This window comes from Enterobacter sp. P82 (assembly GCF_037053385.1).
Lineage (GTDB): Bacteria > Pseudomonadota > Gammaproteobacteria > Enterobacterales > Enterobacteriaceae > Enterobacter.
This window is the reverse complement of sequence record NZ_JBALHX010000002.1, coordinates 402,292-565,080: the sequence shown is the minus strand read 5'-3', so window position 1 is coordinate 565,080 and position 162,789 is coordinate 402,292. Positions and strand designations below refer to the sequence as shown.

Sequence of the window (162,789 nt, the reverse complement as noted above, 5' to 3'; positions counted from 1 at the left end):
CATCAGGCTTGCGCCCATTGTGCAATATTCCCCACTGCTGCCTCCCGTAGGAGTCTGGACCGTGTCTCAGTTCCAGTGTGGCTGGTCATCCTCTCAGACCAGCTAGGGATCGTCGCCTAGGTGAGCCGTTACCCCACCTACTAGCTAATCCCATCTGGGCACATCTGATGGCAAGAGGCCCGAAGGTCCCCCTCTTTGGTCTTGCGACGTTATGCGGTATTAGCTACCGTTTCCAGTAGTTATCCCCCTCCATCAGGCAGTTTCCCAGACATTACTCACCCGTCCGCCGCTCGTCACCCGAGAGCAAGCTCTCTGTGCTACCGCTCGACTTGCATGTGTTAGGCCTGCCGCCAGCGTTCAATCTGAGCCATGATCAAACTCTTCAATTTAAAAGTTTGATGCTCAATGAATTAAACTTCGTAATGAATTACGTGTTCACTCGTTGAGACTTGGTATTCATTTAGTGTCCGAGGACATTAAGAATCCATGTCACTTTGAGTGCCCACACAGATTGTCTGATAAATTGTTAAAGAGCAGTTGCAACGCGGCTTTCAGCTCACCGTTGCGAGGTGGCGTATATTACGCTTTCCTCTTTCAGAGTCAACCCGTTATTTCAGGATTTTTTCTCTTCAACCGACCGGATTGTTTGTGAAGTGATTCACATCCGCCGTGTCGATGGAGGCGCATTATAGGGAGCCGCCGAGGAATGACAAGCGGAAAAATGCATTTTTATTTCAACCGCTCACCTTTTCACCAAAAAGGCTATTTTTGGTGCTTTTTGATCTCTTTTGGCAGCTCAGCCAGGCTATTAATCACCCAATCTGCTGCATTCTCTGCTTCTGGCGTCACTGGCTTACCGGTGCGTACTAATATTTTGGTGCCTACGCCAGCTGCGGTTGCCGCCTGCATGTCTTCAAGTTTATCGCCCACCATATAAGAAGCAGCCATATCAATGTGCAAAAATTCCTGCGCAGAGATAAACATGCCTGGATGAGGTTTACGGCAGTCGCAGGTCTGGCGATACTCTTCGACTGTTCCTTGCGGATGATGCGGACAATAATAGATACCGTCGAGATCAACACCGCGATCGGCCAGCGACCAGTCCATCCATTCTGTCAGCGTTTCGAACTGCGCTTCGGTAAATTTGCCGCGAGCAATACCAGACTGGTTGGTGACAACCACCAATGCATAGCCCATCTCTTTCAGCTGACGCATTGCATCTATCACGCCGTCGATAAACTCGAACTCATCAATCTCATGGACATAACCGTGATCCACATTAATAGTGCCGTCACGATCGAGAAAAATTGCGGGTACTGATTTTGCCACCGGTTTGCTCCTGAAAAAGGCATGTCCGGCTAGTATCTCATGAATCGCAGCGCAATAAAGTGCTCATCGTACAGAGTTGGATTGATTTAGACGTCTGGATGCCTTAACATCCATTTTGTTTACGGTCATCACCCGTATCTGGCAGAAGAAAATGCCACGGCTAACTTACATACGATAAAAATAATCTAATGATTAAACTTTCCAATATCACCAAAGTGTTCCAGCAGGGGAACCGAACCATTCAGGCGCTGAACAACGTCAGCCTGCATGTACCTGCTGGTCAAATTTATGGCGTCATTGGCGCATCAGGTGCGGGTAAAAGTACGCTGATTCGTTGTGTTAACCTGCTTGAGCGCCCAACTCAGGGCAGCGTAGAAGTTGGCGGACAAGAACTTACCGCCTTATCGGAGAAAGAACTCACCAAAGCGCGACGTCAGATTGGCATGATTTTCCAGCACTTTAACCTGCTGGCCTCCCGCACCGTTTTCGGCAACGTCGCCTTGCCGCTTGAGCTGGATAACACGCCAAAAGAAGAAGTGAAGCGTCGTGTCATCGAACTGCTCGACCTCGTGGGTCTGGGCGACAAACATGATAGCTACCCGGCCAATCTGTCCGGTGGGCAAAAACAGCGTGTGGCCATTGCCCGTGCGCTGGCCAGTAATCCAAAAGTACTGCTGTGTGATGAAGCCACCAGTGCACTGGATCCGGCAACCACGCGTTCAATTCTGGAACTGCTGAAAGACATTAACCGTCGTCTGGGCCTGACAATTCTCCTTATTACGCATGAAATGGACGTGGTGAAACGCATCTGTGACTGCGTCGCAGTGATCAGCAACGGCGAACTGATTGAGCAGGATACGGTAAGTGAAGTGTTCTCTCATCCGAAGACGCCGCTGGCACAGCAATTCATCCAGTCCACACTGCATCTGGATATTCCGGAAGATTATCTGGAACGCTTAAAAACAGAACCGACGGCAGATAGCGTCCCGATGCTGCGCATGGAGTTCACGGGCCAATCTGTCGATGCTCCCCTGCTTTCCGAAACCGCGCGTCGCTTTAACGTGAACAACAACATCATCAGCGCGCAGATGGATTACGCCGGTGGCGTGAAGTTCGGCATCATGCTGACAGAAATGCACGGCACACAAGAAGAAACCCAGGCCGCGATTGCCTGGCTGCAAGAACACCACGTAAAAGTAGAGGTACTGGGTTATGTCTGAGCCGATGATGTGGCTGCTGGTTCGCGGCGTTTGGGAAACGCTGGCAATGACCTTTGTATCTGGCTTCTTTGGATTTGTGATTGGTCTCCCGGTCGGCGTGCTGCTGTATGTGACACGTCCGGGGCAAATCATTGAGAACGCGAAACTTTACCGCACACTCTCTGCGCTGGTGAATATCTTCCGTTCTATCCCGTTCATTATTCTGCTGGTATGGATGATTCCATTCACCCGCGTGATTGTCGGTACCTCTATCGGCCTGCAGGCTGCCATCGTTCCCCTGACTGTCGGCGCTGCACCGTTTATCGCACGTATGGTTGAAAACGCCCTGCTGGAAATCCCGACAGGTTTGATTGAAGCCTCCCGCGCAATGGGTGCCACACCGATGCAGATCGTACGCAAGGTTCTGCTGCCGGAAGCACTGCCAGGCCTGGTTAACGCGGCGACCATTACGCTTATCACCCTGGTGGGTTATTCCGCGATGGGGGGTGCAGTTGGCGCTGGCGGTTTAGGTCAAATTGGTTACCAGTACGGCTATATTGGATATAACGCTACCGTGATGAATACCGTTCTGGTATTGCTGGTTGTGTTGGTTTACTTAATCCAGTTCTCTGGCGATCGCATCGTCCGGGCTGTTACGCACAAATAACGTTACACACAACACAAACTCTACGAGTTAAGGATAAAACATGGCGTTTAAATTAAAGACCTTTGCAGCAGTAGGCGCGCTAATCGGCTCTCTGGCACTGGTGGGTTGCGGTCAGGATGAAAAAGATCCAAACCACATCAAAGTGGGCGTTATCGTGGGTGCAGAACAACAGGTTGCTGAAGTCGCTCAGAAAGTCGCAAAAGAGAAATATGGCCTCGACGTTGAGCTGGTGACCTTCAACGATTACGTTCTGCCGAACGAAGCGCTGAGCAAAGGCGATATCGACGCTAATGCCTTCCAGCATAAACCGTACCTGGATCAGCAGATCAAAGATCGTGGCTATAAACTGGTAGCTGTGGGTAACACCTTCGTTTATCCAATTGCGGGTTACTCCAAGAAAATTAAATCACTGGACGAACTGCAGCCAGGTTCTCAGGTAGCGGTGCCTAACGATCCAACCAACCTTGGACGCTCTCTCCTGCTGTTGCAGAAAGTGGGTTTGATCAAACTGAAAGACGGTGTTGGCCTGCTGCCGACCGTTCTCGACGTGACCGAGAACCCGAAAAATCTGAAAATTGTTGAGCTGGAAGCACCACAGTTGCCACGCTCTCTCGACGATGCGCAGATTGCACTGGCTGTTATCAACACAACCTACGCCAGCCAGATTGGCCTGACTCCAGCGAAAGACGGTATCTTCGTTGAAGATAAAGACTCCCCATACGTTAACCTGATCGTGACTCGCGAAGACAACAAAGACGCGGAAAACGTGAAGAAGTTCGTTCAGGCCTATCAGTCTGATGAAGTTTACCAGGAAGCGAACAAAGTGTTTAACGGCGGCGCTGTTAAAGGCTGGTAATCTCACCTCAGTGTAATATCATCAGGACGGGCTTATGCCCGTCTTGTCATTTGTGCAGTCAACTGATTCAATATCTGACGTTTTGATTATCCATTGAGGAACTATTATGCGTGCTTTACCGATCTGTCTTTTAGCACTCATGTTGAGCGGCTGTTCTATGCTAAGCAGATCTCCCGTTGAACCTGTTCAAAGCACGGCAACCCCGCCAAAAACAGAGCCTGCAAAACCGAAAGTGGTTCGTCCTGCACCGGTTCGCATTATCACTAAAGCTGATGAGCTCGTCGGTAAACCGTTCCGTGAACTGGGTGAAGTGAGCGGTGAATCCTGCCAGGCGACCAACCAGGACTCTCCACCGAATATCCCGACAGCGCGTAAACGCATGCAGATTAATGCCGCAAAAATGAAAGCTAACGCTGTTCTGCTGCACAGTTGCGAAGTGACCAGCGGTACACCGGGCTGCTACCGTCAGGCAGTATGCATCGGTTCTGCGCTGAATATTACGGCGAAATGAGTGCATTTCAGTTCGAGCAAATAGGCGTTATCCGCTCGCCCTATAAAGAGAAGTTCGCCGTACCTCGCCAGCCCGGTCTTGTGACCAGCGGAAGCGGTGAACTTCACCTGATTGCACCTTACAATCAGGCCGATGCGGTACGCGGACTCGACGCTTTCAGCCATTTATGGGTGGTATTTGTGTTTCACCAGACGATGGAAGGTGGCTGGCGTCCAACCGTGCGCCCTCCCCGGCTTGGTGGAAATGCAAGAATGGGGGTGTTTGCGACGCGTTCGACCTTCCGTCCAAACCCGGTTGGAATGTCGCTGGTCGAACTGAAGGGTATACGTTGCCAGAAGGATCAGGTGATACTCGAGTTAGGCAGTCTTGATCTTGTGGATGGCACACCGGTTATCGACATCAAACCCTATTTGCCTTTCGCCGAAGCTCTCCCGGATGCGCGCGCAAGTTATGCTCAGGATGCCCCCCAGGCGGACATGCCTGTATATTTTACGCCTGAGATAGCAACTCAGCTGAGTCAACTGGAGAAGCACTATCCTCGTTTGCAGAATTTCATCACCGAAGTTCTGGCGCAGGACCCCCGTCCCGCTTATCGCAAAGAAGAGGAAGCCGGGAAAACCTACGCTGTCTGGCTATTGGATTTTAACGTTCGCTGGCGCGTCACACAGGCAGGTTTTGAAGTGTTTGCCCTGGAACCCAGGTAATTTTAATCTCCTCTCTTTTGGCATCTTTGCCACACTGGTAAACTAAACCACTTTTTTTGTGTCAGGTTGACCTTTCAGCCTGTGTCACTAGTCGAAACGGAACCGTAACAACATGCGTACTAGCCAATATCTGCTCTCCACTCTGAAGGAGACGCCTGCCGACGCCGAAGTGATCAGCCATCAGCTGATGCTGCGCGCCGGGATGATCCGCAAGCTGGCCTCCGGGTTATACACCTGGCTGCCGACCGGCGTGCGCGTCCTGAAAAAAGTCGAAAACATCGTGCGTGAAGAGATGAACAACGCCGGTGCTATCGAGGTGTTAATGCCGGTTGTTCAGCCCTCTGAGCTGTGGCAGGAGAGTGGTCGCTGGGAGCAGTACGGTCCGGAACTGCTGCGTATTGCCGATCGCGGCGATCGTCCGTTTGTCCTCGGCCCAACGCATGAAGAAGTCATTACCGACCTGATTCGTAATGAGCTGAGCTCTTACAAACAGCTGCCGCTGAACTTCTTCCAGATCCAGACCAAATTCCGTGACGAAGTTCGCCCACGTTTCGGCGTCATGCGTTCTCGCGAATTCCTGATGAAAGATGCCTACTCTTTCCATACCTCTCAGGAATCTCTGCAAGAGACCTACGACAAAATGTACGAGGCTTACAGCAAAATCTTCTCCCGTATGGGCCTGGATTTCCGTGCTGTGCAGGCTGATACCGGCTCCATCGGTGGTAGCGCATCCCATGAGTTCCAGGTACTGGCGCAGAGCGGTGAAGACGATGTGATCTTCTCTGACTCCTCAGATTACGCGGCAAACATCGAATTTGCAGAAGCGCTGGCACCAAAAGAGCCACGTGCTGCTGCAACACAAGAGATGACGCTGGTTGATACGCCAAACGCAAAAACCATTGCCGAGCTGGTTGAGCAGTTCAATCTGCCAATCGAAAAAACAGTGAAAACGCTGCTGGTGAAATCCACCGAAGGCAGTGCTTATCCGCTGGTTGCCCTGCTGGTACGTGGCGATCATGAGCTTAACGAAGTGAAAGCAGAGAAGCTGCCGCAGGTTGCCAGCCCGCTGACGTTCGCTACGGAAGCTGAAATCCGCGCTGTGGTCAATGCTGGTCCAGGCTCTCTGGGCCCGGTAAACATGCCTGTGCCTGTTGTTATTGACCGTACGGTAGCGGCAATGAGCGATTTCTCTGCAGGTGCCAACATCGACGGTAAACATTACTTCGGCATCAACTGGGATCGCGATGTGGCGACACCTGAAGTGGCTGATATCCGTAACGTCGTTGCTGGCGACCCAAGCCCGGATGGACAGGGTACGCTGATGATCAAACGCGGTATCGAAGTCGGTCACATCTTCCAGTTGGGTGATAAATATTCTCGTGCGATGAACGCTGCCGTTCAGGGCGAAGATGGTCGTAACCAGATCCTGACCATGGGTTGCTACGGTATCGGGGTAACACGTGTTGTGGCCGCGGCGATTGAGCAGAACTATGACGAGCGTGGCATCGTCTGGCCGGACAACATTGCACCATTCCAGGTCGCGATTCTGCCAATGAACATGCACAAGTCTTACCGTGTGCAGGAACTGGCTGAGAAGCTGTACGCTGAGCTGCGTGCTCTGGGTATCGACGTGCTGATGGATGACCGTAAAGAGCGTCCAGGTGTGATGTTTGCTGATATGGAACTGATTGGTATCCCACATACCATCGTCATCGGCGACCGTAACCTCGATAGCGACGAAATTGAATACAAATACCGTCGTAACGGCGAGAAACAGATGATCAAGACCGGCGACATTCTTGATTACCTGGTGAAAGCCATTAAAGGTTAAGAAACAAAAAACCCCGCTCCGGCGGGGTTTTTTAATGGGGCTATGTCGGCTTACTTGCTGTTGCAGTCTTTACCCGCGACAAACTTCGCGTCTTTATCTGCCACCAGCGTTTTCACCATCTCTCCGCTATCCGGGTTTGGCTCCAGCGTAAAGTGACCGTCCACCGTCAGCAATACCGGCTTACTGTCATTTCCGCGCGCAACAGCGTAATCACGTTCTAGCTGTGCGTTGTTCGCCACGCTGACTTTCCTGCCGGTTGCACAGTCGGTAAAGATCGCCGCATCAGCCATATAGAAATACATACCCCGCATTGCCATCGGCGTGGCAGGCAGGGCCGCCTTTACCGGTGCCAGGGTGTAGTTGAACTGGGACTCAATCGGATTACCTTCGCGGTCGAGCATCTCCATCCCCTCGCCTTTAGCGCGGAAATAGGTTTTCTCACCTGTGGTATCCGTCAGAACCAGCTTCTCAGCCGTACGCGCCCATGTCCCATAAGTCGCAAAAGAAGACGGTTCTTTAGCGCCCTGATACCGCTGATTCATCACCCAGGTACCGTCTTTTTGCAGGAACAGAGACGTTTCAATGCCCTCACAGTCTGCGCAAGGCAATACGCCGCGCCAGCTCTGTTGCATGGGCTTTAACTCTTCATTCTGCGCGGGCTGCAAAACCTGCGTTTCAGAACGATTGTTACACCCGAAAAGCGCAAACAGCGTACTCACTGCCAGCGCTGATAATAATGCTTTTTTCACAATGAATTCCTTCTGAAAATTGTGTTCCTTTTCGTCACTCCATGGGGCGACGAACTTTACCGCGTAGTGCTTTCACTGTGGATTTTTGGGCCTTCGACGACAGCCGACGCTCTTTCGATGCGCGAGTGGGCCGTGTTGCCCGACGGCTCTTTTGTACCGCTGTTAATTCTTTGATTACCGCCACCAGCCTGGCTATTGCCGCTTCCCGGTTCAATTCCTGGCTACGGTACTCCTGGGCTTTAATCACAATGACACCATCGCTGGTGATCAGGTGATGGCTGGCTGCAAGCAGACTTTCTTTATAATACTCTGGCAGGCTTGAGGCCCGAATGTCAAAACGCAAGTGGATAGCCGTAGAAGCCTTATTGACGTGCTGTCCCCCTGCCCCCTGAGCACGAATGGCGGTGATCTCCAGCTCATTGTCAGGAATGCTGACGTTTCGGGATAAGACGATCATGAGGCGGGTTGCCACGCCGTCAAATGAATTTCCAGATTATTCTGAGAATCAGAGAGCCAGATTGCGCCATCCTGAATCGTCGCCTGCAGGATCATGGTCCGGCTGGCAAAGGCACTCAACTGCGCCAGTTGCTCATCATCCAGATACCAGACGGTAAGATTGGCAAACTGCCTGCATTTGCTCTTATTTTGCTGCCACCAGATCTCCGCAGCACGCTGATTATACGCAAATAACGCGACTTCAGCAGACTGAGTGCAGGCCTTTTTAATACGACGTTCATCCGGCAGGCCAAGTTCAATCCACAGATCGATACCCAGATGATCGTTGCGCAGCCAGGCTTCTGGCTCGTCCTCTGCGCTTAAGCCTCGGGTAAATTGCAGCCGCTCGTCAGCATACTTAATCCACGCCAGCAGGCGCAGCATCATGCGTTCCTGAGTTTCTGAGGGGTGGCGTGCCAGAGTAAGCGACGCATCCAGGAACTGGTTGCGATCAAGATCGGCCACATTGACCACTGCTTTATAAATTGTCGCTTTCAGCGCCATGAGAGAACTCCATTCTAATCAGGCGCACATTGTAGCGAAAACAGCGGCAAAAGGCTGTTACGAGGTGATAAATACACCACTATCAAGGCTCTGATATTGCTTAAATGAGTATGGTATAGTCACCTTGCTAAACCGAGTTTATCTTCGTAGGCTTAATGATATCTCACAGTAAGTCAGTGCGCTGGCGGGAGGGGATGTGAATAATTATTGTGAGTTAATTCGCAAACGGTATGCGGAAATCGCCAGCGGGGATCTGGGGTATGTCCCGGACGCGTTGGGCTGTGTATTGAAAGTGCTTAATGAAGTGGCCTCTGATGAGAGCCTTTCAGAGTCGGTCAGGGAGAAAGCAGCGTATGCTGCGGCGAATTTACTGGTGAGCGATTATGTCGATGAATGATACTTATCAACCCATCAATTGTGATGACTATGACAACCTCGAACTCGCCTGCCAGCATCATTTAATACTGACGCTGGAGCTAAAAGATGGCGAAGTGTTGAAGGCGAAAGCCAACGACCTGGTTTCGCGTAAGAATGTGGAATATTTGATCGTGGAAGATGCCGGTGCGACGCGTGAGTTGCGTCTGGACAAAATAGCCAGCTTCAGCCACCCACAAATCGGCACCGTTGTGGTGAGCGAGTCCTAATCATACTAACGGGCAGTCAAACTGCCCGTTACGCTTTCTGCCATGCAAAACTAACACCCTCTTCTGCCCATCCCTCTTCCGTGATGAAAACCCCTGCAGCAGCAATCAGCGTTTCGCCGTAGAAAAGGAGTGGCGTTGTATCGCGCAGCCACGGTGGCACGTTACACTCCTGCCATATTTTCTTCAGCTTCCGCCCCCCGTTTCGCCCGACGATATGTAGCATGCCGCCAGCCTTAAAGCGCACGGAGATCTGTTCACCGGGCTCTGGTAGGCGCACATGGCCAGACGGTACCAGAGAGACTCGTCCTGCATCACAGGGTAATATGAGCGGTAATTCGGGTGACGCCCAGTTGAGTACGACATCGGTAAAAGAGGGGGTAGATTTTATCCACCAGAGCTTCCCTTTATAGCGCCTTACATCAAAACCATTCAGATGTACGCACGGGGACGCATCCTCCCGCGACTGAGCAACTTCGTCCCAGATACGGCTCAGCATTGCCCGCGATGGCATCGCGGCGCGATGAGTGGCCAGCCAGCGTCGTAGCAGTGCCGCCCGACGCATTGGGCTCATCGCCTCCAGCGGCGCGATCGCCAGTGCTCCGTCTTCAGAGATCATTTCAGCCAGCTCTTCACTCAACAACTCATCAAGCAATGCTTCCTGTTCTGCGCACAGCATGGCGCTTCTTGCTGTCGCGTCAGCAAAATGCGGCCAGCGCTCGCTCAACAGCGGAAGGACACGCAGACGCAGAAAATTACGGTCATAGCTGTCATCCTGATTGCTCTCATCTTCAATCCAGCTCAGCTGATATTCCCGTGCCCAGGCCTCCAGCGACGCGCGTGTCTCACCCAACAGCGGACGAAGTAATGTCGTCCCGGCAAATTCAGCTCGTGCGGGCATGGCAGAAAGCCCCGCAGGCCCGCTGCCCCGCTTAAGCGCCAGCAAAAAGGTTTCGCACTGGTCATCCAGATGCTGCGCCGTAACCAGCGCCTCGCCAGGCTGTAATACGCTGGTAAAAGCGGCATAACGCGCTTTACGCGCTTGTGCCTCAATCCCCAGCCCTTCATCCTGAAGCGTGACGCGTTCAGCGATGAACGGGATTGTCCACGCGGCACACAGCGCCTCGCAGTGCGCCACCCAGGTATCGGCATAAGAACTCAATCCGTGGTGGATATGTATCGCCCGAAGCTGAACATCAGGCTCCCGATCGCGCCAGAGCTTCAAACGATGGAGCAGAACGGTAGAATCCAGGCCACCGCTAAACCCCACCAGCAGCTGGCGGTACGGTGAAACGGCTTGTGCGATAGCGGGTAAGGTCATAGGAGATTACACATAAAAAATGCCCGAACTGAGCGGGCATTATCACACAGGAAAATCTTTACTGCTGATAAAGCTCCAGCGGCAGGCCGTCCGGGTCGCTGAAAAAGGTGAAACGCTTGTCGGTGAACGGATCGACGCGTATCGCTTCGCACGCCACACCGTGCGCTTCCAGATGTTTTACTGCACTGTCCAGGTCATCAACGCTAAAGGCAAGATGGCGCAGACCACAGGCTTCCGGGCGTGACGGGCGTGCAGGTGGGAAGGGAAAGGAGAACAGTTCAATCACATATTGCCCGTTTAACGCGAGATCCCCCTTCCAGGAATCACGTTCTTCGCGGTAGGCCTCGCTCAATAGCATAAAGCCAAGGATATCGCAGTAGAAAGCCTTACTTTTCGCGTAATCGGTCGCAATGATCGCAATATGATGAACAGCTTTTAAACCCAGCATAGCTTCTCCTTTTTATGATCCCTGAACGTTACAACCGAAAACCCGCACCTGGCAAGTGGCCATCTTTATTTTAGGACTCGCACCCAGTAAACACCGTTCTCATCGCGCTTCGCACCGTGGATATCCGTCTCAAATCCTGGATAGTGACGCCCTACCGAGCAAAGCATCAAAAGAAAATCGAGCACGGCCCGGCTTTCCTCGGTAATCATCTCTCCCGGCATCAGGAGCGGTACGCCCGGCGGGTAAGGCAGGATCATGTTGGCCGATACGCGCCCGACAAGATTTTCCAGCTCAACGGTTTCGACCTCCCCTTTCACCTGCCGCTGCCATGCCTTGTGTGGGGTAAACTTCATTTCTGGCAAAACATCGAACGCCTGCAGCATCAGACGCGGCAGATCGTGCTGCCGAATAAGCCGATGGATCCCCTGAGCGAGATCCTGAATACGCATATTGCGATAGAAGTCAGGATCCTCTGCATAGAGATCCGGCAGCATGTTTTTCACCCGCAAGTTGAGATCATAAGCGCGCTTAAACTCCATCAGGCCGCGCAATAGCCCCATCGCCCGGGTTTTATCAATACCAATACTGAACAGGAACAGCAGGTTATAAGGACCCGTTTTTTCAACCACCACACCCCGTTCATCAAGAAATTTCGCCACCAGCGCGGCGGGGATCCCTTCGTCGCTCATCTTACCCTGCTCATCCATGCCCGGCGTCAGGATCGTGACTTTTACCGGGTCGAGGAACATATGGTCGCTATCAGCTTCGCGGAAACCATGCCAGTTTTCACCGGGTGAGACGGGCCAGCATTCTGCTTCATCAATCTCTTCCGGTTGCCAGATATCGAAGAACCAGCCGTCAGCTTCATCTTTAAGTCGCTGAACTTCTTTACGAAAATGCAGCGCTCGTTCAACTGAGCGGTTAATCAAACGCTTACCAGGATTACCGCGCAGCATTGCCGCTGCCGTTTCAATGGAGGCAACCAGCGGATAGCTCGGCGAGGTCGTGGTATGCATCATAAAGGCTTCGTTAAACGTCTCTTCGTCATACTCGCCTTTGATGTGAATCAGCGATGCCTGAGAAAACGCAGCCAGCATCTTATGCGTCGACTGCGTTTCAAAAAACACTTTACCCGGCACACGTTCACCACTCATCCCGCTTTTCCCTGCGTAAATCGGGTGGAAATTGGTGTAGGGCACCCACGCGGAATCAAAGTGGATCGAGGGTACGTCCAGCGTCTGTTTGATCCAGTTGGTGTTGTACAGCAAACCGTCATAGGTGGAATTGGTAATTACCGCGTGGACAGGCCAGCTTGCGCCTGGCACAGCTCCAACCTTTCTTTCAATGGCTTCATGCGCAAACTCCCGGCGTGGAATACCGCCGAGGATACCGAGCGCGTTACGCGTAGGTGAGAGCCAGAGCGGAACGACGTCGCTCATCATGAGCAAGTGCGCCAGCGATTTATGACAGTTCCGGTCAATCAGCAAGGTGCTACCAGCGGGGGCGGCGTACATCCCGACAATTTTGTTCGAGGTCGAGGTGCCATTGGTCACCATATAGCTTTGCTCGGCGCCGAACGTGCGGGCAATATACTCTTCAGCTTCCAGATGCGGGCCTGTATGGTCGAGCAGAGATCCCAGCTCAGTGACCGAAATCGACACGTCCGCTTTTAGCGTATTGCCACCAAAGAAATCATAGAACAGACAGCCCACCGGACTTTTTTGATACGCCGTTCCCGCCATATGTCCGGGCGTACAGAAGGTATATTTACCTTCTTTCACATAGGTGAACAGCGCGCGGGTAAACGGTGGCGTGATGTTATCGAGATATTCACGCGTGTACTGCTGAATACGGGTCGCAATCTCGTCCGCGACGCCAAGCGAATATTCAAAGAACCACAGCGCCATACGCATATCATGGGCGGTGACATCCATTGTCGAGTGGGTATTGATAAACGCGTACAGCGGGAGATATTCGTTCAGCTTGTTGATATCGCTGCACAGCTCGAGGTCGTACTCATCCCAGTCGAAGATTACCCCACAAATGCGCGGGTTGTGCTCAATAAATTTCAGCAGATCGGCGCTATTGTGTGGCCAGATCAGCTGGTACCCGCGCGACTGCAGGGTTTGTTCCAGCTCCTTGATGGGCTCGTCTTTATAAAAGACGCCGTGCGGCCCCATAATGGCAATAATGTTCACGGTTTACCTCCTTGAAAAATATTAGCTAAGCATAGTTAAGGTAAACGGCAGGTATAAAAAAAGCCGCAACATTGTGCGGCTTTTCAGACAATTGTGAAGCTTATGCGTAACCGTAGGTCATCAGACGCTGATAACGACGGTTCAGCAAATCTTCTTTGCTCAGCACGTCGAGGTCCGCCAGGTCCGCCAGCAGCTGTGCTTTCAGTGAAGCCGCCATCACTTCAGGCTTGCGATGCGCACCACCCAGAGGTTCCGGGATAACGGTATCGATCAGCTTCAGCTCTTTCAGACGTGGAGCAATAATGCCCATCGCCTCTGCGGCCAGCGGCGCTTTGTCGGCGCTTTTCCACAGAATGGACGCACAGCCTTCCGGAGAGATAACGGAATAGGTGCTGTATTGCAGCATATTAACTTTATCGCCAACGCCAATCGCCAGCGCACCACCGGAACCACCTTCACCGATAACGGTACAGATGACCGGCACGCTCAGGCGAGACATCTCACGCAGGTTGCGTGCGATAGCTTCAGACTGGCCACGTTCTTCCGCGCCCACACCCGGGTATGCACCCGGCGTGTCGATAAAGGTGATGATTGGCATGTTGAAACGCTCAGCCATCTCCATCAAACGCAGAGCTTTACGGTAGCCTTCTGGTGCAGGCATACCAAAGTTACGACGGATTTTCTCTTTGGTTTCACGACCTTTCTGATGACCAATGATCATCACCGGGCGTCCATCCAGACGAGCAATACCACCGACGATAGCTTTATCGTCAGCGTATGCGCGATCGCCGGCCAGTTCGTCAAATTCATCAAACGCCAGGCGGACATAATCCAGGGTGTACGGACGCTGTGGGTGACGCGCCAGCTGGGCAATCTGCCATGCGCCGAGATCGGCAAAGATTTTGCGCGTCAGTTCTACGCTTTTTTCGCGCAGACGATGCACTTCTTCGTCGATGTTAATATCCAGTTTTTCATCCTGACGGCTTACCGCTGTCAGAGAATCGATTTTCGCTTCCAGCTCAGCAATCGGCTGTTCGAAATCAAGGAAATTCAGACTCATAGTATTCCTGTATTAGTCAAACTCCAGTTCCACCTGCTCCGAACCAATGAGGCCACGGAGATCGTTAAGTAAACGATCGCTCGGAGAGACACGCCACGTTGCACCAAAGCGCAACCGCGCACGTGCATCCGCCCTCTGATAGTAGAGATGTACTGGAATTGTCCCCGAGCGGTGGGGTTCCAGAGACTGACGGAGTCGGTTTAAAAGCTGGTCATCAATTTGCCTGTCCGTCAGCGAGATAGCAAGCCCGCGAGCATATTTTTCCCGGGCTTCGTCAATGTCCATCACTTCGCGGGCGGTCATTTTAAGCCCCCCGCTGAAGTCATCAAAGCTGACCTGTCCGCTGACGATAAGTATGCGGTCTTTTTCCAGCAATTGCTGGTATTTATCCAGTGCGTCGGTGAACAACATCACCTCCAGACGCCCGGAACGGTCATCCAGCGTACAGATGCCGATACGATTGCCACGCTTGGTGACCATTACCCTTGCAGCAATCACGAGCCCCGCAGCCGTGGTGATTTTACCACGTTCTGTCGGATGCATGTCTTTCAGCCTGTAGCCTCCGACATAGCGCTCAATTTCTTTGATGTACTGGTTGATCGGGTGCCCCGTCAGGTACAAACCTAACGTTTCACGCTCACCATCCAGCACCACCTGTTCTGGCCACGGCAGGCAGCTGGCGTATGACTGCTCGATCTGCTCTGGCTCTTCTGCCAGCACACCGAACATATCCGCCTGGCCAATGGCTTCCGCTTTCGCATGTTGATCAGCTGCTTTCAGCGCATCGCCGAGCGAGTTCATCAGCGCGGCGCGATGCGGCCCCAGCCTGTCGAATGCGCCGGACATGATCAATTTTTCCAGCACGCGGCGGTTCAGTTTTTTGGTATCCGTACGGGCGCAAAGATCGAACAGCTCACGGAAATAACCACCGTTGTTACGGGCTTCGATGATCGCTTCGATCGGCCCCTCACCTACGCCTTTGATCGCACCGATCCCGTAAACGATTTCTCCATGTTCGTTAACGTGGAAATGGTAAAGACCTGAGTTGATATCCGGCGGCAGGATCTTCAGCCCCATGCGCCAGCACTCATCCACCAGACCAACCACCTTCTCGGTGTTGTCCATATCGGCGGTCATAACCGCCGCCATAAACTCAGCCGGATAGTGCGCTTTCAGCCACAGCGTCTGGTACGAAACCAAAGCATAGGCGGCAGAGTGAGATTTGTTAAATCCGTACCCGGCAAATTTCTCCACCAGGTCGAAAATTTTCATCGCCAGTTCGCCGTCAACGCCGTTCTTTTTCGCCCCTTCTTCGAAGGTGCCACGCTGCTTGGCCATCTCTTCCGGCTTTTTCTTACCCATCGCACGACGCAGCATGTCCGCACCGCCAAGGGTATAACCAGAGAGCACCTGGGCAATCTGCATAACCTGTTCCTGGTACAGAATGATGCCGTAGGTCGGCTCCAGAACTGGTTTCAGGCTTTCATGCTGCCACTGAACGTCCGGGTAGGAAATCTCTTCGCGCCCGTGCTTACGGTCGATAAAGTTATCTACCATCCCTGACTGGAGGGGCCCCGGACGGAACAGCGCCACCAGTGCGATCATATCTTCGAAACAGTCAGGTTGCAGACGTTTAATCAGGTCTTTCATGCCGCGGGATTCAAGCTGGAAGACCGCGGTGGTCTCCGAGCGCTGCAGCATGTCGAAACTTTTCTTGTCATCCAGCGGGATAGCGGCAATATCCAGCGGCGGCTCGCCGTTCTTCTCACGGCGGGCGTTGATCATCTCCAGCGCCCAGTTGATGATGGTCAGAGTACGCAGACCGAGGAAGTCGAACTTCACCAGCCCGGCGTATTCCACATCGTTCTTGTCAAACTGGGTAACCGGATGCTGACCTGCTTCATCACAGTAAAGCGGCGCAAAATCGGTAATTTTGGTTGGAGCGATAACCACCCCACCCGCATGTTTACCGGCGTTACGCGTGACCCCTTCCAGCTTACGCGCCATGTCGATCAGCGCTTTGACTTCTTCGTCAGCTTCGTAAATTTCCGGCAGTTGCGGCTCGGCTTCGAACGCTTTCGCCAGCGTCATGCCCGGATCGGGCGGGACCAGTTTCGAGATACGATCAACAAAGCCGTACGGATGTCCCAGCACGCGGCCTACGTCGCGGATAACCGCTTTTGCCGCCATCGTACCGAAAGTAATAATTTGCGATACCGCATCACGACCGTACATATCCGCCACGTGCTCGATAACCTGGTCGCGTTTCTCCATGCAGAAGTCGACGTCGAAGTCGGGCATGGAAACACGTTCCGGGTTAAGGAAACGTTCGAACAGCAGGTCGAATTCCAGCGGATCGAGGTCGGTAATTTTGAGCGCGTAAGCAACCAGTGAACCCGCACCGGAACCACGTCCCGGACCTACCGGCACGCCGTTATCCTTCGACCACTGGATAAACTCCATAACGATCAGGAAGTAGCCCGGGAAGCCCATCTGGTTGATCACCTGGAGTTCTATATCCAGGCGTTCGTCATATTCAGGACGACGTTTCTTGCGTTCTTCTTCATCCGGGAACAGGAATTCCAGACGCTCTTCCAGACCCTCTTTGGATTTCACGACCAGGAAATCTTCCGTGGTCATATCTCCCGTCGGGAACTGAGGCAGGAAGTATTCGCCGAGGCGCACAGTAACGTTGCAGCGTTTTGCTATCTCGACGCTGTTTTCCAGCGCTTCCGGAATATCGGAGAAGAGTTCGCACATCTCCTCTTCGCTGCGCATATATTGCTGCGAGGAGTAATTACGCGGGCGCTTTGGATCGTCGAGGGTGAAGCCATCGTGGATAGCGACGCGTATTTCGTGCGCGTCAAAATCACCAGACTCCAGGAAACGCACGTCGTTCGTTGCTACCACGGGCAAGCCGCGCTCTTCAGCCAACGCGACAGCAGCGTGCAGATAATTCTCTTCGTCAGGGCGGCCAGTACGAATCAACTCCAGATAATAGCGATCCGGGAAGTACTCTTCATAGAACGAGACGCACTGATCCACCAATGCACTGTTACCACGCAGCAGGCATTTTCCGACATCACCCATACGGCCGCCAGAGATCAGCAGCAGCCCTTCATTTAGCTCAGCCAGCCAGTCGCGATCGATCCACGGCCCCAGCGCGCCATAGCCGCGTTGATAGGCTTTTGAGATAAGCAGCGTGAGGTTTTGATAACCCGTGTTGTTCATCGCTAACACGGAGATTTGCGTCATTTCATCGCCGATGAGATCGCTCTGCACATGAAAATCTGCACCGACGATAGGCTTCATCCCCGCGCCATGCGCCGTTCCGTAGAACTTCACCAGGCCACACAGGTTGGTAAAATCGGTGATCGCCAGCGCGGGCATGCCAAGAGAGGCCGCCTTTTTAACCAGCGGCCCGGTCTTCGCCAGCCCATCGATCATGGAGTAGTCGCTATGCACCCGCAGGTGTACGAAACGTGGTTCAGCCATCTTCAGATTCCGCGTTACTTAATTGCTTGCGTATTGATTCAGGACACCAGTCCCAGCGCGCGTTTCACCGGGCCAAAACTGCGCCGGTGATGTTCGGTTGCGCCATGTTCAGCCAGCTTCTCCAGATGGAAAGCTGTTGGATACCCCTTGTGCTGGGCGAAACCATACTGAGGGTAAGTGAGATCCAGCGCGGCCATTTCGGCATCGCGTGTCACTTTGGCAATAATAGAAGCGGCACTGATTTCTGCGACGCGACTATCGCCTTTGACCACGGCCATCGAAGGCATCGGCAATGACGGGCAGCGGTTGCCGTCAATCAGTACATATTCCGGGGAAATGTTTAGACCCGCCACCGCACGCTGCATCGCCAGCATCGTGGCGTGCAAAATATTCAGCTCGTCGATTTCATGCGGTTCAGCGCGCCCCAGGCTCCAGGCCAGCGCCTTCTCCTGAATCTCACTAAACAGCGCCAGTCGACGCTTTTCGGACAATTTTTTAGAGTCGTTCAGTCCAATAATCGGGCGGGTCGGATCGAGGATCACCGCTGCGGTAACTACTGCCCCGACTAACGGGCCACGCCCCACTTCATCCACACCTGCCACAAGATGGGTGTGAGGATAAACAAATTCCATCATTTTGCTAACTCCAGCACCGCATCAGCCGCTTGCTCATCGGCATTACAGCGGATCTGCTGATGCAGTTCACGGAACGTATCATGCATCTGGTGGCTAGTCTTGCCGTCGGCGAGCAGCGGCAGCAGAGCATCGGCAAGCGCCTGCGGCTGGCACTCATCCTGTAACAGCTCTTTCACCAGCTCGCGCCCGGCGAGCAGGTTTGGCAGCGAGACGTATTCCGTTTTCACCAGACGTTTTGCCAGCCAGAAGGTGAACGGCTTCATGCGATAACCGACCACCATCGGGCATTTCGCCAGCATACATTCCAGCGCCGCCGTGCCGGAGGCCAGCAGCGCTGCATCGCTCGCATACATCGCTTCCCGCCCTTTCCCGTCCAGAAGACGGACGTGAAGATCCGGGGCAACTTCCGCTTTGATGCGCTCAAACTGCTCGCGGCGTTTGGCATTCACCAGCGGAACAACGACTTCAAGATCGGGATACGTCTGGCGAAGAATTTGCGCCGTTTTGAGGAAATCGGCGCTCAGCATCTCAACTTCTGCGCCACGGCTACCTGGCAGCAATGCCAGACAGTGCGCATCATGCGGGATGCCGAGCTCGTCGCGCGCCGCGTTTTTATCCGGATCCAATGGCATCGCATCTGCCATGGTATGACCGATAAAGCGGCACGGAACATTAAATTTGTCGTAAAACGCTTTTTCGAAAGGCAGGAAAGCCAGCACCAGGTTGGTAGACCGTCCAATTTTGAAAACGCGTTTCTGTCGCCACGCCCAAACGGACGGACTGACGTAATGAATGGTTTTTATGCCCTGCTTTTTCAAATTCCCTTCGAGGGTAATGTTGAAATCAGGTGCATCAATACCGACGAACACATCGGGTTTCAGTTCGGTAAAGCGGCGAGTAAGATCGGCGCGAATATGCAGCAAACGGCGTAGCCGCCCCAGCACCTCAACGATGCCCATCACAGCCAGCTCTTCCATTTCATACCAGGCTTCACAGCCTTCGGCCTGCATCAGCGGGCCAGCCACGCCAACAAATCGTGCATTGGGTACACGCGCCTTAAGCGCACGGATGAGACCGGCACCAAGAATATCGCCGGAGGTTTCTCCGGCGACCAGGGCTATCGTAAGCGGACGACTGTCGACCATTAACGAATCAGACCCCTTGTTGAACGGTCAAAGAATTCCATGAACGCGTTCACCTCCGGGTACTTATTCGCCAGCTCGGCAATTTCCGGCTTCGCCTCTTCCAGCGTTTTGCCGCTACGGTACAGCAGTTTGTACGCGTTGCGGATGGCAGTAATCGCTTCGCGGCTAAAGCCACGACGCTTGAGGCCTTCGATGTTCACGCCAAACGGCGTGGCATGGTTGCCCTGCGCAATCACATACGGTGGGACGTCCTGCGCCACACCGGAGCATCCGCCGACCATCACGTGTGCACCAATAATGCAGAACTGATGGACTGCGGTCATGCCGCCAATAATTGCGAAGTCATCAACCGATACGTGTCCTGCCAGCGTTGCGTTGTTGGCAAGAATACAGCGGTCACCCACGGTACAGTCGTGCGCGATATGCGCATTAACCATAAACAGGTTATCGCTGCCCACCTTCGTCAACCCACCACCCTGTACTGTTCCACGATGAATGGTGACGCTTTCGCGAATACGGTTACGATCGCCAATTTCCAGACGGGTCGACTCACCAGCATATTTAAGATCCTGGTTAACTTCGCCGATGGAGGCGAACTGATAGACCTCGTTATTGCAGCCAATGGTCGTGTGACCATTCACGACAACGTGAGATTTCAGTACTGTACCCTCACCAATTTCGACATGGGGTCCAACAATACAAAACGGGCCAATGTGGACGTTAGCGCCAATGATGGCACCGGTTTCCACAATCGCGGTAGGATGAATAAAGGCGGATTTATCAATCACGTATCAGGACTCCCGGCTACGAGCACACATCATCGTCGCTTCGCAAACAACTTTGCCGTCAACCAGCGCTACGCCTTTGAAGCGAGTCAGGCCACGACGCGTTTTTTCAAAAGTGACTTCCATGATCATCTGATCACCAGGCACGACTGGGCGCTTAAAGCGCGCTTCATCAATACCCGCGAAGTAATACAACTCACCTGGCTCCAGTTTGCCAACGCTTTTAAACGCCAGAATACCGGTAGCCTGAGCCATCGCTTCCAGAATCAACACACCCGGGAAGATAGGCTTACCAGGGAAGTGCCCCTGGAAAAACGGCTCGTTCACGGAAACATTTTTCACTGCGCGCAGAAAACGACCTTCTTCAAAATCCAGCACACGGTCTACCAGCAGAAACGGGTAGCGGTGCGGCAGAAGTTCTAAAATCTCTTCAATATGCAGAGTATGAGTGTCAGTAGTCAAAATACTCTTCCTGTCAAAATGTACTGATAACAATAATAACACGGCCTGCCGGTTTATTAGAAAGCCGACAGGCCGGGAAAAATAGCGTTAAACGGATGACGTTTAGTCTTGTTGATCGATCTTGCGCTCAAGAGACTTGAGACGCTTGCTCATATCATCAATGTTCATCACCAGAGCTGCTGTTTTACGCCATACCTTGTTGGGTTGCAGCGGGATGCCGGAGGAATAGACGCCAGGTTCAGTGATAGGGCGCATTACCATGCCCATTCCGGTCACTGTGACTTTGTCGCATATTTCCATATGGCCATTAATCACGCTCGCGCCGCCGATCATGCAGTAACGACCAATTTTCAGGCTGCCAGCCATGATGACGCCCCCCGCTACCGCGGTATTGTCGCCAATCACAACGTTATGCGCAATCTGGCACTGGTTATCGATGATAACACCATTGCCAATGATCGTGTCGTCAAGTGCGCCACGGTCAATAGTGGTACAGGCCCCGATCTCCACACGATCGCCAATAATCACGCGACCAAGTTGTGGGATCTTAACCCAATTACCACGATCGTTAGCGTAACCAAAACCATCAGAACCAATCACAGTACTGGACTGGACGAGGCAGTTTTCGCCAATTTCAACTTCATGGTAAATGGACACATTGGCCCATAAACGGGTCCCTGCGCCAATTTTCGTATTTTTCCCAACAAAGCAACCTGGTCCGATAACAACGTTATCACCCAGCACTACGCCAGATTCGATAACGGCATTCGCACCAACCGCTATGTTGTTACCCAACTGCGCCGTCGGATCAATCGCTGCACTGGCAGCAATGTTCTGAGCCGGCTGCGGCGTGGTATCAAGAATTTGAGCCATGCGTGCATACGTCAGGTAGGGATTTTTCACTACCAGTGCAGCGCTAGTGGCAAACGGAAGATCGTCCTGCGTCAGAACAACAGCTGACGCCTGGCATTGAGCCAGTTGTTCACGGTACTTAGGGCTTACCATGAAAGTAATAGTGCCAGCTTTAGCAGATTGCATGGACGCAACAGCGGTGATGACGATATCGCCATCACCGTGTAATTCTGCATCCAACTGCTGAGCTAAATCAGCCAGTCGAATTGAAGGCATTACTTATTTAACCTGTTTCAGAACATCAGCGGTGATGTCTTTAACATCGCTGCTGTTGAAAGCAACGGCGTTCGCATCGACAACCAGATCGATGTTCTGATCGGCTGCAACTGATTTAACAGCTGTCTGAATGCGAGTCACCAGCTTGCCACGTTCTTCGTTAGAACGACGCTGACGATCCTGCTCGAAAGCCTGCGCTTTCTGGGAGAACGCCTGGCGCTGAGCCATTACGTCTTTTTCCAGTTTGCTACGGTCGCTTGCTTTCATGGTAGAACCATCACGCTGCAGACGCTGCATTTTGGACTGAAGATCGTTTTCCATACCCTGCAGTTCGCTTGCACGGCCTTTGAATTCGTTTTCCAGAGTCGCAGAAACGCCAGTTTTCTGTGCAACCTGCTGGAACAAATTACCCATGTTGACGATTGCAATTTTGTCTGCTGCCTGAGCAGAAGTTGCCATCGCTAAACCGAGACCTGCAGCTAATAACCACTTTTTCACAATTAACTCCTTACCATCCCATTGGCACCAGAAGGTACCGTTCTTTGCGTGGCAAGGCGACCGTGTTACCGATCGCCAGTTGTCAGCGCTACACTGCCAACGCATTCCTTTGCAGCGGATTATTACCAGGTTTTACCAATGTTAAACTGGAATTGCTCCGACTTATCTCCATCATATTTCTTAAACGGCTGGGCGTAAGAGAAGACCAACGGCCCCAGCGGTGACATCCATTGTAATGCGATACCGGCAGACATGCGAATATTGCTCGGATCACTGTAATCTGGAACACCTGCCGCACGCATCTGGGCAGTATTCTGCCAGTTGGTATCCCACACAGTACCGGCATCCCAGAAGAAGGATGTACGGACAGAGTTCGCATATTTATCACTGATAAACGGCGTTGGTGTGATGAACTCCAGGCTGGCAACTGCCATGGCGTTACCGCCGACTGCGTCATCGGAGCTACAGACATTTTTATTGCCGTTTGCATCTGTGGCGGATTTATCGCAGTTATCCTTGTCGTTCCCACCGTAGTAGACGGCTTTCGGACCAATGTTGTTGGACTGGAAACCACGAACAGTGCTTGAACCACCGGCGTAGAAGTTTTCATAGAATGGCATTTCTTTGCCACCCAGACCATCACCATAGCCCCAGCGGGTACGACCCAGAACCACCCACTTGTGGTCGTCATCGATCGGGAAGTAAGACGCAGTATCCAGCGTGATCTTATAGAACTCGTTATCGGAACCCGGTACGGTGACTTTACCGTTCAGGTTGACACGAGAACCTTCTGTTGGGAAGTAACCACGGTCGAGACGGTTATAGGTCCAGCCGTAGTTGAATGTGAAGTCATCTGCCGCAAAACCGTTATTATCACCACTGGTACTTGTTGACTGACCAATAGAGTCCAGGTAACGCCACATCGCCACCTGCGGTTGCATGTTGGACAGGTCGTTATGCACGTAACCTAAGCCCGCACGCAGGGTGTTGTATTCGTTAACCGGGAAACCAAGTGTACCGTCTACACCGTAACTCTTGTTGGTGTAAGAGGACAGGTCCGCGTCGTCAGCTTTAAAGTCGTTATAGAAGATACGACCGCCCAGACTCACACCGTCTACGGTGAAGTATGGGTTAGTGACAGAGAACTCAGAATAGGTCTGGTAGTCGTTTTTAGTACCATTGATACCAACAGAGTAACCCGTACCCAGCCAGTTATCCTGCTGTACACCGACCTGGAAGCTCACGCCGCTTTCAGTACCGTAACCCACACCGAAGTTGAAGCTACCGGTGTTACGCTCTTTCACTTTATAGACGACATCAACCTGGTCCGGGCTGCCTGGGACGCGCTGGGTATCCGTATCTACGGTTTCAAAATAACCCAGACGGTTCAGACGCTCTTTCCCCTGGTCAACGAGATCGCTACCCAACCATGCGCCTTCCATCTGACGCATTTCGCGGCGCAGAACGGAATCTTTAGAGGTGTCGTTACCGACGAAGCGGATCTTACGCACGTAGAATCGGTTACCCGCATCAACATTCACGTGCAGCTTAACGGTTTTATCCGCGTCGTTAATTTCCGGCTGTGTTTGTACGCGAGGATAGGCATAACCATAGCGGCCGAGCAGCTTCTTAATGCTGTCTTCCATTTTGGTGACCTTGGAACCACTGTACAGATCGCCTGGCTGAATTTTGGTCAGCGATTCGATCTCAGCAGAATGCCCTGCCAGGTTACCACTTACTTCAACACCAGAAAGCTTGTACTGATCGCCTTCAGTGATGTTAATCGTAATGTAGATCCCTTTCTTGTCCGGCGTCAGACTGACCTGGGTTGAGTCAATGTTGAAACGGGCATAACCACGATCCAGATAGTAGCTGCGCAGGGTCTCAAGGTCGCCCGCCAGTTTCTGTTTCTGGTATTTACGATCGCCCACCACGTTCCACCATGGCACTTCATCGCGCAGCTGGAAGGTGGAGATCAGTTCGTCGGTGCTAAACGCGTGGTTGCCGACAATGTTGATCTGTTGGATCTTCGCAGAAACACCTTCCTGGAAGACCAGCTTCAGGTCAACACGGTTACGTGGCAGAGGTGTTACCACTGCTTTCACGCTGGCACTGTATTTACCCACGCTGTAGTAGAAGTCTTCCAGACCTTTCTCAATGTCTGAAAGGGTTGTGCGGTCCAGAGACTCGCCCACACGAACACCCGATGCTTCAAGGTTTTGCTTGAGCATGTCATCTTTCACCGACTTGTTACCGGAGAAAGTGATACTGGCAATCGTTGGACGTTCTTTTACCTGTACCAGCAGCGTATCACCATCGCGCAGGACGCGGACATCCTCGAAGTTGCCGGTGGCAAACAGAGCACGGATGGTGTTACTGATATCATCATCATTGACCGTATCGCCGGGGCGTACAGGCATACTGAGGAGGGCCGCACCAACGGCGACACGCTGGAGGCCTTCGAAATGAATGTCTTTCACTACGAACCCGTCAGCACCGTATACGGTGGCGCTGCTAAACAGCAGCGACGCTATGAGCAACTTTTTCATCGCCATCGTTATTATGCGTTCTTCCTAACACTCTCTTACAACCGAGAGAAATCATTGAAAAGTGCAAGCCCCATTAACAGCACCAGCAAAATCGAGCCAATGCGATAACTAAAGTCTTGAACTCGCTCGGATACCGGTCCGCCTTTTAGCTTTTCAATCGCTAAAAACAGCAGATGACCCCCGTCTAAAACGGGAAGCGGGAACAGGTTGATTATCCCAAGGTTCACGCTAATCAGCGCGAGGAACATGAGATAGTAAATCACCCCGAATTCCGCTGACATCCCAGCCCCCTGAGCAATCGAAATTGGCCCACTGAGGTTGTTCAGTTTCACATCACCGGTTATCAATTTCCCCAACATGTTGACCGTCAGCTTCATCAGTTGCCATGTTTTATCCGTGGCTTCAAGGATGGCGCTGAACGGCCCATACTGGCGTATTGTCTTGTACTCATCTGGCAGCGGGATCACTTTTGGCACAACGCCTGCAAACCCTTCTGCCTTTTTGCCGACCGACTTCGTATCCGGGATCAGCGTCAGCGAAAGCGGACTACCTTTCCTCTCAACTTCCAGTGCGAGGGACGTTCCCGGATTATCGCGCACCAGAGTAACAAAGGTCATCCACTCTGTTAATGGTTGACCATCGACTTTAACGATCCTGTCGCCCGCTTGCAAACCCGCTTTGCTCGCCGCCGAATTTGCCTGTACTTCGGCTAACACCGGCTCAATCTGAGCACCGCGTGGACGAATGCCCAGTGCAGCGACGGGATCTTCTTTGTCTGGCTCGAAACGCCAGTGACGTAAATCGAGCACTTTGTCCTGACGCGTGTCAGAACCAAACGGAGATACGCTGATGGTTGTCTGCGGATCACCAATTTTGGCTACCAGTTGCAGTCGCACGGCATCCCAATCAGGGGTTTCGATGCCATCAATCGCTTTAAGTTCCATCCCTGACGTAATTTGCGCACTCGCCGCGATGGAATTGGGGGCAATTTCACCCACCACAGGACGCACGCCGGGGACGCCAATGATAAACACCAGCCAGTAAGCGAAAATAGCAAAAATGAAGTTGGCTACCGGTCCGGCAGCGATGATGGCGGCGCGTTGTCCAACCGTTTTGTTGTTGAATGCGCTGTGTCGTAACTCAGGTTCGACAGGTTCAACGCGCTCGTCGAGCATTTTGACGTAACCGCCCAGCGGGATAAGGGCGATGACAAATTCCGTACCGTGACGGTCGGTGCGCGTCCAGAGTGATTTACCGAAACCGATGGAAAATCGCTCTACCCGCACACCACAACGGCGAGCAACCCAGAAATGGCCAAATTCATGCACGGTAATCAGTACACCCAGTGCAACAATGAACGCCGCCAGATTCCAGAGAATGCTCAGCATAAAACCTTCCGTTAAATCGTCCCAAATACCAGTAAAAGCAAGCAAGCAAATACCGGAACAGCCGCTGTCAGGCTATCAATGCGATCCAGTATACCGCCATGCCCTGGAATCAGGTGTCCGCTGTCCTTAATCCCTGCTTCACGCTTAAACATACTCTCGGTTAAATCACCGAGCACTGAGGCAAGCGCAGCAAAAATCGAGCACACCAGCAGTATTGACGGTGCCACTTCCAGATTCGCCCAGACGCCATAGCCCCAGGAGATAATCGCTGCCGTAAACAAGCCACCGATGAAGCCTTGCCAGGTTTTACCCGGGGAAACCTTCGGCGCCAGTTTATGTTTGCCAAACAGTTTACCAAACATATAGGCCCCGGAGTCAGCCCCCCAGACGAGAATCATCACATAAAGCAGCCAGATCGCACCGCTGTAGTGGTTTTCGTCATAGTGCCAGGCACGCAGTGCGACCATACCCCAGAAAAATGGAACAATGGTGAGCAAACCAAAAATAAGCCGCAGCACTTTTGAATTACGCCAGATTGCAGCAGAACCGGGGTAGAAAAGCACCAGCAGCAGAGCAGCAACCCACCAGGCCAGCGATATCCACAAAGAACCGGCAACCAGCGGTTGATGAATATCATGGTGATATTCAGGCAACATAAACAGCATCATGGCCAGGATCAAGCCACAGAGTACCGCAAGCCATACTCGCTGACTGCGTGAGGTAAAGCCGCTAAACTGTCCCCATTCCCACGCGGCGAGCATACAGACCACCAGCGTAACAATAGCGAATCCCACTGGGGGCAGTAAAAACAGCGCCGCAATGACAATGGGTATTAATACAAAAGCGGAAATCAGGCGATACTTCAGCAAAAGCTACCCCCATCAGGCTTTGTCGCCACCAGGCTCGGTGCCGCCGAAACGACGCTCTCGATTGGCAAAGGCATGCAGCGCACCTTCAAAGTCTTGTTCATCAAAATCGGGCCAAAGAACATCCGTAAAGTAAAGTTCGGCATAGGCAATTTGCCATATCAAAAAGTTACTTATGCGATGTTCCCCCCCTGTCCTAATTACCAAATCCACAGGTGCCTGTTCATTCATGCAGATTTGCTTGTTCAGCGCCTCTTCATCAATTTGGTCGGGTCTCAACAGCCCTTCCTGAACCTGTTCGGCAAGATGCCGAACGCCCTGGATAATATCCCAGCGTCCGCCGTAATTCGCCGCAATATTGAGCGTCAGACCCGTATTATTCTCAGTCAGCGCTTCTGCTTTACGAATCCGTTCCTGCAAACGTGAGTTAAAACGACTGGTATCGCCAATGATACGCAGGCGGACGTTGTGGCGGTGCAGGCTTTTTACTTCGCTGTCGAGCGCCCACACAAACAATTCCATCAACGCAGTCACTTCCTGCGGAGGTCGATTCCAGTTTTCACTGCTAAAAGCATAGAGCGTTAACGCATCAATGCCGTTATTGGCGGCAAAAGAAACGGCGCGGCGAACAGATTTCGCCCCAGCTTTATGCCCAAAGGCTCGTATCTTCCCTTGTCTTTTCGCCCAGCGGCCGTTGCCATCCATAATGATTGCTACATGACGACAGCCATGAGCTGGCAAGTTTTCGCTTATTGGTTGATTCGCAGACAACATAACGCGTTTTTTGTCCCTGAAAAGGATTTAACGGTACTCAGGAATACTGAAGCCTATACATAAAAAAGCCGTGTCAAACCACGGCTTACCTGACCACATTAAGTCAAATACCTGCGATCAGGTGGCGCAGACTATATCACTGAAGCCCAACGCTAACAAATAGCACGACGACTAGTGCTTGCTTTATCACCAGCTTGCAGGACGTGTCACCTGTTGGCGCGCAATTTCGCGTGCAGCTGTATCAACCGCCAGCACCTCTTCCACACTTTGTGGTTCACGCAAATCCATCTTTTCCAGTACCGATAAATTCAACGCCGCAATATCGGTAAAGCGGATTTGCTGATTCAGGAATGCTTCAACGGTAATTTCATTAGCTGCATTCAGTGCCGTCGTCGCCGCCTGCCCCTGGTCAAAGGCATGCATCGCAAGCTTCAGACACGGATAGCGATCGTAATCTGGTTCGCTAAATGTCAGAGAACTTAACTTGCAGAAATCAAGCGGCTTCACGCCAGATTTCACTCGGTTCGGCCACGCCATGGAATGGGCAATTGGCGTACGCATATCCGGCTCGCCCAACTGTGCCAGCACACTGCCATCCTGATAGCGCACCATCGAGTGAATCACCGATTGCGGGTGGATCAGTACTTCCATCTGTTTCGCTGACGCATTAAACAGCCAGCGCGCTTCAATGTATTCCAGACCTTTATTCATCATGGTGGCAGAGTCAACGGAGATTTTACGCCCCATTGACCAGTTCGGATGACGGCACGCCTGATCCGGCGTCATTGCGCTCAGTTCAGACAGTGGCGTTTCGCGGAACGGGCCACCAGACCCGGTAAGCAGAATAGACACCACACCATTCTGCTCAAGGTCAGCGTACCCCAGGTTCTGTTGAAAAGGTTGCGGTAAACTCTGAAAAATCGCGTTGTGCTCGCTATCGACCGGTAAAAGACGCGCCCCGCGCTGCTTCACCGCCTCCATAAACAAGCGTCCGCAGGTAACCAGAGACTCTTTATTGGCTAGCAGAACATCCTTACCAGCATCAATTGCGGCAAGCGTCGGCAGCAGCCCTGCCGCGCCGACAATGGCCGCCATCACCTGATCCACCTCATCCAGCGCAGCCATCTCACAAGCAGCCTGTTGTCCACTCAGAACCTCGGTTCGACAGCCCTTTTCACGCAGCTGCACTTTCAGCAGACGCGCACTCTCTTCGTCATCCATCACCGCATAGCGGGGCACAAACTCCAGGCACTGCTCGACCATTCGCTGCACATTCTTACCGGCCACCAGCGCTGTCACGGTGTAAAGTTCAGGATTATGGCGAACGACGTCGAGAGTACTGCAACCGATAGAGCCGGTTGAGCCGAGGAGTGTTAAATGCTTCATGAGATGCCCGAAAAAAGTTAGACCAGATAAAAGCAAAACGCCGCCAGCAAGACCCGAAGTCCCTCTGAACGGCGTTTATCAGTGTACGACAGAAATCAGAACTGCATCAGTTCCGCTTCTTTATCTGCCAGCGCCGCATCAATTTTCTTGATAGCAGCATCAGTCATTTTCTGAACATCGTCCTGGGAACGACGATCGTCATCTTCACTGATCTCTTTCTCTTTCAGCAGCGCTTTGACTTTATCGTTCGCGTCGCGACGTACGTTACGCACGGAAACACGACCCTGCTCAGCTTCGCCACGAACGACTTTGATCAGGTCTTTACGACGCTCTTCTGTCAGCGGAGGCAGTGGAACGCGGATGTCAGCGCCCGCAGAGCTTGGGTTCAGGCCAAGGTCAGACGCCATGATCGCTTTCTCAACGGCCGGGCCCATTGAACGATCGAATACGTTGATTTTCAGCGTACGGGTATCTTCAACGGTCACGCTTGCCAGCTGACGCAGAGGGGTTGGCGTACCGTAGTATTCTACGATGATGCCATCCAGCAGGCTTGGGGAAGCACGGCCAGTACGGATTTTGCTGATTTGGGTTTTGAACGCTTCTACGCATTTTTCCATGCGTACTTCAGCATCTTTTCTGATGTCGTTAATCACGTTACGAATCCTTGAAAACTTGTCTCAGGCAGACTATCCGCCAGCACAGCGCTACAGGTGTGCTAAGTATAGTCGCGTTTAATTCATGACAACGCCAAAGGCGCGCCCGGGTAAGATACCACTACAAAATAAAGCGGAATCTTACCTGTATTTAGCGTCAACGGAAATTATTCCGTGATCAAAGTGCCTTCTTTTTCACCCATGACCACGCGACGCAGCGCGCCAGGCTTGTTCATGTTGAAGACACGGATCGGCAGTTTGTGGTCGCGAGCCAGCGTGAAGGCGGCAAGATCCATCACTTTCAGCTCTTTATCCAGCACTTCGCTGTAGCTCAGCTGATCGTACATGGTGGCAGAAGGATCTTTTGCCGGGTCGGCAGTAAACACGCCGTCAACTTTGGTCGCTTTCAGTACCACATCGGCTTCGATCTCGATACCGCGCAGACAGGCAGCGGAATCGGTTGTAAAGAACGGGTTACCCGTACCGGCGGAGAGGATCACCACGCGGTTGTTGCGCAGCAGGCTAATCGCTTCTGCCCAGCTGTAATTATCGCATACGCCATTCAGTGGAATCGCAGACATCAGGCGGGCATTTACATAGGCGCGATGCAGTGCATCACGCATTGCCAGGCCATTCATGACGGTTGCCAGCATACCCATGTGGTCACCCACAACGCGGTTCATCCCCGCTTTCGCCAGACCAGCACCACGGAAAAGGTTGCCACCGCCAATGACCACGCCAACCTGGATACCCAGTTCGACCAGTTCTTTGATTTCCTGTGCCATGCGATCAAGGATGCTTGCGTCAATACCGAAGCCTTCCGATCCCTGCAGTGCTTCGCCACTCAGCTTAAGCAGAATGCGTTTGTACACGGGTTTTGCATTGGTAGCCATGTTTCTTTCCTGAGACTGTCAACGATTAAGATGGGGGTTAATTCTGGCGACATGATATGCCGCAAATCAGCACAGCGATACTGGAGCCTGTCTGATTTCCTGTGACGGGTGACAAAAAGAAGCCGCCCTCAGGCGGCTCCTTTTCAATCATTAAGACTGCTTGGACATTGCAGCAACTTCTGCTGCGAAGTCAGTCTCAACTTTCTCGATGCCTTCGCCCACTTCGAAGCGGATGAAGCCAGTTACGTCAGCGTTGTGCTCTTTCAGCAGCTGAGCAACAGACTTGCTTGGATCCATTACGAATGGCTGGCCAGTCAGAGAAACTTCGCCGGTGAATTTCTTCATGCGGCCTTCAACCATTTTCTCTGCGATTTCTTTTGGTTTACCAGACTGCATCGCGATGTCCAGCTGAACCTGGTACTCTTTCTCTACCACTTCAGCAGACACGTCTTCTGGCTTAACGAATTCTGGTTTGCTTGCAGCGATGTGCATTGCCAGCTGTTTAACCAGCTCTTCGTCAGCACCTTTAGCAGCAACCAGAACGCCGATACGCGCACCGTGCTGGTAAGAGCCCAGAACGTCACCTTCCAGAGAAGCAACACGACGGATGTTGATGTTCTCACCGATTTTAGCAACCAGCGCAACACGTTCTTCTTCGAACTGTGCTTTCAGAACTTCAACGTCAGTGATTTTGCCAGCAACTGCAGCGTCCAGAACTTTGTTAGCAAATGCCTGGAAACCACCATCTTTAGCAACGAAGTCAGTCTGGCAGTTAACTTCCAGAATGATGCCGTAGGTGCCGTCGATTTTAGTGATGATCACGCCGTCAGCAGCAACGTTGCCTGCTTTTTTAGCTGCTTTGATCGCACCGGATTTACGCATGTTTTCGATTGCCAGCTCGATGTCGCCGTTCGCTTCAGTCAGCGCTTTTTTGCAATCCATCATGCCTGCGCCAGTACGCTCGCGCAGCTCTTTTACCAGGGATGCGGTAATTTCAGCCATTCTTAAATCCTCGGGAGATGTGAACTGCCCGGCCTGCGGCCAAACAGTGTAAATTGAAAAAAGGGGCCGATAATGGGCCCCTATTCATACACGGTACTAATAAGGGGTGAAACCTTATTATTCAGCTTCTACGAAGCTTTCTTCCGCCTGAGAAGCCAGATCCTGGGAACGGCCTTCACGAACGGTAGCAGCTACAGCGCTCAGGTACAGGCTAACAGCACGGATTGCGTCGTCGTTACCCGGGATAACGAAGTCAACACCGTCCGGATCGGAGTTGGTATCAACGATAGCGAATACCGGGATACCCAGGTTGTTAGCTTCTTTGATTGCGATGTGCTCGTGGTCTGCATCGATTACGAACAGCGCGTCTGGCAGGCCGCCCATATCTTTGATACCGCCCAGGCTGTTTTCCAGCTTGTCCAGCTCACGAGTGCGCATCAGCGCTTCTTTCTTAGTCAGCTTGTCGAAAGTACCGTCCTGAGACTGGGTTTCCAGATCTTTCAGGCGTTTGATTGACTGACGAACAGTTTTCCAGTTAGTCAGCATGCCGCCCAACCAGCGATGGTTCACGAAGAACTGGTCGCAGCTGTTAGCAGCATCTTTCACAGCTTCGCTTGCAGCGCGCTTAGTACCAACGAACAGAATCTTACCTTTACGGGAAGAGATCTTGTTCAGCTCAGCCAGGGCTTCGTTGAACATTGGTACAGTTTTCTCAAGGTTGATGATGTGAACTTTGTTACGAGCGCCGAAGATGAAAGGCTTCATTTTCGGGTTCCAGTAACGGGTCTGGTGACCAAAGTGAACACCAGCCTTGAGCATGTCGCGCATGGAAACAGTTGCCATGTTTAAAACCTCTATATTGAAAGTTGGGGTTATGCCTCCACGTATCCCATATTACCGACCCCGAAGGGCACCCCGGAATATGTGCCGATACGTGTGTGTTGTTACACAAAGTGAGATTTGTCGCTTCCGTCCAGCTTGTGTATCTGAGATGGATCGGAAGTCCGGCGCGCTTTATACCACAAAACACGACCAGAAACCAACAGTTGTTGGCGGAGTGTGCTGTTAATGATTCTCAATTTGGCACGAGGTGTGCCTGACTGATACCATTGGCGACACTTAGACTAGTATTGTCGAAAAAATCGACACCGATGGACAGATTACATGGCTATCTCTATTAAGACACCTGAAGAAATTGAAAAGATGCGCGTCGCCGGTCGTCTGGCCGCGGAAGTGCTGGAAATGATCGAGCCGTTCGTGAAGCCGGGCGTCAGCACCGGTGAACTGGACCGCATCTGTAACGACTATATCGTGAACGAGCAGCATGCGGTATCTGCGTGCCTCGGCTACCACGGTTTCCCGAAATCCGTCTGCATTTCTATTAATGAAGTGGTTTGCCACGGTATTCCGGACAACGAAAAACTGCTCAAAGATGGCGACATCGTCAACATCGACGTGACAGTCATTAAAGATGACTACCATGGTGACACCTCTAAGATGTTCATCGTTGGCAAGCCAACCATTCTGGGCGAGCGTCTGTGTAAAGTGACGCAAGAGAGCCTGTACCTGGCGCTGAAAATGGTTAAACCGGGTATTCGCCTGCGTACCATTGGTGCCGCGATTCAGAAGTTCGTGGAAGCGGAAGGGTTCTCCGTCGTTCGCGAATACTGCGGTCACGGCATTGGCCGTGTGTTCCACGAAGAACCGCAGGTTCTGCACTATGATGCAGATGATGGCGGCGTAGTGCTGCAAAAAGGCATGACCTTCACCATCGAGCCGATGGTCAACGCCGGTGACTACCGCATCCGCACCATGAAAGATGGCTGGACGGTGAAAACCAAAGACAGAAGCTTGTCTGCGCAGTACGAGCATACTATTGTGGTAACAGACAACGGCTGCGAAATTATGACGTTGCGCAAGGATGACACTATCCCGGCGATACTAACGCACGATGAACCAATTTCGCGCAACGAATGATAAAAAAGCCGGCAAATGCCGGCTTTTTTAATGGCTATAGCTTTTTCTTATGGGTGGCGCACGATGAGTAATCTTTTACCCGAACAGTATGCTAACACAGCACTTCCCACCCTCCCCGATCAGCCCGATAACCCGGGCGTATGGCCGGCGCACGAGCTGACCTGCGCGCATATTAAAGCCCATATGGATGTTTTCCATCGCTGGCTGGGTAGTGCGTTCGATGCAGGCGTATCCGCCGAGCAGCTCATTGAAGCGCGCACCGAATTTATCGACCAGCTGCTGCAGCGCCTGTGGATCGATTACGGGTTTGGGCAAATCAGCGACGTTGCACTGGTTGCCGTTGGGGGCTATGGCCGCGGTGAGCTGCATCCGCTTTCCGACATTGATTTACTGATCTTAAGTCGCAAAAAACTGCTGGACGAACAGGCGCAAAAAATTGGCGAACTGCTGACCCTGCTCTGGGATGTGAGGCTGGAAGTCGGCCACAGCGTACGCACTCTTGAAGAGTGCCTGCTGGAAGGGTTATCTGACCTGACCGTCGCCACCAACCTGATTGAAACCCGCCTGCTGATAGGCGATGTGGCGCTGTTCCTGGAGCTACAAAAACATATTTTCAGTGACGGTTTCTGGCCGTCAGAAAAGTTCTTCGCCGCGAAGGTTGAGGAACAAAACCAGCGCCACCAGCGCTACCACGGCACCAGCTATAATCTGGAGCCTGATATCAAAAGCAGCCCCGGCGGTCTGCGCGACATCCACACCCTGCAGTGGGTGGCCCGTCGCCACTTCGGCGCGACCTCGCTGGATGAGATGGTGGGCTTTGGCTTTTTAACCGAAGCCGAGCGTAACGAATTAAATGAGTGTCTGCACCTGCTGTGGCGCATTCGCTTTGCCCTGCACCTGGAGCTTAATCGCTACGATAACCGCTTGCTGTTTGACCGTCAGCTCAGCGTAGCTCAACGTCTGAATTACCAGGGCGAAGGCAACGAGCCGGTTGAACACATGATGAAGGATTTCTTCCGCGTCACCCGCCGCGTTACCGAACTGAACCAGATGCTGTTGCAGCTATTCGATGAGGCAATCCTGGCCCTGACGGCGGATGAAAAGCCCCGCCCTATCGACGACGAGTTCCAGCTGCGCGGCACGCTTATCGATCTGCGCGACGAAACGCTGTTCATCCGCGAGCCGGAAGCGATCCTGCGCATGTTTTACACCATGGTGCGTAACAGCGCGATCACCGGGATCTACTCCACCACTCTGCGCCATCTGCGCCATGCGCGCCGCCATTTGACGCAGCCGCTGTGCTATATCCCGGAGGCGCGATCGCTATTTCTGAGCATGCTCCGTCACCCGGGTGCCGTCAGCCGCGGCTTGCTGCCGATGCACCGCCACAGCGTGCTGTGGGCCTATATGCCGCAGTGGTCACACATAGTCGGGCAGATGCAGTTCGATCTGTTCCACGCCTACACGGTAGATGAACACACGATCCGCGTGATGCTCAAACTGGAGAGTTTTGCCAGCGAAGAGACGCGCTCCCGCCATCCGCTGTGCGTAGAATTGTGGCCACGCCTTACCCACCCGGAATTGATCCTGATTGCCGCCCTGTTCCACGATATTGCCAAAGGTCGCGGCGGTGACCATTCGGTGCTGGGTGCCCAGGACGTGCTCAAATTTGCCGAACTGCACGGTCTGAACTCACGTGAAACACAGCTGGTCGCCTGGCTGGTACGCCATCACCTGCTGATGTCGGTCACCGCTCAGCGTCGAGATATTCAGGATCCTGAAGTGATCAAGCAGTTCGCGGAAGAGGTACAAACGGAAAACCGTCTGCGCTATCTGGTCTGCCTGACGGTGGCGGATATTTGTGCCACCAACGAGACGTTGTGGAACAGCTGGAAGCAAAGCCTGCTGCGCGAGCTGTACTTTGCCACCGAAAAACAGCTGCGCCGCGGGATGCAAAATACCCCGGACATGCGCGAGCGTGTGCGCCACCACCAGTTGCAGGCACTGGCTCTGCTGCGGATGGATAACATTGATGAAGAAGCACTGCATCAGATCTGGGCGCGCTGTCGTGCTAACTATTTTGTTCGCCACAGCCCAAATCAGCTTGCCTGGCATGCGCGGCATCTGCTGCAACATGATTTGTCGCAGCCGATGATCCTCCTCAGCCCGCAAGCCACGCGCGGTGGCACGGAGATTTTCATCTGGAGCCCGGACCGACCTTATCTGTTTGCCGCCGTCTGCGCCGAACTGGACAGGCGTAATCTGAGCGTTCACGACGCGCAGATTTTTACCACCCGCGACGGCATGGCGATGGATACCTTCATTGTGCTGGAACCGGACGGCAGCCCGCTGTCGTCGGACAGGCACGAAGGAATACGCTTCGGTCTGGAACAGGCCATCACCCAGCGCAGCTGGCAACCTCCGCAGCCGCGTCGTCAGCCTGCAAAATTACGCCACTTTACCGTCGATACCGAGGTCAATTTCCTGCCGACCCACACCGACCGTAAATCGTTCCTGGAGCTGATCGCGCTCGACCAGCCAGGGCTGCTCGCCCGTGTCGGCCAGGTTTTTGCCGATCTGGGAATTTCGCTTCACGGGGCCAGAATTACAACCATTGGCGAGCGAGTAGAAGATTTATTTATAATCGCCACCGCAGACCGGCGTGCCCTTAATAATGACCTGCAACTTGAAGTGCAACAACGGTTGACAGCAGCCCTCAATCCAAACGATAAAGGGTGACGTGTTTTTTAGTGAAATGGAAAGAGTAAACAATGCAGCAGTTACAGAACGTTATTGAGTCCGCTTTTGAGCGTCGCGCCGAGATCACCCCGGCCAATGTGGATACCGTGACCCGTGAAGCGGTAAACCAGGTTATTTCCCTGCTGGATTCCGGCGCATTGCGTGTGGCAGAAAAAATCGACGGTCAGTGGGTCACTCATCAATGGCTGAAGAAAGCCGTGCTGCTCTCTTTCCGTATCAACGATAACCAGGTTATCGACGGAGCAGAAAGCCGCTACTTCGATAAAGTGCCAATGAAATTCGCTGACTATGACGAAGCGCGTTTCCAGAAAGAAGGTTTCCGCGTGGTTCCACCAGCGGCAGTTCGTCAGGGTGCTTTCATCGCGCGCAACACCGTGCTGATGCCATCCTACGTGAACATCGGTGCCTACGTTGACGAAGGTACCATGGTGGATACCTGGGCTACCGTTGGTTCCTGCGCGCAGATCGGTAAGAACGTTCACCTGTCCGGCGGCGTCGGTATCGGTGGCGTCCTGGAGCCACTGCAGGCTAACCCAACCATCATCGAAGACAACTGCTTCATCGGCGCGCGCTCAGAAGTGGTTGAAGGTGTGATCGTGGAAGAAGGCTCTGTGATCTCCATGGGCGTTTACATCGGCCAGAGCACCCGTATCTACGACCGTGAAACCGGTGAAGTGCATTACGGTCGCGTTCCGGCGGGCTCCGTGGTGGTTTCCGGCAACCTGCCGTCAAAAGATGGCAAATACAGCCTGTACTGTGCGGTTATCGTGAAGAAAGTCGATGCGAAAACGCGTGGCAAAGTTGGCATCAACGAACTGCTGCGCACCATCGATTAATCGGGTATAACAAAAAGCGGGGGCAACCCCGCTTTTTTTATATCTGAGGGTGGCGAAAATAGATTTTTTCGTTAATTATTCAAAGGTTATGTTGAGATCAAGGGTACCGCTATGTACGATAATCTGAAAAGTCTGGGCATTACCAATCCTGATGAAATTGATCGTTACAGCCTCCGTCAGGAAGCCAATAACGATATTCTGAAAATCTATTTTCACAAGGACAAAGGAGAGTTTTTCGCCAAGAGCGTGAAGTTTAAATATCCACGCCAGCGTAAAACCGTCGTCGCTGACGGTGTAGGACAAGGGTACAAAGAAGTTCAGGAAATCAGCCCTAACCTGCGCTACGTGATCGATGAACTCGATCAGATCTGCCAGCGCGACCGCACTGAAGTCGATCTCAAGCGTAAGATCCTCGACGATCTGCGTCACCTTGAAAGCGTTGTGACGAATAAGATCAGCGAGATTGAAGCGGATCTTGAGAAATTAACGCGGAATAAATAAGTCAGGTGCGGCCTGTTGCCCTCACCCCAGCCCTCTCCCACAGGGAGAGGGTGAAACTCTTATCTCTGCTCATCCAGTTGCAGCGCCACATACAGTAACAGTCTGTCGTCAAAACTCCCCAAATCCAGCCCCGTCAGCTCCGAAATTCGGTTAAGCCGGTATTCCAGCGTATTGCGGTGAATAAACAGCGCTTTCGAGGTCGCCAGCGGCTGCACGTTATGACGAAACCACGCCTGCAGCGTCCGGCGCAGTAAGCCGTTGTTGTCCATGGCTTTCAGGCGCGCTAATGGTCGTGCCAGCTCATTGGCCTGCCAGCCCCCACGCAGGCTGTCGAGCAACACCGGCAGCATCAGATCCTGATAAAAATAACTGCGGCTTTCCGGCATCCGCTGTTTACCCACCATCATGGTGGTGCGAGCAGTACGCCAGGAGCGGGCAATACTGCCCGGTCCGGTAAAGTAATTGCCCAGCGCAACGCGAAAACGCAGCTGACCATTTTCCTTCATCCGGGAGATCAGCAGCTCCACGCGACGACGATGATCGTCCGCATCCCAGCGGCCGAAAGCATTGAGCGCCGGTTTGAGCACCACCATTTCCGTCAGAGATACAATTGCCACCAGGTTATCGCGCTCCGGCGTCGCCAGCGCATTTTGTAGCTGCTGCAGCTCAACCATCGCACTGTCGACCCCGAGCTGGCCGCTATCGACCTCAATCACCGCCACCACACGCGGCTGGTTCAGATCAATCCCCAGACGCTGCGCCCATTCGCTCAGTGCCGGCGTATGTTCTTCCGCCTGGATCAGGTTCATCACCAGCTCTTCACGCAGGCGGCTGTCCTGGGCGAGCAGGTGCATCAGGCGCGACTGTTCCAGCATCATCTCAGCCGTCATGCAGACCAGCTCACCGTATTTACGCAGGGACTCCGGCTCGCCGGTCAGGCCTATTACCCCCACAATTTCGCCTTCAATGCGCAGCGGCAAATTAATGCCCTGACGAACACCGTGCAAATGTTTCGCCACTGCATCGTCGATATCCACGACCCGCCCTTGGGAGAGCACCAGCAACGCACCTTCGTGCAATTCACCAATACGCTCACGATCACCGCTACCAATAATGCGCCCACGGGCATCCATTACGTTGATATTGGTATCAATGATTCGCATGGTGCGCGCCACAATATCCTGCGCCATTTTGGTATCAAGGTGCCAGCCAGCCATGTAACCCTCCTCTGAGCAGAGCTCAAGCATAGGGAAGTTCAGCGGCGGCTGCATTGTGCGAATGCACAAAGAGAGAGGAAGATATATGGAGTTGTGGTAAGAGTCACAGAAACGAGAAAGCCCCTGCGTACAGGGGCTTTAGAGGATTACTGCATCAGCAAGTAGAGAGAGGTATCACCACGCTGGATATTCAGCGCCAGCACGGAAGGTTTGCTGTCGAGAATTTTGCGCAGTTCAGCAATGTTTTTCACCGGCTGCTGGTTAGCACCCATGATGACATCACCTTTTTTCAGGCCGATACGCGCAGCAGGTGAATTCGCTTTCACGTTGTTCACCACCACACCTTTATCCGCACCTTTATTGCTCATCTCAGCACCTTCAATACCGCTGAAGATGGTGCTGGAATCCACCTGATTCTGGCTGCTCTGCTGCAGCTCCAGGCTCACGTTAACCGGCTTACCGTCACGCAGCAGGCCAAGGGTCACTTTGCTGCCAATCGGCATAGAGCCCACTTCCGCACGCAGGGCGGCAAAGCTGCTGATCGGTTTACCGTTCAGAGAGGTGATCACATCCCCCGCTTTAATACCCGCTTTTGCCGCAGAGGAGTTCGGCATCACCTGGCTGACGAATGCCCCACGCTGAGCGTCAACTTTCATCGCCTTAGCCAGTTCGGAGTTCAGTTCCGTACCGAGGATACCGAGCTCACCGCGTTTCACCTGGCCATACTGCACCATCTGCGCGGTCAGGTTTTTCACCATGTTACTTGGAATAGCAAAGCCGATACCGATGTTGCCACCGTCCGGCGCCAGGATCGCGGTGTTGATCCCGATCAGTTCACCGTTCAGGTTCACCAGCGCACCGCCGGAGTTACCGCGGTTGATCGCCGCATCCGTCTGGATGAAGTTTTCGTAGTTTTCTGCATTCAAACCGCTGCGCCCCAGAGCGGAGACGATACCCGAGGTGACGGTTTCACCCAAACCGAACGGGTTACCGATCGCCACGGTGTAGTCACCCACGCGCAGCGCGTCGGAGTCGGCAATTTTAATCGCCGTCAGGTTTTTCGGATCCTGAATTTGGATCAGCGCAATATCAGAGCGCGGATCTTTACCCACGACTTTTGCATCGAATTTACGGCCGTCGCTCAGCTGAACTTTGATGGTGCTGGCGTTATCAACAACGTGGTTGTTCGTCACCACGTAGCCTTTCGCCGCATCAATAATCACCCCAGAACCAAGCGCCATGAATTTCTGCTGCTGGCCGCCGCCCTGGCTATCATCCCCTGCGCCACCGCCCTGACAGAACGGAGAGCTCTGGAATGGCGAACCGTCCTGGCAGAATGGTGAGTTGTCACCAAAGAACTGCTGGAAGTTACGCGGCATACGCGGCGTGTTGACGGTCGTGCTACCCTCAACGTTGATACTCACCACCGATGGCATCACTTTTTCGAGCATCGGTGCCAGGCTTGGCATCTGCTGCGCGGTTGCTGCCGACGACGCGGTCTCGGCTGCAGTAGCAGTCAGAGGAGACAGCGCTAAACCTAAACTCAGAGCCAGTGCACTCATTGCTAATGTGGTTTTTTTCATGTTTCTCAATCTCGATTTACAGGTAACGCAAAATTGCTGTGTAACTCAGATTCGTTTTATACCGCTTAGTTCCGGCGATAAGTTTATGGAAAAGGTAAAAATTTATTGGCCGTCTTTACAAAACTCAGCGCTTATTCCACAGCCATGAGCTTGCGGTATTCATCCCAGGCATACAAATCTGTCATACCGCTGATATAGTCCTGGATAAGACGACAGCGATAATAATATTCCATCACTGGCCATTGGGGAGAATGGCGATCCAGTTTACCGATTGCTTCAACATACGCCAGCCGATGACGGGTTGAGAGTTTCTGATAAAGCCGGGATTCGATTGGTATTCCACGCACGCGTTCTTTTTCCACCAGTTCACTGAACTCATCGACTGATAACTGAAGCAATGGGGAATAAATTTCCAGTAACCCACTGATCACCCGGTATCCCTGTAGCTCTAACTGTTCGACATCCGGATGGCTGAATACATGCCGCATAGCCACATGTTTATAAAGCTCAAGGAGTTGACTGAAACTGCTGTCATCTTCCAGCAGCGCGTGATTGAATTCCCCGCTGTAAATCAGCGGCAAATTATCAATAAAACGCGACGCGGCATACGGCACCAGTTTATTTAGTGTATTGACCCGCAAATACATAAAGAACTGATCTTCAGTGCTGCGGCTTAATGTATTTGAGCGCGATTTCTCCCAGGCATTTTCGACAACCTGAGCAAACAGCGACCCTTTTTCATGCGTTCCCCAGGCAGTATAAAGATGCTGATAAAGCTCCTCGACGCTGAATATTCTTTTCTCAACGGCATCTTCCAGGTCAGCCACACAATAGGAAATATCGTCGGCGGCTTCCATAATCCACGTTAATGGAAAACGGCCGTTTGGCGTCAATGAGAGCTCTTTACGTAGCCGTTCAATATAGGCTTCTTCGGAAAGGTAATAGCCCGGCTTTTTCATCAAATAGCTGTGGGACGCGGGCGTCTCTCCCATCCACCAGGCGGGACGCGTATATTTCAGGATACAGCCGACCTGCGCCCAGGTCAGGTTCATACGCATCAGGGAATGGACCAGTCTGATCCCCTGCGCATTACCTTCGAAGTGACACAGATCCTGGCGCACTTTGCGACGCAGATCGTTCAGCCCCTCTTCGCCTTCGCGTAGGCGTAAATCGCGTACGATGCAGCGGTCATCACTGAGCGGCTGGCTTACCGCATCCGAAGGGTAAAGTCGTTGTTTAAACCAGTCATTGATTGCCGCTTCACCAAAGTGACCAAACGGCGGGTTGCCGATGTCATGCATCAGGCAGGCCATCTCTACAATACTCTCAAAGGGGCCTGTCAGTTCGTCCAGCCCATAGGTTTCCAGCAAACGTTGCTCTTTGAGACGGCTCAAAATCTCTTTGGCAATGTAACGGCCAACCTGCTGCACTTCCATTGAGTGGGTTAAGCGAGTGCGCACTGCAGCGTTACGTTCAAGCGGAAATACCTGAGTCTTTTGCTGCAGACGACGGATGGCGGGCGAGTTAATGATCCGCCCGCGATCGCTTTCGAAGATACGCAGGATCTCATGTTCGGTCTTGTCGCCCTGCGGCGAACGGAAACGTCGGTGCCAGTTAATTTTGGTGCGAAAATCGATCTGCGCCATGTGCTCCCCCGCGTGAGAAATGCGCTTCCACTAAAGCCCATGATAGACTATGCATCTTAACAAGGCACATCGCGAGTAAATCTATGAAAATCGGCATTATTGGTGCAATGGAAGAAGAAGTTACGCTGCTGCGTGACAAAATTGAGAACCGTCAGACGCTCTCTCTGGGGGGTTGTGAGATCTACACCGGCCAACTGAACGGTGTTGACGTGGCTCTGCTGAAATCAGGCATCGGTAAAGTGGCTGCTGCACTGGGTGCAACCCTGTTGCTTGAGCGCTGCAAGCCAGACGTGATCGTTAACACCGGCTCTGCGGGCGGTCTGGCACCGTCGCTGAAAGTAGGTGATATCGTCGTTTCCGACGAAGCACGTTACCACGATGCTGACGTCACCGCATTCGGCTATGAGTACGGCCAGCTCCCGGGATGCCCGGCAGGGTTTAAAGCGGACGATAAACTGATTGCGGCAGCAGAAACCTGCATTGCCGAGCTGAACCTCAACGCTGTGCGTGGTCTGATTGTGAGCGGTGATGCCTTCATCAATGGTTCTGTTGGCCTGGCAAAAATCCGTCATAATTTCCCGCAGGCCGTTGCCGTTGAGATGGAAGCGACCGCGATCGCTCACGTTTGCCATAACTTCAACGTACCGTTTGTGGTGGTACGTGCCATCTCTGACGTAGCAGATCAGCAGTCTCACATCAGCTTCGACGAGTTCCTGACCGTTGCGGCAAAACAGTCCACCGTGATGGTGGAACGCCTGGTGCAGAAACTGGCACGTGGCTAAACATACCGTCAGGGCGCTGGCCGCCCTGCTTCTGCTTGCACCGGTATGGCTCTATGCTGTGCCGCGCGTGATTACACTCTCTCCCGCCAACACCGAACTGGCGTTTGCCGCCGGGATCACGCCCGTTGGCGTGAGTAGCTTTTCGGATTACCCCCCGCAAGCGGCAGGTATTGAACAGGTTGCATCCTGGCAAGGAATGAACCTTGAGCGTATCGTCGCACTTAAACCGGATCTGGTGCTGGCGTGGCGTGGTGGTAATGCCGAGCGACAGGTCAACCAGCTCACCTCGCTTGGGATCAACGTCATGTGGATTGATGCCGTGAGCATTGAACAAGTCGCTCAGGCGCTACGCTCTCTCGCCCCTTATAGCCCAACCCCCAAAAAAGCCGAGAGCGCGGCGAAACAGATGCTCAGTGACTATGCCGCGCTAAAATCGCGATACGACACCCCAGTTAAAAAGCGCATCTTCCTGCAGTTTGGTAGCCAGCCGCTGTTCACAACCGGGAAAGGCTCAATTCAGAACCAGGTGCTGGAAGTTTGCGGCGGTGAAAATATCTTTGCTGCCAGCCGGGTACCGTGGCCTCAGGTCAGCCGTGAACAGGTACTGGCACGCCAGCCACAGGCCATTGTCGTGGTCGGAAATGCGAGCGAGATTCCTAAAATTGAACAATTCTGGCGAAGCCAGCTAAAAATTCCGGTGATCCCACTCAACAGTGACTGGTTTGAACGCGCCAGCCCGCGTATTATCCTCGCCGCAAAACAGCTCTGTGCCGCGCTGGCAGAGAGTCACTAACATAAGACCCCGTTCGAGGATTTAACGATGCTCGTGTATTGGCTGGATATTCTTGGCACAGCCGTTTTTGCTATCTCCGGTGTCCTGCTGGCCGGGAAACTACGCATGGATCCATTTGGCGTGCTGGTGCTCGGCGTGGTTACCGCCGTTGGTGGTGGGACTATCCGCGATATGGCGCTGGCAAATGGCCCCGTGTTTTGGGTAAAAGATCCCACCGATCTGGTGGTAGCGATGGTCACTTGCCTGTTAACCATCGTTCTGGTGCGTCAGCCCCGTAGATTACCAAAATGGATACTTCCCGTGCTGGACGCCGTCGGTCTGGCCGTATTCGTAGGCATTGGGGTCAACAAAGCCTTCAATGCGGGAACGGGCCCAATGGTGGCAATCTGTATGGGGGTCTTAACCGGCGTCGGCGGCGGGATCATTCGCGATATTCTGGCGCGTGAAGTGCCGATGATTCTGCGTACTGAAATTTACGCAACGGCCTGCATAGTGGGCGGGATTGTTCACGCTACCGCGTACTACACCTTTGCCCTCCCGCTGGAAAATTCCGCGATGCTGGGGATGGTGGTCACGCTGGTGATACGTTTAGCGGCGATACGCTGGCATCTGAAGCTGCCGACGTTTGCGCTGGATGATAACGGAAGGTAAAAGCAAAACGGTAACCGCCAGGTTACCGTTTTTTGGTCATCAGATGCTGAACGACGAACCACATCCGCAGGTGCTGGTTGCGTTCGGGTTAGTCACAACAAAGCGTGAACCTTCCAGACCTTCAGTGTAATCCACCGAACCGCCTACCAGATATTGCAGGCTCATCGGGTCAACCACCAGTGCAACGCCCTGCTTCTCGATAGTCATATCACCATCGTTAACCTGGTCGTCAAAGGTAAAACCATACTGGAAGCCGCTGCAGCCGCCACCGGTAATATAGACACGCAGTTTCAGATCCGGATTGTCTTCATCGGCAATCAGGGTTTTCACTTTGTTGGCTGCTGCTTCGGTAAATTCCAGCGGCAGCGCTACGTCATCACTCATCTTATGCTCCCATGAATACTGCTATTGGGCAAAATTCACCCAATTCTTTATGTCATTATCTAATACCCTGGTATTTCATTCAAGTATTCTGCGTGGCCGCCCGTTCAGCCTCTTGTTTAGCCAGGGTACGTGCAAGGATGGTGGAGTATAGCGGTTTTCCACCCAGGAATTGGGCTAATAGTGTCGCGCCGAGGCAGGTAATGATCATTGGCAAAATGAGCTGGTAATTATCCGTCATTTCCAGCACCAGCACGATGCCGGTCAACGGCGCGCGCAGGGACGCGGCCAGCAGCGCCCCCATTCCGGCCACCGCAAACGTCCCGGCGTCCAGATGATAAGCCGGGAAACCCGCTTCAGCCGCCATCCCAAACGCGGTCCCCAGCAGCGTGCCCAATGCCAGCATTGGCGCGAAAATCCCGCCGGGTGCACCGGAGGAGAAACACAACACCGTTGTGATGACGCGTGAAATAAACATAAACAGCAGCAGACCCACGCTGAAATTGCCCGCCGCCGCGATGGGAATCAGCCCGAAGCCACCGCCAGCGGCATTGGGCTCAATAAAACCGAGTAGACCACACATCCCACCCAGCAGGCCGCCCATCAGCACCCATTTGGTGGTATTTCCGCCGTGAATGCGCTGGAACATATCCTGAGCACGCAAGATAGAGGTGTTAAATAGCGGGCCAACCACGCCAAAAATCATACCGAGGATCAGGTAAAGCCACAGGGTACTCACCGGGGCATTGGTGAGTTTGCCGACCTCAATCACCGCGCCTTCGCCATTAAAGATGCGAAAAACAATGCTCGACATAATGACGCCGGTAAACACCGCTTTGATAGAAATCAGGTTGTAGCGAAACTGCGCGCGCATCTCTTCGATGATAAACAGGATCCCCGCCAGCGGCGCGTTAAATGCTGCCGAAAGCCCCGCCGCCGCGCCGGTTGCCAGCAGCGTATGGCGCGCTTCGACGCTACGCATCCGAAACAGATCGCCCACCATGCGCCCGACGTTCCCGCCCAGTTGTACGGTTGGACCTTCTCGCCCCAGAACCATGCCCGCTCCGAGCGTTCCCATACCGCCGATAAATTTTACGGGGATGACGCGCCACCAGCGCACCGGGCGTACCTCCTCCAGCGCACCTTCAATTTCCGGGATCCCTGAGCCGCCAGCTTCCGGCGCAAACTTGCGCACCAGGAAGTATCCCACCATGGCAAACAGCGCCGACAGTCCGAACGCCCATACCCAAACCAGCCACCGACTATCGGCGAAACCGGCTACAGTGCCAACTCGCCAGTTCAGTACCGCATTGACCGCTTTTTCGAATAGTACACCCACCAGCCCGGCGACTGTACCGACCACGGCGGCAGCCAGCAGAATAGCCAGCGGGGTTTTATCGCGATTGAGCAAACGCCGAATACTGATACGGTGCTGTATGCGTCTGAACTGTTGTTCTTCAAAAGTGGGGATGTTTGCTTTCATTACCATTTCTTATCGTCATACAAATAGCCCCGTGGATTCTACCAGACTGCGTCATGTCATCCCGTGAAAAATACTTAACAATTGTTCAGGGAAGAAAGAGGCAAAAATTTCATTACCTTCCGCGGATCACTTAGAATAGTGTGCTTAATCATTTTATACGAACCAGGAACGACGCCATGAGCAAGTCTGAAAACCTCTACAGTGCAGCCCGCGAGCTTATTCCGGGTGGCGTGAACTCACCTGTACGCGCCTTTACCGGCGTAGGCGGCACGCCGCTGTTTATCGAACGTGCTGACGGCGCGTACCTGTTTGATGTCGATGGCAAAGCCTATATTGATTATGTCGGTTCCTGGGGACCGATGGTACTTGGGCATAACCACCCTGCTATTCGTAACGCGGTGATTGAAGCAGCTCAGCGTGGTCTGAGCTTCGGCGCGCCAACCGAGATGGAAGTGAAAATGGCGGAGCTGGTGACTGAACTGGTGCCCACCATGGACATGGTGCGCATGGTGAATTCCGGTACCGAAGCCACCATGAGCGCCATCCGTCTGGCGCGTGGTTTTACTGACCGCGACAAAATCATCAAGTTTGAAGGCTGCTACCACGGCCACGCGGACTGCCTGCTGGTGAAAGCGGGCTCCGGCGCGCTGACCCTCGGCCAGCCAAACTCTCCGGGTGTACCGGCTGATTTCGCAAAGCACACGCTGACCTGTACCTATAACGATCTGGATACCGTTCGCGCAGCGTTCGAGCAATATCCACAGGAGATCGCCTGCATTATCGTTGAGCCTGTTGCGGGCAACATGAACTGCATCCCACCGCAGCCTGATTTCCTGCCGGGCCTGCGCGCACTGTGTGATGAATTCGGCGCGCTGCTGATCATTGACGAAGTGATGACCGGCTTCCGCGTGGCGCTGGCGGGTGCCCAGTCTTATTATGGCGTTGAGCCTGATCTGACCTGCCTCGGCAAAATCATCGGCGGCGGCATGCCAGTCGGTGCATTCGGTGGCCGTAAGGATGTGATGGAAGCCCTGGCACCAACAGGCCCGGTTTACCAGGCGGGTACGCTCTCCGGTAACCCGATCGCGATGGCTGCGGGCTTCGCCTGCCTGACCGAAGTAGCTCAGCCAGGTATTCATGAAACCCTGACTGACCTGACCACTCAGTTGGCAAACGGTCTGCTGGAAGCCGCTGCAGAAGCGGGGATCCCTCTGGTGGTGAACCACGTGGGTGGGATGTTCGGGATTTTCTTCACCGATGCGAAAACGGTCACCTGCTATCAGGATGTGGTGAAATGTGACGTTGAGCGCTTCAAGCGCTTCTTCCACCTGATGCTGGAAGAAGGGGTATACCTGGCTCCGTCAGCGTTCGAAGCAGGCTTTATGTCCGTGGCGCACAGCGAAGACGATATCAATAACACCATCGACGCGGCGCGTAAGGTGTTCGCGAAGCTCTAAGGGCATTGCCGGGTGGCGCTAACGCCTACCCGGCCTACCTGCTCTGCTTTCTCAACAGATAAATAAAGTACGGCGCGCCAATAAAGGTCGACAGCAGACCCGCCGGGATCTGATACGGGAACAACACCATTCTTCCGCACCAGTCCGCAAACACCAGCATTATCCCGCCCGTCAGGGCCGATATGACAATATGCGGCATGGTCCGACGAAAACCCATCATTCTGGCGATGTGCGGCGCCATCAACCCCACAAAACTTAGCGGTCCTATCGTCATGGTGGCCGTCGCCGTCAGACACGCAGCCAGCAGAAGAAGCGCCACGCGCGTTGGTGTTAGCGCTAACCCGACCGCACGTGCGGTTTCACCACCCAGCGGCAGGATGGTCATCCAGCGCCGACACAGTGGCACAACCGCCAGTAACACGATCATCACGACCCCGGTATGAACAACCTGGCTGCCGGTAGCACTGTACGTTGAGCCGGAAATCCAGGTCAGGATCTTCGCCATACGCGGATCGCCACTCGCCTGAAGCAGCATCAGCAACATGGTAAATGCCGTGCTGAGCGCCATCCCGGCCAGCAGCATTCGGTGCGGGGAAAAACCGCCGCGACCAGAAGCAATCAGGATGATTAACAGCGTCACCGCCGCACCAATACTCCCGGCAGGCATCAACCAGCCGAAGGCATTTCCCGGCACGAAGAACAGCATCAGCACCACACCGAATGCCGCGCCAGAGCTAATCCCCAGCACTTCCGGGCTGGCCATCGGATTGCCGGTCAGGCGCTGGATAATACAACCCGCGACAGCCAACATGACACCGGCAATTAACGCAGAAAGAACACGCGGCCAGCGCCACTGCAGCAGTTCATGGAATAAATCGCCCGTCACCCAGTGCCAGCCCGCCGCATCACGCCCAAAAGCCAATGCGGCAAATGAGGCAATAATCAGCAACACCAGACCGGCAAGGCTAAACCACAGTACTGACTGACGTTCAGCATGAACCTTATCGCCGACATCCATCGCCGGTGCGCTAATACTGCGCAGACGCGGGAGCAGCCACAGCAGCAGCGGCGCACCAATAAGCGCGGTCACCGATCCCGTTGACACTTCCCTCCAGACTTGCGCCAGCCAGAGAATGATCTGATCGGAAAGCCAGAGGATCAGCGCGCCAATCAGCGGGGCGAGCATCAGGCGTGCCAGAAGACGCCGTGCGCCGAGCATTTTTGCCAGCAGGGGAGCAAAGAGGCCAATAAACCCGATGATGCCAACGGCGTTTACCAGCAAAGCGCTCAATACAATCGCCAGCGTCAGCGCTGCAAGACGAGCCAGCGACAGCGCCAGCCCCAGGTTACGCGCCACACCATCATCCAGCCCCATTAACGTTAACGGACGCAGGAGCAGCAGGGTCAGCAGTACACCGCCAATTAGCTGCGGCCACAGACGCTCAACACCACTCCAGTCAGTCTGGGTAAGGGTTCCGGTACTCCACAGGAACATGCTTTGCAGCTGATCGTGGTGGAACAGCACCAGCAGTTGATTAATCGCGCCACAATACAAACTGACCACCAGCCCGGCCAGGATTAGCGTCACGGGGGACAGGCGTTTACCCCAGGCCACGCCAAAGACCAGCGCCCCCAGCACACATGCCCCCGCGAGAGCCGCAAACTGCGTGGTTAACGCGCCGGGCAGCGCCCACAGCGTGGTAATGGTGATCCCAAGCTGCGCACCTGTTGCAACGCCCAGCGTTGTCGGCTCTGCCAGAGGGTTACGCAGTACCTGCTGGAACAACACACCCACCAGGCCTAACCCGGCCCCGACCAGCAGCGAAATCGCCAGACGCGGTAGCAGGCTGTAGTGGAACACCATCTGCTGAATGTTGTCGATATCCGGGGCTGTCAGCGCGGCGCCCCACTGCCCGCGCGGCAATGCTGTCGACAGGTTGAACCAGGTTAAGACCAGCGCAGCAAGGAAGAGTAAGGACAACAGCTGTGCCGGGAAGCGTGCAATACGCGTACTCATGCTTTACCTCCCAGCGCATTATCCAGCACGCGGGCAAAATGCATAGCCGACAGCGTCGCGCCGTAGAACCATACCGCTGGCACGCGCTGGAAGCGCTGCTCACGCACAAACGGCATTGCCTGCCAGAGCGGAGTGGCCATCAGCGTTTGCATGTCCCGTTCATTGCCGTGGTCGAAACACAGCACGTCGACATCACGAAATGCCGCCAGGCGGTCAATACCCACGGTCGTACTGCCCCAGAAGTTCATCTCCCCTTCCCAGGCATTGCGAATACCAACACTGTCGAGCACGTCCTGGAACAGACAGTTTTTGCCGAAGACCAGCATATGGCGGGCATCCAGTAACGTCATCATCAACAGCGGGCGATCGCCCCGGTGGGTAAAGCGCGGTTTCAGGGAGTCAATCAGGGCGTCGAATTCGTCGAGATGCTTTTTGGCCTCCGCCTCTCGGTTGAGGATATGCGCCATCTCGTTAATAGAGTGTTTCGCCATGGTCAGCGGTTTTTTACCGTCACTGAAGGAGAAACCTCGACCAGGCGCAATGCGGGCCATTGTCTCTTCTGACGGACCGTACCCCGCTGACCAGAACAGGAATGACGGTTTCATCTGAGTGAGCAGTTCAAGGTTTGGCTCAGTCCGCAGGCCGACGTCGATTACCGAGTCCGGCAGCTTCGGCTCGTTCACCCAGAGATTATAGTTGGGAATGTCCGCTACGCCATAAGGCGTGACGCCGAGCGCCATCATCAGCTCGACTGGCAACCACTCCAGCGCCACGATACGGTGCGGATCGACGGCGGCGGCATGCGCCGTATTCATTTTTAATAACAACGGTGATAGCGCCATTGCCGTCAGCAGGCGACGGCGGCTCAGTAGCATTGAATCCAGCATCAGTATACAAAGCTCACCGGTGCTGCCCCGGCCGGGTGAGGCAGAATACCCATTGGAATTCCGTAAATGTGTTCCAGCGTTTCGCTGCGCATCAGTTCGGATGGTGTGCCCTGCGCAATCATTTCCCCGCCACGCAGCGCGACGAGGTAGTCACAATAACGCGCGGCCATGTTGATATCGTGCAGGACCGCAATCACCGTCAACCCACGCTGCTGGCTTAAGCGATGCACCAGCGCCAGAACGTCAACCTGATGGGCAATATCAAGCGCAGAAGTGGGTTCATCCAGCAGCAGGCAACGGCTGTCCTGCGCCACCAGCATCGCAATCCACGCGCGCTGACGTTCGCCCCCGGACAGGCTATCCACCAGACGGTGTGCCAGTGGTTTTAATCCCACCAGCGAAATCGCCTCTTCCACTTTTTCTCTGTCAGCGATACCGAAACGCCCAAGCGCTCCGTGCCACGGATAACGTCCAATCGCTACCAGTTCACGCACCGTCATCCCCTCCGCCTGCGGCAGCTGCTGCGGCAAATACGCGACTTTGCGGGCAAAGGCTTTACTGCTCCAGCTCTCAAGCGGTTGGTCATCCAGCAGAATATCGCCTTCCGAAGGCGGCTGATGACGACCCAGCATCTTAAGTAAAGTCGACTTACCGGAACCGTTGTGACCAATCAGGCCAGTGACTTTACCGGCAGGAAATGTCAAAGAGAGCGGATGCAGCAAGGTGCGCCCGGGTACGCGAAAGGAGAGATTGCTGAGCGTAAAAGTGGTGTCGGATTGCGTTTTATTATCCTGCATGTCAGCCAACTTAAATAAAAAGGGCACGGCGAACCGTGCCCAAAGAGAGATTAGAAGCGGAAGGTCGCAGTGGCTACAACCTGACGTTCAGCACCCCAGAAGCAACCGTAGGTGTTGAAGCAGCTGGCAACATATTCACGATCGAACAGGTTGTTCACGTGAAGCGCGACGTTTGAGCCGGCCATCCCTACACGCGCCAGATCGTATCTGACAAGTGCATCAACCACGGTATAGCTACCTACCGTGAAGGTGTTCGCCGCATCGCCTTTGCTGGAGCCGGTGTAACGAACGCCAGTACCCAACGTCAGGCCAGAGAGCGGGCCATCAAACATGGTGTAATCACCCCATACGGAGGCCATGTGTTTCGGCACCTGCGCTGGCGTGTTGCCTTTGTAGTTGGTGTCCGTGGTGTATTCCGCATCGGTATAGGTGTAAGAACCGACAACGTTAACGCTCGCAGACAATGCCGCTTTCGCTTCCAGCTCTACGCCACGGGAACGGATCTCACCGCCTTCAACGGAGAAGAATGAGCCCGCTGGATCAGCCATCAGGTTGTTGGTTTTCGTCAGCTGGTATACCGCACCGGTAATCACGATCGGACGATCGTTCGGCACGTATTTCACACCCGCTTCGTATTGCTTACCTTTAGACGGAGCAAAGATGTTGCCACTCGCACCAGTCTGGGAAGCAGGTTCAAAGGATTCGCTATAGCTGAAGTAAGGTGTTACGCCATTGTCGAACAGATAGTTAACACCACCGCGCCAGGTGAACTGCGTGTCATCACGTTTGGCTGTTGTGTTCGTTACACGGTTATAAGACTCTTGATCGGCCCAGTCATAACGGCCACCAAGGGTTACCAGCACTTTATCCCACTGCGCCTGATCCTGAACGTACAGTCCTGTCTGTTTCTGGCGGTTGAGAATTTGATAAGGGCCGGAAGTTGCAGGATCTTTTGAGCCGAAATCAAAATCGCTGTTCACCGGATGGTAGAGATCCAGCAGCGGTACAGAATCGTCATAACCAAACCAGGAGTTGATGTCATTACGCATACGCATAAAGTCAACGCCGGTCAGCAGAATGTGGTCCACCTCACCGGTAGAGAATTTGCTCTGCAGTTGAGTATCAACGGTGAAGTTCTGCAGTTTTTCATGATCGACAACGTATTTACGCGCCAGGTAATGGCCTTTGTCTTCCGGGGCTAACGCTGCACACTGTTTGTTGCCGCTATTTGCAGGATCGGTACAGACGCCATAGCCGTAAACGCTGTTTTGCGAGGTTTTATTCTCGGCAAAACGCAGGTTCTGACGCACGGTAAAGGTATCGTTGAATGCGTGATCGAAGCTATATCCCACCATTTTCTGGTTACGGGAATAGGTGTTGTTCTTCGCGCCTTCGTTGAAGTCAGTCGGCAGACGATCGCCGTTTGGTAGCGGATCAACCGTTCCCTCTTTTGGCAGCCAGCCGTAATAGCCCGTTTCAGGCTCGTTCTGGAAATAGGAGAGGAACGTGAAGGTGGTTTTATCATCCGGACGCCAGGAGAACGATGGCGCGATAGCATAACGCTGTTCTTCCGCACGTTCCTGCTGGGCATTGTTAGAACGCGCCACGCCGGTTAAACGGTAGGAGTAAACGCCGTCGTCGTCGATCGCATCGCTAAAGTCAAAACCAGTCTGGAACAGGCTGTCAGTACCCACTTTGAACTGGATCTCTTTCAGCGGCTCAGTGGTTGGGCGCTTACTCACCATATTCAGCAAGCCACCAGGGCTGCTTTTTCCGTACAGAACAGAAACCGGACCACGCATGATTTCAGCGCGTTCCAGCATATAAGGGTCAATCACCGCGTCGTTATAGAAGTTGCCCTGCATCTTCATACCGTCGAGGTAGTTATTCTGGCTCTGACCATCGGCCGCGAAACCGCGAATGAGCAGGTAGTCATAGGTATTGGATGCACCACGCGTACCGACCGCAACGCCAGGGGTATAACTCAGCGCTTCTTTAACAGAGCGTGGCTGATGCAATGCCATCTCTTCAGCAGTCACGACCGAAATGGACTGTGGAACCTTTTGAATCGGGGTGTCCGTTTTCGTTCCGGTCGCGGATTGCCTTGCAGCGATAGTCGCAGCGGGTCCCCAGGCACTTTCCTGTGCCGCAGGCGCTGCGGTTACCGTAATAGTTTCTTCTTTTTTCGGGGTTTCGGCAGCATGTGCATAAGTCGACATGCCGGCAACCGCTGTGGCGACGACGACCGCGAGTTTACGCAGCGACGTGTTCATTGGCTGAGCAGTATTGGAAAGCGCCATGTTGAATCTCTGATGTGAAAGTGAATGATAACGTAAACGAGAATTATTATTATGAGCGCCAGAATAATATGCGAAACGCTGGTTGCATAGCAAGCAGTAAGCGGCCCTATGAGAATTAAGGGTTTAAGAAATCATCAAGAGAAACGAAGGGTTAATCAGAGTTAAAGCGAGGGTTAACGAAATGAGGTTTACGGGTAAAAAAAGCCCCCTTCCAGGGAAGAGGGCTTTAAAAGGTTAGTTACCGCCGAACATATCTTTAATCCAGCCGGCAACACCGTCGCTGTCTTTCTTCTCATTCTGCTGCTGCGGCTGTTGCTGCTGCGGCTGCTGTGGCTGAGAAGACGAATCAAACGGATTGCCCGATGGTTGTTCTGGCTGACTTTGCTGACACAGCGCGTCCGGGTTGGTCGTCCAGACCGGCAAGGTACGCATCCCGCCGCCGCAGACAAAGTTACCGGAACCATCCACGCCCATATCAACAATGTCTTCCGGCGCGACCAGATTCAGCGGCACAGGGGACTGATTCGCCAGATAACGCTGGTAAATCGACATCGCCCCGCTTGCACCGTACAGTTTGGTCGGCTGGTTGTTGTCGCGACCTACCCAGGTGATCACCACTTCACGGCCATCAATACCGGCAAACCAGGTATCGACATTGTTGTTGGTGGTCCCGGTTTTACCCGCCAGATGCAGACCCGGATACTTCGCTCCCAGTTGACGCCCGGTCCCACGCTGCACAACCTGTTGCATCGTCCACAGCGTCATATAGGCGGCCTGAGCGGGCACCGCACGTTCAGCCTGCGGGAAGCTCTGATAAAGCACGGAACCATCTTCAGCTATTACTGAACGCAGCGCAGACAGCTGTGCGCGGTTCCCCCCGCTGGCAATGGTCTGGAACGCCTGTGCGACTTCGATTGGCGTCAGGTTAAGCGCGCCCAGAATCATCGCCGGTACCGGATTCAGCTGATCTTTCGAAATACCCAGTTTCTGCCAGGTATCAACAATCGCTGGCAGGCCCAGTGACATCCCCAGATTAACCGTTGGTACGTTCATGGAGCGGGTTAACGCATCCACCAGCATCACCTGACCGCTGAACTGTTTATCATCGTTCTGCGGTGACCATACCTGGCCGTTAGGCTGACGCAGGGAAATTGGCGCATCTGCAATCCAGGTATTCAGGCGATACTGGTTTGGCTGGCTCAGCGCAGTGAGATAGGTCGCTGGTTTTGCCAGAGAGCCGATCGAACGACGCGCCTGCATGGCGCGGTTGTAGCCCGCAAACTGCGGCTCGGCACCGCCCACCATCGCGCGAACTTCACCGGTGTTACGGTCAACCACCACCATCGCGGTTTCAAGATCGGAGAGCTTGCGCTGTTTCTTCAGAGCCGGAATGCCTTCCACTGCCGCTTTTTCCGCCGCATCCTGCGCCACGGAGTCAAAGGTGGTGAAGATCTTCACGCCGGAGAGATCTTTAACCTTATCACCGAGCTTACTTTGCAGTTCCTGACGCACCAGTTGCATAAACGCAGGCTGAGGCGAAATCACGCCACCGCGCGGCTGCACGCCGAGTGGGCGAGCGCTCAGCATCTCGTACAACTCCTGATCGATCACCTGCTGTTGTTGCAGCAAACGCAGCACCAGGTTACGACGTTCAAGTGCCAGTTTTGGGTTACGCCACGGGTTATAAATGGACGCCCCTTTCACCATGCCGACCAGCAGCGCCTGCTGGTCAAGGCTCAGCTCTTCAACCGGGCGACCAAAGTAGTACAGACTTGCCAGCGGGAAACCACGGATTTCATTATCTCCGCTTTGACCGAGGTACACTTCGTTCATGTACAGCTCAAGGATACGATCCTTGCTGTAACGCGCGTCCATCAACACGGCCATGTACGCTTCGTTGGCCTTACGCCAGTAAGAACGTTCGCTGGAGAGGAACAGGTTCTTTACCAGCTGCTGGGTGAGCGTACTCGCCCCCTGCACTGTGCGCCCTGCAGTCAGGTTCGCCAGTACTGCACGCCCGATGGAGTAGAGGCTGATACCGTCGTGCTCGTAGAAGTGGCGGTCTTCGGTTGCCAGCAGCGTATCCACCAGCAGATCCGGGAAGCCATTACGCGCCACAAACAGACGCTGTTCACCGTTTGCCGATGAGAGCATGGTGATCAGGCGAGGATCAAGGCGGAAGAAACCGAACTGGCGGTTGTTATCCATGTTCTCGATGGTGTCCAGACGATCGCCGTCAAAGGTCAGACGCGCCCGCACCTGTCCCTCTTTGCTGTCCGGGAAATCAAACGGACGGCGGATCATCTCGATGCTCTTCGCCTGCACGGTGAATTCACCCGGGCGCGTCATCTTCGACACCTGACGATACTGGGTGGCTTCCAGCAGTTTCACCATCTCGTTCTTACTGATGGACATATCTGGCTCAAGGTTCACCATGCGGCCATATACTGCCGCAGGCAACTGCCAGACTTTACCGTCGATACGGCTGCGGATCTTCTGATCCAGATAGACGCCGTAAATCGCCATCAGCACAACAAAAATAATGAACAGCTTCAGCAGCAGCCAGAACCAGCCGCGTTTCCCCCGAGGCTTACGCCCTTTGCCTTTCCCTTTACGCGGCATCGGTTCTTCATCCTCATAATCGTCTTCATAGTCATCGTCATAGTCCTCATCTCTGAGGCGACGACGGCTTATCTTTTCTTTCGCCGGACGCGTTGGTTTTCCCTTACGTCCTATTGGCTCGCGGTCATTCCCCGCCATGCTTTTTCTCCGCAACTTTCAGGCGCAAAGGCCAGATTCTCTTTTCTTCCACATCACCGTGAAAGAAGAAATCTCTCAATTAAGAATATTTCTTCGTACGCCGTGTCGGCGCGGTATTCGCCGGATCGTCCGGCCAAACGTGTTTGGGATATCGACCCTTCATCTCTTTTTGCACTTCCCGGTAGCTGCCCGCCCAGAACGCCCCCAGATCGCGGGTGATTTGTAGCGGACGATGAGCAGGCGACAACAGTTCAAGCACCACCGGCACGCGTCCTTCAGCGATGGATGGCGTGGTCGCCTCACCAAACATCTCCTGCATGCGTACCGCAAGCGCCGGTGGATTATCCTCGTGATAACGAATGGCAATCCGGCTTCCGGTCGGCACAGTGTAATGCCCTGGCAGTTCACTATCCAGACGTTGACGTAATGACCAGTCCAGTAAATTCTGTAACGCGACCTTAACATCAAGGGCTTTTAATGCCCGCAGCGAGTGTACACCGTGCATTTGCGGCAGCAGCCAGCTCTCCAGCGAGGCAAGCAGCGTCTCATCATCCACCGCAGGCCAGGCATATTCTGGCAGCCAGCGCGCGGCACAGTGCAGACGAATACGGTATTGCTCCGCCTCTGGCGTCCAGTTCAGTACGTTCAACCCTTTTTCCCGAATGCCGTTCAGCATCGCCTGATGCAACTCTTCTTCTGACGGCTTCGCCAGTGGCTTCGTGCCGAGGGTCAGTTTGCCAATCTGGCGACGCCGAAACGCCTTCAGGGTGCCCTGGGTGTCATCCCATTCGACGATATCAGATTGCTGAAGCAGTTGCGGACATGCACGTGTCAGGGCCTCAATATCGACAGCTATCGCCTGTAATATCCGAGCATCCGGCGACTGGCTGCCCTGCAGCAGGAGCGGCGCGATCAGCCACTCATGGCGCGTCATGGCATCATCGCTGTCCAGCATCGCGCCCATGCCATTTGCCAACTGATAGCGACCGTCCAGCCCACGTCGGCGCGCAATTCGGTCCGGAAATGCTTGTGCCAGTAACAGCGCGATAATTTCAGTGTCTGGCGAGCCGCCACGGCTGTTTAGCCGTTTGCTGAGCTGCTGTGCCCGTTGCTGCCAGTTCCCCTGATTACGTGAAAATGCCTGCGCCAAATCGCTGCTGCCACCACGCGGCGGCTCCTCAAGAATAGCTGCCAGTTTCGCCGCCGTGGCAATTTCATCTTCCCCTTGCGCGGCAACCAGCATTGCGGCCAGACGCGGATCGTTGCCCAGCGCAGCCATTTTCTGGCCGCGCACCGTCAGACGCTCGCCTTCAAGCGCGCCAAGCTGGGCCAGCAGTGTACGCGCTGCGGTGAGGTTTACGACAGGAGGCGGATTAAGCCAGGTCAGTTGTCCCGGATCCGGGCAGCCCCATTGCAGCAGATCCATCACCAGACCTGACAAATCACTTTGTAAAATTTCCGGGGTGCTTTGTTGTGCCGCGCGTTCAGCCTGCTCTGCGCTGGTCAAATGCAGGCAGATACCCGCCTCAAGACGTCCTGCACGACCTGCGCGCTGTACCATTGACGCCTGGCTAATACGTTGCGTCAGGAGTTTCGTCAGCCCGGTACGCGGGTCAAAGCTTGCCACTCTCTCCTGCGCGCTATCCACCACCAGGCGAATACCTTCGATGGTCAAACTGGTTTCCGCAATATTGGTTGCCAGTACCACTTTGCGCTGCCCCGCAGGCGCGGGAAGAATCGCTTTACGCTGGTCGGCCAGCGACAGCGCGCCGTAGAGCGGACACAACAGTACATCGCTGCTGACACGGGAGGCCAGGTGCTCCTGCACACGCTGGATTTCGCCCACACCGGGTAAAAAAAGCAGCAGCGAACCGGGTTCCTGACGCAACAGTTCTGCGGTGGCGATGGCGACCGCTTCATCAAAACGCTGATGGGCAGGCAGCGGTTGATAACGGCGCTCTACGGGAAACGCTCGCCCTTGCGAGGCTATCACCGGTGCATCAGGCAGCGTCTGCTGTAGCCGTTCGTTATCCAGCGTCGCCGACATAATGAGTAGCCGAAGGTCATCACGCAGCCCCTGTTGAACATCCAGCAATAGCGCGAGGGCCAGATCCGCCTGCAGGCTGCGTTCGTGGAATTCATCCAGAATCACCAGCCCGACGCCGGTCAGTTCAGGATCGTTTTGCAGCATGCGGGTGAGAATTCCCTCGGTCACCACTTCAAGCCGCGTGGTTGGGCCGATGCAGGTTTCAGCGCGCATACGGTAGCCCACCGTTTCGCCCGGTTTTTCGTTAAGCAATTCCGCCAGGCGTTGTGCTACGTTGCGCGCGGCCAGCCTGCGCGGCTCCAGCAGGATAATTTTCCCGCTGATATTCCCGTCTTTCAGGATCTGCAGTGGCAGCCAGGTGGATTTACCGGCCCCTGTCGGGGCGTTCAGTAAAACCTGCGGGGCATGTTGTAAGGCAGCGAGAAGCTCGGGAAGGACGACGGCGACCGGCAATGAGGACACTAACAGCTCCAGAGGGTTAACATTAGTCGGCGTACATTGTAGCATCGGCGCATATCATTACCGAGTCCCCCGTATGTCTGAGTCGAAACGGCTGTTTTTTGCTATTGAATTACCCGCCCCAATACAGCGGCAAATTGTTCGCTGGCGCGCTGAGCACTTCCCGCCGGAAGCGGGTCGCCCTGTTGCCGCGGCTAACCTGCACCTCACGCTGGCCTTTCTGGGTGATGTGAGCGCCGATAAACAGCAGGCCCTGGCATCAATGGCCGGACGGATCTCTCAACCGGGATTTACGCTACACCTTGATGATGCCGGGCAGTGGTTGCGCTCGCGGGTGGTCTGGCTGGGTACGCGCCAGCCGCCTCGTGGGATATTACAGCTTGCAAATATGCTGCGCGCCCAGGCGGCACGCAGCGGCTGTTACCAGAGCCCGCAACCGTTTCATCCGCATATCACGTTGCTGCGCGATGCAGGTCAGGCCGTTGCCATCCCACCACCAGGTTTTCACTGGGCTTTTCCGGTTAATGAATTCGCACTTTATGAATCCGTCTTTGCACAAGGACGCACCCGCTACACGCCGCTACAGCGCTGGACGCTGGGCAACACCGTTAAGGACGCCTGATGAAGTTTAGCCCTCCCCTGCAACACGCCACGCTGATTCAACGCTACAAACGCTTCCTCGCAGATGTAGTTACGCCTGAAGGAATACAGCTCACCCTGCACTGCCCCAATACCGGAGCCATGACGGGATGTGCGACACCGGGTGACCGGGTCTGGTATTCCACATCAGAAAACACGAAGCGCAAATATGCCCATACCTGGGAAATGACCGAAACACAAAACGGGGCATTTATTTGTGTTAACACCCTGCGTGCCAATCAACTGGTTAAAGAAGCGCTAATGAATAATGCCCTTCCCGAACTGGTGGGCTATGACACGCATAAAAGTGAAGTGAAATATGGCGATGAAGGCAGCAGAATTGACTTCATGTTACAGGCGCAAGACAGGCCTGAGTGCTATATTGAAGTAAAATCAGTGACGTTAGCGGAACAGGAAAATGGCTACTTCCCGGATGCGGTAACGCTACGCGGGCAGAAGCATCTGCGAGAGCTAATGTGTGTTGCGGCGGCGGGCAAACGCGCCGTATTGCTGTTTGCGGTTTTGCATTCAGCCATTGAACGATTCTCTCCTGCCCGCCATATTGATCCTAAATACGCGCAATTGTTGAATGAGGCACAAAAGCAGGGGGTAGAGGTTTTGGCTTATAAAGCGGAACTTTCTGCCGATAATATGACTCTGAGATCCTCTCTTCCCATTGTCTTATAAGGGATTAGACGATTGATGATTAAGTGTTCTGGCCGCGTGCGCAAATACGCTTTTCCTCACAGGCTTGTCAAGTGTTACGTTTAGATAATTGCCATCCGGAAAAGCATCTGCTATTTATAGCGACCTGATTTTTCCCCCGACACGGGGATCGATAGTGCGTGTTAAGGAGAAGCAACATGCAAGAAGGGCAAAACCGTAAAACATCGTCCCTGAGTATTCTCGCCATCGCTGGGGTGGAGCCGTATCAAGAGAAACCGGGCGAAGAGTATATGAACGAAGCCCAGCTGTCGCACTTCAAGCGTATTCTTGAAGCATGGCGTAATCAACTCAGGGATGAAGTCGATCGCACCGTTACTCATATGCAGGATGAAGCTGCTAACTTCCCTGATCCGGTCGACCGCGCCGCTCAGGAAGAAGAGTTCAGCCTCGAACTGCGTAACCGTGACCGCGAACGCAAACTGATCAAAAAGATCGAAAAAACGCTGAAAAAAGTCGAAGACGAAGATTTTGGCTACTGCGAATCCTGTGGTGTTGAAATCGGTATTCGTCGCCTGGAAGCGCGTCCAACCGCCGACCTGTGCATCGACTGTAAAACACTGGCTGAAATCCGCGAAAAACAGATGGCCGGTTAATACCAGCGCTGTTTACACACTCCAAAGGCGGGAGTCACTCCCGCCTTGTTACTGTTGATATGTCTGAATCACACTATATTGGGCGCTTCGCGCCATCTCCTTCCGGTGAATTACACTTCGGCTCATTAATTGCCGCGCTCGGCAGCTACCTGCAGGCTCGTGCCAGCCAGGGCAAATGGCTTGTTCGCATTGAAGATATTGACCCTCCGCGTGAAGTTCCCGGTGCAGCAGACACCATTCTGCGTCAGCTGGAACATTACGGTCTTCACTGGGATGACGAAGTACTCTGGCAATCAAAACGTCACGATACGTACCGGGAACGTCTGGCCTGGCTTCGTGCTCAGGGGCTTTCCTATAACTGCACCTGTACTCGTGCACGTATCCAGAGCGTGGGAGGGGTTTATGACGGTCATTGTCGTACGCTTAATCTTCCCCCGGAAAATGCCGCCGTGCGCATCAAGCAGCGCTCCCCGGTGACGCACTTTAACGATTTACTCTCCGGCAAGATCCACGCCGATGAACATCTGGCATGTGAAGATTTTATTATCCACCGCCGTGACGGTCTGTTCGCCTACAACCTGGCCGTTGTCGTGGATGACCATTTCCAGGGCGTCACGGAAATCGTTCGTGGCGCAGATCTTGTTGAACCTACCGTGCGGCAAATATCGCTCTATCACCAGTTTGGCTGGAAAGCGCCGGATTACATTCATCTGCCGCTGGCAGTCAATGAACATGGCTGTAAGCTGTCGAAGCAAAACCATGCGCCAGCCCTGCCACACGGCGATCCACGCCCGGTTTTGATCGACGCGCTGCGATTTCTCAACCAGAATGTAACCAACGAATGGCAGGATCTGCGTATTGACGAACTGCTGAAAATGGCGATCGCCCACTGGACGCTCACGGCGGTGCAAAAAATCCAGCATTCTCAAATGCGTTGCGCTGAGCTATGATTAGCCGCTTTTTTCATAACAAAACACACTACGAGGTGTACCATTTTTACCCGAGTCGCTAATTTTTGCCGTAAAGTGCTAAGCCGCGAAGAGAGCATGGCGAATGATGCTATTGCACAGCCACACATGTCGGTTATCCCGCGTGAGCAGCACAATATTTCCCGCAAAGATATCAGTGAAAATGCCCTCAAGGTGCTCTATCGTCTGAATAAAGCGGGCTACGAGGCCTATCTCGTGGGCGGTGGAGTGCGTGATTTACTGCTGGGCAAAAAGCCAAAAGATTTCGACGTGACGACCAGCGCCACGCCTGAGCAGGTGCGTAAATTATTCCGTAACTGCCGTCTTGTTGGCCGCCGTTTCCGTCTGGCTCACGTGATGTTTGGACCGGAGATCATCGAAGTGGCGACCTTCCGCGGCCACCACGAAGCGGGCGCTTCGGATCGCACCACGTCGCAGCGCGGCCAGAACGGTATGCTGCTGCGCGATAATATCTTCGGTTCTATCGAGGAAGATGCCCAGCGTCGTGACTTCACAATCAATAGCCTTTACTACAGCGTGGCGGATTTCACCGTGCGTGATTACGTCGGCGGTATGCAGGACCTGAAAGAAGGTCTGATTCGTCTGATTGGCACACCGGAAACGCGCTATCGTGAAGATCCCGTGCGTATGCTGCGCGCCGTGCGTTTCGCCGCCAAGCTGAATATGCGCATCAGCCCGGAAACGGCAGAGCCGATTCCGCGTCTGGCGACGCTGATCAACGACGTGCCCCCTGCCCGTCTGTTTGAGGAAGCCCTGAAACTGCTGCAGGCCGGCCACGGCTTTGAAACTTATAATCTGCTGCGCGAATACAACCTGTTCCAGCCGCTGTTCCCGACCATTACCCGCTACTTCACCGAAAGCAGTGACAGCCCGATGGAGCGCATGATTGCGCAGGTGCTGAAAAATACCGATACCCGTATTCGCAACGATATGCGTGTGAATCCGGCGTTTCTGTTTGCGGCGATGTTCTGGTATCCACTGCTGGAAACGGCTCAGCGAATCACTCAGGAGAGCGGTCTCGCCTATTACGATGCCTTCGCACTGGCCGCGAACGACGTGCTGGACGAAGGGTGCCGTACGCTGGCGATCCCGAAACGTATTACCACGCTGGTGCGTGATATCTGGCAGCTTCAGTTGCGTATGTCCCGTCGTCAGGGCAAACGTGCCTGGAAGTTGATGGAGCATCCTAAGTTCCGCGCGGCATTCGATCTGCTGTCACTGCGTGCTGAAATTGAAAGGAATCAGGAGCTGCAGCGTCTGGCGCAGTGGTGGGCCGAGTTCCAGGTTTCCGCCCCACCTGAACAGAAAGATATGCTCACCGGGCTGGATGAAGAGCCGGAACCACGTCGCCGTCATCGTCGTCCGCGCAAACGCGCGCCGCGTCGTGAAGGTGCTTCATGACCCTCGCGTATATCGCCATCGGCAGCAATTTAGCCTCTCCGCTGGAGCAGGTTAACGCTGCCGTACAGGCGCTGGGCGAAATTCCGCAAAGCCGGATCGTGGCCGTCTCTTCGTTTTACCGCACCCCACCGCTGGGGCCGCAGGATCAGCCAGATTATCTCAATGCCGCCGTAGTGCTGGAGACCTCTCTGGATGCCGAAACGCTGCTGGATAATACTCAGCGCATCGAACTGCAACAGGGTCGCGTACGCAAAGCCGAACGCTGGGGACCTCGCACTCTCGATCTCGATATTATGTTGTTTGGTCATGAGATCATAAACACTGACCGCCTCACTGTTCCGCACTACGACATGAAAAACCGGGGTTTTATGCTCTGGCCGCTGTTTGAAGTCGCCCCCGATCTCACCTTTCCGGATGGTATCTCGTTGAAGGCCGTTCTGGACACTCTCAACGCGGAAAGACCCGCTCGCTGGTGATCCTGCAAGTTACCGATTAACCCTGAAATATTTGCCGTTAATCGGTTAGCTAAAATCATTGTTCCCCCGAATGTTACTGTTAAAATGCGCAAAGATTCGCTTTTGGGCTATCAGGAAACAGTATGAAACCAACCACCATCTCCTTATTGCAGAAATGCAAACAGGAAAAAAAACGCTTCGCCACCATCACCGCGTATGACTATAGCTTCGCCAAACTCTTTGCCGAAGAGGGTATCAACGTCATGTTGGTCGGAGATTCGTTAGGGATGACGGTACAAGGACATGATTCCACCCTGCCGGTTACGGTTGAGGATATTGCTTACCATACCCGTGCCGTGCGCCGTGGTGCGCCAGCCTGCCTGCTGCTTTCCGACCTGCCGTTTATGGCCTACGCCACGCCAGAGCAAGCCTTTGAAAATGCAGCAGTCGTGATGCGTGCCGGGGCCAACATGGTCAAAATCGAAGGTGGCGCCTGGCTCGTTGATACGGTGAAAATGCTCACCGAGCGCGCCGTGCCGGTGTGCGGTCATTTAGGCCTGACGCCACAATCCGTGAATATCTTTGGCGGTTATAAAGTGCAGGGCCGTGGCGATGCCGCACAAACGCTGTTCGATGATGCCCTCTCCCTGGAAGCCGCAGGTGCACAACTGCTGGTGCTCGAGTGCGTTCCGGTTGAACTGGCAAAACGCATCACTGACGCGCTGTCGATTCCGGTGATTGGTATTGGCGCAGGTAATGTGACGGATGGCCAGATCCTGGTGATGCACGACGCTTTTGGCATTACCGGCGGACATATCCCGAAATTTGCCAAAAATTTCCTCACGGAAGCGGGCGACATGCGCGCTGCAGTCAGGCAGTATATTGCCGAGGTTGAGTCCGGCGTTTACCCGGGCGAAGAACACAGTTTCCATTAAGGAGTCTCGTTGTGCTAATCATTGAAACCCTGCCGCTGCTGCGCCAGCACATTCGTCGTGCACGTCAGGAAGGTAAACGCATCGCACTGGTCCCGACCATGGGCAACCTGCATGACGGCCATATGAAGCTGGTCGATGAGGCGAGAGCCCGGGCAGACATCGTGGTGGTCAGTATCTTCGTTAACCCAATGCAGTTTGACCGCGCCGACGACCTGGCTCGCTACCCGCGCACCCTGCAGGAAGATTGCGAGAAGCTCAAAAAACGCCATGCGGATATTGTCTTCTCCCCAGCTCCCGCCGATGTCTACCCTCAGGGTACCGACGAAGCAACTTACGTTGACGTTCCGGGCATTTCCACCATGCTGGAAGGCGCGAGCCGTCCGGGTCATTTCCGCGGTGTGTCCACCATCGTCAGCAAACTGTTCAATCTGGTGCAGCCAGACGTTGCTTGCTTCGGCGAGAAGGATTTCCAGCAACTGGCATTGATCCGCAAGATGGTTGCCGATATGGGTTACGATATCGAGATCGTCGGCGTGCCGATTGTGCGTGCCAAAGACGGGCTGGCGCTCAGCTCCCGTAACGGCTATCTGACGGCCGATCAGCGCAAAATCGCGCCGGGCTTAAGCAAGGTCATGAATACCATGGCTGAGCAACTTCTGGCTAAAGAATTAAGTGCAGAAGAGATTATCGCCCTGGCCGAACAAGCGCTGAACGAAAAAGGTTTCCGCGCTGACGACGTTCAAATTCGCGATGCCGATACGCTGCTGGAGCTTGCAGAGACCAGCAAACGTGCGGTGATCCTGGTGGCGGCATGGCTCGGCCAGGCCCGCCTTATTGACAATAAAGTGGTTGAGCTGGCGTAGTTTTCTCTACCCGGACGATTAAAGGTAAACGTAATGATTCGCAAAATGCTGCAAGGTAAGCTTCACCGTGTGAAAGTCACCCAGGCCGACCTGCACTATGAAGGCTCCTGCGCAATCGACCAGGATTTTCTGGACGCGGCTGGCATCCTTGAAAATGAAGCGATTGATATCTGGAACGTGAACAACGGCAAACGCTTCTCTACCTACGCGATTGCCGCCGAGCGCGGCTCAAAAATCATCTCCGTCAACGGCGCGGCAGCACACTGCGCTGACGTGGGTGACATCGTAATCATCGCCAGCTTCGTCATGATGTCCGACGAAGAAGCGCGCCGCTGGCAGCCGAAAGTAGCTTACTTCGAAGGCGACAACGACATGAAACGCACCGCAAAGGCAATTCCTGTTCAGGTTGCCTGATAAAAAGGCCCGAATTATATCGCCAGATAAATAATTCGGGCCGGCAGATATAATTATCACCAAGAAATATTATTCTTCAAAAAGAAATACTCCGCCAGTCCTTCCCATTTTTTTAAGATTTTATTTAATCTTTTCACAATACCACTATTAACCAACTGGTTTATTTGAAAAAACAGAATAGCTAAAGCCCATTTTAAGTAAATTTAAAATTACTTTTTTTAGTGTGCACTCTATTATCCTCCCGCCAAAAACAATGTTTGGCTTTTTAATCTTTTACATGGATATTGTTATGTCACTGAAAAAAATTAGCATGGCAGCTGCTACCGTAGTTCTGGCGCTGGGTTCCTCTTCATCTTTCGCTGCTACCGATCTTGGCCTGATCACATTTGACGGCGCAGTTACCGATACCACCTGTACTATTACCACCAACAATGGTGAAGGTACTAACAACATCACTATCGCACTGCCAGTCGTTAAAAAATCCGACGTTGAAAGCACCACTATCGATAAAGGTGTTGGCGCGAAAAACTTCGAACTGCTGCTGACAAACTGCCCAGGAACTGTATCTAAGGCTTCCGCAAACTTCATGTCTAAAAACATGGGTTCCGTGGCTAATGGTACCGTTGATCCAGACTCTAACGTTGCAGGTGCAGCAACCAACGTAAGCCTGGCGATGTATAACAACTCCACCAGCAATACCGATCGTATTATGGTTGGCCAGCCTGCTAATAACACACAGGTTGCACCAGTGACCAATGGCTCCGGCAAACTGTACTACCGTGTGGCTTACGTTCCAGGTTCTGCATGGGTGAAAGACACTAACCCAGTCACTGCGGGTAAAGTCTCTGCTAACGCTTACTTCACCATGAGCTACGAATAATCGTCGATTATTTATTTAATAATGCGCCCGCTTAGCCGTGGGCGCTTGTTTATCTCAATTATCCTGGAGTGGATATGCGACAGCTTAATGCAAAAATGATCAAAGGAATGAAAGCACTCTCTTTTGTGCTGACCAGCATAATGGCATGTCATGCCCACGCTGATATTGTTATCTCCGGAACCCGTATTATTTATCCTGAAAAAGCAAAAGATGTTGTGGTGAATCTGGAAAACAGAGGCTCACACCCTTTACTCGTTCAGTCATGGCTGGATGATGGCCGCGACACGACCGACCCTCAGGAGCTTAAATTACCGTTTGTCATTACACCGCCGGTAACTCGCGTAGAAGCGCAAAAAGGCCAGTCTATCCGTATTACCTCACTCGGCCAGTCATTACCCAAAGACCGTGAATCACTGTTCTGGTTTAACGTGCTGGAAGTACCGCCCAAAGCCAAAAACAGTGGCGATCAGAATATGCTGCAACTGGCTTTCCGCACGCGTATCAAACTCTTTTTCCGCCCAACAGGACTCAAAGGTTCACCCGATGAATCTGCAAAGCACCTGATCTGGTCGCAGAAAAAAGTTGCTAACGATGTTGTGCTGGTTGCGAAGAATGATTCTGCATACAACGTTTCCATTGCCTCTGCTTCTCTGACCGTTAATGGCAAAAAATATGAAGTGGAGAGTAGTTCTGTGAAACCGTTCTCCAGCGAAACAATGAAAGTGAAAGGGCTGACTGGCATTAGCAACGGCAAAGTTAATTATGCATCTATTAATGACTTTGGTGGAATGCAAGAACAAGAAGCAGCGCTTAACTAATAATAATCATATTAAATGGCTATGCCGAATACGTTATCGGCAACACACGGATCGGGATAATAATGTTTTTTCGACGTTCATTTCTGTGCCTTTCTATTAGTGCGGCAATACCTCTGAATGCTATCGCGGATGATATTCAATCCACTGTCAATTCCGCTGCGGATGATGTCGAGTTTAACGACCAGTTTTTATTTAACACGGGCAATAAAATCGACGTGGGTCGTTTTTCGCAAGGTAACCCTATTTTACCGGGGAAATACCAGACCAAAATAAATGTTAATGGCCAAGCAAAAATAACTACCGAAGTCGAGTTTAAAGATAACGGCACACCGCGTGCTACGCCGTGTATGACATTAACAACGCTGAGACAAGTCGGTATTAATACTGAATCGCTCGAAAAAACAGATTCTAGCGATGCGGCAACGTGTATTGATATCACGAAAGCGTTCCCTGGTGCGACGGTCAACTTTAATACTTCAACACAAGAACTGGATCTAACTGTTCCTCAGCTGTATGTGCTTAAACTTCCTCGGGGATATGTCGACCCTTCACTCTGGGAAGAAGGTATTCCTGTCGCAATGGCGTCCTACGACCTCAACGCCTGGCACAGTGAAGGTACGGGCAGCAACAGTGACAGCGCCTATGCAGGCTTACGTTACGGTGCCAATTTAGGCCCGTGGCGTTTCCGTTCGCGCGGGAGTCTGAACTGGAATGAAAAAAACGGCAGCGATTACTCAAACCAGGATATTTATCTGCAGAGAGATATCACGCCGCTTAAAGCTCAGATGTTGATTGGCGACTCTTATACGCGTGGTGACGCATTTGACTCGATCGGCCTGCGCGGTTTACGTCTTTATAATGACGATCGCATGCTGCCGAACGGGCTTTCCAGCTATGCACCTGTCATCCGTGGTGTTGCTAACAGCAACGCCCGTGTCTCTGTCACGCAAAGCGGGAACAAGATTTATGAAACAACCGTGCCACCGGGTGCATTTGAGATTTCCGATCTCAGCACCACGGGCTACGGTAACGACCTGCTGGTGACTATCGAGGAAGCCGATGGCAGCAAGCGCTCTTTCTCGGTCCCGTATTCATCCGTGACTCAAATGTTACGTCCCGGCTTCGCACGTTGGGATGTTGGTGCCGGCGAGTTGCATGACGATTCATTGCATGACTCACCAAAAGTGGCTTATGCCACCCTCTATTACGGGCTGAACAATACCTTCACCGGGTATACCGGCCTGCAATATATGGACACCGGTTTTTACGCAGGCCTCGCAGGTCTTGCCATGAACACTGAGATCGGTGCATTTGCACTGGATGTTACCCACTCCAGCGCAGATATCGACGGGCTTCGTACGCTGACAGGCCAGAGTTATCGACTCTCCTTCAGTAAGATGCTCTCGGCAACGGATACGTCATTAAACGTGGCAGCCTACCGCTTCTCCACGGAAGACTACCTCAGCTTGCACGATGCGGCCTCACTGGCCGATCGCGTGAAGTATCGCGATCAGGAACTGAAACCCGGCAGTAATAGCGAGGATGTGTATAGCACCTTCCAGCGTATGAAAAACCAAATTCAGGTCAACATTAGCCAGCCACTACGCACTGGCAAAGTGGATTATGGTTCGATGTACGTCAACGGTAGCTGGCAGGATTACTGGGATGGCAGCCGTTCAAGCTCTAACTATACCGTGGGTTATAGCAACGCCTTTACCTATGGCAGTTACAGCGTCTCCTTGCAGCGTACTTATGATGAATTTGGTGAACAGGAAGACAGCGTTTACCTCAACGTCAGCCTGCCATTCGATGCGCTGTTTGGTACGGGTAATCACCCTGCTGGTTTCAACAGCGTTAACGTGGGTCTGAACTCTGATTTCAACGGAAGCACGAGCCTCAATACCACTGCGAGCGGCAATACCGAGGACAACCGTTTCAACTACAGCGTGACGACCAGTAATAACCGAACGGATGATAATACGCTCAATCAGATCAGCGGCTATGGCAGTTATAACAGCCCATACGGCCCGCTGAGTATGTCGGCCTCTGCTAACGATGACAATCAGCAACAATATTCTGCCAGTTATAGCGGCGGGATGCTGCTGCATTCCGGCGGGATCACGCTGGCACCAGGCAGCATCAGTGATACCGACTCGCTGGCACTGATTAAAGCCAGTGGAGCAAAAGGGGCACGTCTGAATAACGGTGACGGTGAAATCGGCAATTCCGGCTACGCCATCATGCCTTATCTTTCCGCCTACCGCGAAAACCGTATCGGCCTCGACACCAGCACCATGAGTGCCGACGTTGAAGTGAAAAATACCAGTACGGTTGCTGTACCGCGTAGCGGTGCGGTAGTGCTGGTGAATTTCGAAACCAACGAAGGTCGTTCGGCAGTACTTGAACTCCAGCGTTCTGACAAAGGCTTTATTCCTCTCGGTGCCGACGTGCTGAACGAAAAGGGCGAGATCGTTGGCAGTGTGGGTCAGGCCGGGCAAGCCTATGTTCGCGGTATTGAAGATAAAGGCACGCTCAGGGTTGTCTGGGGTAACGGGCAACAAAGCACCTGTCACGTTCAATATCAGATTCAACCCAATGCACAGAAGGCGGGTTTGACCACTCTTCTAACCCATCAACTGTGCCGGATGTAATTCATTTATAACAGGGAGTTTTTACTCATGAAGTTCACTTTGAATCATTTTGTTCGCTGCATGTATGCAGCAACGCTCTTGTCCGTTACCTGTGGCTATGCCCAGGCTGCGGATAATCTCGACGTTACCTTCACGGCCAACATCCGGGAAACCACCTGTGATATGGCCATCAGTGGCGGAACAGGTGATGGTAAAAACAACACCATTACGCTTGGAACTAGCGGGAAAACCCGTATTGACACGATTTCAGCAGGTACAGCAACAACCGATTTCAAACTAGTGCTGACAGAGTGTCCATCCAGCCTCACGTCACTGAAAACAACCGTAAGCGGTTCAGTGTCAAATCTAATGAAGACAGCCATTGCTAACGGCGTTACCGCGGCTTCTGGCGGCGCCAGCTATGTTGGGGTGTCAATCGCACGTAGTTCATTGCCAACAGCGCCTTTCGAGATCAACTCGACAGATGACAGTAAACGTATCGTCTGGTCCCAGGGTGAAATCTCGACACAAGAAGTACCTTTAACCGCCAAACTGGTAGAAACCCAGGCAGGCAGTGCAACGACAGGTACGTTTAGCGCCGTCGCCACTTTTAACTTCTATTACGAATAACCAGACAGAAAACGGAGAAACTATAATGGAATTTAAACCTACGATCTTTGCCCTCTCTGTTCTGGGATTAGTATCCGCAACCGCGTCTGCAACCATTACCGGGACGAGCAGTGTTTCAGCAACTTTCAACACCACCATTGAAGCGGGGACCTGTAGCGCTCAAGTGCAGAATGCCTCTGGCGCACCAACATCCCAGATCAATTTCGGTGATGTCTTCAAATCCGATCTGGCCAATAAAACCCGTGAAGAGGCATTCAAAATTGCCTTCACCGGTTGTGCTGGTGTGTCATCAGCAGCCATCAGAGCAACCACTGGCGCAGGTGGCAGTTGTTCCTCCGCCTCCAGTCTGAATTTTGGTGCAAATAACAATACGGCATTTGAATTGTGGAATGGGGATTCAGCGACAGGTACCCAACTGAGCTGTAAATCACCACAAACCGAAACCGTGACTATTTCGTCAGGTACAGCAACGTATAATTTGAGTTCACGCGTTGTGGTTGCTGACGGTAAGACCGTTGCTGATGTCACTACAGGGTCGGTTACTTCACCTGTTACGTTTCTGGTTACCTATCAATAAGTCATAAAGAACAGGCGGTAGCTTGACGATGCGAAATACACCGTTATTTATAAAAAAATACAGGCTGCTGCTGGCCGTTATTTCAGGTTTGCTGATCCCAGCCTCATCCCATGCGGATGGGGCATGGATGGACGTTAATATCAGGGCCAATATTGTTGCCAATACCTGTAAAATTAACGTCTCGAACGGCGGCCAGGTTCAGTTGCCGGTGGTTGCCCGCAGCTGGTTTTTCAATACCGATGGCAGTAATAAATACAATGCAGCCCAGGATGCAGGCGGAACGCGGTTTTCTGTACAAGTGACTGATTGTGATGATATAGCTAGTGGTGCGGCAAGCAAATTACATTTTAGCTTTACACCACAATCGGGATCTCTGGCAGTGGGCAATAAGCAGGTATTTGCTAACGATAAAGAGCTGGAAGGTGACGGTGCCAAAAATGTCGGTCTTGTCATTTTTTCAGACACCTTTCATCAGAACGTTTTAAAACCAGATGGCAGTTCTGATGTGATTTACGATGTCACCTCGCAGCAAAAAAACTTTGCTTATCTGACGGATTACGATTTCTATGCTCGTTATCAGAACACGGGGCCAATTACCGCGGGAAGAATTACCAGCAATGTTCTGGTTAACGTCATGTATGAATAAATTACAAGGAAATGTAATGAAGAAAATAATATTCTCGCTAGTAGGGTTACTATCGCTGATTATAATAAAGCCAGCTCTGGCGGATCAGAGCTGTTATATCAACTCCGGTTCTGCCGGTATTTATACCGTTCCAAACGATACTGCTAATCCGGATCTGCATATGGGGATCATTGATGGTTATATTGACTTTGTAGAAGAGGCAGATGGTGGAACGTACGATTATAATATTATTTTTCGCGGTAGTAATCCTATTGGATGTAAAAGTGCATCCCCCTGGGATAACTCCGTTCATGTGATCACTGACAGCAGTCTGCTTGATACAAAATATACAGGACCTGGTGGCCAGGCACTTTTTAAAACAAGCGTACCAGGGATTGTCTATAGCGCGACATTATGGTGCAGCACGGCGGATAACTGTGGTTCGAACCACGATACCCTGCAGCTAGAATACCCTGCCGGAGGGGGTAACGAAAATATATTCCCTTCCCAGGGGGGGTTTACCTGGGAAGGAGCGGATTCTAACTGGTTATTACTTATAACTTATTTCAGGACCCCTGATTTTAAACCTGAAAAAGGCATTTCAACGGGCCACTCTTTAGCCGGAACCATTGGTCAGTTCAGGATTGGACCTTCAGGACAACCTGTCATTACTTTTGCGATGACGGACAGCACGCTGAACTTTCGCATTCCCGACTTGACCTGCTCAATACAGTTGCAGAATGGTTCGAACATCGTCAACCTGGGCGACTATTTTGTCAGTGATATTAAGAAAAACAGTACACAAGCAGTGCCTTTTAGCTTTAGTACGCAGAGTTGTTACGCGTCAAGGCTGACGGTCAAAATGGTCAGCGGATATCCGTCTTCGGTTACGGGTCTACTCGCTAAAAGTGCCGGGAGTGCATCAGGCGTCGCCGTGAAGATCATGAATACCGATCATAACGTTCAGATGATGCCTGATGGTTCAGTCAGCGTTAGCGATATTCGTGATCAATGGGGGGCTAACACCAACTACAACTATTCGGCACAAGTAGTACCGGATGGTAGTGCGGTAAACTCGGGCGATTTCCAGACGGCGGCCACCTTCAGTATTACTTACGAATAAGTGCATTATCCCTGCGGCTGATTACTGATCAGCCGCGACATCGTCTCCAGCGAATCCGTTCTTAAGATGTACAGGCGTTTCAGTAAGAACGGATTATCTCCCGGTTTCACCTTTCCCCTTACCGTCGTCACCGCCAGGTGGAACCCGGCATCGTTCGCCGCTTTTATCGCTTTCTCGTCGTATCCCCCAAACGGATATGAGAGATACAGCACATGCGGATTAAACTGCGCCAGATCCCGTCGTGAGCGCTTAAAATCAAACAAAATATTGTGGTAGCTGCGGCTCAGTAAAATGGGTTGATGGTTGACGTCAACGCGGTGCAGAAAATGCGTGTGAGACTGATAGTCGAACACGTCATGCATCTGCTCCAGCTCCGACACACTCATAAACTGCAGGGATTTTGGTGCCCATTTTTGCGGATGCCGCTTGATGCGTGACGAAATAATAAACGCCGTCGCCTTAAATCCATACTCTTTCAGAATTGGGTAAGCGTAGCGGTTAACTGACTTCAGTCCGTCATCGAAGGTGATCACTACCGCCTTCGCAGGCAGGTTCATCTTATTGCGCACATACCCTTCCAGCTGGTACATGGTCAGGGTGGTATAACCCTGGTCGCGAAGCCAGGTCATCTGGTTGTTAAAGGCGCGCACGCTGGTGGTTGTGGAGGTATGACGAAAACGAGTGTTCTCTTCATCACGCAAAATATGGTGGTAGGTAATAACAGGAATACCGTTGTCTTCCTGTGCATCCAGGCTGCTGACCCATGCCAGACGGTTGCCGATGCGGATCTGGAACCAGGTCTGGTTCAGACGGTCTTTAAGCTTGTTCAGTATAGGGTAGCGAAGATTGGCGCTTAACGTCCCGAACGGTGCGCTACCGCTGGAGGGCGCGTTATAGATCGGCGTGTCTTTCCAGGTAATGAGGTTCTGATTGCTCAGCGGTTTATTCAGATCGCCAAGGCTGTCCTCAACGCGCTGTTTCCCCTGAACCGGCTCAAGGTGCCCTTTGTCGATAAAACCCGTGCCAAAACCGAAGCGAAATTCATAGTAATCCGCCGCCGCAGGCACGACGGCCAGGATTTGCCCCGCGCGTACATTGCCAACATTAATGACGCTGTTCCCCACCTGCGCCCAGATCGCCGCATCTTCGGTGGTTTGCATATATTGAGCAGGCAGGCTTTGCTGACTGAGTAAACTGGCAGAAGAAATGCCAGACACGAACATCAATAACAGGAAAACAATACGCGTGAACATGAGGGTCTTATTCGAAGCGGAAATACTTATGCCATTGTAGCAAAAGCGACATCAATACCAACGTTTAATTCTTATACAGGTCATGAAGCAGGACGAAAGGTGGATTTTTTTGCTGCTGATGCCACAAGCTGCTGACTTCCGGCGCGCCCTGCACAACAATAGCGTCACGGAATCCGGCACTGGTTAACGTTTCACGCTGCGGATACATCATTTTCAGTAATGGAAGGCTGATGCCCGAGATCACCTCACAGCAATCATGCTTATGGCTCAGCAATGCGGCTGCGCGGTAAGGCGCCGCGCCCGATTTATCGGTCAAAAAAATCACGCCATCGCCGGTGTCGGTTTCATGCAGAGCGTCGCACATCATGCGGCTAAGCATGTTGGTGCTCAACCCACGCCAGTAATTTACCGCCCGGCATTGCACCAGTGGGCCAAATCTGGCTTCAAGCTTATCCAGCATATTCTGCGCCTGCTCATCATGGCAGGTAATCACCCATCCCAGCATAAACCTCTCCTTAGCAGGCAAGTAGTTTAGCGGAGTGAAGGTTCGCTTTCGGTGATAACTGTCAAAGAAAAATACCCGGCAACCAGAATGTCGCCGGGCAGAAGGTTAGCTGCGCAGACCGCGCCCGCGCTGGATCAGATACCAGCACAGCAGATAGAAGAAGAGGATAAACACCACCAGCACCGCCACCGTGGTAAACAGCGGCACATCGGTAATGCCAAGGAAACCAAAGCGGAAGCCGCTGATCATGTACACAATCGGGTTCAGGTGCGACAGTGCCTGCCAGAACGGAGGCAGCAGCGTCAGGGAGTAGAACACCCCACCCAGATAAGTCAGTGGCGTCAGCACAAAGGTCGGGATCAGGCTGATGTCGTCGAACGTTTTGGCGAACACAGCGTTCAGCAGGCCAGCCAACGAGAAGAGGATTGCCGTCAGCAATAACGTCAGCGCGACAAACAGCCATGAATGCACCTGGAACGGCACAAAGAACAGCGAGATCGCCGTGACCAGAATCCCCACGCAGAGGCCACGCGCCACGCCGCCACCGACATAACCGGCGATAATGACGTGCGTTGGCACAGGCGCGACCAGCAGCTCTTCAATATTACGCTGGAACTTGGCGCTAAAGAATGACGACGCCACGTTGGCATAGGCGTTGGTGATCACCGCCATCATGATCAGACCCGGCACGATAAACTGCATATAGGTAAAACCGTGCATCTCACCAATCCGGGAGCCAATCAGGTTGCCGAAGATGATGAAATAGAGCGTCATGGTGATCACCGGCGGCACCAGGGTTTGCACCCAGATGCGCATAAAGCGGTTAATCTCTTTCGCCCAGATACTTTTCAGCGCGACCCAGTAAAGATGCGTCATGCCTTGTCTCCTTGTTTATCCTGCACCAGAGAGACAAACAGCTCTTCCAGTCGGTTCGCTTTGTTACGCATGCTTAAGACCTGAACACCCTGCGCGCTTAGCTGAGAGAACACACTGTTAATCCCCTGCTCACGCAGCACTTCCACTTCCAGCGTCGAGGTATCCACCAGACGATACTGATACCCTTCCAGTTTTGGCAGCGGGCTTTTCGCCGCCAGGTCGAGGATAAAGGTTTCTGATTTCAGCTTAGAGAGCAGATCTTTCATCGAGGTGTTTTCCACCAGTTCACCATTCTGAATGATACCGATATTGCGGCAGAGCATTTCGGCCTCTTCGAGGTAATGGGTTGTCAGAATAATGGTGGTGCCTTTGTCGTTAAGATCTTTCAGGAACCCCCACATGGAACGGCGAAGTTCGATGTCCACACCGGCAGTGGGTTCGTCGAGGATCAGCAGTTTTGGTTCATGCATCAGCGCACGGGCAATCATCAAACGGCGCTTCATCCCACCGGATAACATCCGCGCACGTTCGTTACGTTTTTCCCACAGATCGAGCTGTTTGAGATACTTTTCGCTACGCTCAAGCGCCTCTTTACGCTCAACGCCGTAATAACCGGCCTGGTTAACAACAATTTGTTGCACCGTCTCAAACGGGTTGAAGTTGAACTCCTGCGGTACTAACCCCAGTTGGCGCTTGGCGTTCACCACATCTTTTTGCAGGTCGTAACCAAAGACACTGACCCGGCCAGAGGTTTTATTGACCAGCGAACTGATAATACCGATCGTGGTGGATTTCCCCGCACCATTCGGCCCCAGAAGCGCATAGAAATCACCTGCTTCTACTTTTAGATCTATCCCGCGTAGCGCCTGAACGCCACCCGGATAGGTTTTTTTAAGCTGCTCAAGCTCCAGTGCAATAGCCATGAATTTAACTTACCTTCAGTTCTTACACACGTTGTGTGGTTTCATTAAAAGTCGGGTTACCCTATAGTAGCGCAACGCAATTACTTGGTTACAGGTCGCTAACCTCCATGAACAACATTGATACACTCATTAGCAACAATGCACTATGGTCAAAAATGCTGGTGGAGGAAGACCCCGGATTTTTTGGAAAACTGGCGCAAGCCCAGAACCCACGCTTTCTGTGGATTGGGTGTTCCGACAGCCGCGTCCCGGCCGAACGCCTGACCGGCCTCGAGCCCGGCGAACTGTTTGTTCACCGTAATGTCGCCAACCTGGTGATCCATACCGACCTCAATTGCCTTTCTGTGGTTCAGTATGCCGTTGACGTTCTGGAAGTCGAGCACATCATTATTTGCGGTCACTATGGCTGCGGCGGCGTGCAGGCGGCGGTTGAAAACACGGAACTGGGGCTCATTGATAACTGGCTGCTGCACATCCGCGATATCTGGTTCAAACATAGCTCACTGCTCGGCGAAATGCCGCAGGAGCGTCGCATGGACACCCTTTGCGAACTCAACGTGATGGAGCAGGTCTATAACCTGGGCCACTCAACGATTATGCAATCGGCGTGGAAACGCGGGCAGAAGGTCTCTGTCCACGGCTGGGCGTACGGTATTCACGATGGCCTGCTGCGCAATCTGGAAGTGACTGCAACAAACCGCGAAACGCTGGAACAGCGTTACCGTTCGGGAATTGCGAACCTTCAGCTTAAGCACGTAAACCATAAATAAAGCCGGGAATTTTCTCCCTCTCCCTGTGGGAGAGGGCCGGGGTGAGGGCATCAGCCTGCAATTACTCGTCCAGCAATACCACTTTCCCAACATACGGCAGATGACGATAGCGCTGCGCGTAGTCAATGCCGTAACCGACGACGAATTCATCAGGAATAGAGAAACCGACGAACTCCACTGGCACCTGCACTTCACGGCGGTCAGGTTTATCCAGCAGCGTGCAAATCGCCAGTGATTTTGGTTCACGCAGGCTCAGGATCTCGCGCACTTTAGACAGCGTGTTGCCGGAGTCGATGATGTCCTCAACGATCAACACATCTTTGCCACGAATATCTTCATCCAGATCTTTCAGGATTTTCACATCACGGGTTGTGGACATGCCGCTGCCGTAGCTGGAGGCGGTCATAAAATCGACCTCATGTGGCACATGCACTTCACGGCACAGGTCTGCCATGAACATGAAAGAGCCACGCAACAGACCGACCAGCACCATTTCGCTGCCGCTGTCCTTGTAATGTTCGGTGATTTGACGACCCAGTTCGGCGATACGCGCTTTGATCTCGGCTTCCGGGATCATCACTTCAACAGTATGTTTCATATTACTAACCATATGATTTTAATGAAAATCTCTCAATGCGGATGAATTAATCTCCGGCATCGATACGCAAGCCAGCCATTATATCAGCAAATGGATAACCCTGGCGTATGAGTTGTAAAAAGCAAATATTGTGATTCCGATCACATTTGTTAATGCCTATAATTAATTGCTAGCAAATAATTAACAAAACTGACGAGTACTTTTCTATGGCTGAAACAAAAACTCAACAGCCGCGTCTACTGGTGACACTAACAGCGCTATTCGCCGCCTTCTGCGGCCTGTACCTGTTAATCGGTGGCGCCTGGCTGGTCGCGATTGGCGGTTCCTGGTACTACCCGATTGCGGGCCTGGTTATGCTTGGCGTAACTGTCCTGCTCTGGCGTAGAAAACAATCCGCACTGTGGCTGTATGCTGCATTACTCCTCGCCACCATGATCTGGGGCGTCTGGGAAGTCGGCTTCGACTTCTGGGCACTGACGCCGCGCAGTGACATTCTGGTCTTCTTTGGTATCTGGTTGATTCTGCCGTTTGTCTGGCGTCGCCTGATTGTACCTTCCAGTGGTGCCGTTGCAGCACTGGTGGTAGCCCTGTTAATCAGCGGTGGCATCCTGACCTGGGCTGGTTTTAACGACCCGCAGGAGATCAAAGGCACGCTGAACACGGAATCCACACCTGCGGCGGCTATCTCTCAGGTTGCGGATAGTGACTGGCCGGCCTATGGCCGTAACCAGGAAGGTCAACGCTACTCCCCGCTGAAGCAGATCAACGCGGATAACGTTAAAAACCTGAAAGAAGCCTGGGTATTCCGTACTGGTGATCTAAAGATGCCGAACGATCCAGGTGAACTGACCAACGAAGTAACGCCAATTAAAGTGGGCGATATGCTTTATCTGTGTACGGCGCACCAGCGTCTGTTCGCGCTTGATGCGGCCACGGGTAAAGAGAAATGGCACTTCGATCCACAACTCAATTCCAACCCGTCGTTCCAGCATGTCACCTGCCGTGGCGTCTCTTACCACGAAGCACGTGCCGATAATGCCAGCCCGGAAGTCATTGCCGACTGCCCTCGTCGCATTATGCTGCCGGTGAACGATGGTCGTCTGTTCGCCATCAACGCCGAAACGGGCAAGCTGTGCGAAACCTTTGCCAACAAAGGTATTCTGAACCTGCAGACCAACATGCCGGATACCACGCCGGGTCTGTATGAGCCAACCTCTCCACCGATCATCACCGATAAAACTATCGTGATTGCCGGTTCGGTAACGGATAACTTCTCCACGCGTGAAACCTCCGGCGTCATCCGTGGTTTCGACGTGAACACCGGTAAACTGCTGTGGGCCTTCGACCCGGGCGCGAAAGATCCCAATGCGATCCCGTCAGATGAACACACCTTTACCTTTAACTCGCCAAACTCCTGGGCACCAGCGGCGTATGACGCGAAGCTGGACCTGGTCTACCTGCCAATGGGTGTGACCACGCCGGATATCTGGGGCGGTAACCGTACGCCGGAGCAGGAACGTTACGCGAGCGCTATCGTGGCGCTGAATGCGACCACCGGTAAACTGGCATGGAGCTACCAGACCGTTCATCACGATCTGTGGGATATGGACATGCCATCCCAGCCGACGTTGGCGGACATTACCGTTAACGGCAAAACCGTTCCGGTGATTTACGCCCCGGCAAAAACCGGGAACATCTTCGTACTGGATCGCAGCAACGGTAAACTGGTTGTGCCTGCGCCGGAAAAACCGGTTCCACAGGGCGCAGCAAAAGGCGATTACGTCAGCAAGACGCAGCCATTCTCTGACCTGAGCTTCCGTCCGAAGAAAGATCTGAGCGGTGCAGACATGTGGGGTGCCACCATGTTTGACCAACTGGTGTGCCGCGTGATGTTCCACCAGTTGCGCTACGAAGGTATCTTCACCCCGCCTTCTGAGCAGGGCACGCTGGTCTTCCCGGGTAACCTGGGGATGTTCGAATGGGGCGGGATCTCCGTTGATCCGAACCGTCAGGTGGCCATTGCCAACCCGATGGCGCTGCCGTTCGTTTCCCGTCTGATCCCACGTGGCCCAGGTAACCCAATGGAGCCACCGAAAGACGCGAAAGGCACAGGGACCGAATCCGGCATTCAGCCGCAGTATGGCGTGCCGTTTGGCGTGACGCTGAACCCGTTCCTGTCTCCGTTTGGTCTGCCGTGTAAACAGCCTGCCTGGGGTTATATCTCCGGTCTGGACCTGAAAACTAACCAGATTGTGTGGAAAAAACGTATTGGTACGCCACAGGACAGCATGCCGTTCCCGATGCCAGTTCCGGTGCCGTTCAATATGGGTATGCCGATGCTGGGTGGCCCAATCTCCACCGCCGGTAACGTCCTGTTCATCGCGGCGACCGCAGATAACTACCTGCGCGCGTACAACATGACCAACGGTGAGAAACTGTGGCAAGGCCGTCTGCCAGCCGGTGGGCAGGCAACGCCGATGACCTATGAAGTGAATGGCAAGCAGTACGTTGTCATCTCTGCGGGTGGTCACGGTTCGTTTGGCACGAAGATGGGCGACTATATTGTCGCGTATGCACTACCGGACGACAGTAAGTAACTGAAAAGCCCGGTGGCGGCTACGCCTTACCCGGCCTACGGTAATATGCAAAACGGCAACTTCGGTTGCCGTTTTTGTGTTTATTCCCTCTCCCTGTGGGAGAGGGTCAGGGTGAGGGCATCAGGCCGCACTAATCTAAACGGTGAACCCCAACATCATCCCCGTATCTTCATGCTCCAGCAGATGACAGTGCGCCATATAGGCAAACTCTTTCGGCGCGGCATGGTCAAATTTCACCAGCACCTCGCTGACCCCTCCTTCAACCCTGACGGTATCTTTCCAGCCCGCGCGGTGCGCATCCGGCGCTTTACCGTTCTCTGAAAGAATGCGGAACTGGGTGCCATGAATATGGAACGGATGCAGCATCATGTCGCCTTCGCCAGAAATCACCCAACGCTCAAACTGCCCTTTTGTGGCAGCAAACATTGGCGTGTTCATGTCGAACGCCTGGCCGTTGATCATGTTGGCGTTGTGGAAGTCAAAACCATGGTCAGCATGATTCATGTTCCCCATGCCGCCCATTTTGCCGTGGTCCATATTCATATGCCCCATCATCTGCCCGTGGCGCATCCCCGCCATCGCCTGATCGCCATATTTCGCCATCAGCGCCTGCATACCCATCATATCGAGCATCGGGTTCATGGAAAGTTGCAGCTTACGTTGGGTTAAACCTTCAAGGGAAGGTAACGCCGGGAGCGACGTCAGCGTATCCTGCAGCGTGCCCGACGCAGTAATCTGCAGTGGCTGGATCCGCAGCACCGGGTGCGGCTTGTCAAAGGGCGCAACGGCCATGCCCATCTGGCTGACCGGGAGCGTCACCAGGTCAAACGGTTTACCGTCGCTGATATCCACCAGCACCTCAAAGCGCTCACCCATTAGCATAGGGAGTTCATTAACTTTGACCGGCTCAGGCAGCAGTCCACCGTCGCTTGCCACCACGTAAAGAGGACGTTTATCGCTGGTGGCGAAATTCAGCGAGCGCGCATTACATCCGTTGAGCAGACGTAACCGCAGCCAGCCTTTTGGCGCGGCGTGCTGGGGGTAGATCGCGCCATTGGTGAGCAGCGTGTCGCCGAACCAGCCTACCGCCGCGGTCATCACATCCAACTGATAATCAATCTGACCGTCTGCGGTGAATTTTTTGTCCTGCACAATCACCGGCACATCGTCGATTCCCCACTGTTTGGGCAGACGTAGCAAGCGGCTTTCGTCATCTTCAATCAGCACCAGGCCTGCCAGCCCCATTGCCACCTGATGGCCCGTTTTGCCGTGCTGATGCGGATGGAACCAGCAGGTCGCCGCCCGCTGATCGGGAGTAAAGGTTACGGTGCGCTTCCCGCCCGCTTTAATAATCCCTTGCGGACCTCCATCGACTTCGCCCGGCACTTCCAGCCCGTGCCAGTGCAGCGTCGTCTCTTCTGCCAGCGTGTTGTGAATATCAACGGTGACGGCTTTCCCTCTGCGCAGCTGAAGCGCCGGACCAAGCAGATTCCCGTTATACCCCCACGTTGTAGCGTTGTGCCCACCGAAGGCCGTTTTACCGGACTGAACAACAAGCTGGATACGACTACGGGCGTCAGCAGTCAGTAAGTCAGGGATGGGTAAGGCAGGTCTGTCAGCCGCGAAAACCGTGCGGCTCCACAGTGGTAATGCGCTGGCAACCCCCAGCGCAACGGAATATTTTAAAAAATCACGACGTTGCATGTTCATTTCCTTATTTCCAGCTGGCGATCTTTTGAGCATAAACCCTCCCCTTACCGGAAGGTCAAGTAAAGCGGCAATAATAAAGATCGTCGCACTGGCACCAAGTATGCTAACGTTATTTTTCCGTGAAGCAGTGGTAGAAGCAATGAAGACGTTTTTCAGGACAATTTTGTTCACCAGCCTGATGGCAATGTGTGCGAACAGCTATGCGCTAAGTGAAAATGAAGCGGAAGATATGGCCGATCTGACGGCGGTTTTTGTATTCCTGAAAAATGATTGTGGCTACCAGAATTTACCCAACGGGCAAATTCGCCGCGCGCTGGTCTTTTTTGCTCAGCAGAACCAATGGGACCTCAGCAATTACGACAGCTTCGACATGAAATCTCTTGGTGAAGACAGCTACCGTGACCTGAGCGGTATTGGTATCCCTACTGCCAAAAAATGCAAAGCGCTGGCTCGCGATTCACTCAGTCTGCTCGCCTACGTGAAATAAGCTTCCCGACGCCCCTTGTTGAGCCTGTAGCCGTGCAACCACGGTGAGAGTTAGCTATCATGTTTCGCTCACTTTTTGTGAATGTAACGGATGTTAACAAAGGAGGAGTCTGCGTATGGCCGACCACACGTTGTGGCATGAAACACTGCATGACCAGTTTGGTCAGTACTTTGCCGTTGATAACGTGCTCTATCATGAGAAAACCGATCACCAGGATCTGATTATCTTCGAGAATGCCGCCTTTGGCCGTGTCATGGCACTGGACGGCGTCGTGCAAACGACCGAGCGAGATGAGTTTATCTATCATGAAATGATGACCCACGTCCCGCTGCTGGCGCACGGGCATGCGAAGCATGTCCTGATTATCGGCGGTGGCGACGGGGCTATGCTGCGTGAAGTTTCCCGCCATCGCTCTATTAAAACCATCACCATGGTGGAGATCGATGCGGGCGTGGTCTCTTTCTGCCGTCAGTACCTGCCCAATCACAATGCTGGTAGCTATGACGATCCGCGTTTTAACCTGGTGATTGACGACGGGGTTAACTTCGTTAATCAGACCACGCAGACCTTTGATGTCATTATCTCTGACTGTACCGACCCCATCGGCCCAGGCGCGTCGCTGTTTACTTCCTCCTTCTACGAAGGCTGCAAGCGTAGCCTGAATCCGGGTGGGATCTTCGTCGCGCAAAACGGCGTCTGCTTCCTGCAGCAAGATGAAGCTCTCGATAGCCATCGCAAACTGAGCACCTACTTTGGCGACGTCAGCTTCTACCAGGCCGCCATTCCGACCTACTACGGCGGGATCATGACCTTTGCCTGGGCGACGGATAACGACGTGCTGCGCCATCTCTCCACCGAAATTATCCAGGCCCGTTTCCATCAGGCGGGTCTTCAGTGCCGATACTACAATCCGGCCATTCATACCGCAGCCTTTGCGCTACCACAGTACCTGCAGGACGCCTTATCCACTAAGGGGGTGAGCTAATTGAAAAAGCTTAAACTACATGGCTTTAACAACCTGACCAAAAGCCTGAGTTTTTGTATTTACGATATCTGCTATGCCAAAACAGCGGAAGAACGCGATGGTTACATCGCCTATATCGATGAACTCTACAACGCCAACCGTCTGACCGAGATCCTGTCAGAAACCTGCTCGATTATCGGGGCAAACATCCTGAATATCGCCCGACAGGATTATGAGCCTCAGGGTGCCAGCGTAACCATACTGGTCAGTGAAGAGCCGGTCGATCCTAAACTTATCGACAAAACGGAACATCCTGGCCCGCTGCCGGAAGTGGTCGTCGCACATCTCGATAAAAGCCATATCTGCGTTCATACCTACCCGGAGAGCCATCCGGAAGGTGGGCTGTGTACGTTCCGCGCCGATATAGAAGTGTCGACCTGCGGCGTGATCTCCCCGCTGAACGCGCTGAACTATTTAATCCACCAGCTGGAATCCGACATCGTTACCATTGATTACCGCGTGCGTGGTTTCACGCGGGATATCAACGGCATGAAGCACTTTATTGATCACGAGATCAACTCGATTCAGAACTTTATGTCTGAGGATATGAAGGCGCTGTACGACATGATGGACGTGAACGTGTATCAGGAGAACATCTTCCATACCAAGATGTTACTGAAGGAATTCGACCTTAAGCACTACATGTTCCACACGAAGCCGGAAGATCTGAGCGAAGAAGAGCGTAAGGCCATCACTGACCTGCTCTGGAAAGAGATGCGCGAAATCTACTACGGCCGCAATATTCCGGCCGTGTAAGTGTTGCCCGGAGCAAGGATGCTTCGGGAAATTATCTCTGTTTCATAAACTCGCGGTATGCATTCACCACCTTCAGGAAGTCTTCAACGCCACACAGCGACAGACTTTCTTCGTCGTAGTAGCTCATCCCCTCTTCCATCTCGTCACCCGAGAATTCAAGCTGGTTGGCTCGTACCATCACCTCTTCGCCATCCATCCACAGCGTGTATTCGTGTCCGGCTCGTTGCCAGGAGCGTTCACTGCCTTTCACCGTATTCGCCGCCTGTTCAACTTCATCAAGAAGTGCGAGATTCTCTTTCACCTCTTCGTTAAACCAGTGTCCAACGGCTTCGTGGCCCATCGACATACGCACTTTCACCACTCCGGTGATGTCGCGCAGAAATTCGTAATCCATAGTGTTTTCCTCTGCAAAGCCATTACGTTAATTATCGCAGCAGAGAGGAAGAAAAAAAGCGTGGGAGGTGGGAGGAATGAAAATAAAAAGGTGAGAGCGAGGCCTTGCAGCCTGATGCCCTCACCTCCAGCCCCTCTCGCACAGGAGAGGGTAACATTTATTACACTGCCGTCTGGAAGATAACGCCGTCAGCTTTCTCAGTGTACTGGGACAGCTGATCGAAGTTCAGATAGCGGTAGGTATCCACCGCCGTCTTATCAACCTGAGCGACAAAGGTCTGGTACTCTACTGGCGTAGGCAGTTTACCGATCAACGCCGCAACTGCCGCCAGTTCCGCAGAGGCCAGATACACGTTCGCACCAGTACCTAAACGGTTAGGGAAGTTACGGGTAGAGGTAGACACTACCGTCGCACCGTCAGCTACGCGCGCCTGGTTACCCATACACAGGGAACAGCCAGGGATTTCAATACGCGCCCCGCTCTTACCAAATACGCTGTAGTAGCCCTCTTCGGTCAGCTGAGCCGCGTCCATACGGGTTGGTGGTGCCACCCACAGACGGGTTGGCAACTGGCCTTTATGGGTATCCAGCAGTTTACCTGCCGCGCGGAAGTGACCGATGTTGGTCATACAAGAACCGATGAACACTTCGTCGATCTTCTCGCCCTGAACATCAGAGAGCAGACGCGCATCGTCCGGATCGTTCGGTGCACACAGAATTGGCTCTTTGATATCAGCCAGATCGATGTCGATCACTGCCGCGTATTCTGCATCAGCATCAGCTTCCAGCAGCTGCGGATCGGCCAGCCATTTTTCCATGCCCTGGATACGACGCTCCAGCGTACGACGGTCGCCGTAGCCTTCTGCAATCATCCACTTCAGCAGCACGATGTTAGAGTTCAGATACTCAATAATCGGCTCTTTGTTCAGCTTGATGGTACAGCCCGCAGCAGAACGTTCAGCGGAAGCATCCGTCAGTTCAAATGCCTGCTCAACTTTCAGATCTGGCAGACCTTCAATTTCCAGGATACGGCCAGAGAAGATGTTTTTCTTCCCTTTCTTCTCAACGGTCAGCAGGCCCTGTTTAATCGCATACAGCGGGATCGCGTGAACCAGGTCACGCAGGGTGATACCCGGCTGCATTTTGCCTTTGAAGCGCACCAGAACGGATTCCGGCATATCCAGCGGCATCACGCCAGTTGCCGCAGCAAACGCCACCAGACCAGAGCCCGCCGGGAAGGAGATACCAATCGGGAAACGGGTATGAGAGTCACCACCGGTACCCACGGTATCTGGCAGCAGCATACGGTTCAGCCAGGAGTGGATAACACCGTCACCCGGACGCAGGGAAACCCCGCCACGGTTCATGATGAAGTCAGGCAGCGTGTGGTGTGTGGTCACATCAACCGGCTTCGGATACGCCGCAGTGTGGCAGAAGGACTGCATCACCAGGTCAGAAGAGAAGCCCAGGCACGCCAGGTCTTTCAGTTCATCACGGGTCATTGGGCCAGTGGTATCCTGAGATCCCACGGAGGTCATCTTCGGTTCGCAGTACGCACCAGGACGGATACCGGCGACGCCGCATGCACGACCCACCATTTTCTGCGCCAGTGAGTAACCACGATTGCTTTCCGCAACGTCTTTCGCATGACGGAATACATCGCTGTGTGGCAGACCCAGCGCTTCACGCGCTTTGGTTGTCAGGCCACGGCCAATAATCAGAGGAATACGGCCACCTGCACGCACTTCGTCGATCAGCACGTCGGTTTTCAGCTCGAAGCTTGCCAGCAGTTCGTTGGTTTCGTGGTTACGTACTTCACCTTTGAACGGGTAAACGTCAATCACGTCGCCCATGTTCAGGTTAGAAACATCCACTTCGATCGGCAGTGCGCCCGCATCTTCCATGGTGTTGAAGAAGATTGGAGCAATTTTTCCGCCAAGGCACAGACCACCACCGCGCTTATTCGGCACGTGTGGAATGTCGTCGCCCATGAACCACAGCACAGAGTTGGTTGCAGACTTACGGGAAGAACCGGTACCCACAACGTCACCCACGTAGGCCAGCGGGAAACCTTTTTTCTGCAGAGCTTCGATCTGTTTGATCGGCCCGACGCTACCCGGCTGATCCGGCTCAATGCCTTCGCGGGCGTTTTTCAGCATCGCCAGGGCATGCAGAGGAATATCAGGACGAGACCACGCATCCGGCGCCGGAGAGAGGTCATCGGTGTTGGTTTCGCCGGTCACTTTAAAGACGGTAACGGTAATTTTTTCAGCCAGAGCAGGACGGTTCAGGAACCATTCGGCATCAGCCCAGGATTGCATCACCTGCTTCGCATAGACATTGCCCGCTTTCGCTTTTTCTTCCACATCGTAGAAGTTATCGAACATCAGCAGCGTTGAGGAGAGCGCTTTAGCGGCAATCGGAGCCAGCTTGTCGTTATCCAGCGCGTCAATCAGCGGATGAATGTTGTAACCACCCTGCATGGTGCCGAGCAGTTCAATGGCTTTTTCAGGAGTAACCAGTGGGGAGGTGGCATCGCCTTTGGCGATAGCAGCAAGGAATCCGGCTTTTACGTAGGCAGCTTCATCTACGCCAGGCGGTACGCGGTTGATCAACAGATCTAACAGGAATTCTTCTTCGCCCTTAGGCGGGTTCTTCAGCAGCTCGACGAGCGCGGCCATTTGGGTTGCATCTAAAGGTTTGGGTACAATTCCCTCGGCGGCACGTTCTGCTACGTGCTTACGGTATTCTTCTAGCACGACGGTTCTCCTCGCTCTCATTGTCATATGCGGCGGGCGTTCTCTTCACGCTCCTGTGAGACAGCAGTTTGTAGGGTAAATGCCCGATACCGCGTCGGGCAGCATAGCAGGATTTCTGCACAGTGTTAATCCGTTTACAAAAAAGCAACATTAAAAAATTTGCTGAATCGTTAAGCATGGTGTAGCGGGGAGAGGAGATGATTTGAAGGTACAAAAAAACCGCCTCACAGCGGTTAATTTGTTGCCTTGCGGTGGTAGCACACCGGGCGGGCAGATTTGCGGCAACCCCAACGCAATGAATTTTGCATCACGCCCCGCTGGCTTGCAAGCCATTATGTCAATTTTGCGAAACGCCTTCCTGTTTCGAATGAAAATTCGTTTCGCTTCATTTTTCACCTTCAGAATGACGACTGAGTAGATTACGCTTCTTCTCGGCCTGCTTCGCTGGTGTAGCAACCAGTCACCGGGCCCGGGAGCAGTTCCGTAACCTACGCGGCAACACCAACTTGCCTGGTTCTGCCTTTCCCGGTGGAGAATGAACCCGCGTAGCCTTTACAGGAACGCACGCAATGGAGATGCGAATCACTGCGCTGATCGTTGTGATTGGTTTACTGCTTACCGCGCTGCACGGTGGCTGGAACATATCCGACATCACGGTGCTGTTTGTCGTCAACCTCGGCAATTAGCTGCTGGCCGCTCGCAAGAGCGGCCTTCTGAAATTCCAGCGATTTTTCCAGCATCACATATAATTGTGTAATAAATGCTCACACTCTTTATCCGGATACCCCGGATGGTTTCCCAAGAAAAGTCAAAACAGTAAAAGACGGGTGAATAATACTCACGCCAACCGTAACGCCTCACGGCACAGCGCTTGTCTCGTTGGAGTCATTTTATGAAGTTGTCTTTTAAGCCACATCTGCTTGTTCTTCTTTGCAGTACCGGGCTGCTTGCTGCCTCTGGCGTCATGTTCGTCAAAAGCCGTGCAACGGAGCCTGTAGGCCCGGCTCCCGTCGTACAGCAACCCGTTGCACCGGTAGCCCAACCAGCCCCTGCTCCTGCCGCGACACCTACGTACTCTGCCGCGCAAATCGATCAGTGGGTTGCCCCTATCGCGCTCTACCCGGATGCATTGCTGTCGCAAATTTTGATGGCATCAACCTACCCGGCCAACGTTATCCAGGCTGCTCAGTGGTCGAAAGACAACCCTAAAATGGAAGGTGACGCCGCTATTCAGGCCGTTGCCAGCCAACCCTGGGATCCCAGCGTAAAATCGCTGGTCGCCTTTCCTCAGTTGATGTCACTGATGGGAGAGAACCCACCGTGGGTACAAAATCTGGGCGATGCGTTTCTCGCACAACCCAAAGATGTGATGGATTCCGTTCAACGCCTGCGCGTGCTGGCGCAGAAGACCGGAGCGTTACAGTCGACACCTCAACAAACGGTCACCACGGTGACAAAAGCGGCGCCGTCTAAAACGAGCACCAGCGAGTCAACCACGACAACAACAACGTCCGCACCGGCTCCAACGGTGATCAAAATTGAATCTGCCGATCCACAAGTCGTGTACGTTCCCACCTACAACCCTAATACGGTTTACGGAACCTGGCCAAACACCGCCTATCCCCCCACCTATCTCCCGCCATCACCCGGCGAGCAGTTTGGCAACAGCTTCGTTAACGGTTTAGGCTTCAGCCTGGGCGTCGCGACAACCTATGCCATCTTCAGCAGCATCGACTGGGATGATGACGATGACTGGGATCATCACCATGACGACTGGGATAATCACGGCGGCTATAACCGCAACGGTGATAACAACATCAATATCAACGTTGAGAACTTCAATAAAATCAGCGGGCAGCGCCTGACGGATGCCAACCGCACCTGGCAGCACAACCCGGCTTATCGCGAAGGCGTGCCCTATCCGACGAACCAGCTCAACAACCGCTTCCACTCCACCAACACGGCCACAGGGTTAAGCTCAACGCAGCAAAAACCGGTTAATCGCGATAGCCAGCGTCAGGCCGCCCTCAGCCAGATGGAGAAATCAACGGGCAAAACCTTCCCTCAAACGGCTCGCACGGGAACCAGAGATGCCCAGCGCAAGGCCTCAAATGAACAGCTGAAGCAGATTTCCCAGCGCAATAACTACCGTGGCTATGACACAAAACCGCAGACGACAAAGCGGACGACCACGCAGCAGCGAGATAATCGCCAGACAGCGCAAAGAACTGAAAAACGGGTTTCGCAAACTGCGCAGCAACGCACGAGCCAGCAGCGAATCAGTCAGCCCCGGGCCAATGCTCTGAGTGGCAACGACAGCCGCTCCGCCAACTGGCAGGCACAGCAGCAGAGAGGGGCACAAAGCCGACAGCTCGCGGCTCGCCAACAACAACCGCGCCAGGCAACTGGCGGACGCGCTGAACGCCGTGAAATTCGACATCGTTAAGGGAGCCGACATGAAAAGTAAACTACTCAGTGGAATGGTGTTGTTCATGCTTTCGGCCTCGGCGATGGCGCAGCAATCCTTTAGCACGCCTGACCAGGCGACCGATGCACTGGCAAATGCCATTCGTGAGCAGAATGAAAGTGCAATGAACAACCTGCTTGGAGAGAACTGGCGCGATTTCCTGCCCCCTGAAGGCGTCGACCCTGATGCCGTCGATCGCTTCCTGCGCGACTGGAAAGTCCGTCATAACACCGTTGTTGAAGGTGACACGGCACATCTTGTTGTCGGAGAGACCGACTGGCAACTTCCTATCCCGGTCATCAAGACCACTTCTGGCTGGCAATTTGACATCAAAGAAGGTGCTGAGGAGATCCTGACCCGCGAAATTGGGCGTAACGAGCTCGCAGCGATTGAAGCCTTACATGCTTACGTGGATGCACAGCAGAGCTATTATGCGATGAACCAGAAGTATGCCCAGAAGATCGTCAGCACCACAGGGAAAAAAGACGGTTTGTACTGGCCTGCATCACCCGGTGAAGCACCCAGCCCGCTCGGCCCGGCATTCAGTCCAAAAGAACCGGGGACTGGCTATCACGGCTATCGCTTCAGAATTTTGCCGGATAACAATGGTTTCGCAATGGTTGCCTGGCCGGTCAGCTACGGTCAGACAGGCGTAATGAGTTTTGTGATAAACCAGGATGATACCGTTTACCAGAGGGATCTGGGAAAGGATTCGCAGCATAAAGCCCAGGCATTACCAGCATACAACCCGGATAAATCATGGGTGCCCGTTGTCCCCTGAATACCCTACGGCGCTTCGCTTGCACTGGCTTACGGTATGAGGTTTTATAGGCCGGGTAAGGCGAAGTCGCCGCCCGGCTTTTTAACTTACAGAATATTTGCGACCGATTTTGCCAGTTGCGCTTCCAGAACCGGTTTCGCTTCTTCGAATTTCAGGTTCACTTTGTTAGCATTAGACACGACACGTGTCTGATACTTAGCGCGATCGCCCTGCTCGGAGCTGGTCTGCAGTTTCACGCCCGATGTGCCCTGACGCAGTGCCGCGATGTTATCGGTGGTGACTTTTGCTTTGCTACGCTCAGAGATCTGCAGGTCGGTCACCATGGTATAGTTCACATCTTCTACCATCGCATCCGCCGCCATACCGATCAGACCCGCCGCCAGACCCACACCCAACGCCGCACCAGAAGAGTTGCTGTTATAGGCCGTAATACCGGCACCCAGCGCAGCACCAACAGCGGCACCTTCATAGCCGGTTTTCAGATAACCCTGAGATTCCCGCAGGTCCATTTTGTCTGCTTTCAGAACGTTAGCCTGCACCCAGTAGTAAGCCCCGTCAGGAGAACTGGTCACCTTATAACCTTTCGCAACAAGGTCGTTAGCCAGCAGGGTTTGTAGGTTGCTCATGTCTTTATCAGAGGTGTTTTTAACCTGAATGTAGACTGTTTTTTCGTTAGATGGCTCCAGCCAGATGGTTTCGCTCATCTGAGTTTTCACTTCCAGATTACGTTTTTTCACCGCAGTGGTCATCGCACCACACCCGGTCAGCGTCATCGCTGCTGCCACTAAGCCAATCACCGCAACTTTCTTCAAAGACATGTTATTTCCTTTTTTCGTGTAATCAAAAGTCCAGAACCCCTAAACCGTGCGGCCAGTAGCTACACAATGGTGAAAAAGGTATCGGCAGATGAGAGAAAGTTTTTAGCGGAAATATCAATAAGATACCTACCATAACGGGTAGGTTTTAGACAAAAAAAACGCCTCCGAAGAGGCGTTTAGCGATCATGAAGAAACTTATTTCTTCTTCGCTTTCGCGTTTGGCAGGTCGGTGATGCTACCTTCAAACACTTCTGCCGCCAGGCCCACAGACTCATGCAGAGTTGGGTGAGCGTGGATGGTCAGTGCGATGTCTTCAGCGTCACAACCCATTTCGATAGCCAGACCGATTTCACCCAGCAGCTCGCCGCCGTTGGTACCGACAATCGCACCACCGATCACACGGTGAGTCTCTTTGTCGAAGATCAGTTTGGTCATACCGTCAGCGCAGTCGGAAGCGATAGCACGGCCAGAAGCAGCCCACGGGAAGGTGGCGGTTTCGTAGCTGATGCCTTTCTCTTTCGCTTCTTTCTCAGTCAGACCAACCCATGCAACTTCTGGCTCGGTGTACGCGATGGATGGGATCACTTTCGGATCGAAGTAGTGTTTCATGCCGGCGATAACTTCAGCGGCAACGTGACCTTCGTGAACACCTTTGTGTGCCAGCATTGGCTGACCGACGATATCGCCGATAGCAAAGATGTGCGGCACGTTGGTGCGCAGCTGTTTGTCAACACGGATGAAGCCACGATCGTCCACTTCCACGCCAGCTTTGCCCGCGTCGAGGTTTTTACCGTTCGGCACACGGCCGATAGCCACCAGCACGGCGTCGTAACGCTGTGGTTCGGATGGGGCTTTTTTGCCTTCCATGGAAACGTAAATACCGTCTTCTTTCGCTTCAACGGCAGTGACTTTGGTTTCCAGCATCAGGTTGAATTTCTTGCTGATGCGTTTGGTGAAGACTTTAACAATGTCTTTGTCAGCAGCCGGGATAACCTGGTCGAACATTTCAACCACGTCAATATCTGAACCCAGCGCATGGTACACGGTACCCATTTCCAGACCGATGATACCGCCACCCATAACCAGCAGGCGTTTTGGAACGGTTTTCAGTTCCAGCGCATCGGTGGAATCCCAAACACGTGGATCTTCGTGTGGAATGAATGGCAGTTCGATTGGGCGAGAGCCTGCCGCGATGATCGCGTTGTCGAAGTTAATCACGGTTTTACCGTTTTCGCCTTCAACTTCCAGGGTGTTTGCACCGGTGAATTTACCCAGACCGTTTACCACTTTCACTTTACGGCCTTTGGCCATACCTGCCAGACCGCCGGTCAGCTGAGTGATAACTTTCTCTTTCCAGGTACGAATTTTGTCGATATCGGTTTTCGGCTCGCCGAAGACGATACCGTGTTCAGCCAGCGCTTTGGCTTCTTCGATAACTTTGGCTACGTGCAGCAGCGCTTTAGAAGGGATACAGCCGACGTTCAGACAAACACCACCGAGGGTGCTGTAACGTTCTACGATGACGGTTTCCAGACCTAAATCCGCGGCGCGGAATGCTGCGGAGTAACCTGCCGGGCCTGCCCCAAGTACTACGACCTGAGTTTTGATTTCTGTGCTCATCATGACCTCTTAATTTATACCCGTCGTCCACCGGGTCGTTCTATCCGCCCGCAGTTTACAAAATTGTTAACAATTTTGAAACAACAAACGGCTCACGAATTGTCGCTTTCGCCAATAACCTCACAAACCTTATGAGATTACCAGAAAAAAGCCGGCCGTCAGGCCGGCTTTTCGATTACATCACCAGGCGGCGAATGTCGCTCAAGGTGTTGTTGATGATGGTGATGAAACGCGCACCATCAGCACCGTCGATCACGCGGTGGTCGAAGGACAGAGAGATTGGCATCATCAGACGCGGTACGAACTCTTTGCCATTCCACACCGGCTCCATCGCGGACTTGGACACACCAAGGATCGCAACTTCAGGCGCGTTCACAATCGGTGCGAAGTGGGTTGTACCCAGGCCACCGATGCTGGAGATAGTGAAGCAACCGCCCTGCATTTCGCCAGCAGTCAGCTTACCATCACGCGCTTTTTTGGAGATCACGGTCAGTTCACGGGACAGCTCAGTGATGCTCTTCTTGTTCACGTCTTTGAAGACCGGAACAACCAGACCATTTGGCGTATCAACCGCGACACCGATGTTGATGTATTTCTTCAGCGTCAGCTTCTGGCCATCTTCGGACAGGGAGCTGTTGAAGCGTGGCATCTGTTCCAGAGCAGCGGCAACGGCTTTCATGATGAAGACCACTGGGGTGAATTTCACGTCCAGTTTACGCTTCTCAGCTTCGGCATTCTGCTGTTTACGGAACGCTTCCAGATCGGTGATATCGGTTTTGTCGAAGTGCGTAACGTGCGGGATCATCACCCAGTTACGGCTCAGGTTAGCACCAGAGATTTTCTGGATACGACCCAGTTCCACTTCTTCGATTTCACCGAACTTGCTGAAGTCCACTTTCGGCCATGGCAGCATGCCCGGGATACCGCCGCCTGCCGCTGCAGCTGGTGCAGCTTCAGCGCGTTTCACCGCGTCTTTCACGTAAGTCTGAACGTCTTCGCGCAGGATACGACCTTTACGGCCAGTCCCTTTCACTTTCGCCAGGTTAACACCGAATTCGCGCGCCAGGCGACGAATCAGCGGAGTCGCGTGGACGTAAGCGTCGTTTTCAGCGAACTCAGATTTGCCTTCCGCTTTTGCAGCAGGGGCAGCAGCTGGTTTAGCAGCCTGAGCAGGTGCAGCAGTTGGTGCTGGAGCAGCCGCAGCCGCCGGAGCAGCAGCAGGCGCAGCGCCTTCTACTTCGAAGACCATGATCAGAGAGCCGGTAGACACTTTGTCGCCAGTGCTGATTTTGATCTCTTTAACGGTACCCGCGAATGGCGCAGGGACTTCCATGGAAGCCTTGTCGCCTTCTACGGTGATCAGTGACTGTTCAGCGGCAACTTTGTCACCCACTTTCACCATCACTTCGGTCACTTCAACTTCGTCACCGCCGATGTCTGGTACGTTAACGTCTTTCGCGCCACCAGCAACCGCAGGAGCCGCGGCCGCCGGAGCAGCTGCCTGAGCAGGCGCAGCAGCAGGTGCAGCACCCGCCACTTCGAAGATCATGATCAGAGAGCCAGTAGACACTTTGTCACCGGTGTTGATTTTGATCTCTTTAACGGTACCCGCGAACGGAGCTGGCACTTCCATAGAGGCTTTGTCGCCTTCTACGGTGATCAGTGACTGCTCAGCCGCAACGGTGTCGCCCACTTTCACCAGGATTTCAGTGACTTCAACTTCGTCACCGCCGATGTCAGGCACGTTAACTTCTTTCGCGCTCGCGGCAGCTGCTGGAGCAGCGGCGGCCGGAGCGGCTTTCTTCTCTTCCTGCGCAGGTGCAGCAGCTGCTGCACCGTCGGCGGAATCGAAAATCATGATCAGTTTGCCAGTCTCGGTTTTATCGCCAACAGAGACTTTGATCTCTTTAACGATGCCAGCCTGAGGAGACGGGACTTCCATAGAGGCTTTGTCGCCTTCTACGGTGATCAGCGACTGTTCAGCTTCAACTTTGTCGCCTACTTTGACCAGGATCTCGGTGATTTCAACTTCATCAGCCCCGATGTCCGGTACATTGATTTCGATAGCCATTATTCTTTTACCTCTTACGCCAGACGCGGGTTAACTTTTTCTGCATCGATGTTGAATTTGGTAATTGCTTCCGCAACCACTTTCTTATCGATTTCGCCACGTTTAGCCAGTTCGCCCAGTGCTGCTACAACCACGTAAGAAGCATCAACTTCGAAGTGGTGACGCAGGTTTTCGCGGCTGTCAGAACGACCGAAGCCGTCAGTACCCAGTACGCGATAATCATCAGCTGGTACGTAAGTACGAACCTGCTCAGCGAACAGTTTCATATAGTCAGTAGACGCCACCGCTGGTGCATCGTTCATCACCTGAGCGATGTACGGAACGCGTGGGGTTTCCATTGGGTGCAGCATGTTCCAGCGCTCACAATCCTGGCCATCACGCGCCAGTTCAGTGAAGGAAGTCACAGAGTACACATCGGAACCTACGCCGTAGTCCTTCGCCAGGATCTGTGCTGCTTCACGTACGTGACGCAGGATAGAACCGGAGCCCAGCAGCTGAACTTTACCTTTGCTACCTTCGAGGGTTTCGAGTTTGTAGATACCTTTACGGATACCTTCCTCGGCACCTGCTGGCATTGCCGGCATGTGGTAGTTTTCGTTCAGGGTGGTGATGTAGTAGTAAACGTTCTCTTGTGCTTCACCGTACATGCGCTGCAGACCGTCATGCATGATGACTGCCACTTCGTACGCGTAAGACGGGTCGTAAGAGATACAGTTAGGGATGGTCAGAGACTGAATGTGGCTGTGACCATCTTCGTGCTGCAGACCTTCACCGTTCAGGGTCGTACGACCGGAAGTACCGCCTACCAGGAAGCCGCGAGCCTGTTGGTCGCCAGCCTGCCAGCACAGGTCACCGATACGCTGGAACCCGAACATGGAGTAGTAGATGTAGAACGGGATCATTGGCAGGTTGTTGGTGCTGTAAGAGGTCGCAGCAGCCAGCCAGGATGCGCCAGCACCCAGTTCGTTGATACCTTCCTGCAGGATCTGACCTTTCTCGTCTTCTTTGTAGTATGCAACCTGCTCACGGTCCTGCGGGGTGTACTGCTGGCCGTTCGGGCTGTAGATACCGATCTGACGGAACAGACCTTCCATACCGAAAGTACGCGCTTCGTCGGCGATGATTGGAACCAGACGATCTTTGATCGACTTGTTCTTCAGCATCACGTTCAGGGCACGAACGAAAGCGATGGTGGTAGAGATTTCTTTGTTCTGCTCTTCCAGCAGCTGAGAGAAGTCTTCCAGCGCTGGCAGTTCCAGTTTCTCGGTGAAGTTAGGCTGACGAGCTGGCAGGTAGCCTTTCAGCGCCTGACGACGTTCGTGCAGGTACTTGTGCTCTTCAGAACCTTCCGGGAAGGTGATGTAAGACAGGTTTTCTACCTGCTCGTCAGTCACTGGAACGTTGAAACGGTCGCGGATATAACGCACGCCGTCCATGTTCATTTTCTTAACCTGGTGAGCGATGTTTTTACCTTCTGCGGTATCACCCATGCCGTAACCTTTGATGGTGTGGGCCAGGATTACAGTCGCTTTACCTTTGGTTTCCTGCGCTTTTTTCAGTGCAGCGTAGACTTTCTTCGGATCGTGACCACCACGGTTCAGGGCCCAGATCTGCTCATCAGTCCAGTCTGCAACCAGTGCTGCGGTTTCAGGATATTTACCGAAGAAGTGCTCACGAACGTAGGCACCGTCTTTGGATTTGAAGGTCTGGTAGTCACCGTCAACGGTTTCGTTCATCAGCTGGATCAGTTTACCGCTGGTGTCTTTACGCAGCAGCTCATCCCAACGACCGCCCCACATGACTTTAATCACGTTCCAGCCAGCACCGGCGAAGATGCCTTCCAGTTCGTTGATGATCTTACCGTTACCGGTGACCGGACCATCCAGACGCTGCAGGTTACAGTTGATGATGAAGCACAGGTTGTCCAGCTTCTCACGGGTCGCGATGGTGATCGCACCTTTAGATTCTGGCTCATCCATTTCACCGTCGCCCAGGAAGGCATATACGGTCTGCTCAGAGGTGTCTTTCAGACCACGGTGTTCCAGATATTTCAGGAACTTAGCCTGGTAGATCGCACCGATTGGGCCCAGACCCATAGAAACGGTCGGGAACTGCCAGAAGGTTGGCATCAGTTTAGGGTGCGGATAAGAAGACAGACCTTTACCGTGAACTTCCTGACGGAAGTTGTTCATCTGCTCTTCAGTCAGACGACCTTCCAGGAATGCACGTGCATAGATGCCCGGAGAGATGTGGCCCTGGAAGTACACCAGATCGCCGCCGTCTTTCTCGTTCGCTGCACGGAAGAAGTGGTTGAAGCACACTTCGTAAACAGTTGCAGAAGACTGGAAGGACGCCATGTGGCCACCCAGTTCCAGGTCTTTCTTGGATGCGCGCAGAACGGTCATGATGGCGTTCCAGCGAATTGCAGAACGGATACGACGTTCCAGATCCAGATTGCCCGGGTATTCCGGTTCGTCTTCGACGGCAATCGTGTTTACGTAGTTGCTAGCCCCTGCACCTGAAGCAACCTTCACACCGCCTTTGCGGGCTTCAGAAAGCAGCTGATCAATCAGATACTGAGCGCGCTCAACACCTTCTTCACGGATGACCGATTCGATCGCCTGTAGCCAGTCGCGAGTTTCGATCGGATCCACGTCATTTTGGAGACGTTCTGACATGGGGGTATTCCTTATCTATCTAATACGTTGATTTGTCTGGAACCTGTCCCATTGTGCTCTTGGGCAAGAACACAATAAGACAGGTTCTGCGTTTAGTTGCCGCGCTCTAAAAGTACCTGGCGCTTAATCCTTTCGTTGCTGTATGCGGCGTAATGAACGCTCGCGACGCGATTGTTCACGGCTGCGGTCCAGCAAGATTTCCTCAATGAAAGCCAGATGTCGGTGCGACGCTTCGCGCGCCTGCTCCGGTTCCCCGGCCATTATCGCCTCGAATACTCGGGTGCGATGGTTGCTTACCAGTGGGAGCATGTCCCGACGGGCATACAACAATTCAAAATTCTGACGAACGTTCTGGGCCAGCATGGGCTCCATGCAGCGTAGCAGATGGAGGAGCACCACATTGTGGGCCGCTTCGGTGACGGCAATTTGATACTGGACGACGGCGCTGGACTCGGCGTCTAAATCGCCGGACTGCTGTGCCCGTTCAATGGCCTGATGCAGTTCGCGGATACGCACGCGATCTTCATCAGTGCTGCGAAGAGCGGCGTAATAGGCCGCAATACCTTCAAGAGCGTGACGGGTCTCAAGCAGGTCAAACTGGGATTCTGGGTGGTCAGAGAGAAGTTCTACCAGCGGATCGCTGAAGCTCTGCCACAGGCTGTTTTGCACAAAGGTTCCGCCGCCCTGGCGACGAAGCAGCAAGCCCTTTGCTTCGAGACGTTGAATCGCCTCACGCAGAGAGGGACGTGAAACGTCGAACTGTTTTGCCAGCTCGCGTTCTGGCGGAAGTTTCTCACCCGGGCGCAGAGTCCCTTCGAGGATTAAAAACTCCAGCTGCTGCTCAATCACATCAGATAGTTTTGGTTGGCGAATTTTGCTGTAGGCCATATTCCCTGTCTTACGCCTTTTTGCCCGGAGTCAATTGGTCTTACCAATTTCTATTTCGTATCGCTAAAGTAACAAAGTATTCACCTTCTGTCCATATTGGTTTTGATTGAAATCAGTAAACGCTGCACATTTTAACAACCTTACAGAAATAACGTTTCAGAAATGTAACTTTGCACAAATGAGTTGATTACTCACAAAGAGGGAGTTTTAACCATATTGAAACGAGGGTTTTTGCAATCTGAAGCGATTCAACAAAGCAAATAATGAAAATTAGCCCACTTATGGCGCATTTCTATTCTATAGGTTGGGGTAAGAAAGGTTCGCGGAGTGATTTACAAATGCTTTCTTTTTATTCAACTCGTCATCAGCCCTTCATAAAGCAGGTGCATTCGCAGGCACTTACCACTATTCTGGCGCTTACGGAAGTCATCTGCGATTTTTTCGGTATCATTAACCGTAAAGAAATAAATACAGAAAACGGACATTCATAATTACACACGCCCAGCGTGAACATAACAACCACACACGAGGTTTCAAATGGAAGCTCAACAGCACGGCGATCAGCTAAAGCGCGGCCTGAAAAACCGCCATATTCAGCTCATCGCATTGGGTGGTGCTATCGGCACTGGCCTGTTCCTGGGAAGCGCATCCGTTATCCAGTCAGCCGGTCCTGGCATTATTTTGGGTTACGCTATCGCAGGTTTTATTGCTTTTCTGATTATGCGTCAGTTAGGTGAAATGGTTGTTGAAGAACCCGTTGCCGGTTCTTTCAGTCACTTTGCCTATAAGTACTGGGGGAGCTTCGCGGGTTTCGCCTCTGGCTGGAACTACTGGGTGCTGTACGTACTGGTTGCCATGGCTGAACTTACCGCTGTCGGTAAGTACATCCAGTTCTGGTACCCGGAGATCCCAACCTGGGCCTCTGCTGCAGCCTTCTTCGTCCTCATTAACGCCATTAACCTGACCAACGTAAAAGTGTTCGGAGAGATGGAGTTCTGGTTCGCCATCATCAAAGTCATCGCCGTTGTGGCCATGATCATCTTCGGTGGCTGGCTGCTGTTCAGCGGTAACGGTGGCCCGCAGGCAACGGTACGTAACCTGTGGGAACAGGGCGGATTCCTGCCGCACGGCATGAGCGGGCTGGTGATGATGATGGCTATCATCATGTTCTCCTTTGGGGGGCTGGAGCTGGTGGGTATTACCGCCGCTGAAGCCGACAACCCGGAGCAGAGCATCCCGAAAGCCACTAACCAGGTTATCTACCGTATTCTGATCTTCTATGTGGGTTCACTGGCCGTACTGCTCTCTCTGCTGCCATGGACGCGCGTGACCGCGGATACCAGCCCGTTTGTGCTGATCTTCCACGAGCTGGGCGATACCTTCGTGGCAAACGCCCTGAACATCGTGGTGCTGACTGCAGCGCTGTCCGTTTACAACAGTTGCGTATACTGCAACAGCCGTATGCTGTTTGGTCTGGCTCAGCAAGGTAACGCCCCGAAAGCCCTGCTCAACGTCGACAAACGTGGTGTGCCGGTAAACACCATTATCGTATCGGCCATTGTGACGGCGCTGTGCGTACTGATTAACTATCTGGCCCCGGAATCTGCCTTCGGACTGCTGATGGCACTGGTGGTTTCGGCTCTGGTTATCAACTGGGCGATGATCAGCCTGGCGCACATCAAGTTCCGCCGCGCCAAACAGCAGCAAGGTGTGACTACGCGTTTCCCGGCTCTGCTTTATCCGTTGGGTAACTGGGTGTGTCTGCTGTTCATGGCCGCTGTGCTGGTCATCATGCTGATCACCCCGGGGATGGCGATTTCTGTGTACCTGATCCCGGTCTGGATTGCGATCCTCGGCGTGGGTTATCTGGTTAAACAGAAAAACGGCAACGCGGTGAAAGCACACTAATCTGCCCTTCCACTCTGCACGCCTTTTCCGGTGTGCAGAGTGTTGTTACCTTCCTCACAAATTCCCGCCAACAGCAATTTTATCCATATCACCGACGCGATACTGCAACGCAAAAATTCCTTTGCCAGCAAATAATTCTCTCCATACCGCAATCTGGAGAGCAGTTAATGGATAACAGCAAACTGTCAGTAAAAGAAAAGATCGGCTATGGGATGGGAGACGCGGGATGCAACATCATCTTCGGCGCCATCATGTTGTTTGTTAACTATTTCTATACGGATATTTTTGGTCTTGCACCTGCGCTGGTCGGTGTATTGCTGTTGTCTGTTCGTGTCATTGATGCCGTAACAGATCCTATTATGGGTGCTATCGCTGACCGTACCCGCAGTAAATATGGGCGGTTTCGTCCATGGCTGCTGTGGATCGCCGTCCCCTATGCACTGTTCAGTATCCTGATGTTCACCACGCCAGAGTGGAGCTATAACAGCAAAGTTATCTATGCCTTTGTCACCTATTTCATGCTGTCGCTGACCTACACCGCCATCAACATTCCGTACTGCTCGCTGGGTGGCGTGATTACTAACGACCCTAAAGAGCGCGTCGCCTGTCAGTCTTATCGCTTCGTGATGGTCGGTATCGCGACACTGCTGCTGTCACTCACTTTGCTGCCGATGGCCGACTGGTTTGGTGGTGATAACAAAGCGAAAGGTTACCAGATGGCGATGACCGTACTGGCGCTGATTGGTACCTGTATGTTCCTGTTCTGCTTCGCCACCGTTCGCGAGCGTGTGCGCCCGGCGGTACAGACGCATGACGAATTGAAAAACGACCTGAAAGACGTGTGGAAGAACGATCAATGGGTGCGCATTCTGCTGTTAACCCTGTGCAACGTCTGCCCGGGTTTTATCCGCATGGCGGCGACCATGTATTACGTCACCTGGGTGATGGGCCAGAGCACCCACTTCGCCACGCTGTTTATCAGCCTCGGGGTGGTCGGCATGATGCTCGGCAGTATGCTGGCGAAAGTATTAACTGACCGCTGGTGTAAGCTGAAGGTGTTTTTCTGGACCAACATCGCGCTGGCAATTTTCTCCTGCGCATTCTATTTCTTCGACCCGAAAGCCACCGTCACCATCGTCGTGCTCTATTTCCTGTTAAATATCCTGCACCAAATCCCGTCTCCGTTGCACTGGTCGCTGATGGCCGATGTGGACGATTACGGCGAGTGGAAAACCGGAAAACGCATCACGGGTATCAGTTTCTCCGGCAACATCTTCTTCCTCAAACTGGGGCTGGCGGTTGCCGGTGCAATGGTGGGCTTCCTGCTCTCCTGGTACGGTTACGATGCCGGTGCGAAAGCGCAGAGCGCGGACGCCATCAACGGTATTGTGCTGCTGTTCACGGTGATTCCGGGCGTTGGATATCTGATTACCGCGGGAGTGGTGCGTCTGCTGAAAGTGGACCGTGAAACCATGAAGCAGATCCAGTCCGATCTGCAAAAGCGTCGTAACAACTATCGCGAGCTGAACGATTATCCGGAACTCAAAGCCACTGAGACAAAATAAGGAACGCCGAATGCAAACCTGGCCAAACCCGTTTATTGAGCAACGCGCCGATCCGTATATTTTGTACCACGCGGGGCAATACTATTTTATTGCCTCCGTGCCGCAGTATGACAGGCTGGCGATCCGCCGCGCAGATTCGCTGGAAGGGCTGCGCAGCGCCGACGAAGTGGTGGTGTGGCGTAAACCCGATACTGGCCCTATGAGCGAGTTAATATGGGCGCCGGAGCTGCATCATATTGACGGTAAGTGGTACATCTACTTTGCAGCGGCACACACTCAGGCGCTCGACAGGCTCGGCATGTTCCAGCACCGCATGTTTGTGCTGGAATGTACTGACCGCGATCCGCTCGCGGGCACGTGGGAGGAGAAAGGTCAGGTCATCACGCCATTTGACACCTTTGCGCTGGATGCCACCACTTTTATGCACCAGGGGAAACGCTGGTATCTGTGGGCGCAAAAAGCCTCGGATATCTCCGGTAACTCCAACCTCTATCTGTGTGAAATGGAAAATCCGTGGACGCTAAAAGGCGAGCCGGTGATGCTCAGCAAGCCGGAGTATGACTGGGAGTGCCGTGGATTTTGGGTTAACGAAGGCCCGGCAGTACTGTTTCACGGCGACAAACTCTTCATCAGCTATTCCGCCAGCGCGACCGATGAGAACTACTGCATGGGTCTATTGTGGATCGATATGATCGCCGATCCGCAAAACCCGGCGAACTGGCAGAAATCTCCGCGCCCGGTATTCACCACCAGCGATGAAAATCGCCAGTATGGACCAGGGCACAACAGCTTTACGCAGACGCCGGATGGGGAAGATGTGCTGGTGTATCACGCACGTAACTACACCGAAATTGAAGGCGATCCGCTTTACGATCCGAACCGTCATACCCGCCTGAAGCTTGTCCGCTGGAAAGAAAACGGGATGCCTGATTTCGGCATCCCGCCTGCGGATACGCTTTAGTGTTTATGGCGCGCTGGCCTACACCAGCGTGCCGTAAATGGTCAGCAGCGCCACGACCACCACCACCACAAATGACGTTTTCTTCGCCATCGACACAGCGGCTTTTGGCGTTTCAATCTTATCGGTATGCGGCTCGAGCGCCAGAGAGAACTGCGCCAGACGCGTTAACACCTGGTACTGCGACGTATGGCGATCGGCAAGAGAAGCGAACCACGCAGGCAGCGCTTTTTCACCGTGACCAATCAACGCATACACCACACCCACGAACCGCACCGGGAGCCAGTCAAGCACATGCAAAATAGCATCAATCCCGGACTGCAAGCGCTCATGCGGCGTCAGATAGCGGGCAAGCCAGGTCTGCCAGGCACGAAGAAAAGCATAACCCATCAGCAATACCGGTCCCCACGGGCCCCCCACCACAAACCAGAACAGCGGTGCCAGGTAGTAACGAAAGTTAATCCACAGAAGCGCGTTTTGCAGCTCACGTAAAAACTCACGTTCATCGCAATCCGGTGGCACCCCATGGATCATGGTCAGTTCGCTCGCCATCGCACTACGTGCATGGGCATCATCACGAGATGCCGCTTTAAGATAAGCGTGATAATGCAAACGCACCTTCCCCGCGCCAATGCACAACACACCCAGCAGGATCCACACAACAAGTAGCGGCACGTTGAAAAAGAGTCCGTGCAGCGAGCGCAGCAGCAGAAACGTAATCACCATTACCCCTGCCAGCATCAGCAGCGTGCGCAGCATGGAAAAGTGCTTAATCCGGCGGAAAAGCACCTCCAGCCGGTGATCCAGATGCCAGTGCTCGCCGAGTTTGAACAGGCGTTCGGCGATGATGACCAGCAGCATGGTAAACAACGTCATGTTATCTCCTTATTCTGACGGCGCAGTAAGCATGGCGCGAAACCGGGACCAGTCAAAGGCCTGGCCGGGATCGGTTTTTCTCGCCGGAGCGATATCACTGTGTCCCGTGATATTTTCGGCGATGGCCGGGTAGAGTCCAATAAGCGTTTTGGTTACAGCCACGAGCTGTTGATACTGTGAATCGGTATAGGGCACGGTATCAGTGCCTTCCAGTTCGATTCCTATAGAAAAATCGTTGCATCGTTCGCGCCCCTGGTACATCGACACCCCGGCATGCCAGGCGCGTTTATCAAAGGGAACATACTGAACGACTTCACCATCGCGACGAATCAGACAATGAGCCGACACGCGCAGATGTGCAATCTCAGCAAAGAAAGGATGTGCATCAGGATCTATCGTTCCTGTGAATAACGCATCGATCCACGGGCCGCCAAACTCACCCGGCGGGAGACTAATATTATGAACAACCAGCAGTGTGGGCTTTTCATCCTCCGGGCGGCAGTCGTGGTGCGGCGAGGGCACATGCCGCGCATCCACCAGCCATCCGTTTTCTAACAACATGCTGGAACTCCTTATGTATGGTGCTGTTACTCGGTTCAGAGTAGCATGTTTCAATATTATGATTCGTTACCAATTTGGAGTTTTATCATGCCGCCTCGCCGCTACAACCCCGACCACCGACGTGAAGCGCTTCTGGAACGTATTAATATGGATATTCCGGCAAGCGTTGCCCATGCTTTGAAAGAAGATCTGGGCGGTGACATCAATGCCGAAAAGGATATTACTGCCCAATTATTGCCAAAAGAAGCACGTTCGCACGCGGTCATTATCACTCGTGAAGATGGCGTTTTTTGCGGTAAGCGCTGGGTTGAAGAGGTCTTTACCCAATTGGCAGGTGATGATGTGCAGATCACCTGGCATGTTGAAGACGGCGATGCGATTACGGCAAACCAGCCGCTGTTTGAGCTGAATGGTCCTTCACGCGTTTTGCTCACCGGTGAACGAACCGCGCTTAACTTCGTCCAGACCTTATCCGGGGTGGCAAGTGAAGTACGCCGCTACGTTGATCTGCTTGTCGGCACCCGTACACAGTTACTGGATACCCGTAAAACACTGCCGGGCCTGCGTACGGCGCTGAAATACGCGGTGCTCTGTGGTGGTGGCGCAAACCACCGGCTGGGGTTATCAGACGCATTCCTGATTAAAGAGAACCATATTATTGCCTCGGGTTCGGTACGTCAGGCGGTTGAAAAAGCCTTCTGGCTACACCCGGATGTCCCTGTTGAAGTGGAAGTCGAAAACCTGGAAGAACTGGTGCAGGCGATAAAGGCCGGGGCCGATATCATTATGCTCGATAACTTCGAAACAGAGCAGATGCGCGAAGCAGTAAAACTGACTAACGGCCAGGCTCAGCTTGAGGTATCCGGTAATGTGACGTACGATACTATCCGTGAATTCGCCGAGACCGGGGTTGATTACATCTCCGTCGGGGCGCTGACCAAACACGTGCGTGCCCTCGACCTCTCGATGCGCTTTAAATAGTGTCTTCTCCCCTCTCCGCCCGGAGAGGGGAATTTCAGCCCCGCTCGCAAATCCGTTGTCCTTCCCTGCAACACCGAATGAATTCTCTGAAGACCCCTTCCCGTTCCCTTTTTTGTCCCTCGTCCCTGCCCTTTTGCGCTGCCAGAGTAGCGCCATTCAACATAAGGAGCAGACATGGACAGACAACAGGGGTTCACACTCATTGAGCTGATGGTAGTCATTGGCATTATTGCAATTCTGAGCGCCATCGGCGTACCCGCCTACCAGAATTACCTGCGAAAAGCGGCACTGACCGATATGCTACAAACCTTCATTCCCTACCGTACCGCCATTGAGCTTTGCGCACTGGATCATGGTGGTGTGGAACGCTGTGACGCGGGCAGTAACGGCATTCCTTCCCCCACCACGACGCGTTACGTCTCAGGAATGAGCGTGGCGAAAGGGATCGTGACCTTAACAGGCCAGGAGAGTCTCAATGGGCTGGAGGTGGTCATGACGCCACAGTGGAACGACGGCAACGGTATGACGGGCTGGATACGTGACTGCAACATCAGTGCTGACAGTGCCCTTAAACAGGCTTGCGAAGATGTTTTCCGCTTCGACACTAACTGAGGAGCAGAGAATGAATACGGATCAACTCGTGGCACTCTGTCTGCGCCATCACGCTCTGCTGCTAACCAGCGATAGCGACATGATTAGCATCGCCGTCGTGGGAAACCCAGGCAGTGAGTTAATGGAAGCGCTGCGTTTCGCGACCCAGAAACGGATTGATATCGAATGCTGGAGCACTGAGCGTATGGAAAAACACCGGCAGTTAACGTCACAATCGCATCTGCCTGTCGTTTCTCCATCACATTCAGCAGTGGATATCCTCAACCACACGCTGCAACAGGCGATAAATCAACGCGCATCCGACATTCATATCGAACCGATGGAGCACGCATGCCAGATTCGCTTACGTATTGACGGCGTACTGTGCCCGCAACCTCCGATTTCTGCAGCACTGGCAACCCAGTTCAGCGCGCGTTTAAAAGTGTTAAGTAACCTGGATATTGCCGAGCGCCGTTTACCGCAGGACGGTCAGTTTACGATTGAGCTGGCAAATGAGCCAGTCTCATTTCGAATCGCCACACTTCCCTGCAGCGGTGGCGAAAAGATTGTTCTGCGCTTGTTGCATCAGGTTCAGCAGGCTCTTGAGCCGAAAGCACTCGGTATGAGTACTGAACAACTGACCTGCTTTACCGACGCTCTTCATCAGCCACAGGGGCTGATTCTGGTCACGGGTCCCACAGGTAGCGGCAAAACGGTGACGCTTTACAGTGCGTTGCAGGCCCGTAACACGCCGGATGTTAACATCTGTAGCGTGGAGGATCCCATTGAGATCCCCCTTGCGGGATTAAACCAGACGCAGATTAATCCCCGCGCGGGCTTAACATTTCAGAGCGTGCTGAGAGCGCTGCTACGTCAGGATCCAGACATCATTATGGTCGGCGAAATTCGTGATGGTGAAACGGCTGAGATTGCCATTAATGCCGCCCAGACCGGGCATCTGGTGTTATCGACGCTGCACACTAACTCAACAACAGAAGCCCTGACTCGCCTGGAGCAGATGGGCGTGGCGCGCTGGATGATATCTTCCGCACTCTCGATGGTGATTGCTCAGCGTCTGGTTCGCCGTCTGTGCCCACATTGTCGCCGGGAAGCCAGCGAGCACGCTGAATTACCTCGCTCAGTCTGGTGCAGACCGCTTCCACGCTGGCAACCCACAGGTTGCGATCGCTGCTATCACGGTTTCTATGGCCGCGTGGCTATTTTTGAAGTTCTTGTGATCGATAATTTCCTGCGTCAGGCTATTGCCGGCGGGGCAGGAACCGAAGTGATAGAAGCAAGTGCCCGACAGGCAGGAATGCTTTCCCTGTTCGAACACGGCTGTATCGCGGTTGAACAGGGACTGACTACACTCGAAGAGTTGTTGCGCGTCCTGGGAATGCCCGATGGTTGCTAATCAACTCTGGCGCTGGCGAGCGCTTTCCATTGAAGGAGAGCCCCGGAGTGGAACACTCTGGGCGACAGACCATAATGCGGCTTTCACCAGACTGATGCGTAACGAGTTGCACCCGCTGACAGTGACCCGATGCTCACAGCGATACCGCTGGCGGCCACATCACTGCTACGAGATGTTTCGCCAGCTCGCGACTCTTCTGCAGGCTGGGCTGACATTGTCCCATAGTCTGCAAATGCTGGCGGACCAGCATCCATTAAAGCCCTGGCAGGCACTCCTGCAAAGTATTGCCGATGAACTTAGTGAAGGATGCCCTTTTTCAGAGGCACTAAAGCGATGGCCTGCAGTCTTTAGCCCATTGCATGTCTCGATGGTGAAAACCGGTGAGCTAACAGGAAAACTGGAGGAGTGTTGCCGCCAGCTGGCACAGCAACAAAAGTCGCAGCAGCAGCTCAGTGCAAAAGTGAAAAAGGCACTGCGCTATCCGATGATAATCCTGATGCTGGCCGTACTTGTCGTGCTGGCGATGGTCACTCTGGTCTTGCCCGAATTTGCCGCTATCTACAGGACATTTAATACTCCGCTCCCGCTACTGACACAGATTGTCATGGGGATGGCCGCTTTTATGCAGTCATATTCCCTCGTACTGTTCGCTGTACTGCTTGTACCTGTGGCTGCCGCCTGGATTCTGCGAAATGCCCCTCGCTGGCAACGTATTTTGCTGCATACTCCCGTCATGGGCGCACTGGCAAAGGGCCAAAAACTGGGACAGATCTTTACCGTGCTGTCGCTCACACAACAGGCGGGCATTCCCTTTTTACAGGGGCTGGAGAGCGCGGAGGAAACCGTTGAAAATCAGTACTGGCAAGGAGTTCTCCGCAATGTGCGGGAGGACATTGAAAAAGGTCTCCCCATCTGGTCATCCTTCCAGAAGACGGCAATCTTTACCCCGCTGTGTATTCAGCTTTTACGAACCGGTGAAATGTCAGGGGCGTTGGACGTCATGCTGAAGAACCTTGCCCACCATCACACGGAGCAAACCTTCCAGCAGGCAGATAACCTGGCGACACTTCTGGAGCCTTTGCTTCTGATTGTGACGGGAGTCATTATCGGCACACTGGTGGTGGCAATGTACCTGCCTATTTTCCATCTGGGGGATGCGATGAGTGCAGGATAATGCTGGCGCACGGGCATGCGCCAGCTGAAGCTATTACAGACTGTTGAACACGCGGTTTTCCTGCTCCTGAACGCGGATAAACGTAGTACGTTTCGTCAGCTCTTTCAGACGGGATGCCCCAACATAGGTGCAGGCTGAGCGTAAGCCGCCAAGGATATCGCGTGCAGTGTTTTCGACCGGGCCACGCAGTGGCAGCTTCACGGTTTTGCCTTCAGCCGCGCGGTATTTTGCTACGCCACCGACGTGACGGGTCATCGCAGATTCAGAGCTCATCCCGTAGAACAGCATAAATTTCTCGCCATTCTCTTCAACAACGGTGCCACCACTCTCTTCGTGGCCTGCCAGCATACCGCCGAGCATCACGAAGTCTGCGCCGCCGCCAAAGGCCTTCGCAACATCACCCGGCATAGTGCAACCACCGTCGCTGATGATCTGACCGCCCAGACCATGAGCAGCATCAGCGCACTCAATCACGGCGGAAAGCTGCGGATAACCGACACCGGTTTTAACGCGCGTGGTGCATACGGAACCCGGGCCAATGCCTACTTTCACAATATCGGCACCGGAAAGGATCAGCTCTTCACACATTTCGCCAGTCACCACGTTACCCGCGATGATGGTTTTGGTCGGCCAGGCTTCGCGAGCCTTGCTGACAAACTGCACGAAGTGCTCGGAATAACCGTTCGCCACATCAATACAGACGAAGTTTAGTGCCGGATTCGCATTCAGGATCTGTTTGGTCTTCTCAAAATCCGCATCGGATGTGCCGGTAGAAACCATGACATGCTTAACGACATCGTCAGAAGCTGACGCAACAAATGCATTCCACTCTTCAGGGCTGTAATGCTTATGCACAGCGGTGAGAACATCAAATTTTGCCAGCGCCGTTGCCATTTCGAATGTGCCCACTGTATCCATGTTGGCAGCAATAATTGGCACACCAGACCAGGTCTGACCAGAATGTTTAAAGGTGAATTGACGTTCGAGTTCAACGTCTGAGCGACTTTTCAGTGTAGAGCGTTTAGGGCGGATAAGAACGTCTTTGAAACCTAACTTCAGATCTTCTTCGATACGCATGTGCGGATTCCTGGGGTTAGAGGCAAATATATTAAAAGCACAACTCCAGTGACGTTATCATACGCACTAATACCTGCTCCGCAAGACTGCGAAATTCTCTTTTTTTACGCTACAATCCTATAAATTTACCTGGTAAAAAGCCGGTAAACGGGGCTAAACAGTTGCTGGGGCACCTAAGAGTTTTAATCAACTGATTTTAATAATGAATAATTCCCAGGATTTGATTTAATGGGGTATATCGTTGCATTAACCGGCGGCATCGGTAGTGGCAAAAGTACCGTTGCGGACGCTTTCGCTCGTCTGGGTATCACAATTATTGATGCCGATATCATTGCCCGCCAGGTGGTAGAGCCTAATACACCCGCGCTAAAGGCCATCGCAGAACATTTTGGTCAGGCAATCATCAATGCCGATGGCACTCTGAATCGTCGTCAGCTTCGCGAATGCATTTTTTCTGATTCTGCGGAAAAAGTCTGGCTTAATGCCTTGCTCCATCCCATTATCCACCAGGAAACCCAGCGTCAGATTGCCGCAGCCAGCTCACCCTATGTATTGTGGGTAGTTCCGTTACTGGTTGAAAATCAGTTGCAGAAAAAAGCCGACCGGGTGCTGGTGATTGATGTCTCTCCCGAAACGCAAATCCAGCGCACCATGATGCGCGACCACGTCTCGCGTGAACATGCTGAACAAATTCTTGCCGCTCAGGCCACGCGCGCTCAGCGCCTTGCCGTGGCGGATGATGTTATTGATAATAACGGCGCACCAGATGCCATTGCATCGGATGTTGCCCGTCTGCACGCGCAGTATCTGACGTTTGCCGCGCAGACCGTTGCACAGGAAAAACCATAATGTCGACTCACATCCTTTTTGAGCATCCGCTCAACGAAAAAATGCGTACCTGGTTACGCATCGAATTTCTCATTCAACAGCTTTCACAACATCTACCTGTCAACGATCATGCCACGGCGTTACACTTCTTCCGTAACGTGGGCGATCTACTGGATGTGATTGAACGCGGAGATGTCCGCACAGAATTGCTCAAAGAGCTGGAGCGCCAGCAACGTAAATTGCAGGCCTGGACTGAGGTCCCCGGTGTCGATCAAAGCCGTATCGACGATCTCCGCCAGCAGTTGAAAGCCAGCAGCACCATTCTGATGGCCGCGCCACGTGTTGGACAATTTTTGCGTGAAGACCGCCTGATTGGCCTGGTCCGCCAGCGTCTGAGTATCCCTGGCGGTTGCTGTAGTTTCGATCTCCCGACGCTTCATATGTGGCTGCATATGCCGCAAGCTCAACGTGACGCGCAGGTGAATAGCTGGCTGGCGAGTCTGGAGCCGATGCATCAGACGCTGTCGCTTATCCTCGATCTGATCCGTAACTCAGCCCCATTCCGTAAGCAAACCAGCCTGAACGGTTTCTATCAGGATAACGGTGATGATGCCGATCTTCTGCGCCTGAACTTGTCGCTTGGCGAACAGCTTTACCCACAAATTTCCGGACATAAAAGTCGTTTTGCCATTCGCTTTATGCCACTGGACAGTGAAAATGGCATCGTGCCAGAACGTCTCGATTTTGAACTGGCCTGTTGTTGAGGAGTGCCTATGTCTGACGTAACCACCGTAAACTGCCCAACCTGTGGCAAAACCGTTGTCTGGGGCGAAATGAGCCCATTCCGCCCATTCTGCTGTAAACGCTGTCAGTTGATTGATCTGGGAGAATGGGCAGCGGAGGAGAAACGCATTCCAAGTGAAGGCGATCTCTCGGATAGCGATGACTGGAGCGAGAACCAGCAGTAACGTATAAAGCCTGCTGGCGCTTCGCTTAGCAGGCCTACCTGTTTGCCACTAATCGGCGGATTACAGGCTCATTAGCCGGTGGGAATTTTTCAGCATCACTTACCTGAAGTTCAACCCAATTACCCGGTTGTCCCTCTTTACCCCAGGGTTCACCTTCCCAGCTTTCTACCAGCCAGAACCACAGCGTGATGTGCCTGTCCGGAAACTGGTATTCGAGCTTATCAAACAGCGTTGCGCCAAGTGGAGTAATCCCCACCTCTTCCTGCAGTTCGCGAACCAGCGCCTCTTCCGGCGTTTCACCTGATTCAATTTTCCCCCCCGGAAACTCCCATTTGTTCGCCATATGGGCGTCAGCCGCACGCTGGGTAATGAAGATTTGGTTTTGCGGGTTGCGAATAATCCCGACGGCAATTTGCAGTATTTTCATATTGTCACTTCCATAAAAAAGGCGCAGATGTCTGCGCCTTTTTGCTTTTGTATGAACTTAGTTCAGACGGCCGTGGCACGCCTTGTATTTTTTACCGGAACCACATGGGCACGGATCGTTACGGCCCACTTTACGATCGCCTGTCTGCGCTGCGATCGCCGCTGCGGCTTCACTGTCATCAGTCTGGTGGCTCAGCTGTTGCATCTGTGCCAGACGCTCAGCTTCTTCGCGACGCTGCTGCTCCATCGCTTCCACTTCTTCCGGCATACGCACCTGAACCTTGCTCAGGGTGCTGATCACTTCATATTTCAGTGACTCCAGCATCGACGCAAACATTGAGAAGGATTCACGCTTATATTCCTGCTTCGGATCTTTCTGCGCATAGCCACGCAGGTGGATACCCTGACGCAGGTAGTCCATCGCCGCCAGGTGCTCTTTCCACAGTGAATCCAGGGTCTGCAGCATCACACCTTTTTCGAAGTGACGCATCATCTCAGCGCCAACGACTTCTTCCTTACGCTTGTAGACATCCAGCGCAGTTTCGTAGATACGTTCGCGCAGCGTCTCTTCATGCAGCTCAGGCTCTTTGTCCAGCCACTCTTTGATTGGCAGATCGAGGTCAAAGTCGTTTTTCAGGCGTTCCTGGAGACCTTCGATATCCCACATCTCTTCCAGAGACTGCGGTGGAATATGCGCGTCGATAGTCGCTTTGAATACGTCTTCGCGAATGCTGTTAATGGTTTCGCTCACGTCAGACACATCCAGCAGTTCGTTACGCTGGGTGTAGATCGCACGACGCTGATCGTTAGCGACATCGTCATATTCCAGCAGTTGCTTACGAATATCGAAGTTGCGGCTTTCCACTTTACGCTGTGCGTTAGCAATCGCTTTAGTGACCCACGGGTGCTCAATGGCTTCGCCTGGTTTCATGCCCAGCTTACGCATCATGCCGGATACACGGTCAGAGGCGAAAATACGCATCAGCGCATCTTCCATGGACAGGTAGAAGCGGGAAGAACCGGCGTCACCCTGACGACCCGCACGACCGCGCAGCTGGTTATCAATACGACGAGATTCGTGACGCTCGGTACCAATAATATGCAGACCACCGGACGCCAGAACCGCGTCATGACGTACCTGCCAGTCGGCTTTGATCTGTGCAATCTGTTCAGGCGTTGGGTTTTCCAGCTCCGCCACTTCAGCCTGCCAGCTACCGCCCAGCATAATATCGGTACCACGGCCCGCCATGTTGGTAGCAATGGTCACGGCAGCAGGATAACCTGCCTGCGCAACGATATCTGCTTCTTTGGCGTGGAATTTGGCGTTCAGAACGTTGTGTTTGATACCCGCTTTAGTCAGCTCGTGAGAAACCACTTCGGATTTTTCGATGGAGATGGTCCCTACCAGAACCGGCTGACCATTCGCTGTACGATCGCGAATATCTTCGATGATCGCCTGAATTTTTTCCGCTTCGGTCATGTACACCAGGTCCGGCATATCCTTACGGATCATTGGACGGTTGGTTGGAACGACTACGGTATCCAGCTTATAGATGGAGCTGAATTCAAACGCTTCGGTATCGGCAGTACCGGTCATGCCCGCCAGCTTCTCGTACAGACGGAAGTAGTTCTGGAAGGTGATAGACGCTAGCGTCTGGTTTTCATTCTGAATATCCACACCTTCTTTGGCTTCCACAGCCTGGTGCAGACCATCAGACCAGCGACGGCCCTGCATGGTACGGCCGGTGTGTTCATCGACGATGATCACTTCGCCGTCTTTTACGATGTAGTCGACATCGCGGGTGAACAGCGCGTGGGCACGCAGGGCGGCGGTCACGTGGTGCATCAGCATGATGTTGCCCGGAGAGTACAGAGACTCGCCCTCTTCCATGATACCTTCAGCGACCAGCAGCTCTTCAATTTTCACCAGACCACGCTCGGTCAGGTTCACCTGGCGCGCTTTTTCATCAACGGAGAAGTGGCCTTCACCCTGGAAGGTATCGGAGTCTTCTTTCTCCTGACGCAGCAGGTGTGGAATGATTTTGTCGACTTTACGGTACATCTCAGAGCTGTCTTCAGCCGGGCCGGAGATAATCAGCGGAGTACGCGCTTCATCGATCAGGATGGAATCCACCTCATCCACCAGCGCATAGTGCAGCTTACGCTGTACGCGCTCTTCCGGGCTGAACGCCATGTTGTCACGCAGGTAGTCGAAGCCGTATTCGTTGTTGGTACCGTAGGTAATATCCGCGTTATACGCTTCACGCTTGGCTGGCGCAGGCAGGCCAGACATGTTGATGCCGACAGTCATACCGAGGAATTCGAACAGTGGACGGTTGTTTTCGGCGTCACGCTGTGCCAGATAGTCGTTGACGGTGACGACGTGAACGCCTTTACCGGTCAGCGCGTTCAGGTATGCCGGCAGCGTTGCGGTCAGGGTTTTACCTTCACCGGTACGCATTTCCGCGATGCAGCGTTCGTTGAGCACCATACCACCCAGCAGCTGAACATCGAAGTGACGCATGCCGAACACACGCTTACTCGCTTCACGGACCACGGCGAAAGCTTCCGGGATCAGGCTTTCTAAGGTTTCACCTTTTTCCAGACGCGCACGGAATTCCGCCGTTTTGGCTTTCAGCTCGTCATCAGTGAGCTTCTCCATCGCTGGTTCCATGCCATTGATGACAGCGACAGCTTTGCGCATACGGCGCAGGGTACGATCGTTACGACTACCAAAAACTTTTGTTAATAATTTGATTAGCATAATAAATTCTCAAACGCCCCATCGTGGGCAGATAAATTAAGGTATTGAAAAAGTTAATTTAGCTGAGGCGTTGCGGCCCGGCGCGAATGCCGTGAACCTGGCTAATCCATGTTGAAACGGAGAATGAGGCAGGAGAAACGAACGCGAATCGCGCCGTTTGACGCACCATGACCGGTGGCTGGCTATCCTGAGTGAGCAGCGCGTTGAGCGTATCGAGCAGGGCAAGATGCTGAGCCTGCTCTGGCCGCGCCGTTTCAACAACAGGCATTGCCTGCGGTGCCATCGCAAATGACAAATGGCGGATAACCGTGCGAATGGCGTGCTGGTGCCAGTAATCTACTGAAAAATTAGGGCGGCGGCTGGCTTCAAGCCACGCGAGGTTAGTAAAGTTAACCCGCGTATTGAGATCGTGTTTGGTTGTGGAGGTTTTCGGCGGTGTTGCCGCTTCAGCACTGTTACTGAGCGCAGGCAAGCCGAGACTCGCCGCGACCATCCCTAATAAGAGATGCGGCCAGAAGTAACGTCTGCCAAATTGTCGCCAGCGCGTCAGTATTCCGTTCACTTGCTCCACCACATAAGTCAGCCTTTACAAGCTGAAGTCAGTTATTCTTTTAAGCGCCCAGATATTACCACTAAAGCCAATACACAGCAGCAGGAATGACATACTACTGCGGGGAAAAACGGTCAAGAATGCAGCTAACGCACAGATTTTCAACGTATGGCAACGGATTGAGGGACTGAGGGCAAAAATGAAGATAGGTATAAATAAAAACGACTGGTTCCCCTGGTCGGAGAGAGTACCAGGTTAACCAGTCGATTTTTTACGAAACGGCTTGAACCGTTACGCCAGAACCGTGCTTGGTGCTTTGAACGCCAGAGGCAGCTCTGCTTCGTCTTCGAAGGTCACATACTCCCAGGCTTCCTGTTTTGCCAGGACGGCCTGCAACAGTTTGTTGTTCAGTGCATGACCGGATTTGAACGCGGTAAATGCACCAATGATGTTATGACCACACATGAACAAGTCGCCAATAGCGTCCAGCATTTTGTGACGAACGAATTCATCTTCGAAACGCAGGCCGTCTTCGTTCAGTACGCGATAATCGTCAACAACGATGGCACAATCGAAGCTGCCGCCCAGGCACAGGCCGCGGGACTGCAGATATTCGATATCACGCATGAAGCCAAATGTACGGGCACGGCTGATCTGGCGCATAAACGCATCAGCAGAGAAGTTCATCGCATAGCGTTGGGTGCTGGAATCAATCGCCGGATGGTTAAAGTCGATGGTAAAGTCCAACGAGAAACCATTGTACGGTTTGAATTCAGCCCACTTGTCGCCATCTTCGACACGAACGGTCTCTTTGATGCGAACAAATTTCTTCGCGCAGTTCAGTTCTTCGATGCCAGCATCCAGCAACAGATAAACGAACGGAGCAGCACTACCATCCATAATCGGGATTTCTGGCGCATCGACTTCAACAATAATGTTGTCGATACCCAGACCCGCCAGGGCGGCGTTCAGGTGCTCTACGGTAGAAATCCGCACGTCATGCTCGTTCACCAGACAAGTACAGAGCATAGTATCACGCACAGATTTGGCATCGGCCGGAAAATCTACCGGTGGATTCAAGTCGGTGCGACGATAGATGACCCCGGTATTGGCCGGCGCAGGGCGTAACGTCAGTGTGACTTTTTTGCCGGTATGTAAACCGACGCCAGTCGCCTGAACGATACGTTTAAGTGTCCTTTGTTTGATCATCGTATAATCTCGCCAAATTAACTATCCAACCGAGAGTGTATATCACTAACGGTGGGCCAGTTTAGCACAAAGAGCGCAAATCCCCAAATTCCAGCCAATTCTTAGTCAGCTTGCTTACGCAGGAACGCCGGGATATCCAGATAATCTGGCTCTTTCGCAGTTTGCGGTGTTGGGTCATTAACCACTTTCGCGGCCGGTTTTTGCTCCTGAGTCAAAGGAGACATACCGTGTTGCTGGTAACGGTCCATTACCGGTTGCTGAGTCTGTTTGTTAGTCACCAGCGTGATTTCAGGACGCTTGTCCATACCGATACCGGTGGCAACCACAGTCACGCGCAGTTCGTCGTTCATTTCCGGGTCAAGGGATGTACCGATTACCACGGTCGCGTTATCAGAGGCGAACGCACGGATGGTGTTACCCACGGTTTCGAACTCATCCAGACGCAGGTCAAAGCCAGCGGTAATGTTGACCAGCACGCCGCGCGCACCAGACAGATCGATATCTTCCAGCAGTGGAGAAGAGATAGCCATTTCAGCCGCTTCTTCTGCACGGTCTTCACCGCTCGCCACGCCAGAGCCCATCATCGCGTAGCCCATTTCGGACATCACGGTGCGAACGTCTGCAAAGTCAACGTTCATCAGGCCAGGACGGGTAATCAGTTCGGCGATACCCTGAACCGCGCCTTTCAGCACGTCGTTTGCTGCGCCAAAAGCGTCCAGCAGGGAGATACCGCGACCCAGAACTTTCAACAGTTTGTCGTTCGGGATGGTGATCAGAGAGTCCACATGTTTGGACAGCTCGGTGATACCCTGCTCCGCAAAGGCCATGCGCTTCTTGCCTTCAAAATTGAAAGGCTTGGTCACAACAGCAACGGTCAGGATACCTAAATCTTTAGCTACTTCAGCCACAACAGGTGCTGCACCAGTACCGGTACCGCCACCCATGCCTGCTGCAATGAAGACCATGTCCGCACCTTCCAGTGCAGCACGCAGGGCTTCACGATCTTCTTCAGCCGCATTGCGACCGACTTCCGGGTTAGCCCCAGCGCCCAGCCCTTTGGTGATACCACCGCCGATCTGGATTGTCTGGCCAACAGCCGTTTTACGCAGTGCCTGGGCATCGGTGTTAACTGCGAAGAATTCAACACCTTCAATGCGTTCACGCACCATATGCTCTACGGCGTTACCGCCGCCGCCACCGACGCCGATGACTTTAATCACCGCGTCGTTGGTCAGTTCCATAGGTTCAAACATAATTTCTCTCTCCGTTGTGCCTGTCGCCCGAGACCGCTAATTCTCTCCGGTCTCTTAAAAAAATTAAAACTCTTTTCGCAACCAGTTGTTCAGTCGTTTGACCCACGACCCCACTGAGACGCGTTTTTCCACTTCTGCTTCACCACTGAGATGAGATTCCTTCCCGTAGTGGAGCAGGCCCACAGCCGTTGAATAATACGGCTCCTGAGCATAATCCGTTAAACCGGTGATATTCAGTGGCGCACCAATACGCACCTGCGTATGGAACACGCGCTGAGCACAGGCCGCAAGACCTTCAATTTGCGCTGCACCGCCGGTTAATACAATCCCCGCCGCGAGATGATGTTTAACACCCTGCTGACGAAGCTGTTCCTGTAACTGTAAAATCTCTTCGTTGACAAGATTGAGCAGCTCGGTATAGCGCGGCTCAATCACCTCTGCCAGCGTCTGGCGTTGCAGACTGCGCGGTGGACGACCACCTACGCTTGGCACTTCAACGCTCTCATCTTTCCCAACGATAGACCCCAGCGCACAACCATGGCGCACTTTAATCGCTTCTGCATCGCTCGGTGGCGTACCAAAAGCGTAAGCAATATCGCTGGTCACAACATTCCCTGCGTAAGGGATCACTTTGGTGTGGCGCAGAGCACCGCCGGTATATACGGCCATGTCCATTGTACCACCACCAATATCGACCACACAGACGCCCAGTTCACGTTCATCTTCGGTCAGCACGGAATAACTTGCCGCCAGACCTGCGAAAATAAGTTGGTCAACTTTCAGGCCACAACGTTCAACAGCTTTTACAATGTTCTTCGCCATATCGTTGTGACATGTGATCAGGTGCACTTTTGCCTGCATACGCACGCCAGAAAGGCCTACCGGGTTCTTGATCCCTTCCTGGTAGTCGATGGCATATTCCTGCGGGATCACATGCAGCACGCGATGCTCATCGCGGACACGCACGGATTTCGCCGTATGCACAACGTTTTCAACGTCTTCCTGTGTTACTTCTTCTTCAGAAATCGGTACCATACCGATTTCGTTCTGGCAGCTAATATGCTTACCAGAAAGGGCCAGATAGACAGAAGAAATCTGGCAATCTGCCATCAATTCAGCCTGATCGATGGCGCGCTGTACGCATTTCACCACCGATTCAAGATCGTTTACCCCACCTTTATCCATACCACGGGACGGGCAACTGCCCACGCCAATGATATTGACCATACCGTCGGGCAGAACTTCCCCTACTAAAGCGGCAACCTTCGCGGTGCCAATCTCCAGTCCAACTACCAGTTTTCTGTCCGTCGCCTTGATCATTGTTGTTCTGCCTGTACCTGTGCCTGATTCTGTTGCTGATTAGGTTCCTCGACCGGAGCCGGTACCCAACCGACTGCTGCGCCTGAGTCATAGCGCAAATCAACGTAGCTTATCCGTTTGCCGTCAGTCTGTGCCTGCTGCTGTAAAACCGGGTAAAGTTCTACAAAACGCGCCAGACGCTTCATTGTGTCGCCGCGCCCCAGGTTAAGCTTTATGCCGTTCGTTAACGTCAACTGCCAGGAGCGGCGTGCCGTCATGGCAGCATCTTTTAACGTGAACCTGTCTTTTGCCAGCACCTGTCCCATTTCGCGAAAACCCTGTAACACTTCATTTTCGCTACCTTCAGGGCCATACAACATCGGTAGATTTTGCTTGTTGACACGATCGGTCGGAACGCTGAAGGAATTTCCGTCTACGTCAACCATGTGCTGATCATTCCAACGCGCAATGGGCACATATTCAACCAGATGAATCTTCAATTCATCAGGCCATTGCTTTCTTACACTCGCCTGTTTTATCCACGGCAGACGTTCAATCTGGCTCTGGATAATATTGACGTCCTGAGTCATAAAGGTGCCAGGCGATCCCAGCGCCAGAATTGACTGGCGAATATCATCGTTTCGCGTGTAGTGACGTTCACCCGTTACCACCAGCTTAGAAAGCGGTAACCGTTGTGCGTCTTCCATCCAGCCCAGGACCATCCAGCCGCTGATAAACACGGTGCACAGCACCCCGAGCAGGAAAATAATCCCTGCAAGACGCGTTCCATTACTCCGGCGTGAAGAAGTGTATTCTTCTTCGTCATCGCGGTTGCGTGTGTTCAATGCAGCCTGAGACATATCAGCCCGCCTGGTCCAGAATACGTACGACTAACTGCGAGAAACTCATTCCCGCCTGACGTGCAGCCATCGGCACAAGGCTGTGGCTGGTCATGCCTGGCGAAGTATTGGCTTCCAGCAAGTAAAATTGGCCATCACTGTCGAGCATGACATCAATGCGTCCCCAGCCCCGGCATCCAAGAACATTCCAGGCTTTAAGCACCAGGGACTGTAAATCTGCTTCACGTTCTGCTTCAAGACCACTTGGGCAGAAATATTGCGTCTCATCAGAGAGATACTTCGCCTCATAATCATAGAAGACTCCAGCGGGTTGGATACGAATTGACGGTAAAATTTCTTCGCCAAGCATCGCAACGGTAAATTCCGGTCCGCTGAGCCATTTTTCAATCAGAACTTCTTCATCATGTTGAAATGCCAGTTCTAAAGCGGCTGACAAATCTTCAGCTTTATCAACTTTGGACATCCCAACACTTGAACCTTCCCGACTCGGCTTAACAATAACCGGTAAGCCCAGTTCAGCAATGCGTGTATTAACGCTATCCGACAGGCCCAATTCAAATTCGCGACGCGTCAGTGCAACCCATGGCGCGACAGGTAAGCCTGCCCCCTGCCACAGCAGTTTGCTGCGCAGTTTATCCATAGAGATCGCGGAAGCCATCACGCCGCTGCCGGTGTACGGCATGCCGATTAAATCCAGCAGCCCCTGCAGGGTGCCGTCTTCGCCACCACGACCGTGCAGCGCGATAAAGACCTTATCGAAGCCCATCGCTTTCAACTGTGTTACATCCGTCTCTTTCGGATCGACCGGATGGGCATTGACACCACCTTCACGCAGGCCCACCAGTACAGCCGCGCCGGAATTCAGGGAAACCTCACGCTCTGCGGAGGTACCACCAGACAGGACAGCAATCTTATCAGCCATGATGCTCATCCTCCTGGGTTTGCGGCTTCAGTTTGATTTCGGCTAAGGTACGGGCGATTTTGCCGATATTTCCCGCACCCTGAATCAGAATCAAATCGTTACCTGTCAGTACAGGTGCCAGAATTTCTGCCACCTGTACCGGGTCAGAAACCAGAATAGGGTCAACTTTACCGCGGCCACGAATGGTGCGGCATAATGAACGGCTGTCTGCACCTGGAATCGCGGTTTCGCCTGCAGAGTAAACATCCAGCATGAGCAGGGTATCTACCTGTGACAGCACGCTGGCGAAGTCATCATACAGATCGCGGGTACGCGTGAAGCGGTGCGGCTGGAAGATCATGACCAAATTCTTGTCAGGCCAGCCAGCGCGCGCAGCTTTGATGGTCGCGTCCACTTCAGTTGGATGATGACCGTAGTCGTCCACCAGCATCGCGGTGCCGGATTTACCGTTCACGGCGTCCAGCGGGAATTCACCGAGGAAGTCGAAACGACGGCCAGTCCCCTGGAAGCTCTCCAGCGCCCGCAGGATCGCATCGTCATCAATGCCCTCTTCCGTTGCAACAGCAACTGCCGCTGCCGCATTCAGGGCGTTATGACGTCCTGGCGCATTCAGCGTCACGTGCAGCAGTTCTTTGTCCTGACGCGCGAGGGTGAAATGCCCCTGCGCACCAATCTGTTTGTACTCTTCCACACGGACATCAGCATCTTCGCTGAAACCATAGGTGGTGATTTGACGCCCGACACGCGGCAGCAGTTCGCGGATCACCGGATCGTCTACGCACATCACCGCGCGTCCATAGAACGGCAGGTTATGCAGGAAGTTGATGAAAGTCTGTTTTAAGTTCTCGAAGTCACCCTGGTAGGTATCCATATGGTCAGCTTCGATGTTAGTGACAATCGCCACCATCGGCTGCAGGTGCAGGAACGACGCGTCGCTCTCATCTGCTTCCGCAATCAAATAACGACTGTGTCCCAGACGCGCATGTACGCCTGCGGCTTTGACCAGACCGCCATTGACGAAGGTTGGGTCGAGACCCGCTTCCGCATAAATACTGGAGACCATCGCCGTGGTCGTGGTTTTACCGTGGGTACCGGCAATCGCGATACCGTGGCGGAAACGCATCAGTTCCGCCAGCATTTCTGCACGGCGGATCACCGGAATGCGCGCTTCATGGGCGGCAACAATTTCCGGGTTGTCAGAGGAGATGGCGCTCGATACCACCACCACGCTCGCATCGCGCACGTTTTCCGGGCGATGGTTGAAATAGATAGTCGCCCCAAGCGACGCCAGTTGCTGCGTAACAGGGTTTGGCGCGAGGTCAGACCCGCTGATCTGATAACCTTCGTTAGCTAACACTTCGGCAATACCGCCCATGCCAGCACCACCGATGCCAACAAAGTGAATGTGCCGGACGCGACGCATCTCGGGCACGATTGAACGCAGTTTTGCCAGTTGTTGTGTATTCATTCTCTAAACGCCATCGACTACTTAAAATTCGTGCAGCGCAACACGCGCTGCGAGGGTTAAGCCTGGGCTGCCAGGCTCACTTCTTTTGCCACCCGTTCCGTCGCATCAGGGATGGCGGTCGCGCGCGCGCGTTCTGCCATCTCCAGCAATACGTCTCTGTTCCAGCCCGCCAGGGTGGTGGCGACCGCATCGGCGGTAAATTGTGGCTGCTCAAATATTTTCGCGGCCCCCGCTTTCTCGAGCGGCAACGCATTCCAGTACTGCTGTCTGTCTTTGTGCTGGAACGGCACAAACAGCGCGGGTAAACCAGCGGCGGCGATCTCGCTCACCGTCAGCGCGCCTGAGCGACAAACGACGACATCGGCCCAGGCGTATGCTGCTGCCATGTCATCAATAAACTCTGTAACGTTATGCTGCGGCTGCCCCGCCTCGGCATAAGCCTGCTCAACGGTTTGCTGAGCACCTTTGCCGCTCTGGTGCCAGATGGTAACGGCATTCCCCAGCTTTGCAGCAACCTGCGGCATCGTCTGGTTTAAGATGCGTGCGCCCTGAGAGCCGCCGACGACCAGCACACGAACCGGCCCTTCACGGCCCGTCAGGCGAGCATCCGGCAGCGGCAGTGCCAGCACATCCACACGAACCGGGTTACCCACGACGTCCGCTTTCGGGAATGCGCCAGGAAACGCCTGCATGACTTTGGTGGCGATTTTCGCCAGCCATTTGTTGGTCAGACCGGCAATACCGTTCTGCTCATGCAATACGACAGGGATGCCTAACGACCATGCAGCCAGCCCACCCGGGCCAGACACATAACCCCCCATGCCGAGTACAACATCCGGCTTAAAGCGCTTCATGATGGTGCGCGCCTGACGCCAGGCGTTAAAAATCCGCACCGGCGCCAGGAGCAGCGCCTTGATACCTTTGCCACGCAGGCCGGAAATACGAATAAAGTCGATCTCGATCCCGTGCTTCGGCACCAGATCGGCTTCCATGCGGTCTGCGGTTCCAAGCCAGCGAACCTGCCAGCCCTGATCCATTAAATGGTGCGCAACCGCCAGCCCCGGGAACACATGTCCTCCGGTACCGCCTGCCATCACCATTAACCGCTTCGGTTGATTCATCGTGAACCTCGTGTAAACGCCTGGGCTTTCTCCAGACGCGTCTCATAATCTATGCGTAACAAAAACATGATGGCTGTCGACATGATCAACAGACTCGAGCCACCATAACTGATCAACGGCAACGTCAGGCCTTTGGTCGGCAGCATACCTGCTGCGGCCCCGACGTTAACCAAAGCCTGGAAACTAAACCAGATACCAATTGAGCAGGCTAAGAAACCTGAGAAACGGTGATCGATTTCCAGCGCTTTCCGGCCAATAGACATGGCGCGGAAAGCGACGAAGAATACCATTAATAACGCTAATACCACACCGATATAACCCAGTTCTTCCGCAATAATGGAGAAGATGAAGTCAGTATGCGCTTCCGGTAAATACTCCAGCTTTTGAACGGAATTACCCAGGCCCTGCCCCCAGAGCTCACCACGTCCAAAGGCCATCAACGACTGCGTCAGCTGATAACCGCTGCCGAATGGGTCTTCCCACGGGTTCCAGAAGGATGTCACACGGCGGATACGGTAAGGCTCGGCGAGGATCAGCAGCACGACCGCTGAGATACCCATTCCGATGATGGCGATGAACTGCCACAGCTTCGCACCCGCCAGGAACAGCATGGCGAGGGTGGTAACAAACAGAACAACTACGGTACCCAGGTCAGGCTGCGCCAGCAGTAACACTGCCAGCACCAGAATCACGCCCATCGGTTTTAAGAAGCCGCGCAGGTTGTTACGCACTTCATCCACTTTACGCACCAGGTAGTTAGCCAGGTAGCAGAACAGGGACAGTTTGGTAAATTCAGCGGGCTGAATACGCAGCGGGCCAAAGGCAATCCAACGCGATGCCCCGTTTACGGAACTCCCCACCACCAGAACGATCAGCAGCATGATGATTGAAGCAATCAACATTGCCGTACTGTGCCGCTGCCAGAACTCCATTGGCAGACGTAAAGTTACCAGCGCCAGGCAGAATGCCAGGATGATGTACAGACCATCACGCTTGGCAAACAGGAAAGGATCGTTCGCCAGACGCTGTCCAACAGGCATTGAGGCCGATGTCACCATAATAAAACCGACCGCCGCCAGCCCCAGTGTGAGCCAGAAGAGCGTGCGATCGTACATGATCAGGCTGTCGTTATCTTTTTGACGAGAGCCCATCACCCAGCCTTTCAGTGCCGCAAACAACCACACCAGGATCCCAAATCCTGGCAGGCGCGGCATTCTCAGGCGAGGGAGAGATAAACGCATCAGCCTAACTCCTTCGCCAGGCGAGTAAAGACATCACCACGCTGTTCAAAATTCTTGAATTGATCGAGGCTGGCGCACGCCGGAGAGAGCAGTACCATATCGCCAGGCTTCACTCGTGGAGCAATCAGGCGCATTGCCTGTTCCATGGTTTCGGTTTGCTCGGCGACCTCAGGGCGCAGTTCAGCCAGTTCACTGCCGTCACGACCAAAGCAGTAGAGACGGATGTTATCGCCAGAAAGATACTGTTTGAGGGAGGAGAAATCAGCCGATTTACCGTCGCCACCCAACAGCAGATGAAGCGTGCCGTCAACGTGCAAGCCGTTCAGCGCAGCCTCAGTGCTTCCCACATTGGTGGCTTTGGAATCGTTAATCCAGCGAACGCCATTATGCTCCAGCGCCAGCTGGAAACGATGCGCCAGACCGGAAAACGTGGTCAACGCTTTCAGGCTGGAAGAGCGTGGTAAACCTACAGCATCCGCCAGTGCAAGCGCCGCCAGAGCATTGGTGTAGTTATGCTGACCAGAGAGTTTCATCTCTTTGACGTTCAGCACTTTCTCACCTTTTACCCGCAGCCAGGTTTCACCTTGCTGACGATTCAGGTGGTAATCACCCATGGTAATACCGAAGCTGATGCAGCGCTCGTCAGCACCACGCACCGGCATGGTCAGAGCGTCATCTGCATTGACCACACAGACTTTGGCATTTTCATACACGCGCAGCTTGGCAGCACGGTACTGCTGCAGACCAAATGGATATCTGTCCATATGATCTTCGGTCACGTTAAGGATCGTCGCAGCGGCGGCATGCAGGCTGGAGGTCGTTTCCAGCTGGAAGCTGGAAAGCTCGAGGATGTACAGTTCACAGCCTTTATCCAGCAGCATCAGCGCGGGCAGGCCAATATTGCCACCTACTCCTGCGTTCATGCCCGCGGCTTTCGCCATCTCACCTACCAGCGTGGTCACGGTGCTTTTACCGTTAGAACCTGTAATTGCAACTACAGGTGCCTGTACTTCGCGGCAGAACAGCTCGATATCGCCGACGATCTCAACACCCGCATCAGCAGCAGCGCTCAGTGACGGATGCGCAAGTGCAATACCGGGGCTTGCGACAATCAGATCGGCTGCCAGCAACCAGTCATCATTCAGACCACCAAGGTGGCGTTCAACCTGTTCCGGCAGCTTGTCCAGACCCGGCGGTGAGACACGCGTATCCATCACCCGTGGTGTCACGCCACGCGCGAGGAAAAAGTCCACGCAGGAAAGGCCGGTAAGGCCCAACCCGATGATAACGACTTTTTTGCCCTGGTAATCTGCCATGATTAACGTACCTTCAGCGTTGCCAGGCCAATCAGCACCAGCATCAGCGAAATAATCCAGAAGCGCACAATGACGCGCGGCTCTGGCCAGCCTTTCAGTTCATAGTGGTGGTGGATCGGTGCCATACGGAAGATGCGCTGGCCGCGCAACTTGAAGGAACCGACCTGCAAAATCACGGACAAGGTTTCGACCACAAACACACCACCCATGATCACCAGCAGGAACTCCTGACGCAGCAGAACGGCAATAATGCCGAGCGCACCGCCCAAAGCCAGGGAACCAACATCACCCATAAAGACCTGCGCCGGGTAAGTGTTGAACCACAGGAAGCCCAGTCCCGCACCGACAATCGCCGTACAGACGATTACCAGCTCACCTGCGTGTCGCAGATAAGGAATGTGCAAATAGTTGGCAAAGTTCATGTTACCGGTTGCCCACGCTACCAGCGCAAAACCCGCAGCCACAAAGACGGTTGGCATAATCGCCAGGCCATCCAGTCCATCAGTCAGGTTGACGGCATTACCGGTACCAACAATGACGAAATACGCCAGCAGGATGTAGAACAGACCCAGTTGCGGCATCACGTCTTTAAAGAACGGCACCACCAGTTCAGTGGCCGGAGTGTCTTTTCCAGCCAGGTACAGCGCAAAGGCTACGCCCAGCGCAATCACCGACATCCAGAAGTACTTCCAGCGGGCGATCAGGCCCTTGGTGTCTTTACGCACCACTTTGCGGTAATCATCAACAAAGCCGATAATGCCGTAACCAATCAGGACGGTCAGCACACACCAGACGTACGGGTTGGAGGGGTACGCCCACAGCAATACTGATACCACAATGGCAGTCAGGATCATGATCCCCCCCATGGTTGGGGTACCACGTTTGCTGAAGTGCGACTCCGGACCATCGTTACGCACGACCTGGCCAAAAGAGAGTTTTTGCAGACGGGCAATCATGCGCGGGCCCATCCACAACGAGATGAACAGCGCAGTCAGCAGGCTGACGATGGCGCGAAACGTCAGATAGGAAAAGACGTTAAAGCCTGAATAATATTTGACCAAATGTTCAGCCAGCCAAACTAACATGTCCCGTTCTCCTGTAATGCGTGCACAACCTCTTCCATGGCGGCACTACGTGAACCTTTCACTAGCACAGTCACAATTTGTTTTTCTGTAATCAACGCGTTGAGGCGTTTAATCAACGCAGCTTTATCGGCAAAATGTTCGCCAACACCGCTGGCGTGGCTAATGGCCTGGCTCAGTTTTCCTGTGCTCAATACGCAGTCCAGTCCCGCCGCTTTCGCCGCTTCACCGACCTGGGTGTGGCAGGCTTCGCTTTCGTCGCCCAGCTCAGCCATATCACCAACCACCATGATGCGGTAACCCGGCATCTCAGACAGTACCTGCACCGCCGCCGTCATCGAACCGACGTTCGCGTTGTAGGAGTCATCCAGCAACAGTTTGTTTTCAGCAAGCTGGATCGGGAACAAGCGTCCCGGCACAGCTTTTAAATGTGCCAGCCCGGTTTTAATCGCTTCATGCGATGCACCTACCGCTGTCGACAATGCCGCCGCCGCAAGCGCATTGGCGATGTTATGGCGCCCCGGCAGTGGCAGCAGTACATCGACGCCACCCGTTGGGGTGGTGAGGGTGAACTCCGTGCCGTGCGACGTCACATGAATATTGGTTGCGGTAAAATCACTGTTGGCCGCATTCGGCGAGAAGCGCCAGGTTTTACGCGAGCCAATAATGCTCTGCCAGTTCAGCCAGTCATTGTTGTCAGCATTCATAATGGCAATGCCGTCGACAGGCAGACCGGTATAGATCTCACCTTTCGCTTTCGCCACACCTTCCAGCGAGCCAAATCCTTCCAGATGCGCAGCCGCCAGGTTATTCACCAGCGCCGCTTCCGGGCGAGTCAAACTCACAGTCCAGGCAATTTCACCCTGGTGGTTTGCCCCCAACTCGATAACGGCAAATTCGTGCTCTTTGGTCAGGCGAAGTAATGTCATCGGCACGCCGATGTCATTATTGAGGTTGCCTGCGGTATAAAGCGTATTTCCACACTGACTCAGAATGGCAGCGGTCATTTCTTTCACGGACGTTTTGCCAGAGGAACCGGTCAGGGCCACGACGCGAGTGGGGACTTGCTGACGAACCCATGCCGCCAGCTCGCCAAAAGCAAGACGCGTATCCTTCACCACAATCTGCGGCAGATCGACCGCCAGTTTGCGGCTAACCAGCAGCGCACCAGCGCCATTTTCTTTGGCCTGCAGTGCAAAATCATGCGCGTCAAAACGCTCACCTTTTAGCGCCACAAACAGACAACCCGCAGTCACTTTGCGGGTGTCCGTCGTCACCGCGTCAATGGTCAGATCCTGACCCAGCAATTCGCCGTGCAGTACCACGGCAGCCTGACTTAACGTGATGCTAATCATGCCACCACTCCCAGCAGACGTGCTGCTGTTACGCGGTCCGAGTAGTCCAGACGACGATTGCCGACAATCTGATAATCTTCATGGCCTTTACCGGCCAGCAGCACCACATCATTTTCCTGCGCCTGCATGATGGTGTTCGTTACCGCTTCGGCACGGCCTTCAACAACACGCGCACGACCTGCGTCCAGCATACCTGCCAGAATATCGTTGATAATGGCGCGAGGCTCTTCGGTACGCGGGTTGTCATCAGTTACGACAGGAATATCCGCGAATTGCTCAGCAATGGCACCCATCAACGGACGTTTGCCTTTATCGCGATCGCCGCCGCAGCCAAACACACACCAGAGTTTACCGGCACAGTGCAGACGTGCCGCTTCCAGCGCTTTTTCCAGCGCATCCGGTGTGTGGGCATAATCAACAACCACGGTCGGTTTTCCTGGCGCGCTGAATACTTCCATGCGTCCACAAACCGGTTGCAGACGTTCAGCAGTTTTCAGTAATTCCGCCATCGGATAGCCCAGCGCCAGTAATGTTGCCAGGGCCAGCAGCAGGTTGCTGACGTTAAACGCCCCCATCAGACGGCTTTCAATTTCCCCTTCCCCCCAGGAAGAGGTAAAGCGGATGGTGGCACCGCTATCGTGGTAGTTCACCTTAACGGCCTTCAACCAGCGACCATGGCAGTTCGGATTAATATGGTCTTCCATCGACACCGCAACCGCATCCGGCAGCTTCGCCAGCCAGCGACGACCTACTTCGTCGTCGGCGTTGATGATGGCTTGACCACAATGATGCGTGGAGTAGAGCAGCCATTTTGCAGCTTCGTAATGCTCCATATCCCCGTGATAGTCGAGGTGATCGCGGCTCAGGTTAGTGAACACAGAGGCTGCAAATTTCAACGCCGCCACACGGTGCTGTACCAGTCCATGCGAAGAAACTTCCATTGCAGCAAAGGTTGCCCCCTGCCCTGCCAGACCAGCAAGAACATGCTGTACGTCAACCGCTGATCCGGTGGTATTTTCCGTCGGACTCACTTTACCCAGCAGGCCGTTACCTACGGTACCCATCACCGCACCGGTTTCACCCAGCAGTTGCGCCCATTGCGCCATGAGTTGTGTGGTGGTGGTTTTTCCGTTTGTTCCCGTCACGCCAACCAGACGTAATTGGTCGGAAGGTTCGTGGTAGAAACGCCCCGCCAGCGCGGAAAGACGCTCATTTAACTGGCTGAGATAGATAACCGGCACCCCGTGCATCTCACGGATCTCACCGTCGGTTGCCTCATCTTTGGCCTCAGCAATAATGGCAGCAACACCTTGCGCAATCGCCTGCGGGATATAACGACGCCCGTCCGCCTGATGACCGACCACCGCCACAAAAAGATCGCCAGATGCAGCCACGCGGCTGTCCAGTACCATCTCTCGCAGTGCTCGCTCCGGTGCATTTGGCACCCACGGAGCGAGAAGGTCGCGCAAATTACGATCTGCCACCTGTACCCTCGCCTTGATTAATTACAAATTCACTTTTTTCGCCCGTCGCCAGCGCATCCGGTTCGATGTTCATGGTGCGCAATACGCCGCCCATAATAGCCCCGAACACAGGCGCGGAGACGGCGCCGCCGTAGTATTTACCCGCCTGTGGATCGTTAATGACGACCACCAGCGCAAAACGCGGATTGCTTGCAGGCGCAACACCTGCGGTGTAGGCAATGTATTTGTTGATATAGCGGCCGTCTGGCCCCACTTTTTTCGCTGTACCGGTTTTAATGGCGATGCGGTAGCCTTTGATCGCCGCTTTCACGCCACCGCCACCAGGCAGTGCCACGCTTTCCATCATATGCACAACGGTACGAACGATAGATTCCGGGAAGATACGCTCTCCCGGTACCGGTGGATCAACTTTAGTAATCGACAGCGGACGATAAACGCCGTAGCTGCCAATCGTTGCGTAGACTCGCGCTAACTGTAACGGGGTTACCATTAGCCCGTAGCCGAAAGAGAAGGTGGCCCTCTCTATGTCAGACCACCGTTGTTTTTGAGGATATAAGCCACTGCGTTCTCCGACCAACCCCAAATTGGTCGCCTTTCCTAGTCCAAAACGTGAGTAAGTCTCTACTAACGCTGAGGACGGCATCGCTAACGCCAGCTTTGAAACACCGACGTTACTCGACTTCTGTAAAACCCCGGTCAGGGTCAATTCGCTGTAGCGCGCCACGTCTTTAATTTCGTGGCCGTTAATACGGTAAGGGATCGTGTTCAGAACCGTGTTTTCATTGACGATGCCGCGCTGCAGCGCCGTCATCACCACCATCGGTTTCACCGTTGAGCCAGGCTCAAACACGTCGGTGATCGCCCGGTTACGCATCGCGTCTTTAGCGGTGCCGGTAAAGTTGTTCGGGTTGTAGGATGGACTGTTGGCCATCGCCAGCACTTCGCCCGTGCTGACATCAACCAGCACGGCGCTACCTGACTCCGCTTTGTTGAAAGCAACGGCATTGTTCAGCTCGCGGTAGACCAGCGCCTGCAAGCGCTCATCAATACTCAGCGCCAGGTTGTGTGCCGCCTGGCTGTCCGTGGACGAGATATCTTCGATCACGCGACCGTAGCGGTCTTTACGCACAATTCGCTCGCCCGGTTGGCCTGTGAGCCACTTATCGAAGCTTTTTTCGACGCCCTCAATCCCCTGGCTATCGACGTTAGTGAAGCCAATGAGGTGAGCAGTTACTTCGCCGGAAGGATAATAACGACGGGATTCCTCACGAAGATGAATACCCGGCAACTTCAGTTTGCGAATGTAGTCAGCCATGTCAGGGTTGACCTGACGCGCCAGATAGATAAAACGTCCTTTCGGGTTAGCGTTGACGCGGGAGGCAAGCTGGTCCAGCGGCATTTTCAGAGCATCGGAGAGCGCTTTCCAGCGGTTATCGAGGGTAATCCCCCCGGCATCGTGCAGCTCTTTCGGATCAGCCCAGATCGCTTTGACCGGCACACTCACCGCCAACGGGCGGCCAGAGCGGTCCGTGATCATCCCGCGGGAAGTGGAAACCTCCTGGACGCGCAGAGAGCGCATATCGCCCTGACGTACCAGCATGTCAGGCGCGACGATTTGTAACCATGCCACGCGTCCCAGCAGGAAACCCAGTGCCAGTAAAATGCAGCCGCAAAGCAACGCAAAACGCCAACTGACAAAGTTGGCCTGTTCTTCCTGACGTTTTGGTTTTAGCGTTTTTGCCGCTGCTTTCATGCGTCGCGTTATCCCTTATTTTTGTACTACGATATTTTCCTGCGAAGGATCAACATGCTGCAGTTGCAGCTTTTCCGTTGCGATCCGTTCAACCCGGCTGTGATCGCCGAGCGCGTTTTCTTCAAGGATCAGATTTCGCCATTCAATATCCAGCGCATCGCGTTCCAGTACCATCTGCTCGCGCTGCGCAGTTAATAAACGAGTGTGGTGGGCTGTGGTGACCACCGTTACTGCCGTCACAATGATGCAAATGAACAAGCAGAGTGGCAGCTTCCCAAACCGCAAAAGATCGTCGCCGATCACGCCAGGCAAGGCATGGCGCTCGTTGCTTCCTAACGAATCCTTAACTTTGCTTAGGGTCTCTGTCACTCTGCTGATCATGCGTTCGTCCTCTCTGCAACACGCAGCACTGAACTACGGGCACGTGGATTCTCTGCCACCTCTTCTTCGCCCGGCATCAACTTGCCTAATGCTCGCAACTGACGGCCACCCAGCTTCCTGAGTTGTTCTTCCGTCATCGGCAGCCCTGCTGGGACTTGTGGACCGCGGCTTTGTTCACGCATGAAGCGTTTCACAATACGGTCTTCCAGCGAATGGAAGCTGATGATGGATAACCGCCCACCCGGGGCCAGCACGTCGAGCGAGCTTTTTAGCGCCAGCTCTATTTCCTCCAGTTCACTGTTTACCCAGATGCGAACCGCCTGGAAGGTACGGGTCGCGGGATGTTTGTGTTTATCCTTCACCGGTGTCGCCGCCGCGATCACCTCAGCCAGCTCTTTCGTGCGGGTCATTGGCTCAATGCGGTTGCGCTCAACAATGGCGCGCGCAATACGTTTGCCAAAGCGCTCCTCGCCGAAGGTTTTGATTACCCATGCAATATCGGCTTCGTCAGCAGTCTGTAACCACTCAGCGGCAGACTGGCCGCGAGTCGGGTCCATACGCATGTCCAGCGGACCATCACGCATAAAGGAGAAGCCACGTTCAGCATCATCAAGCTGTGGTGAAGAGACGCCAAGATCGAGAAGAATCCCGTCGATCTTGCCCGTCAGACCGCGCTCAGCAACATATTCCGCGAGCGCAGAGAAAGGTCCATGCACGATGGAAAAGCGTGGGTCATTGATGGTTTGCGCCACGGCAATCGCCTGCGGATCGCGATCGATTGCCAGCAGACGTCCTTCCGCTCCAAGTTGGGAGAGGATCAAACGCGAGTGACCACCGCGACCAAAAGTACCATCAATGTAGATGCCATCCGGACGAATATTCAGGCCGTTAACGGCCTCGTCCAGTAACACCGTTGTATGTTTATAATTTTCCATCATATTTATAGAGACAAGTCCTGCAGCCGTTCCGATAATGTTGCAGAATCAGACTGCTCAGCGTCGATATCTTCCTTGACCTGTTGATACCAGGTCGTTTCGTCCCACAGTTCAAACTTGTTGAACTGCCCGACCAGCATCACTTCTTTGGTCAGACCGGCATGTTGCCGCAACACAGGTGCAATCAGTAATCGCCCTGCGTTATCCATCTGACACTCACTCGCATGTCCCAATAACAACCGCTGCACGCGGCGTTCCTGCGGGTTCATGCTCGAGAGTCGCGACAGCTTTTGCTCAATAATTTCCCATTCAGGCAAGGGGTAAAGCAGCAGGCAGGGGGAGTTAATGTCAATGGTGCAAACCATTTGACCCGCAGCGTTCTCAATCAGCTGGTCGCGGTATCGGGTTGGTACCGATAAACGCCCTTTGCTGTCGAGATTGACTAACGTAGCTCCACGGAACATGCCAGTCTCACCCCTTCTCACCACTTTAACCCACAAATTCCCACCTAAAGGAGTTTACGGAGCGAGGGAAAAGCTTGTCAAGCCAGGACTCTCCCTGTAAGGACTCAAATGCCCTCTATTTACAGAGTTAAACAGTCCTGGTTAATAACTGCACAACTGGCGAGGCAAAATTAACGTTATGAATATTTGTAAGAAAAAAACCGAATATGCACACGAGCGTTAAGACTCACTCAATATCATCGCAGATAAATATAAAGTGTCAGTTTGCGACGCGGGCAGCATTTTATGACAGATTCTCAGGGGATAACAGCGCCAGATTCACCACCGTGCCCAATAAGCAAGGCGGTTGCCATCTAAGCTGGCACAGGAGAAGGAAAAACGTCTGAATATTCATCGGTCGAATAGGGTTTGTAACAAAACAATACAAAAATAGACGCCTAAACCCGCTTAAACGTTCTTTGATGATCAATTTAAAAGTCAAAATGAATTAAGAGAAATAACCAATTATGATCCCTAAGGAATTATCCTAATTTCTGTCAGGGAATTATCTCTGCGAATTATCGCAACAAAATGGGGCAGATTTCGCCGCCCCAGTCATTTCATTTTTGGCGGTTTAAAATTCCGCGACGGTAGAGATTACGTTTGATACGTGTCAGGCCCGGCTTCGGTTTCCGTGGCTCATCCAGGCTCGCCAGCACAATCTCCAGGACACGTTCAGCCACATCACGGTGACGTTGCGCCACCGCCAGCACCGGGCACTGGAGGAAATCGAGCAGCTCGTTGTCACCGAAAGTGGCAATGGCCAGGTCTGATGGCAGCTTACCTTCCCGACGTAAGGTCACATCCATTACACCTTGCAGAAGAGCAAACGAGGTGGTGAACAGTGCCTGAGGCATTGGGTGCGTCTCCAGCCATTTCTCGAACAGCTGCGCAGCAGCTTCACGTTCATAGCTGTTAGCATAGAGATAGTGAACTTCACGCGGATCGTCTTTCCAGGCGGTCCTGAATCCCTGTTCACGGAGGAAGCTCACAGACAGCTCCGGCAGCGCGCCAAGATAAAGCACGGTTTCAGCCGGAAAGGTTCTTAGCTCTGCAGCCAGCATTTCCGCATCATCCTGATCGGCTCCCACAACACTGGTGAAATGTTCGCGGTCCAGGGCACGATCCAGCGCAACAATCGGGAACGAATCGTTAGCCCAGCGCTGATAAAACGGATGCTCTGGTGGCAAAGAGGTCGAAACGATGATGGCATCCACCTGACGCTGGAGCAGGTGCTCAATGCAGCGCATCTCGTTATCGGGCTGGTCTTCCGAGCAGGCGATCAGCAATTGATAGCCACGCTGGCGAGCCTGACGTTCAAGATAGTTAGCGATACGGGTGTAGCTGGTATTTTCCAGATCCGGGATCACCAGACCAATAGAGCGGGTGCGCCCGGCACGCAAACCGGCTGCGACAGCATTCGGATGGTAGTTATGTTCACGAACCACCGCCATAACTTTTTCAACGGTCTTATCGCTGACACGGTACTGCTTTGCTTTACCGTTAATCACATAGCTGGCCGTTGTTCGTGACACGCCGGCTAGCCGGGCGATTTCATCCAGTTTCACAATTGCCCCTTAAAAAAAGAAAAGAGTCCATGGCCCTGTCAAGGTTATGGTTAAATCTTTTAACATCTAAACGCAGAAAAGCCTTCGCGGCAACCGCTTTTATCTGCGTTGTCGGCTGATTACGCAAAAAAAAGCCCGGCTTTGGTGACCGGGCAGAAAGAGGCGAACCTTTTTGATAACTAACGCATGATTTTTTCGCCGCGTGACAGGCCAACCACGCCCGATCTCGCGACCTCAACAATTTTTGCTACATCCCGCACGGACGCCAGGAAAGCATCCAGCTTGTCACTTGTACCGACCAGTTGAACCGTATAGAGGGAAGGCGTGACGTCGATAATCTGCCCACGGAAGATATCCGCACTGCGTTTGACCTCCTCACGTCCGTAGCCGGTGGCCTGGATTTTCACCAGCATGACCTCACGCTCAACATAGGCCCCCTGCCCCAGCTCGCTCACGCGCAGTACATCAACCAGCTTATGCAGTTGCTTTTCAATTTGCTCAAGCACTTTGGCATCGCCGACGGTTTGAATGGTCATCCGCGACAGCGTCGGATCGTCCGTCGGTGCAACGGTCAGGCTTTCAATGTTATAGCCGCGCTGCGCAAATAGCCCAATGACGCGCGACAGTGCGCCAGACTCGTTTTCCAGTAAAACAGATAATATCCGGCGCATATCAGGTTCTCTCCGTTTTGCTTAACCACATTTCATCCATACCACCACCACGGATATGCATCGGATAAACGTGCTCGGTCCCATCAACAATCACATCCATAAAGACGAGGCGGTTGTTTTTAACGTGTTCAAGCGCTTCAGCGAGCTTCGTTTCCAGCTCAGCAGGATCTGTCACCCGCATGCCAACGTGACCGTAAGCTTCAGCAAGACGAACAAAATCCGGCAGCGATTTCATATATGACTGTGAATGGCGACCTGAATAGATCATATCCTGCCATTGTTTGACCATACCGAGGTAGCCGTTATTCAGGTTCAGCACGAGAACCGGCAGTTCATATTGCAGCGCGGTAGACAACTCCTGAATGTTCATCTGGATACTGCCGTCCCCGGTTACGCAGACGACAGTTTCATTCGGCAGTGCCAGCTTCACGCCCAGTGCCGCAGGCAGACCAAAGCCCATCGTCCCTAAGCCACCCGAGTTGATCCAGTGTCGCGGTTTGTCGAACGGGTAATAAAGTGCAGCAAACATCTGGTGCTGCCCCACGTCTGAGGTCACGTAAGCCTCACCTTTCGTCAGTCGCCACACCGCTTCGATAACCGCCTGCGGCTTAATGTTTTCGCTTTGCGTGTCATATTTCAGACACTGGCGTGCACGCCACTGATCAATCTGCTGCCACCAGTCACGGATCTCATCCAGCGGCTGGGTAGCACTCTCCTGTGCCAGCAGTTCCAGCATTTGCTCCAGAACCTGACGAGCATCACCGACGATCGGCACATCCGCCGACACCGTTTTTGAAATTGATGTTGGATCGATATCGATATGCAGCACAGTAGCGTTCGGACAATACTTCGCCAGATTGTTGGTTGTACGATCGTCAAAGCGCACACCGACGGCAAAGATCACATCAGAATGATGCATCGCCATGTTGGCTTCATAGGTACCGTGCATACCGAGCATACCCAGTGCCTGAGGGTGAGTGGCCGGAAACGCCCCGAGCCCCATCAGCGACGACGCAACAGGAAGATTAAGCTTCTCAATCAGTTCACGGAGCTGCACTTCACATGCAGAATTGATCGCCCCACCACCGACATAAACCACCGGTTTTTTGGCCGTCAGAAGCGTTTGTAAAGCCCGCTTGATCTGACCTTTATGGCCCTGCGTTGTTGGGTTGTAAGAGCGCATGCTCACTGATTCCGGCCAGACATAAGGCAGCTTGTTTGCCGGGTTCAGAATATCTTTAGGCAGATCGACCACCACCGGTCCCGGACGCCCGCTTGCCGCCAGCCAGAAGGCCTTTTTCAGGACACCAGGAATGTCTTCGGTTTGCTTTACCAGGAAGCTGTGCTTCACAACGGGACGCGAAATCCCCACCATGTCGCACTCCTGGAAAGCATCGTAGCCAATCAGTGAGGTCGCCACCTGCCCGGAGAGGATCACCAGAGGGATAGAGTCCATATACGCCGTTGCAATACCGGTGATGGCGTTAGTTGCACCAGGGCCTGACGTGACTAAGACCACGCCCACTTCACCCGTTGCACGTGCCAGGCCATCAGCCATGTGTACTGCCGCCTGCTCGTGGCGTACCAGAATATGGTCAATGCCACCAACCGTATGAAGCGCATCATAGATATCAAGGACTGCGCCGCCAGGGTAGCCGAATACTTGCTTCACGCCCTGATCGATAAGCGATCGCACGACCATTTCCGCGCCAGACAACATCTCCATGCTTTGCCTCCAGGCATTTTGTTATAGACGGACTGCCGAATTCATTTCCACACCGTCTTACGATTGGGATAAACCAATCTTATATTTTGCAGAGTGATCCTTACCTTAACCGCTCGTTATGAGGCAGGCAATTAGCAAACCGGCAGAGCGAAGAGATACTTAAAGCAGAAAAAACAGACATTGGGAGGTGATGTGGTCAATTCATCTGGCATTAGAGGATGCGATGATAAATCATCGCTAAAAAGTGCGATGATTCAGTAATTCATCTATTTTTGCGAGCCTGACAGCAGCCAAAAAAAATCACGACAGGATAAAATATCAATAATCAAAATAAAGTCAGGATAAATCACATATAACGATGCAATTTACCCTGATGCGTTTACCGGCGGCAAATGCTAATGAGCAACTCTTCCATCCACTGATGTCCTTTGTCACGCCCCGCAGCTTCATGCCAGGAAAGATAACAGGTACGGCTATTCAGCTTGAGCGGTAGTGGCAAAATTTGCAGATTTAACTGTTCGGAAAACTCTTCTGCCAGCCAACGCGGCGCAATAGCGACCAGCTGTGTCTGGGAGACAACGTTTAATACGCTAACCATTGCCATCCCCTGATAAGCCACGCAGGCCTGTTTGTCCACGGTGTCATACCACGGCAGACTAAAGGAAGCATATCTGTCGAGTGCCACAACGGCGTGCTGCTCACTATAGACGTCGTTTTCTCGTAGCGGAGAATTCAGCCGCGGGTGTTTTTTACTGGCGACTAAAACCATTTCATCCTTAAAGAGTGGCACGCAGGAGAATTCAGGCCGGCGAAATTCTTCATATCCCAGAACGAACTCCGTCTCCTGATAGCGTAACTGATGTTCTGTGTTTTGATTTAAGGATGATTTAAAAACAAGATTGATATTGGGCGCAATTTCTTCAACTTTATTATAAATAATCGACGTCAAATAATTATCTAATGGGCTACAGACACAAAGATGGAATACTCGCTCACTGCTTAAGGGCTCAAAGCCGGACCCCGGCAGCTCATTTTGAACCAGCTGTAGTGCCTGTCGGATAGAACCGAATAACTGGAATGCACGTGCCGTGGGTTGGATACCTCGCCCATAACGAACAAATAATTCGTCGTTAAACATGATTTTAAGTCTGGCAACAGCATTACTCACGGCAGGTTGTGACATCCCCAGCGCTTGTGCCGCGCGGGTGATATTCTGTTCCTGCATGACAGCATCAAACACCGTCAGAAGATTAAGGTCAACCGTGCGTAATTGCGGTTTAATCCCATCAGAAGTTTGAGGTTGTTTAATATTATTTTCTGGCACTTCAGACTCCACTGTCACGCTACACTCCCTTTGCCAAGGTACGATAATAATCCCGGAAAATATGATTTATCATGCAAATACGATTAGCAAAAGAGAATTATTTAAAATTCGGAATATATAAAGATGATGCAAAGATTAAAAAAAACAAAAGATCGCAAAAGTGATACACTTAACTTTATGCCAGGAATGAAACCATAAACCAAACCAATATTCAATCACCATAAAGTTAATGATGACTTAAGTATTATTAAACTGTTAACGCCATCTATCTACAGTTGGTTAACAACCTGTTATCTCCATTTGTACTTCAACGGCATCAAAAACATTCACCAAACCCATAACTTAATGATATTAAAATAATTTAAGCATAGCGCATTCACTGCAATGTGTTTTTTCAATTTATACCAATTATATTTATTTGTTTCTGTAGTATTTTTTTCAAGTCCAAATTTAGACAATTAGTCGGGTGATAAAAGTAAAAACCAGCACAATTAGCTAATGCAGCCCCCCTGCTTGTTACGCCCTTCAGGTCCGTTTTTATCGTCAGGGGTTGACATGAAAGGCCGTATCCAGTACCACTAAAAGCATATTAAATTTAACGGAGCACGATTCATGATTCGCACCATTCGTTTCACCGGTCTACTACTACTAAACGCATCCACTGTGCGCGGTAGACTGGCGGGCGAAATTCAGCGTTGAATCGTCACCAGTAAGACTAAAAACCCGCGCCACTGCGCGGGTTTTTTTATGCTCGTAGCAAGGCGCCCTAAGACTGACAAGGACCTAACCCATGAGCCAGCAAGTCATTATTTTCGATACCACATTACGTGACGGTGAACAGGCGTTGCAGGCAAGCCTGAGTGTAAAAGAGAAACTGCAGATCGCGTTGGCTCTCGAACGTATGGGCGTCGACGTGATGGAGGTAGGTTTCCCAGTCTCGTCTCCGGGTGATTTCGAATCCGTCCAGACCATTGCGCGTACCATTAAAAACAGCCGCGTATGTGGTCTGGCACGCTGCGTAGAGAAAGATATCGACGTCGCGGCTGAGTCACTGAAAGTTGCCGAAGCCTTCCGTATTCATACCTTTATTGCTACTTCACCGATGCATATCGCAACCAAATTGCGCAGCACCCTGGATGAAGTGATTGAACGCGCTGTGTACATGGTGAAGCGCGCACGCAACTACACCGATGACGTTGAATTCTCCTGTGAGGATGCAGGCCGTACGCCGATTGAAGACCTGGCGCGTGTGGTTGAAGCCGCAATCAACGCCGGTGCCAAAACCATCAACATCCCGGACACCGTCGGTTACACCATGCCTTTTGAGTTCTCCAACATCATCACTGGCCTGTATGAGCGCGTACCGAATATTGATAAAGCCATTATATCTGTTCATACCCATGATGATTTGGGTCTGGCCGTTGGCAACGCTATAGCCGCGGTACACGCTGGCGCACGTCAGGTTGAAGGCGCGATGAACGGTATCGGTGAACGTGCGGGCAACTGTTCGCTGGAAGAAGTGATTATGGCGATTAAAGTGCGCAAAGACATTATGGACGTGCACACCCGCATCAATCACAACGAAATCTGGCGCACCAGCCAGACCGTCAGCCAGATTTGCAACATGCCTATTCCGGCCAACAAAGCGATCGTCGGCACTGGCGCCTTCGCACACTCCTCCGGTATACACCAGGATGGCGTGCTGAAGAACCGTGAAAACTACGAAATCATGACTCCGGAATCGATCGGTCTGAACCAGGTGCAGTTGAACCTGACTTCGCGTTCCGGTCGTGCCGCAGTAAAACACCGTATGGAAGAGATGGGTTATCAGGACAGCGATTACAACATGGATCAGTTGTATGACGCGTTCCTGAAACTGGCCGACAAAAAAGGTCAGGTGTTCGACTATGACCTGGAAGCGCTGGCCTTTATTAACAAGCAGCAGGAAGAACCAGAGCACTTCCGTCTGGATTACTTCAACGTGCAGTCAGGCTCCAGCGATATCGCAACCGCCTCAGTCAAACTGGCCTGTGGTGATGAAATTAAAGCGGAAGCCGCGAACGGCAATGGTCCTGTCGATGCCATCTATCAGGCGATCAATCGCGTTACCGAATACGACGTTGAGCTGGTGAAATATGACCTGACAGCAAAAGGTCATGGCAAAGATGCGCTGGGCCAGGTCGACATTGTTGTCACTCACAATGGCCGCCGTTTCCATGGTGTAGGTCTGGCAACCGATATTGTTGAATCCTCCGCGAAAGCGATGGTGCATGTTCTGAACAACATCTGGCGCGCCGCTGAAGTTGAAAAAGAGTTGCAACGCAAAGCTCAGAATAAAGAGAACAAAAAGGAAACCGTGTAATGTCGAAGAATTACCATATTGCTGTGTTGCCGGGTGACGGTATTGGCCCGGAAGTGATGGCACAGGCGCTGAAAGTACTGGAAGCCGTTCGTTCGCGTTTTGCGATGAAAATCACCACCAGCCACTACGATGTAGGCGGCATTGCGATTGATAATCACGGGACGCCGTTGCCAAAAGCGACCGTCGAAGGCTGCGAAAATGCCGATGCCGTGCTGTTTGGTTCAGTCGGTGGTCCAAAATGGGAACACCTGCCACCGGCAGAGCAGCCAGAACGTGGCGCACTGCTGCCGCTGCGTAAGCATTTCAAGCTGTTCAGCAACCTGCGTCCGGCGAAGCTGTATCAGGGTCTGGAAGAGTTCTGCCCGCTTCGTGCCGATATCGCAGCTAACGGTTTCGACATTCTTTGCGTGCGTGAGCTGACCGGCGGCATCTATTTTGGTCAGCCAAAAGGCCGCGAAGGCAGTGGCCAGCATGAAAAAGCGTTTGATACCGAGGTGTATCACCGTTTTGAAATCGAACGTATCGCCCACATCGCTTTTGAGTCTGCGCGCAAACGCCGCCATAAAGTGACCTCCATTGATAAAGCGAACGTGCTGCAGTCATCCATTCTGTGGCGTGAGATCGTCGGTGAAGTCGCTAAGCAGTATCCTGACGTCGCGCTGTCGCATATGTACATCGACAACGCGACCATGCAGCTGATTAAAGATCCGTCCCAGTTTGACGTGCTGCTGTGCTCCAACCTGTTCGGCGACATTCTTTCTGACGAGTGCGCAATGATCACCGGCTCCATGGGCATGCTGCCATCCGCAAGCCTGAACGAAGAAGGTTTTGGTCTGTACGAACCGGCGGGCGGTTCCGCACCGGATATTGCAGGCAAAAACATTGCTAACCCGATTGCGCAGATCCTCTCCCTGGCTCTGCTGCTGCGCTACAGCCTGGATGCAGGCGATGCAGCAACCGCAATTGAAAACGCCATTAACCGGGCGTTAGAAGAAGGCGTCCGTACCGGTGATTTAGCACGCGGCACGGCGGCAGTCAGTACCGATGAAATGGGCGACATCATTGCCCGCTATGTCGCTGAAGGGGTGTAATCATGGCGAAGACCTTATATGAAAAGTTGTTTGATGCGCACGTTGTTTACGAAGCACCAAACGAAACCCCGCTGCTGTACATCGACCGTCATCTGGTGCACGAAGTGACCTCTCCTCAGGCATTCGACGGACTGCGCGCGCACAAGCGTCCGGTGCGTCAGCCGGGTAAGACCTTCGCGACTATGGATCACAACGTCTCCACCCAGACCAAAGACATCAACGCGTCAGGTGAGATGGCACGTATCCAGATGCAGGAATTGATTAAGAACTGCAACGAGTTTGGCGTTGAACTGTACGATCTGAACCACCCGTACCAGGGCATCGTCCACGTAATGGGGCCGGAGCAAGGGATTACCCTGCCGGGGATGACTATCGTCTGCGGTGACTCCCATACCGCGACCCACGGCGCGTTCGGCGCACTGGCCTTCGGTATTGGTACATCTGAAGTTGAACACGTACTGGCCACACAGACCCTGAAACAGGGTCGTGCCAAAACCATGAAGATTGAAGTGAAGGGTAAAGCCGCTCCGGGTATCACGGCAAAAGACATCGTGCTGGCGATTATTGGCAAAACCGGCAGTGCAGGCGGCACCGGTCACGTAGTGGAATTCTGCGGCGAGGCCATTCAGGCGCTGAGCATGGAAGGCCGTATGACCCTGTGCAACATGGCCATTGAGATGGGTGCCAAAGCCGGTCTGGTTGCGCCAGACGAAACCACCTTCAACTATGTCAAAGGTCGTCTGCATGCCCCGAAAGGAAATGATTTTGACGAAGCCGTCGCGTACTGGAAAACCCTGAAAACTGACGACGGGGCAACCTTTGATACGGTTGTCACGCTGCAGGCAGAGGAGATTGCGCCTCAGGTGACCTGGGGAACCAACCCGGGCCAGGTGATTTCTGTCAACGACAACATTCCCGATCCGGCCTCTTTCGCTGACCCGGTCGAGCGCGCCAGTGCGGAAAAAGCGCTGGCTTACATGGGGCTGAAACCTGGCGTTCCGTTGACCGACGTAACCATTGATAAAGTATTTATTGGCTCCTGCACCAACTCCCGTATCGAAGACTTGCGCGCTGCCGCCGAGATTGCCAAAGGTCGTAAAGTGGCACCTGGCGTACAGGCACTGGTGGTTCCGGGTTCAGGCCCGGTAAAAGCCCAGGCCGAAGCCGAAGGTCTGGATAAGATCTTTATCGAAGCAGGTTTCGAGTGGCGCCTGCCGGGTTGCTCCATGTGTCTGGCCATGAACAATGACCGCCTGAATCCAGGCGAGCGCTGTGCCTCCACCAGCAACCGTAACTTTGAAGGCCGTCAGGGCCGCGGTGGGCGTACCCATCTGGTCAGCCCGGCAATGGCCGCCGCTGCGGCAGTCACCGGCCATTTCGCCGACATTCGCAGCCTGAAATAAGGAGACAATCATGGCAGAGAAATTTACCCAACATACGGGCCTGGTTGTCCCTCTGGACGCCGCTAACGTCGATACCGATGCGATCATTCCTAAGCAGTTTTTGCAGAAGGTCACCCGCACAGGTTTTGGTGCTCACCTGTTTAACGACTGGCGTTTCCTGGATGACAAAGGCGAAGTCCCTAACCCGGAATTCGTTCTGAACTTCCCGGAATATAAAGGCGCGTCAATCCTGCTGGCGCGGGAAAACTTTGGCTGTGGCTCATCACGTGAGCACGCTCCGTGGGCCCTGACCGACTACGGTTTTAAAGTGGTTATCGCCCCAAGTTTCGCGGATATCTTTTACGGCAACAGTTTCAACAACCAGCTTTTGCCGGTCACACTGAAGGACGAGCAGGTCGACGAGTTATTCGCTCTGGTTCAGGCAAATCCTGGTATTTCGTTTGAGGTGGATCTGGAAGCAGAAGTCGTGAAAGCCGGGGATAAGACCTACAGCTTCAGCATTGATGCGTTCCGTCGTCACTGCATGCTGAACGGTCTGGACAGCATTGGTTTAACACTTCAGCACGAAGCGGCAATTGCAACTTACGAACACAAACAGCCTGCGTTTATGAAGTAAACCTCTGGCCTGCAGTTTATTCTGCAGGCCACGCTTTATTCCTTTACCCACCACTCCTGACACGCCGTTTTCGAAAAAATATCCGCTAATGACATTATATTTAATGTCAATTTAATAATGCCTGCGCAAGATAATCTAAAAGTTGGCTTACAGCGGAAATCTAAATGGAAAAGCAAAATAGCAATGAGTCTCACCTCCGTTCTCAAGAAATACATAAATGCACATTGGTTAGCGTGATAATAAATATATTACTCACTGGTTTTCAAATCGTTGCAGGACTATTTTCCGGCTCGAAAGGGTTAATTGCTGATGGGATTCATTCTCTTTCCGATTTATCTTCTGATTTTGTCGTTCTGATTGCGAACAAGAAAAGCCAGAAAGCCTCAGATATCGATCATCATTACGGTCACCTTCGCTTCGAAAACGGAGCAAAACTTATTATTGGTGCTATTTTGCTGCTTGTGGGCATCGGAATGCTCTGGTCGGCGGGCAATAAACTGTTCAACCCTGAGACGCATCAGATAGTGAAAGGAGCCGCGCTATGGGTAGCGATACTGGCTTTAGTGGTTAAGGAAGGTCTGTTCAGATACATGCTTGCAACGGGAAAACGCATCCAGTCCTCACTACTGATAGCTAATGCCTGGCATGCCCGTTCTGACGCGGCTTCATCCGTGGTTGTCGCCATTGGTATAGCAGGGAATTTAATGGGCTTTCACTCTATGGACCTGGTTGCAGCCCTGATTGTCGGGATGTTCATCGCTCATATGGGATACAAATTCTCTGCTGACGCCCTGCACGACCTGATGGATCGTTCACTTGAACCTGACCTTGAGCGCGACATCAAAACGTGTTTGCTCGAAACCGAAGGTGTCGCCGGGATCCATGACTTAAAAACCCGCAAGATGGGTGACTTAGCCCTTGTCGATGTTCATCTTGAAGTCGACGGAGAATTAAGCGTAAAAGAAGGACATGAAATTGCCGTGAAGGCCAGAAACAACGTGATGCAAAAATTTAATGTGCTTAATGTTATGACGCATATTGATCCCGCACACTAAAACTGTGTGGATGAATACGGTGTGATGCGCTTTATTTATCGTTAAGGTTTCGTTAATTAAACTGCGTCACACTACATCGCATCAGCTCTCTCATCATTGAGGTAAAAAGCGATGAATCCAACAATACGCGATACGCTTCCCCATAAAGAAACCCCTTTTCTTCGCATACTACACATTCTTGTTGCAGTACTGGTGCTGGCCCAGATTATCAATTCCAACTTTACTGAAAGCGAAGCTCTTGGTGAATCGGGTCTGAACGCGATTGTCACCTGGATTCATGTTATTTCAGGCTTTGGTTTAATTTTTTGCGGTATTGCCATGATGGCATGGATGTTAACCCAGCGCGGATTTAAGTATTACTTCGCGTGGCTGGCACTGGACTTCAGCGGAATCGTTGATGATATTCGCACTCTCATGCAACGTCAGCTTCCTGATGCTCACGCTGGCGGTATGGCAGCAACAGTGCAAGGTTTAGGGGTTCTGGCACTGCTGGGCGTCGCACTCTGCGGCGCTGTCTGGTTCGTGCTGAACGCCACGCTCGGACCGGTTTCATCCGTCACGGAATCCGTTTTAGATTTGCATAAATTCCTGACGGTCTTTATTGAGACCTACTTCTGGGCACACGGATTTATGGGTCTCGTGCATATGTACCTGACTTTACGCGCACAACGTAAATATCAGTATTCGGAATAGAAAGGTTTGCTGAGCCCGGAGACCCGGGCTCCGCTCATTCATCCGATCACACATCTTTTACGCGACAGGTCAGCCCAAGCGTAACCAACGAAATCGCCGCAATCATCCAGTAGACCGACGCATGTCCATAGCTTTGCGACAGCGCCCCCTGAATCACCCCCGCCAGAATCACCCCGGTGGAAATACTGTTGGTAAAAAGCGTGGTCGCCGAGCCCGCACGGCCAGGCATTAAATCCTGGAACCAGAGCATGCCTATTCCGGCAACAATCCCAATAAACACAGCGTTAAATAGCTGTAGCGCCAGCAGCGCTTCCCGCGAGTGGAAGAAGATCAGCCCCATGTAGAACACCACCCCGGCAGCCACCGCAATGACCATCATCCTGCGTTTACCAAAACGCTTCACGTAATACCCGGCCAGAATCATCGCCGGAATTTCCAACCCGGCCGCGGTTCCCATTAAGATCCCCGCGAGCTTATCCGGCAGCCCCAGGGAGCTGCTGATCCACAGCGGCATGTCGATGATATACATCGTGTTGCAGGTCCACATCAGCGTGGAGGCGATAAACAGCATGCGGACATTTTTGTCCTGCCAGCCGCTCACCTGAGTAATGGGTTTGTCCGTTGTCTGCTCGACGCGCGCCACAGACGGCAGCGCGAAAGCAATCAACACCAGGCTTATCGCAAAAATGCCTGCCGCAATGGAGAACATGGCGGTAAAGCCGTAATTCAATGCCAGCATGAAGGCCAGAGGCGGGCCAATAACCCACGCCAGGGAAAGCTGAGCACGCATCACCGAACTGAACATCACCACTTCCCGCGCGGAATTGTCGGCATATTCACGCGCCAGTGCGAACAGCTGCGGCATGGCGGTATTAGCCAGCGACGCCAGCAGTACGCCGCAGGTGATGAGCGTCAAATAATGACGATTAAAGGCAAAGAGTAATGCGTTGCCAACGGCCATCGCGCAGCAAAAGAGGATCAGTTTACGTCGATCGCCCTGGCTGTCCGATCGTTTCGCCAGTCCCAGGCTGACCAAAATCCCGGCAATGGCGTTGACGGTATAAAACAAGCCAACCCAGAACGGCTGCGCCCCTACCTCCCGGCTGAGAAACAGACTCAGCGTCGGCGCCTGTAACGCCCCCGCAACGCCCATCATAAAGGACACCAGCATAAAAGCGGCGTAGACGCCATTCAGGCGTCGCCCCATTGTCATCAACCAGAGCATGCGCAAATCCTTGTGAAAGCGAATCAAAATCGGGTGAAAGAATAAACGAAAAAAGCCAGCAAAAACATTTTGCTGGCGGGTGATAAGCACCAATACTCAGTCACACATGATCGAGGCGAGTCAGCGAGAAGAGGCCGCTTTCGTAACGTCCCACTGCATCAGGTCTTCCAGAATTTTCAGCCGTTGCTCTGCACACTGGCGGGCCAGCCAGGACGTTCCTTTTGTCGCTGAAAAATAGTGCTGATAAAACTGACGTGCGGTAGACCTCTTCATAATTTACCTCCTCACTTCATCGGGAACTATTATTGGCTTAATATAGGGATTAATAAATTGCTGATTATTTGTCAGGAGTTCCTCTTTTATGCCTTCCGGTCGACTGCAACAACAATTTATCCGCCTCTGGCAGTGCTGTGAGGGGCAATCGAAGGAGACCACGCTGAACGAGCTAGCTGACCTGCTCAGCTGTTCTCGCCGCCATATGCGTACCCTGCTTAACACCATGCAACAGCAGGGCTGGTTGAGCTGGGAAGCAGAGGCGGGTCGCGGCAAACGCTCGCGTCTGACCTTTCTCTATACCGGGTTGGCGCTACAGCAGCAGCGTGCAGAAGATTTGCTGGAGCAGGATCGCATCGATCAGCTGGTGCAGCTGGTCGGCGACAAAGCAGCCGTACGCCAGATGCTGGTTTCACACCTGGGACGCAGTTTTCGTCAGGGCCGACACATCCTGCGGGTGCTCTACTATCGACCAATGAAAAATCTGTTACCCGGCACGGCGTTGCGTCGCTCTGAAACCCATATGGCCCGACAAATATTCAGCGGCCTGACGCGCATAAATGAGGAAAATGGGGAACTGGAAGCAGATATTGCGCACCACTGGCAGCAACTTTCCCCACTTCACTGGCGCTTTTTTTTACGGCCCGGCATCCACTTTCACCACGGTCGCGAGCTGGAGATGAGCGACGTCATTGACTCTCTTCAGCGCGCGCGCACACTTCCTCTGTATGCCCATGTCTCGCGGATCCACTCCCCGACAGCATGGACCGTTGACATCGAACTGTCCGAGCCAGACCAGTGGCTACCGTGGCTAATGGGTTATGTTCCGTCGATGATCCTGCCACGCGAATGGGCATCTCTGCCCCATTTTGCCAGCCAGCCCGTAGGGACGGGTCCTTACGCAGTGACGCGCAATACCAGCAACCAGCTTAAAATTCGCGCCTTTGACGACTACTTTGGCTATCGTGCGCTGATCGACGAAGTCAACGTCTGGGTTCTGCCTGACATCAGCGAAGAGTTGAGCTGCGGCTTAACGCTGGAAGGGCCAACCGAGGGGGAAAAAGCGGTTGAAAGCCGTCTTGAAGAAGGCTGCTATTACCTGCTGTTTGACGCTCGCAGCCATCGCGGTGCCAGTCGCGAGGTACGCAGGTGGGTTAGCCACGTTCTCTCTCCGGCTAACCTTATTTATCAGGCGGAAGAGCAATACCAGACATACTGGTTCCCGGCCTACGGCCTGCTCCCGCGCTGGCACCACGCCCGACCGGTTCACGGCGAAAAACCTGCCGGGCTGGAGTCGATCACGTTGACCTATTACCGTGACCATGTGGAGCACCGCTTTATCGCCCGGATCATGAGCAAACTGCTGGCGGCTGAAGGCGTTCATCTCGACATTCAGGAAGTCGATTATGATGAATGGCACCGCGGAGATATCGTCAGTGATATCTGGCTGAACAGCGCCAACTTCACCCTACCGCTCGATTTCTCGCTGTTCTCTCACCTGTATGAGGTGCCGCTGATCCAGCACTGCATCGAACGCGACTGGCAGCAGGATGCCGCCCGGTGGCGAGCAGGTGAGATGAACCTGGCCTCGTGGTGTCAGCAACTGCTCGCGCAGCAGGCGATTGTACCGCTGATCCACCACTGGCTGATGATTCAGGGTCAGCGCAGTATGCGCGGCCTGCGGATGAACACCCTAGGCTGGTTTGATTTTAAATCCGCCTGGTTTGCCCCGCCGGAGCCATAACGCTTTCGCAATATTCACCAAATCATTACAATAGCGCCGTTCTCAACGGGGTGCTGCATCACTGATGTGCGCTGAGATAATACCCGTCGAACCTGATCCGGATAACGCCGGCGAAGGGATTTGAGGCTGTTGCTCAAAATCCTTTGCCACTCAACCCTGAGGTGCAAAGTGTTAAAAAAAGTTCTTCCCCTGCTGGCGCTGTTCGCGCTGCCTGCTATTGCGAAGCCCGTTCTGACGGTCTACACCTACGATTCCTTCTCTGCTGACTGGGGCCCAGGCCCGGTGGTGAAAAAAGCCTTTGAAGCTGACTGTAACTGTGAATTGAAATTCGTGGCGCTGGAAGATGGCGTCTCACTGCTCAACCGCCTGCGTATGGAAGGGAAAAACAGTAAAGCTGATGTGGTGCTCGGGCTGGATAACAACCTGCTGGAGGCCGCCTCGCAGACCAAACTGTTTGCCAAAAGTGGCGTAGCTGCAGATGCAGTCAACGTTCCGGGCGGCTGGAAAAATGACACTTTCGTTCCGTTCGACTATGGCTACTTTGCCTTTGTTTACGACAAAAACAAGCTGAAGAACCCGCCGAAAAGCCTGAAAGAGCTGGTGGAAGGCGATCAGAAATGGCGCGTCATTTATGAAGACCCTCGCACCAGCACTCCGGGTCTGGGTCTGCTGCTGTGGATGCAGAAAGTCTACGGTGATAAAGCACCGGAAGCGTGGCAGAAACTGGCCGCCAAAACCGTCACCGTGACTAAAGGCTGGAGTGAAGCCTACGGTCTGTTCCTGAAAGGGGAAAGCGACCTGGTACTGAGTTACACCACCTCCCCGGCCTACCACATTATCGCCGAGAAGAAAGACAACTATGCCGCGGCCAATTTCGCTGAAGGTCATTACCTGCAGGTGGAAGTGGCTGCGCGTACCGCGGCCAGCAAACAGCCAGAACTTGCCGAGAAGTTCCTGAAATTTATGGTTTCACCGGCATTCCAGAATGCCATTCCGGCGGGTAACTGGATGTATCCCGTGACCAACGTAGCGCTGCCAGCAGGTTTCGAGCAGCTGACCAAACCGCAAACTTCTCTGGAGTTTACGCCGCAACAGGTCGCTTCGCAGCGTGCAGCATGGGTAAGTGAATGGCAACGCGCCGTCAGCCGCTAATTCCCGGCTGGTTAATTCCTGGGCTGCTCGCCGCCATGCTGATGGTGGCGGTCAGCCTGGGCGCTTTTCTTGCATTGTGGTTGAACGCGCCAGAGAGTGACCTGCTCTCCCTCTGGCACGACAGCTATCTCTGGCACGTTATCCGCTTTTCTTTCTGGCAGGCGTTTCTCTCTGCCCTGCTGTCGGTGATCCCCGCCATTTTCCTTGCTCGTGCGCTTTATCGCAGGCGTTTCCCCGGCAGGCAGGCGCTGCTGCGCCTGTGCGCCATGACGCTGATCCTGCCCGTGCTGGTAGCCGTGTTTGGCATTCTGAGCGTTTATGGTCGTCAGGGCTGGCTGGCTTCACTGTTCGGCCTGCTCGGTCTGGAGTGGCATTTCTCGCCATACGGGCTTCAGGGCATCCTGCTGGCGCACGTCTTTTTCAATATGCCGATGGCGACACGGCTCTTTTTACAGGCGCTGGAAAATATCCCCGGCGAGCAGCGCCAGCTTGCGGCCCAGCTGGGCATGCGCGGCTGGTCTTTCTTCCGCTTTGTTGAATGGCCGTGGCTGCGCCGCCAAATCCCGCCAGTTGCCGCGCTGATCTTCATGCTCTGCTTTGCCAGCTTTGCTACCGTGCTTTCACTGGGTGGTGGACCGCAGGCAACAACCATTGAGCTGGCAATCTATCAGGCGCTGAGTTACGACTACGATCCTGGTCGGGCCGCGCTGCTGGCGATAGTTCAGATGGTGTGCTGTCTGGTACTGGTGCTGCTGAGCCAGCGTCTGAGTAAAGCCATTCCGCCGGGCAGTAACCAGATAGCAGGCTGGCGCGATCCCCAGGACAGCCTGCGTAGCCGTATCACCGATGTTTTGCTTATTACGCTGGCACTGCTGCTGTTGCTGCCGCCGCTGATGGCCGTTATCGTCGATGGCCTGAACCTCAATCTTCTGTCCGTGTTGCAGCAGTCCGTGCTCTGGCAAGCAACCTGGACTTCACTGCGCATTGCGCTGGCTGCCGGGTTGCTGTGCGTCATACTGACCATGATGCTGCTGTGGAGTAGTCGCGAGCTTTATGCCTGCCATGCCCGTAAAGCCGGACAGGCGCTGGAGCTAACGGGTATGCTGATCCTGGCCATGCCAGGCATTGTACTGGCGACAGGATTCTTTTTACTTTTCAACAGTACCGTAGGTCTGCCGGAAAATGCCGACGGCATTGTGATATTTACCAATGCCCTGATGGCGATCCCTTATGCTCTGAAGGTACTGGAAAACCCGATGCGCGACGTTAATAGCCGCTACGCTCTGCTGTGTCAGTCACTTGGCATTCAGGGCTGGCAACGGCTGAGAGTGGTCGAATTGCGGGCACTAAAACGCCCGCTGGCACAGGCGCTGGCTTTCGCCTGCGTGCTCTCAATCGGTGATTTTGGCGTAGTCGCGCTCTTCGGCAATGAAGATTTCCGCACACTGCCATACTGGCTGTACCAGCAGATCGGCTCTTACCGTAGCCAGGACGGCGCCGTCACGGCACTCTTACTGCTGCTACTCTGCTTTGCCTTATTTACTGTTATCGAAAAACTTCCGGGGCGTGATGTTAAAACTGATTGATGTAACCTGGCTATACCAGCACCTGCCAATGCGCTTCACGCTTTCTGCCCACCAGGGAGAGATGATTGCGGTTCTGGGCCCAAGTGGAGCAGGGAAAAGCACGTTGCTCAATCTGATAGCCGGGTTTCTGCAACCGGCAAGCGGGTCAATAATGATTGAAAACCACGATCATACCCGCACGCCACCCGCCCGGCGTCCGGTGTCGATGCTGTTTCAGGAAAATAATCTTTTCACCCATCTTACCGTACGGCAGAACATCGCCCTGGGGATGGATCCGGGTTTAAAACTGAACGATACCCAACGCCAGAAGCTGGAGCTCATTGCCGGGCAGATGGGGATCACCGGGTTTATCGACCGTCTGCCAGGGGAGCTTTCCGGCGGTCAACGCCAGCGTGTCGCGCTGGCGCGTTGTCTGGTACGCGAGCAGCCTGTTCTGTTGCTGGACGAGCCCTTCTCTGCACTCGACCCGGCGCTGCGCCAGGAGATGCTGGCTCTGGTACAGGAGGTCTGCCAGCGTCAGAAGCTCACCATGTTGATGGTATCGCACAGCATTGAGGATGCCGCGAGGATTGCTCCGCGATCGGTGGTGATCGCGGAGGGTCGCATTTTATGGGATGGCGAAACGGAAGCACTGGTAAGTGGTAAAGCGAGCGCATCACAGCTTCTGGGTATTAGTTAACGGCTGACGACCTTCAATAAAATCTCGCCATACACCGGCATCAGCGGGTGGCGGATCAACGCCACCAGCGCCACTACGGCTATACCGAGCGTCAACGGCGCAAGCCACAAAAGGCGTGAGCGAGGCAGGTAGCGCGTCAGACGATCAATATTCGCTTTTGCGCTGCGCCACAGTCGCCAGCACAGCCATGCGGCGATCCACAGCAGCAGAGCAGTCGCCAGCAATAGCCACTTAAACTCACCGCTTTGCATACCGTCAGGAATATCAATAGCCGCCCCCGCGAGGATCCCCGGCAGGAAGTAAAACGGCGGCCAGAAGACACAGCCGATAATATTCGGCACAACAAATTTTGTGACTGGAAGATCCAGCATCCCGGCGACCATTGGCACCAGCGGACGCGTCGGCCCGACAAAGCGTCCCACCAGGATGGTAAACATGCTGTGCTGATGCAGCGCATGTTCGGTTTTATCCAGCAAGGCTTTGTTCTTTTTCATGAACGACCAGCGGTGCAGCGGCTTCTTAAAGCGCCAGCCCAGCCAGAAGGAGATCCAGTCGCCCAGCAGGCAGCCGATAATCCCGGCCAGCCACGCCTGCAAGAAGTTGACCTCACCGCTGCCAATCAGCGCGCCAAGCCCAGCCATCATCACGGTGCCGGGCAGAATTAACCCGACCAGCGCCAGTGATTCCAGAAACGCTACCAGCGCCACGGCGATGAGCGAGTACATAACGGACTGGGTAATAAAGTGTTCCAGCAAAGCCTGCATAACTATTCCGGTCAGAAAACGAATCAGCGATTCTGCTTAGCGCCCCGCACCGCGTCAAGGCATCAATTGTCTGAATAGTTTACAGGTTGCTTCCACAGTTCACCTGTTTGTTTATCTTTTTTTACCGTTCATTCACAACCCGCGCGGAATTCACTGGGGCTGGCACCCGTGCATTTTTTGAACACACGAGAGAAATAAAGTTGATCTTCAAAGCCCACGTTACGCCCCACGGTGGCAATCGGCATCCGGGTGGTGCTGAGTAACAGCTTCGCCTGACTGATACGCTGGTCCTCACGCCAGCTCAGCACGCTGACGCCAAGCTGCTGACGAAAAAGATGCGACAGCCGCGACGGAGACAGACAGACGTGCTGAGCAACGCTGGCGATATCAAACTGACTATCTGCCAGATGGTCGCTGATGTACTGGCAGGCATCGCGCACGCGGTTATCCAGCGGAGGGTTAAGCGATTCGTTAATGGCCTCCATACGCCGCAGCAGCAGTTGTTCAAGCAGGTTAATCGCCAGCAGTTCGGCATAACGTCCTCCTGCCTGCCCCGCTTCAATGATCTGGGCAAAAAGCTCGCGAAACTGAGCCAGATGGACATCATCCGGTCGATAAAAACCGGTATGCGCAAAAATCGCAGGCCACGAAAGCCACTCCTGCCAGTAGGCGCGCGGACGGAAGTAGACCCACTGGTGATACCACTCTTTTGCATCCGGATGACGTCCGTAGTGGTGGATCTCCCCCGGCGGGAACAACAGAATATCGCCGGGGCGGCAGACAAACTGCTGGTCACCGTTCTTGATGATCCCTTCCCCACGCACGGTCAGGTTGAGGATATACCCTTTCATCCCAAGCGGGCGGTCGACGTAAAAGTCGAGGTATCCCTCAGCCTCGATAGGGGTCAGTCCCGCCACAAGGTGCGCGTTAAACGAGTATCCCGGCAGCAAAGGATCGTTTTGCGTTTCGGCCATAGATTCAGTTCTCCCAAGGGTCCTGAAGGAAACCAATTGTCCATATCGTAAAAAGCAGGTTAAAAATGGCCCGCGAAAAGATCCAAAAAGCATCACGCCGCTTTTACGTCCGCCATGTTTCAGCCTTTTCCCCTGATTTCTCCGCCAGAGCAGGCAGATAACCAGTAACAAAAGTGTCTATAAGTGCGGCAGAAATGTCCACATTGAATATTTGCACGGCGTCACACTTTCCGTTGTAACAGCAATTTAGTCCATAAGATTAGCGGATCCTGCCTGACGATTTTCGCCTCCAGTCTCTAATGTTCTTCCATACCTGTTTTTTTGATGGAGCAACACCATGGCAATTGCGATTGGCCTCGATTTTGGCAGCGACTCGGTTCGCGCGCTGGCAGTGGACTGTACGTCCGGCCAGGAGATAGCAACCAGCGTTGAGTGGTACCCGCGCTGGCAAGAGGGGCGCTACTGCGATGCGCCAAATAACCAGTTCCGTCACCACCCGCGTGACTACATCGAGTCAATGGAAGCGGCAATCAAAACCGTTCTCGCTGAACTGACTGACGCTCAGCGGGCAGAGATTGTCGGGATTGGCGTCGACAGCACCGGCTCCACGCCAGCCCCTGTGGATGCGGAAGGCCGCGTGCTGGCGCTGCGCCCTGAGTTTACGGACAACCCGAACGCCATGTTCGTGCTGTGGAAAGACCATACCGCCGTGGAAGAGGCCGAAGCGATCACCCGCTTGTGCCATCAAGCGGGTAAAACAGATTACTCGCGCTACATCGGCGGCATTTACTCCAGCGAATGGTTCTGGGCCAAGATCCTGCATGTTACCCGCGCAGATGCATCGGTTGCCCAGGCGGCCGTCTCCTGGATTGAACTGTGCGACTGGGTTCCCGCTCTGCTCTCCGGCACCACCCGCCCGCAGGATATCCGTCGTGGTCGCTGCAGCGCCGGGCATAAATCTCTGTGGCACGAAAGCTGGGGCGGCCTGCCTCCGGCTGCGTTCTTCGATGAACTCGACCCGATCATCAACAAGAGCCTGACATATCCGCTGTTTACCGACACCTTCACCGCTGATATCCCTGTCGGGACGCTCTGCGAAGAGTGGGCGAAGCGTCTCGGGCTTCCGCAGAATGTGGCCATCTCCGGCGGCGCGTTTGACTGCCATATGGGCGCAGTCGGCGCAGGTGCACAACCCAATACGCTGGTGAAAGTGATCGGCACCTCGACCTGCGACATTCTGACGGCCGATAAATCCACCGTTGGCAACCGCGCGGTAAAAGGTATCTGCGGCCAGGTTGACGGTAGCGTGGTGCCAGACTTTATCGGCCTTGAAGCCGGTCAGTCTGCGTTTGGTGATATCTACGCCTGGTTTGGCCGCGTGCTGGGCTGGCCGCTGGATCAGCTGGCTGCGGCACATCCTGAACTGAAAACCCAGATAGCCGAGAGCAAAAAACAGCTCCTGCCACAGCTCACTGACGCCTGGGCAAAAAATCCGTCTCTCGATCATCTCCCGGTGGTGCTGGACTGGTTCAACGGCCGCCGTACGCCGTTTGCTAACCAGCGCCTGAAAGGGGTGATTACCGATCTCAACCTGGCAACCGACGCACCTGCGTTGTTTGGCGGTTTGATTGCCGCCACCGCGTTTGGCGCACGCGCCATTATGGAGTGCTTCACCGAACAGGGCATCGACGTGAACAACGTGATGGCGCTGGGCGGTATCGCCCGTAAAAACCCGGTGATCATGCAGGCCTGCTGCGATGTGCTGAACCGTCCGTTGCAGATTGTGGCCTCCGATCAGTGCTGCGCGCTGGGCGCGGCAATTTTCGCCGCCGTCGCCGCGGGTGTTCACGCGGATATTCCGGCTGCACAGCAGCATATGGCGAGCGCCGTCGAAAACACGCTTCAGCCGCGCGCTTCGCAGGCACAGCGCTTTGAACAACTTTATCAGCGCTACCAGCAATGGGCAAAAAGCGCCGAACTCCACTATCTCCCTGTCGCTGCCCCGGCCAAAAGTACCGCGGACACTACGGCAACCCTGACACATTAAGGACACGACGATGACCATTTTTAATAATTATGAAGTGTGGTTTGTGATTGGCAGCCAGCATCTGTACGGGCCGGAAGCACTGAAACAGGTGACGAAACACGCGGAGCACGTCGTTAACGCGCTGAATGCAGAAGCTAAACTGCCGTGCAAACTGGTGCTGAAACCGCTGGGTACCACGCCGGATGAAATCACTCACATCTGCCGCGACGCCAACTACGACGATAAATGCGCCGGGATGGTGGTGTGGCTGCATACCTTCTCGCCCGCCAAAATGTGGATCAATGGCCTGACGATCCTCAATAAACCACTGCTGCAGTTCCATACCCAGTTTAACGCCTCCCTGCCGTGGGACAGCATCGACATGGACTTTATGAACCTGAACCAGACCGCGCACGGCGGCCGTGAGTTTGGCTTCATCGGCGCGCGTATGCGTCAGCAGCACGCCGTCGTGACTGGCCACTGGCAGGATCAGCACGCGCAAAAACGTATCGGCTCATGGATGCGTCAGGCGGTATCGAAACAGGATACCCGCCACCTGAAAGTGGTGCGTTTTGGCGACAACATGCGTGAAGTCGCTGTGACCGACGGCGACAAAGTGGCCGCGCAGATCAAGTTCGGTTTCTCCGTGAATACCTGGGCCGTGGGCGACCTGGTACAGGTGGTGAATGAAATCAGCGATGGTGACGTGAGCGCGCTGGTGGATGAGTACGAAAGCAGCTACCGGCTGACCGCCGCTGCGCAGATCCACGGCGACAAACGTCAGAACGTGCTGGATGCTGCGCGCATTGAGCTGGGCATGAAGCGTTTCCTGGAACAGGGCGGCTTCCACGCTTTCACCACCACGTTTGAAGATCTCCACGGTCTGAAACAGCTGCCAGGCCTGGCAGTACAACGTCTGATGCAGCAGGGCTACGGCTTTGCGGGCGAAGGCGACTGGAAAACTGCCGCTCTGCTTCGCATCATGAAAGTGATGTCGACCGGTCTGCAGGGCGGCACCTCCTTTATGGAGGATTACACCTACCACTTCGAGAACGGCAACGATCTGGTGCTCGGCTCGCACATGCTGGAAGTGTGTCCTTCTATCGCCGTCGAAGAGAAACCGATCCTCGATGTGCAATACCTCGGTATTGGTGGCAAAGCCGATCCGGCGCGTCTGATCTTCAACACGCGTACTGGCCCGGCTATCAACGCCAGCCTGATCGATCTGGGCGATCGTTTCCGCCTGCTGGTCAACTGCGTCGACGCGGTTGAAACACCACACTCCTTGCCAAAACTGCCGGTCGCCAACGCGTTGTGGAAAGCGCAGCCTGACCTGCCAACCGCGTCAGAGGCTTGGATCCTGGCCGGTGGTGCGCACCACACGGTCTTCAGCCACGCACTGGATCTCAACGACATGCGTCAGTTCGCCGAACTGCACGATATTGAGCTGACTGTGATTGATAACGATACCCGCCTGCCAGCCTTCAAAGACGCGCTGCGCTGGAACGAAGTCTATTACGGTTCAAAACGTTAACAGGGGAATCTTTGGCCTGCCGCAGGGCGGGCCTCTTTTCCTGGAGGATTGCATGCTAGAAGATCTCAAACGTCAGGTGCTCGAAGCCAACCTGGCGCTGCCGAAACACAATCTCGTCACCCTGACATGGGGTAACGTTAGCGCCGTTGATCGGGAAAAAGGCGTGTTTGTGATCAAGCCTTCCGGCGTCGATTACAGCGTAATGACGGCGGAAGATATGGTCGTGGTCAGTATCGCCACGGGCGAAGTGGTGGAAGGAACGAAAAAGCCCTCCTCCGACACGCCAACTCACCGTCTGCTGTACCAGTCATTCCCGACGATCGGCGGCATTGTCCATACCCATTCACGCCATGCGACCATCTGGGCGCAGGCGGGACAGTCCATCCCGGCCACTGGCACCACGCATGCGGACTACTTTTACGGCACCATTCCCTGCACCCGTTTAATGACCGATGCAGAGATCAACGGTGAATATGAGTGGGAAACCGGCAACGTGATTGTCGAAACCTTTGAAAAGCAGGGAATCGACGCGGCTCAGATGCCGGGGGTTCTGGTGCACTCCCACGGCCCGTTTGCCTGGGGGAAAAACGCGGAAGATGCAGTGCATAACGCGATAGTGCTCGAAGAAATTGCCTATATGGGGATCTTCTGTCGCCAGCTGGCGCCGCAGTTACCGGATATGCAGCAAACCCTGCTGGATAAACATTATCTGCGCAAGCACGGTGCGAAAGCCTATTACGGGCAATAAACTGTATATATACCCAGCATAAACTATTCAACCAGGCTATAATCATGCCTGGTTTTGTTTTATGGGATAACGGCGTGGCGCAGGCGCAAGAAGGCTTTTTACTGACCCGACACTGGCGGGATACCCCTCAGGGTACTGAGGTTGCATTCTGGCTGGCAACGGACAACGGCCCGCTGAATGTTACGCTGCCGCCACAGGAATCCGTGGCCTTTATTCCTGAAGCACACGTCGAAAAAGCGCAGCAGTTGCTGCGCGGCGAAAATAACTGGCGCATCACGCCGCTTGAACTGAAGGATTTTCACCGGCAACCGGTTTACGGACTTTACTGTCGCGCCCACCGGCAATTAATGCGCTATGAAAAACTGCTGCGTGAAGCGGGTGTCACGCTTTATGAAGCGGATATCCGTCCACCGGAGCGTTTTCTGATGGAGCGGTTTATTACCGCACCGGTTTGGGTCGATGGCACCGAGCAAAACGGCCGAATTGTCGATGCTCGCCTGAAGCCCAACCCGCACTATCGCCCGCCGCTGAAATGGGTGTCGCTGGATATCGAAACCACCCGCCACGGGGAACTGTACTGCATTGGTCTGGAAGGCTGCGGCGATCGGGTTGTCTATATGCTCGGGCCATCCAATGGTGATGCCTCCGCACTGGATTTCCGGCTTGAGTATGTCAATAGCCGTCCTCAGTTACTGGAAAAACTGAATCAGTGGTTCGCTGAGTACGACCCCGATGTGCTGATCGGCTGGAACGTGGTGCAGTTTGACCTGCGGGTGTTGCAAAAACACGCCGAGCGGTACCGAATTCCGCTGATGCTGGGGCGTGGCAACACGGAAATAGAATGGCGCGAACATGGATTTAAAAACGGCGTATTCTTCGCCCAGGCAAACGGCCGCCTGATTATCGACGGCATTGAAGCACTGAAATCCGCCTTCTGGAACTTCTCTTCGTTCTCTCTGGAAACCGTCGCGCAGGAGCTGCTCGGCGAGGGTAAATCTATCGACAACCCCTGGGACAGAATGGATGAAATAGACCGCCGCTTTAACGAAGATAAACCGGCGCTTGCCACCTATAACCTGAAAGACTGCGAGCTGGTCACGCAGATTTTCCACAAAACCGAGATTATGCCGTTCCTGCTGGAGCGCGCGACGGTAAACGGCCTCGCAGCCGATCGACACGGCGGCTCCGTGGCGGCCTTTAGTCATCTCTACTTCCCCCGCATGCACCGTGCGGGGTATGTCGCCCCGAATCTCGGAGAGGTACCACCGCAGGCCAGCCCTGGCGGTTATGTCATGGATTCCCGGCCAGGGTTGTATGACTCCGTGCTGGTGCTGGACTACAAAAGCCTCTACCCGTCGATAATCCGCACCTTCCTGATCGATCCCGTCGGGCTGGTTGAGGGCATGGCCCAACCGGATGATGAGCACAGCACCGAAGGCTTTCTCGGGGCTCGCTTCTCACGCGAAAAACACTGTCTGCCGGAGATCGTCGGAAGCATCTGGCACGGTCGCGACGAAGCCAAGCGCCACGGCAATAAGCCGCTCTCACAGGCGCTAAAAATCATCATGAATGCCTTTTATGGCGTGCTGGGTACCAGCGCCTGCCGTTTCTTCGACCCACGGCTGGCCTCCTCGATCACCATGCGCGGTCACGAGATCATGCGACAGACCAAAGCGCTGATTGAATCCAGGGGCTATGACGTCATCTACGGCGACACGGACTCCACCTTTGTGTGGCTTAAGGGTGCACATTCGGAAGACGATGCCGCGCAAATCGGCAAAGCGCTGGTTGCCTACGTAAACGACTGGTGGCGGGTGCATTTGCAAAAAGAGCGGTTAACCAGCGCGTTAGAACTGGAATATGAAACCCATTTTGCCCGCTTTTTAATGCCCACCATTCGCGGTACCGATCAGGGCAGCAAGAAGCGCTACGCCGGGCTGATTCAGGAAGGCGACGCGCAGAGGATGGTCTTTAAAGGGCTGGAAACGGTACGCACCGACTGGACTCCTCTGGCGCAACAGTTCCAGCAAACGCTCTATCTGCGGGTCTTTCGCAATGAGCCTTATCAGGATTACGTGCGCGAAACCATTGCCAGCCTGATGGCCGGTGAGCTGGACGATCAACTGGTATATCGAAAACGCCTGCGCCGCCCGCTGGCTGAATACCAGCGCAACGTACCGCCACACGTGCGCGCCGCCCGTCTGGCGGATGAAGAGAATGTGCGACGGGGTCGCTCGCCGCAGTATCAAAACCGGGGGACAATCAAATATGTCTGGACCACCAGCGGCCCGGAACCTGTTGATTATCAACAGTCACCACTCGATTACGATCACTACCTGACGCGCCAGCTCCAGCCCGTTGCAGAGGGAATTTTACCCTTCATCGACGATGATTTTGCTACACTAGTGACAGGGCAACTTGGCCTATTTTGACGCGTGACGAAATGGCTGCCATCCAGTACCATAGCGCCCTTTCCATTCCCGGACCCATTTTTCGATGACCGTCTTTTTTGACGGGGTCGAACTATTGCCTGCAATTAAAGATTAGAGCCGAACAACTATGCCTTTTACACTTGGTCAACGCTGGATCAGCGATACAGAAAGCGAACTCGGATTAGGAACTGTCGTTGCCGTCGATGCGCGCATGGTTACCCTCCTCTTCCCTGCCACTGGTGAAAACCGCCTGTACGCTCGCAATGACTCCCCTGTGACCCGCGTGATGTTTAATCCGGGTGACACCGTGACCAGCCATGACGGCTGGCAGCTCAAGGTTGAAGACGTAAAAGAAGAGAATGGACTGCTCGCCTACATTGGCACTCGCCTGGACACTGACGAGACCAATGTCATCCTGCGTGAAGTGCTGCTCGACAGCAAACTGGTTTTCAGTAAGCCGCAGGACCGCCTGTTTGCCGGGCAAATCGACCGCATGGATCGTTTCTCTCTGCGCTATCGCGCCCGTAAGTTCCAGAGTGAAC

General features: G+C 53.4%; 143 protein-coding genes, 1 rRNA gene and 1 riboswitch (1 of these 145 only partly in view). Of the genes, 65 read left to right on the top strand and 79 right to left on the bottom strand.

Translation table 11 applies throughout. From position 1 onward, the window contains the following. A 16S ribosomal RNA gene (locus tag WB237_RS15465) occupies nt 1-389 on the bottom strand; the annotation flags it as partial. Nucleotides 390-762: 373 nt separating this feature from the next. After that, complete coding sequence (gene gmhB, locus WB237_RS15460) at nt 763-1,329, bottom strand: D-glycero-beta-D-manno-heptose 1,7-bisphosphate 7-phosphatase (RefSeq protein ID WP_336214351.1); 567 nt, start codon at nt 1,327-1,329, stop codon at nt 763-765. Between the two features lie 188 nt (nt 1,330-1,517). Between gmhB and metN the strand changes: the two genes are divergently transcribed. The 6 genes from metN to proS all read left to right on the top strand — a co-directional run bounded on the left by metN (nt 1,518) and on the right by proS (nt 7,097). Then, nucleotides 1,518-2,549, top strand: coding sequence for a methionine ABC transporter ATP-binding protein MetN (metN, locus tag WB237_RS15455; RefSeq protein ID WP_028018280.1), 1,032 nt, complete (start codon nt 1,518-1,520; stop codon nt 2,547-2,549). Then, nucleotides 2,542-3,195, top strand: coding sequence for a methionine ABC transporter permease MetI (locus WB237_RS15450; RefSeq protein ID WP_003856130.1), 654 nt, complete (start codon nt 2,542-2,544; stop codon nt 3,193-3,195). The genes metN and WB237_RS15450 overlap by 8 nt, the downstream gene beginning before the upstream one ends. A gap of 40 nt (nt 3,196-3,235) precedes the next feature. Beyond that, nucleotides 3,236-4,051, top strand: coding sequence for a methionine ABC transporter substrate-binding lipoprotein MetQ (metQ, locus tag WB237_RS15445; protein ID WP_114980164.1), 816 nt, complete (start codon nt 3,236-3,238; stop codon nt 4,049-4,051). Between the two features lie 106 nt (nt 4,052-4,157). After that, nucleotides 4,158-4,562, top strand: coding sequence for an Rcs stress response system protein RcsF (gene rcsF, locus WB237_RS15440; protein WP_008501883.1), 405 nt, complete (start codon nt 4,158-4,160; stop codon nt 4,560-4,562). Then, a complete protein-coding gene (tsaA, locus tag WB237_RS15435; protein ID WP_028018282.1) occupies nt 4,559-5,266 on the top strand; it encodes a tRNA (N6-threonylcarbamoyladenosine(37)-N6)-methyltransferase TrmO in 708 nt (235 codons plus the stop codon). The genes rcsF and tsaA overlap by 4 nt, the downstream gene beginning before the upstream one ends. A gap of 112 nt (nt 5,267-5,378) precedes the next feature. After that, on the top strand, nt 5,379-7,097 hold the full coding sequence (proS, locus tag WB237_RS15430) for a proline--tRNA ligase (protein ID WP_336214346.1): 1,719 nt from the start codon (nt 5,379-5,381) through the stop codon (nt 7,095-7,097). Between the two features lie 50 nt (nt 7,098-7,147). Here the strand turns inward: proS and nlpE are convergent, their stop codons facing one another. Genes nlpE through WB237_RS15415 form a run of 3 tightly spaced genes read right to left on the bottom strand, consistent with a single transcriptional unit; the run spans nt 7,148 to nt 8,845 of the window. Beyond that, on the bottom strand, nt 7,148-7,846 hold the full coding sequence (gene nlpE, locus WB237_RS15425) for an envelope stress response activation lipoprotein NlpE (RefSeq protein ID WP_134708327.1): 699 nt from the start codon (nt 7,844-7,846) through the stop codon (nt 7,148-7,150). Nucleotides 7,847-7,880: 34 nt separating this feature from the next. Further along, complete coding sequence (gene arfB, locus WB237_RS15420; protein WP_114980160.1) at nt 7,881-8,303, bottom strand: alternative ribosome rescue aminoacyl-tRNA hydrolase ArfB; 423 nt, start codon at nt 8,301-8,303, stop codon at nt 7,881-7,883. Next, the gene (locus tag WB237_RS15415; RefSeq protein ID WP_049005322.1) at nt 8,300-8,845 is read right to left on the bottom strand and encodes a YaeQ family protein; all 546 of its coding nucleotides are present in this window, start codon (nt 8,843-8,845) and stop codon (nt 8,300-8,302) included. Before WB237_RS15415 ends, arfB begins: the two co-directional genes overlap by 4 nt. A 196-nt stretch (nt 8,846-9,041) precedes the next feature. Here WB237_RS15415 and WB237_RS15410 point away from each other — a divergent pair, with 196 nt between their 5' ends. After that, a complete protein-coding gene (locus tag WB237_RS15410) occupies nt 9,042-9,242 on the top strand; it encodes a YaeP family protein (protein ID WP_008501889.1) in 201 nt (66 codons plus the stop codon). Next, entirely contained in the window at nt 9,229-9,489 is a 261-nt protein-coding gene (gene rof, locus WB237_RS15405) for a Rho-binding antiterminator (RefSeq protein WP_336214343.1), read from the top strand. Before WB237_RS15410 ends, rof begins: the two co-directional genes overlap by 14 nt. Nucleotides 9,490-9,517: 28 nt before the next feature. Here the strand turns inward: rof and tilS are convergent, their stop codons facing one another. The 20 genes from tilS to rpsB all read right to left on the bottom strand — a co-directional run bounded on the left by tilS (nt 9,518) and on the right by rpsB (nt 33,015). Next, complete coding sequence (tilS, locus tag WB237_RS15400) at nt 9,518-10,807, bottom strand: tRNA lysidine(34) synthetase TilS (RefSeq protein WP_336214339.1); 1,290 nt, start codon at nt 10,805-10,807, stop codon at nt 9,518-9,520. Between the two features lie 58 nt (nt 10,808-10,865). After that, on the bottom strand, nt 10,866-11,255 hold the full coding sequence (locus WB237_RS15395) for a VOC family protein (protein WP_336214338.1): 390 nt from the start codon (nt 11,253-11,255) through the stop codon (nt 10,866-10,868). Nucleotides 11,256-11,320: 65 nt separating this feature from the next. Then, nucleotides 11,321-13,453: a lysine decarboxylase LdcC gene (locus tag WB237_RS15390; protein ID WP_336214335.1), complete on the bottom strand. Its 2,133-nt coding sequence runs from the start codon at nt 13,451-13,453 to the stop codon at nt 11,321-11,323. A gap of 100 nt (nt 13,454-13,553) precedes the next feature. Beyond that, nucleotides 13,554-14,513: an acetyl-CoA carboxylase carboxyl transferase subunit alpha gene (accA, locus tag WB237_RS15385; protein ID WP_006810033.1), complete on the bottom strand. Its 960-nt coding sequence runs from the start codon at nt 14,511-14,513 to the stop codon at nt 13,554-13,556. Nucleotides 14,514-14,525: 12 nt separating this feature from the next. Continuing rightward, nucleotides 14,526-18,008: a DNA polymerase III subunit alpha gene (gene dnaE, locus WB237_RS15380; RefSeq protein ID WP_336214333.1), complete on the bottom strand. Its 3,483-nt coding sequence runs from the start codon at nt 18,006-18,008 to the stop codon at nt 14,526-14,528. Nucleotides 18,009-18,046: 38 nt separating this feature from the next. Continuing rightward, nucleotides 18,047-18,643: a ribonuclease HII gene (gene rnhB / locus WB237_RS15375; RefSeq protein WP_336214331.1), complete on the bottom strand. Its 597-nt coding sequence runs from the start codon at nt 18,641-18,643 to the stop codon at nt 18,047-18,049. Then, nucleotides 18,640-19,788: a lipid-A-disaccharide synthase gene (gene lpxB / locus WB237_RS15370; RefSeq protein WP_336214329.1), complete on the bottom strand. Its 1,149-nt coding sequence runs from the start codon at nt 19,786-19,788 to the stop codon at nt 18,640-18,642. The genes rnhB and lpxB overlap by 4 nt, the downstream gene beginning before the upstream one ends. Further along, a complete protein-coding gene (gene lpxA / locus WB237_RS15365) occupies nt 19,788-20,576 on the bottom strand; it encodes an acyl-ACP--UDP-N-acetylglucosamine O-acyltransferase (RefSeq protein WP_336214327.1) in 789 nt (262 codons plus the stop codon). The genes lpxB and lpxA overlap by 1 nt, the downstream gene beginning before the upstream one ends. 3 nt (nt 20,577-20,579) lie before the next feature. Continuing rightward, entirely contained in the window at nt 20,580-21,035 is a 456-nt protein-coding gene (gene fabZ, locus WB237_RS15360; RefSeq protein WP_010426706.1) for a 3-hydroxyacyl-ACP dehydratase FabZ, read from the bottom strand. Between the two features lie 102 nt (nt 21,036-21,137). Next, nucleotides 21,138-22,163, bottom strand: a complete 1,026-nt coding sequence (gene lpxD / locus WB237_RS15355; RefSeq protein WP_316943494.1) for a UDP-3-O-(3-hydroxymyristoyl)glucosamine N-acyltransferase — start codon at nt 22,161-22,163, stop codon at nt 21,138-21,140. Between the two features lie 3 nt (nt 22,164-22,166). Then, entirely contained in the window at nt 22,167-22,661 is a 495-nt protein-coding gene (skp, locus tag WB237_RS15350; protein ID WP_336214322.1) for a molecular chaperone Skp, read from the bottom strand. A gap of 122 nt (nt 22,662-22,783) precedes the next feature. After that, nucleotides 22,784-25,216 carry an outer membrane protein assembly factor BamA gene (gene bamA, locus WB237_RS15345; RefSeq protein WP_336214320.1) on the bottom strand — a complete coding sequence of 811 codons (2,433 nt, stop codon included), beginning with the start codon at nt 25,214-25,216 and terminating at the stop codon, nt 22,784-22,786. Between the two features lie 29 nt (nt 25,217-25,245). Then, nucleotides 25,246-26,598 (bottom strand): sigma E protease regulator RseP, encoded by a 1,353-nt coding sequence (gene rseP, locus WB237_RS15340; RefSeq protein WP_336214318.1) that lies wholly within the window; start codon nt 26,596-26,598, stop codon nt 25,246-25,248. 11 nt (nt 26,599-26,609) lie between these two features. Next, nucleotides 26,610-27,467 carry a phosphatidate cytidylyltransferase gene (gene cdsA, locus WB237_RS15335; RefSeq protein ID WP_114979148.1) on the bottom strand — a complete coding sequence of 286 codons (858 nt, stop codon included), beginning with the start codon at nt 27,465-27,467 and terminating at the stop codon, nt 26,610-26,612. Nucleotides 27,468-27,479: 12 nt separating this feature from the next. Next, nucleotides 27,480-28,238, bottom strand: coding sequence for a (2E,6E)-farnesyl-diphosphate-specific ditrans,polycis-undecaprenyl-diphosphate synthase (gene ispU / locus WB237_RS15330; RefSeq protein WP_028018298.1), 759 nt, complete (start codon nt 28,236-28,238; stop codon nt 27,480-27,482). Between the two features lie 186 nt (nt 28,239-28,424). Beyond that, complete coding sequence (gene ispC, locus WB237_RS15325; protein ID WP_114979147.1) at nt 28,425-29,624, bottom strand: 1-deoxy-D-xylulose-5-phosphate reductoisomerase; 1,200 nt, start codon at nt 29,622-29,624, stop codon at nt 28,425-28,427. A gap of 95 nt (nt 29,625-29,719) precedes the next feature. Then, on the bottom strand, nt 29,720-30,277 hold the full coding sequence (frr, locus tag WB237_RS15320) for a ribosome recycling factor (protein ID WP_028018300.1): 558 nt from the start codon (nt 30,275-30,277) through the stop codon (nt 29,720-29,722). Nucleotides 30,278-30,444: 167 nt separating this feature from the next. Beyond that, nucleotides 30,445-31,170, bottom strand: coding sequence for a UMP kinase (gene pyrH, locus WB237_RS15315; RefSeq protein ID WP_008501910.1), 726 nt, complete (start codon nt 31,168-31,170; stop codon nt 30,445-30,447). Nucleotides 31,171-31,320: 150 nt separating this feature from the next. Further along, the gene (gene tsf / locus WB237_RS15310) at nt 31,321-32,172 is read right to left on the bottom strand and encodes a translation elongation factor Ts (RefSeq protein ID WP_014830708.1); all 852 of its coding nucleotides are present in this window, start codon (nt 32,170-32,172) and stop codon (nt 31,321-31,323) included. 117 nt (nt 32,173-32,289) lie between these two features. Beyond that, nucleotides 32,290-33,015 (bottom strand): 30S ribosomal protein S2, encoded by a 726-nt coding sequence (gene rpsB / locus WB237_RS15305; protein ID WP_003856207.1) that lies wholly within the window; start codon nt 33,013-33,015, stop codon nt 32,290-32,292. Between the two features lie 321 nt (nt 33,016-33,336). Between rpsB and map the strand changes: the two genes are divergently transcribed. The 4 genes from map to WB237_RS15285 all read left to right on the top strand — a co-directional run bounded on the left by map (nt 33,337) and on the right by WB237_RS15285 (nt 38,246). Beyond that, the gene (map, locus tag WB237_RS15300) at nt 33,337-34,149 is read left to right on the top strand and encodes a type I methionyl aminopeptidase (protein ID WP_336214313.1); all 813 of its coding nucleotides are present in this window, start codon (nt 33,337-33,339) and stop codon (nt 34,147-34,149) included. A 63-nt stretch (nt 34,150-34,212) separates the two neighbouring features. Continuing rightward, entirely contained in the window at nt 34,213-36,888 is a 2,676-nt protein-coding gene (gene glnD / locus WB237_RS15295) for a bifunctional uridylyltransferase/uridylyl-removing protein GlnD (RefSeq protein WP_336214311.1), read from the top strand. Between the two features lie 32 nt (nt 36,889-36,920). Next, nucleotides 36,921-37,745, top strand: coding sequence for a 2,3,4,5-tetrahydropyridine-2,6-dicarboxylate N-succinyltransferase (dapD, locus tag WB237_RS15290; RefSeq protein ID WP_008501915.1), 825 nt, complete (start codon nt 36,921-36,923; stop codon nt 37,743-37,745). A gap of 111 nt (nt 37,746-37,856) precedes the next feature. After that, on the top strand, nt 37,857-38,246 hold the full coding sequence (locus WB237_RS15285; protein ID WP_008501916.1) for a DUF3461 family protein: 390 nt from the start codon (nt 37,857-37,859) through the stop codon (nt 38,244-38,246). 59 nt (nt 38,247-38,305) lie between these two features. Here WB237_RS15285 and WB237_RS15280 read toward each other — a convergent pair whose 3' ends face one another. The 3 genes from WB237_RS15280 to dgt all read right to left on the bottom strand — a co-directional run bounded on the left by WB237_RS15280 (nt 38,306) and on the right by dgt (nt 42,692). Next, the gene (locus WB237_RS15280) at nt 38,306-39,463 is read right to left on the bottom strand and encodes a CdaR family transcriptional regulator (protein WP_336214305.1); all 1,158 of its coding nucleotides are present in this window, start codon (nt 39,461-39,463) and stop codon (nt 38,306-38,308) included. Nucleotides 39,464-39,609: 146 nt separating this feature from the next. Next, complete coding sequence (degP, locus tag WB237_RS15275; RefSeq protein ID WP_114979144.1) at nt 39,610-41,046, bottom strand: serine endoprotease DegP; 1,437 nt, start codon at nt 41,044-41,046, stop codon at nt 39,610-39,612. Nucleotides 41,047-41,177: 131 nt separating this feature from the next. Further along, on the bottom strand, nt 41,178-42,692 hold the full coding sequence (dgt, locus tag WB237_RS15270) for a dGTPase (RefSeq protein ID WP_336214304.1): 1,515 nt from the start codon (nt 42,690-42,692) through the stop codon (nt 41,178-41,180). A gap of 83 nt (nt 42,693-42,775) precedes the next feature. Between dgt and mtnN the strand changes: the two genes are divergently transcribed. Genes mtnN through WB237_RS15255 form a run of 3 tightly spaced genes read left to right on the top strand, consistent with a single transcriptional unit; the run spans nt 42,776 to nt 44,918 of the window. Beyond that, on the top strand, nt 42,776-43,474 hold the full coding sequence (gene mtnN, locus WB237_RS15265; protein ID WP_028018306.1) for a 5'-methylthioadenosine/S-adenosylhomocysteine nucleosidase: 699 nt from the start codon (nt 42,776-42,778) through the stop codon (nt 43,472-43,474). Next, nucleotides 43,467-44,267, top strand: a complete 801-nt coding sequence (gene btuF, locus WB237_RS15260) for a vitamin B12 ABC transporter substrate-binding protein BtuF (RefSeq protein WP_114979142.1) — start codon at nt 43,467-43,469, stop codon at nt 44,265-44,267. Before mtnN ends, btuF begins: the two co-directional genes overlap by 8 nt. Nucleotides 44,268-44,294: 27 nt before the next feature. Next, nucleotides 44,295-44,918 (top strand): TRIC cation channel family protein, encoded by a 624-nt coding sequence (locus tag WB237_RS15255; RefSeq protein ID WP_114979141.1) that lies wholly within the window; start codon nt 44,295-44,297, stop codon nt 44,916-44,918. A 39-nt stretch (nt 44,919-44,957) separates the two neighbouring features. Here WB237_RS15255 and erpA read toward each other — a convergent pair whose 3' ends face one another. Continuing rightward, a complete protein-coding gene (gene erpA, locus WB237_RS15250; protein ID WP_013095643.1) occupies nt 44,958-45,302 on the bottom strand; it encodes an iron-sulfur cluster insertion protein ErpA in 345 nt (114 codons plus the stop codon). A 79-nt stretch (nt 45,303-45,381) separates the two neighbouring features. After that, nucleotides 45,382-46,782, bottom strand: coding sequence for a H(+)/Cl(-) exchange transporter ClcA (gene clcA, locus WB237_RS15245; RefSeq protein WP_336214299.1), 1,401 nt, complete (start codon nt 46,780-46,782; stop codon nt 45,382-45,384). A 176-nt stretch (nt 46,783-46,958) separates the two neighbouring features. On the opposite strand from clcA, the gene hemL reads away from it, so the two are divergent. Beyond that, a complete protein-coding gene (gene hemL / locus WB237_RS15240) occupies nt 46,959-48,239 on the top strand; it encodes a glutamate-1-semialdehyde 2,1-aminomutase (protein WP_336214297.1) in 1,281 nt (426 codons plus the stop codon). Between the two features lie 34 nt (nt 48,240-48,273). Here hemL and fhuB read toward each other — a convergent pair whose 3' ends face one another. The 6 genes from fhuB to hrpB form a co-directional block, all read right to left on the bottom strand. Continuing rightward, a complete protein-coding gene (fhuB, locus tag WB237_RS15235) occupies nt 48,274-50,256 on the bottom strand; it encodes a Fe(3+)-hydroxamate ABC transporter permease FhuB (RefSeq protein ID WP_336214295.1) in 1,983 nt (660 codons plus the stop codon). Then, nucleotides 50,253-51,143 carry a Fe(3+)-hydroxamate ABC transporter substrate-binding protein FhuD gene (gene fhuD / locus WB237_RS15230; protein WP_336214293.1) on the bottom strand — a complete coding sequence of 297 codons (891 nt, stop codon included), beginning with the start codon at nt 51,141-51,143 and terminating at the stop codon, nt 50,253-50,255. Before fhuD ends, fhuB begins: the two co-directional genes overlap by 4 nt. Beyond that, complete coding sequence (gene fhuC / locus WB237_RS15225; protein ID WP_336214291.1) at nt 51,143-51,940, bottom strand: Fe3+-hydroxamate ABC transporter ATP-binding protein FhuC; 798 nt, start codon at nt 51,938-51,940, stop codon at nt 51,143-51,145. Before fhuC ends, fhuD begins: the two co-directional genes overlap by 1 nt. Nucleotides 51,941-51,990: 50 nt before the next feature. Continuing rightward, complete coding sequence (gene fhuA / locus WB237_RS15220) at nt 51,991-54,240, bottom strand: ferrichrome porin FhuA (protein WP_336214288.1); 2,250 nt, start codon at nt 54,238-54,240, stop codon at nt 51,991-51,993. A gap of 234 nt (nt 54,241-54,474) precedes the next feature. Beyond that, a complete protein-coding gene (mrcB, locus tag WB237_RS15215) occupies nt 54,475-57,000 on the bottom strand; it encodes a bifunctional glycosyl transferase/transpeptidase (protein ID WP_336214286.1) in 2,526 nt (841 codons plus the stop codon). Nucleotides 57,001-57,079: 79 nt separating this feature from the next. Continuing rightward, nucleotides 57,080-59,509 carry an ATP-dependent helicase HrpB gene (hrpB, locus tag WB237_RS15210; RefSeq protein ID WP_336214283.1) on the bottom strand — a complete coding sequence of 810 codons (2,430 nt, stop codon included), beginning with the start codon at nt 59,507-59,509 and terminating at the stop codon, nt 57,080-57,082. Between the two features lie 73 nt (nt 59,510-59,582). On the opposite strand from hrpB, the gene thpR reads away from it, so the two are divergent. The 16 genes from thpR to WB237_RS15130 all read left to right on the top strand — a co-directional run bounded on the left by thpR (nt 59,583) and on the right by WB237_RS15130 (nt 73,804). After that, on the top strand, nt 59,583-60,128 hold the full coding sequence (gene thpR / locus WB237_RS15205; RefSeq protein WP_108089590.1) for an RNA 2',3'-cyclic phosphodiesterase: 546 nt from the start codon (nt 59,583-59,585) through the stop codon (nt 60,126-60,128). Then, on the top strand, nt 60,128-60,832 hold the full coding sequence (sfsA, locus tag WB237_RS15200) for a DNA/RNA nuclease SfsA (protein ID WP_028018318.1): 705 nt from the start codon (nt 60,128-60,130) through the stop codon (nt 60,830-60,832). The genes thpR and sfsA overlap by 1 nt, the downstream gene beginning before the upstream one ends. A 176-nt stretch (nt 60,833-61,008) precedes the next feature. Next, nucleotides 61,009-61,464: an RNA polymerase-binding protein DksA gene (gene dksA / locus WB237_RS15195; protein ID WP_001155232.1), complete on the top strand. Its 456-nt coding sequence runs from the start codon at nt 61,009-61,011 to the stop codon at nt 61,462-61,464. A 59-nt stretch (nt 61,465-61,523) separates the two neighbouring features. Continuing rightward, a complete protein-coding gene (gene gluQRS, locus WB237_RS15190) occupies nt 61,524-62,414 on the top strand; it encodes a tRNA glutamyl-Q(34) synthetase GluQRS (protein WP_336214280.1) in 891 nt (296 codons plus the stop codon). Between the two features lie 42 nt (nt 62,415-62,456). After that, nucleotides 62,457-63,854 (top strand): polynucleotide adenylyltransferase PcnB, encoded by a 1,398-nt coding sequence (gene pcnB / locus WB237_RS15185; RefSeq protein ID WP_336214368.1) that lies wholly within the window; start codon nt 62,457-62,459, stop codon nt 63,852-63,854. After that, nucleotides 63,851-64,330 carry a 2-amino-4-hydroxy-6-hydroxymethyldihydropteridine diphosphokinase gene (folK, locus tag WB237_RS15180; protein WP_336214278.1) on the top strand — a complete coding sequence of 160 codons (480 nt, stop codon included), beginning with the start codon at nt 63,851-63,853 and terminating at the stop codon, nt 64,328-64,330. Before pcnB ends, folK begins: the two co-directional genes overlap by 4 nt. A 122-nt stretch (nt 64,331-64,452) precedes the next feature. After that, the gene (gene panB, locus WB237_RS15175; RefSeq protein ID WP_336214276.1) at nt 64,453-65,244 is read left to right on the top strand and encodes a 3-methyl-2-oxobutanoate hydroxymethyltransferase; all 792 of its coding nucleotides are present in this window, start codon (nt 64,453-64,455) and stop codon (nt 65,242-65,244) included. Between the two features lie 11 nt (nt 65,245-65,255). Continuing rightward, complete coding sequence (gene panC, locus WB237_RS15170; RefSeq protein ID WP_028018323.1) at nt 65,256-66,107, top strand: pantoate--beta-alanine ligase; 852 nt, start codon at nt 65,256-65,258, stop codon at nt 66,105-66,107. A gap of 33 nt (nt 66,108-66,140) precedes the next feature. Further along, entirely contained in the window at nt 66,141-66,521 is a 381-nt protein-coding gene (gene panD, locus WB237_RS15165) for an aspartate 1-decarboxylase (RefSeq protein ID WP_006810068.1), read from the top strand. A 289-nt stretch (nt 66,522-66,810) separates the two neighbouring features. Beyond that, nucleotides 66,811-67,401: a fimbrial protein gene (locus WB237_RS15160; RefSeq protein ID WP_336214271.1), complete on the top strand. Its 591-nt coding sequence runs from the start codon at nt 66,811-66,813 to the stop codon at nt 67,399-67,401. A 74-nt stretch (nt 67,402-67,475) separates the two neighbouring features. Next, on the top strand, nt 67,476-68,219 hold the full coding sequence (locus WB237_RS15155; RefSeq protein ID WP_442892513.1) for a fimbrial chaperone: 744 nt from the start codon (nt 67,476-67,478) through the stop codon (nt 68,217-68,219). A 62-nt stretch (nt 68,220-68,281) separates the two neighbouring features. Continuing rightward, nucleotides 68,282-70,870, top strand: a complete 2,589-nt coding sequence (locus tag WB237_RS15150) for an outer membrane usher protein (RefSeq protein ID WP_336214269.1) — start codon at nt 68,282-68,284, stop codon at nt 70,868-70,870. 27 nt (nt 70,871-70,897) lie between these two features. Next, the gene (locus tag WB237_RS15145) at nt 70,898-71,479 is read left to right on the top strand and encodes a fimbrial protein (RefSeq protein ID WP_336214267.1); all 582 of its coding nucleotides are present in this window, start codon (nt 70,898-70,900) and stop codon (nt 71,477-71,479) included. A gap of 25 nt (nt 71,480-71,504) precedes the next feature. After that, on the top strand, nt 71,505-72,056 hold the full coding sequence (locus tag WB237_RS15140; RefSeq protein ID WP_028018328.1) for a fimbrial protein: 552 nt from the start codon (nt 71,505-71,507) through the stop codon (nt 72,054-72,056). A 28-nt stretch (nt 72,057-72,084) separates the two neighbouring features. Beyond that, a complete protein-coding gene (locus tag WB237_RS15135) occupies nt 72,085-72,702 on the top strand; it encodes a fimbrial-like protein (protein WP_336214264.1) in 618 nt (205 codons plus the stop codon). A 16-nt stretch (nt 72,703-72,718) separates the two neighbouring features. After that, on the top strand, nt 72,719-73,804 hold the full coding sequence (locus WB237_RS15130; protein WP_336214262.1) for a fimbrial protein: 1,086 nt from the start codon (nt 72,719-72,721) through the stop codon (nt 73,802-73,804). Between the two features lie 5 nt (nt 73,805-73,809). Here WB237_RS15130 and WB237_RS15125 read toward each other — a convergent pair whose 3' ends face one another. The 4 genes from WB237_RS15125 to WB237_RS15110 form a co-directional block, all read right to left on the bottom strand. Beyond that, entirely contained in the window at nt 73,810-75,057 is a 1,248-nt protein-coding gene (locus tag WB237_RS15125; RefSeq protein WP_336214260.1) for a polysaccharide deacetylase family protein, read from the bottom strand. 64 nt (nt 75,058-75,121) lie between these two features. After that, on the bottom strand, nt 75,122-75,562 hold the full coding sequence (locus WB237_RS15120) for a PTS sugar transporter subunit IIA (protein ID WP_336214258.1): 441 nt from the start codon (nt 75,560-75,562) through the stop codon (nt 75,122-75,124). A 105-nt stretch (nt 75,563-75,667) separates the two neighbouring features. Next, nucleotides 75,668-76,438 (bottom strand): ABC transporter permease, encoded by a 771-nt coding sequence (locus WB237_RS15115; RefSeq protein ID WP_028016718.1) that lies wholly within the window; start codon nt 76,436-76,438, stop codon nt 75,668-75,670. After that, on the bottom strand, nt 76,435-77,361 hold the full coding sequence (locus WB237_RS15110; protein ID WP_028016717.1) for an ABC transporter ATP-binding protein: 927 nt from the start codon (nt 77,359-77,361) through the stop codon (nt 76,435-76,437). Before WB237_RS15110 ends, WB237_RS15115 begins: the two co-directional genes overlap by 4 nt. Nucleotides 77,362-77,468: 107 nt before the next feature. On the opposite strand from WB237_RS15110, the gene can reads away from it, so the two are divergent. Next, nucleotides 77,469-78,131, top strand: coding sequence for a carbonate dehydratase (gene can, locus WB237_RS15105; RefSeq protein WP_028016716.1), 663 nt, complete (start codon nt 77,469-77,471; stop codon nt 78,129-78,131). Nucleotides 78,132-78,192: 61 nt separating this feature from the next. On the opposite strand, the gene hpt is transcribed toward can, so the two are convergent. Next, the gene (hpt, locus tag WB237_RS15100; protein WP_008501948.1) at nt 78,193-78,729 is read right to left on the bottom strand and encodes a hypoxanthine phosphoribosyltransferase; all 537 of its coding nucleotides are present in this window, start codon (nt 78,727-78,729) and stop codon (nt 78,193-78,195) included. Between the two features lie 206 nt (nt 78,730-78,935). Here hpt and WB237_RS15095 point away from each other — a divergent pair, with 206 nt between their 5' ends. Beyond that, complete coding sequence (locus WB237_RS15095; protein ID WP_336214252.1) at nt 78,936-81,326, top strand: glucose/quinate/shikimate family membrane-bound PQQ-dependent dehydrogenase; 2,391 nt, start codon at nt 78,936-78,938, stop codon at nt 81,324-81,326. A gap of 135 nt (nt 81,327-81,461) precedes the next feature. On the opposite strand, the gene cueO is transcribed toward WB237_RS15095, so the two are convergent. Beyond that, a complete protein-coding gene (cueO, locus tag WB237_RS15090; protein ID WP_336214250.1) occupies nt 81,462-83,030 on the bottom strand; it encodes a multicopper oxidase CueO in 1,569 nt (522 codons plus the stop codon). A 145-nt stretch (nt 83,031-83,175) separates the two neighbouring features. On the opposite strand from cueO, the gene WB237_RS15085 reads away from it, so the two are divergent. The 3 genes from WB237_RS15085 (at nt 83,176) to speD (ending at nt 85,303) form a co-directional block, all read left to right on the top strand. Further along, nucleotides 83,176-83,523, top strand: a complete 348-nt coding sequence (locus WB237_RS15085) for a YacC family pilotin-like protein (RefSeq protein WP_028016713.1) — start codon at nt 83,176-83,178, stop codon at nt 83,521-83,523. A 115-nt stretch (nt 83,524-83,638) separates the two neighbouring features. After that, nucleotides 83,639-84,508, top strand: a complete 870-nt coding sequence (gene speE / locus WB237_RS15080; RefSeq protein ID WP_336214248.1) for a polyamine aminopropyltransferase — start codon at nt 83,639-83,641, stop codon at nt 84,506-84,508. Next, complete coding sequence (gene speD, locus WB237_RS15075) at nt 84,509-85,303, top strand: adenosylmethionine decarboxylase (protein WP_028016711.1); 795 nt, start codon at nt 84,509-84,511, stop codon at nt 85,301-85,303. Nucleotides 85,304-85,334: 31 nt separating this feature from the next. Here speD and yacL read toward each other — a convergent pair whose 3' ends face one another. Further along, nucleotides 85,335-85,697, bottom strand: coding sequence for a protein YacL (gene yacL, locus WB237_RS15070; protein ID WP_028016710.1), 363 nt, complete (start codon nt 85,695-85,697; stop codon nt 85,335-85,337). Between the two features lie 160 nt (nt 85,698-85,857). After that, nucleotides 85,858-88,455 carry a bifunctional aconitate hydratase 2/2-methylisocitrate dehydratase gene (gene acnB / locus WB237_RS15065; RefSeq protein WP_336214244.1) on the bottom strand — a complete coding sequence of 866 codons (2,598 nt, stop codon included), beginning with the start codon at nt 88,453-88,455 and terminating at the stop codon, nt 85,858-85,860. Between the two features lie 892 nt (nt 88,456-89,347). On the opposite strand from acnB, the gene WB237_RS15060 reads away from it, so the two are divergent. Beyond that, the gene (locus tag WB237_RS15060; protein ID WP_336214242.1) at nt 89,348-90,901 is read left to right on the top strand and encodes a DUF3300 domain-containing protein; all 1,554 of its coding nucleotides are present in this window, start codon (nt 89,348-89,350) and stop codon (nt 90,899-90,901) included. Nucleotides 90,902-90,911: 10 nt separating this feature from the next. Next, nucleotides 90,912-91,703: a DUF2950 family protein gene (locus WB237_RS15055; protein ID WP_336214240.1), complete on the top strand. Its 792-nt coding sequence runs from the start codon at nt 90,912-90,914 to the stop codon at nt 91,701-91,703. 86 nt (nt 91,704-91,789) lie between these two features. Here the strand turns inward: WB237_RS15055 and traT are convergent, their stop codons facing one another. From traT to pdhR, 5 genes are all read right to left on the bottom strand, one after another. Continuing rightward, nucleotides 91,790-92,521: a conjugal transfer complement resistance protein TraT gene (gene traT, locus WB237_RS15050; RefSeq protein ID WP_336214238.1), complete on the bottom strand. Its 732-nt coding sequence runs from the start codon at nt 92,519-92,521 to the stop codon at nt 91,790-91,792. A 195-nt stretch (nt 92,522-92,716) separates the two neighbouring features. Further along, nucleotides 92,717-94,141, bottom strand: a complete 1,425-nt coding sequence (lpdA, locus tag WB237_RS15045) for a dihydrolipoyl dehydrogenase (protein ID WP_023332094.1) — start codon at nt 94,139-94,141, stop codon at nt 92,717-92,719. Between the two features lie 175 nt (nt 94,142-94,316). Next, the gene (gene aceF, locus WB237_RS15040) at nt 94,317-96,212 is read right to left on the bottom strand and encodes a pyruvate dehydrogenase complex dihydrolipoyllysine-residue acetyltransferase (RefSeq protein WP_028016705.1); all 1,896 of its coding nucleotides are present in this window, start codon (nt 96,210-96,212) and stop codon (nt 94,317-94,319) included. Between the two features lie 14 nt (nt 96,213-96,226). After that, nucleotides 96,227-98,890 carry a pyruvate dehydrogenase (acetyl-transferring), homodimeric type gene (aceE, locus tag WB237_RS15035; protein WP_028016704.1) on the bottom strand — a complete coding sequence of 888 codons (2,664 nt, stop codon included), beginning with the start codon at nt 98,888-98,890 and terminating at the stop codon, nt 96,227-96,229. A gap of 123 nt (nt 98,891-99,013) precedes the next feature. Next, a complete protein-coding gene (gene pdhR / locus WB237_RS15030) occupies nt 99,014-99,778 on the bottom strand; it encodes a pyruvate dehydrogenase complex transcriptional repressor PdhR (RefSeq protein ID WP_008501960.1) in 765 nt (254 codons plus the stop codon). A 537-nt stretch (nt 99,779-100,315) separates the two neighbouring features. Between pdhR and aroP the strand changes: the two genes are divergently transcribed. The 3 genes from aroP (at nt 100,316) to WB237_RS15015 (ending at nt 104,212) form a co-directional block, all read left to right on the top strand. Beyond that, nucleotides 100,316-101,686, top strand: coding sequence for an aromatic amino acid transporter AroP (gene aroP, locus WB237_RS15025; protein ID WP_336214233.1), 1,371 nt, complete (start codon nt 100,316-100,318; stop codon nt 101,684-101,686). A 167-nt stretch (nt 101,687-101,853) separates the two neighbouring features. After that, the gene (locus tag WB237_RS15020; protein WP_336214231.1) at nt 101,854-103,251 is read left to right on the top strand and encodes an MFS transporter; all 1,398 of its coding nucleotides are present in this window, start codon (nt 101,854-101,856) and stop codon (nt 103,249-103,251) included. Between the two features lie 10 nt (nt 103,252-103,261). Then, the gene (locus WB237_RS15015; RefSeq protein ID WP_336214230.1) at nt 103,262-104,212 is read left to right on the top strand and encodes a glycoside hydrolase family 43 protein; all 951 of its coding nucleotides are present in this window, start codon (nt 103,262-103,264) and stop codon (nt 104,210-104,212) included. An 18-nt stretch (nt 104,213-104,230) separates the two neighbouring features. On the opposite strand, the gene ampE is transcribed toward WB237_RS15015, so the two are convergent. Beyond that, nucleotides 104,231-105,085 carry a beta-lactamase regulator AmpE gene (gene ampE / locus WB237_RS15010; RefSeq protein WP_336214228.1) on the bottom strand — a complete coding sequence of 285 codons (855 nt, stop codon included), beginning with the start codon at nt 105,083-105,085 and terminating at the stop codon, nt 104,231-104,233. Between the two features lie 9 nt (nt 105,086-105,094). After that, on the bottom strand, nt 105,095-105,646 hold the full coding sequence (ampD, locus tag WB237_RS15005) for a 1,6-anhydro-N-acetylmuramyl-L-alanine amidase AmpD (protein ID WP_336214226.1): 552 nt from the start codon (nt 105,644-105,646) through the stop codon (nt 105,095-105,097). An 87-nt stretch (nt 105,647-105,733) separates the two neighbouring features. Here ampD and nadC point away from each other — a divergent pair, with 87 nt between their 5' ends. The 4 genes from nadC (at nt 105,734) to hofC (ending at nt 109,806) form a co-directional block, all read left to right on the top strand. Then, entirely contained in the window at nt 105,734-106,627 is an 894-nt protein-coding gene (gene nadC, locus WB237_RS15000) for a carboxylating nicotinate-nucleotide diphosphorylase (RefSeq protein ID WP_336214224.1), read from the top strand. A 174-nt stretch (nt 106,628-106,801) separates the two neighbouring features. Then, nucleotides 106,802-107,239, top strand: a complete 438-nt coding sequence (gene ppdD, locus WB237_RS14995) for a prepilin peptidase-dependent pilin (RefSeq protein ID WP_336214222.1) — start codon at nt 106,802-106,804, stop codon at nt 107,237-107,239. Between the two features lie 10 nt (nt 107,240-107,249). After that, on the top strand, nt 107,250-108,632 hold the full coding sequence (gene gspE, locus WB237_RS14990; RefSeq protein ID WP_336214220.1) for a type II secretion system protein GspE: 1,383 nt from the start codon (nt 107,250-107,252) through the stop codon (nt 108,630-108,632). Continuing rightward, complete coding sequence (hofC, locus tag WB237_RS14985; protein ID WP_336214217.1) at nt 108,622-109,806, top strand: protein transport protein HofC; 1,185 nt, start codon at nt 108,622-108,624, stop codon at nt 109,804-109,806. Before gspE ends, hofC begins: the two co-directional genes overlap by 11 nt. A gap of 33 nt (nt 109,807-109,839) precedes the next feature. On the opposite strand, the gene WB237_RS14980 is transcribed toward hofC, so the two are convergent. Further along, on the bottom strand, nt 109,840-110,883 hold the full coding sequence (locus tag WB237_RS14980) for a GMP reductase (RefSeq protein ID WP_049005275.1): 1,044 nt from the start codon (nt 110,881-110,883) through the stop codon (nt 109,840-109,842). Nucleotides 110,884-111,111: 228 nt separating this feature from the next. On the opposite strand from WB237_RS14980, the gene coaE reads away from it, so the two are divergent. From coaE to yacG, 3 genes are read left to right on the top strand one after another with little or no spacing between them, the layout of a single operon-like run. After that, nucleotides 111,112-111,732, top strand: coding sequence for a dephospho-CoA kinase (gene coaE / locus WB237_RS14975; RefSeq protein ID WP_336214215.1), 621 nt, complete (start codon nt 111,112-111,114; stop codon nt 111,730-111,732). Beyond that, entirely contained in the window at nt 111,732-112,475 is a 744-nt protein-coding gene (zapD, locus tag WB237_RS14970; protein WP_336214213.1) for a cell division protein ZapD, read from the top strand. Before coaE ends, zapD begins: the two co-directional genes overlap by 1 nt. 9 nt (nt 112,476-112,484) lie before the next feature. Continuing rightward, nucleotides 112,485-112,679, top strand: coding sequence for a DNA gyrase inhibitor YacG (yacG, locus tag WB237_RS14965; RefSeq protein ID WP_251109032.1), 195 nt, complete (start codon nt 112,485-112,487; stop codon nt 112,677-112,679). A 34-nt stretch (nt 112,680-112,713) separates the two neighbouring features. Here the strand turns inward: yacG and mutT are convergent, their stop codons facing one another. The 23 genes from mutT to leuO form a co-directional block, all read right to left on the bottom strand. After that, nucleotides 112,714-113,106, bottom strand: coding sequence for an 8-oxo-dGTP diphosphatase MutT (gene mutT, locus WB237_RS14960; RefSeq protein WP_028016690.1), 393 nt, complete (start codon nt 113,104-113,106; stop codon nt 112,714-112,716). Nucleotides 113,107-113,163: 57 nt separating this feature from the next. Then, nucleotides 113,164-115,869 (bottom strand): preprotein translocase subunit SecA, encoded by a 2,706-nt coding sequence (secA, locus tag WB237_RS14955; protein ID WP_336214211.1) that lies wholly within the window; start codon nt 115,867-115,869, stop codon nt 113,164-113,166. A 58-nt stretch (nt 115,870-115,927) separates the two neighbouring features. Next, nucleotides 115,928-116,431 (bottom strand): secA translation cis-regulator SecM, encoded by a 504-nt coding sequence (secM, locus tag WB237_RS14950; RefSeq protein ID WP_336214209.1) that lies wholly within the window; start codon nt 116,429-116,431, stop codon nt 115,928-115,930. Between the two features lie 279 nt (nt 116,432-116,710). Further along, the gene (gene lpxC / locus WB237_RS14945) at nt 116,711-117,628 is read right to left on the bottom strand and encodes a UDP-3-O-acyl-N-acetylglucosamine deacetylase (RefSeq protein ID WP_028016687.1); all 918 of its coding nucleotides are present in this window, start codon (nt 117,626-117,628) and stop codon (nt 116,711-116,713) included. A 101-nt stretch (nt 117,629-117,729) separates the two neighbouring features. Beyond that, the gene (gene ftsZ / locus WB237_RS14940; protein ID WP_008501978.1) at nt 117,730-118,881 is read right to left on the bottom strand and encodes a cell division protein FtsZ; all 1,152 of its coding nucleotides are present in this window, start codon (nt 118,879-118,881) and stop codon (nt 117,730-117,732) included. A gap of 63 nt (nt 118,882-118,944) precedes the next feature. After that, on the bottom strand, nt 118,945-120,201 hold the full coding sequence (gene ftsA, locus WB237_RS14935; protein WP_006173845.1) for a cell division protein FtsA: 1,257 nt from the start codon (nt 120,199-120,201) through the stop codon (nt 118,945-118,947). Beyond that, on the bottom strand, nt 120,198-121,040 hold the full coding sequence (ftsQ, locus tag WB237_RS14930; RefSeq protein WP_008501979.1) for a cell division protein FtsQ: 843 nt from the start codon (nt 121,038-121,040) through the stop codon (nt 120,198-120,200). Before ftsQ ends, ftsA begins: the two co-directional genes overlap by 4 nt. Nucleotide 121,041: 1 nt before the next feature. Continuing rightward, nucleotides 121,042-121,962 (bottom strand): D-alanine--D-alanine ligase, encoded by a 921-nt coding sequence (locus tag WB237_RS14925; protein WP_336214205.1) that lies wholly within the window; start codon nt 121,960-121,962, stop codon nt 121,042-121,044. Further along, nucleotides 121,955-123,430 (bottom strand): UDP-N-acetylmuramate--L-alanine ligase, encoded by a 1,476-nt coding sequence (gene murC / locus WB237_RS14920; RefSeq protein WP_336214203.1) that lies wholly within the window; start codon nt 123,428-123,430, stop codon nt 121,955-121,957. Before murC ends, WB237_RS14925 begins: the two co-directional genes overlap by 8 nt. Before the next feature lie 56 nt (nt 123,431-123,486). Further along, nucleotides 123,487-124,551: an undecaprenyldiphospho-muramoylpentapeptide beta-N-acetylglucosaminyltransferase gene (murG, locus tag WB237_RS14915; protein ID WP_336214201.1), complete on the bottom strand. Its 1,065-nt coding sequence runs from the start codon at nt 124,549-124,551 to the stop codon at nt 123,487-123,489. Continuing rightward, complete coding sequence (ftsW, locus tag WB237_RS14910) at nt 124,548-125,792, bottom strand: cell division protein FtsW (RefSeq protein WP_336214199.1); 1,245 nt, start codon at nt 125,790-125,792, stop codon at nt 124,548-124,550. The genes murG and ftsW overlap by 4 nt, the downstream gene beginning before the upstream one ends. Further along, nucleotides 125,792-127,108 carry a UDP-N-acetylmuramoyl-L-alanine--D-glutamate ligase gene (gene murD, locus WB237_RS14905; RefSeq protein WP_336214197.1) on the bottom strand — a complete coding sequence of 439 codons (1,317 nt, stop codon included), beginning with the start codon at nt 127,106-127,108 and terminating at the stop codon, nt 125,792-125,794. The genes ftsW and murD overlap by 1 nt, the downstream gene beginning before the upstream one ends. A gap of 2 nt (nt 127,109-127,110) precedes the next feature. Beyond that, nucleotides 127,111-128,193, bottom strand: coding sequence for a phospho-N-acetylmuramoyl-pentapeptide-transferase (gene mraY / locus WB237_RS14900; RefSeq protein WP_028016681.1), 1,083 nt, complete (start codon nt 128,191-128,193; stop codon nt 127,111-127,113). Beyond that, nucleotides 128,187-129,545, bottom strand: coding sequence for a UDP-N-acetylmuramoyl-tripeptide--D-alanyl-D-alanine ligase (gene murF, locus WB237_RS14895; RefSeq protein WP_336214195.1), 1,359 nt, complete (start codon nt 129,543-129,545; stop codon nt 128,187-128,189). Before murF ends, mraY begins: the two co-directional genes overlap by 7 nt. Beyond that, nucleotides 129,542-131,029, bottom strand: a complete 1,488-nt coding sequence (murE, locus tag WB237_RS14890) for a UDP-N-acetylmuramoyl-L-alanyl-D-glutamate--2,6-diaminopimelate ligase (RefSeq protein ID WP_336214192.1) — start codon at nt 131,027-131,029, stop codon at nt 129,542-129,544. Before murE ends, murF begins: the two co-directional genes overlap by 4 nt. Further along, nucleotides 131,016-132,782: a peptidoglycan glycosyltransferase FtsI gene (locus WB237_RS14885; RefSeq protein ID WP_028016678.1), complete on the bottom strand. Its 1,767-nt coding sequence runs from the start codon at nt 132,780-132,782 to the stop codon at nt 131,016-131,018. The genes murE and WB237_RS14885 overlap by 14 nt, the downstream gene beginning before the upstream one ends. Nucleotides 132,783-132,797: 15 nt before the next feature. Further along, entirely contained in the window at nt 132,798-133,163 is a 366-nt protein-coding gene (gene ftsL / locus WB237_RS14880) for a cell division protein FtsL (RefSeq protein ID WP_014830643.1), read from the bottom strand. Next, nucleotides 133,160-134,101 carry a 16S rRNA (cytosine(1402)-N(4))-methyltransferase RsmH gene (gene rsmH / locus WB237_RS14875; RefSeq protein WP_049005267.1) on the bottom strand — a complete coding sequence of 314 codons (942 nt, stop codon included), beginning with the start codon at nt 134,099-134,101 and terminating at the stop codon, nt 133,160-133,162. Before rsmH ends, ftsL begins: the two co-directional genes overlap by 4 nt. 2 nt (nt 134,102-134,103) lie before the next feature. Continuing rightward, nucleotides 134,104-134,562 (bottom strand): division/cell wall cluster transcriptional repressor MraZ, encoded by a 459-nt coding sequence (mraZ, locus tag WB237_RS14870; RefSeq protein ID WP_021240528.1) that lies wholly within the window; start codon nt 134,560-134,562, stop codon nt 134,104-134,106. A 599-nt stretch (nt 134,563-135,161) separates the two neighbouring features. After that, entirely contained in the window at nt 135,162-136,169 is a 1,008-nt protein-coding gene (cra, locus tag WB237_RS14865) for a catabolite repressor/activator (protein WP_114979087.1), read from the bottom strand. A 179-nt stretch (nt 136,170-136,348) separates the two neighbouring features. Continuing rightward, nucleotides 136,349-136,840, bottom strand: a complete 492-nt coding sequence (ilvN, locus tag WB237_RS14860; RefSeq protein ID WP_028016675.1) for an acetolactate synthase small subunit — start codon at nt 136,838-136,840, stop codon at nt 136,349-136,351. A gap of 1 nt (nt 136,841) precedes the next feature. Then, a complete protein-coding gene (ilvI, locus tag WB237_RS14855) occupies nt 136,842-138,566 on the bottom strand; it encodes an acetolactate synthase 3 large subunit (RefSeq protein ID WP_336214186.1) in 1,725 nt (574 codons plus the stop codon). A gap of 379 nt (nt 138,567-138,945) precedes the next feature. After that, complete coding sequence (leuO, locus tag WB237_RS14850; RefSeq protein WP_336214183.1) at nt 138,946-139,908, bottom strand: transcriptional regulator LeuO; 963 nt, start codon at nt 139,906-139,908, stop codon at nt 138,946-138,948. Nucleotides 139,909-140,502: 594 nt separating this feature from the next. On the opposite strand from leuO, the gene leuL reads away from it, so the two are divergent. The 7 genes from leuL to WB237_RS14820 all read left to right on the top strand — a co-directional run bounded on the left by leuL (nt 140,503) and on the right by WB237_RS14820 (nt 147,110). Next, nucleotides 140,503-140,589 (top strand): leu operon leader peptide, encoded by an 87-nt coding sequence (gene leuL, locus WB237_RS23055; protein WP_071530973.1) that lies wholly within the window; start codon nt 140,503-140,505, stop codon nt 140,587-140,589. Nucleotides 140,590-140,680: 91 nt separating this feature from the next. Next, nucleotides 140,681-142,252: a 2-isopropylmalate synthase gene (gene leuA, locus WB237_RS14845; protein WP_108089561.1), complete on the top strand. Its 1,572-nt coding sequence runs from the start codon at nt 140,681-140,683 to the stop codon at nt 142,250-142,252. After that, nucleotides 142,252-143,343 (top strand): 3-isopropylmalate dehydrogenase, encoded by a 1,092-nt coding sequence (leuB, locus tag WB237_RS14840; RefSeq protein WP_028016671.1) that lies wholly within the window; start codon nt 142,252-142,254, stop codon nt 143,341-143,343. The genes leuA and leuB overlap by 1 nt, the downstream gene beginning before the upstream one ends. Nucleotides 143,344-143,345: 2 nt before the next feature. Further along, on the top strand, nt 143,346-144,746 hold the full coding sequence (gene leuC, locus WB237_RS14835; RefSeq protein ID WP_336214179.1) for a 3-isopropylmalate dehydratase large subunit: 1,401 nt from the start codon (nt 143,346-143,348) through the stop codon (nt 144,744-144,746). Nucleotides 144,747-144,756: 10 nt separating this feature from the next. Beyond that, nucleotides 144,757-145,362, top strand: coding sequence for a 3-isopropylmalate dehydratase small subunit (gene leuD / locus WB237_RS14830; RefSeq protein WP_028016669.1), 606 nt, complete (start codon nt 144,757-144,759; stop codon nt 145,360-145,362). Between the two features lie 164 nt (nt 145,363-145,526). Beyond that, nucleotides 145,527-146,417, top strand: coding sequence for a cation diffusion facilitator family transporter (locus WB237_RS14825; protein WP_336214176.1), 891 nt, complete (start codon nt 145,527-145,529; stop codon nt 146,415-146,417). A 111-nt stretch (nt 146,418-146,528) separates the two neighbouring features. Then, nucleotides 146,529-147,110 carry a cytochrome b/b6 domain-containing protein gene (locus tag WB237_RS14820; RefSeq protein WP_336214174.1) on the top strand — a complete coding sequence of 194 codons (582 nt, stop codon included), beginning with the start codon at nt 146,529-146,531 and terminating at the stop codon, nt 147,108-147,110. Nucleotides 147,111-147,156: 46 nt separating this feature from the next. On the opposite strand, the gene WB237_RS14815 is transcribed toward WB237_RS14820, so the two are convergent. Next, complete coding sequence (locus WB237_RS14815; protein WP_336214172.1) at nt 147,157-148,335, bottom strand: sugar efflux transporter; 1,179 nt, start codon at nt 148,333-148,335, stop codon at nt 147,157-147,159. Nucleotides 148,336-148,455: 120 nt separating this feature from the next. After that, a complete protein-coding gene (gene sgrT / locus WB237_RS14810; protein ID WP_336214171.1) occupies nt 148,456-148,608 on the bottom strand; it encodes a glucose uptake inhibitor SgrT in 153 nt (50 codons plus the stop codon). A gap of 88 nt (nt 148,609-148,696) precedes the next feature. Between sgrT and sgrR the strand changes: the two genes are divergently transcribed. From sgrR to thiQ, 4 genes are all read left to right on the top strand, one after another. Then, on the top strand, nt 148,697-150,352 hold the full coding sequence (gene sgrR, locus WB237_RS14805) for an HTH-type transcriptional regulator SgrR (RefSeq protein WP_128348243.1): 1,656 nt from the start codon (nt 148,697-148,699) through the stop codon (nt 150,350-150,352). Nucleotides 150,353-150,388: 36 nt separating this feature from the next. Further along, nucleotides 150,389-150,489: riboswitch (TPP riboswitch) on the top strand. A 31-nt stretch (nt 150,490-150,520) separates the two neighbouring features. Further along, nucleotides 150,521-151,504, top strand: coding sequence for a thiamine ABC transporter substrate binding subunit (gene thiB / locus WB237_RS14800; RefSeq protein WP_108089558.1), 984 nt, complete (start codon nt 150,521-150,523; stop codon nt 151,502-151,504). Continuing rightward, on the top strand, nt 151,480-153,090 hold the full coding sequence (gene thiP / locus WB237_RS14795) for a thiamine/thiamine pyrophosphate ABC transporter permease ThiP (protein WP_336214168.1): 1,611 nt from the start codon (nt 151,480-151,482) through the stop codon (nt 153,088-153,090). Before thiB ends, thiP begins: the two co-directional genes overlap by 25 nt. Further along, the gene (gene thiQ / locus WB237_RS14790) at nt 153,074-153,769 is read left to right on the top strand and encodes a thiamine ABC transporter ATP-binding protein ThiQ (RefSeq protein ID WP_336214166.1); all 696 of its coding nucleotides are present in this window, start codon (nt 153,074-153,076) and stop codon (nt 153,767-153,769) included. Before thiP ends, thiQ begins: the two co-directional genes overlap by 17 nt. Here the strand turns inward: thiQ and WB237_RS14785 are convergent. Then, entirely contained in the window at nt 153,766-154,533 is a 768-nt protein-coding gene (locus WB237_RS14785) for a DedA family protein (protein WP_336214164.1), read from the bottom strand. The genes thiQ and WB237_RS14785 overlap by 4 nt on opposite strands. Before the next feature lie 128 nt (nt 154,534-154,661). Further along, nucleotides 154,662-155,507 (bottom strand): arabinose operon transcriptional regulator AraC, encoded by an 846-nt coding sequence (araC, locus tag WB237_RS14780; RefSeq protein WP_108089555.1) that lies wholly within the window; start codon nt 155,505-155,507, stop codon nt 154,662-154,664. A gap of 337 nt (nt 155,508-155,844) precedes the next feature. Between araC and araB the strand changes: the two genes are divergently transcribed. The 5 genes from araB to rapA form a co-directional block, all read left to right on the top strand. Continuing rightward, entirely contained in the window at nt 155,845-157,554 is a 1,710-nt protein-coding gene (araB, locus tag WB237_RS14775; RefSeq protein WP_336214162.1) for a ribulokinase, read from the top strand. A gap of 10 nt (nt 157,555-157,564) precedes the next feature. Further along, nucleotides 157,565-159,067, top strand: coding sequence for an L-arabinose isomerase (gene araA, locus WB237_RS14770; protein WP_336214160.1), 1,503 nt, complete (start codon nt 157,565-157,567; stop codon nt 159,065-159,067). A gap of 52 nt (nt 159,068-159,119) precedes the next feature. Next, entirely contained in the window at nt 159,120-159,815 is a 696-nt protein-coding gene (araD, locus tag WB237_RS14765; RefSeq protein ID WP_129996700.1) for an L-ribulose-5-phosphate 4-epimerase, read from the top strand. A 44-nt stretch (nt 159,816-159,859) separates the two neighbouring features. Then, on the top strand, nt 159,860-162,247 hold the full coding sequence (gene polB, locus WB237_RS14760) for a DNA polymerase II (protein WP_336214158.1): 2,388 nt from the start codon (nt 159,860-159,862) through the stop codon (nt 162,245-162,247). Nucleotides 162,248-162,374: 127 nt separating this feature from the next. Further along, nucleotides 162,375-162,789, top strand: the beginning of a protein-coding gene (gene rapA / locus WB237_RS14755; RefSeq protein WP_336214156.1) for an RNA polymerase-associated protein RapA. 2,492 nt of this gene lie beyond the right edge of the window; the window shows 415 of its 2,907 coding nt (coding positions 1-415); it begins with the start codon at nt 162,375-162,377; the stop codon falls past the right edge of the window.

Excerpts from the sequence above, each read along its gene's own strand:
- can (WP_028016716.1), top strand. The coding sequence starts at position 77,469 with ATGAACAACATTGATACACTCATTAGCAACAATGCACTATGGTCAAAA.
- panB (WP_336214276.1), top strand. The coding sequence starts at position 64,453 with ATGAAACCAACCACCATCTCCTTATTGCAGAAATGCAAACAGGAAAAA.
- dapD (WP_008501915.1), top strand. The coding sequence starts at position 36,921 with ATGCAGCAGTTACAGAACGTTATTGAGTCCGCTTTTGAGCGTCGCGCC.
- WB237_RS14815 (WP_336214172.1), bottom strand. The coding sequence starts at position 148,335 with ATGCTCTGGTTGATGACAATGGGGCGACGCCTGAATGGCGTCTACGCC.
- araB (WP_336214162.1), top strand. The coding sequence starts at position 155,845 with ATGGCAATTGCGATTGGCCTCGATTTTGGCAGCGACTCGGTTCGCGCG.
- murF (WP_336214195.1), bottom strand. The coding sequence starts at position 129,545 with ATGATTAGCATCACGTTAAGTCAGGCTGCCGTGGTACTGCACGGCGAA.
- rnhB (WP_336214331.1), bottom strand. The coding sequence starts at position 18,643 with ATGATGGAATTTGTTTATCCTCACACCCATCTTGTGGCAGGTGTGGAT.
- mraZ (WP_021240528.1), bottom strand. The coding sequence starts at position 134,562 with ATGTTCCGTGGAGCTACGTTAGTCAATCTCGACAGCAAAGGGCGTTTA.
- thiQ (WP_336214166.1), top strand. The coding sequence starts at position 153,074 with ATGTTAAAACTGATTGATGTAACCTGGCTATACCAGCACCTGCCAATG.
- rcsF (WP_008501883.1), top strand. The coding sequence starts at position 4,158 with ATGCGTGCTTTACCGATCTGTCTTTTAGCACTCATGTTGAGCGGCTGT.
- aceF (WP_028016705.1), bottom strand. The coding sequence starts at position 96,212 with ATGGCTATCGAAATCAATGTACCGGACATCGGGGCTGATGAAGTTGAA.
- rsmH (WP_049005267.1), bottom strand. The coding sequence starts at position 134,101 with ATGATGGAAAATTATAAACATACAACGGTGTTACTGGACGAGGCCGTT.
- sgrT (WP_336214171.1), bottom strand. The coding sequence starts at position 148,608 with ATGAAGAGGTCTACCGCACGTCAGTTTTATCAGCACTATTTTTCAGCG.
- WB237_RS15125 (WP_336214260.1), bottom strand. The coding sequence starts at position 75,057 with ATGTTCACGCGTATTGTTTTCCTGTTATTGATGTTCGTGTCTGGCATT.
- WB237_RS15140 (WP_028018328.1), top strand. The coding sequence starts at position 71,505 with ATGGAATTTAAACCTACGATCTTTGCCCTCTCTGTTCTGGGATTAGTA.
- lpxD (WP_316943494.1), bottom strand. The coding sequence starts at position 22,163 with ATGCCTTCAATTCGACTGGCTGATTTAGCTCAGCAGTTGGATGCAGAA.
- yacG (WP_251109032.1), top strand. The coding sequence starts at position 112,485 with ATGTCTGACGTAACCACCGTAAACTGCCCAACCTGTGGCAAAACCGTT.
- ispC (WP_114979147.1), bottom strand. The coding sequence starts at position 29,624 with ATGAAGCATTTAACACTCCTCGGCTCAACCGGCTCTATCGGTTGCAGT.
- WB237_RS15135 (WP_336214264.1), top strand. The coding sequence starts at position 72,085 with ATGCGAAATACACCGTTATTTATAAAAAAATACAGGCTGCTGCTGGCC.
- tsaA (WP_028018282.1), top strand. The coding sequence starts at position 4,559 with ATGAGTGCATTTCAGTTCGAGCAAATAGGCGTTATCCGCTCGCCCTAT.
- ppdD (WP_336214222.1), top strand. The coding sequence starts at position 106,802 with ATGGACAGACAACAGGGGTTCACACTCATTGAGCTGATGGTAGTCATT.
- WB237_RS14825 (WP_336214176.1), top strand. The coding sequence starts at position 145,527 with ATGGAAAAGCAAAATAGCAATGAGTCTCACCTCCGTTCTCAAGAAATA.
- arfB (WP_114980160.1), bottom strand. The coding sequence starts at position 8,303 with ATGATCGTCTTATCCCGAAACGTCAGCATTCCTGACAATGAGCTGGAG.
- metN (WP_028018280.1), top strand. The coding sequence starts at position 1,518 with ATGATTAAACTTTCCAATATCACCAAAGTGTTCCAGCAGGGGAACCGA.
- WB237_RS15395 (WP_336214338.1), bottom strand. The coding sequence starts at position 11,255 with ATGCTGGGTTTAAAAGCTGTTCATCATATTGCGATCATTGCGACCGAT.
- rpsB (WP_003856207.1), bottom strand. The coding sequence starts at position 33,015 with ATGGCAACTGTTTCCATGCGCGACATGCTCAAGGCTGGTGTTCACTTT.
- bamA (WP_336214320.1), bottom strand. The coding sequence starts at position 25,216 with ATGGCGATGAAAAAGTTGCTCATAGCGTCGCTGCTGTTTAGCAGCGCC.
- accA (WP_006810033.1), bottom strand. The coding sequence starts at position 14,513 with ATGAGTCTGAATTTCCTTGATTTCGAACAGCCGATTGCTGAGCTGGAA.
- fhuC (WP_336214291.1), bottom strand. The coding sequence starts at position 51,940 with ATGCAGGATAATAAAACGCAATCCGACACCACTTTTACGCTCAGCAAT.
- secA (WP_336214211.1), bottom strand. The coding sequence starts at position 115,869 with ATGCTAATCAAATTATTAACAAAAGTTTTTGGTAGTCGTAACGATCGT.
- WB237_RS15415 (WP_049005322.1), bottom strand. The coding sequence starts at position 8,845 with ATGGCGCTGAAAGCGACAATTTATAAAGCAGTGGTCAATGTGGCCGAT.
- fhuD (WP_336214293.1), bottom strand. The coding sequence starts at position 51,143 with ATGCTGGATTCAATGCTACTGAGCCGCCGTCGCCTGCTGACGGCAATG.
- WB237_RS15085 (WP_028016713.1), top strand. The coding sequence starts at position 83,176 with ATGAAGACGTTTTTCAGGACAATTTTGTTCACCAGCCTGATGGCAATG.
- fhuB (WP_336214295.1), bottom strand. The coding sequence starts at position 50,256 with ATGAGTACGCGTATTGCACGCTTCCCGGCACAGCTGTTGTCCTTACTC.
- proS (WP_336214346.1), top strand. The coding sequence starts at position 5,379 with ATGCGTACTAGCCAATATCTGCTCTCCACTCTGAAGGAGACGCCTGCC.
- WB237_RS15285 (WP_008501916.1), top strand. The coding sequence starts at position 37,857 with ATGTACGATAATCTGAAAAGTCTGGGCATTACCAATCCTGATGAAATT.
- hpt (WP_008501948.1), bottom strand. The coding sequence starts at position 78,729 with ATGAAACATACTGTTGAAGTGATGATCCCGGAAGCCGAGATCAAAGCG.
- WB237_RS15055 (WP_336214240.1), top strand. The coding sequence starts at position 90,912 with ATGAAAAGTAAACTACTCAGTGGAATGGTGTTGTTCATGCTTTCGGCC.
- araC (WP_108089555.1), bottom strand. The coding sequence starts at position 155,507 with ATGGCCGAAACGCAAAACGATCCTTTGCTGCCGGGATACTCGTTTAAC.
- fhuA (WP_336214288.1), bottom strand. The coding sequence starts at position 54,240 with ATGGCGCTTTCCAATACTGCTCAGCCAATGAACACGTCGCTGCGTAAA.
- WB237_RS14820 (WP_336214174.1), top strand. The coding sequence starts at position 146,529 with ATGAATCCAACAATACGCGATACGCTTCCCCATAAAGAAACCCCTTTT.
- WB237_RS15450 (WP_003856130.1), top strand. The coding sequence starts at position 2,542 with ATGTCTGAGCCGATGATGTGGCTGCTGGTTCGCGGCGTTTGGGAAACG.
- degP (WP_114979144.1), bottom strand. The coding sequence starts at position 41,046 with ATGAAAAAAACCACATTAGCAATGAGTGCACTGGCTCTGAGTTTAGGT.
- leuA (WP_108089561.1), top strand. The coding sequence starts at position 140,681 with ATGAGCCAGCAAGTCATTATTTTCGATACCACATTACGTGACGGTGAA.
- rseP (WP_336214318.1), bottom strand. The coding sequence starts at position 26,598 with ATGCTGAGCATTCTCTGGAATCTGGCGGCGTTCATTGTTGCACTGGGT.
- tilS (WP_336214339.1), bottom strand. The coding sequence starts at position 10,807 with ATGACCTTACCCGCTATCGCACAAGCCGTTTCACCGTACCGCCAGCTG.
- hofC (WP_336214217.1), top strand. The coding sequence starts at position 108,622 with ATGGTTGCTAATCAACTCTGGCGCTGGCGAGCGCTTTCCATTGAAGGA.
- ampE (WP_336214228.1), bottom strand. The coding sequence starts at position 105,085 with ATGACGTTGTTTACCATGCTGCTGGTCATCATCGCCGAACGCCTGTTC.
- gspE (WP_336214220.1), top strand. The coding sequence starts at position 107,250 with ATGAATACGGATCAACTCGTGGCACTCTGTCTGCGCCATCACGCTCTG.
- WB237_RS15120 (WP_336214258.1), bottom strand. The coding sequence starts at position 75,562 with ATGCTGGGATGGGTGATTACCTGCCATGATGAGCAGGCGCAGAATATG.
- murD (WP_336214197.1), bottom strand. The coding sequence starts at position 127,108 with ATGGCAGATTACCAGGGCAAAAAAGTCGTTATCATCGGGTTGGGCCTT.
- WB237_RS14925 (WP_336214205.1), bottom strand. The coding sequence starts at position 121,962 with ATGGCTGATAAGATTGCTGTCCTGTCTGGTGGTACCTCCGCAGAGCGT.
- glnD (WP_336214311.1), top strand. The coding sequence starts at position 34,213 with ATGAGTAATCTTTTACCCGAACAGTATGCTAACACAGCACTTCCCACC.
- dksA (WP_001155232.1), top strand. The coding sequence starts at position 61,009 with ATGCAAGAAGGGCAAAACCGTAAAACATCGTCCCTGAGTATTCTCGCC.
- zapD (WP_336214213.1), top strand. The coding sequence starts at position 111,732 with ATGTCGACTCACATCCTTTTTGAGCATCCGCTCAACGAAAAAATGCGT.
- araD (WP_129996700.1), top strand. The coding sequence starts at position 159,120 with ATGCTAGAAGATCTCAAACGTCAGGTGCTCGAAGCCAACCTGGCGCTG.
- panD (WP_006810068.1), top strand. The coding sequence starts at position 66,141 with ATGATTCGCAAAATGCTGCAAGGTAAGCTTCACCGTGTGAAAGTCACC.
- coaE (WP_336214215.1), top strand. The coding sequence starts at position 111,112 with ATGGGGTATATCGTTGCATTAACCGGCGGCATCGGTAGTGGCAAAAGT.
- traT (WP_336214238.1), bottom strand. The coding sequence starts at position 92,521 with ATGTCTTTGAAGAAAGTTGCGGTGATTGGCTTAGTGGCAGCAGCGATG.
- ftsW (WP_336214199.1), bottom strand. The coding sequence starts at position 125,792 with ATGCGTTTATCTCTCCCTCGCCTGAGAATGCCGCGCCTGCCAGGATTT.
- thiP (WP_336214168.1), top strand. The coding sequence starts at position 151,480 with ATGGCAACGCGCCGTCAGCCGCTAATTCCCGGCTGGTTAATTCCTGGG.
- WB237_RS15020 (WP_336214231.1), top strand. The coding sequence starts at position 101,854 with ATGGATAACAGCAAACTGTCAGTAAAAGAAAAGATCGGCTATGGGATG.
- lpxB (WP_336214329.1), bottom strand. The coding sequence starts at position 19,788 with ATGGTCGACAGTCGTCCGCTTACGATAGCCCTGGTCGCCGGAGAAACC.
- clcA (WP_336214299.1), bottom strand. The coding sequence starts at position 46,782 with ATGAAAGCAAACATCCCCACTTTTGAAGAACAACAGTTCAGACGCATA.
- folK (WP_336214278.1), top strand. The coding sequence starts at position 63,851 with ATGACCCTCGCGTATATCGCCATCGGCAGCAATTTAGCCTCTCCGCTG.
- murG (WP_336214201.1), bottom strand. The coding sequence starts at position 124,551 with ATGAATCAACCGAAGCGGTTAATGGTGATGGCAGGCGGTACCGGAGGA.
- rof (WP_336214343.1), top strand. The coding sequence starts at position 9,229 with ATGTCGATGAATGATACTTATCAACCCATCAATTGTGATGACTATGAC.
- leuL (WP_071530973.1), top strand. The coding sequence starts at position 140,503 with ATGATTCGCACCATTCGTTTCACCGGTCTACTACTACTAAACGCATCC.
- mutT (WP_028016690.1), bottom strand. The coding sequence starts at position 113,106 with ATGAAAATACTGCAAATTGCCGTCGGGATTATTCGCAACCCGCAAAAC.
- ftsQ (WP_008501979.1), bottom strand. The coding sequence starts at position 121,040 with ATGTCTCAGGCTGCATTGAACACACGCAACCGCGATGACGAAGAAGAA.
- ampD (WP_336214226.1), bottom strand. The coding sequence starts at position 105,646 with ATGTTGTTAGAAAACGGATGGCTGGTGGATGCGCGGCATGTGCCCTCG.
- WB237_RS15130 (WP_336214262.1), top strand. The coding sequence starts at position 72,719 with ATGAAGAAAATAATATTCTCGCTAGTAGGGTTACTATCGCTGATTATA.
- ilvI (WP_336214186.1), bottom strand. The coding sequence starts at position 138,566 with ATGGAGATGTTGTCTGGCGCGGAAATGGTCGTGCGATCGCTTATCGAT.
- mrcB (WP_336214286.1), bottom strand. The coding sequence starts at position 57,000 with ATGGCGGGGAATGACCGCGAGCCAATAGGACGTAAGGGAAAACCAACG.
- ftsA (WP_006173845.1), bottom strand. The coding sequence starts at position 120,201 with ATGATCAAGGCGACGGACAGAAAACTGGTAGTTGGACTGGAGATTGGC.
- lpdA (WP_023332094.1), bottom strand. The coding sequence starts at position 94,141 with ATGAGCACAGAAATCAAAACTCAGGTCGTAGTACTTGGGGCAGGCCCG.
- WB237_RS15115 (WP_028016718.1), bottom strand. The coding sequence starts at position 76,438 with ATGACGCATCTTTACTGGGTCGCGCTGAAAAGTATCTGGGCGAAAGAG.
- ftsZ (WP_008501978.1), bottom strand. The coding sequence starts at position 118,881 with ATGTTTGAACCTATGGAACTGACCAACGACGCGGTGATTAAAGTCATC.
- WB237_RS15160 (WP_336214271.1), top strand. The coding sequence starts at position 66,811 with ATGTCACTGAAAAAAATTAGCATGGCAGCTGCTACCGTAGTTCTGGCG.
- yacL (WP_028016710.1), bottom strand. The coding sequence starts at position 85,697 with ATGGATTACGAATTTCTGCGCGACATCACCGGAGTGGTGAAAGTGCGT.
- WB237_RS15145 (WP_336214267.1), top strand. The coding sequence starts at position 70,898 with ATGAAGTTCACTTTGAATCATTTTGTTCGCTGCATGTATGCAGCAACG.
- WB237_RS15095 (WP_336214252.1), top strand. The coding sequence starts at position 78,936 with ATGGCTGAAACAAAAACTCAACAGCCGCGTCTACTGGTGACACTAACA.
- murC (WP_336214203.1), bottom strand. The coding sequence starts at position 123,430 with ATGAATACACAACAACTGGCAAAACTGCGTTCAATCGTGCCCGAGATG.
- gluQRS (WP_336214280.1), top strand. The coding sequence starts at position 61,524 with ATGTCTGAATCACACTATATTGGGCGCTTCGCGCCATCTCCTTCCGGT.
- pdhR (WP_008501960.1), bottom strand. The coding sequence starts at position 99,778 with ATGGCCTACAGCAAAATTCGCCAACCAAAACTATCTGATGTGATTGAG.
- aceE (WP_028016704.1), bottom strand. The coding sequence starts at position 98,890 with ATGTCAGAACGTCTCCAAAATGACGTGGATCCGATCGAAACTCGCGAC.
- nadC (WP_336214224.1), top strand. The coding sequence starts at position 105,734 with ATGCCGCCTCGCCGCTACAACCCCGACCACCGACGTGAAGCGCTTCTG.
- leuD (WP_028016669.1), top strand. The coding sequence starts at position 144,757 with ATGGCAGAGAAATTTACCCAACATACGGGCCTGGTTGTCCCTCTGGAC.
- WB237_RS14885 (WP_028016678.1), bottom strand. The coding sequence starts at position 132,782 with ATGAAAGCAGCGGCAAAAACGCTAAAACCAAAACGTCAGGAAGAACAG.
- sfsA (WP_028018318.1), top strand. The coding sequence starts at position 60,128 with ATGAAGTTTAGCCCTCCCCTGCAACACGCCACGCTGATTCAACGCTAC.
- WB237_RS15280 (WP_336214305.1), bottom strand. The coding sequence starts at position 39,463 with ATGGCTGGCTGGCACCTTGATACCAAAATGGCGCAGGATATTGTGGCG.
- hemL (WP_336214297.1), top strand. The coding sequence starts at position 46,959 with ATGAGCAAGTCTGAAAACCTCTACAGTGCAGCCCGCGAGCTTATTCCG.
- leuC (WP_336214179.1), top strand. The coding sequence starts at position 143,346 with ATGGCGAAGACCTTATATGAAAAGTTGTTTGATGCGCACGTTGTTTAC.
- tsf (WP_014830708.1), bottom strand. The coding sequence starts at position 32,172 with ATGGCTGAAATTACCGCATCCCTGGTAAAAGAGCTGCGCGAGCGTACT.
- leuB (WP_028016671.1), top strand. The coding sequence starts at position 142,252 with ATGTCGAAGAATTACCATATTGCTGTGTTGCCGGGTGACGGTATTGGC.
- erpA (WP_013095643.1), bottom strand. The coding sequence starts at position 45,302 with ATGAGTGATGACGTAGCGCTGCCGCTGGAATTTACCGAAGCAGCAGCC.
- map (WP_336214313.1), top strand. The coding sequence starts at position 33,337 with ATGGCTATCTCTATTAAGACACCTGAAGAAATTGAAAAGATGCGCGTC.
- dgt (WP_336214304.1), bottom strand. The coding sequence starts at position 42,692 with ATGGCGCAGATCGATTTTCGCACCAAAATTAACTGGCACCGACGTTTC.
- araA (WP_336214160.1), top strand. The coding sequence starts at position 157,565 with ATGACCATTTTTAATAATTATGAAGTGTGGTTTGTGATTGGCAGCCAG.
- WB237_RS15015 (WP_336214230.1), top strand. The coding sequence starts at position 103,262 with ATGCAAACCTGGCCAAACCCGTTTATTGAGCAACGCGCCGATCCGTAT.
- cueO (WP_336214250.1), bottom strand. The coding sequence starts at position 83,030 with ATGCAACGTCGTGATTTTTTAAAATATTCCGTTGCGCTGGGGGTTGCC.
- speE (WP_336214248.1), top strand. The coding sequence starts at position 83,639 with ATGGCCGACCACACGTTGTGGCATGAAACACTGCATGACCAGTTTGGT.
- ftsL (WP_014830643.1), bottom strand. The coding sequence starts at position 133,163 with ATGATCAGCAGAGTGACAGAGACCCTAAGCAAAGTTAAGGATTCGTTA.
- WB237_RS15255 (WP_114979141.1), top strand. The coding sequence starts at position 44,295 with ATGCTCGTGTATTGGCTGGATATTCTTGGCACAGCCGTTTTTGCTATC.
- sgrR (WP_128348243.1), top strand. The coding sequence starts at position 148,697 with ATGCCTTCCGGTCGACTGCAACAACAATTTATCCGCCTCTGGCAGTGC.
- aroP (WP_336214233.1), top strand. The coding sequence starts at position 100,316 with ATGGAAGCTCAACAGCACGGCGATCAGCTAAAGCGCGGCCTGAAAAAC.
- mtnN (WP_028018306.1), top strand. The coding sequence starts at position 42,776 with ATGAAAATCGGCATTATTGGTGCAATGGAAGAAGAAGTTACGCTGCTG.
- WB237_RS14785 (WP_336214164.1), bottom strand. The coding sequence starts at position 154,533 with ATGCAGGCTTTGCTGGAACACTTTATTACCCAGTCCGTTATGTACTCG.
- WB237_RS15060 (WP_336214242.1), top strand. The coding sequence starts at position 89,348 with ATGAAGTTGTCTTTTAAGCCACATCTGCTTGTTCTTCTTTGCAGTACC.
- polB (WP_336214158.1), top strand. The coding sequence starts at position 159,860 with ATGCCTGGTTTTGTTTTATGGGATAACGGCGTGGCGCAGGCGCAAGAA.
- mraY (WP_028016681.1), bottom strand. The coding sequence starts at position 128,193 with ATGTTAGTTTGGCTGGCTGAACATTTGGTCAAATATTATTCAGGCTTT.
- ispU (WP_028018298.1), bottom strand. The coding sequence starts at position 28,238 with ATGTTGTCTGCGAATCAACCAATAAGCGAAAACTTGCCAGCTCATGGC.
- WB237_RS15150 (WP_336214269.1), top strand. The coding sequence starts at position 68,282 with ATGTTTTTTCGACGTTCATTTCTGTGCCTTTCTATTAGTGCGGCAATA.
- pyrH (WP_008501910.1), bottom strand. The coding sequence starts at position 31,170 with ATGGCTACCAATGCAAAACCCGTGTACAAACGCATTCTGCTTAAGCTG.
- ilvN (WP_028016675.1), bottom strand. The coding sequence starts at position 136,840 with ATGCGCCGGATATTATCTGTTTTACTGGAAAACGAGTCTGGCGCACTG.
- lpxC (WP_028016687.1), bottom strand. The coding sequence starts at position 117,628 with ATGATCAAACAAAGGACACTTAAACGTATCGTTCAGGCGACTGGCGTC.
- metQ (WP_114980164.1), top strand. The coding sequence starts at position 3,236 with ATGGCGTTTAAATTAAAGACCTTTGCAGCAGTAGGCGCGCTAATCGGC.
- dnaE (WP_336214333.1), bottom strand. The coding sequence starts at position 18,008 with ATGGCTGAACCACGTTTCGTACACCTGCGGGTGCATAGCGACTACTCC.
- thpR (WP_108089590.1), top strand. The coding sequence starts at position 59,583 with ATGTCTGAGTCGAAACGGCTGTTTTTTGCTATTGAATTACCCGCCCCA.
- WB237_RS14980 (WP_049005275.1), bottom strand. The coding sequence starts at position 110,883 with ATGCGTATCGAAGAAGATCTGAAGTTAGGTTTCAAAGACGTTCTTATC.
- WB237_RS15155 (WP_442892513.1), top strand. The coding sequence starts at position 67,476 with ATGCGACAGCTTAATGCAAAAATGATCAAAGGAATGAAAGCACTCTCT.
- WB237_RS15110 (WP_028016717.1), bottom strand. The coding sequence starts at position 77,361 with ATGGCTATTGCACTGGAGCTTGAGCAGCTTAAAAAAACCTATCCGGGT.